General features: G+C 48.7%; 230 protein-coding genes, 5 pseudogenes and 2 riboswitches (1 of these 237 cut by a window edge). Of the genes and pseudogenes, 120 read left to right on the top strand and 115 right to left on the bottom strand.

The annotated features are described in order from the left end of the window. The 4 genes from NC981_RS01635 to NC981_RS01650 all read right to left on the bottom strand — a co-directional run. Positions 1 to 667, bottom strand: partial view of a glycosyltransferase family 2 protein gene (locus NC981_RS01635; protein ID WP_348241267.1) — the 5' portion only. The gene continues 257 nt to the left of window position 1, outside the view; 667 of the gene's 924 nt are visible here — the first part of the coding sequence; the start codon lies at positions 665 to 667; the stop codon falls past the left edge of the window. A gap of 189 nt (positions 668 to 856) precedes the next feature. Continuing rightward, positions 857 to 2,134: a glycosyltransferase family 4 protein gene (locus tag NC981_RS01640; protein WP_190378141.1), complete on the bottom strand. Its 1,278-nt coding sequence runs from the start codon at positions 2,132 to 2,134 to the stop codon at positions 857 to 859. A gap of 290 nt (positions 2,135 to 2,424) precedes the next feature. Then, a complete protein-coding gene (locus NC981_RS01645) occupies positions 2,425 to 3,312 on the bottom strand; it encodes an NAD(P)-dependent oxidoreductase (RefSeq protein ID WP_348241268.1) in 888 nt (295 codons plus the stop codon). A 45-nt stretch (positions 3,313 to 3,357) separates the two neighbouring features. Then, positions 3,358 to 4,284, bottom strand: a complete 927-nt coding sequence (locus NC981_RS01650) for an Hpt domain-containing protein (protein WP_190378140.1) — start codon at positions 4,282 to 4,284, stop codon at positions 3,358 to 3,360. Positions 4,285 to 4,605: 321 nt separating this feature from the next. Here NC981_RS01650 and NC981_RS01655 point away from each other — a divergent pair, with 321 nt between their 5' ends. Next, a complete protein-coding gene (locus NC981_RS01655) occupies positions 4,606 to 5,682 on the top strand; it encodes a type IV pilin-like G/H family protein (RefSeq protein WP_348241269.1) in 1,077 nt (358 codons plus the stop codon). Here the strand turns inward: NC981_RS01655 and NC981_RS01660 are convergent. Both NC981_RS01660 and NC981_RS01665 read right to left on the bottom strand, forming a co-directional pair. Continuing rightward, the gene (locus NC981_RS01660) at positions 5,679 to 6,209 is read right to left on the bottom strand and encodes a DUF456 family protein (protein WP_190378169.1); all 531 of its coding nucleotides are present in this window, start codon (positions 6,207 to 6,209) and stop codon (positions 5,679 to 5,681) included. The two genes, NC981_RS01655 and NC981_RS01660, sit on opposite strands and share 4 nt — an antisense overlap. A 76-nt stretch (positions 6,210 to 6,285) precedes the next feature. Beyond that, on the bottom strand, positions 6,286 to 6,708 hold the full coding sequence (locus NC981_RS01665; RefSeq protein ID WP_348241270.1) for a peptide chain release factor 1: 423 nt from the start codon (positions 6,706 to 6,708) through the stop codon (positions 6,286 to 6,288). A 91-nt stretch (positions 6,709 to 6,799) separates the two neighbouring features. On the opposite strand from NC981_RS01665, the gene NC981_RS01670 reads away from it, so the two are divergent. After that, entirely contained in the window at positions 6,800 to 7,411 is a 612-nt protein-coding gene (locus tag NC981_RS01670) for a hypothetical protein (protein WP_348241271.1), read from the top strand. On the opposite strand, the gene NC981_RS01675 is transcribed toward NC981_RS01670, so the two are convergent. Continuing rightward, positions 7,389 to 8,561, bottom strand: coding sequence for an extracellular solute-binding protein (locus NC981_RS01675; protein WP_348241272.1), 1,173 nt, complete (start codon positions 8,559 to 8,561; stop codon positions 7,389 to 7,391). The genes NC981_RS01670 and NC981_RS01675 overlap by 23 nt on opposite strands. A gap of 420 nt (positions 8,562 to 8,981) precedes the next feature. Between NC981_RS01675 and NC981_RS01680 the strand changes: the two genes are divergently transcribed. Continuing rightward, positions 8,982 to 9,350 carry a hypothetical protein gene (locus NC981_RS01680; protein ID WP_348241273.1) on the top strand — a complete coding sequence of 123 codons (369 nt, stop codon included), beginning with the start codon at positions 8,982 to 8,984 and terminating at the stop codon, positions 9,348 to 9,350. Here the strand turns inward: NC981_RS01680 and cobT are convergent, their stop codons facing one another. The 7 genes from cobT to NC981_RS01715 form a co-directional block, all read right to left on the bottom strand. Next, a complete protein-coding gene (cobT, locus tag NC981_RS01685; protein WP_348241274.1) occupies positions 9,351 to 10,439 on the bottom strand; it encodes a nicotinate mononucleotide-dependent phosphoribosyltransferase CobT in 1,089 nt (362 codons plus the stop codon). Next, entirely contained in the window at positions 10,432 to 11,181 is a 750-nt protein-coding gene (locus tag NC981_RS01690; protein ID WP_348241275.1) for a DUF2232 domain-containing protein, read from the bottom strand. Before NC981_RS01690 ends, cobT begins: the two co-directional genes overlap by 8 nt. A gap of 29 nt (positions 11,182 to 11,210) precedes the next feature. Beyond that, positions 11,211 to 11,570, bottom strand: coding sequence for a hypothetical protein (locus tag NC981_RS01695; protein ID WP_348241276.1), 360 nt, complete (start codon positions 11,568 to 11,570; stop codon positions 11,211 to 11,213). A 111-nt stretch (positions 11,571 to 11,681) separates the two neighbouring features. Beyond that, positions 11,682 to 12,098: a hypothetical protein gene (locus tag NC981_RS01700; protein ID WP_348241277.1), complete on the bottom strand. Its 417-nt coding sequence runs from the start codon at positions 12,096 to 12,098 to the stop codon at positions 11,682 to 11,684. Positions 12,099 to 12,122: 24 nt separating this feature from the next. Further along, complete coding sequence (locus tag NC981_RS01705; protein WP_190378130.1) at positions 12,123 to 13,178, bottom strand: spore photoproduct lyase family protein; 1,056 nt, start codon at positions 13,176 to 13,178, stop codon at positions 12,123 to 12,125. A 74-nt stretch (positions 13,179 to 13,252) separates the two neighbouring features. Next, positions 13,253 to 13,504, bottom strand: coding sequence for a hypothetical protein (locus NC981_RS01710; protein WP_348241278.1), 252 nt, complete (start codon positions 13,502 to 13,504; stop codon positions 13,253 to 13,255). Positions 13,505 to 13,587: 83 nt separating this feature from the next. Next, the gene (locus NC981_RS01715; protein ID WP_348241279.1) at positions 13,588 to 15,780 is read right to left on the bottom strand and encodes a DEAD/DEAH box helicase; all 2,193 of its coding nucleotides are present in this window, start codon (positions 15,778 to 15,780) and stop codon (positions 13,588 to 13,590) included. Positions 15,781 to 16,072: 292 nt separating this feature from the next. Here NC981_RS01715 and NC981_RS01720 point away from each other — a divergent pair, with 292 nt between their 5' ends. Further along, the gene (locus NC981_RS01720; protein WP_348241280.1) at positions 16,073 to 16,996 is read left to right on the top strand and encodes a hypothetical protein; all 924 of its coding nucleotides are present in this window, start codon (positions 16,073 to 16,075) and stop codon (positions 16,994 to 16,996) included. A gap of 76 nt (positions 16,997 to 17,072) precedes the next feature. Here NC981_RS01720 and NC981_RS01725 read toward each other — a convergent pair whose 3' ends face one another. Together NC981_RS01725 and NC981_RS01730 are read right to left on the bottom strand one after the other, a co-directional pair. Beyond that, on the bottom strand, positions 17,073 to 18,497 hold the full coding sequence (locus tag NC981_RS01725; RefSeq protein ID WP_348241281.1) for a serine hydrolase: 1,425 nt from the start codon (positions 18,495 to 18,497) through the stop codon (positions 17,073 to 17,075). Positions 18,498 to 18,650: 153 nt separating this feature from the next. Next, positions 18,651 to 19,373 carry an RNA methyltransferase gene (locus tag NC981_RS01730; protein WP_348241282.1) on the bottom strand — a complete coding sequence of 241 codons (723 nt, stop codon included), beginning with the start codon at positions 19,371 to 19,373 and terminating at the stop codon, positions 18,651 to 18,653. Between the two features lie 39 nt (positions 19,374 to 19,412). Here NC981_RS01730 and NC981_RS01735 point away from each other — a divergent pair, with 39 nt between their 5' ends. The 5 genes from NC981_RS01735 to NC981_RS01755 all read left to right on the top strand — a co-directional run bounded on the left by NC981_RS01735 (position 19,413) and on the right by NC981_RS01755 (position 25,966). Further along, complete coding sequence (locus NC981_RS01735) at positions 19,413 to 19,577, top strand: DUF2256 domain-containing protein (RefSeq protein WP_348241283.1); 165 nt, start codon at positions 19,413 to 19,415, stop codon at positions 19,575 to 19,577. Between the two features lie 61 nt (positions 19,578 to 19,638). Continuing rightward, positions 19,639 to 20,592 (top strand): isoaspartyl peptidase/L-asparaginase, encoded by a 954-nt coding sequence (locus NC981_RS01740; protein ID WP_348241284.1) that lies wholly within the window; start codon positions 19,639 to 19,641, stop codon positions 20,590 to 20,592. 295 nt (positions 20,593 to 20,887) lie between these two features. Next, entirely contained in the window at positions 20,888 to 22,156 is a 1,269-nt protein-coding gene (locus NC981_RS01745) for a valine--pyruvate transaminase (RefSeq protein ID WP_348241285.1), read from the top strand. Positions 22,157 to 22,161: 5 nt separating this feature from the next. Then, a complete protein-coding gene (gene rimM / locus NC981_RS01750; protein WP_348241286.1) occupies positions 22,162 to 22,695 on the top strand; it encodes a ribosome maturation factor RimM in 534 nt (177 codons plus the stop codon). Between the two features lie 121 nt (positions 22,696 to 22,816). Beyond that, the gene (locus NC981_RS01755; RefSeq protein ID WP_348241287.1) at positions 22,817 to 25,966 is read left to right on the top strand and encodes a PAS domain S-box protein; all 3,150 of its coding nucleotides are present in this window, start codon (positions 22,817 to 22,819) and stop codon (positions 25,964 to 25,966) included. Between the two features lie 43 nt (positions 25,967 to 26,009). Here the strand turns inward: NC981_RS01755 and NC981_RS01760 are convergent, their stop codons facing one another. Continuing rightward, positions 26,010 to 26,285: a photosystem I reaction center subunit X gene (locus tag NC981_RS01760; RefSeq protein ID WP_190378119.1), complete on the bottom strand. Its 276-nt coding sequence runs from the start codon at positions 26,283 to 26,285 to the stop codon at positions 26,010 to 26,012. 162 nt (positions 26,286 to 26,447) lie between these two features. Between NC981_RS01760 and folP the strand changes: the two genes are divergently transcribed. Next, entirely contained in the window at positions 26,448 to 27,284 is an 837-nt protein-coding gene (gene folP / locus NC981_RS01765) for a dihydropteroate synthase (RefSeq protein ID WP_348241288.1), read from the top strand. On the opposite strand, the gene NC981_RS01770 is transcribed toward folP, so the two are convergent. The 4 genes from NC981_RS01770 to NC981_RS01785 form a co-directional block, all read right to left on the bottom strand. Then, the gene (locus NC981_RS01770; protein ID WP_190378117.1) at positions 27,281 to 28,084 is read right to left on the bottom strand and encodes a paraslipin; all 804 of its coding nucleotides are present in this window, start codon (positions 28,082 to 28,084) and stop codon (positions 27,281 to 27,283) included. The two genes, folP and NC981_RS01770, sit on opposite strands and share 4 nt — an antisense overlap. A gap of 161 nt (positions 28,085 to 28,245) precedes the next feature. Next, positions 28,246 to 29,952, bottom strand: coding sequence for a DUF3685 domain-containing protein (locus tag NC981_RS01775; RefSeq protein WP_348241289.1), 1,707 nt, complete (start codon positions 29,950 to 29,952; stop codon positions 28,246 to 28,248). A gap of 16 nt (positions 29,953 to 29,968) precedes the next feature. Beyond that, the gene (locus NC981_RS01780; protein WP_348241290.1) at positions 29,969 to 31,996 is read right to left on the bottom strand and encodes a hypothetical protein; all 2,028 of its coding nucleotides are present in this window, start codon (positions 31,994 to 31,996) and stop codon (positions 29,969 to 29,971) included. Between the two features lie 283 nt (positions 31,997 to 32,279). After that, positions 32,280 to 32,720, bottom strand: coding sequence for a Fur family transcriptional regulator (locus tag NC981_RS01785; RefSeq protein WP_190378114.1), 441 nt, complete (start codon positions 32,718 to 32,720; stop codon positions 32,280 to 32,282). A 246-nt stretch (positions 32,721 to 32,966) separates the two neighbouring features. Between NC981_RS01785 and NC981_RS01790 the strand changes: the two genes are divergently transcribed. After that, positions 32,967 to 33,413, top strand: coding sequence for a DUF4332 domain-containing protein (locus NC981_RS01790; protein WP_348241291.1), 447 nt, complete (start codon positions 32,967 to 32,969; stop codon positions 33,411 to 33,413). An 80-nt stretch (positions 33,414 to 33,493) separates the two neighbouring features. Here NC981_RS01790 and NC981_RS01795 read toward each other — a convergent pair whose 3' ends face one another. Then, the gene (locus NC981_RS01795) at positions 33,494 to 34,030 is read right to left on the bottom strand and encodes a GNAT family N-acetyltransferase (RefSeq protein ID WP_190378112.1); all 537 of its coding nucleotides are present in this window, start codon (positions 34,028 to 34,030) and stop codon (positions 33,494 to 33,496) included. Positions 34,031 to 34,193: 163 nt separating this feature from the next. Between NC981_RS01795 and NC981_RS01800 the strand changes: the two genes are divergently transcribed. The 3 genes from NC981_RS01800 to NC981_RS01810 all read left to right on the top strand — a co-directional run bounded on the left by NC981_RS01800 (position 34,194) and on the right by NC981_RS01810 (position 36,843). Next, on the top strand, positions 34,194 to 34,919 hold the full coding sequence (locus NC981_RS01800; RefSeq protein WP_190378111.1) for a hypothetical protein: 726 nt from the start codon (positions 34,194 to 34,196) through the stop codon (positions 34,917 to 34,919). A 933-nt stretch (positions 34,920 to 35,852) separates the two neighbouring features. Continuing rightward, entirely contained in the window at positions 35,853 to 36,245 is a 393-nt protein-coding gene (locus NC981_RS01805; protein ID WP_348241292.1) for a PadR family transcriptional regulator, read from the top strand. A gap of 73 nt (positions 36,246 to 36,318) precedes the next feature. Continuing rightward, on the top strand, positions 36,319 to 36,843 hold the full coding sequence (locus NC981_RS01810; RefSeq protein ID WP_348241293.1) for a cofactor assembly of complex C subunit B: 525 nt from the start codon (positions 36,319 to 36,321) through the stop codon (positions 36,841 to 36,843). A 207-nt stretch (positions 36,844 to 37,050) separates the two neighbouring features. Here NC981_RS01810 and NC981_RS01815 read toward each other — a convergent pair whose 3' ends face one another. Next, complete coding sequence (locus NC981_RS01815) at positions 37,051 to 37,368, bottom strand: DUF3155 domain-containing protein (protein ID WP_190378108.1); 318 nt, start codon at positions 37,366 to 37,368, stop codon at positions 37,051 to 37,053. Positions 37,369 to 37,664: 296 nt separating this feature from the next. Here NC981_RS01815 and NC981_RS01820 point away from each other — a divergent pair, with 296 nt between their 5' ends. Further along, positions 37,665 to 38,921 carry a GAF domain-containing sensor histidine kinase gene (locus NC981_RS01820; RefSeq protein ID WP_348241294.1) on the top strand — a complete coding sequence of 419 codons (1,257 nt, stop codon included), beginning with the start codon at positions 37,665 to 37,667 and terminating at the stop codon, positions 38,919 to 38,921. Here the strand turns inward: NC981_RS01820 and NC981_RS01825 are convergent. After that, complete coding sequence (locus NC981_RS01825) at positions 38,918 to 40,156, bottom strand: S-layer homology domain-containing protein (RefSeq protein ID WP_190378106.1); 1,239 nt, start codon at positions 40,154 to 40,156, stop codon at positions 38,918 to 38,920. The genes NC981_RS01820 and NC981_RS01825 overlap by 4 nt on opposite strands. Before the next feature lie 283 nt (positions 40,157 to 40,439). Between NC981_RS01825 and NC981_RS01830 the strand changes: the two genes are divergently transcribed. Both NC981_RS01830 and NC981_RS01835 read left to right on the top strand, forming a co-directional pair. Beyond that, positions 40,440 to 41,126 (top strand): PD-(D/E)XK nuclease family protein, encoded by a 687-nt coding sequence (locus tag NC981_RS01830; protein ID WP_348241295.1) that lies wholly within the window; start codon positions 40,440 to 40,442, stop codon positions 41,124 to 41,126. A 165-nt stretch (positions 41,127 to 41,291) separates the two neighbouring features. Next, positions 41,292 to 42,359 carry an NAD(P)-dependent alcohol dehydrogenase gene (locus tag NC981_RS01835; RefSeq protein WP_348241296.1) on the top strand — a complete coding sequence of 356 codons (1,068 nt, stop codon included), beginning with the start codon at positions 41,292 to 41,294 and terminating at the stop codon, positions 42,357 to 42,359. 83 nt (positions 42,360 to 42,442) lie between these two features. Here NC981_RS01835 and hrcA read toward each other — a convergent pair whose 3' ends face one another. Together hrcA and NC981_RS01845 are read right to left on the bottom strand one after the other, a co-directional pair. Continuing rightward, a complete protein-coding gene (hrcA, locus tag NC981_RS01840; protein ID WP_348241297.1) occupies positions 42,443 to 43,507 on the bottom strand; it encodes a heat-inducible transcriptional repressor HrcA in 1,065 nt (354 codons plus the stop codon). 104 nt (positions 43,508 to 43,611) lie between these two features. Then, positions 43,612 to 43,944 (bottom strand): rhodanese-like domain-containing protein, encoded by a 333-nt coding sequence (locus NC981_RS01845; protein ID WP_190378103.1) that lies wholly within the window; start codon positions 43,942 to 43,944, stop codon positions 43,612 to 43,614. Between the two features lie 132 nt (positions 43,945 to 44,076). Between NC981_RS01845 and NC981_RS01850 the strand changes: the two genes are divergently transcribed. The 4 genes from NC981_RS01850 (at position 44,077) to NC981_RS01865 (ending at position 46,595) form a co-directional block, all read left to right on the top strand. Continuing rightward, positions 44,077 to 44,745 carry a hypothetical protein gene (locus NC981_RS01850; protein ID WP_348241298.1) on the top strand — a complete coding sequence of 223 codons (669 nt, stop codon included), beginning with the start codon at positions 44,077 to 44,079 and terminating at the stop codon, positions 44,743 to 44,745. 457 nt (positions 44,746 to 45,202) lie between these two features. Next, positions 45,203 to 45,409, top strand: a complete 207-nt coding sequence (locus NC981_RS01855; protein WP_348241299.1) for a type II toxin-antitoxin system HicB family antitoxin — start codon at positions 45,203 to 45,205, stop codon at positions 45,407 to 45,409. Next, positions 45,409 to 45,633 (top strand): type II toxin-antitoxin system HicA family toxin, encoded by a 225-nt coding sequence (locus tag NC981_RS01860; RefSeq protein WP_348241300.1) that lies wholly within the window; start codon positions 45,409 to 45,411, stop codon positions 45,631 to 45,633. The genes NC981_RS01855 and NC981_RS01860 overlap by 1 nt, the downstream gene beginning before the upstream one ends. 359 nt (positions 45,634 to 45,992) lie before the next feature. After that, the gene (locus NC981_RS01865; protein WP_348241301.1) at positions 45,993 to 46,595 is read left to right on the top strand and encodes a Uma2 family endonuclease; all 603 of its coding nucleotides are present in this window, start codon (positions 45,993 to 45,995) and stop codon (positions 46,593 to 46,595) included. 153 nt (positions 46,596 to 46,748) lie between these two features. On the opposite strand, the gene NC981_RS01870 is transcribed toward NC981_RS01865, so the two are convergent. From NC981_RS01870 to folK, 3 genes are read right to left on the bottom strand one after another with little or no spacing between them, the layout of a single operon-like run. Then, complete coding sequence (locus NC981_RS01870) at positions 46,749 to 48,185, bottom strand: FAD-binding domain-containing protein (protein WP_348241302.1); 1,437 nt, start codon at positions 48,183 to 48,185, stop codon at positions 46,749 to 46,751. Between the two features lie 3 nt (positions 48,186 to 48,188). Continuing rightward, a complete protein-coding gene (locus NC981_RS01875; protein WP_190378099.1) occupies positions 48,189 to 48,743 on the bottom strand; it encodes an NUDIX hydrolase in 555 nt (184 codons plus the stop codon). A gap of 21 nt (positions 48,744 to 48,764) precedes the next feature. Beyond that, complete coding sequence (gene folK / locus NC981_RS01880; RefSeq protein ID WP_348242020.1) at positions 48,765 to 49,235, bottom strand: 2-amino-4-hydroxy-6-hydroxymethyldihydropteridine diphosphokinase; 471 nt, start codon at positions 49,233 to 49,235, stop codon at positions 48,765 to 48,767. 62 nt (positions 49,236 to 49,297) lie between these two features. Between folK and NC981_RS01885 the strand changes: the two genes are divergently transcribed. Beyond that, the gene (locus NC981_RS01885; protein ID WP_348241303.1) at positions 49,298 to 49,858 is read left to right on the top strand and encodes a Uma2 family endonuclease; all 561 of its coding nucleotides are present in this window, start codon (positions 49,298 to 49,300) and stop codon (positions 49,856 to 49,858) included. Between the two features lie 5 nt (positions 49,859 to 49,863). On the opposite strand, the gene ppk2 is transcribed toward NC981_RS01885, so the two are convergent. Beyond that, the gene (ppk2, locus tag NC981_RS01890) at positions 49,864 to 50,691 is read right to left on the bottom strand and encodes a polyphosphate kinase 2 (protein WP_348241304.1); all 828 of its coding nucleotides are present in this window, start codon (positions 50,689 to 50,691) and stop codon (positions 49,864 to 49,866) included. A gap of 84 nt (positions 50,692 to 50,775) precedes the next feature. On the opposite strand from ppk2, the gene NC981_RS01895 reads away from it, so the two are divergent. Next, positions 50,776 to 51,099 carry a YnfA family protein gene (locus NC981_RS01895; protein ID WP_348241305.1) on the top strand — a complete coding sequence of 108 codons (324 nt, stop codon included), beginning with the start codon at positions 50,776 to 50,778 and terminating at the stop codon, positions 51,097 to 51,099. Between the two features lie 21 nt (positions 51,100 to 51,120). Here the strand turns inward: NC981_RS01895 and NC981_RS01900 are convergent, their stop codons facing one another. From NC981_RS01900 to NC981_RS01915, 4 genes are all read right to left on the bottom strand, one after another. Then, complete coding sequence (locus NC981_RS01900; protein WP_348241306.1) at positions 51,121 to 52,287, bottom strand: ABC transporter permease; 1,167 nt, start codon at positions 52,285 to 52,287, stop codon at positions 51,121 to 51,123. Between the two features lie 20 nt (positions 52,288 to 52,307). After that, on the bottom strand, positions 52,308 to 53,453 hold the full coding sequence (locus tag NC981_RS01905) for an AI-2E family transporter (protein WP_190378094.1): 1,146 nt from the start codon (positions 53,451 to 53,453) through the stop codon (positions 52,308 to 52,310). Between the two features lie 83 nt (positions 53,454 to 53,536). After that, a complete protein-coding gene (locus NC981_RS01910) occupies positions 53,537 to 54,382 on the bottom strand; it encodes an Npun_R2479 family HD domain-containing metalloprotein (RefSeq protein ID WP_190378093.1) in 846 nt (281 codons plus the stop codon). A gap of 78 nt (positions 54,383 to 54,460) precedes the next feature. Then, complete coding sequence (locus NC981_RS01915; RefSeq protein WP_348241307.1) at positions 54,461 to 54,799, bottom strand: hypothetical protein; 339 nt, start codon at positions 54,797 to 54,799, stop codon at positions 54,461 to 54,463. Between the two features lie 200 nt (positions 54,800 to 54,999). Here NC981_RS01915 and NC981_RS01920 point away from each other — a divergent pair, with 200 nt between their 5' ends. Both NC981_RS01920 and NC981_RS01925 read left to right on the top strand, forming a co-directional pair. Further along, positions 55,000 to 55,404, top strand: a complete 405-nt coding sequence (locus tag NC981_RS01920) for a hypothetical protein (RefSeq protein ID WP_348241308.1) — start codon at positions 55,000 to 55,002, stop codon at positions 55,402 to 55,404. Between the two features lie 155 nt (positions 55,405 to 55,559). Further along, complete coding sequence (locus NC981_RS01925) at positions 55,560 to 56,948, top strand: ATP-dependent DNA helicase RecQ (RefSeq protein ID WP_348241309.1); 1,389 nt, start codon at positions 55,560 to 55,562, stop codon at positions 56,946 to 56,948. Between the two features lie 83 nt (positions 56,949 to 57,031). Here the strand turns inward: NC981_RS01925 and NC981_RS01930 are convergent. The 4 genes and pseudogenes from NC981_RS01930 to NC981_RS01945 all read right to left on the bottom strand — a co-directional run bounded on the left by NC981_RS01930 (position 57,032) and on the right by NC981_RS01945 (position 58,845). After that, positions 57,032 to 57,372, bottom strand: a pseudogene (locus tag NC981_RS01930) (HepT-like ribonuclease domain-containing protein). Then, a complete protein-coding gene (locus NC981_RS01935) occupies positions 57,369 to 57,674 on the bottom strand; it encodes a nucleotidyltransferase domain-containing protein (protein ID WP_348241310.1) in 306 nt (101 codons plus the stop codon). Before NC981_RS01935 ends, NC981_RS01930 begins: the two are co-directional and overlap by 4 nt. Positions 57,675 to 57,769: 95 nt before the next feature. Then, a complete protein-coding gene (locus NC981_RS01940) occupies positions 57,770 to 58,381 on the bottom strand; it encodes a PIN domain-containing protein (RefSeq protein ID WP_348241311.1) in 612 nt (203 codons plus the stop codon). Continuing rightward, positions 58,378 to 58,845, bottom strand: a complete 468-nt coding sequence (locus NC981_RS01945; RefSeq protein ID WP_348241312.1) for a hypothetical protein — start codon at positions 58,843 to 58,845, stop codon at positions 58,378 to 58,380. The genes NC981_RS01940 and NC981_RS01945 overlap by 4 nt, the downstream gene beginning before the upstream one ends. A 158-nt stretch (positions 58,846 to 59,003) precedes the next feature. Between NC981_RS01945 and ureC the strand changes: the two genes are divergently transcribed. Together ureC and NC981_RS01955 are read left to right on the top strand one after the other, a co-directional pair. Then, positions 59,004 to 60,713 carry an urease subunit alpha gene (gene ureC / locus NC981_RS01950; RefSeq protein WP_348241313.1) on the top strand — a complete coding sequence of 570 codons (1,710 nt, stop codon included), beginning with the start codon at positions 59,004 to 59,006 and terminating at the stop codon, positions 60,711 to 60,713. A gap of 42 nt (positions 60,714 to 60,755) precedes the next feature. After that, entirely contained in the window at positions 60,756 to 61,043 is a 288-nt protein-coding gene (locus NC981_RS01955; protein ID WP_348241314.1) for a Uma2 family endonuclease, read from the top strand. Here the strand turns inward: NC981_RS01955 and NC981_RS01960 are convergent. Then, positions 61,036 to 63,441 carry a glycosyl hydrolase family 65 protein gene (locus NC981_RS01960; RefSeq protein WP_348241315.1) on the bottom strand — a complete coding sequence of 802 codons (2,406 nt, stop codon included), beginning with the start codon at positions 63,439 to 63,441 and terminating at the stop codon, positions 61,036 to 61,038. The genes NC981_RS01955 and NC981_RS01960 overlap by 8 nt on opposite strands. 143 nt (positions 63,442 to 63,584) lie before the next feature. On the opposite strand from NC981_RS01960, the gene NC981_RS01965 reads away from it, so the two are divergent. Together NC981_RS01965 and NC981_RS01970 are read left to right on the top strand one after the other, a co-directional pair. Next, complete coding sequence (locus tag NC981_RS01965) at positions 63,585 to 64,013, top strand: ferredoxin (RefSeq protein ID WP_190378083.1); 429 nt, start codon at positions 63,585 to 63,587, stop codon at positions 64,011 to 64,013. A gap of 417 nt (positions 64,014 to 64,430) precedes the next feature. Further along, a complete protein-coding gene (locus NC981_RS01970) occupies positions 64,431 to 65,081 on the top strand; it encodes a response regulator transcription factor (protein ID WP_190378081.1) in 651 nt (216 codons plus the stop codon). Between the two features lie 65 nt (positions 65,082 to 65,146). Here the strand turns inward: NC981_RS01970 and NC981_RS01975 are convergent, their stop codons facing one another. After that, complete coding sequence (locus NC981_RS01975; protein WP_348241316.1) at positions 65,147 to 66,379, bottom strand: hypothetical protein; 1,233 nt, start codon at positions 66,377 to 66,379, stop codon at positions 65,147 to 65,149. A gap of 230 nt (positions 66,380 to 66,609) precedes the next feature. Between NC981_RS01975 and purD the strand changes: the two genes are divergently transcribed. Together purD and nblS are read left to right on the top strand one after the other, a co-directional pair. After that, on the top strand, positions 66,610 to 67,887 hold the full coding sequence (gene purD, locus NC981_RS01980) for a phosphoribosylamine--glycine ligase (RefSeq protein WP_348241317.1): 1,278 nt from the start codon (positions 66,610 to 66,612) through the stop codon (positions 67,885 to 67,887). A 75-nt stretch (positions 67,888 to 67,962) separates the two neighbouring features. Further along, entirely contained in the window at positions 67,963 to 69,921 is a 1,959-nt protein-coding gene (nblS, locus tag NC981_RS01985; protein ID WP_348241318.1) for a two-component system sensor histidine kinase NblS, read from the top strand. A gap of 2 nt (positions 69,922 to 69,923) precedes the next feature. Here the strand turns inward: nblS and ribBA are convergent, their stop codons facing one another. Beyond that, positions 69,924 to 71,618, bottom strand: a complete 1,695-nt coding sequence (ribBA, locus tag NC981_RS01990) for a bifunctional 3,4-dihydroxy-2-butanone-4-phosphate synthase/GTP cyclohydrolase II (RefSeq protein WP_190378077.1) — start codon at positions 71,616 to 71,618, stop codon at positions 69,924 to 69,926. 276 nt (positions 71,619 to 71,894) lie between these two features. Here ribBA and argC point away from each other — a divergent pair, with 276 nt between their 5' ends. Further along, positions 71,895 to 72,953: an N-acetyl-gamma-glutamyl-phosphate reductase gene (gene argC / locus NC981_RS01995; protein WP_348242021.1), complete on the top strand. Its 1,059-nt coding sequence runs from the start codon at positions 71,895 to 71,897 to the stop codon at positions 72,951 to 72,953. Here argC and cobM read toward each other — a convergent pair. The 3 genes from cobM to NC981_RS02010 are packed head-to-tail and all read right to left on the bottom strand — an operon-like array spanning position 72,944 to position 76,221. After that, entirely contained in the window at positions 72,944 to 73,753 is an 810-nt protein-coding gene (cobM, locus tag NC981_RS02000; protein WP_348241319.1) for a precorrin-4 C(11)-methyltransferase, read from the bottom strand. The two genes, argC and cobM, sit on opposite strands and share 10 nt — an antisense overlap. Before the next feature lie 6 nt (positions 73,754 to 73,759). Then, complete coding sequence (lgt, locus tag NC981_RS02005) at positions 73,760 to 74,611, bottom strand: prolipoprotein diacylglyceryl transferase (protein ID WP_348242022.1); 852 nt, start codon at positions 74,609 to 74,611, stop codon at positions 73,760 to 73,762. A 53-nt stretch (positions 74,612 to 74,664) separates the two neighbouring features. After that, positions 74,665 to 76,221 carry a PAS domain S-box protein gene (locus tag NC981_RS02010; protein ID WP_348241320.1) on the bottom strand — a complete coding sequence of 519 codons (1,557 nt, stop codon included), beginning with the start codon at positions 76,219 to 76,221 and terminating at the stop codon, positions 74,665 to 74,667. 525 nt (positions 76,222 to 76,746) lie between these two features. Here NC981_RS02010 and rlmN point away from each other — a divergent pair. Then, a complete protein-coding gene (gene rlmN / locus NC981_RS02015; protein ID WP_348241321.1) occupies positions 76,747 to 77,763 on the top strand; it encodes a 23S rRNA (adenine(2503)-C(2))-methyltransferase RlmN in 1,017 nt (338 codons plus the stop codon). Positions 77,764 to 77,817: 54 nt separating this feature from the next. Here the strand turns inward: rlmN and NC981_RS02020 are convergent, their stop codons facing one another. Beyond that, positions 77,818 to 77,997, bottom strand: coding sequence for a replication restart DNA helicase PriA (locus NC981_RS02020; protein ID WP_190378072.1), 180 nt, complete (start codon positions 77,995 to 77,997; stop codon positions 77,818 to 77,820). Between the two features lie 381 nt (positions 77,998 to 78,378). Continuing rightward, the gene (locus NC981_RS02025; protein WP_348241322.1) at positions 78,379 to 79,083 is read right to left on the bottom strand and encodes a DUF4230 domain-containing protein; all 705 of its coding nucleotides are present in this window, start codon (positions 79,081 to 79,083) and stop codon (positions 78,379 to 78,381) included. A gap of 119 nt (positions 79,084 to 79,202) precedes the next feature. On the opposite strand from NC981_RS02025, the gene clpS reads away from it, so the two are divergent. Both clpS and NC981_RS02035 read left to right on the top strand, forming a co-directional pair. Beyond that, complete coding sequence (gene clpS / locus NC981_RS02030) at positions 79,203 to 79,523, top strand: ATP-dependent Clp protease adapter ClpS (protein ID WP_190378070.1); 321 nt, start codon at positions 79,203 to 79,205, stop codon at positions 79,521 to 79,523. Beyond that, positions 79,520 to 79,810, top strand: a complete 291-nt coding sequence (locus tag NC981_RS02035; protein WP_190378069.1) for a DUF2103 domain-containing protein — start codon at positions 79,520 to 79,522, stop codon at positions 79,808 to 79,810. The genes clpS and NC981_RS02035 overlap by 4 nt, the downstream gene beginning before the upstream one ends. Before the next feature lie 16 nt (positions 79,811 to 79,826). On the opposite strand, the gene NC981_RS02040 is transcribed toward NC981_RS02035, so the two are convergent. Further along, positions 79,827 to 80,147, bottom strand: a complete 321-nt coding sequence (locus NC981_RS02040; protein ID WP_190378068.1) for a hypothetical protein — start codon at positions 80,145 to 80,147, stop codon at positions 79,827 to 79,829. Between the two features lie 138 nt (positions 80,148 to 80,285). Here NC981_RS02040 and NC981_RS02045 point away from each other — a divergent pair, with 138 nt between their 5' ends. Continuing rightward, complete coding sequence (locus NC981_RS02045; RefSeq protein WP_348241323.1) at positions 80,286 to 81,203, top strand: histone deacetylase; 918 nt, start codon at positions 80,286 to 80,288, stop codon at positions 81,201 to 81,203. A 63-nt stretch (positions 81,204 to 81,266) separates the two neighbouring features. Further along, positions 81,267 to 81,794, top strand: a complete 528-nt coding sequence (locus NC981_RS02050; protein WP_348241324.1) for a hypothetical protein — start codon at positions 81,267 to 81,269, stop codon at positions 81,792 to 81,794. A 201-nt stretch (positions 81,795 to 81,995) separates the two neighbouring features. On the opposite strand, the gene NC981_RS02055 is transcribed toward NC981_RS02050, so the two are convergent. Then, complete coding sequence (locus NC981_RS02055; RefSeq protein ID WP_190378165.1) at positions 81,996 to 82,697, bottom strand: response regulator transcription factor; 702 nt, start codon at positions 82,695 to 82,697, stop codon at positions 81,996 to 81,998. Positions 82,698 to 83,049: 352 nt separating this feature from the next. Between NC981_RS02055 and NC981_RS02060 the strand changes: the two genes are divergently transcribed. The 5 genes from NC981_RS02060 to NC981_RS02080 all read left to right on the top strand — a co-directional run bounded on the left by NC981_RS02060 (position 83,050) and on the right by NC981_RS02080 (position 87,926). After that, positions 83,050 to 83,667: a CPP1-like family protein gene (locus NC981_RS02060; RefSeq protein WP_348241325.1), complete on the top strand. Its 618-nt coding sequence runs from the start codon at positions 83,050 to 83,052 to the stop codon at positions 83,665 to 83,667. Between the two features lie 6 nt (positions 83,668 to 83,673). Further along, the gene (locus NC981_RS02065) at positions 83,674 to 84,294 is read left to right on the top strand and encodes a DUF4129 domain-containing protein (RefSeq protein WP_348241326.1); all 621 of its coding nucleotides are present in this window, start codon (positions 83,674 to 83,676) and stop codon (positions 84,292 to 84,294) included. Beyond that, positions 84,294 to 85,373: a DUF4350 domain-containing protein gene (locus NC981_RS02070; protein ID WP_348242023.1), complete on the top strand. Its 1,080-nt coding sequence runs from the start codon at positions 84,294 to 84,296 to the stop codon at positions 85,371 to 85,373. Before NC981_RS02065 ends, NC981_RS02070 begins: the two co-directional genes overlap by 1 nt. Positions 85,374 to 85,496: 123 nt before the next feature. Further along, on the top strand, positions 85,497 to 87,074 hold the full coding sequence (locus tag NC981_RS02075; RefSeq protein ID WP_348241327.1) for a DUF4070 domain-containing protein: 1,578 nt from the start codon (positions 85,497 to 85,499) through the stop codon (positions 87,072 to 87,074). 72 nt (positions 87,075 to 87,146) lie between these two features. Beyond that, positions 87,147 to 87,926 (top strand): phosphate ABC transporter permease, encoded by a 780-nt coding sequence (locus NC981_RS02080; RefSeq protein WP_348241328.1) that lies wholly within the window; start codon positions 87,147 to 87,149, stop codon positions 87,924 to 87,926. Here the strand turns inward: NC981_RS02080 and NC981_RS02085 are convergent. Further along, positions 87,923 to 88,546, bottom strand: coding sequence for a precorrin-8X methylmutase (locus NC981_RS02085; protein WP_348241329.1), 624 nt, complete (start codon positions 88,544 to 88,546; stop codon positions 87,923 to 87,925). The genes NC981_RS02080 and NC981_RS02085 overlap by 4 nt on opposite strands. Before the next feature lie 103 nt (positions 88,547 to 88,649). Between NC981_RS02085 and NC981_RS02090 the strand changes: the two genes are divergently transcribed. The 9 genes from NC981_RS02090 to NC981_RS02130 all read left to right on the top strand — a co-directional run bounded on the left by NC981_RS02090 (position 88,650) and on the right by NC981_RS02130 (position 96,250). After that, positions 88,650 to 89,972, top strand: a complete 1,323-nt coding sequence (locus tag NC981_RS02090; RefSeq protein WP_348242024.1) for a cytosine deaminase — start codon at positions 88,650 to 88,652, stop codon at positions 89,970 to 89,972. Positions 89,973 to 90,355: 383 nt separating this feature from the next. Then, on the top strand, positions 90,356 to 90,724 hold the full coding sequence (locus tag NC981_RS02095; protein ID WP_052128487.1) for a prevent-host-death family protein: 369 nt from the start codon (positions 90,356 to 90,358) through the stop codon (positions 90,722 to 90,724). A 27-nt stretch (positions 90,725 to 90,751) separates the two neighbouring features. Further along, complete coding sequence (locus NC981_RS02100) at positions 90,752 to 91,621, top strand: hypothetical protein (RefSeq protein ID WP_348241330.1); 870 nt, start codon at positions 90,752 to 90,754, stop codon at positions 91,619 to 91,621. Continuing rightward, complete coding sequence (locus tag NC981_RS02105) at positions 91,611 to 92,102, top strand: hypothetical protein (RefSeq protein ID WP_348241331.1); 492 nt, start codon at positions 91,611 to 91,613, stop codon at positions 92,100 to 92,102. The genes NC981_RS02100 and NC981_RS02105 overlap by 11 nt, the downstream gene beginning before the upstream one ends. Positions 92,103 to 92,158: 56 nt before the next feature. After that, positions 92,159 to 92,395: a type II toxin-antitoxin system Phd/YefM family antitoxin gene (locus NC981_RS02110; RefSeq protein WP_348241332.1), complete on the top strand. Its 237-nt coding sequence runs from the start codon at positions 92,159 to 92,161 to the stop codon at positions 92,393 to 92,395. Then, positions 92,392 to 92,775, top strand: coding sequence for a type II toxin-antitoxin system VapC family toxin (locus tag NC981_RS02115; protein ID WP_348241333.1), 384 nt, complete (start codon positions 92,392 to 92,394; stop codon positions 92,773 to 92,775). The genes NC981_RS02110 and NC981_RS02115 overlap by 4 nt, the downstream gene beginning before the upstream one ends. 309 nt (positions 92,776 to 93,084) lie before the next feature. After that, the gene (gene hisS, locus NC981_RS02120; protein ID WP_348241334.1) at positions 93,085 to 94,365 is read left to right on the top strand and encodes a histidine--tRNA ligase; all 1,281 of its coding nucleotides are present in this window, start codon (positions 93,085 to 93,087) and stop codon (positions 94,363 to 94,365) included. A 113-nt stretch (positions 94,366 to 94,478) separates the two neighbouring features. Beyond that, positions 94,479 to 94,919 carry a hypothetical protein gene (locus NC981_RS02125; protein ID WP_348241335.1) on the top strand — a complete coding sequence of 147 codons (441 nt, stop codon included), beginning with the start codon at positions 94,479 to 94,481 and terminating at the stop codon, positions 94,917 to 94,919. Positions 94,920 to 95,191: 272 nt separating this feature from the next. Next, positions 95,192 to 96,250 carry a hypothetical protein gene (locus NC981_RS02130; protein WP_348241336.1) on the top strand — a complete coding sequence of 353 codons (1,059 nt, stop codon included), beginning with the start codon at positions 95,192 to 95,194 and terminating at the stop codon, positions 96,248 to 96,250. Between the two features lie 71 nt (positions 96,251 to 96,321). On the opposite strand, the gene pgmB is transcribed toward NC981_RS02130, so the two are convergent. Together pgmB and NC981_RS02140 are read right to left on the bottom strand one after the other, a co-directional pair. Beyond that, the gene (gene pgmB / locus NC981_RS02135; RefSeq protein ID WP_348241337.1) at positions 96,322 to 99,240 is read right to left on the bottom strand and encodes a beta-phosphoglucomutase; all 2,919 of its coding nucleotides are present in this window, start codon (positions 99,238 to 99,240) and stop codon (positions 96,322 to 96,324) included. Between the two features lie 30 nt (positions 99,241 to 99,270). Further along, the gene (locus NC981_RS02140; RefSeq protein WP_190378876.1) at positions 99,271 to 101,676 is read right to left on the bottom strand and encodes a sucrose synthase; all 2,406 of its coding nucleotides are present in this window, start codon (positions 101,674 to 101,676) and stop codon (positions 99,271 to 99,273) included. A 276-nt stretch (positions 101,677 to 101,952) separates the two neighbouring features. Further along, a riboswitch (TPP riboswitch) is annotated at positions 101,953 to 102,045 on the top strand. Positions 102,046 to 102,052: 7 nt separating this feature from the next. Here NC981_RS02140 and thiC point away from each other — a divergent pair. Both thiC and NC981_RS02150 read left to right on the top strand, forming a co-directional pair. Beyond that, positions 102,053 to 103,423, top strand: a complete 1,371-nt coding sequence (gene thiC / locus NC981_RS02145; protein WP_348241338.1) for a phosphomethylpyrimidine synthase — start codon at positions 102,053 to 102,055, stop codon at positions 103,421 to 103,423. A gap of 127 nt (positions 103,424 to 103,550) precedes the next feature. Beyond that, positions 103,551 to 104,114: pseudogene (locus NC981_RS02150) on the top strand (hypothetical protein). Here NC981_RS02150 and sipA read toward each other — a convergent pair. Beyond that, entirely contained in the window at positions 104,106 to 104,321 is a 216-nt protein-coding gene (gene sipA, locus NC981_RS02155) for a regulatory protein SipA (protein ID WP_348241339.1), read from the bottom strand. The pseudogene NC981_RS02150 and the gene sipA overlap by 9 nt on opposite strands. Before the next feature lie 120 nt (positions 104,322 to 104,441). Between sipA and NC981_RS02160 the strand changes: the two genes are divergently transcribed. Further along, positions 104,442 to 105,398, top strand: coding sequence for a ribonuclease Z (locus tag NC981_RS02160; RefSeq protein WP_348241340.1), 957 nt, complete (start codon positions 104,442 to 104,444; stop codon positions 105,396 to 105,398). A gap of 447 nt (positions 105,399 to 105,845) precedes the next feature. Here the strand turns inward: NC981_RS02160 and NC981_RS02165 are convergent, their stop codons facing one another. Beyond that, entirely contained in the window at positions 105,846 to 107,003 is a 1,158-nt protein-coding gene (locus NC981_RS02165) for an HhoA/HhoB/HtrA family serine endopeptidase (RefSeq protein WP_348241341.1), read from the bottom strand. 161 nt (positions 107,004 to 107,164) lie between these two features. Between NC981_RS02165 and NC981_RS02170 the strand changes: the two genes are divergently transcribed. Next, positions 107,165 to 107,515: a metal-sensitive transcriptional regulator gene (locus NC981_RS02170; RefSeq protein ID WP_190378460.1), complete on the top strand. Its 351-nt coding sequence runs from the start codon at positions 107,165 to 107,167 to the stop codon at positions 107,513 to 107,515. On the opposite strand, the gene NC981_RS02175 is transcribed toward NC981_RS02170, so the two are convergent. The 3 genes from NC981_RS02175 to NC981_RS02185 all read right to left on the bottom strand — a co-directional run bounded on the left by NC981_RS02175 (position 107,512) and on the right by NC981_RS02185 (position 109,932). Further along, positions 107,512 to 108,696, bottom strand: a complete 1,185-nt coding sequence (locus NC981_RS02175) for an ATP-binding protein (RefSeq protein ID WP_348241342.1) — start codon at positions 108,694 to 108,696, stop codon at positions 107,512 to 107,514. The genes NC981_RS02170 and NC981_RS02175 overlap by 4 nt on opposite strands. Positions 108,697 to 108,857: 161 nt before the next feature. After that, the gene (locus NC981_RS02180) at positions 108,858 to 109,217 is read right to left on the bottom strand and encodes a PAS domain-containing protein (protein WP_348241343.1); all 360 of its coding nucleotides are present in this window, start codon (positions 109,215 to 109,217) and stop codon (positions 108,858 to 108,860) included. A 55-nt stretch (positions 109,218 to 109,272) separates the two neighbouring features. Continuing rightward, positions 109,273 to 109,932 (bottom strand): NAD(P)H-binding protein, encoded by a 660-nt coding sequence (locus NC981_RS02185; RefSeq protein ID WP_348241344.1) that lies wholly within the window; start codon positions 109,930 to 109,932, stop codon positions 109,273 to 109,275. Between the two features lie 323 nt (positions 109,933 to 110,255). Between NC981_RS02185 and NC981_RS02190 the strand changes: the two genes are divergently transcribed. Beyond that, positions 110,256 to 110,948 carry a DUF1997 domain-containing protein gene (locus NC981_RS02190; protein WP_348241345.1) on the top strand — a complete coding sequence of 231 codons (693 nt, stop codon included), beginning with the start codon at positions 110,256 to 110,258 and terminating at the stop codon, positions 110,946 to 110,948. On the opposite strand, the gene NC981_RS02195 is transcribed toward NC981_RS02190, so the two are convergent. Together NC981_RS02195 and gatB are read right to left on the bottom strand one after the other, a co-directional pair. Further along, positions 110,949 to 111,437, bottom strand: a complete 489-nt coding sequence (locus NC981_RS02195; protein ID WP_348241346.1) for a cyclic phosphodiesterase-like protein — start codon at positions 111,435 to 111,437, stop codon at positions 110,949 to 110,951. Between the two features lie 43 nt (positions 111,438 to 111,480). Further along, positions 111,481 to 112,989, bottom strand: a complete 1,509-nt coding sequence (gatB, locus tag NC981_RS02200) for an Asp-tRNA(Asn)/Glu-tRNA(Gln) amidotransferase subunit GatB (RefSeq protein WP_348241347.1) — start codon at positions 112,987 to 112,989, stop codon at positions 111,481 to 111,483. 211 nt (positions 112,990 to 113,200) lie between these two features. Between gatB and NC981_RS02205 the strand changes: the two genes are divergently transcribed. Then, positions 113,201 to 115,006 (top strand): serine/threonine phosphatase, encoded by a 1,806-nt coding sequence (locus NC981_RS02205; protein WP_348241348.1) that lies wholly within the window; start codon positions 113,201 to 113,203, stop codon positions 115,004 to 115,006. Positions 115,007 to 115,077: 71 nt separating this feature from the next. Continuing rightward, positions 115,078 to 115,621, top strand: a pseudogene (locus tag NC981_RS02210) (hypothetical protein). A 144-nt stretch (positions 115,622 to 115,765) separates the two neighbouring features. Here the strand turns inward: NC981_RS02210 and NC981_RS02215 are convergent. Both NC981_RS02215 and cimA read right to left on the bottom strand, forming a co-directional pair. Continuing rightward, positions 115,766 to 115,984: a DUF4327 family protein gene (locus tag NC981_RS02215; protein ID WP_190378469.1), complete on the bottom strand. Its 219-nt coding sequence runs from the start codon at positions 115,982 to 115,984 to the stop codon at positions 115,766 to 115,768. 205 nt (positions 115,985 to 116,189) lie between these two features. Continuing rightward, positions 116,190 to 117,854, bottom strand: a complete 1,665-nt coding sequence (cimA, locus tag NC981_RS02220) for a citramalate synthase (RefSeq protein ID WP_348241349.1) — start codon at positions 117,852 to 117,854, stop codon at positions 116,190 to 116,192. 122 nt (positions 117,855 to 117,976) lie between these two features. On the opposite strand from cimA, the gene NC981_RS02225 reads away from it, so the two are divergent. The 14 genes from NC981_RS02225 to NC981_RS02290 all read left to right on the top strand — a co-directional run bounded on the left by NC981_RS02225 (position 117,977) and on the right by NC981_RS02290 (position 128,266). Further along, positions 117,977 to 118,315 carry a 2Fe-2S iron-sulfur cluster binding domain-containing protein gene (locus NC981_RS02225; RefSeq protein WP_348241350.1) on the top strand — a complete coding sequence of 113 codons (339 nt, stop codon included), beginning with the start codon at positions 117,977 to 117,979 and terminating at the stop codon, positions 118,313 to 118,315. 77 nt (positions 118,316 to 118,392) lie between these two features. Next, a complete protein-coding gene (locus NC981_RS02230) occupies positions 118,393 to 118,773 on the top strand; it encodes a hypothetical protein (RefSeq protein WP_190378472.1) in 381 nt (126 codons plus the stop codon). A gap of 5 nt (positions 118,774 to 118,778) precedes the next feature. Continuing rightward, complete coding sequence (gene thiO / locus NC981_RS02235) at positions 118,779 to 119,822, top strand: glycine oxidase ThiO (RefSeq protein ID WP_348241351.1); 1,044 nt, start codon at positions 118,779 to 118,781, stop codon at positions 119,820 to 119,822. A 2-nt stretch (positions 119,823 to 119,824) separates the two neighbouring features. Next, positions 119,825 to 120,154: a nucleotidyltransferase family protein gene (locus NC981_RS02240; protein WP_348241352.1), complete on the top strand. Its 330-nt coding sequence runs from the start codon at positions 119,825 to 119,827 to the stop codon at positions 120,152 to 120,154. After that, positions 120,151 to 120,477, top strand: coding sequence for a DUF86 domain-containing protein (locus tag NC981_RS02245; RefSeq protein WP_348241353.1), 327 nt, complete (start codon positions 120,151 to 120,153; stop codon positions 120,475 to 120,477). The genes NC981_RS02240 and NC981_RS02245 overlap by 4 nt, the downstream gene beginning before the upstream one ends. A gap of 110 nt (positions 120,478 to 120,587) precedes the next feature. Next, positions 120,588 to 121,415, top strand: coding sequence for a thiazole synthase (locus tag NC981_RS02250; RefSeq protein ID WP_348241354.1), 828 nt, complete (start codon positions 120,588 to 120,590; stop codon positions 121,413 to 121,415). Positions 121,416 to 121,690: 275 nt separating this feature from the next. Continuing rightward, positions 121,691 to 122,134 (top strand): HNH endonuclease signature motif containing protein, encoded by a 444-nt coding sequence (locus tag NC981_RS02255; protein ID WP_348241355.1) that lies wholly within the window; start codon positions 121,691 to 121,693, stop codon positions 122,132 to 122,134. A 92-nt stretch (positions 122,135 to 122,226) separates the two neighbouring features. After that, entirely contained in the window at positions 122,227 to 122,397 is a 171-nt protein-coding gene (locus NC981_RS02260) for a ssl1498 family light-harvesting-like protein (protein ID WP_348241356.1), read from the top strand. Positions 122,398 to 122,591: 194 nt separating this feature from the next. After that, positions 122,592 to 124,568: a tetratricopeptide repeat protein gene (locus NC981_RS02265; RefSeq protein ID WP_348241357.1), complete on the top strand. Its 1,977-nt coding sequence runs from the start codon at positions 122,592 to 122,594 to the stop codon at positions 124,566 to 124,568. A 104-nt stretch (positions 124,569 to 124,672) separates the two neighbouring features. Continuing rightward, a complete protein-coding gene (gene argB / locus NC981_RS02270) occupies positions 124,673 to 125,566 on the top strand; it encodes an acetylglutamate kinase (protein WP_348241358.1) in 894 nt (297 codons plus the stop codon). A 41-nt stretch (positions 125,567 to 125,607) separates the two neighbouring features. Beyond that, positions 125,608 to 126,654, top strand: a complete 1,047-nt coding sequence (locus NC981_RS02275; RefSeq protein ID WP_348241359.1) for an alpha/beta fold hydrolase — start codon at positions 125,608 to 125,610, stop codon at positions 126,652 to 126,654. 14 nt (positions 126,655 to 126,668) lie between these two features. Further along, positions 126,669 to 127,202, top strand: coding sequence for a Uma2 family endonuclease (locus NC981_RS02280; RefSeq protein WP_348241360.1), 534 nt, complete (start codon positions 126,669 to 126,671; stop codon positions 127,200 to 127,202). A 13-nt stretch (positions 127,203 to 127,215) separates the two neighbouring features. Continuing rightward, a complete protein-coding gene (locus NC981_RS02285) occupies positions 127,216 to 127,683 on the top strand; it encodes a hypothetical protein (RefSeq protein ID WP_348241361.1) in 468 nt (155 codons plus the stop codon). 46 nt (positions 127,684 to 127,729) lie between these two features. Further along, a complete protein-coding gene (locus NC981_RS02290; protein WP_348241362.1) occupies positions 127,730 to 128,266 on the top strand; it encodes a hypothetical protein in 537 nt (178 codons plus the stop codon). 100 nt (positions 128,267 to 128,366) lie between these two features. Here NC981_RS02290 and uvrB read toward each other — a convergent pair whose 3' ends face one another. Beyond that, entirely contained in the window at positions 128,367 to 130,370 is a 2,004-nt protein-coding gene (gene uvrB / locus NC981_RS02295; protein ID WP_348242025.1) for an excinuclease ABC subunit UvrB, read from the bottom strand. Positions 130,371 to 130,590: 220 nt separating this feature from the next. Between uvrB and NC981_RS02300 the strand changes: the two genes are divergently transcribed. Further along, positions 130,591 to 130,779 (top strand): CsbD family protein, encoded by a 189-nt coding sequence (locus NC981_RS02300; protein ID WP_190378484.1) that lies wholly within the window; start codon positions 130,591 to 130,593, stop codon positions 130,777 to 130,779. A gap of 110 nt (positions 130,780 to 130,889) precedes the next feature. Here the strand turns inward: NC981_RS02300 and petA are convergent, their stop codons facing one another. Then, positions 130,890 to 131,837, bottom strand: coding sequence for a cytochrome f (gene petA, locus NC981_RS02305; RefSeq protein WP_348241363.1), 948 nt, complete (start codon positions 131,835 to 131,837; stop codon positions 130,890 to 130,892). 31 nt (positions 131,838 to 131,868) lie between these two features. Beyond that, complete coding sequence (petC, locus tag NC981_RS02310) at positions 131,869 to 132,408, bottom strand: cytochrome b6-f complex iron-sulfur subunit (protein ID WP_190378486.1); 540 nt, start codon at positions 132,406 to 132,408, stop codon at positions 131,869 to 131,871. Positions 132,409 to 132,671: 263 nt separating this feature from the next. Here petC and NC981_RS02315 point away from each other — a divergent pair, with 263 nt between their 5' ends. The 8 genes from NC981_RS02315 (at position 132,672) to NC981_RS02350 (ending at position 139,887) form a co-directional block, all read left to right on the top strand. Continuing rightward, entirely contained in the window at positions 132,672 to 132,989 is a 318-nt protein-coding gene (locus NC981_RS02315) for a DUF3067 family protein (RefSeq protein ID WP_190378487.1), read from the top strand. 65 nt (positions 132,990 to 133,054) lie between these two features. After that, positions 133,055 to 133,327 (top strand): HNH endonuclease, encoded by a 273-nt coding sequence (locus tag NC981_RS02320; protein WP_348241364.1) that lies wholly within the window; start codon positions 133,055 to 133,057, stop codon positions 133,325 to 133,327. Then, positions 133,324 to 134,262 carry an SIS domain-containing protein gene (locus NC981_RS02325; RefSeq protein WP_348241365.1) on the top strand — a complete coding sequence of 313 codons (939 nt, stop codon included), beginning with the start codon at positions 133,324 to 133,326 and terminating at the stop codon, positions 134,260 to 134,262. The genes NC981_RS02320 and NC981_RS02325 overlap by 4 nt, the downstream gene beginning before the upstream one ends. A gap of 85 nt (positions 134,263 to 134,347) precedes the next feature. Next, positions 134,348 to 135,310 carry an S-layer homology domain-containing protein gene (locus tag NC981_RS02330; RefSeq protein ID WP_348241366.1) on the top strand — a complete coding sequence of 321 codons (963 nt, stop codon included), beginning with the start codon at positions 134,348 to 134,350 and terminating at the stop codon, positions 135,308 to 135,310. 77 nt (positions 135,311 to 135,387) lie between these two features. Next, positions 135,388 to 137,967, top strand: a complete 2,580-nt coding sequence (leuS, locus tag NC981_RS02335; RefSeq protein ID WP_348241367.1) for a leucine--tRNA ligase — start codon at positions 135,388 to 135,390, stop codon at positions 137,965 to 137,967. 5 nt (positions 137,968 to 137,972) lie between these two features. Continuing rightward, a complete protein-coding gene (locus tag NC981_RS02340; RefSeq protein WP_348241368.1) occupies positions 137,973 to 138,293 on the top strand; it encodes a type II toxin-antitoxin system HicA family toxin in 321 nt (106 codons plus the stop codon). 11 nt (positions 138,294 to 138,304) lie between these two features. Then, complete coding sequence (locus NC981_RS02345; RefSeq protein WP_348241369.1) at positions 138,305 to 139,330, top strand: agmatinase family protein; 1,026 nt, start codon at positions 138,305 to 138,307, stop codon at positions 139,328 to 139,330. Positions 139,331 to 139,386: 56 nt separating this feature from the next. Next, positions 139,387 to 139,887, top strand: a complete 501-nt coding sequence (locus NC981_RS02350; protein WP_348241370.1) for a hypothetical protein — start codon at positions 139,387 to 139,389, stop codon at positions 139,885 to 139,887. 58 nt (positions 139,888 to 139,945) lie between these two features. Here the strand turns inward: NC981_RS02350 and NC981_RS02355 are convergent, their stop codons facing one another. The 3 genes and pseudogenes from NC981_RS02355 to NC981_RS02365 form a co-directional block, all read right to left on the bottom strand. Further along, entirely contained in the window at positions 139,946 to 140,788 is an 843-nt protein-coding gene (locus tag NC981_RS02355; protein ID WP_348241371.1) for a carbonic anhydrase, read from the bottom strand. A gap of 13 nt (positions 140,789 to 140,801) precedes the next feature. Continuing rightward, positions 140,802 to 141,839, bottom strand: a pseudogene (locus NC981_RS02360) (DUF4912 domain-containing protein); the annotation flags it as partial. Between the two features lie 1,644 nt (positions 141,840 to 143,483). Beyond that, positions 143,484 to 144,305, bottom strand: a pseudogene (locus NC981_RS02365) (substrate-binding domain-containing protein); the annotation flags it as partial. A 201-nt stretch (positions 144,306 to 144,506) separates the two neighbouring features. Here NC981_RS02365 and NC981_RS02370 point away from each other — a divergent pair. Then, positions 144,507 to 146,222, top strand: a complete 1,716-nt coding sequence (locus NC981_RS02370) for an ATP-binding protein (RefSeq protein ID WP_348241372.1) — start codon at positions 144,507 to 144,509, stop codon at positions 146,220 to 146,222. Positions 146,223 to 146,257: 35 nt separating this feature from the next. On the opposite strand, the gene NC981_RS02375 is transcribed toward NC981_RS02370, so the two are convergent. The 11 genes from NC981_RS02375 to apcA form a co-directional block, all read right to left on the bottom strand. Beyond that, the gene (locus tag NC981_RS02375; RefSeq protein ID WP_348241373.1) at positions 146,258 to 147,358 is read right to left on the bottom strand and encodes an ABC transporter ATP-binding protein; all 1,101 of its coding nucleotides are present in this window, start codon (positions 147,356 to 147,358) and stop codon (positions 146,258 to 146,260) included. 20 nt (positions 147,359 to 147,378) lie between these two features. Continuing rightward, entirely contained in the window at positions 147,379 to 148,260 is an 882-nt protein-coding gene (locus tag NC981_RS02380) for a carbohydrate ABC transporter permease (protein ID WP_190378500.1), read from the bottom strand. Positions 148,261 to 148,262: 2 nt separating this feature from the next. Continuing rightward, positions 148,263 to 149,168: a sugar ABC transporter permease gene (locus tag NC981_RS02385; RefSeq protein WP_190378501.1), complete on the bottom strand. Its 906-nt coding sequence runs from the start codon at positions 149,166 to 149,168 to the stop codon at positions 148,263 to 148,265. Positions 149,169 to 149,171: 3 nt separating this feature from the next. Further along, complete coding sequence (locus tag NC981_RS02390) at positions 149,172 to 150,482, bottom strand: ABC transporter substrate-binding protein (protein ID WP_348241374.1); 1,311 nt, start codon at positions 150,480 to 150,482, stop codon at positions 149,172 to 149,174. A 317-nt stretch (positions 150,483 to 150,799) separates the two neighbouring features. Then, positions 150,800 to 150,964 (bottom strand): hypothetical protein, encoded by a 165-nt coding sequence (locus tag NC981_RS02395; RefSeq protein ID WP_348241375.1) that lies wholly within the window; start codon positions 150,962 to 150,964, stop codon positions 150,800 to 150,802. A gap of 21 nt (positions 150,965 to 150,985) precedes the next feature. Next, complete coding sequence (locus tag NC981_RS02400; protein ID WP_348241376.1) at positions 150,986 to 151,180, bottom strand: hypothetical protein; 195 nt, start codon at positions 151,178 to 151,180, stop codon at positions 150,986 to 150,988. A gap of 78 nt (positions 151,181 to 151,258) precedes the next feature. Continuing rightward, complete coding sequence (locus NC981_RS02405; protein ID WP_348242026.1) at positions 151,259 to 151,471, bottom strand: hypothetical protein; 213 nt, start codon at positions 151,469 to 151,471, stop codon at positions 151,259 to 151,261. A gap of 35 nt (positions 151,472 to 151,506) precedes the next feature. Continuing rightward, positions 151,507 to 152,040 (bottom strand): hypothetical protein, encoded by a 534-nt coding sequence (locus NC981_RS02410; RefSeq protein WP_348242051.1) that lies wholly within the window; start codon positions 152,038 to 152,040, stop codon positions 151,507 to 151,509. Positions 152,041 to 152,172: 132 nt separating this feature from the next. Continuing rightward, the gene (locus tag NC981_RS02415; RefSeq protein WP_059000225.1) at positions 152,173 to 152,376 is read right to left on the bottom strand and encodes a phycobilisome linker polypeptide; all 204 of its coding nucleotides are present in this window, start codon (positions 152,374 to 152,376) and stop codon (positions 152,173 to 152,175) included. 291 nt (positions 152,377 to 152,667) lie between these two features. Further along, positions 152,668 to 153,153, bottom strand: coding sequence for an allophycocyanin subunit beta (gene apcB / locus NC981_RS02420; protein ID WP_190378506.1), 486 nt, complete (start codon positions 153,151 to 153,153; stop codon positions 152,668 to 152,670). Between the two features lie 62 nt (positions 153,154 to 153,215). Further along, complete coding sequence (gene apcA, locus NC981_RS02425; RefSeq protein WP_348241377.1) at positions 153,216 to 153,701, bottom strand: allophycocyanin subunit alpha; 486 nt, start codon at positions 153,699 to 153,701, stop codon at positions 153,216 to 153,218. 56 nt (positions 153,702 to 153,757) lie between these two features. Between apcA and NC981_RS02430 the strand changes: the two genes are divergently transcribed. From NC981_RS02430 to NC981_RS02440, 3 genes are all read left to right on the top strand, one after another. Next, complete coding sequence (locus NC981_RS02430) at positions 153,758 to 153,889, top strand: hypothetical protein (RefSeq protein WP_277881520.1); 132 nt, start codon at positions 153,758 to 153,760, stop codon at positions 153,887 to 153,889. Between the two features lie 176 nt (positions 153,890 to 154,065). Then, complete coding sequence (locus NC981_RS02435; RefSeq protein WP_348241378.1) at positions 154,066 to 155,754, top strand: CHASE3 domain-containing protein; 1,689 nt, start codon at positions 154,066 to 154,068, stop codon at positions 155,752 to 155,754. Continuing rightward, the gene (locus tag NC981_RS02440; RefSeq protein ID WP_348242027.1) at positions 155,652 to 156,014 is read left to right on the top strand and encodes an ATP-binding protein; all 363 of its coding nucleotides are present in this window, start codon (positions 155,652 to 155,654) and stop codon (positions 156,012 to 156,014) included. Before NC981_RS02435 ends, NC981_RS02440 begins: the two co-directional genes overlap by 103 nt. Here NC981_RS02440 and NC981_RS02445 read toward each other — a convergent pair. Beyond that, positions 155,964 to 156,182 carry a hypothetical protein gene (locus NC981_RS02445; RefSeq protein ID WP_348241379.1) on the bottom strand — a complete coding sequence of 73 codons (219 nt, stop codon included), beginning with the start codon at positions 156,180 to 156,182 and terminating at the stop codon, positions 155,964 to 155,966. The genes NC981_RS02440 and NC981_RS02445 overlap by 51 nt on opposite strands. Positions 156,183 to 156,401: 219 nt before the next feature. On the opposite strand from NC981_RS02445, the gene NC981_RS02450 reads away from it, so the two are divergent. Beyond that, a complete protein-coding gene (locus NC981_RS02450) occupies positions 156,402 to 158,003 on the top strand; it encodes an Hsp70 family protein (RefSeq protein WP_348242028.1) in 1,602 nt (533 codons plus the stop codon). On the opposite strand, the gene NC981_RS02455 is transcribed toward NC981_RS02450, so the two are convergent. Further along, entirely contained in the window at positions 158,000 to 158,245 is a 246-nt protein-coding gene (locus tag NC981_RS02455; protein ID WP_190378510.1) for a hypothetical protein, read from the bottom strand. The two genes, NC981_RS02450 and NC981_RS02455, sit on opposite strands and share 4 nt — an antisense overlap. A gap of 238 nt (positions 158,246 to 158,483) precedes the next feature. Here NC981_RS02455 and NC981_RS02460 point away from each other — a divergent pair, with 238 nt between their 5' ends. Beyond that, positions 158,484 to 158,666, top strand: a complete 183-nt coding sequence (locus tag NC981_RS02460; protein ID WP_190378918.1) for a hypothetical protein — start codon at positions 158,484 to 158,486, stop codon at positions 158,664 to 158,666. Here the strand turns inward: NC981_RS02460 and NC981_RS02465 are convergent. After that, positions 158,663 to 159,592 (bottom strand): sugar ABC transporter permease, encoded by a 930-nt coding sequence (locus tag NC981_RS02465; protein WP_348241380.1) that lies wholly within the window; start codon positions 159,590 to 159,592, stop codon positions 158,663 to 158,665. The two genes, NC981_RS02460 and NC981_RS02465, sit on opposite strands and share 4 nt — an antisense overlap. Positions 159,593 to 159,732: 140 nt before the next feature. Between NC981_RS02465 and purN the strand changes: the two genes are divergently transcribed. Both purN and NC981_RS02475 read left to right on the top strand, forming a co-directional pair. Beyond that, a complete protein-coding gene (gene purN, locus NC981_RS02470; protein WP_348241381.1) occupies positions 159,733 to 160,353 on the top strand; it encodes a phosphoribosylglycinamide formyltransferase in 621 nt (206 codons plus the stop codon). A gap of 202 nt (positions 160,354 to 160,555) precedes the next feature. Beyond that, a complete protein-coding gene (locus NC981_RS02475) occupies positions 160,556 to 161,494 on the top strand; it encodes a branched-chain amino acid ABC transporter permease (protein WP_348241382.1) in 939 nt (312 codons plus the stop codon). Here NC981_RS02475 and NC981_RS02480 read toward each other — a convergent pair. Beyond that, complete coding sequence (locus NC981_RS02480; RefSeq protein WP_348241383.1) at positions 161,456 to 162,118, bottom strand: HAD-IB family phosphatase; 663 nt, start codon at positions 162,116 to 162,118, stop codon at positions 161,456 to 161,458. The two genes, NC981_RS02475 and NC981_RS02480, sit on opposite strands and share 39 nt — an antisense overlap. A 173-nt stretch (positions 162,119 to 162,291) precedes the next feature. On the opposite strand from NC981_RS02480, the gene NC981_RS02485 reads away from it, so the two are divergent. Together NC981_RS02485 and NC981_RS02490 are read left to right on the top strand one after the other, a co-directional pair. Next, entirely contained in the window at positions 162,292 to 163,257 is a 966-nt protein-coding gene (locus NC981_RS02485; RefSeq protein ID WP_348241384.1) for a CHAD domain-containing protein, read from the top strand. 62 nt (positions 163,258 to 163,319) lie between these two features. Continuing rightward, positions 163,320 to 163,661 carry a hypothetical protein gene (locus NC981_RS02490; RefSeq protein ID WP_348241385.1) on the top strand — a complete coding sequence of 114 codons (342 nt, stop codon included), beginning with the start codon at positions 163,320 to 163,322 and terminating at the stop codon, positions 163,659 to 163,661. Between the two features lie 39 nt (positions 163,662 to 163,700). On the opposite strand, the gene NC981_RS02495 is transcribed toward NC981_RS02490, so the two are convergent. The 3 genes from NC981_RS02495 to NC981_RS02505 all read right to left on the bottom strand — a co-directional run bounded on the left by NC981_RS02495 (position 163,701) and on the right by NC981_RS02505 (position 167,376). Next, positions 163,701 to 164,336, bottom strand: a complete 636-nt coding sequence (locus NC981_RS02495) for a universal stress protein (RefSeq protein WP_242027118.1) — start codon at positions 164,334 to 164,336, stop codon at positions 163,701 to 163,703. Between the two features lie 102 nt (positions 164,337 to 164,438). Beyond that, positions 164,439 to 164,562: riboswitch (cyclic di-AMP (ydaO/yuaA leader) on the bottom strand. Between the two features lie 418 nt (positions 164,563 to 164,980). Beyond that, entirely contained in the window at positions 164,981 to 165,877 is an 897-nt protein-coding gene (locus NC981_RS02500) for a DMT family transporter (RefSeq protein ID WP_348241386.1), read from the bottom strand. Then, entirely contained in the window at positions 165,877 to 167,376 is a 1,500-nt protein-coding gene (locus NC981_RS02505; protein ID WP_348241387.1) for an NAD(P)/FAD-dependent oxidoreductase, read from the bottom strand. Before NC981_RS02505 ends, NC981_RS02500 begins: the two co-directional genes overlap by 1 nt. A gap of 80 nt (positions 167,377 to 167,456) precedes the next feature. Here NC981_RS02505 and NC981_RS02510 point away from each other — a divergent pair, with 80 nt between their 5' ends. Further along, the gene (locus tag NC981_RS02510; protein ID WP_190378519.1) at positions 167,457 to 167,885 is read left to right on the top strand and encodes a peptidylprolyl isomerase; all 429 of its coding nucleotides are present in this window, start codon (positions 167,457 to 167,459) and stop codon (positions 167,883 to 167,885) included. 322 nt (positions 167,886 to 168,207) lie between these two features. After that, positions 168,208 to 169,662, top strand: a complete 1,455-nt coding sequence (locus tag NC981_RS02515) for a glycosyltransferase (protein ID WP_348241388.1) — start codon at positions 168,208 to 168,210, stop codon at positions 169,660 to 169,662. A gap of 51 nt (positions 169,663 to 169,713) precedes the next feature. On the opposite strand, the gene NC981_RS02520 is transcribed toward NC981_RS02515, so the two are convergent. From NC981_RS02520 to NC981_RS02540, 5 genes are all read right to left on the bottom strand, one after another. Next, entirely contained in the window at positions 169,714 to 170,178 is a 465-nt protein-coding gene (locus NC981_RS02520) for an Hsp20/alpha crystallin family protein (RefSeq protein WP_348241389.1), read from the bottom strand. Between the two features lie 114 nt (positions 170,179 to 170,292). Further along, positions 170,293 to 170,556 (bottom strand): hypothetical protein, encoded by a 264-nt coding sequence (locus tag NC981_RS02525; protein WP_190378521.1) that lies wholly within the window; start codon positions 170,554 to 170,556, stop codon positions 170,293 to 170,295. 179 nt (positions 170,557 to 170,735) lie between these two features. After that, positions 170,736 to 171,005: a GlsB/YeaQ/YmgE family stress response membrane protein gene (locus tag NC981_RS02530; protein WP_348241390.1), complete on the bottom strand. Its 270-nt coding sequence runs from the start codon at positions 171,003 to 171,005 to the stop codon at positions 170,736 to 170,738. A gap of 196 nt (positions 171,006 to 171,201) precedes the next feature. After that, a complete protein-coding gene (gene cphA, locus NC981_RS02535) occupies positions 171,202 to 173,910 on the bottom strand; it encodes a cyanophycin synthetase (protein ID WP_348241391.1) in 2,709 nt (902 codons plus the stop codon). Between the two features lie 220 nt (positions 173,911 to 174,130). Beyond that, the gene (locus NC981_RS02540; RefSeq protein WP_348241392.1) at positions 174,131 to 175,018 is read right to left on the bottom strand and encodes a cyanophycinase; all 888 of its coding nucleotides are present in this window, start codon (positions 175,016 to 175,018) and stop codon (positions 174,131 to 174,133) included. A 168-nt stretch (positions 175,019 to 175,186) separates the two neighbouring features. Here NC981_RS02540 and trmD point away from each other — a divergent pair, with 168 nt between their 5' ends. From trmD to NC981_RS02555, 3 genes are read left to right on the top strand one after another with little or no spacing between them, the layout of a single operon-like run. Beyond that, positions 175,187 to 175,906, top strand: a complete 720-nt coding sequence (gene trmD, locus NC981_RS02545; protein WP_348241393.1) for a tRNA (guanosine(37)-N1)-methyltransferase TrmD — start codon at positions 175,187 to 175,189, stop codon at positions 175,904 to 175,906. Continuing rightward, positions 175,906 to 176,889, top strand: a complete 984-nt coding sequence (locus NC981_RS02550; protein WP_190378525.1) for a DUF1517 domain-containing protein — start codon at positions 175,906 to 175,908, stop codon at positions 176,887 to 176,889. The genes trmD and NC981_RS02550 overlap by 1 nt, the downstream gene beginning before the upstream one ends. A 4-nt stretch (positions 176,890 to 176,893) precedes the next feature. Beyond that, positions 176,894 to 177,118, top strand: coding sequence for a DUF6737 family protein (locus NC981_RS02555; RefSeq protein ID WP_348241394.1), 225 nt, complete (start codon positions 176,894 to 176,896; stop codon positions 177,116 to 177,118). Here the strand turns inward: NC981_RS02555 and NC981_RS02560 are convergent. Continuing rightward, entirely contained in the window at positions 177,105 to 177,743 is a 639-nt protein-coding gene (locus tag NC981_RS02560) for a Uma2 family endonuclease (RefSeq protein ID WP_348241395.1), read from the bottom strand. The two genes, NC981_RS02555 and NC981_RS02560, sit on opposite strands and share 14 nt — an antisense overlap. 66 nt (positions 177,744 to 177,809) lie before the next feature. On the opposite strand from NC981_RS02560, the gene NC981_RS02565 reads away from it, so the two are divergent. Beyond that, positions 177,810 to 178,769, top strand: coding sequence for a M48 family metallopeptidase (locus NC981_RS02565; protein WP_348241396.1), 960 nt, complete (start codon positions 177,810 to 177,812; stop codon positions 178,767 to 178,769). 111 nt (positions 178,770 to 178,880) lie between these two features. Continuing rightward, positions 178,881 to 180,752, top strand: coding sequence for an iron uptake porin (locus tag NC981_RS02570; protein WP_348241397.1), 1,872 nt, complete (start codon positions 178,881 to 178,883; stop codon positions 180,750 to 180,752). 97 nt (positions 180,753 to 180,849) lie between these two features. Here the strand turns inward: NC981_RS02570 and NC981_RS02575 are convergent, their stop codons facing one another. From NC981_RS02575 to NC981_RS02585, 3 genes are all read right to left on the bottom strand, one after another. After that, the gene (locus NC981_RS02575) at positions 180,850 to 182,328 is read right to left on the bottom strand and encodes an alpha-amylase (protein WP_348241398.1); all 1,479 of its coding nucleotides are present in this window, start codon (positions 182,326 to 182,328) and stop codon (positions 180,850 to 180,852) included. Positions 182,329 to 182,525: 197 nt separating this feature from the next. Beyond that, the gene (locus tag NC981_RS02580) at positions 182,526 to 184,655 is read right to left on the bottom strand and encodes an AAA family ATPase (protein WP_348241399.1); all 2,130 of its coding nucleotides are present in this window, start codon (positions 184,653 to 184,655) and stop codon (positions 182,526 to 182,528) included. A gap of 95 nt (positions 184,656 to 184,750) precedes the next feature. After that, positions 184,751 to 186,832 (bottom strand): SLBB domain-containing protein, encoded by a 2,082-nt coding sequence (locus NC981_RS02585; protein WP_348241400.1) that lies wholly within the window; start codon positions 186,830 to 186,832, stop codon positions 184,751 to 184,753. Between the two features lie 520 nt (positions 186,833 to 187,352). Here NC981_RS02585 and NC981_RS02590 point away from each other — a divergent pair. Next, on the top strand, positions 187,353 to 188,264 hold the full coding sequence (locus tag NC981_RS02590; RefSeq protein ID WP_348241401.1) for a phosphodiester glycosidase family protein: 912 nt from the start codon (positions 187,353 to 187,355) through the stop codon (positions 188,262 to 188,264). Beyond that, positions 188,257 to 188,874, top strand: coding sequence for a DNA-3-methyladenine glycosylase (locus NC981_RS02595; RefSeq protein ID WP_348241402.1), 618 nt, complete (start codon positions 188,257 to 188,259; stop codon positions 188,872 to 188,874). The genes NC981_RS02590 and NC981_RS02595 overlap by 8 nt, the downstream gene beginning before the upstream one ends. On the opposite strand, the gene NC981_RS02600 is transcribed toward NC981_RS02595, so the two are convergent. Next, complete coding sequence (locus tag NC981_RS02600; RefSeq protein WP_348241403.1) at positions 188,871 to 190,964, bottom strand: S8 family serine peptidase; 2,094 nt, start codon at positions 190,962 to 190,964, stop codon at positions 188,871 to 188,873. The two genes, NC981_RS02595 and NC981_RS02600, sit on opposite strands and share 4 nt — an antisense overlap. Before the next feature lie 149 nt (positions 190,965 to 191,113). Between NC981_RS02600 and NC981_RS02605 the strand changes: the two genes are divergently transcribed. The 3 genes from NC981_RS02605 (at position 191,114) to NC981_RS02615 (ending at position 193,364) form a co-directional block, all read left to right on the top strand. Further along, positions 191,114 to 191,398, top strand: coding sequence for a hypothetical protein (locus NC981_RS02605; protein ID WP_190378536.1), 285 nt, complete (start codon positions 191,114 to 191,116; stop codon positions 191,396 to 191,398). Beyond that, on the top strand, positions 191,395 to 192,651 hold the full coding sequence (locus NC981_RS02610; protein ID WP_348241404.1) for a glutathionylspermidine synthase family protein: 1,257 nt from the start codon (positions 191,395 to 191,397) through the stop codon (positions 192,649 to 192,651). Before NC981_RS02605 ends, NC981_RS02610 begins: the two co-directional genes overlap by 4 nt. Positions 192,652 to 192,758: 107 nt before the next feature. Beyond that, positions 192,759 to 193,364, top strand: a complete 606-nt coding sequence (locus tag NC981_RS02615; RefSeq protein WP_190378538.1) for a hypothetical protein — start codon at positions 192,759 to 192,761, stop codon at positions 193,362 to 193,364. 158 nt (positions 193,365 to 193,522) lie between these two features. Here the strand turns inward: NC981_RS02615 and NC981_RS02620 are convergent, their stop codons facing one another. Further along, positions 193,523 to 194,392, bottom strand: a complete 870-nt coding sequence (locus tag NC981_RS02620) for an alpha/beta hydrolase (protein ID WP_348241405.1) — start codon at positions 194,390 to 194,392, stop codon at positions 193,523 to 193,525. Positions 194,393 to 194,746: 354 nt separating this feature from the next. Here NC981_RS02620 and NC981_RS02625 point away from each other — a divergent pair, with 354 nt between their 5' ends. The 4 genes from NC981_RS02625 to rpiA all read left to right on the top strand — a co-directional run bounded on the left by NC981_RS02625 (position 194,747) and on the right by rpiA (position 198,157). After that, positions 194,747 to 195,412, top strand: coding sequence for a CIA30 family protein (locus tag NC981_RS02625; RefSeq protein ID WP_348241406.1), 666 nt, complete (start codon positions 194,747 to 194,749; stop codon positions 195,410 to 195,412). A gap of 12 nt (positions 195,413 to 195,424) precedes the next feature. Then, positions 195,425 to 195,853 carry a lactoylglutathione lyase gene (gloA, locus tag NC981_RS02630; RefSeq protein WP_348241407.1) on the top strand — a complete coding sequence of 143 codons (429 nt, stop codon included), beginning with the start codon at positions 195,425 to 195,427 and terminating at the stop codon, positions 195,851 to 195,853. 63 nt (positions 195,854 to 195,916) lie between these two features. Beyond that, entirely contained in the window at positions 195,917 to 197,398 is a 1,482-nt protein-coding gene (locus NC981_RS02635) for an iron uptake porin (protein ID WP_348241408.1), read from the top strand. 54 nt (positions 197,399 to 197,452) lie between these two features. Beyond that, the gene (rpiA, locus tag NC981_RS02640) at positions 197,453 to 198,157 is read left to right on the top strand and encodes a ribose-5-phosphate isomerase RpiA (protein WP_348241409.1); all 705 of its coding nucleotides are present in this window, start codon (positions 197,453 to 197,455) and stop codon (positions 198,155 to 198,157) included. 216 nt (positions 198,158 to 198,373) lie between these two features. On the opposite strand, the gene NC981_RS02645 is transcribed toward rpiA, so the two are convergent. Beyond that, positions 198,374 to 200,029: a glycosyltransferase family 39 protein gene (locus tag NC981_RS02645; RefSeq protein ID WP_348241410.1), complete on the bottom strand. Its 1,656-nt coding sequence runs from the start codon at positions 200,027 to 200,029 to the stop codon at positions 198,374 to 198,376. A 262-nt stretch (positions 200,030 to 200,291) separates the two neighbouring features. Here NC981_RS02645 and NC981_RS02650 point away from each other — a divergent pair, with 262 nt between their 5' ends. Then, a complete protein-coding gene (locus NC981_RS02650) occupies positions 200,292 to 202,223 on the top strand; it encodes a chloride channel protein (protein ID WP_348241411.1) in 1,932 nt (643 codons plus the stop codon). A gap of 136 nt (positions 202,224 to 202,359) precedes the next feature. Here NC981_RS02650 and NC981_RS02655 read toward each other — a convergent pair whose 3' ends face one another. Further along, complete coding sequence (locus NC981_RS02655) at positions 202,360 to 202,749, bottom strand: AbrB family transcriptional regulator (RefSeq protein WP_190378547.1); 390 nt, start codon at positions 202,747 to 202,749, stop codon at positions 202,360 to 202,362. Positions 202,750 to 203,425: 676 nt separating this feature from the next. On the opposite strand from NC981_RS02655, the gene NC981_RS02660 reads away from it, so the two are divergent. Together NC981_RS02660 and def are read left to right on the top strand one after the other, a co-directional pair. After that, a complete protein-coding gene (locus tag NC981_RS02660; RefSeq protein ID WP_348241412.1) occupies positions 203,426 to 204,664 on the top strand; it encodes an HhoA/HhoB/HtrA family serine endopeptidase in 1,239 nt (412 codons plus the stop codon). A gap of 67 nt (positions 204,665 to 204,731) precedes the next feature. After that, positions 204,732 to 205,268, top strand: a complete 537-nt coding sequence (gene def / locus NC981_RS02665) for a peptide deformylase (RefSeq protein ID WP_348242029.1) — start codon at positions 204,732 to 204,734, stop codon at positions 205,266 to 205,268. Here the strand turns inward: def and NC981_RS02670 are convergent. After that, complete coding sequence (locus NC981_RS02670; protein ID WP_190378549.1) at positions 205,254 to 205,625, bottom strand: sulfite exporter TauE/SafE family protein; 372 nt, start codon at positions 205,623 to 205,625, stop codon at positions 205,254 to 205,256. The two genes, def and NC981_RS02670, sit on opposite strands and share 15 nt — an antisense overlap. A gap of 148 nt (positions 205,626 to 205,773) precedes the next feature. Between NC981_RS02670 and NC981_RS02675 the strand changes: the two genes are divergently transcribed. From NC981_RS02675 to NC981_RS02690, 4 genes are read left to right on the top strand one after another with little or no spacing between them, the layout of a single operon-like run. Then, positions 205,774 to 206,343 (top strand): hypothetical protein, encoded by a 570-nt coding sequence (locus tag NC981_RS02675; RefSeq protein WP_190378550.1) that lies wholly within the window; start codon positions 205,774 to 205,776, stop codon positions 206,341 to 206,343. Between the two features lie 34 nt (positions 206,344 to 206,377). After that, positions 206,378 to 207,112, top strand: a complete 735-nt coding sequence (locus NC981_RS02680; RefSeq protein ID WP_348241413.1) for an ATP-binding cassette domain-containing protein — start codon at positions 206,378 to 206,380, stop codon at positions 207,110 to 207,112. Beyond that, positions 207,100 to 207,726 carry an ABC transporter permease gene (locus tag NC981_RS02685; RefSeq protein WP_348241414.1) on the top strand — a complete coding sequence of 209 codons (627 nt, stop codon included), beginning with the start codon at positions 207,100 to 207,102 and terminating at the stop codon, positions 207,724 to 207,726. Before NC981_RS02680 ends, NC981_RS02685 begins: the two co-directional genes overlap by 13 nt. Continuing rightward, complete coding sequence (locus tag NC981_RS02690; RefSeq protein WP_348241415.1) at positions 207,723 to 208,601, top strand: glycine betaine ABC transporter substrate-binding protein; 879 nt, start codon at positions 207,723 to 207,725, stop codon at positions 208,599 to 208,601. Before NC981_RS02685 ends, NC981_RS02690 begins: the two co-directional genes overlap by 4 nt. On the opposite strand, the gene NC981_RS02695 is transcribed toward NC981_RS02690, so the two are convergent. The 11 genes from NC981_RS02695 to NC981_RS02745 form a co-directional block, all read right to left on the bottom strand. Further along, positions 208,594 to 209,223, bottom strand: a complete 630-nt coding sequence (locus tag NC981_RS02695; RefSeq protein WP_348241416.1) for a Uma2 family endonuclease — start codon at positions 209,221 to 209,223, stop codon at positions 208,594 to 208,596. The two genes, NC981_RS02690 and NC981_RS02695, sit on opposite strands and share 8 nt — an antisense overlap. Positions 209,224 to 209,345: 122 nt before the next feature. After that, the gene (locus NC981_RS02700; protein WP_348241417.1) at positions 209,346 to 210,101 is read right to left on the bottom strand and encodes a phycobilisome rod-core linker polypeptide; all 756 of its coding nucleotides are present in this window, start codon (positions 210,099 to 210,101) and stop codon (positions 209,346 to 209,348) included. A gap of 124 nt (positions 210,102 to 210,225) precedes the next feature. Then, positions 210,226 to 210,975: a phycobilisome rod-core linker polypeptide gene (locus NC981_RS02705; protein WP_348241418.1), complete on the bottom strand. Its 750-nt coding sequence runs from the start codon at positions 210,973 to 210,975 to the stop codon at positions 210,226 to 210,228. 36 nt (positions 210,976 to 211,011) lie between these two features. Beyond that, positions 211,012 to 211,755, bottom strand: a complete 744-nt coding sequence (locus NC981_RS02710; protein ID WP_348241419.1) for a phycobilisome rod-core linker polypeptide — start codon at positions 211,753 to 211,755, stop codon at positions 211,012 to 211,014. A gap of 218 nt (positions 211,756 to 211,973) precedes the next feature. After that, entirely contained in the window at positions 211,974 to 212,816 is an 843-nt protein-coding gene (locus NC981_RS02715) for a phycobilisome rod-core linker polypeptide (RefSeq protein WP_190378557.1), read from the bottom strand. Positions 212,817 to 212,834: 18 nt separating this feature from the next. Then, entirely contained in the window at positions 212,835 to 213,467 is a 633-nt protein-coding gene (locus NC981_RS02720; RefSeq protein ID WP_348241420.1) for a HEAT repeat domain-containing protein, read from the bottom strand. A 70-nt stretch (positions 213,468 to 213,537) separates the two neighbouring features. Further along, the gene (locus tag NC981_RS02725; RefSeq protein WP_348241421.1) at positions 213,538 to 214,362 is read right to left on the bottom strand and encodes a HEAT repeat domain-containing protein; all 825 of its coding nucleotides are present in this window, start codon (positions 214,360 to 214,362) and stop codon (positions 213,538 to 213,540) included. A gap of 5 nt (positions 214,363 to 214,367) precedes the next feature. After that, positions 214,368 to 214,604, bottom strand: coding sequence for a phycobilisome linker polypeptide (locus NC981_RS02730; protein ID WP_348241422.1), 237 nt, complete (start codon positions 214,602 to 214,604; stop codon positions 214,368 to 214,370). Positions 214,605 to 214,673: 69 nt separating this feature from the next. Then, positions 214,674 to 215,537 carry a phycobilisome linker polypeptide gene (locus NC981_RS02735; protein WP_348241423.1) on the bottom strand — a complete coding sequence of 288 codons (864 nt, stop codon included), beginning with the start codon at positions 215,535 to 215,537 and terminating at the stop codon, positions 214,674 to 214,676. A 192-nt stretch (positions 215,538 to 215,729) separates the two neighbouring features. Further along, a complete protein-coding gene (gene cpcA, locus NC981_RS02740) occupies positions 215,730 to 216,218 on the bottom strand; it encodes a phycocyanin subunit alpha (protein WP_348241424.1) in 489 nt (162 codons plus the stop codon). Positions 216,219 to 216,325: 107 nt separating this feature from the next. Further along, on the bottom strand, positions 216,326 to 216,844 hold the full coding sequence (locus tag NC981_RS02745; RefSeq protein WP_190378563.1) for a phycocyanin subunit beta: 519 nt from the start codon (positions 216,842 to 216,844) through the stop codon (positions 216,326 to 216,328). Between the two features lie 676 nt (positions 216,845 to 217,520). Between NC981_RS02745 and serS the strand changes: the two genes are divergently transcribed. Then, positions 217,521 to 218,792: a serine--tRNA ligase gene (gene serS, locus NC981_RS02750; RefSeq protein WP_348241425.1), complete on the top strand. Its 1,272-nt coding sequence runs from the start codon at positions 217,521 to 217,523 to the stop codon at positions 218,790 to 218,792. 365 nt (positions 218,793 to 219,157) lie between these two features. Here serS and NC981_RS02755 read toward each other — a convergent pair whose 3' ends face one another. After that, the gene (locus NC981_RS02755) at positions 219,158 to 219,811 is read right to left on the bottom strand and encodes a Uma2 family endonuclease (protein WP_348241426.1); all 654 of its coding nucleotides are present in this window, start codon (positions 219,809 to 219,811) and stop codon (positions 219,158 to 219,160) included. A gap of 178 nt (positions 219,812 to 219,989) precedes the next feature. Between NC981_RS02755 and rseP the strand changes: the two genes are divergently transcribed. From rseP to rpsN, 3 genes are all read left to right on the top strand, one after another. Then, positions 219,990 to 221,078, top strand: a complete 1,089-nt coding sequence (gene rseP, locus NC981_RS02760; protein ID WP_190378566.1) for an RIP metalloprotease RseP — start codon at positions 219,990 to 219,992, stop codon at positions 221,076 to 221,078. Beyond that, positions 221,075 to 221,776: an endonuclease III gene (gene nth / locus NC981_RS02765; protein WP_348241427.1), complete on the top strand. Its 702-nt coding sequence runs from the start codon at positions 221,075 to 221,077 to the stop codon at positions 221,774 to 221,776. Before rseP ends, nth begins: the two co-directional genes overlap by 4 nt. A 63-nt stretch (positions 221,777 to 221,839) precedes the next feature. Next, on the top strand, positions 221,840 to 222,142 hold the full coding sequence (gene rpsN / locus NC981_RS02770) for a 30S ribosomal protein S14 (RefSeq protein WP_348241428.1): 303 nt from the start codon (positions 221,840 to 221,842) through the stop codon (positions 222,140 to 222,142). Positions 222,143 to 222,201: 59 nt separating this feature from the next. Here rpsN and NC981_RS02775 read toward each other — a convergent pair whose 3' ends face one another. Continuing rightward, entirely contained in the window at positions 222,202 to 222,531 is a 330-nt protein-coding gene (locus NC981_RS02775; RefSeq protein WP_348241429.1) for a hypothetical protein, read from the bottom strand. Between the two features lie 77 nt (positions 222,532 to 222,608). Between NC981_RS02775 and aat the strand changes: the two genes are divergently transcribed. Then, positions 222,609 to 223,187 carry a leucyl/phenylalanyl-tRNA--protein transferase gene (gene aat, locus NC981_RS02780; protein WP_348241430.1) on the top strand — a complete coding sequence of 193 codons (579 nt, stop codon included), beginning with the start codon at positions 222,609 to 222,611 and terminating at the stop codon, positions 223,185 to 223,187. A gap of 87 nt (positions 223,188 to 223,274) precedes the next feature. Beyond that, positions 223,275 to 224,690, top strand: coding sequence for a serine hydrolase (locus NC981_RS02785; protein WP_348241431.1), 1,416 nt, complete (start codon positions 223,275 to 223,277; stop codon positions 224,688 to 224,690). A 12-nt stretch (positions 224,691 to 224,702) separates the two neighbouring features. Here NC981_RS02785 and NC981_RS02790 read toward each other — a convergent pair whose 3' ends face one another. The 4 genes from NC981_RS02790 to NC981_RS02805 form a co-directional block, all read right to left on the bottom strand. After that, complete coding sequence (locus tag NC981_RS02790; protein WP_190378571.1) at positions 224,703 to 225,245, bottom strand: Uma2 family endonuclease; 543 nt, start codon at positions 225,243 to 225,245, stop codon at positions 224,703 to 224,705. A 20-nt stretch (positions 225,246 to 225,265) separates the two neighbouring features. Continuing rightward, the gene (locus NC981_RS02795; RefSeq protein ID WP_190378572.1) at positions 225,266 to 226,075 is read right to left on the bottom strand and encodes a DUF3598 family protein; all 810 of its coding nucleotides are present in this window, start codon (positions 226,073 to 226,075) and stop codon (positions 225,266 to 225,268) included. A gap of 190 nt (positions 226,076 to 226,265) precedes the next feature. Next, positions 226,266 to 226,457: a hypothetical protein gene (locus NC981_RS02800; protein ID WP_348241432.1), complete on the bottom strand. Its 192-nt coding sequence runs from the start codon at positions 226,455 to 226,457 to the stop codon at positions 226,266 to 226,268. An 83-nt stretch (positions 226,458 to 226,540) separates the two neighbouring features. After that, positions 226,541 to 226,828 carry a hypothetical protein gene (locus NC981_RS02805; protein WP_348241433.1) on the bottom strand — a complete coding sequence of 96 codons (288 nt, stop codon included), beginning with the start codon at positions 226,826 to 226,828 and terminating at the stop codon, positions 226,541 to 226,543. Positions 226,829 to 226,920: the final 92 nt, after the last annotated feature.

The following is a 226,920-nucleotide window of genomic DNA, read 5'->3' on the forward strand; positions in this document are numbered from 1 at the left end:
GCAAATTTGCCCCGATCGTGCCATCTTCCCCCTGACCTGTGAGCAAGTTGAGATACACTTTCGCTTCCCAGTTCGAGTAGCGATTATGCCGTTCTAGCCAGTGATACAGATCTTTGAAGTCGATGTGCAGCATATCGTTTTTCAGATACCCGACTTTGCCGGATAGCACAACGTGTTCATGAACTTCGTTATCTCCGGTGTTCCGAATGGCTTCGGTACTGAGATTTTCATAACGTCCTTTTTTATGTTGAAACAATCTCAGGTTCCAGTCTGGATACTTGCCACCATGCCGAATCCATTGCCCCAAAAAGAACACTTTGCGATTGAGATAATATCCCTCAAACTCCGGGTTCTGAATTGCTGCTGCGATCTCATCCCACAATTCCGGCGTAATTCGCTCATCACAATCAACAATTAACACCCATTCGTTGCGAAACGGTAAGTTGTCCAGTGACCAATTCTTCTTCTTGGGCCAGCGTCCATTAAAGTGAAACTGAACAACTGTTGCCCCATAGCTTTCTGCAATTGCAATGGAGCGATCGCTACTTTGTGAATCAACAACGAAGACTTCATCTGCTCTGGCGACACTTTCGAGACAAGCAGGCAAATTTGCTTCTTCATTACGAGCAGGAATCAGAACTGAAACGGGAAGTTTTGAAAGGGTCATAATCGGCATCTAGGGAAGAAATGCTATAGCTACAATTTGCTATGACTGCTTCAGTATTCCCATTCTGTTGAAGACCATACCGAAGGATTTAGCTTCTAGTAGACGATCGCACCGATCAAACAACACAAAAGATCGGAGTCAGCTAAACCCCGATCTTTCATCAAAAAATAGATAGAGTGAGATAAAACTCTAGCTGCTCGACTTATCCACACTCAAACGGTAATCAGTCTTGGGGAAGGGCAACTTCACAACCTGCTCAAACAAAGCTTCATACTGAGTTAAAGCTTGCTCGAATGAATAGCGCTCGATCGCGTGCTGTCGCCCTTGTCTTCCCAGCCGCGCCGCAAGCTCCGGATCGTGATACAGCGCTAAAATTTGCTCTGCTAAAGCTTCTGGATTTTCTGGCTCTACAACAACTCCACCGCGGCTTTTCTCGATTGCGCTTGCCGCACTCCCTGTACTGGGAACTGCAGCAACGATCGCCCGTCCACTGGCAAGAAGTACCTGAGTTTTCGAGGGCATATTAAACGAAACTACATTGCGCTTCTGCACAATCAACCCCACATCTGCAGCTGCCAGCATTTCAGGCAGTTTCTCTCGCGGTTGAAACGGCAAGAGCTTCACATTATCGACACCCTGTAGCTCACAATGCTGCTTGAGTTGTTCGATCGCTTTTGGCTCTCCCACAATTGCAAAAGCAATGTCTGAAACATGGCGCAATTGGGCAGCGGCATCAATCACAGTCTCTAAACCCTGTGTCAATGCAATATTTCCGGCATACAAAACTACAAACTTTCCATCCAGTCCATGTTCGCTCCGAAAGGCATTATTGCTCTTAGGCAGGGGACGAATAAAGCTAGTATCAACCCAATTTGGAATGCAGGTAAGCTTACTGGATGGGACTCCTTTGTTTTCTAGATTTTCAACAAATCCATCCGCAATCACACTGATGGTGTGGGCGGTGCGATAAGCAAACTTCTCTAAAGCTTCAAATACCCGAATCATCGTTTTATTTTTCAACAGCCCGACCTGTACCGCCGCTTCTGGCAGAATATCCTGCACATTGAGAACGATCGGGCAGTTGTGAAGCCAGCTCAAAAGCGCTGCCGGAACACAGACCGGAAGTGGCGGAACCGTGAGAAGAATCACATCCGGTCGCCAGCCTCGCAGCGCTTGCAGGAAGCTAGTCAAGACAAAGCTACTATCAAGCAGCAGTCGATCGAGCAGGTTTGGCTTGGGTTTAACCCACATATAGCTGCGCTGAATGACCACTCCGTTGCATTCTTCTGTCATGTAGAGCTTGCCTCGATAGCCCTCATAAATCTGGCGTTGCGGATAGTTCGGCATCCCAGTGATCACTCGGACTTGATGCCCCCGTCTGACCAATCCCTCAGCCAGTTCGGTCATCAGAGGTGCAATTCCAATCGGTTCAGGATGATAGTTATAGGAATAGATCAAAACACGCATAGCTTAGTGAACCCAAACGGCAATGGTCGCGATGAAGAACTCAGCCGTCAAGCGTTCAGAAGCCACAGATGACTTGAACCTGTTCGATATTTAGAATGTGCTAGGGGTCACATGCAGAAAATCCTGCGATCGAGGTCAGGAAACGGAGTCCTGTGAGTTCTGGGCTGAACGTTTGTAGCAAATCAGGGACGCTAGGTCTAGGTTGCCCAGAAAACACTCGTCTTTACATTGCTTTGCTGGAAAATGCTAAATTTCGTTTTTCTGCTCGATGTGATTGAAATAACAAGCTTTTATCCCAGATCTTCCACAGACTGATCATTCTGGGGCTCTGGTGGACAAACAATCGAAAATAAAGCAGCATAATCGAGATCAGATAAATTTTGAGCGATCGCACTTTGCAAAATCTCTCGAACTCCCTCAACGGAAGCAACATTCAGGTTCGCCGATTGTGCCGCTTCAACAAACAGATTGATGTCTTTTTGCAAATGCTTTGTCGGGAAATTGGGGTTTTCAAAGTCTCGATCGAGCATTCGTTGTAATTTCTTATCAAAAGTCGGCGCGTACAAAGCACTCTGCCGCAGAATTTGCATAAACGCTTCGACCTCGACATTCTGCCGCAAGACTAAACCTAAACTCACGGCAAAAGCACTGGTTAATGATCCAATGAGTTGATTTAAGGCAAGCTTCACCGTCGAAGCCGAACCCACTGTCCCTAGTAAAACCGGATTTTCACCAAGCGTTTGCAGCAGCGATCGCCATTGTTCAAACTGCTCGACTTCCGCACCCACCATCACGATCAATTTGCCGGATCGCGCCTCTGGAATACTTCCAAGCACCGGCGCCTCTAGGTAACTTCCACCCGCAACGACAACTCGATCGCGAATGGATTGACTCTCATCGGGCGCGATCGTACTCATTTGAATCACGGTGCGCCCTTGCAGAACCGCTTGATCCGATAGCAAGGTTTGTTCGATCGCTTCAGCATTCGTGAGCATCAAAATTACACAGTCAGAAGCCGCGATTGCCTGCGAGCTAGAAGTGGCGATCGTCGCTCCCACCAAGGATTCTAACTTTGCAGCAGTGCGATTGTAGGCAGTGACAGAATGACCGGCGGTTATTAGCCGCTGTGCCATCGGTAAACCCATTAACCCTGTGCCAATAAATCCGATCTTCGCCATTGCTCCGCTCCAGACAATTCTTTTCACAGTCTAGAGGGAAACGATCTATTGAATTGTTTTCATGATGAACTCAGCGATTTCAAGCAGTTCTGCTTTGTTGAACGACTCTACTAACGATCGGGCAGCGGCTCTCGGCTCTAATGAAATTGTGATTTGGGGCTTTGCCGCGGGCGTAACCGACGCGGGAGGCTTTGCAGGTTGAGTAGGCGGACTGACTAAATTCTTCAGGTTCGGACTGATTGCAATGCGGTTAGCGCCGCCTGTGAGCAGAAAATCACTCGCTTGCTTTAGATCCTTAATCACCACTGGGGCAAGCGTGGCATAGCTATTTTTGGAATTTGCGATCGCCCGTTGCGCCGTCTGCAACAACAGTACCCAGGCTGGAGTCGTGCTGCTCACTTGGATTAGGCGATTGCATAAAGCGATCAACTGCTGCCGACTCTTCTGAGAATCGCCCTGCTTAAACAGTTGCAGCATCGCCTTAAGGACTGCGGTAATCTGGGCTGCAACGCCTTGCGGTAAAGTTGAGGCTTTCGGCGCAGCGCTTCTCCCGGCAATTAGAGTGCTGAGATAGGCTTGGAGTTCTCGAAACGTGGGTTCTGCGGCGGAAACGGCTTGCTGTGCCTCTTCTTCTCGCAGTCCAAACGGGCTTTGAAGCGCTTCGATCAGTTCTTTGAGCGTGTCAAATCCTTTGAGAAACAAATCTTCAAGGCGCTGATCGATTCTAACGGGATGCTCTTTGAGAATTTTGAAGCAATCCTCGAAATGGTGAGCGGTTCTCTGGATACCATCAAAGCCCAGCATTGCAGCCCCGCCTTTCACCGAGTGAGCTGCCCGAAATAGCTCATTCACTCGCTCTGAATCTGCCATCGTTGCAGCAAGATCGACCAAGCCCTGTTCGATCGTGTCTAAATGTTCTTTTGCTTCTTCAATGAAATAGCCAAGAATCTGCTGTTGCTTAACCGTTTGCACCGCCCTGCTCCTGAAGTGACAAATTCACAAGACCGGGAAAGTTTGCCCTGTGTTCTGAGTGTTCCCAAAGGCGGTAAGAATTCACGGCAAAAATAGGCTAAATTGCTTTTAACGCAAATCTTTGCTGCAATTTCGTCAAAAGCTGTTTTAATATCAACTTTCCGCTTGCAGTATTGAAATGTTTTAACCGACGTGACTTTAATCCGGCACAACGCTGAGAATAACCTGAGAGTTGAGGGGACAGTTAGACAAAACTGAGTTTTCGACGGTAAAGTAAAGCAACTTCAGCGGTCTAGAATTGAGAGTCAAGCAAGTGTTTCTATGCAACAGCCGAATCTATTAGAACTCGCAAAGCAAGGTGAACCGGCTGCGATCGCAGCGTTGATGAATGCGGTATTGTCCCCAAAAGGCATCACAGCGCAGGCGGGTTTGGATGAGGACTGTTTGTGGGTGTGTTTGGAGTCGCAGAAGCCACTCAATCAAGAAACACTCGTCACCTTTATTCAAAAGGGGCTATTAGAGTTAGGGAATGATTCAATCCGATCGGTACGGGCACAAGCGAAAAAGATCGGAGAAGATCACTTCGCTTGGACACGGGAGTTTTCGCTGCGATCGCCTGAATTATCTGCTCCGGTCGTAACGGCTCCGGTTGCAATCTCAACTCTGCCGGATGCTGAACTAGAGGCTTCTGTTGCGACGCTGGATGCTCCAACTGAATCGCAACCTCTAGTTGAAGAAGCAACTCCTGAAGTCGAATCTCCGGTTGCAGCGGCGATCGCTGAAGTCCAACCTCCGGTTGTAGAGGCTACCCCTGAAGCTCAACCGATAATTGCAGAAGCGATCGGAGAAGAGGAAGAACTCGAAGAGCCGCTCTCGTTGCGGGGCTGGCTAAAAACGCGGTGGCGAGTGTACGCGATTCCGGTTGCGCTCGTCGTGGTTGCGGGATTTGTCGCAGGCGGGACGACAGCATTTTGGTCAACCGCAAAAAGTCAGTCTCAAGGATCACAGGGAACCGCCAGCAAGCCGCCTAACGATGCTGCGCTGGAGCGGCAAAAGGAAGCGGAAAGCTATCTCAAAGCGATGATCGCTGCACAGGAGAAATTTTATCAGCGGAATAACCGATTCGCTCGCAGCTTAGAGGAGCTAGAGCGATCGGCAAATGTGATTTCTCAGAGCTACAGCTACGCGTATCGCCTGCGCGTCGGCACTGATTCTGTGATTACGGCTGTACCCCGTGAGGCTGGTTTACATAGCTATATTGGAGTTGTCAGGGTAGCTGCATCGGGAGCTGAGAGTTTAATCTGTCAATCACTCAAGCCGTCGGTGCAAGCTCCTGAAAAGCCAGCCGCGACCAAAGGCAAAAAAACCGCCTGTGCTGCACGATCGCAGAAACTCTAATTCATCAGCGCTTGGGCTTGCGGAAACGTGGTGAAAATAAACACTGCAACGGTTAATACTGCCAAAACGCCTTGAGCTAAGTTACCCACCACAGAACCTACGACAATGCCGAGTCCCGCTTTGATTGCGATCATGGCATCTTTGCAGTAGAGAAATTCACCGACGATCGCCCCGACAAGCGGGCCAAAAAACAGACCCACAATTAATCCCGGAAGTCCACCGATCGGCAAAGCGGGCAGAAATCCAAGAATTCCGAGAATAAATCCGACGACTGAGCCGATTTGCCCCCAGTTGCTAGCTCCCGCTTTCTTGGCTCCCCAGTACGTCGCCAGAAAATCAATTCCAAAGCTCAGTAAAAAGACGACACTCCCAATAATGAGAGCGACTGTCACATCTGAAAATCCTCGAACTGCGCCCCAAATCACGATCGCGACGAGAATTAAGCTGGTTCCCGGAATACCCGGCACGACTGCGCCAACGATTCCAACCAGCATGGCGATCACCAAGACACAATACAGAGCAAACATGTACAGAGCAGGCATTCCAGCGTCCTTTAAGTTAAGTGAAGGGTTGTCATTAACGTAGCGTATCGTGAGGGCTGAATTATCGCCAGTAGGGTTTTCCTTTCCAAAATAGACCGATGATCATCCCCATTGCCGAATTAAAGTTCACACCAGGCGTAAGCAGTTGCGGGAAAACCGCATCGGGTAACAACGATCGCAGCCACAACCCGAACAGCAAACAAGGAACCAATGCCCACAAAATCGCATTGGTAATCACAATTCGGCGGAACCACCGTTCTGTAATCGCGACTGCCAGCGCTCCGACTCCCACAGCCGCCCCTAAAAAGACGATCACGGCAAACGGGGACTCTAGCAGTTGAACAATCATTGAGCGCAGCGCTGGAATTGCAGCCACTTGGAACAATAACCAATCCAATAGAATCGTAAAGCCGATCGTAATCAGCGCCACTTGCATCAATTCAGTCCAGGGTAAGTATTTCAGGGGACGCAAAGGATTGAACATCGGGGTTTAATTTAGAGAGTTAAACTACAACAGCCAGTAGGCACTTTTGACTCAAGTTAGCGTCATTCGATTAGAGTTGCTCGAACCCACTATGCCATATCCCTTTGTGATTCCAAACTCGGTTCTATCTGTGATAAGTCATGTCGTTCGGGCAAGCGTTATTGTCGGGGTGATTACTCAGAGCGCCTTGGCAAAACCAGAGCTTGCACCTTCGACGACTCCGTTTAAGCCAGAAATGATTCAACAGGGAATGTGTACCCCAGAGATCGCGGGCATCACCGATACAACGATTCAACAGTCTGGTTTGACCAAGCCAAGTTTGTGGTGGATTCGCGATCAGATTGCGGCACAGAATAAGTACGGGCGGCGATTGATTGATAGTTGGTTGGCGTGTGAGGGAACGGGTGAAACCAATCGAGTCGATGTGATGGTGAATGCTCAGATTTGGAGTTTGTTAGATTTGCTTGATCGCTATGAGTTCATCAAACGGTTTGGCACCGCATCGAGTGACTACGGCTACAATTTGCGAGTGTTTGATCCGCAAGGGGAGATCTTAGGTGCTTATACGTGTAACTTTAATTCAGAGGTCGCAGCCCAAATAAAGCAGAACTCGACCGTGGATGAAGCGATCGAGTGTTCGACGTTTGATAGGTTAGCGCGAACGAATTTCTGGTCGCCGTCTAGACAGCCCTTCGGACTTTAGCCCAAAGGGTGCGATATTGCTCGATCGTGGCATCGCTAAGGGGTGCGAGGAATTCGCTGCGATCGAGCGATTCCGGGGGTGGCACTAACAGGGAGTTTTGCCGTAGTGCTGCGGGAAACTCAGCAGGATTTAAGGTCGATAAGATCGGAGATGCGGCTTGACTCAGAAGGGAGAGTTGCGGCGCGATCGTCGGTTGCCAACAAAAGCTAATCCACTGCGCGAGTAAAGATTGCACAGCTTTATCTGAGTTGGGAACGGTCGCCGGACGCACCCAAAGATCGCTAAAGAGTGCAGTACCCGAACTGGGGAAAACAGCGGCGATCGTCGGATTACGTTTCATCGCTTGCAAGATATCAGTAGACCAAGCAACCGCCATCCAGACATCATCGATTAACAGCGATTGCAGCACGGAATCAGAGCTATAGAACCGAGTTTGGCGATTGAGCGCCGCGAGTTCTGCTTCGAGCGTTGGGACTTTGGTGAGGTCGGGTGTGTTGTAGGATTGACCGAGCTTTTTCAACGTAAGACCGATCGTTTCACGGGATTGATCCAGTAGCGCAATGCGTCCGCGTAAGTCTTCACGCCAAAGATCTGCCCAGTCTTGCGGCGGTTTGAGATTGCGATCGCGAAAGATATCGGTGCGATAGACGATCGCGGTTGCACCCCAGCGATAGGGTGCGCCCCAGACTTGAGCCGAATTGCGCGTTAGATTGCCTTGATTGTCGCGCGTGACAATTTGCTTGAAGCGATCGGGGAGTTGCTGCCAAAGTTGCCAGGTGTTCGGGTCGAGCGGTTGGATTAGTTGTTGGCGAATGGCAACTGAAAGCCAATAATCGCCCATTGTGATCAGATCCGGAATTGCGTCTTGCTTCGGCAGAAACGGCAGACCGAGAGAGCGATCCGGTGCTTTACCCGTTTGTTGTTTCCAGGCTTGCAGGGCGGTAAATAGCGTTTGTAGCTGATTTTCTGGTTTGAAATCGATCGGCGTATCTTTGAACTCGGTTAGCTGTCTACGAAATTGGCTCGGCAGTTGAACCGGGATCGAGTTTTTTAGCAAGCGAATTCGGAACGCTGCCTGATTGGGACTACTACATCCGCTAAGCGTTGTGCTGAGTGCTGCGATTCCGAGTAAGAAACTGCGTCGATCCATGTTGATATCCTGTTACCTCTTTCGTTCTACCCCAAAACGGATCAAAGTGGTGACGATCGAGACAAGAGCATCTCAGCGAAACGCCTTTACATTATGCGCGCAATGGCTGATGTTTTCTGAGATTCAAAATTTAGGATGAAACTAACTAGATCCCAAAGCGATCGTGCCATTCCAAAGTGAATGAATCTTCTAGTTTTGTTGCAAAAAAATTGACGCATTTTTGCTTTAGATTCGAGTCGATCTTTTTCCTTATTTTAGATTTTGTTTACCTTTCGAGACTTACATTGAGCTAATGCTCATTCGTTTATTTCAGAAAATTTTGATTCACCATAGAACGTTAAATGATTCAGGAATAAGCCACGAAATACACTTTCGTGAACTACCATAAGACCTTAGAAAATTAGGGGTAAAGGTTAACTAATGGATACCATCCAGACCCAGATCAACGCTCTCAACAGCAAGGTAGATTCGCTGCACCAGACCATTGAACATTTAGGAGCAAATCTGGTGCAAGCCTTGACCGAAATTCAGACTGGCTCTCAGTCTGGAATTAGTCGATCGACCTTCGGAACTACGAACGGACGCTATGCCTATTCGCGATCGTTCGATACTTCGATGGAACACAAAGACGTTTTATCGGATAGCCATACAGTTGATTCGTCTGCTCACAGCGGCGAAAAAACGCTGTCTCCAGAAATCCAAATTCAACGCCTCACCGCCCAATTGACTGCTGCTTACAATCGAATTGCAGCGCTAGAAGAACAACTTTTGGCGCAGCGCGTTCACTAATTAAATAGATCGGGATGAGCGATCAAGTAACTGTTCGATCGCGCCTAATAATTCAATCTGCCCCCAGTTCTGAAAGACCGAAGCCGCGATCGCGCATCCTCCCGCTCCTACGCCTTCTTTGACGAATCCTTGTTCATAGGCTCGAAGCTGATTCCAGCGCGAGTCAGCAAAGCTCAATCGAGTTGCCATTAGGGTTGCATCACTCAACATTGTCGCAAGTCCAACTGTGTCTCCGGTCGAATCTTCTGCCACCCAGCGCGTTGTACCAATGATGATTTGATCAGAGTTCCAGACCAAAGTTTGCACACGCGCAATCGCTCGAATCAGTGCGTATACCGCCAGCATTTGTGTTCCACCTGCCAGTAAAACGCCGCTTGATCGACTTGCCGCGATCGCCATTCCCGCTACGGTAATTTGCATCGGATCGCCAACAGCAGCAACGATCGAGAACGGATCTTCAGGATGATTGGCTAATCCTTGCTGCACAAGCTCCCATTTCTGAGCGTGATTGCAGATTGCATGGCTACTATTCACTTTTCCAGCAGCATCGATTCCAAGCCCAGTCAGAACCGAGAGCGCGGTTGTTGTTCCGCCAACCACACATTCTCCCAAAATCAGATAATCTGCGTCTTGAGCGAGCTTTTCACCCCATTTCAAGCCTTGATTAAACAGGTGATGCACGATCGCCCAATCTAACGCTGCGCCTGTACTCACACATCGAGCCGGACTGCCGTGTAAATCAATTGCGCTAATTGCAGGCGATCGAGGTAATCCCGCATTAAAAACTGTTACCGGAATTTGCAGCGCTTCAGTCACGGCGCGAGAAATGTAAACCGGAGACGCACCGACATGAAGTGGCGGTAGCGGAAATCTTGGATTGGGTTGAACCCCGTTGACGAGAAATTCTGCATCGGCGATCGCGGTAAATTGTCGATCGTTGGGTGTGGCTCCTGCCGCAGAAATTTCTGGAATTAATCCGGTTTCTGTAAATCCTAAAACACAAGCAAAATGAGGCTTTTTTCCTCGGTATTGATCGAGCCAGAGACGCGCTTGTTTTTCCCTGGTGTAGATGGCGATCGCGCTACTCATTGTCAAAGATTACTTGCACCCATTGCGGCGGACGGGGAATCGGATTGTTTAAGCGATCGAACAGAAACCAAGCCACTAAATGCACCACAAACAGATACATTGTATTTGCCGCAATAATAGATAAAAATATAAACAATTGCACCAATGCAAGCGAGGGCTGAATTAATAATCCTAACAGCGAGAAAATCCAATCCAGAAAGTTTGTCACCTGAATGGTGCCATACTGCCACAAATCATCACCGAGTAATAGCGAAACCAACCACACTCGGAAAAACGCACCCAACACACCCAAGAGCGTACCGATCGGAATGGAGACAAACCATTTCACGCGTCGATACCACAATGCTCCTAGCAATACGCCCATCAACCCGTAAGGAATGACATATTGAATGCTACGAACTGGAGCCATCAACACCGAAAGCAGCAATCCCGTGATCGCACAGCCCATCCACGCCGCTCGACTTCCCCAACGCAGATAAATTAATGCGATCGGAATCGGAAAAAAGATTTGCAGAAACGGCCCCATCGGAAAATAAGTATTCACTAGCCAAACTAAGCTGGCAGCACTGGCTAAAAATGCCGTTTCAACCATGACGATCGGGCTATCTGGATCAACGCGACGACGAACGGGCGGCTGATCCGCAAAATTCGGCTCCGGATCGACATCGGGAATCCACTCTTCGTCGAGGTCGATCGAATTTGCAGATTGGTTAGAGCGATCGTCATTCGGCAATTCAGTCATTGAAGTTGATTCTGATTAGCACATCTACTCTAGTGCAAATTCTCCTCAAACGTTGCACCAAAAAGCTGTACGAGTGCGCGTAACAGTCCTCTGATTTGTTCTGGTCGGAAAAATGCAACTAGGTTTGTCGCTAAACACAAACTGCCCAAACCCAGCAAAATGAAAGTCGGCGGCATCACAACCCCGATCAAAAACCAGGTGAGCACGTGCAGTACCATGATGCCGGAAAACAGCGATGCCACTCCTGCTGCGACAAAAACTTGAGCACGCGATCGTCCTAACCCTGTCAGAGCTAAGGTCAGAGAAGTCGTCAGCAGATTCGTAGGAACAAGAAACGCGCAAATTCCCACACAATTTGTTCGCGAAAATTCAAACAGTGAATCCAGCATTGTTAACGCTCACCACGATCGACAGCTTCCTCATATGGTCGCACTGTGTTTTTGATCGGGCTGCAATTGTCAATCAAACTTCACGAAGCTCTGTAATCAGAAGCTCTGTAATCAAAGGTAATCTTGCAGAAAATTTAGGTCGAGGTCTTCTTCCCAGGGTGGCTCTGGGTGCAGGAGCGACAATTGATGATTAATTTCCTGCTCGATTTCAAGCATATCTAGACGATCGAACCATCGCGCCATACTCTCTAGATCACGATGGCGGAGCGGGGACAGGGGTGCTGCGTGATCAAACGGCTCAGCGAGATCGAGGCGACGGACAATCTTGAGATGTCGCCACGGATTAATGAGCGGTGGATCTAGGGTGAGACGATCGAGCGATCGGACTTTTGGCATTTCTTCAGGAGTCGGATTGCTAGGAGAATCATGCAGCATACGATCATCCAGCGGCGAATAAGCGATCCTTGAGGCACACTCTAGAATCAATTTCAGTTTCCCCACACCATGAATAAAAATCGGGTGACTCATATCAGAATCACCCGAATCAAGCTCTTAAGTCCAGTACAAAACCTTACCCTGCGGGAACCGCTGCGCTAGCTCCCGCTCAAAGAAGCAGCGCAACTCGCGCATCGTCTTGGCATCGTACACATACTTCATGCCCCCAAACTTATTGCGCTTGACGACCCGCGCAGACTCCTCCATGTCTAGCTTGGTATTCGGATACCAATTTAGCAAGACCTCCTTCGAGCCAGGAGTAAAGCGGTGTGAAATCAACTCAAAAGTCAAGTCACAATCAAAGTCGATCAACTCAGACATCCGATCGAGCAACTGCGTGTAATGCTCCTGCCAATTGTCGATCGGCATAATCGGTGCAATCACAATACCCAACGGATAGCCGCCCTCTAAACCGAGTCGGCGCAATGCCTGAAGCCGCTCCTCGACCGAGGAAGTACCGCCCTCTAAACGCTGACTCACTGGAGCCGCATTCACGCTAACGCGACAGCGAGTATGTCCATTGTGCGGCAAATCTAACAAGCCCTCGACATTGCTAAACTTCGACACCCAGCGTAGATAACCATCCTCGCGTGTGCCAAAGTAGCGAATACACTCGGCAAGGCTACCTGTGAGATGCTCGATGCCAAGCGGATCAGTGTAACAACTCACCTCGTAACTGGTCTCGCTGCCGGGACGCTCATATCGCCCTAAGTTATCCAAGATCTGCGGCAGATTAGCGTAAACGCGAATCACAGGCGGCCCCGATAAGCTGCCTGCAAGATAACAATACTGACAGTGGCCCGGACAGCCCTCTGCAATGTGAAACTGCCAATCCGCAGACGGGGGAATCGGGCTGAGCTTAAACTGACTCTGAGGAGCAGTGACGATCGCTAAAGTCCGCTTTGCAATGCTATATGTCTCGCGCTCATCCTCGCCTCGTAACCCACTGAGGCGATTGCGCGGTAATTCTTCGACGGGTAAACCTAACTGCTGAACCCGCTCGACGATCTGCTGTCCCCAAGGCTCATCTAATGCAGCGGGAGTGACAATCACACGATCGGGCATCCATAACTTCGAGCCACGAGCTTCACGAACTGGTGCAGTAACTACCATGCGCCTCAATCATTGCCTTACTTCTCCATTATGGCAACGATCGAGGCGGCGCAATCAGTCTAGAGGAGCGGGTTTCACGCCATTTTGATGAGGCGATTCCACACTTGTTTGAGGGCACGATTGACGGCAATTTTTTCAGCGATCGAGGTGTCTTTCTTGTCGAATAGGGGTGCAATTTCTTTGGCTTCTGTTAGCTCAACACCAAAACAGATTAATTGCTGTGTATAAGATTGTTCCTGAAGTGGATTGCGTCCTTGCGCTAACAATTCAAGATATTCGATATCGGACATTTCTAAATCCACGACGATCGACTGAGAATTCCGCACAGTGCTGTCTCTCCTAAGGTTTCAGGACAGCATAACAGGTTGCAAGATAATTGAGCGAAAAAATCATCCTCCTTACGGAAGATTTACCAGTTCTTGAGTAGAGTTTGCACTTCTGCGAGATCGAGATAGTCGTGAGTAAACGCTTTTTCGAGCAGTTCGATCGGAATGTAAGCATCGTATTTATTGAAGATTAATGTTTCATCCGGCTTGATCAGATCCGTTACGCTAGTTGCTCGATCGCTTAAGGACTGAATCTCTGTATATAAATTCTCAAGCTGGCATTTTCCCAGCCGCACGATTAGGAAATACGGCGATCGAGCTTTGATGCTTTTCAATCCCAAAGCATCTTTGGCATAAAAGCGCAGAAATCGTTCTAGCGTGCGAAACGCGATCGTTCCCATCCACGGAAAAATACAGCAAACTTCCTCATCGATTAACTGAATTGGCTTGTGTAAGAGTCCGGTTGATTTTGCCAATTCTCGCGCATCTTGTAGGCGTTGTTTTGCTCCGGGTTGCAAATAAGAATAAAGCGTTGTTTCTTGCAATACCTGTTTCATTCGCTGTAGCACTTTGGAATGAATCTCACCCGTATTACCCCGCCATGAACTTGATGTGACTGATTTTTTGCTTGGCTCAACAGCGATCGTCTTTTTCTTTGCATTCACTTCGATCACTTCCCAAGTTTTTCCAGCGAGCGAAAAACGATCGCCTTCCATGGGTGGAACGATAATACTGCCGATCGCTTTCCCGGCGTATTTGACTAAATATTCCTCGGTGTCCGGGAAGATTGCGTAAAACTTGAAATTGTTGATTAACTTTTCTGCGGCAATTCCCACAATCAAACCGCCTTCTGGAGTGCGCTCCAAGTGATCAATGTCTAACAAGTGACGCAGGAACAGTCGGAAGTCATCTTGAGAAATCGATCGGAATGGCGGTAACTTCAGAACATTTTGAGCGATCTCACTCGGTGACAATTCTCCCAACGATGCCAGCGTACTCATCGTTTGGTGATACAGCAAACTAAAGGGATAGTGCAGGATTCGAGCAGGTTCGATCCACTGTTCTTCTAGATAAAGTTGAATAATGGCGATCGATTGCAGCAACTGCCACGGAATTTGTTCAGGTAGGATCTCTTCGCCTGTTGGCTTATCTTCCGCACAGATGAACCGCATTTCTGCAGTATCCCCTCTGCGTCCCGATCGTCCCAACCGTTGCAGAAAACTCGCGACCGATGCAGGCGCTTCTAATTGCAACACCCGATCGAGATGTCCCAAATCAATCCCCATTTCAAATGTCACAGTCGCCGCCGTCACCGCCATTTTTTCGGGATCGCGCATGGCTTCTTCTGCGGTTTCTCGCAGCGCTGCCGAAATGCTACCGTGATGGACGTGATAAATATCCGGTGCGCCTTTTGCTTGGGCAATTTCTCGCAGTGCCGCGATCGCTTCTTCGGTTGCCGTTCGCCCGTTGGCAAAAATCAGACTCTTGCGCCCTTCAGTTTGCCGAAACAAATATAGATGATAAGGATTAAAAACCTTGTCGCGGGTGTCTCCTTTAGCGCGAACCACCAAGCCCGGATCATAGAAATGCTCGATCGATAGTTGGAGTTTTCTTGCGGCTCCAGAAATTTTAGGGGTAATGACAGTTTGAGAAGTGTCCGCCTGTAGCCAAGATTCTGCTAGAGAATAATCCCCTAGCGTTGCAGACAGTCCAATCCTCCGAGGTTGGTTGCTAGTAAGCTTTGCAAGCCGCGAGAGCTGACACAAAATCTGACAACCTCGATCGCTGCCAATAAAGGCATGAACTTCATCGATAATCACAAAGCGCAAGTCGCCAAAGATACGATCAATTTCTGTGCTTTTGTTAATAAGTAAACTTTCCAGAGATTCCGGTGTAATTTGCAGAATGCCGCGTGGATGAGTGAGCAACTTTTTCTTGCGACTTTGCGCCACATCCCCATGCCACGCCCAAACGGGAAGATCCGCATACTGTAACAGTTCTGTTAATCGATCGAATTGATCATTAATCAACGCTTTAATCGGGCTGATATAAATTGCGCCAACGCTACGGGAAGGCTTTTCATGCAATAACGTCAACGCAGGGAGAAACGCCGCCTCAGTTTTCCCAGATGCCGTACCTGCGGCGATTAGCAAATGATTATCCGTCTCAAATACAATGCGACAAGCTTCGGCTTGAATTGGGCGTAAACTCGCCCAGCCCTGTTGGTAAATATACTCCTGAATAAAAGGCGCTAATCGGTGATACGCACTCTGCATTCTTTTCCCTCAGCCCTTGATCGAATCCCTTGCATCGCCCTACTTTAAATCGGATTTTTGCTGTTCAAACGCTAATTTTTCCAGTAATCCACTCTGACTTGTGCCACTTAATAATCTGTCTCTTGCTTAGTTGAGCCGAGCGCGATCGCTTCGGTACGGTTTGGCTGTCGAGCGCTGACCTATTACTTTCCAAATACCTACTACTTTCCAAATACACAGACGTTCGACAAATGATCACGGTGCGTTCTCAACGTGCGAAACCCATTGACCTTTAGCAAATTTGGAGATGAACGTGAGCAAACTGAAACAGATTGCCGCTATTGGCGTAGCCGCAGTGCTTGCAGGATACACCGTTCCTACGATCGCTCAGTCGGACAAAAAGCCTGTGAAAACCGCGCCGACTGAACCCACGATGAGTACCCCCGCAACTCCGGGACTTTCTCCGATCTCCAAACCCGAAACCACTCCTCTGAGTTATCCAACCAATTCAACCCCTAGCGCTCCAGAAGCCAGTCCATCCGGTTTAACTCAAACGCCTTCACTTGCCCCGGCTTCGAGTCCAACCACTCCTGATAGTTCGACGACTTCTGATCCGGCAAAACCCACCCCAACAGACTCCACTCCACCCGGAACGGCTCCGATCGCGCCTTCATCCGATTCACCCACACAGGCGGCTCCGGACACGATCACTCCAAACCCTGGCCTCAGTCCCGCCGCTCCTTTGAACACCACTCCGGGAACGCCGACGGCTCCGCCTGATGCAACCACTCCCTCAAACCCGACTCCGGCAGCGCCGAGCGACGCAACCACACCGACAACGCCGTCGGCTCCCACAACTGCACCAGCTCCAACCACTCCGGCTGAACAGTCTTCTGCCCCCAATACTCAGGTGACTGCAAAAACGATGGTGCTTGAAGGTGAATCCATCACAGGAATCAAGGAAACAAGCTTGCCCTCGATCGGGAATGCTCCTGCCAGATTCACGCTGCCCATTCAAGTGACGGTGGCGCAAGAGGCATCCGTGACCAGCGATACGCCGATCACCGATAAGCTGTCGAAAGATTTAACAGCTTGGGGTGCAGCAGTGGGTGCTTGTTTGCAAGATAAACCCGCGTTTGTGCGCGTGGTTGAAGACCAGAAAGTTCCATTTATGATTAACGGAACAGAAGGTAAAATCCGCCTGAATGCTACTGGTAAGCCTGTCTGTGCAGGATAAATTAGCTGTTTGAATCGTCTTAAAGAATCGTCTTAAAGATGTTGTGGGTCAGGAGTTTTCCTGACCTATATTTTTATTAGGGTTGCGCGATCGTCGATCGTGAAGGCTCTGCCCCTTGAGATTCAGGGGCTGGACTCGGTGATGCGGTTGGACTTGGCGGCGCGATATTCAATTGATTGAAGTATTGGTACGTCAGCTTTGACATCTGCCGAATCAAATCACCCGCTCGATCGTCATTGTGCGGACGCTTAACCAGGGCTGCCATAAAGTAGCGCTTGCCATTCGGTAAATCGATCATGCCGACATCCCCCAGCACGGTGCCGATGTCTCCAGTTTTATGGGCGATCATTGCATCTTGTCCCAAGCCTTGCGGAATTAAGGAATTATTTCTCACTTTCCGCATAATGTTGAGCATTCGATCTTGCGATCGGGGCGATACCATTTTCCCGCGATGCAGGGCATCCAGCAGCGCCACCATATCATGCGGCGTAGTCAGGTTGGTTCCCTGCAAATCAGGGAGCAGATTTTGAATTTTGGTATGGGTCAGACCCCATGCTTGAAAGCGCTGATTCACTGCATCCTTACCGCCTAAACGATCGAGGATCATATTGGTGGCGGTATTGTCGCTGATCTCGATCATTTTGGCGGCAACTTCGATCGCGGGGATCTGAGAGCCAGCGGGTAAATCTTGCAGATCCCCGGATTCTGTGGCGACCAGTTCTTTTCGCATCGTCAGCGGTTCATCAAGCCGGACTTTACCTTCGTCTACCGCTTGGAAAAACGCAACGAGAAGCGGGAATTTGATCGTACTCGCGGCCGCGATCGGCGTAGAGCCGTTAATGTCAATTTGAGCGCGGGTATCCGCATCAACCAGCATGATCCCTGGAGTGAGTTGAGTTTGGGGTGCGATCGCGCTTTGAAGTTGGGGTTTGAGCGCGGTGATTTCCTGACCAAGTTCGAGTTGAACAACAGGCGGAGGAGGCGAGGGTGAAACTTGTTCGGGTTTTTCAGGTTGAGATGAGGCGCTGAATCGGTTGGCCGGGTCAAGGATGGATAAGCTTGTGCCTACAATCACGCCGATTCCTATACCCAGGATTAACAGTCGAGCGCCATAAAGAACGGCTAATGCCGATCGGCTTTTGGGAACTTGGACGATCGGTTTTCGGGGCGGCTGTGGGCGACGCGGTTCTGGAGGCGGCACTACTTCCAGCCGACGGCGTTCGGCTCTAGCGGGTGGGCGTTCTGGGGGGGTGCGAAACGATCGCACCGTTGTTGAAAATTCGCGGGATTGAGCAATCGGGCGTTCTGGGGCGGTTTTACGCAGCGACTTCGTTTCCTGTCGGGTTCGCTCCCGACGACGATCGCCACTCCGACGCGAGGACAGCGAAGTCGGAGGTTGCGGAGGGCGTAATGCCTCTGCGGGGCGGCGACGTGAACGAGAGGCTGATCGTTCGCTGCGGTTAGGATTTGATGCGGCTGGCTCGTCAGTTTCATCCCACATTTACGCTTTTCTCCGTTGGTCAAACAAGGTTAGATTTCAGCGACATTTTACCGAGATTCGGGCAAACGATCGGTTTGAAGTTGAGGACGCTTGATTTACTCTATGTTTTAGGGATTTTACATTGACTTCGGAAAAGTGATCCGTCCGGATCGATCAATCTTTAGCCTTCTGATCGCGGCTTGCCCATTCGACCTGTCGCAGAACGCCCCGCAGCAGAGCAAGTTCAGCGTCTGATAAATTGGCGCGATCGAACACATAGCGAAATTTTTCCATCCGGCTGGCTGCTGTGTGCGGTTGCAGATATCCAATCTCAAGCAGCACGGATTCGAGATGTTGATAAGCGCGCTCGAGCGCGTCGAGCGAACAGGGAATCGTTTGGGGTTGGGGGGGTAGCGGTGCTTGGAACAGTTCGTAACAGCAGATTGCGACGGCTTGAGCGAGATTGAGCGATCGGTACTGATCGCTCGTCGGGATATAAACAAATCGCTGCGCGTATTTCAATTCGTCGTTACTCAGTCCCCGATCTTCTGAGCCAAATAACAAAGCCGTATTCAGCCCAGGTTCTAATAACCAAGGTAGTGCCTCGCGGGGATGCTCTAGCGGTGCATTAATGCGCGATCGAACGGCGGTGGCGATCGCGCGATGACAGCCGACTAAGGCTGCTGGAATCGAATCCACAATCTGTGCCGCTTCTAAAACGTCGATCGCCCGCATTGCCATTTTTCGCGCATCATCGGATTGCAGATCGCACTGGGGATTCACCAGCACTAACTGACTCAACCCCATATTTTTCATCACCCGAGCGATCGACCCGACATTCAGCGCTCCCGCAGGCTCGACGAGAACAATTCGGACTTGAGCAGGCATCTCTGACATAGACTTCTAAAATAAACTATCTTACGTCTCGAATCTGTTATGCCGCGCCATCGTGCCAAATCTGATTTACCGACCAAAGTGTGTCCTGTTTGTGGCTTACCGTTCACCTGGCGCAAGAAATGGGCGGACTGCTGGGACGATGTGAAATATTGCTCCGATCGCTGCCGCAAGCGCAAGTCGCAAGCTAAACCTGAATCCCTGTGATTGCGATGTGATTGAGACATGATAAGCTTTTGTGCTATCTGTCTTGTGCGAGGTCTCTTTCATGTCTGTCGATCGCGTTCAGCCCAAACTGATCATTCACGGGGGAGCCGGGAGTTCGCTCAAGGGAAAAGGCGGCGCAGAAGCGGTTCGGCGATCGCTCTACAAGGTTGTGGAAGAAGTCTACGCACTCCTCCTGGCAGGGGCAACGGCAACCGAAGCGGTTGTCACCGGATGCCAACTACTCGAAGACGATCCGCGATTTAATGCAGGAACCGGATCAGTGCTGCAATCCGATGGACAAATCCGCATGAGTGCGGCGTTGATGGATGGAGCGCGGCAGCGATTCAGCGGCGTGATTAATACGTCGCGAGTCAAAAACCCGATCGAGCTTGCCTTATTTCTACAAACTTCAGACGATCGCGTGCTGTCTGATATTGGCTCTGCGGAACTCTTGCGAGAACTGCAACTGCCGCTTTACGATCCGATGACCGAGCTGCGCTTACAGGAATGGATTCAAGAGCGCGAGGGCAACTTTAATCGAGCAATGGCAGGCGTGGTCGCGGAAAAAGAACTGATTTCCGAATCAGCGGGACGAGGCACGATCGGGGTTGTCGCGCTGGATCATCAAGGGCGGATTGCCGTTGGGACATCAACTGGAGGTAAAGGCTTTGAGCGAATCGGACGGGTGAGTGATTCTGCGATGCCTGCGGGAAATTACGCAAACGCAGATGCTGCGATTAGCTGTACTGGGATCGGAGAAGACATTATCGATGAATGTTTAGCCGCTCGGATTGTGATTCGGGTTACAGATGGGCAGTCGCTAGCAAATTCGCTAGAGAAGTCCTTTGGTGAAGCCTATCGAAATCGCCGCGACTTAGGCGCGATCGGTCTTTCCGCAGATGGTTCGATCGGTTGGGGAAAAACTAGCGAAGTGCTGTTAGCGGCGTATCATACCGGCGATCGTATCGGTGACACTTTAGATCTACCGACTGATCTGCAAACTGGAACGGTGTAATTTCGCAGAACACTGAGTCAAAAATCACTAAACTTGTGCAGATCTACGGATGCGTTGAGGAAAATGCGTAAGTATGCTCTTACGTAGTTTGGCAGTCTACCCAGTAGGGTCGCTTTTTTGGTCTTGCAGTTCCCCCTAGAGGCAAGACAGACACATCACAGTTGCAAGCTCTCAAGCCCCTGAGAGTCTTGCTCAGGCTTTTCAAAATCTATTGAACGAATTGCAGCAAAAATTAATGCACGATCGCGCCCATTGATCGGTAGCATCAAGATTGCTCTAAATTTTACGGTTTGTGATGAATCCTGCGCTGAGTCAACTTGGAACCGAAATGTCTCGCCTGTCTGGTGTACGGGCGATTATGAAAGACATTATTGAGACGCTTCGCGCAGGAGCCGGACAGAGCTTTATCAATCTCAGTGCAGGAAATCCGGTGATTTTGCCGGAAGTTGAGCAGCTTTGGCGCGACTGTACCGCAGAATTACTGGCTAGTCCTGAATATGGCGAGGTCGTCTGCCGCTATGGAGCAAGCCAGGGATATCAGCCTTTAATCGATGCGATCGTTCAAGACTTTAATCAGCGCTACGGGTTGAATTTGAGCAATCGTAACGTCCTGATTACGCCCGGAAGTCAAAGCCTCTATTTCTACGCAGCGAATGCGTTCGGCGGATATACCGCAAGCGGAGAACTCCGAAAAATCGTACTGCCGTTGAGTCCTGATTACACTGGATATGGCGGCGTTACACTCACTCCAGAAGCGCTAATCGCGTACAAGCCGGAATTAGAAATTGATCAGGGAAATCATCGATTTAAGTATCGTCCGAACTTCAATCAGCTACAAATTGATGAACAGACTGGATGTGTAATCTTCTCACGCCCCTGCAATCCAACTGGAAACGTTTTAAGCAACGACGAAGTGAATAAGATCACTTCACTTGCAGCAATTCATGATGTCCCAGTTCTGATTGATTCTGCCTACGCACCACCCTTTCCGGCGCTGAACTTTACAGAAATGACACCCTTGTTCGGCGGCAATGTGGTTCACTGCATGAGCTTATCGAAAGCAGGACTTCCCGGAGAGCGCATTGGCATCGCGATCGGAGAACCCGCCATTATTCAAGCGCTCGAATGTTTCCAAACCAACCTCTGCATTCACTCGCCGCGATATGGACAAGCGATCGCAGCCCGCGCCATTCAATCCGGTCAACTCGCAGACATTGCCGTGAATGTGATTCGTCCGTTTTATCAACGCAAAATTGCCATCGTCGAAGCAACGCTCGATCGCACCCTGCCGCGATCGCTGCCGTGGTTTCTGCATCGAGGTGAGGGAGCAATCTTTGCATGGCTTTGGCTGGATGAATTGCCCATAACCGATTGGGAATTTTACCAAGAACTCAAAAAAGTCGGCGTGATCGTCGTTCCCGGCAGTACATTCTTCCCAGGTTTACGAGAAGAGTGGCAGCACAAGCAGCAATGTCTCAGAATTAGCCTTACCGGAACAGATGCCGAATTACAAACGGCAATGGAGCGACTTGCACAAGTCGCACAGCAAGTTTATGGATCATAGAACGCATGGGTTACTTAGAAATCGGTAAAATTGTCGCGGCTCAAGGACTCAAAGGTGAATTGCGCGTTTATCCCAATACGGACTTTCCGGAGCGCTTCGAGGAACCCGGACGGCGCTGGCTTTTGCGCCCTAACCAGACCGAACCCGAGCCGATCGAACTTGTCTCTGGGCGTTACCTGGATGGCAAAGGGCTCTACGTGATTCAACTGAAAGGAATTCACGATCGCAACGCGGCTGAAGCGCTGCGAGATTGCAAACTGCTCGTTCCAGATACCGATCGACTCGAACTCGAAGAGGGTGAATTTCACGTTGCGGATCTGATCGGCTTATCCGTTTATGAGCAAGCGACTCAAGAATTGATTGGAACAGTGAGCGATGTAATTCCAGCAGGACATGACTTACTGCAAGTCACTAAGACAATAGAAGACGGAAAAAATCGGCAAATTTTGATTCCCTTTGTCGAAGCGATCGTCCCGATTGTTGACCTCGATCGACATCGCATCGAAATCACACCTCCGCCCGGATTACTTGATTTATAAGCAGTCTCTAAAACCACAGAGCAGGTGAACTCCTACGATCGGTGGACTAAAACCCCTAACCGCCTACCGTATGATGGATATAATCTCGCCTTTGCCTGACATTTATTTATTCCGGCTCTTCATGACTTCGCAACCTTTTCGATCCCTCAGCGAACACCAGCGACTACCGCAACCCAAAACGGACACCCAATACTATAAGCAGTATTTAGAAACGGTCTGTAATAATGCAACTCTGGCGCTGTTTGTCATGGATGAGCGTCAACAGTGTGTTTATATGAATCCGGCGGCTGAGAAGTTAACGGGGTATGCGCTCTCAGAACTTCAAGGACGGGCGCTACACGATGTGATTCACCACACCCGCCCAGATGGTCGTCCTTATCCGCTCTGCGAATGCCCGATCGATCAGGTGTTTCCCCAAAACAATCAAGAGCAAGGCGAAGAAGTGTTCGTGCATCGAGACGGACACTTTTATCCGGTCGCCTACACCGCTAGCCCAATTCGAGAAGCAGGGCAAACGATCGGCACAGTGATCGAAGTACGCGATATCACTCAGGAAAAACTCAGCGAAAAAGCTCAGCAAGAAGCCAACGAGCGGGAACGGCTTTTACGCCAAGAAGCCGAAGCCGCAAAAGCGCAAACCGAAGCGGTTTTACAAAGTATTACCGATGCGTTTGCCGTTTTCGATCACGATTGGCGCTATACCTATGTCAATTCAGCAGCAACCGAGTTGTTGCAGCGATCCGAAGCGCAACTCATCGGGAATCGGCTTTGGGACGTGTTCCCGGATTTGCTTGGAAGCTCGATCGAGATTGAGTATCACCGAGCCATCCAAGAACAGCGCACGATCGAGTTTGAGTTTTTTTATCCATCCCGAAATCGCTGGTATCTGAATCGGGTTTATCCCTCCGCCACGGGAGCTTCGATCTTTGTCACCGATATCACCGATCGCAAGCAAACCGAACAAGCTCTCCGTGACAGTGAGACGCGATTCCGCAGCATCTTTGAGTGCAATATGATTCCGATCGCGATTTGGGAAGAAGAGCGCCTCAGCGATGCGAATGATGCCTTCCTCAATCTAGTGGGATATACGCGCTCAGAACTGGAATCCGGGCAACTCAGTTGGAGAAACTTAACGCCTCCAGAGTGGGCAGAGCGGGACAGTCGCGCCTTTACAGAAAGCGTCACTCAAGGATATTGCACCCCTTTCGAGAAGGAATATCTTCACAAAGACGGGCGGCGCATCCCAATTTTGCTCGGTGGCGGCGCGTTTAGTATTGGCTTACCTAGTGGGATTTGCTTTGCGATCGATCTGAGCCAACTCAAACAAACCGAAGCCAATCTAAGAGAAGCTGACGTGCTTTTGTCTTCCGCGTTAGCGGCGGGATCGATTTACACGTGGCGCTGGCGAATTCAAGAAGATCTCACTTTCACAAATGCAGCACTTGCCAATTTATTTGGAGTTGACCCGGAAGCCGCTGCGCGAGGACTGCCGATCAAGTTTTTCCTGGAGGGAGTGCATCCGGACGATCGTGAACCCGTAAGCGCAGCGATTCAAACCGCGATCGCAACGGGTGAGGATTATTTTGCAGAATACCGAGTGCGATCGGCAAGCGGAGAGGAACGCTGGGTCGCAGCGCGGGGACGAGTGGAATACGATGCAGACGGCACTCCCATCTCTTTTCTAGGCGCACTCTCCGATATTACCGAGCGCAAACAGACCGAAGCGGCACTGCGAGAAGCCGAAGAACGCTTACGACTGGCGATCGAATGTGCAAATTTGGGCACTTGGGATTTTAATCTTGTCACCCAACAACTCACTTGGGATAACGGCTGTAAGGCAACGTTTGGATTGCCGAACGACGCAGAAGTCAGCTATGAACGCTTTGAAACTTTGCTGCATCCCGACGATCGCGATCGGAGTAATCAAGCAGTCGAGGCCGCAATCGCACCGCACAGCGCCGGAGATCTCAAGCTTGAATATCGCGTCATTCGATTCTCAGATGGCATTCAGCGCTGGATTTCAGCGATTGGAAAAGCACTCTTTGATCCGTCTGGACGTGCGATTCGATTGATCGGGACAGTCATTGATATTACGGAAGCGAAACAGCGTGAAGCGGAACGGCAGAAGTTACTCGATCGCGAGAAACTTCTACGCGAACAAGCCGAACAAGCCAATCGCATCAAGGATGAATTCCTCGCGGTGCTGTCGCATGAGTTGAGAACGCCGCTGAATCCAATTTTAGGCTGGGTGAGGATGCTAAAAGCAGGAAAATGCCCACCTGCAAAAGTGCCGCAGGCCTTAGACACGATCGAGCGCAATGCCCATCTGCAAACTCAACTGATCGAGGATCTCCTGGATGTCTCTCGCGTTCTCCAGGGCAAAATTATGTCAAATAATGACTGGGTCAATCTTGCAGAGGCGATCGCAGCGGCATCAGAAACCGTTCAGCTAGCGGCAGAATCAAAAGCGATCGACCTCGTGTTCAATCTTGGTGCAACGGTTGGCAGGGTACGAGGCGACGCAAATCGATTGCAGCAGGTGATTTGGAACTTACTCTCGAATGCAGTGAAATTCACACCGAGCGGGGGGCGAATTGAGGTAATACTCTGCCAGATTGGCAGCGAGGCGGAAATTCAAGTGCGCGACACTGGAAAAGGAATTCAAGCGGAGGTCTTGCCGCACATTTTCGAGCGATTTTGGCAGGCGGATTCTTCCACGACGCGGCAGTTTGGCGGATTAGGATTAGGACTCGCGATCGCTCGTCACTTGGTTGAGCTACACGGGGGAACCATCTCTGCTGAGAGCTTAGGCGAAGATCAAGGCGCGATCTTTACCGTGAGGTTGCCGATCGCCCACACTTTAGAGCAACCTAGCTCAGCCTTAGAGCCGGTAGAATCACAGGGAGATCTGGCTGGACTCAAAATTCTTGCCGTAGACGACGAAGCGGATAACCTTGATTTTCTGGTGTTCTTATTGGAAACAGCAGGCGCGATCGTTCGGGGAGTTCAATCTGCGTCATCAGCCCTTGAAATCCTGTCTGAATTTGCCCCGGATATCTTGGTCAGCGATATCGCAATGCCCGACCTCGATGGCTATGAACTGATACAGCAGGTTCGGCAAAAGAGCGAAATTCCTGCGATCGCACTCACGGCTTATGCCGGAGAAACGAATCAGCGGCAAATTCTGAAAGCGGGATTTCAGCGGCACTTGGCGAAGCCTGTGGATGTGGATGAGTTAGTGAACGCGATCGTCTCGCTGCTGAAGCGGTAATTGGGGGCGCGATCGCCCCGATCCACTCTATTCCCGATCCACTCTATTTCAGTGCGGTATTCGCAAATCCGAGCGTGAGCAAGAAGCCGAGAATATGCCCAAAGCTCATGCAAGCTAAGAATCCGCCAACGCTGATGCTGTTGAACAGGGATTTAGAAAAAGGTAGCGGCATTCTTGCGCCTGTGTGCGGATATTTAATGGTGCGCGATCCGATGAGTAACACTAACAGGCAAGCTCCAACAATAAAGGGGGTTCCTTGCCAGTTCCAGAGGTTGCCAGAGGGCGGTTGTTGAAAGGCAGCAGCAACGAGATTCAACATAAAGCGTAACTCCATAATGGTACTGGGACTATCATTTGACGATCGCTGCACTCTTCGCGTCTTTCTCAGTGGGGGATTTCGGCTCTATCCAAAGATAGGGGTGCAGTGATAGGGGTGCAGTTTTTGATGCGATGATTCAAGAAGCAGAATCTTTAATTCGCCATGCAAGCTTGGGAACTATCGCGCACGACGTTGAGTTGGGGACAGAAAACCTACATTATGGGTGTTTTGAATGTGACACCCGATAGCTTTAGCGACGGCGGACAGTTTAATTCGCTCCAGAGCGCGATCGCTCAAGCTGAACAAATGGTCAAAGACGGTGCAGACATTCTCGATATTGGTGGACAATCTACTCGTCCAAACGCTGATGAAGTTTCATTGCAAGAAGAACTTGATCGCGTACTGCCCATTATCGAGGCAATTCGGCAGCGATTTGAGATTCCAATTTCAGTCGATACCACGCGATCGCGGGTGGCAAAAGCCGCGATCGCAGTGGGAGCAGATATGATCAACGATATTTCCGGTGCAGTCTTCGATGCAGAAATGCTTACAGTCGTTGGCAAATTAGGAGTTCCGATCATTTTGATGCACATGCGAGGAACACCGAAAACCATGCAGTCGTTAACCGAGTATGACAATCTCATTCAAGAGATTTGTGATTTCTTACAGGAACGCATCCAAAGCGCGATCGCACAGGGAATTACCCAGATCATGATTGATCCAGGAATTGGATTTGCGAAAAAATATGATCAAAATTTGGAAATTCTGCGGCGATTACAAGACTTTAAATCTTTGAATTGTCCGATTTTAGTCGGAGCCTCGCGCAAAAGCTTTATCGGACAGATTCTCGATCAGCCTGATCCGAAACAGCGAGCTTGGGGAACGGCTGCCGCCTGTGTCAGCGCGATCGCCAATGGAGCCGATGTTGTTCGCGTTCACGATGTTGCAGAAATGCGCGATGCTTGTCGCGTTGCTGATGCGATTTGGCGAAATTCCTAAGCCTCACCGTCGAGATTGCCACGATTGCGAGGTTCTTCAACTTGTCCCATTAGCTCCGTCACCGCTTCACTCAATGCGCGTGGATCCATAAACACAATTTTAGAGTTATCGCTCTTACCGATTTCCATACTTGCTGAGACATAATCCTTTGCTACCAGATAGCGGAGTACATCTTCTGCATTCATTTGTCCCTGGAGCGCCTGAGCGAGCTGCTGAATCGATTCGACCGTTCCTTGAGTACGAGTCAGTTCGGCTGCCTTTTCTGCCTTTGCTGCCCGCTCTTTCTCTAACGACTCCCGCAGTGCTTGCGAAATCTGAAACTCTTGCACCTCAACGCGAATTACCTTCACGCCCCAGTTTGCAGTGGACTGATCTAACTCGCGCAATAGTGCTTTATTAATCGCGGCTGAAGAAGAAAAGAGTTGTTCTAGTGTCAGCAGCCCAATCTCGTTCCGCAAAGTTGAGATCACAATCTGCTTCAGCGACTCTTGCAGATCTTCGACCGCATAATAAGCCTTCTGCAAATCGAGAATCTGCCACGATACGATCGCGTCGACTTCAATCGGCACATTGTCTTTGGTAAATGCCCGCTGGGGATCGATGTCTAAAAGTTGCTCCCGCACCGTTTCCACTAATACCGTATCTAGAAACGGAATGACCACATTCGGCCCTGGATTGAGGGTACGTTCATATCTTCCAAGTCGCTGCACGATCGCTTGATCACCTTGCTCAATGACGCGGATTGAGCCAATCACACCGCCTAACAGAATCAGACAGAATGCACCAATAATTTCAAGCATAGATCGCGCTCCCGCCAAACCAGAGTTTTAATGATTTCAAAAATAGAGATTGCAAATTTAGTCTAATCGCTCTCCTTGAAAATGTTGCAGATTCAAGCGCGAAATTCAAGATCGATCAACGTTTCTCCTGATATTGTTTTGCCGTTCTTGGCGAGTTCGTGCTATCCGCGAACTGATTTTCCAATTCCTTTGAGAATTCCCCGTCCAATCAGTCCGATCCCCCGTCCGATCACTTCAGTCAACAGATAGACAATTCCACTGCCAAGAAATGCGATCGTACTTCTTAATCGTGGAGAAATTGCATCGCGAGTTTCTAGCGCCAGCGTGACTGCTAATTGTACTCCGGAAAGCGTTTCGAGTTCTTCAGTTCTGGGGGAATAGATGGTAATGCGATCGATGCCATATTCACTCAAGACAAAGAGGCGATAACGGCTTTCAAACATCGCTTTTGGCTCATTAAAAAATCGCTCGACCCGAAATCGCCAGGATAAATCATTGCGGAATCGCTCAATTTCGCGCGTTGATAATCGACGACGATCGTAGAAGTTTTGCTTGATTGATTCTAGGTTAGAAAATTGATTCAGCAGGGGTTGAATTACGGCATTTGCAAGCTGAATCATTAGGTTTTCCAGCAAATCGATCGCGCGATCGCGGGCTTCAAGGGTGCCCACTTCGTAGAGCGTTTGATCAACAATCAGCGGTGATTCAAACAGCAAATGTTCAAAAATTGCCTGTGTCAGTGGGATTTGATCTAGAATCTGCGATCGCACCATGTCTCTTTGGGCAAGCAGCACGGTTACGATTTCAAGATCGCGCCTTTTCACCCGCACCATCGAATAGCGTCCGAAAAATTGGATGACGATCGCTTGCCATAAATCACATAAAACCTCAGATTGCTTCGCTGCAAGTTGATCTGATTGAATCTGAGAAAATCTTAATTCATCCAGTAACTCTTCTAACTGTCGCAGAATCGTAAAGAACAATTCCCGTTTTTTTTCTAATCTCAAGATGTCAATTTCTAAAGGAATATTCGTTAGATTATCGAGATTAGATTGAAGTTTTACAGCGATGCGATCGAGCAGCTCTCCTTGCCATGCTTTCGGTTGCGGCACTTCTGGAATAATTTCTGAGATTTGAGGATCTGGAGTCACAGCTTCAAGAGGAACGATCGCGCCTCTTTTGGGTTGGATCTGTTCAGGCGGTAAGGCTTTTTGCACCAACCATCGCGCTGCTCTCAGTTCTCGTCGTCGTCCGGTCAGAAAAATCCGATCCAGGGTTGAAAGAGTCACCGATCGTAGTTGTGCGTCAATGTCATTCAATGCCGCCTCGATTTGAGCGAGTCCCGACGATCGCCAATTTTGCCGAATCACCCTAGCAACACTAATTGATTGCGATCGCGTCCCCTGGAGCGTCAACTGCTGCAACACCTCCGAGCGCCAATAGTTCTGCCGCGCTGTAATCTGCCGAATTGCCGTGACAAACTCAGCGATCGAACTCCCTTTAGGACAGTAGCCTTCGATCCCCGCCTGAAATGCCACGGCTAATTCTGGCTCAGACAGGGGCTCGATCAGCAAAATTGGCACGGTTGGATACTGCGCTTTTATCTGCTGGGCAAATTCGCTGTCAATTCCGAGCAAAATGCCATCTAAGCGATCGCGCCCCAATTCCGCCAAATTGCGAGTCGCGATCGCGATCGATTCTGCTTCCGCAACGACGCGAAACTCTGGAAACCGGCTCAAACAATTGAGCAAGCCCGATCGAAACACCGGATCTCGCTCCACAATCATCAATCGCGCCACCCCAGCTAAACTATTCATCCATTCGTTAGCAAGTTTGTTTTGATTAAACAGTTTAGCGACCCGTTGCACAAGCTACGGAGATTGCTTAGGGCGTTGGCTCCGGAGAAGCAGGCGGCGTTGGCTCTGACTCGGTAGAATCCGGAGCAGGAGACGGCTCAACCGGAGCGCTATAACTCGGAGCCATATCTCGCTGCCGCCATATCTCTGCCCGCTCTGCTGCCCATTGCCCGATCGCACTCCTTGCTTCCCCATATAAAGGTCGTCCGGGCGTAATTCCCGATGCCGCATCGATCGCCCGCGTCAGGTAGCCCTGATTTGCCAAACTCGTTGCCTGAGCCAGCAGCGATCGATCTTCCGCAAGCTGAATCTGATATACCCACTCTCCGATCAAGCCTTGCGCCTCGTTGTATAGCGCTCGTCCCGGTCGAATACCTCCTGCCACCGTGATTGCCTGTCCGAGTTGTCCAGTTTGTGCGATCGCTTTGGCGTTGTTAATAATCGGACGATCTTCGATAATTTCGATCTGATTTGTCCAATCCGCGATATAGGTTTGCGCCTCGATTCGCAGCGAACGCTTAGGTTTGACCAGCGTGGCCATGGCGACCGCCGATCGCAAATTGCCAATCTTGCCCGATTTCGCGACCTGTTGAGCGCGAGCGAGTACGGGTCGGTCTTGCATCGACTGTAGCTCTTTCCGCCACTGTGCGATCAAGGTTTGCGCGTGCAGTCGTCCCGGACGCTTTGCCTGGATTGATGCCGCTTGAGCGATCGCGGCTTCTAACAGTGGGATCTGCTGAAGATTCGCGATCGTGCTTGCTACATTCAACTGCATCAAATCCTGGGTCTGCTGCTCCAAGCGCGGGATCAACACTTTTGCTCGTGAAGCAAATGGACTTTGGGGATCAATTTGCTTCACGAGATGAGTCGCCATCATCAGGGGGGCGATCCGCTCTAGCCCAGGAGTGTTGTATTGATTGCTCGTCTCAATTTCTCGCGCCCGCACTAACCGCACCAAATCCTGGTTGGCGCTCGTTAGCTTGATGCTTTCGGGAATCGAGTTAATCAACCGACTCGCTTCAGGAATGTTCTGCTGATCGAATTGCGCGATCGCCAGTTGAAAGATCGTATTACGCCAGCGCACGACCTCTTGATTTGCCTGCAACGTCCAGACAAAAGTTTTACGATCGATCGGATTTGTCAGCGCGATCGCTTGTCCTAGCTGACTCGGTGAATTCGATTTAGCAAAATTCCGCGCATCGGTAAGCGCTTTCCAGGCTTTACGCTCATTGTTTGACTGTTCGCGAATCTCCCCTAAACGGTCTTGCCAACCGGGATCGTTCACTAGCGCCAGTTGCGCCATTTCTTCTGAGGCTTTGTTCCAATCTTGCTTCTTCAGCGCATCGACAATCTTGACGTAGATTACTTCTCCGCGCCGATATTCCTCTGTCCAGCGCTCGATCGCCGCCTGAGCCTCTTTGTAAATCGGACTCGTCTTCGGAATTTGATTGGCTAAGGACACTGCCCCCTTAATATCTCGCTGTCCAACTCGATCCCGCGCCAGAATCAGCAGTGCATTCGACCAGTCTTGCAGCAGCGATCGCGATTGGGCATACAGGGGATGCTCGGTTGTCCAATCCTTGACCAGATTAATCGATGCCAGAATTTGCTCGGCTTTACCGGATTGCGCTGCTTGCTGAGCGCAAGACAATTGCTCTGACTCAAGCGATTGTGCCGTCACTTGCTTACAGTCCACCGCAGGGGGAACCTTCGACAGCCACCAGAACGCGATCGCTCCAGTCCCCCCAAAAACACCTAAAATTCCCAGCCAAATCAACTGCCATTTCCAAGCACTCGCGATCGCTGCCGTTCGCCGCGCGATCGCCCGTGTGGCTGAAGACGCAGTTCTCGTCGCCCGCTGACCAATCTTGGCGACCTTACGCTGATTGGGGGGCGATTTGCGGCGTTTTGGCTGCGTGGGCGGATGGCTCTCAAGGAGGGCGGTAGAATTCTCAGGCGGACGATCGGTCGAAGTAGGCGGATGCGATTTTGTAGACTTCGGCTTCTGGAATGCTTGAAGCCCTTGAAGCCATTGAGGAGTGGTTTTTCTAGCCATTGTCGCTGCGAACCTTTATCAGGCGGCGGGTCAGAGTCTCGGATATTCTACAGGCGATTTTGCCAATGGAACCCTTGATGCGGATTGCTTTTACAAGTTCCGCACGAAAAACTAGCGTTTCCGGGAGTTACGACAAAAACGCTACTTACAATTCTTTACAATTTGCAAGCAGCGTAATGGCTAAATTGACAAAATGAAATTCACAGACTCGCTAATGAATTTCTGGCTTTCAGTTCTGAAGAAAGGACGATCGCTGTAAAAAATAACTCTAACTCGTTGATTTCTACTGCGCTCGATAGCCATAAAAATCAATGTGATATTCTGTGATCCGCACACCCGTCTTTGCTTCTACCTGTCGAATGATTTCTTCAGGAAGCTCGATGTGAACATCCAAAATCTGCTGCGTGTCCAGACAATTCACATGGCTATGAGCATCGCTAACATTGCCATACAGTCGCCCATCCGATCGCTCAATACACTCGATGATCCCCTGCTCGGACAGCGCTTCTAGATTCTGATAGACCGAGGTATGCCCAATCTCTTTGCCCTGGCGATTCAGGCGATCGTAGATCTCTCGCGCCGATAAATGTTCCTGATCTTGCCAAAGCAATTCGAGAATAAATCGACGCTGGCGGCTGAGACGCATCCCAAGGCGTTGACAGCGTTCGATCGCATCGTCGAGGCAGCGAATCGGTTTAAGGTCTGATGTCAGTTCGGTGTTCATCGTTAAGTGGCAATGCTAAGGAATTTGTTGTTAACGAACCATCTCGATCGTGAAACTGTTAGAAAGTACAACTGTAAATGAAAGTTTTATTCGTTTTCTGAAGGCTTCGATACCCTATCAAATGATAGAGGTTAGCTCATCTGATCTATCTCTAGTTCTATCACAAGCTAAAGTAAACTCGCTACAACTTTGCTTTGGAGAGTTCGAGTTGTTAAACTAAATGTTCTAATTTTGTTCGAGGACACCGTGACGCATTCTTCCGCAAAGCCATCGAAAAAATCAGCAGGCATTCCCTCGGCAAGCTGGGAGATCGACCTACTTCCGGGTCTTGCTGCCGATGATGCAGCTCGACTGAACGATCGTCACATTCACACAACGCTAGACTTGTTTAGACTGGGTAAAACGCAAGATCAGAGAAACCTTTTAGCAACTGAACTGCAAGTGCCAATTCGCCAACTGAATAAATGGGTTGCCCTTGCCGACCTCGCCCGTATCCCTAATGTGGGCTGTGAGTACGCTGGACTGCTCCTTCACGCAGGCATTGCCTCGCCCCCACAACTGGCGCAAACTTCGATCGGTCAACTCCACCGCCAACTGCTGCGGCTTTACGTTTCCACGATGCAACGGCGCGATCTCTGTCCTACGACAGATTACATCGGCTTGTGGATTCATCAAGCACGAAGCCTACGGTAATTCAAGAATTTCATCTACGCGATCGTATCCCTGCTTCACAGTCTGGGGAACTCTGAAAATGCAGATGCCCGGATTGCACTTTAATCCGGGTACCAAAACATTCCTTTGATTCCCTCTGGATCTTGCATGAATCCCAAATTTCGATAGAAATTGACCACATGCGGATCAGCGAACAAAGTGATATTACTGATATCCTCGCTCCGAAGCTTCTTAATCATGAACTTCATCAACGCTTTCCCTAGCCCCTTGCCCTGGAAATCCGGATGCACTACGACATCCCAGATCGTTGCGTTAAACGCATGGTCAGAAGTCGCCCGCGCGAATCCGACCAGTCGCCGCGACGCACCCCGCTGCTCCCACATTGTTGCCACTAGAAAGCTATGCTGAATCGCTTTCTTCACCTTTCTCAAGGGGCGACGCGACCAGCCCACCGCATCGCACAGCTCCTCTAGCTCGTAAAGATCAATCTCTCGCTCTGTTGAGAAAAAGACCCGCGAGTTGGCGCGATCGCCTGTCGTTGTTCCCTCTGTTGATCCGGGGACAACATAACTCTCCGTCGAGGCTGGTTTCTCGATCGAAGCATCCGTGCTACTAAATAAGCTTTTCCAAAAACCCATGCCAAGGTCATCACAGTGAAGCAGTAATAGCTAGTATATCTCTCGGATTTGAGTTGCATTCTCCTGATTTTGGGGAAATGTTAGCAATTGTCAGTCTCCATATCGATATTTTTTAGTTTTGACTTATTTATCTGCGTGTCGTTGAGCAGCGGTCTCCTCCACTATGGCTTTGGGTCTAAAATCCTCTACGTTAGAACTGTTAAAGCGCTTTAATCGGGCGTTCCCGCAGTTTTATGAGCAGTTCGTCAGCAGCGAAATTCAACTGCAAAATCTCAGATTGGCTTATCAACTGTATAAGTCAAAACAAGCCGTGATCGAGCTAAAAACCGAGGGAACAAAAAGTGCGCTGCATTTTGCCTACCGCAACCAGTCCTTTTTGCTCAGCGATATTTTCGGGGTTTTGGCAGCTTATGGCTTGACAATTCACAGTCTCAGCCTGTATGGACAAATCTACCCACCAATGCTGGTGTTTATTAAGCTGATTGTGTCGCGCAGCGGCAAAGCCCTGACCGACAAGACGGCTGAAAATGTCTGTCGGGCGATTCGAGAAGCCTTGGCGGGACGGTTTGAAGTCGAAGAAATGCTGGCTGTTGAGTTTAACCTGGATGCAGGACTAGAACAGGTTGAGACTGAGTTCTATGTCGATCCAGTCTTCCACCTGCCCGCGCTGCTAATTGAAGCAGATAATCAGCCTGGATTGTTCTACAAAGTGATGTACGCAATCTGGCAGGAAGATTTGCTGGTCGTGAATGCGAATTTGCTCGTTTGGCGTGGACGAACGCGGCTAATTTTGTATTTATTAGGCCCGAATGAAAGTTTAATTCCTGAGTATCTCGGTCAAAAGATTGCTGAAGGTGTGAAGCAGCGATTACTGGGGCGGCGGTTTTAGTTTGATTCTCCAAGATTCGCGATCGCTCACGCAACGATCGACCCGCAGCCTTTGGGAACTTTTCTTGGAGGCATTCGTCTACTCGCTACTCCAGCTTGGACATTTTTAGTCAGCGGTCTAAAAATAATCCTCCTAATCGCTTCGCCCCCTAAGATTAATGAGAATTCTAGCGATTTCTCTAAAAAACTTCTGCCAATTTAAACCCGACAGGCTAAAATTTTGGGTTTTGACGGTCACAAGGAGACTAAAATTTTTCGTTGAAATTCAGCAAGTTTGTAGATTGGCAAAAGTTGATCGAACTGATAAGAGGTCAAACTAAGCAGAGATTAGATTGCGTTATCAATTTGGGCGACTGTCGATCGTAAATCTGCCAAGATTGCGAATAATCTAAATATTTCTTCAAATATCGCCAAATTCTTGAATTCCGTATGATACAGCGATTGTAAATTTACTTCCTAACCCACAAATTAGAATTTCAAGTTTAGAATCGAGAGGTACAATTTGCAGAAGCTAAGCAACTTAATGAAATGGCTGTTTTAAGAAAAGCGCATAGGCTGCTGGGTGCTATTTACACAGTGCAGTCAAGATGAAGACTGAATATTGCCCTATGTTCTTAAGCACCGATTTCTTAAAATTGTTTAACTCAAAGCGATGCCGATTCGCTCAGTCTGCGATCGAATTGTGAAGCTCATTCAGGCTGACAGCTTAAATATCAATTCAAATGTTAGTTGTCATTTGAGTTGTGGAGTTGTTCAGTGTGTTTGTGCCAAGTTGCAATTCGAGCCAGTTTAATATTTCACGCTGAAGGATTAACCCTTTAGAGGGACGGCAACCTCCGATATGTGATTGTTAATCTAGGAAGCAAAGCTGAGTTTTCGATCTTCGTGTCGCTTTCTCAAGCAAGTGATTTGTCGCATACCTGGAATCAGACAGATGAAATTTGAGGATATTTACCAATTTTTCAAAGATCCGCCACCTTTCTATCTCAATAAAGAACTGGCGGTCTGTTACGTTCTCGCCGTCCTCTTACGGGGAGATTCTTACGGAACTGAATTAATTCAACTGCTTGAAACAGAATATCCGCTGTATCGACTATCGGACACAGTTCTCTACAGTGCCTTAAAGTTTCTTGAAGATGAAGAAATGGTCACGGGCTACTGGAAAAAAGTCGAAGGTCGGGGTCGTCCCCGCCGCATGTATCAGATTAAATCTGAAGCCATGCCGCAGGCACAGGATCTTGCTCGACTCTGGCGCGAATATGCCGTTAAACGCGAAACCGCGCACGAGAATTCAGGAATTCCCCAGGTTAGTGGGGCTGAGAAATAAGCAGCGGAGTTCTATCGATGTCCCGTTGTTGTCTAAACTGATGGTGTAATTGGGATTGCTCTTTAGTTGCGCCATGACTCAGCCTGTAATTGCCTCAACGCTTCTTCTCACCGTTCTATTAATGATTGGGCTGTTTTTCTTCATTCGCGCCTCAGTCAAAGATCGAACTCAGGAGGTGCGCTTGCTGTCTGACCAATCCGAAGATTCTCTGCTGTCTCAGTTGCGCTCCTACTTCGGGCAGCGCTCTTATCGAGTGGCGGCGATCGACGCAGCGAATAATCAGGTTACATTTGAAGGCGTAGTTCGCCCTAGCGTGTTCCTAGCAGTCTTTCTGTCCTTGCTTGCCTCGATCGGTGTACTGTGCTTTGTGCTCATCCTCTCGATGGCGCTGCCCGACTGGTCAAATTTTTGGTTTGGATTATTGCTCCTGTCGCCCTTGGCAGGAGTCTTTTACTGGAAAGGGGCAGGGCGAGTTGAGCAGGTATCGCTTAGAGTAGAGCCGAGTCTAGATGCCGCATCGCAGAGCGTGATTACTGTAAAGGCACACCGGGATGAGTTAGCGGAGTTGCAGCGATTTTTAGAACTGAAATCAGAATAGCTCTGCTTCGGATCTAGCACCGTCAGACCGATCAAATGTAAAAGCTCCCTTCGTTGCGTTGAAGGGAGCTTTTGTCAGATGAATGCTTTATATTAACTTGCTCAACTGAACCTGTAACAAAATTTAGCTACAGTTGCACTTCGCATTCAGAGCAAGCAAAGACCGATAAGCCGAGCCATTTAAAGGTTCTGCCAATGGCAAAAACGTCTATCGGCTCCGGGACGGAACAACGACAGCATCCACTTCATCTTCAGAGGTTCGCAAGCTGGGGAATAAGAAATGATTTTCTTCCACATATTGTGCGCCAAATAATCCCTTCTCTGCCCAGAAGTATCGATCTGTGGTATGCTCGTTTCTCTTGACCAGCAACAGCGCGGGCGGCACGATGCCTTCAGAGTGAATGAATTTGCGAGCAGCAGTAACGGGTTTATCTTCGCCACACTCAATGCTAAATTGAGGAACGCTTTCTAAAATCCGTCTTCCTTCCTGCCGCCGCCGACTCTTGCGTTTACGTCTCCTTGCCAAACCCTTTACCTCCTTAGGTTCCAAACTGCCGAAACTTGTAATGATCGTTACAAAACCCGTCGCAACTATATCAGCTCCTGCCCTAGACTTCAACTTCTCTTAACGCATCTATACAAAGTCTTAATTTTCTTTTTCCGAATTCCTGCTAGGTCATCAAAAGGAGTGGAGTTACACTCACAAAAGTTAAGACAAACGGATGCAAAAGGTTGGGGATCAGAGCTATCTACTAAATTAATAAGAAAAATTACTTATCGTCAATCCTTATTTTTCTAAAATCTGCCGAAGAAGAGATGCTAATGCCCACAAGTAGCGAATTCATTGAGTTGTGTCGATCGCAAATTGCGTTATTGACTCAGGCACTGGGGGCATCGCTCAGCGTAATCTATCTGACGGAAGAATTAGTTGAGAGTTCTCAAGCGCGTTTGATGCCGATTGCAGCTTACCCAGAAGCGGCTGGGACGCTGGAGCGATCAAATCGGCTGGCGCTTCCGGCAGCCGTTGAGTCGTATCCAGAGGTGACGACATCGAGCGGACTAACTCAGCCAAAGCAATTAGTTTTGCCGCTGATTCATGAAGAATTAGTGTTCGGGTTGCTCGTGACCGAGCGTGAGGATCGTCCTTGGACAACCTGGGAGCGATCGCAGGTAGAGCGCATTGCTAATACATTATCGCTGGCTTGTGTAATGGATCAGCGGGCGCAGTGGCTCGATCAGGCTCAGCGCCAACATCGATCAAGGCAATCTCAGCAGCATGATGTGTTGGATAATTTGCTGCACCAGTTAAAGAGTCCACTGACGGCACTCCGCACGTTTGGAAAGCTGTTGGTCAAGCGGATGCAGGCGACCGATGCAAATCGTGAGATTGCAGGCAGTATTCTGCGGGAAAGCGATCGTTTACAGGAGCTTTTACAGCAGTTTGACGAGGCGATCGACCTCGATTCCGTGGATGTGTTGGCGGAGGATGCCTCGCTGGTGAGTCGTCCGATTCCTTTGCTGCCCGCAGGGGTGCTGACCACTTCTAGTCTGGAGTTGATGCCCTGCTTGGTGAATGAGATTTTGCTGCAACTGCTTGAAACGGCAGGCGCGATCGCGCAAGAAAAAGGGCTGGCGCTTAGAACCGAAGTTCCAAACCCCCTCCCCCTTGTTTCTGCCAATCCTGGGGCGCTGCGTGAGGTATTAAGTAATCTAATCGATAACGCTTTGAAATATACACCGTTAGGCGGAGAGGTGCATATCCGGGCAAATCATAGGGACGATTATGTGAATGTTTGGGTTAGCGATACGGGATATGGAATTCCGCCGCAGGATTTAGAGCGGTTATTTGAGCGGCATTATCGGGGAGTGCAGGCGGATGGTGATATTCCAGGGACAGGGTTGGGGCTGGCGATCGCTCGCCGATTGATTGAACAAATGCACGGGTCGATTCAGGTGTTTAGCCCATTAAAAAGCGAGGGCTGGATCGCTCAAGACGACCACCCCCCGCAGCGAGGAACAAGTTTTGTTGTGAAGTTGCTGAAGAACGAAGTTGAGGAACCCCCCGCAGGTAAGGGTTAGGAGCGCGGTAAGGTCAAGGCGCTGGTGAGGCGGAGATTTAGATCCGAGTTAGGACGGATGGAAATTAAATCAACGCGATCGCCCCCAAAGATCAGCCCTGCCAAAGCACCGACTCCAGTTCCAATCAAGACTTCTTCGGCGCGAATATTACGATCGCCGGTGACGGCAGAAATTCCCGCAGCAGCAGCGCTACCCAACACCGCATCCTTAAGAATTGTGCCTGTACTTGCACCACGACGCACCGTTTCTGTCGTTGTAATCGGATCAGAAGTTGCCGCGATCGCGACTCGCTGACCATTCGCCAGAATGAGTTCCGAGGCGGTGAACTGGGCTGCACCTTGAGAAACCGTGAGCTGACCAGCAATTTGGCTACCCGATGGAATCAAAACTGTTCCGTCAGAGGTCACAATGTTTTGAGCCACGGTGAGCGTAACCGGGGTGGGTTGCGGTTCGTTTTTCGCAAGCAGGATCTTGTCGGCGCGATCGTAGCGAACCGGGATTGCAGTTCCAGCAGGAATATTGATCGCTTGAGGCTGCGTTGGCGCTTGACCGACAATGTAAGGCGATTGAATTGCGGCGACCTGTCCAGAACTGACTAATGCCTGATAAACGAAGGCAGCAACATCCGCACGGGTTGCGACTTGGTTCGGGTTGAGGAAGCGGACATCCGGGTAGTTGACGACAATGCGGCGTTCGGTGGCGGCGGCGATGCTGTTGCGAGCATAGCCAGGAATGTTGGACGCATCGGTGTAAACCTGAAGCACAGAGTCAGCAGGTTGAGTGCTGGCGTATCTCAGACCGTTTGACAGAGACACCAAAGCTTGAGCACGAGGGATATTGTCATTCGGTCGAAATGTTCCGCCTGGAAATCCTGCAAGAAATCCTGTTGCATAGGCGTTCCGAATCGCTTGAAGTCCCCAATAATTGCTGGGAACATCAGAGAAATTGATCGGTGTATTTACTCGTGGCGCATTCGGAAATGCTTTGAGCAAAATTGCAGCGAATTGAGCGCGAGTCACCGGATCATTCGGGCGAAATGTGCCATCAGGAAATCCAGCAATAATGTTACGAGAAGCCAATTCTTGAATAAATGGAGAAGCCCAGTTATCCGAAGCAACATCAGAGAAGGCTGCTTGAGCCGAAGCAGGTGCTACCATAATCATTGGAGCTGCTGCACCTGCGATCGTACCGAGTGCCAAAGTCAAAGCTAAGCCAGATTTTACAGTGCTATACATAGGTAGCCGTTCCCAAGCGTGAGAGAGTTTTTTCTTGTTAGTTACGTAGATGTTTGAATGAGCTAAAAAGTTCCTGCATCCGGCTAAAGAACTATCTTTAACTTTGTTTGAAGTGCAGCATTTTGGCTCAGTTCTCTACGCTTTATATTCAACAATGACCGTTAGGTTTCCGCAGAAGTTTCTGAACTTAGGACAGTTTTCAAAGTGGTTGAAGAAGCTAGAAGTTTGAGGGATTCAACGCCTGATTTTTTAGGTACGATCGAGAGCAATTTTTGAGGAATCAATGGTGTCTGAACTGCCGCGCTATGCGTCCAAATCTGTCCGAGAAGCAGGCAAACAGTTTTATGTCGATGCGAATGGCGATCGCATTCCCAGTGTGACCACGATTCTGAATGCGACAAAGCCGCGTGAAGACCGAGAGCGCTTATTTAACTGGCAGCAGCGAGTTGGAGTCGAGCAGGCAGCAGAAATTACCAAAACCGCGAGTCGGCGCGGCACCGGAACGCATCGCTACATTCAGAAATTCCTGCAAGGGCAGGAAGTCGATTGTCCAGAGACGATTCGCCCGTATTGGGAGAGTGTTGAACCTGTGTTAAGAGCGATCGAGCAAGTGCGATTGATTGAAGGGGTGGTGATTCACGATCAATTGGGATATGCCGGAGTGGTCGATTGCGTTGCCAGTTATGAGGGCGTGCCCTGCATTTGTGAATGGAAAACAAGCGATCGACCCAAGAAAACGGTCGATCGCTTGTATGATTATCCACTTCAGTTAGTAGCGTATTGTGGAGCCGTGAACCAGCTATATCGCGAGTATAACCTCAACCTCTGTCATGCCTTGCTGGTCGTTGCGATTCCGGAAACGCCTGCGGAGATCTTTTGGTTTGAGCCAAGTGCGATCGATGAGTATTGGCAGCAATGGGAATCACGAGTGCAACAATACTGGCGACGACTAGGATATTTTCGGTATTAGATTTAATTACACAAGTGCGTCCTAAGTGGGATATCTCCGCAGCCTAAATGCGCTGCAATGCTTAAACGAAGTGACCGATCAGGCTCAGGGATTGCGATCGCTGAGTCGGACGAACTCGCTGAAAAATACCAGGCATTAGAAGTCAACCCAGCGGAGCATTAATTCATGTACAAAGCAAAAGCTTACTCGGCTGCGAGTGCAACCTCACCGCTCACAGCCGATACGATCGAGCGGCGCGATCTGACCGAAAATGATGTCCAAATCGAAATCCTCTTTTGCGGCATCTGCCATTCTGACCTACATACAGTCCGGGATGAGTGGAGTAGCTTCATGTCTACGGTTTATCCAGTCGTTCCCGGACATGAAATCGTTGGGCGAGTGACTGAAGTCGGCTCAGCAGTGACCAAATTTAAGCCCGATGACATTGTGGGAGTGGGCTGCATGGTTGACTCAGATGGAACCTGCCCCCAGTGCAAAGCAGGATTCGAGCAGTTCTGTCCCAATGTCACGCTCACCTATAACTCTCCAGACAAGCATCTTGGCAGGGTCACTTATGGCGGCTATTCCGAAAGTGTTGTGGTCGATCAGCGCTTTGTGCTGCGCGTTCCCCCAAATCTCGATCTTGCAGGAGTCGCGCCACTCCTCTGTGCAGGTATCACGACTTACTCGCCCCTGCGCTACCACGGCGTGACCAAAGGTAAGAAGGTTGGTGTGGTCGGTCTTGGCGGATTGGGACACATGGGCGTGAAATTTGCTCATGCGCTCGGTGCTCACGTGGTGGTGTTCACGACTTCACCGGACAAGAAGGAAGATGCACTTCGTCTGGGTGCAGATGAAGTGGTCGTTTCTCGCAATGCCGACGAGATGCAGAAACACGCGGGTAGCTTTGACTTCATTCTCGATACGGTCGCTGCCGTTCACGATATTAACGCCTATCTTAATTTGCTCAGTCGCGATGGCAATATTACCTTGGTTGGCGCACCGCCGAAGCCGCTAGAGGTTGCGGCATTCAGTCTGATTATGGGACGGCGCAATCTCTCTGGCTCGAATATCGGTGGGATTGCCGAAACTCAGGAAATGCTCGATTTCTGCGGGGAACACAATATTACCGCCGATGTGGAAGTGATTCCGATTCAGAAGGTGAATGAAGCTTACGATCGACTCCTCAAGTCCGATGTGAAGTACCGCTTCTCGATCGATATGTCATCGATGAAATCTGAATCACCCAGATAGAGGCTCGAATCAGTCCCAATGACAACCGCATCGAATTCTCGTTTCAGGCGATGCGGCTGTCATTGGCTCTTGGTAGTGCTGTTCTAGCTCAACATTTCCGACAGATAATCGGCGGTGGCTTCGACGAGCGCGATCGTATCTTCGTATAGCATCCGAGTCGGACCTAAAACGCCAATACTTCCGACGGGAACCGTTCCGCGATTGTAGGTCGATGAGATTAATGAGCAAGCCCGAATCGGCTCTAGTGGATTTTCTGAACCAATCCGAATCGAAACGCGCCGACCGTCTGAATCGGGCTGATCAAAAATGAGTGGTACAAGCTGATCTTGTTCTTCTTCAAGCAGTTGCAGAATCATTTGCACTTGATTCAGTTCTGAAAATTCTGGGTGTCTTAGCACTTCCGAAACGCCGCTAATCATCAACTGCGACGGTAAAGCCGATTGTGCTAGGCGGTGTAATAGATCCGCAAGCACAGAAGTCAAGAGCGAACTATAGCGATCGAACTCTCGCCCCAGTTCGCCCCAGTCTAACCGCTGGATTTCTGAGAGCGATCGACCGCGCAACTGTTCGGATAAGAAGTTTGAAAGAATTTTCAACTCTCGATCGACGCTTTCGGCATCAAGATCCGAGGGCGGTATCTCCATTAAGACCGATTGGGTTTCGTAAGTATCCGTTACCAGAATCAGCATGACGTGAGCCGAATCAACCTGGATTAGTTGAAGATGCCGGATTTGCGTTGTGTTCGTCATTGGCAGGGTGACGATCGCAATATAGCCGCTTAGAGTTGAAAGAATTTGTGCGGCTCCTTTGAGGACGGCTTCAAAGCTCCATTTGTCCCAGTTGAGGCGATCGCTCAGGATTTGCTCTAGTTGAACAGCGATTCCTGGCGAGGGTTGAATCAACTGATCGACATAGATCCGATAGCCCGAATCTGAGGGCACTCGACCTGCTGAAGTGTGCGGCTGAAACAGAAGTCCGACTTTTTCCAGGTGTCCCATTGCATTGCGAATCGTGGCAGAACTGACGCTGAGATTGTACTCTCTGACCAATGCGCCTGATCCCACAGGTTCTGCCGTGGCAATGTAATGCCTCACGGTTGCCCAGAGAACTCGTTGTTGACGGTTATTAAGCGGAGGATTTAAGGACATTTTCAAGAACGATCGCGTTTTATCGGATTGAGACTAAGATAGCATTTCCCTTATTTTTACTTTAGATTTGGGTCACGCATCGTAGCAAAACCAACGGAATCGTCCTAATACCGGGGAATTGAGCGATCGACCGCCGCGGAATAGGCATCGATTCCACCGGAAATGTTTTTTACATTGGTAAATCCTTGCTGAGTTAGCCAGTGGCACATCTGCGCCGATCGTACTCCATGATGACAAAGCACTAAGGTTTCCGTTTCTGGATCGAGCTTGCTGTGAATTTGCTCTGACCATTCGGAGAATTGGCTGAGCGGCAAGTTTTGAAACGGCTGGAGCGAGGCGGTTTCTACTTCCCAGGGTTCGCGCACATCGACGAATTGAATATTGGGATTATCGAGGCATTGGGCGAGGTCTTGAACAGTGATTTGAGAAAAGGGCATAGGACGGAAATTGGCTTGGGTATATGTCCCGTATTTTCTCAAAAGATGCAGGGAAAAGGTGAGTAGAACTATGGATGTCGCAAGTTGGGCGATCGACAAAATAGTTTTATTCCCCTAGCTAGGTGTTAAACGATGAATTCTATTGTGAGGAGTACGATCGTCGCTCAAATCGGAGCGACGATCGCGATCGCAGCCTCGAGTGTTGATGTTGCCCCGGCTCATGCGTTAGCGATTAATGGAGCGTCATCTGGAATTTCAAATCCGGCTCAAACGATCGACTTCAACGATCTTACTGTTGGTGATAGAACTGTCATTACCAACCGATACCCAGGAGTGACATTTTCCAACCTTTTCGCTTCGACCTATAGCAACGGTAGTAATATCACTGGTCGAAACTTGACAAATTTCTCAAGCGGTCTTGGTTCTGGTGCACGAAATCCTTTTTCTATTCGATTCAGTACCCCTCGGAGCGGTGCAGCGTTCGCAATGGTAACTGTGACAGGAACAGCAACCTTTACTGCTTTACTGAATGGCGTAGCGGTAGAAACGTTCAATGCTAATACTGGCTTCTTTGGGTCTAACAACTTCTATGGATTTACAGGAAGCAGCGGATTTGACGAAATCCAAGTTTCCATCGCTAGCAGCGATAATGGAGGGGTCATTGACACTCTCCAAATCGGGGCTGCCGCAACGCCTGTACCTTTTGGATTTACGCCACTTCCAGGGTTAGCCGTTTCTGGTCTGCTGAGTGGAATTCACCGTCTGCGTAAGCAATTTGCTAAGGAGCGTGCTGAAGCTTAAACCAGTGAAGAAGCGATCGTGCTAAGAAAGCGAGTTGAAGGCTCAGTATTTTTAGCGCGATCGTTCTCAAGAAAAGCGCAACGTTGATCGGTAAACACGGGTTTGATGAGCAAAAATAGCTCAACGATGTACTAAAACAGTTCATCGGATCACTGAAACAGTGCTCGCGATCGCTATTTCAGTTCACGCGATCGCTAAAATAGCTCAACGATGCACTAAAACAGCGCTCCGGATCACTAAAACAGTTCACGCGATCGCTAAAATAGCTCAACGATGCATTAAAACAGTGCTCGCGATCGCTGAAACAGTGCAACAATGGGCAAAAATTGCTCAACGGAGAGAGATCGCAACTCAGACGATCTCTCTCCGAGCGAGTAAAACTATGCTGACTACCTTCTGAACACTAAAAAACAGCAAGGTAAAATCGAAAGAGCTAACTTTTGTTGAGCAAGCAGATATGAGATTTAACGTAACGCTCGATCGAGACGAAGATGGAGTTTGGGTCGTTGAGTGCCCCAGTATTCCAGGATGTGTGAGTCAAGGTCAGACGAAACAAGAAGCCCTTGAAAATATTAAAGATGCAATTGCAGCTTGTTTACAAGTTCGGGCAGAGCGTGGAATGCCGCTGACGATAGAAACTCATCAGGTTGAGGTTGTCGCCTAATGGGTTCTGCTTTACCTGTGATGAGTGGGCGCGAAGTGGTGCGCGTCTTTGAGTCGTTAGGTTGGGAGGCTGTGCGTCAGACGGGAAGCCACATCATCATGACAAAGGACGAAGAGCTTGTCACGCTTTCGATTCCTGATCACCGCGAAGTGGCGAAAGGAACCTTGCGAAGTTTGATTCGCAATGCTGGATTAACCGTAGAGGAATTTGTTGCTGCTAAATAGTCTGTAGAGAGCAGATTAGCAACACAGTGGAGCGGACGGGATAAGGCTCGTGCCGTTTCAGGGTTATTTACCGCCGCCCACTTTAGCTCGATCGCTTGTTAGACCATCTGATTCAGCGCAATAACGATCACTAATCCCCGCCGCCATCTCCGGTTGCTGCCTTCTGCGCGGCAAATCGCTCCTTAAATATTCGCTGCTGAACGTTGTGATTAATGATCGGTCTTGGATATCCGGCTAGATCGCGCCTCAAGTCGTAGGAAACCTTGATAGGGTTAAGTTCAGCTTGATCTAGAATCGAGGTCTACCAGTCGTCTGAAATCTACAGATTGAGAGCATTGGAAACAGGAGGACGTATCGCAATGACGATCGCTGCCAAACAAGAGCTTTCCTTTGATCAGTTTCTTGAGCAATATCCCGAAGATGGGCGCTATGAACTCGTTGATGGGGAAATCGTGAGAATTTTAGCCACAAGACAACACGAGGACATCGCCGATTTTATTGCTGATGCAATGAAAGATGAAGTAAAACTCCGTCAGTTAAACTACAAAGTTTCAGATCGGATTGTTTTAGCCACACAAACGCAAGCAGGCAAAGAGCATGGGCGCAATCCAGATGTAAGCGTTGTTGATTTAGCGTTGTGGCGATCGAATCGGCTTGCCTATGCCGCTTTACAAGAACCGATTCAATTAGCCTTAGAAGTGGTTTCAACCAATTGGGAAGACGATTACATCGATAAACTCGATGAATATCAACGAATGGGAATTTCTGAGTATTGGATCGTTGATTATCTAGCGATCGGCAGCAGAACTTACTTAGGCAACCCCAAAACGCCGACGGTTTTTGTTTATTTATTAGATGAGTCAGGCGTTTACCAATCCACGGCGTTTAAAGAGGACGATCGTATTCTCTCTCGTACCTTTCCCGAATTAACCTTGACTCTCAATCAAATTCTGAATGCTTGATTCTGCTGAACACTCGCAAGATCTCTTGCATGAATCCAGACAGCCCTCATCCCCAACCCTTCTCCCTGGGGGAGAAGGGAGCTAGAATTCTTGTTCCCTCTCCCTGGGGAGAGGGTTAGGGTGAGGGCATCGACAATTCATGTAAGAGGTCTACTAATCCCCGCCGCCATCTCCGGTCGCTGCCTTCTGCGCGGCAAACCGCTCCTTAAATTTGCGCTGTTGAACATTGTGGTCAATGATCGGTCTGGGATATCCGGCTCGATCGCGCTCCTCCGGCGAAATCTTGCCCGAAATCAAATTCTCAGTGTCAACGCTCCGCAACTCTGGCAACCATTCGCGAATATACTCCGCCTCCGCATCAAACTTTTTCGCTTGACTCGCCGGATTAAAGATTCTCAACGGTTTTGGATCCATGCCGCTCGATGTACTCCACTGCCACCCGCCGTTATTCGACGACAAATCGCCATCATACAACCGCTGCATAAAATACTTCTCACCCAAGCGATAATCGACAAACAAATCCTTTGTCAGAAAGCTTGCCGTAATCATTCGACAACGATTGTGCATCCAAGCGGTTTCATTCATCTGCCGCATCGCCGCATCAATAATCGGGTATCCCGTCCGCCCTTCACACCAAGCCTGAAAATACTTTTCGTTATTGTCCCAAGGAAACGTCTTCAGCACTGGACGATAAGCCCCATCTGCCAATTCTGGAAAATGATACATCGCGTGTTGATAAAACTCACGCCAAGCAATCTCCTGTCGCCAGACCCGAATATCATCGGTTTCCCCCCGATGCTCTGCCGCCTCTACGGTCGCCGCCCAAACCGTCCGGACTCCGATCACCCCAAACTTGAGCGCTGCACTTAAAAGCGAAGTTCCGGGCTGAGACGGGAAATTGCGCTGTTGCTGATACTCGTAAATCGCACTCGCACAAAACTCTTCTAATCGTTCCTGTGCTGCCTGTTCACCCGGATCAAGCATCAAAGCATTGTCCCAGACATAGCCTAAGTCTTTTGCCGAGGGAAGCGGAATGATCCCTGCTGCTTGTTCCCGCTCGGCATCGGTCAATCCTTCTGCCCCTGCCAAATCTGCAACGGGAGACGCTTTCGATCGACTGCTCCAATTCTTCCAAAACGGCGAATAAACCGTATAAGGCGAACCTGTGCCTGATTTGATGTCTTCCGGTGAATGGAGCAGTTGATCCCAAAATCGCTGCACTTCGATGCCGCTTTCATTCAGCGCATCGATCACCGCTTGATCGCGATCGCGTCCATACGGCTCCACATCCTGATTCAAAAACACCGCTTTAGCATTGATTGATCGTGCCAGTTTCGGAATCCCTTCCTTCGGATCAGCCTGAATAATCAGTAACTCACTCCCCGCCGCCGCATATTTCTCCTGCAACGATTCCAGACTGCCGATCAGATACTTCACCCGCGCAGGCGCAACATCATCGCGATCGAGAATCAACGGATCAAGGCAAAACACGCCCACGACTTTTGGCGATCGTTCTCTTGCCTTGGATAGCCCCAAATTATCTGAAGCCCGAAGATCCCGACGATGCCAAAACAAAATCAAATCAGACATAACCTACGAACCGAGTAACAACGATCGCGCTAATAAGAAGCTAGAAATCGACTTAGAATCCGCGATATCTCCAGCGTAGATCGCACTCTCGACTTCCTGCGGGGTCATTAACACTGTTTCCATGTCTTCATCCTCATCTTGTGCAGGCGGATTCTCGACCACAGTGGCTTCTGTCGCCAAAAACGCATAGATAATCTCATCCGAATAGCCCGGAGCTAAAAAGAATTGTCCAAGCTTCTTCCAATTTTCCGAGGTGTAGCCTGTTTCTTCCTGAACCTCGCGCTGCACCGTTTCGAGCGGATCTTCTCCCGGTTCAACAGTGCCTGCCGGAAACTCATACAATCGTCCCTTTGCCGCAAATCGATACTGCCGCACCAGCACAAGCTTGCCGTCAGTCGTCACTGGGATTACCAATGCACCGCCCGGATGACGAATACATTCCCAATCGCCCTCTGATTTATTCGGCAATCGTAAACTGTTGACTTCAAAGTTAAACTTGCGTCCTTTGTACAAAAGGCGCTGCTTTAGGAGTTGAGGAGGTTCTGATCCGAAGGACATAAACTTAACGAGGTGAAGGATTTAGAGCTTTCGCACATCAGACGCATCAATCGATCGCGCTAGTTCCAAGATCGATCGATTCAACACTGGATGCTGCCAATCCGGAGCAATTTCAGCCAAAGGCACCAGCACAAAGGCCCGATCGCTCATACGCGGATGCGGAATATTTAGCATTTGCGTTTGAAAGATTCCATCTTCAAATAGAAGGATATCTAAGTCAAGGGTACGAGCATCCCATTTCTGCTGCCGAATCCGCCCAAATTCGCTTTCAATGTGCTGAAGCTTTGCGAGCAGTTCTAGGGGTTCTAAGTCAGTTTCAAGAATCGCACAGCCATTGAGATAATCGGGCTGGGACGGACTGTTGGGAAGCGTCACTGCTTTGGTTTGATACCAAGACGATCGCGCAATCACACCCTCTAATCGACTTAATGCAGATTCTAGAATCGAGCGTGAATCTCCCAAATTGCTACCGAGCGCGATCGCATATTTCATCAGACGATAATCCAAAACTTCCCTGTTATAGTCAAGAGTATCGCTGCATTCTGGACAAGCTAATGGTACATCCTGCCTTTACTGAGATTACCGATGAAGAACTAATGCAAATGAGTTCCAAAAATCCCGAACTGCGATTTGAACGTAATGCCGATGGGAGTTTAGTCACGATGCCACCGGTTGGGGGAATTTCAGGAGATCGAGAAGCGTCTGCGATTAGCTTTCTCTACGTTCACGTTCATGGACAAGAATTAGGAAACGTTTTCAGTTCTAGCACTGGATTTCGATTGGCAAATACAGCAATCCGCTCTCCAGATGCGGCATTTGTCGCGAAGGGTCGATTACCTCAAAACTGGAAACAGCAAGAAGACAAATTTATCGCGATCGCACCTGATTTTGTGATTGAAATTCGATCGAAATCCGACTCCCTCGAAGCGTTAAAAGCCAAAATGCAGGAGTACATCGAGAATGGGGTGCGCTTAGGATGGCTAATTGATTGTAAAAACAAAACCGCTTTTGTCTATCGCGCCGATGGTTCAATCACGCAATATCCTGAATCTGCAACTTTAAGCGGTGAAGATGTCGTTCCAGGATTTTCTTTAGCGCTGAAAATTCTGTTGTAACTGCGTCAATAAATCGAGGGCACAAAGAATTGTTCATTGATCGGGGGACGAACATAATCATCGGGAGCAGCCTGACGCGGCGTTAGCTCGATCGGTTCAGGAGTCATATCGGTATACGGAACTTTGCTCAAAATATGACTGATACAGTTGAGACGAGCACGTTTTTTATCATCCGCTTCGACCGTGAACCAGGGCGCTTCAGGAATATTTGTGTGAGCAAGCATTGTATCTTTTGCTTTGGAAAATTCCACCCAGCGATCGCGAGACTCCAAATCCATCGGACTCAATTTCCATCGCCGCATCGGATCAATTGCCCGCGATTGAAATCGCCGCTCTTGCTCCTCATCGCTCACCGAAAACCAGTATTTCAGCAGCATAATCCCCGATCGCACCAGCATCCGCTCAAACTCTGGGCAGGAGTGCATAAACTCTTGATACTGCACTTCGGTACAAAAACCCATGATGTGCTCGACCCCAGCGCGGTTGTACCAACTGCGATCAAATAGCACAATCTCACCTGCTGACGGTAAATGCTCTACATAGCGCTGGAAATACCATTGGGTTTTTTCGCGATCGGACGGCGTTCCTAACGCCACCACTCGACACCCACGCGGATTCATCGGATCGGAAATGCGCTTGATCGTGCCCCCTTTACCCGCCGCATCTCGCCCTTCAAAGATAATCACCAGCCGATATCCGGTGTGCTTGATCCAATACTGCATCTTCACCAGTTCGGCTTGTAACTTGCTAAGTTCGGTTTCATAAACTTTTGAACTGAGCTTTTTTGCTTTATGAGCCTCAGTTGTGTGTTGTTTTTTATTCGATCGATCCATTAGCACACCGAGAACAAACACTTAAACTCAACTTACAACACCGCATCCTGAGCAATACTGAAAAGAATCTGCATGTTTAAACCGATGCTTCAGTCTCTATTGTTTTTCGTCTTAGCTGGACTATGTGAAATTGGGGGCGGCTATCTATTTTGGCTCTGGTTGCGTGAAGGAAAAAGCGTTTGGTTTGCAGCGGTTGGAATGCTTATCTTAGCGATCTACGGAGTTGTACCAACCTTGCAGCCCGTCAATTTTGGCAGAGCTTATGCAGCTTATGGGGGCGTGTTTATTGTGTTGTCGATCGCTTGGGGCTGGATCGTCGATCGCGTTCGTCCTGATTATTACGATTGGCTCGGAGGCGCGATCGCGCTCATGGGTGTGTTGGTGATGATGTACGCACCCCGACACTAGAAGCGCGATCGCGCCTTGGAACTATCGCTGCAAACTCCGGGGATCGAGCGCGTCGCGCAATCCATCTCCAAGCAGGTTAAACGCCAGCACCGTCAAGACAATCAAAACAGCAGGTGGCCACACCAACCAGGGTTGCAGCACTAAAATTGAGGCGTTGCTTGCCAACGACAACATATTTCCCCAGGACGGATCAGGCTGCTGAATCCCAAGACCAATCAGACTCAGAACCGATTCCGCAATGATAAAACTCGGAATTTGCAGCGTTGCCGAAATGATCACATAGGTTGCGGTTTGCGGTAGAACGTGCCGAACAATAATGTAGAGCGATTTTCCACCCATTGCCCGCGATGCCTGCACAAACTCACGCTCTTTAATCGAAAGCACTTGCCCCCGAATCACCCGCGCCAATCCTGCCCAGCTAATAAACGACGTAATGAAGATAATCAGCAAAAACCGTTGAGCGCTTGACAATCCCGGTGGCAACACCGCAGCCAGCGCCACCAAAAGATAAATGCTGGGAATCGTCATCAACACTTCGACAATTCGCATCAACACCCCATCAATCCAGCCGCCAAAGTAGCCAGAAATTCCGCCGATTAACATTCCGATCGGAAACGACAGCGCAATCCCCACCAATCCGATACTGAGACTAATTCGACCGCCATACACCAAGCGGCTAAACAAATCCCGCGCCTGCTCATCTGTCCCTAATAAATTAAATTTCCCTTCGCCAGTCGTGCCGAACAAATGCAGATTGCCAGGAATCCCTGGAAACAGTTCAATTTCTTCAAACTTCGGATCGCTGAGTGAAACCTGGGTCGGTAACGGTAATCGAATTTGAAAAAAGCGGTAAGGCTCACCCTGCACAAACAATCTCAGCGGTGAAGGCTTCGATCGATCGACCCGCAATTCGCGATCGCCCGTATTCACATCTACCGGGCCTTGCGTGGTCGGATAGACGTGCGGGCCAATGAAGCGATTATTTTGATCCGTCCAATAAATCTGCGTCGGGGGTAACAATGCACCATCCGTTTGAGGCTTACAAGCCCCGCTGGTAATCGACACCGTATCACACGGGCTATAGGGCGCAACAAACTCGGCAGCGATCGCCGAGAAATAGAACAGCAGCAGCAGCAGCGCTCCAAGCTTGGCTAACGGATTTCTTTTGAGTTTCAGCCACCAGTCCATAGGTCAGAGAAGAATAGGGGTTAACGCGAATCGTTGACGATGATTGTGACTTTCGGTTCGTCGTCAGGCTCAACCGAGAGCATGGGCTCCAGAATGCTATTTTCCACCGTTTCCGAGAAGATCGATCCCCGCTGCGGCGGCAAGTCAGGATTGAGGAGAATTTCGACGGTCGTTTTAACGACGCTGGTTAAAGGAATCGCCAAAATCACACCCAATAATCCCGCTACTCTAGCACCTACCAGCAGCGACATGAGGATGATGACGGGACTGAACCCCGTTAACTCTCCTAAAATCCGAGGCGCGATCGCATTATCTTTTACCTGCTGAATTCCAATTGCAACCCCGACCACTTCGATCGCTAACCACCAATCAATAAACGCTACCAAAATCCCAACGATCGCAATTCCCAAACTCGCCCCAATAAACGGAATCACTTCCATCGCCCCGATAAACACGGCAAACACTAGGAAGAACGGCACTCGCAGCCACCAAAACGCGATCGACAGCATCACTGCCATAAACAGCCCTAACAGCAATTGACCGGATGCAAATCGCTGTAAACTATCGCGCATGGAGTTCGTTAGACTTTCCCGAATCGGCTGCGAAAAAATGCCCGTGATCCCGTTCCAAAGCTTCTTCCCATCTAGCACCAAGTAAAACGAGATCACCAAGATCAAAATAAAATCCAGCACCCAGTTAAACGTGCCCAGCACCAAGCCAATTCCGGTTGAAGCGAGCGATCGCGCCTGTCCTTGCAGTTGAGCGGAGAACTGCTGCTCAAGAAACGACAAATCAAAGCCTAAATGCCGCGCTTGGCTCCACGCTTGAAATTCCGAAATTTGATCTTGTCCTGATGCAATCAGATTTGGCAAATTTGCTGCGAGTTGTTGCGCTTGCTGAAGAATTGGCGGCGCGATCGTCACCGCCACCACCCCAAAAATTACGCCAGCGAATAGGTAAACGATCGCAGCCGAAATCGTTCTCGGTAGCACTTGGCTCAGCCGCGAAACCGGATAGTTCAGCATAAAAGCAATCAAGCTCGCTGTGACTAGAACGCTAATCAGTTCACCAAAATAAGTGAGGGCGTTGAGCGTCAGCCATCCAGAGACTAGAATCAGCAACCAAGTAATGAGAAATTGCTGAATAGGGGAGAAAAAACGATCCATGAGCAGGCGCGATCGAGTACCTTTTAATTCTGCCGCCTGATTTGGCGAATGGGTGGGATGCGATCGCGGCTTTCTACCTGAAGTTACATCCAATAATCATCCGCAGGTTCGTGCTCAACCACAAACACATTCGAGTAGAGATTCGCAATGATTTGCTTTCCTTGTTGCGTCAGCGACAGATAGTACAGCGCGTGTTTGATGTAAGGATAAACGCCTTGCCAGTAGAATTTAGGGTAATTCTTGCGTAAATCTCCAGGATGACGGTATCCCAAGGCTTTGTTAACCCCTGTTTCCTCGAATTCGTAGTAGAGGGCGCTAATTTTCTTCAGATAGCGGGGATCGCTTAATTGCCCGATCAAGTCTGAGGCGCGAATCAAGCCGGGATAGTTCATCGTGTCCTGGTGATCTTCGGCAGCGGGAACCGGAAAGCGCGTTAACTCGATATTCTGCTTAACGATTTCGGCGTTGATCAGTTTGTGTCCACCGAATCGCTCATCAATGAAGAGTTTGGCGCGATCGACATGATAGGGAGTCATCGCCGCATCCGACGATCCGGGCTGCACTGCCACCATTGCACCATCGCGTCCAGTTGCATACAGATTGTGTCTATCCTGCCGACAAACTCCCCGAACGTAGCCAATATCGTGGCAAACTAGCGAAATAATGAAGTGGAGCCAGTCCTCACACGACACGCCACCATCGCGAATATGCCGACCTCGCAAAATCTCTTGACCCACCAGAGTCACCAAGATCGAGTGTTCAACATTGTGATAAAGCGCATCGCTATTTGCGATATTTTCCATTGCCATCGACCCAACCCAGCCGATGATATCTTCATAATCAGACTTCCAGCCGCCATACGTGCGATGGTAGCCTTCCTTCAGCTTCTGAACAAAATCATCAATTAAGAGTTCTGTGGCGTTAAACATTTGGGGCGGTATGGCTAATTAACGCTTTTAGTTTTCCCGCCCCGCTTCACAAATTAAATATCGTGCTGAATCTCGTTTTTACTTTTTCATTACCTCAGCGACGCAGGCTTGAACGATCGAGTTTAATTCTTCTGGTGCAGCCTTGCCTTGTCCAATGCTGTTGCCGATTTGGGTGAATTGCTCAAACGAATAGGTTTTCTGAAGTTCTTCGATGCTACAGGTACAAATCTGACGCATCGCCTCGGAAGAAATGGTTTTGCTGTCCCCTTGCTCAACGCAAGTTTTCGTAAACACTTCAACTGCTTCTGCTGGATAGGGTGTCGTGTTTTGGGCGATCGCCTTTTGGGGCAGCACGGTTAGACTGCTGGTCGCAACCAAACCCAGCAAAGTCGAGAGCAGGTTGGATGAAAGGTTCATAAATACTGAATCTCAATGAATGGCTGATCGATATTATGGTTTTGCTCCGTTGAGGATCTATCTGCTCGGACAAAACTTTCAATAAACTTTAAGATTAATCGTTGGGGTAGAAGAATCTCTATTGAAATCAATCGGGCACTGGACAGTCTGCTCGCTTCGGATGTGACAAGATGGGGATGGTGTTTACCAGATGTTGCCGGATGTCTTTGACTGAGTTTGATTCAACGCTGCAACGATTGGGACAGGTGCGGTTTGCCCTGTTGCGTCTGCATAAAGCGCTGCTCGATGGAGAGCGGGTAAGGTATGAGCAGGAGTATGGACGGATTCGATCGAATACGGAGTTTTTTCAGTTGGTGCTGGAAAGTGAATGGTTTGCCTGGTTGCGACCAATTTCGCAGTTTATTGTGCAGATTGATGAAGCTTTGAGCGCGAAGGAGCCGATTACACTGGCTCAAGCGGATGAGCTACTCGTTCAAACTCGTCAACTGATGCAACCGTCGCAAACCGGATCGACGTTAGAGCAGAATTATTATCACGCAATTCAGCGCGATCCAGATATTGCGTTTATTCATGCAGAGTTAGCGAATATGTTGACGGTGAAATAGTTCGACGGTGCGATTTCTTGCGTGGGTCTGTCTACGTTAAGTGGGTACGATCGCGAGAATTTACCAAATGAAGAAATTGAATGATCCACGGGTGCAGGGGTTGTATTTTGGTCTGAGCTTCGTGGATCATTGGTTTTTTGGCGGTGTGTAGGATGATGCCACTCTTACACGATCGCCTAAAGCAAATTTGGGGCTATTCAGAGTTTCGGTTTCCTCAATTTGAGATCGTTCAAGCGATTTTAGCTCGGCAGGATGCGTTGATTGTTTTACCCACAGGTGGCGGTAAATCATTGTGCTTTCAGCTTCCTGCCATTATGCAGCAAGGATTAACGATCGTTGTTTCTCCCTTGGTTGCACTGATGGAAAACCAAGTCCAAGAGCTACAGCAAAAACGCATTCCAGCAGCACTGCTCCACAGTGAACTTTCAAGCTGGCAACGCAAACAAGTTCTAAATGCTATTGCAACTCATCGCTTACTGTATCTTTCCCCCGAAACACTGCTAAGTCCACCCGTTTGGCAGCGCTTGATCAATCCCGAACTTAAGATTAATTCACTAATCATTGATGAGGCGCATTGTTTAGCTCAGTGGGGTGAGACATTTCGACCTGTTTACTATCGATTGGGGGCTGCTCGATCGACCTTATCGAACCATCGAAACCGCATTACGATCGCGGCTTTTACGGCAACTGCAAACCCAGCAACTCAAGCAACCATCCAACGCCTTTTACAACTTGAAGCACCGCAATGTTTTCGAGTGAGTCCGTATCGAGCGAATCTAACCTTGAAGGTTCAACCTGTTTCAACGCCGAGACAGCGCAGACAAAAGTTATTAGAGGTGATTCGCGCTCAAACTGGCTCAGGCTTAGTGTATGTACGATCGCGTCGAGATGCTGAAGAACTCGTAGAATGGTTAACTCAACAAGGACATCGAACTGCAGCTTATCATGCAGGCTTAAAATCAACCGATCGACGACAGATTGAACAGGCTTGGCTGAACGATCAGTTACGGTTTGTGGTTGCAACTTGCGCTTTTGGTCTAGGAGTTAACAAAGCTGCAACTCGATGGGTTGTACATTATCATGCTCCGTTGCTGATGAGTGAGTATGTCCAAGAAATTGGGCGAGCAGGACGAGATGGAAAAGCTGCGATCGCGGTTCTACTCAAAAGCAGTTGGCTTGATTTAGAAGATCGTCAGCGCTGGCAGTTCTTTGAGACTCAGGAACGCAATCAAGCTATCAAAGCACAGCAATTAATTCCGAAGCTACCGCAGCAAGGCAATATTGATGTGGTAGCGCGAGAGTTTAAGGGAGCAGCGATCGCGCTTTCTCTTCTGCACAATGCAAATCAACTGACTTGGACTGATCCTTTTCACTATGAAATTCAGTCTAAACAAAAGCGATTGAAGACTTCGCACAATTCGACCCAATCCATGAAAGACTATCTCAGCACTAAAGGCTGTCGGTGGAGGTTTGTGTTGCGATCGTTTGGCTTTGAGCAGGATGCTGAGAACTTTGCTTGTGGTCACTGTGATCACTGTCGTTAACACCAGAAGCTCAACAAGCCAGTAATTATGACTGTCGTGGAGACCCAACTTCTACAAGTTACACATTGCTCTGATGAAACCTTTTAGAGATCATCAATCTCCACAAGCATTCTATCAACCGTATCCTTCAAACTAGGTAAGTTGTTCTGCACGATCACCCAAACTAAGTTCAGCGACACCCGGAAATACTCATGCACCACAATGTTCCTGAACGCAATAATTTGCACCCACGGCACTTCGGAGTATTGATTCATCAATTCGACTGATAATGAATTTGTTGCCTCTCCAATAACCTGAAGATGATGAACAATCCAAACTTGAATCAGTTCTTGTGCATCAAACGCCTGCTTTCCTTGATTCGCGTACCGTTCAATCGCTGCGATCGCACCAAAATATCCCGCAACCGTTCATCATCTCGCCTCATAACCGCACTGCCTCTGAAAGAACAGACTCTCGAATCCGTTCTTTCAACATATCCACCGTTGCAACATCAACCTTGCGCTGCAAAAGCCTTTCTAAATCAAGCTTTAGCCCTCCAGGAAACCAAGGCGAAATCCTTTCCAAATCGTAGTTAACCAGAAAATCGATGTCGCTGGTTGCTGTCGCTTCTCCCCGCGCAACTGAACCAAATACTCGGATGTCGAATGCTCCATGCCGTGCCGCGACTTCTAGGATCTGCGATCGTTTCTCCGATAAAAGCTCCGCAATTCCTAATCCCGTTTGCATTGTTTATACTTCAGCAATCAAGATTTTCAGATAGTTACTTCTAGTTTAAGATCTTCCTTTCAAAATCCTAAAGCCATCGGTAAATTCTGCAAACTTTATGACGATCGCAGTTGTGCCTGAATAAACTGATATCCGTGATCAAATCGGGAAAGCATTCGGCAATTCAATTGATTGAGTTCACCAATAATATTGGGATCATCAAAGTCTCTTGCATTGCGATTGAGAAAGCACGATCGCTGGGGTTGATTCTGCTGCAAATGATCCACCACAGAAGCATAGACGATCGCATCTTGAGGTCTTAGCTGATAAGTTAGCTCACAGGATGCGGCTTCAAGCAAGATGTCGGAAGTCAGTGGAATAATTTCAGCAAGGCTGATTAAGCGCGATCGAATTTGATTGAATCGTTGTCGCTCTTCTTGATTGCTTAGAGTAATGAGATCAGAGACATCTTGAATATTCCTAATCCGATCGCCATAAGAGACTGTCCGTGAAAGTTGAGCTAATTCAGCATTCAGTTGTTGCTGCAAATTCGTGCGACGAATGGCTTGACGGCTCAACTTTTCATGGGGTTCAGCCAAACTATAAGCCGGAATGATTAGCCCTGCCTGACCAGTTTGGCACAGACTTAAAACTGATTCATAACTTGTACACTGTTCCTGCTCAAAAGCCAATTCCAGAATAAAGTTCGTTTCGACGTAAATATTCACGCCAATTCCTCATACTGAAGTTGTCCTCCAGAGATGGCTGAATAGAGACCAGAATCAATCAGCCAGGATTGTGATTGATAGGATGTTTCAGCAAGATTTTTTGAAAGCGTCAGTTCGCTTAACCACGCACCAACCATCAGCGTAAAACTGTCGCCATAGATTTGCTCAGGCTGGATTCCTGTTCGTTCAAAATAAGGTTGAAAAATTGGAACAGCATCAATGATGTAGTCTGGTTCTCGATCTAATTGACCATCAGATTCAACCCACAGGAAGAGACGATCGGGAAAAGCCATCAGGAAATATGGAGCCTTTGGAGCTTCTTCATGAGCGAGAAGATTACTTCTAAATTTCGCAGCCCAATCTGGTGCAGCATTCAGTTTGGTTTTCACTTCAACCGCTACGACAAGTTGACCAGAGCGATTTCTAACTTCTATATCCCATTGAAAACCTAGATAAATCGACATCATTCGCCCTCTTCAAAGACGATTTACTCTATCATTCTGTCGCAAAACTTGAATCACCCACGATCGCCCGTCAAAATCAGTCAAAATCCTAAAGCCTTCTGCATCTGCTCTAAATCCATCTGATAATAAACAACCGAGAATTTTCCGAGGGTTGCCTTATGAGCTATCGCATGAATCGCCGCGCCTATGCCGAAACTTTTGGCCCGACTGTCGGTGATCGCGTCCGGCTTGCGGATACTGAACTGATCATCGAAGTCGAACAAGACCTGACCACTTACGGGGATGAAGTGAAATTCGGCGGCGGGAAAGTGATTCGCGATGGCATGGGACAATCGCCGATTACCAATGAAGAGGGTGCGGTTGATGCAGTGATTACCAATGCACTGATCCTTGACTGGTGGGGCATTGTGAAAGCAGATGTGGGAATTAAGGATGGGAAGATTCATGCGATCGGTAAAGCTGGAAATCCCTATATTCAAGACGATGTCACGATCATTATTGGCCCTGGCACTGAAGCGATCGCCGGAGAAGGCCTGATCCTCACCGCAGGCGGAATTGATACTCACATTCACTTTATCTGTCCGCAACAGATCGAAGTTGCGATCGCATCGGGTGTTACAACGATGATCGGTGGCGGAACAGGACCTGCTGCGGGAACGAATGCCACGACTTGCACTCCCGGACCTTGGTACATTCATCGAATGCTGCAAGCGGCAGAAGCCTTCCCGATGAACTTAGGATTCTTAGGCAAGGGAAATTCGAGCCAACCGGATGCACTCGAAGAACAGATCAAAGCGGGCGCAATGGGACTGAAGCTGCACGAAGACTGGGGAACCACACCTGCGGCGATCGATACCTGTTTAAGCGTGGCTGATGACTATGATGTACAAGTTGCCATTCACACCGATACCTTAAACGAAGCAGGCTTTGTTGAAGATACGATCGCAGCCTTCAAAAATCGCGTCATTCACACTTATCACACCGAAGGTGCAGGCGGCGGGCACGCTCCAGACATCATTAAAGTTTGTGGTGAGGCGAACGTATTGCCCTCTTCGACCAATCCGACTCGCCCTTACACCCAGAACACTTTAGATGAGCACTTAGATATGTTGATGGTGTGTCACCATCTTGATCCGAGCATTCCCGAAGATGTTGCCTTTGCAGAATCGCGGATTCGCCGAGAAACGATCGCGGCCGAAGACATTCTGCATGATATTGGTGCATTTAGTATGTTGTCTTCCGACTCGCAAGCAATGGGACGCATCGGAGAAGTGATCATTCGCACCTGGCAAACCGGACACAAGATGAAAGTACAACGGGGAGCATTATCAGAGGATAGCGATCGGAATGATAATTTCCGAGCCAAACGCTATGTTGCCAAGTACACGATCAATCCTGCAATCACTCATGGCATTGCGGATCACGTTGGATCGGTTGAAGTTGGTAAGTTAGCCGATTTGTGTTTGTGGCGACCTGCAATGTTTGGAGTCAAGCCAGAAATGGTAATCAAAGGAGGAATGATCGCTTGGTCACAGATGGGTGATGCAAATGCGAGTATTCCGACTCCGCAACCTGTACATATGCGTCCGATGTTTGGCAGTTTTGGTCAAGCGATCGCGCCCATCTCTCTCACCTTTGTTTCTCAGGCTTCGTTGAAGAAAGGTAATTTAGATTCGCTGCATTTGAAACGTCGATTAGTCCCCGTTTCTGGAATTCGCAGTCTGACCAAACGCGATATGAAACTGAATGATGCACTCCCTCACATGGAAGTAGATGCAGAGACGTATCAAGTTCGGGCAGATGGCGAACTATTAACTTGCGAACCTGCAACGGTTTTACCCATGGCGCAACGTTATTTTTTGTTCTGAGTCATTGTTAAGATCAAGATATTGCAACCAGTGAGGTAGAGCATGAATCAACCCATTACTGATCGGATGCGGTGGACGATCGCAGATCTAGAGCTACCTCCGGAGGATGACCGACGATATGAAATTATTGATCGCGAACTCAAACTCCGCTTTTATTCAGCGCGAGGAGTGCGAGAGTATTGGATCATTGATTGGCAAGCTCAACAAATGGAAGTTTACCGCCGAGAATCCGCTACCCTCGCGCTAGCCGCAACATTGTTTCCGGGTGATGAGATCACAAGTGCAATGTTGCCTGGATTTAGAATGCCGATCGTAGTTCTATTTACCTAGACTGATCCTGAATGCAAGTTTCTATCTTGTCGATTGGTTTAATTGCCATCGATACAGGTTCTTCCGCACCCAGAATAATGGTTTCGCCCTGATGCTCGATCGTTAATTTCGTTCCTTCTCGTAGCAAGTAAGTTGCTTTGTCGTGCGTAATCTCAACTTCTAACCGCTGCCCTTGTAAAATCAGCGCAAACTTCATCCGCTTTAAGGTCTTTGGTAGCCGAGGATGGAACGAAAACCCTCCATCAGAATCGCGTAAGCCTGCGAATCCATACACTAACACCATCCAGGTTCCGCCCATTGAGGCAATGTGGCATCCATTTTCTACATTTCCTGCCACATCGCCTAAATCCATCAAGGTGGCATAGCGGGCATAGTCGATCGCTTGATCCATTTTGCCGATTTCTGCTGCAACAATGCTTTGAATACACACAGATAGCGAAGAATCACCTGTTGTTAGCGGATCATAATACTCAAAGTTCTGGCGCTTTTGCTCTCGCGAAAACTCATGCCCCAATAAAAACATTGCTAACACAATGTCAGCTTGCTTGATCACTTGATGTCGATAGATTACCAAAGGATGGAAGTGAAGCAGCAGAGGATACTTCTCAGCAGGTGTGTTCTCAAAATCCCAAACCTCTTGCTCTAAAAATCCATCGTGCTGTAAGTGAATGCCTAGCTTCTCGTCAAAAGCAAGATACATTGAGTCGGCTGCTCTTTGCCAGTCATCCGCTTCTGAAAGTTCAACTTGAATTTTTGCAGCTAGCGCAGCAAAGCGATCGGGATACTCATTGTGCAGTTGTCGCACCACTTTGGCAGCATACCAAAGGTTCTCTCTTGCCATCAAATTGGTGTAAGTGTTGTTATCAACCACAGTGTTGTATTCATCCGGCCCTGTCACTGCATGAATGCAGAATTGGTTGTTCGATCGCGGTGAGAAAAATCCTAAGCTAAACCACATTCGCGCTGTTTCCACGAGCATCTCTGCTCCAACCTGACAAAGAAACTCATCGTCCTGCGTGACTTTTACATACTTTTTTAGGGCATACATAATGTCAGCATCAATGTGATACTGAGCCGTTCCTGCTGCATAATAAGCCGAAGCTTCTTCCCCGTTGATGGTTCTCCAGGGGAACAATGCCCCTGCCTGACTTACTTCCTTTGCCCGCTGTCTTGCTTGATCCAACATTTGATAGCGGAACATTAATAGATTCTTTGCGATCGAGGGTGCCGTATAAGTTAGAAATGGCATCACATAGATTTCTGCATCCCAGAAGTAATGTCCATCATAGGCTTGGCTGGTCAATCCTTTTGATGGAATTCCCGCTCCCTCTGATCGCGCCGAAGCTTGCAAAATGTGGAACAGATTAAATCTCAGAACTTGCTGTAACCGCTCTGGTGTTTCATCGGGGTGATCGGGTGCGCCATCAATCTCAATATCACTGCGATACCAAAAATCATCGAGATAGTCACATTGGCTTTTCAGGAGTGCATTAAAGCCTTGTTTCATCGTTCGATCGAGCGTCCGTTCTGCGCGATCGTGCAATTCCTGACTCGAACAGCGCCCCGAATGATGGTAAGTAATAAACTTGATCAATCGAATCGTTACATTGGGCTTTCCATCAATGCTAAAGACCACTTTGCCATCATCTTCAGAACAATCGCTGGTGTACTCATAAGCACAGTCTGCCTCAAACTGATGATCGACACCACAGGCAACTGTCATGTGACTATTTCGAGTTTGGTGACTGAGAATCAATCGGCGATCGCACTTGGTCTGTTGTTGCGGAAGGAGAACCCGCTCTTTAAACTTCTTCGCCAATCTTGGATCGTTGCTGTTGCTACCGCCTTCTGGCTCGTAGCGGACTTCCGAAGAAATGACGATCGGCGCTTCTGCATTGAGCAAAGTGACTTCATAGGAAATCGCCGCCACATGACGCTGCACAAGCGATATCAATCGCTGCGATCGGATCAAAACCTGCTTTCCCGACGGCGTTTCCCAGAGAATTTCTCGATCGAGCGTCCCCGCCTGCATATTCAGAGCGCGTTCAAACTGCAACAAAGTTGCAGTCGGCAAATAAAATAGTTCATCATCAACATAAAGCTTAATCGGCTTACTGTCAGTCACGCTGACGATCGTCTGTCCGGTTTTCGCATAGCCATATGCCGCTTCCGCATACTCAATCTCATACGACTCATAGAAGCCATTAATGAATGTCCCGTTTTGCGCCACCGGATTGCCTTCCTCACACCCCCCACGCATTCCGACATAGCCATTAGCAGTAGAAAATAAAGTTTCCATCTGGGCAAGGCGTTGCGGGTAGAACTCAGTTTCAACCCACCGCCAAGGATCATGTGGATAAATGTGCTTTGGCGGATGGATCAGTTTACGATGTAGCATTGGGTCTAAGCGTATGAGAACAATGAACGCGAGTAATCGAATTTGCTCTCATCCTGTAATTTCGGGGGAATCGCTGCATCTGACTTTCTACATAATTTTGGCGATCGTGCTGATTTGCGTATTTCTTGTTTGAATAGGTATCTATGACTGCATCTGACTCGTTTTCAACTTGTATTCAAACCTTGGGACTCGATCGCATCGATCGGCATATCTTCATTTGCGCTGATCAAACAAAGCCCTTATGTTGCAGCAAAGAAGCGGGGATCGAAGCTTGGAACTATTTGAAAAAACGCTTACGAGAACTAGAGTTAGACAAGCCCACTGCTGAGCGTCCAAGCTGTGTGTTTCGCACCAAAGCAAACTGCTTAAGGGTTTGCGATCGCGGCTCGATTCTAGTCGTCTATCCCGATGGCGTTTGGTACCACTCCGTTACACCAGAAGTGATTGAACGGATTATCCAAGAACACCTGATTGGCAATCGGATTGTTGAAGAGTTTGTTCTTTTGAGACATCCGCTTCCGCAACCAGAAAACCCTTCTAAAAAGAACGAAGATCCGGTAGCTTCTGACTAAGAAAAACTAAACCTTTAAGAGAGTGAAAATTAATAAATGTTGAGAGAGTTCGTGCTTTACGATCGTCAAAATCAATCACTCTCACTTCATTTCCGAGATTGTTTAAACACTACTAGATTGATTTTGTAGCAAATAGTCCATGCGCTTGGATCGCGATCGTTGCCCCCTGCCCCGGCTGCATCCGAAAAAAGTTTAACTTCTTGACGAGTCGGATATAATGGCGCATGACATATAGATTAGATAAAAATCTGGATGGTTTCAGTTCTTGAATCAACTTCGAGTCCGATCAGCCAGAATAATCCGTACTGTTGAGCCGAAATACACGACTCTGAACGCTCAGAATCGGTAAGATAGCTCAGTCATGAAGTCGATTTGTGTAAATGTTGATTTAGATTCAGGCAGAGCGAGTAGCACAGCATGAAGGAAACCAGTTCAGGGAATCACAGACGCTTGCTGTTGATTGATGATGACCCTAACCTAATTCTGTTGGTTAAAGATTATCTGGAGTTCCGGGGATACGAAGTCGTCACCGCAGAAAACGGGCGGGAAGCGCTGGAAGTCCTAGAGCAAGATATCCCAGATATGATTATTTGCGATGTGATGATGCCAGAAATGGACGGCTATCAACTCGTAAGCAACATCCGCCAAGACCCCAAAACAAGCTGGATTCCAGTGTTGTTTCTCTCTGCTAAAGGTCAGAGCCAAGACCGAGTAAAAGGTCTGAATATCGGCGCGGATGTGTATATGGTGAAGCCGTTTGAGCCAGAAGAACTGGTGGCACAGGTGGAATCCTCGCTCAAGCAGGCTTCGCGTCTGATTCAGCATAAGGATGCCAAAGGCGGCGAAACGGCTCCTAAGATTCAGGTGCCGTTTGATGTGGAATTAACGCCGACTGAATTAAGGGTGGTTCAGTTTGTGGCGCGAGGCATGGCGAATCGTGAGATTGCCGAAGAATTAAACGTGAGTCAACGCACGATCGAAAGCCACGTCAGCAATATGCTCGGTAAAACCGGATTGCACAACCGCACCGAGTTGGCGCGGTGGGCGATCGAAAATAGCATGGCGTAGGTTAAATCTCATAAGTTAAATCTCATCAAGAGTTTAGGGGCGGCACGATCGTGCCGCCCTTTTTGTTAACGTGCCGCCTGAATCTTCTGGAGTTGTTCGGTAAAGTAATCCACTCTGTAGTTGATTTGTTGAGCCACTTCTAACCCTTGACGAAAGGCATTTGCCGCCTCTGTTCGTGCATTGCGCTGAAGCTGAATTTGTCCAATTTGATCGTAGGCATCCATCACGCCGAACGTATCGTAAGCCTGCTGCTGGACGCCTGCGAGATATTGATAAACTTGCAGCGCCGCATCAAGGCGATTGTTTGATCGATATAGCGCTCCCAATTTTCGGAGCGCATCGCTCGCGTAGGCAAACTGTAACAGCGGTGCTGCAAGTTCAAACGTTTCTTGGTAAACCTTTTCTGCTGCCTCTAATTGATTTGTTGCCGCATAATTATCCGCCTGTCGCAGTTTGAGTGCGGGAATCAATCTGGCTTGCTGAGGATCACGCTGATAGATGTCAATTAACTGCTGTTGGTAGGCGATCGCCTGAGCGGGCTGTTTGGCTTGCTCAGAAATATAGGCAAGCTGAGCTAAATTCGCCGTCACGTTCTGAGCATCGTTACGCGCCTTTGCAATATTTAAGAGTTCTGTATAAGTTGCGATCGCATCCGGATAATTAAACCAACTGAGGTGCAATTGCCCGATCGTGTTGAGTAAATTGAGTTCGGCGGCAGCATCTTGACGCGCTCTCGCTTCCGTTAACATCTGCTGATAAACCTTCAGCGCCAGTCCGGGCGATCGCACTTGCTGAAATGCAAGTCCTAAAGCGGGGAGGATCTGTGCGCGATCAGGCGGTACGGGCTGATTGTTCTGCGGTTGCTGAATCTGGGTTTGAATAGCCGAAAGTCGATTTGTGATAACCCTCACCTGATTCGGCTGGTTCTGCACCCAAGCGATATTTCCGACTCGTCCTAACGCCTGCACTTCTTCGAGCAATCCCAGCGCTCGTCTTAACCGTAATTCACGATTCCAAATATCAAACGCACCCAAAGAATCGCCCGATCGCAGTTTTGCGCCGGCTTCCGTGTCGAGTCGATCAAGTGCCGTTCTCAGCGCTTGCTTCTCAGCTTCGGGCAGCGGGCGGTTTAAGCCACCGGGAAGCAAGGGGTCAGGCGTGCTTAGCTCTAAAGGATTGTAGAATCGGTCTGGAAGTTGCGGTTTTGCCGGGGGATCAGCCGCATTGATGCTGAGTGTCATGCTCAAGCTACAGACGATCGTGCCTGCGATTCCGCTCCAGTAGCGCAGTAGGGTCATGATGATGTCTTAGGTCTTTCTTTACCAGAATCTCAGGTTATCGAAAAGTTTCAGCACAATACAGCAAACCTTCTACAACTTCATCGAATTAGAAGTTAAAACCTAAAAATTATCATTTCTGTGTATCGAAGATTTTACACTTAGGCTTAAGATTTGTACTGGACTGGGTGTGATTAAATCGATCGCGCTGTTCGTTAGATTCATTCAAAAAGAGCCTGAGCGAGGAAACTGTGAGAATTTTGGTCGTTGGCAATGGTGGGCGCGAACACGCTCTAACTTGGAAGTTCTTGCAGTCTCCGCAGGTACAGCAAGTGGTGTGTATTCCGGGCAATGGCGGCACGGCTTCTCTGAAAAATTGCCGTAATTTGCCGCTATCGATCGACGACTTTGCGGGCATGGCGCGATATGCGCTGGTGAACAATATTGGCATGGTGGTCGTGGGGCCTGAGTTGCCGCTCTCGCTTGGAATTACAGACTTTCTAAGACAGCAAGGCTTAACAGTGTTTGGGCCGACTCAAGCGGGAGCACAAATCGAGTCGAGTAAGGCTTGGGCAAAAGCGTTGATGCAAGAAGCAGGAATTCCAACCGCAAAGGCTGAGGTGTTCACCGATGCAGAGTCGGCAAAGAATTATGTCCGCGCTCAGGGTGCGCCGATCGTGATTAAAGCCGATGGACTTGCTGCCGGAAAAGGGGTGACTGTAGCCGAATCTGTGGAGCAGGCAGAGGGCGCGATCGCTGCCTGTTTCTCCGGTCAGTTTGGTGCAGCCGGAAGCCAAGTTGTGATCGAAGAATGCCTGATGGGTCAAGAAGTCTCAATTTTGGCTGTCACCGATGGCTTAACGATTCGCCCACTATTGCCTGCTCAAGACCATAAGCGGATTGGCGAAGGCGATACCGGAGAGAACACAGGCGGCATGGGGGCTTACGCTCCGGCTCCGATCGCAACTCCAGAGTTGATGAATCGAATTCAGCAAGAAATTCTCGAACCTGCAATTCGGGTACTGCGCGATCGCAAGATCGATTATCGCGGCGTTTTGTATGCAGGATTGATGATTACGCCTGAAGGCGATCCAAAAGTGATCGAATTTAACTGTCGATTCGGTGATCCAGAAACGCAAGCGATTTTGCCGCTGCTTGAAACGCCGTTAGAAAAGCTTTTGTACGCTTGCGCCCAGCAGAAACTTGCAGATTTTCCTGAGATTGAGTGGAAATCGGGTGCAGCAACTTGCGTGGTGGTGGCTGCCGGTGGCTATCCGGGGAGCCATCCAAAGGGACTACCCGTCAGCGGCATCCAAGCGGCAGAAGAAACCGGAGCGGCTGTGTTTCATGCGGGAACGCAATTAAAGCAAGCGCAATTAATCACAGACGGTGGACGAGTGTTTGGAGTCACGGCGATCGGTGAAACGTTCGATCAGTCGATCGAGGCGGCTTATCGAGCGGTCGATCGCATTCAGTTTGAGGGAATGTACTACCGCCGTGACATTGGTAGCCGCGTAAAGACGAAGTAAGATGAAGAAAAACGCGAAGACAGAAACAAGTTGTTATGATGCTTCGCAGTTTGTTCTTTATTCATAATCTTCACCGTGTCATCCCTCGTTGCCCAAATTCCGGATGTTCTACGTCGCTGGTGGTCTGGTTTTAGCCTCCAGACAAAACTCATGGCGGCAGCTACTTTGGTCGTGTCGATCGTGATGAGTGGCTTAACCTTCTGGGCGGTCAATACAATCCAGATGGATGCGCGGTTGAACGATACGCGCTTCGGCAGCGATTTGGGTTTACTGATGGCGGCGAACGTTGCGCCCCTGATAAACGAGGAGAATCGAACGGAACTGGCTCGCTTTTCGCATCGCTTTTATAGCAGCACTGCCAGCATTCGCTATATGCTCTACGCCGATGCGGACGGCAACATCTTTTTTGGGATTCCTTTTTCCGATGCTCAGGTGCAGAACTCGCTAACGATTCAGCGCAAAATTCAACTGCCCGAAGATTTTACAGAACGCACGGATCATCCGCTGGTACGCCAGCATCTCACTCCGGATGGTGAGGTGACGGATGTATTTGTGCCGCTGGTGTCCGAGGGCAAATATCTCGGCGTTTTGGCGATCGGCACGAATCCGAATCCAACCGTGGTCACTTCTTCGCACTTGACGCGAGATGTGACGATCGCGGTATTCGTCTCAATCTGGGTGATGGTGATTTTGGGGGCGGTGTTTAATGCGCTGCAAATTACCAAGCCGATTCGTGAATTAGTCATCGGGGTGCGCAATATTGCCAAAGGCAACTTTAAGCAGCGCGTGGATCTGCCTGTTGGCGCGGGTGTTGAACTGAGTGGACTCATTGACAGCTTTAACGACATGGCAGAGCGGCTAGAGCGCTACGAAGAACAAAACATCGAAGAATTGACCGCAGAAAAAGCCAAATTAGAAACCCTAATTTCGACGATCGCAGATGGAGCAGTGCTGCTCGATGCCAATATGCAAATCGTGTTAGCCAATCCGACAGCACGAAAGATTTTCGGATGGGAGAACAAAGCGATCGAAGGCGAAAACGCGCTTTATGCCTTTCCGGTCGCGGTTCAAGTTGAACTGACAAGACCGCTGTTTCAGATGGCGCGGGGCGAAGTGCGGGAGGAGGCAGAATTTCGGATTACCGCGATCGAACCGAATAATCGTACTTTGCGCGTTCTGTTAAATGCTGTGGTTGATCCGGTGCGTGAGAACGTGAAAGGCATTGCGGTCACAGTGCAGGATATTACTCGCGAAGTCGAACTCAACGAAGCAAAAAGCCAATTTATCAGCAACGTTTCTCACGAACTCAGAACGCCATTATTTAATATCAAATCGTTTATCGAAACGCTTTACGAATACGGTGAAGAACTCACCGAAACTCAGAAACTCGAATTTCTTGAAACTGCCAATCGAGAAACCGATCGTCTTACCCGCTTAGTCAACGATGTTCTGGATCTCTCGCGTTTGGAATCGTGCAAGATTTATCACTTTGAAGCGATCGATCTGGTGCAGCCGATCGAACAAATTCTCAGAACTTACCAACTCAACGCCAAAGATAAAGGCATCGAACTGATTCAAGAAATCGAGCCAAACTTACCACCTGTGTTTGGACACTACGATTTGCTGCTTCAAGTCTTTGCGAATTTGGTGGGTAATGCTTTGAAATTCACCGAAGCGGGTGGAAAAGTGGCAATCCGCGCTTACTCGCTACCAGCGCATGAATCTCAATCCCAGCGATTTGTGCGCGTTGAAATCGGTGATACCGGAATTGGAATCGATGGAGTCGATCAAGAAGCCATTTTCGATCGCTTCTTCCGCGTGGAAAACCGAGTTCATACGCTCGAAGGAACGGGATTGGGACTGTCGATCGTCAAAAACATTATCGAGCGCCATCGCAGTCATGTTCGACTGGTGAGCGAAGTTGGCTGTGGGACAACGTTCTGGTTTGATTTAGTTGTGTTTCAAGAGAACTCACACTTGATCGAAACCACAACCGAGCCTGTAAGACTTGCTGAAGCGGTGAATGCACCCTGAACTTACGGTTTCTCAAAGCTATAGATCGTTTGGGTTGAGAGCGATTCACAGACCTTTGAGGGCAAATGATCGATCGGAAACGTTTGGCGATCGAGTTGGATTTGCAATCCGATCAGCGGATCGGTTCCGGGTGAAACTAGAAACTCTAATTTCTCCATTTCAAAGCTGGTTGAAACCTGATCCAGAATTTGGGCAATTGCGCTCGTCAGGGGGTGCTGTGGAGCCTTGTACCAGTCTGCATCATGGATGATTTCCTGCTCAAACCCCAAATTCACGATCAACGAAGCACGATCGAACAACGCTAACGCCACAGGTCGCGCTTCTTCTTGCAGCATCAGATCTTGAGATTTAGCAAGATGCCGCAGTTTTTCTAACAGCGCATATCGTTCTGTCACCGAATTAAAGTCATCACTTAGATGCAGCGCGATCGTCACCAAATAAGTCCGCAGAAACAAGTGTCCAAGCTTTTCCGCTTTCGTCGTCAAGTAGCTCGAATTATAAGTCGTCGCTTCGGTGAGTAACGGAACGCGATCGACCATTTCGATGCCGTAGCCTTTTAAGCCTGCGATTTTGCGCGGATTATTAGTAATCAAGCGAATCTGCTTCACGCCCAGATCATTCAGAATCTGAGCGCCGACTCCGTAATCGCGCAAATCCGGCGGAAAGCCTAATCGCTCATTCGCTTCGACTGTGTCCAGCCCGATATCTTGCAGCGAATACGCCTTCAGTTTATTGACCAGCCCAATGCCGCGCCCTTCTTGCCGCAGATACACCACCACGCCAGAGCCATTATGCTCAATCATCTTCAGCGCCGCTTCAAGCTGTACCCGACAATCACACCGCAATGAGCCGAGCGAATCCCCGGTCAAGCACTCTGAATGTACCCGCACCATCACAGGCTGATCGTTAAATTCCGCCGGATCCCCTTTAACGATCGCCACATGCTCGGTATGGTCTAATAAGTTCCGGTAGCCGTAAATTTTGAAGTGCCCGAATTGCGAGGGCAGATCTGCGATCGTTTCACGATGCACAAAGCGCTCATGGCGCAATCGATAGCTAATCAGATCCGCAATGCTAATAATCTTGAGATTGTGCGCTTTGGAATATTCGATTAACTCCGGTAGCCGCGCCATCGAACCGTCCGGATTCTGAATTTCGCAAATTACGCCCGCCGGATACAGTCCTGCAAGCCGCGCTAAATCGACTGCGGCTTCGGTATGTCCAGCGCGTTTAAGCACTCCCCCTTCTCTGGCTCGAATCGGGAAGATATGACCCGGACGACGCAAATCCGCAGGGCGCGTAGTCGGATCGAGCACCACTTGAATCGTTCTCGCCCGATCGTCTGCCGAAATTCCCGTTGTCACTCCCACTCGCGGAGACGCATCAATGCTGACGGTAAATGCAGTTTGATTACTATCGGTATTCTCCCGCACCATTAGTGGAATATCGAGTTCATCTAATCGCTCTCCGGTCATAGCAAGACAGATCAGACCCCGCGCATATACTGCCATGAAATTGATCATGTCAGCCGTGGCAGACTGCGCCGCGCAGATCACATCTCCCTCGTTTTCCCGATTTTCATCATCGACCACCACGATTGCCCGACCCGCTTTCAGGTCAGTTAACGCATCCTCGATCGTATCGAAGGTAGACGGCTGAGTATAAGTTGATTGAGACGAATTAACAGAGAAGTTCAAGGCGACTACACCGTAAAGATTCTTGAAGCGGACTGTTCTTTGATTGTAATTCTTCGGACTACAGAACTGGGTGTTCAAGCGTAGTTTCGTACAATTGTAGTTCTTTTTGGGGGAATGCCTAGATAGCTATAGTATCGGAGTGAGCAGTTCTGAAACAGGTCAACCTCTAGATTGAGAGGCAACAACTCAATTTCTTGAGAATCTGCTTTGAGAATGGCGCGATCGGCATTACAATGCAGCAAACATAAAGGTCATTCACGGGAAAGTCGAGGCAATATGGGTGATTCAGAACGAGTCTCCGTGGGAATAGTCGGAGCTTCAGGCTATGGAGGAGTTCAACTGGTTCGCCTGTTGCTCGAACATCCGCGTCTAGAATTGACGTATTTAGGCGGGGATAGTACCGTCGGGCAGGATTTCGCAACTCAGTATCCACATCTGTTTCACGCCGTCCATCAGCAAATTGAAGCGATCAACCTTGATGAGATTGCTGCTCGGTGCGACGTGGTATTTTTATCGCTGCCGAATGGTTTAGCGTTAAAAATGGCTCCGGTGCTGATCGAGAAGGGCTGTAAGGTGTTGGATCTTTCAGCAGATTATCGCTTCTCAGATTTGGCGGTGTATAAGCAGTGGTACGGTGGCGATCGTAGCGATCAAGCGATCGCTGAAACGGCAGTGTATGGATTACCCGAACTGTATCGCGATCGAATTGCTCAAGCGCAACTGGTCGGTTGTCCAGGCTGTTACCCGACTGCAAGTTTATTAGCGCTGTCTCCGTTGTTAAAGCAGGGATTAATCGTTCCAGAAACCGCAATTATCGATGCAAAATCCGGTACTTCTGGCGGGGGTCGGGTTGCAAAAACGAATTTCCTTTTAGCTGAGGCAGATAATTCTCTCGGTGCTTACGGCGTAGCGCGACACCGACACACACCAGAAATCGAGCAGGTGTGTAGCGACTTAGCCGGACATGAAGTGCTGATTCAGTTCACGCCGCACTTAATTCCGATGGTGCGAGGAATTTTAGCCACAGTTTACGCGACGTTACGCGATCCGGGATTGGTACGCGATGATTTGCTGACGATTTATAGCGCGTTCTATCGATCGTCCCCCTGGGTGAAGCTGTTGCCGAGTGGCACATATCCGCAGACAAAATGGGCGTGTGGTACAAACCTTTGCTACATCGGCATCGAAGTCGATGCTCGAACAGGTCGAGTGATTGTGATGTCGGCGATCGATAACCTGCTCAAAGGTCAAGCGGGGCAAGCGATCCAATGCCTCAACATTATGATGGGCTGGGATGAAACGCTCGGATTGCCGAAATTTAGCTTCTATCCTTGACGAAATAAACGATCGTGGTTTGGGTTGTAAAGCTGCGATCGCCTACCTGTCACTTGATCGGTTCCTGCAAATTCATAAGGTACGGTTGCAGCGCTCAGCGCCGGACTAATCACATAGAGCGTCGTTCGCACTAAGTTCTCTTGCTGCGTCACTTCTGCCATTTGACTCAGTGGAACGAGCCGGATTTTTTCATCTGACCAACCGAGCCGAAAACAGATTGCAACTGGAGTTTCTGCGGGGTAATGCTGCATTAATTTTTGCTGTGCAGACTCAATATGTCTTGCACTGAGATAAAGGCAGAGGGTCGATCGGTGTGCCGCTAACGAGGAGAGTTCTTCTGATTCCGGCACTTGAGTCCGTCCGCTGCTGCGCGTCAGAATAATCGATTGCACCAATCCAGGAACAGTAAATTCAACCCGCAATCGCGCAGAAGCCAACTGAAACGCGCTGATTCCAGGAACAATCTCAAATGGAATCTCAGCTTCAAACAGTGCCTGCATTTGCTCTTGAATGGCGCTATACAGGCATGGATCGCCTGAGTGAAGCCGCACAACGGATTTCTGCGATCGTACTCGCTCAATCAAAATCGGCAAAATCTCCTCTAGCGTCTTATCTGCGGTCGGAATCACTTCCGCATCCGATCGAGCGCCTTCAAGGATTTCCGGCGGCACAAGCGAATCGGCAAAGACGATCGTATCTGCCTGCGCGATCAGTTTTTGCGCTTTAACGGTGAGTAAATCTGGATCTCCCGGCCCTGCACCCACAATGTAGACGGCAGGCGGAAGCGCATGATGCAACATATTTTTCTAAGAAGGTTGGGAATCCGGGGTGTTTGGGTCAGGCACAACATCAGGCAGCGATCTCCGCAGCACGTACAGCCACACTAAACCGAGAGCTCCGATCGCAATTCCGGTTAAACTCACCACCTGCGCCATCCTCAAAAAGCCCAGCATCAAGCTATCGGTTCGCAATCCCTCAATCCAAACGCGACCTGCACTGTATCCAACTAAATAGGTAAGAAATAGTGTTCCAACTTTCAGCCGAGGACGTTTGAAGAATAGGAACATCAACAGCGCAAATACGCCTAAATTCCACAACGATTCATACAAAAATGTCGGATGATAATATGCAACATTTTCTAGACCCAGCGGACGACGATCGAGCGGAATGAATAACTTCCAGGGTAAATCGGTCGGACTCCCGAATGCTTCTGAATTGAAGAAATTTCCCCATCGCCCGATCGCCTGTCCCAAAATCAGCGAGGGTGCGACCAAATCTGCCAACTGCCAGAACGATACCCGCTTCAACCGGGCAAAAATCAGTGCTGCAATCACACCGCCTAAAATCGCCCCATGAATCGCAATTCCACCCTGCCAAATTGCAAAAATCGAGGCGGGATTGGCAGCATAATCGCGCCACTGAAAAATCACGTAATACAGCCTTGCACTCGGAATCGCAGCCAGCACCAACCAAATTGCCAGATCGCTAATCAAATCTGGATTTACCTGCCGTCGGGATGCCAGATACTGAGACAAATTCACCCCAATCAGCACCGCCGACGCAATCAAAACGCCATACCACCGGATCGACAACGGGCCTAACTCAATGCCGCGTCCGGGAGAGGTAAACTGAAACGCCAAAACAACATCAGACAGCATAAATCCAAACCGAGAAATGGCACTGATCACCATAACATCTCTCACCGGTGGATTTACCTGCGATTTGGCTCGATCGCGATCGTTCCCACGGTTGCCGGATGCTGCAAATCCATCGGCAACAGAATCGTGAACTGACTGCCTTCACCCTCTCTCGAATGCATCACGACGGTACCTGAATGCAGTTCTGCCAATTTCTTCGTCAGCGCCAGTCCTAGTCCTGTCCCCTCATGCTTGCGCGACAATGAACCATCGACCTGCTGGAAGGGATGAAACAGAAGGTGCTGCTTGTCTTCGGGAATGCCAATGCCGTGATCCCAAACGGTGAGATCGAGCATTTCACCACACATTTTCACCGTGAGACCAATTTCGCCACCTTCGGTTGAAAACTTGATCGCATTCGACAGCAAGTTCAGCAACATTTGCCGCACCCGCAATTCATCCGCCATTAACGGCTCTAAACCAGGCTCGATCGATGAATGCAACGTCAAGTCCTTTAATCGCGCTTGCTCAGTGACAAACGATAAAGTCTTCTCACACAATTCATCCACAACGATCGGTGCAAGCTCCAGCCGCAATTGCCCTGCTTCCACTTTCGACAAGTCCAGCACATCGTTGATTAGACCTAACAAATGCTGTCCACTCTGATAAATCTGATGAATGTAAATCTGCTGTTTTGGGTTGAGAACGCCGAAAATCTGCTTTTGCAGAATCGACGAGAATCCCAAAATCGAAGTCAGCGGAGTTCGCAACTCATGCGACATATTCGCCAAGAAATCGGACTTCATCCGGCTAGCGCGTTCCAGTTCATCATTTTTTGCTGCGAGTTCTGCCTCAGTTTGCTTTTGCTGAGTAATATCGCGAGTAATGATCGAAACAGCAGTTGGCTGATTGTTTTCATCAAAAACCGGACTGACCGACACCAAAGCCGGGAATAAATCACCATTGCGCCGCAAGCAAGTGACTTCTCCACTCCAACCCCCTGCGATCGCTTGAGCAATCAGTAATTCTGTCTGCTTGCGCTCCGGATAAAACACAGCAGCATGTGTCCCCACCAGCATTTCTGTCTGCCAATCAAAAATTCTGCTGCAAGCTGGATTAGCATAGAGAATCTTGCCGTCTAAGTCAGTAATCACCGTACTGTCATACGCAGATTCTACAGCGCGAGAAAAAATTTGCAGCTTCTTTTCGATTCGCTTCCGTTCTGTGACATCTCGCCCAATTCCCATCCCGCCAATTAATTCATCGTGACGAAATAGAAGCTTTCCGTTCACTTCAAGATGAATTTCTGTGCCGCGTGAAGTCATTAGCACAAATTCAAAATCCCGGAGTTCGCCTGTTTCTACCAAATTGGCGAAGGCTTGCGTTGTTCTATCCCGGTGCGGTGGAGAGACAAATTCTAAATACGATCGCCCGATAATTTCTTCTTGCGAACATCCCAGCAGTTTTTGACCATATGAATTTACATAGGTCAATCGTCCTTCTAAGTCCACGGTGTAAACCATGTCGTTAGCAGTTTCAACATATGCTCGGAACAGTTCTTCCGATTGGCTCAGGCTAATCTCCACAGAACCAATACGGAGAAGTTTGTCGGGAAGTGTGTGATTTGTCATTTCCACAAAATTACCAGGCTGAGGTGAGGAGCAAGAATCAGAACTGATTTGAATCGCGAACGAAAATTAACAATAACTTGCAAAGGAATCAAAGGATGCTAGACAAAGGTCATTCATCTTATCGCCTGTGCAGGCAAACGACGAAACAATATTGAATCCACTTAAACAGAGGCTGACCTTCTAGATCGGGTATTCTAAACGGCTTTGAAAGACAATTCAATTTCTGAAATCCTCATAGAAGTTTGTACCATGACCGCAAAACATAAAGCAGAGTTTATACGGATCATTCTTTGGGTAGATTTTCTAATTTGTTAAAAACAAGTAAGTAGTTTTACAAGAAATCACGAAAAATACGCAAATCGGCTGGAGCAATTCCCAGAGTGCGAATGATGCAGTCTAGAATAGAAGCCTGACGGAACGAATGCCCGGAGTCGCCTGATAATGCAGTGCCGCTCAGCGAGTAAAATTTGCCTGCGTTTTGTTGATGTTACCGCCAGATTTTCGACAGTTTTTTATTCAGTTTCTATGAAAGCCTTAATAGGGGCATCCCTTCCAGAATTAACCGAGTGGGTCAGAGAGCAGCAGCAGCCTGCCTATCGAGGACAGCAGCTCCATCAATGGATTTATCAGCGAGGAGCACGATCGCTGTCTGAGATTTCTGTATTCCCGAAACAATGGCGCTCCGATATGGCAGATTGGGCGATCGGGCGATCGGAAATTTATCATCAGGCGAAATCGATCGATGGCACCGTAAAATTCCTATTGCGCTTGAGTGACGGTCAGATTGTCGAAACAGTCGGCATTCCTAGCGATAAGCGCCTGACCGTGTGTGTCTCGTCTCAAGTGGGCTGTCCGATGGCGTGTGATTTTTGCGCGACTGGGAAAGGCGGCTTTGAGCGCAACCTGGAACGCCATGAAATTGTGGATCAGGTTCTCACGGTGCAGGAAGTGTTTCAACAGCGCGTCAGCAACATTGTCTTCATGGGCATGGGTGAGCCCCTGTTGAATGTCGAGAATGTACTGAGCGCGGTGCGATCGATGAATGAAGATATTGGCATTGGTCGGCGCTTTATCACGATTTCCACAGTAGGCATTCCCGGTAGGATTCGTAAACTTGCGGATCACCACCTTCAAGCAACACTAGCAGTGAGCTTGCACGCCTCGAATCAAGCGGTCAGAGAACGCCTGATTCCGAGTGCGCGTCAGTATCCCTTAGAAGCACTCTTAGATGAGTGCCGCGAGTACGTGAAGCTGACCGGGCGGCGGGTGACGTTTGAATATATCTTGCTGGCGGGTGTGAACGATTGTCGTGATCATGCGATCGAGCTTGCGGATCATCTGCGTGGATTTCAGAGTCACGTCAATCTGATTCCGTACAATCCGATCAGTGAAGCCGATTATCAAAGACCGGATCAGCGCCGGATTACTCAGTTTGTGAATGCGTTGAAAGACCGGAATATTGCGGTGAGCGTTCGTAAAACACGCGGTTTAGAAGCGGATGCAGCCTGTGGTCAACTCCGAGCTTCCTTTGCAGGAGTTTAAAGGTTGAAAGTCCTCAATTGAAAGTCCTCACATTTTGAGGACTTTCAAAAGAATTTATCGACGCGCGTAGATGCCCGGTGCATAAGCTTCGATTACTCTGCCTGTTCTAGAGCAAGTAATCATCAAATAATCGCACTGGGCACACTGCGTCCGCGTCAATTGATCAGGTTCAATTTGAATTCGCTCGGCATGATCACCACAGTTCGGGCACCGAACAGCTTGAATGACTTGCATTTTAAATTCCTCGATACGATCGCTAAATCAAAACATTAATAATTTGAGCTTTGAGCGGCTGATGTTCGCTTAACAGTTGTAGTGATTGCTACTAAATTTGCGACGACTTCGCAGACTGTTGTGACGAATTACTTCATATTATTAGCGGTAAAAAGCTCAGCCGCTTCAAATCTCATACTTATTTTAGAGTCGGCAAATCGAGGGATCACCTATCTACAGGGTGATCCCCGGCTTGATGAGCGTTTCAATTTAGCTAAAAAGGGCTGCTTAAATATCTTACTTTCTTTAAAGAAAGTAGCGTAATAACTCTATAATCTTGAGCAATTTCCATTAACAGGAATCAGTATTTTTGCTGTAGAATTTCTCAGTTCTGTATTCTTTTTATGGTGCTGAACATTCCTGTGTTGCGACAGACTGTGGCTCAACAATCACTTGTTTAATCCCAGAAATCCGAATGATCTGGCTTACGGCTAATTTTGCTCGATCGTTAGCTTTGCTTAAAATTCCATCAGCACAAGCCGCGAGCTGAATCTTTTTAAGCGCTTCTTCTTGAGCTAATTTCTGTAAGCTGGGGGCAACATCTGGCCCTAATCCGAGAAGCCCACGATTGTAGTCGTACACGCTCGATCGCGTCACATCGATCTTTTTGTCTAGAATCTTGGGTGCAGGTAGCTGCAATCGAACCGTATCACCCGTAATTTTCACATCTTGAGCGGTTAGCCCACTTAGATCAACGCCTGCTCGAACCTCCCCTCGCGCGATGTACAACAGCTTTGTCGTCCCAATCACCATGCCTGCGATCGTTGCATCCTGCTGCGTCGGCACCACTGCCTCCATTGTGAATACAGCCGTTGTCAGTTCGCTCACTTGCCGAACCTGCTGAATCACCACCGATCGAGTTTCGACTTTGGGTTCTGGCGGCTTGGCATTCATTAACGATTTAAGCTGAGCGAAAAACTGATCGCCCGATCGCAAGAATCCAGTAACGAGAACAGCACTCAACATGAGTCCGCTTCCCGCTAACATCCAGCTAATATTTTTGAACACGCTGCCCGCTCCTGACTTGTGGCGATCTCTTTTTCGCATCGTCTAATTCAAATATCTCTAGCTTAGAACAAGCTTACTATTTCAAAATTGAGCGACTTAGTGAAGACTGAATTAGAATTTGGTAATAAATTTAGTGAATTAAGCCCTTACTGAGAGTTATGACGAGCGTTTTTGTCAATTCAGCTTCAATGACGGCGGGGGGCACGACTCTTGAGAAAACCAGTCAAACGACTCGCCAAACCTATCCGAACTACAAGGTAATCGTTCTGGACGACGATTTCAACACATTTGAGCACGTCGCCAAATGCCTGATGCAGTATATTCCAAAAATGACCAGCGATCGCGCCTGGAAGCTGACCAATCAAGTGCATTTTGAAGGACAAGCGATCGTCTGGACAGGCCCACTAGAACAAGCGGAACTCTATCATATGCAGTTAACTGTCGAGGGCTTAACGATGGCTCCCTTGGAGCAAGCATGAAAAATAAACCGGGGCGGCTGGTGCTGACGCATTCGACCTACATTCCGGGGTTGATTGCAATGCTTGAGAAGCTAATCCAGGTGGAGGGAATCCAGACCGTTACGCCAGCGGTAATCGGGTCGGTGCGCTCTCATTCTCCCCAGTTTAAGCTCAAAATTTCTGTGCCCATCAGGGGCGGGTTCAAGGCGATTGCGCGTCAAGGTAAATCAGTTCAAGAGGTTTTCATTCTCACGACGCTGAACCAAGATCAGCTTGAAAGCGCGATCGCCTTGCTGAACGGGAAGTAACCGCTCGCTCAAGTCACTATTCCGCTTGCTGTTGAGTCGAGGCGATTCGATGTAGCGGTAGGCTCAGCGCGCAGGAGAAGGTGAGGAGGTAGGAAATTACGCCTGTCCACTTGAGGCTCAGCATACAAACCTCCCAATCTGGGCAAATCCATTTCTGTGCCCCAATCGCGACGCAATGTACAATCCAATAGGCAAACGCCATCGAAAATAGAACCTGATCGGCAATATCAGCGTCTTCTGTCTCTGCTTGCTTTTTATTGCACAAAACATAGAGTCCGAGGACGCTGGCAAAGAACGAAGCAAGGTTCAAATAGTCGTGCCAATTTGAATGAGCCATAGTGCGGGTATAAGACGGGTTTAAGTCATGAATCAGTCTAAAGGATGAAACGTCTACTACTCTAGAAAGTCTTACAAATAGCAATAATGAAAGCAATTTTTTAACAAAACTACAGATAGAAATCGATCGTTTTTTTGCATGAATTTGCCCCTAATTTACCATCCTAATTACGTTGCACCGTTGCCGCGGGATCATCGCTTTCCAATGGAGAAATTTAAGAAACTTTACGAGATGCTTCTAAATGATCGAGTCGCTGATCCCGCACAATTTCACCGTCCTGAATGTCCACCACAAACTTGGCTCGAACTCGTTCATGCGTCCGAATATGTCAGCGCTTACTGCTCTGGAACCCTTGATGCGAAGGCGCAGCGGCGCATCGGTTTACCCTGGAGTCCTGAATTGGTGAATCGGACTTGTACCGCAGTCGGAGGAACAATTCTCACTGCCAAACTTGCTCTGCAATATGGTTTAGCTTGTAATACTGCGGGTGGAACTCATCATGCTTTTCCCGATTATGGGTCGGGATTTTGTATTTTTAACGATTTAGCGATCGCCTCTCGTGTCTTACAGAAATTAGGCCTAGTTAGAAGAATTTTAATTGTCGATTTAGATGTGCATCAAGGCGATGGTACGGCATTTATCTTTCAATCTGATCCAAGTGTTTTTACATTCTCTATGCACTGCGAAATTAACTTTCCTGGAACAAAACAGCAAAGTGATTTAGATGTTCCGTTAGCAGAAGGCATGGAAGACGATGAATACTTACAAACCTTGGCAGAATATTTACCCGATTTACTATCTGAAATCAACCCAGATTTAGTGCTGTATGACGCAGGCGTTGATCCGCATTGGGGCGATCGTTTAGGCAAACTCGCACTTACAGATTCAGGCTTATATCGTCGGGAGATGCAAGTTTTAACCACCTGCGTTTCGCAAGGCTATCCGGTTGCTTGTGTGATTGGAGGCGGATATGCCGAAGACATGGATGCGCTCGTTTATCGGCATTCGATCGTGCATCGGGCGGCGAGCGATGTCTTTCGACAATACCGTTTGTAGGGTGTTGAGGAATGGGTCGATCGCAGATTGAAGCATTCCTCAACACCCTATACGCCAATGATGATGCCTTCAAATTACAGAGCGCTTCTTCCAGTTGTTGTGCTTACCATTGCTACCATCGCGGCTCCGCCAACGAGCGCATTTTCCGCGCCTGTTCCCACCTCCCCAGTGCAAGAATTTTCCTTCTCCCGAATGGGTATTGGCGGAATCCAACTGGGAATGAAAGCCTCTGAAGTGCAGCGTAGGCTGGGTAAGCCATTGAACATGAAAGCAGAGAAGTCTCCTTGTTGTGGGGTACTGCTGCGCTGGCAGTATGCAGAGTTTGAAGTCCGGTTGGAAGTACCAGAAGGAGCCAATCAAGCGCGCAACGCATCGGTCTATTCCATCTCAACCCGGAGCGCCAAAGTTGCCACACTAGAAGATGTTCGAGTGGGCGATCGTCGCAGTAAAGTCACGCAAGTGTATGGAACACCCAGCACGACGATTCAGGACAGAATCTTTTACAGCAATGATGCGAACGCTTCGCTATTGATGCTTCGATTGAAGAACGATCGTGTTGTAGAGATCATTGCAAACACTCAGCTAAATTAATGCAAGTAGGTAGACAGAATGGGTTACCGCGTTTCGGCTACGCTCAACGCTCAAAAGCCAGATCACTGTAGGCTGAGCGCAGCCGAAGCCCAAACCCAATGCGGAACTTAATTTTGTTCATCTACCTATTAAATCTGTAAACAATAAAACCGGGGTTTGCAAAAGCTTTCCCCGGTTTTATATTGGGTTGAGTTTTTTGCCCTAGCTAACTGCCGCAGGCGACTCAAACTTGTAACCGACACCCCGAACCGTTTGAATCAAAGCAGGCTGGCTCGTATCAATCTCGATCTTTTTGCGTATCTGTCCGATATGGACATCCACTACTCGCTGATCGCCGACGTACTCGTAATCCCAAACTTCCTGAATCAATTCCGCCCGTCGCCAAACTCGTCCGGGATGCGCCGCTAAAAAGTGCAGCAAATCGAACTCTAGCGCGGTTAGGGGCACAATTTCATCATTCAGCTTCACTTCGCGCCGTACCGGATCAATGACCAATCCCCCAAAAGCGAGACATTGCTGCTCGGCAGTGGTCACAATCCGTTGACGTTTGAGAATTGCGCCAACTCGACCACCTAGCTCCACCAAGCTAAACGGTTTCGTGATGTAATCATCTGCTCCCTGAGCGAACCCACGTACCTTATCTGCCTCATCTGTCCGGCTGGTCAGCATCAAGACAAAAACATTGGTGCGGCTTTGCATCTCCTGGCAGAGCGAGTAGCCGTTCGCATCCGGTAGATTTACGTCTAGGATGACGAGATCCGGATTGAACTGCTCAAAAATTTGCATCGCGGATTTGCCATCTTCGGCAGATTCCATTTGATAACTTTGCTTGGTAAGGAAGCGATGAACGAGATTCCGAATTGCCGGATCATCATCCACGACGAGTATCTTGGCTGGAGCCATGACCATAACCTTGCGTTAAAAGTAAATTGAGAAGGGAGCGATCGGGCGTTTAAGAAAAAATTCCTATTTCTGTTTTACACAGAAGAAATTTGTCATCAGCATTAGTATGCCTTAGCTTTTGATTAGAATATCCTGGTTTGATAAAGTTTCCGCAATTTTACGGTCGAATCTAAACTAGAAGTAGGGAATACGCACATTGATTACAGCGCGGCGATCGCGCTTTACTAGAGAAAGCGGTGATCCAGTTGGATCAGAAAACTTATCTCCAAGTCGGGAACACATCGTCTACACTCTAGTTGTAATCCCCAATGCAGCTAGGTTACTTTGGTAGAGAAGGTGGAGTAACAAGCCCATGAGTGCCCAAAGCCCGTATGAAAAGTTAGGCGTTTCTGAAGGTGCGACGTTTGAAGAGATTCAGACGGCTCGTGCCCGTTTGGTTGAAGAATTATCAGGTGATCAGCGAAAAATCGCAGAAGTGGAAGCAGCATATGATTCTGTGCTGATGGAGCGACTTCGATTGCGCCAAGAAGGCAAGATCAAAGTGCCCGACCGCATTCGATTTCCAGAGAAATTAGTGCAAGCGACTCCGACTGAAACTCCCGCTCCAGCCTCAAAATCGAACCAGTGGTTGATGAGCTTGATTGATCAGCCGAGCACTCAGGATATCGCGTTTCCTGGGGTGGCAATGGTGGGACTAGGCGCGCTTGTATATCTTTATCCCACTGATCAGGTGCTGCAAGTTTCGATGGCGCTGGCGACGGGAACAGCGTTGTATTTTCTCTTCCGCAAAGAGCGGAAGTTAGGGCGAGCGGTGCTGCTAGGGGTAGCGGGCTTGTTGCTGGGGTTTGCGATCGGTGGAGTTGCCTATACGCTGTTGCAGCCCTCTGTACCGATGCTGCCCCCGAACGAAATTTTTATCAGTTTGGTAACTTTTCTGGTTTTATGGGTGGTCAGTAGCTTTACCAAGTAATTTCTGATGGCGGCTGAGCAATTCCAGAGAAGCGATTTTAATTGGCAAATCCAACAGTTTTTTCGGCGGGTGGGCGAGTGGATTGAATTACGATTTCCACAGGTTCAGCCTCCAAATTTGCCCAATGCGCCAAATTGGTGGTTCCCGTCTTGGTGGCTAGAGGCAGGTTTTTGGGTGCTTGTCAGTTTGGCTGTCGCTTGGTTGGGATTTCAAATCTATCTCTGGGTTCGCGCTTATCTAAATCGAAATCAAGCTGAGATTGCGAAGTTTTTCGATCGCACCGCTTCCCAGCCTGAAAAAGAGCGGACGATCGCAGGCTGGGTAAAGTCTGCTCAGGAATTTCAACAGCAGGGAAATTACCGAGAAGCATCTAGGGCGCTTTATATGGCGATGCTGCAACGGTTGAATGAGACGAAGCTGATTGCAATCGACAAAAGCCGTACCGATCGCGAATATTCCCGGCTGGTGCAACTACTGCCTCAAGCTGAGTCGTATCAAATGTTACTTGAAACTCACGAGTTGCTTTGTTTTAGCGATACGCCAATTTCAGCGGAAATGTTCGATCGAGTCCAACGCGCCTATGGCAACATTGAACGCGCAACGGTTGATATGGCAAAAATGGCGTGATGAAAAAACTCGATCGACGTTTGGTTTTCGGGCTGCTTGCGCTTGCTGTGATCATCAGCTTAACCCTGTTTATCGCACCCAGAAGCAACCGAATTACCAGCGGCTCTACGTTCAGCCGTTCCCCGGATGGCTACGGGGCTTGGTATGCCTATATGCAGCGTCAGGGAACTCCGGTTGAGCGGTGGCGGAAAACAATCCGTGAGATTGAGCAAATTTCGGGCACGGGAAACACAATGATCCAGGTTGATCCCTCTGGGCTTGGAATGGCGAATCCCGATTTGAACTGGATCGATCGCGGCAATACTTGGATTGTTCTAGGCGGACGCGATCTAGCAGCAACTGAGGCGGGATTTTCCACGCAGCACGAGAGCGATCGAGGCTTGGTAAAAATTGAGACTTCTAGACGACTGACGAGCGATAAAGGAATTAAACGATTGTTGGGCGATCGCTTTGGATCGCTCGTTTGGGAAGAACCCAAGGGAAAAGGTCGAATTATTTATGCCGTAACGCCTTTTTTAGCGGCTAATGCGTATCAAGATGAGCCAGGAAATTTTCCGTTTCTGGCGCAATTAGTAACTGGAAAAAAGATTTGGATTGATGAATACCTGCACGGCTACCGCGACGAAACTGCCAAAACTGAAAGTCGGCAAAGTTGGTTAGGGTACTTGCTCGGAACGCCTCTATCGGTTGTACTTTTGCAGGCGATCGGGCTCTCGATCGTGCTGGTTTGGGCAAAGAATCGCAGGTTTGGACAGGCACAGCCGATTGAAGCCTCTCGTGTGAATGATAGCGAGGCGTATACGCAAGCTCTAGCAAGTGTGTTGTACAAAGCGGGACGGAGTGAGTTTGTTGTGGATGTGGTTGGGCGTGAAGAGCAATTGCAGATCCAGCGATCGTTAGGACTTGGAGGGGTGTTGGTCGATCGAGAAGTGTTGATCAAGGCGTGGGTGGAGCAAACCGGAAGACCTGCCGCAGAACTGGCGCAACTTTTTCCAGAGAAACAGCGATTGAGTGAGCAAGAGTTAATCAAATGGCTAGCTCACCTAAAAGAGATCAGGCAGAGCTTCCCCTGGAGTTGAGAAGTTTTAACAAAACCCTGCAAGATTGTTACGAAATACGAAGTCTGAGAAGTCAACAGAAAGATCAAGATAAGCTTGCGACAGCTTTTGATCCGTTCTTGAAAGAATTGCCAGAGCTTCAATATGCGTGTTTTACTGCTGTATCCAGTGTTTCCTCAAAGTTTTTGGTCATTTGAAAAAGCGTTAGAGCTTGTGGGCAGGAAAGCGATGCTGCCGCCGCTTGGACTGATTACAGTGGCAGCAATTCTGCCGCAAGACTGGGAATTTAGGCTGGTCGATCGCAATGTTCGCGAGGTGACTGAGGCAGACTGGGACTGGGCAGAGCTGGTGATTCTGTCGGCAATGATTGTGCAGAAAGGAGATCTGTTGGCGCAGATTCAAGAAGCGAAACGGCGTGGAAAGCGTGTCGCAGTTGGAGGCCCTTATGCAACGGCACTGCCACAAGAAGTCGCAGAAGCGGATTATTTGATTTTGGATGAAGGCGAGATTACTTTACCGAAGTTTATCGCAGCGATTCAGCGCGGAGAAACACAAGGGACTTATCGATCTGAGGGCGATCGACCGGATGTGACCATTACTCCGATTCCTCGATTCGATCTGCTGGATTTTGAGGCTTACGATAATATGTCGGTGCAGTTCTCGCGGGGCTGTCCGTTTCAGTGTGAATTCTGCGACATCATTGTTCTCTATGGGCGTAAGCCTCGCACAAAAAGCCCAGAGCAGCTTCTAGCCGAACTCGATCGTTTATATGAATTGGGCTGGAGACGATCGATTTTCATGGTGGACGATAACTTCATCGGCAATAAGCGCAATGTCAAACTCTTGTTGAGAGCGCTGAAAGACTGGATGGCAGAGCATGAGTATCCGTTCCATCTCAGCACCGAGGCTTCGGTCGATTTAGCACAAGATCCTGAACTGATGGATCTGATGGTCGAGTGTAATTTTAATGGCGTATTTTTGGGAATTGAAACGCCAGATGAATCGAGCTTGACGCTGACCAGTAAGCATCAAAATACACGCAATTCCCTGTCTGATGCAGTTGATGCGATCACCCGAACAGGACTGCGAGTGATGGCAGGCTTCATCATCGGGTTTGATAACGAAACATCGGGAGCGGGCGATCGCATTGTGCGATTTGTTGAGCAAACAACAATCCCGATCGCGATTTTCTCGATGCTGCAAGCCCTTCCCGATACCGCACTCTGGCATCGCTTAAAACGAGAAGGTCGCTTAGTTGAAGACAACGCCAACCTGAATCAAACCACGCTGATGAACTTTGTGCCGACTCGTCCGCTAGAGGAAGTGACGCGAGAATATATCGATGGATTTTGGCGGCTGTATGATCCGGTGAACTATCTCGATCGCACCTATCGCCACTTCCTGAAACTGGGAGCGCCAAGACATTCTGCAAAATTAAGAAAAGTGACCTGGAAGGTTATCCGAGCATTTCTCACTGTTTGTTGGCGACAAGGGGTCGTGAGAGAAACGCGCTGGAAATTCTGGCACCACTTGTTCAGCATTCTGAAACACAATCCAACCGTTGTAGAACATTACTTCTCGGTTTGTGCGCTGAATGAGCATTTCCTGGAATATCGTCAAGCAGTCCGTACTAAAATCGAGGCGCAATTAGCGGATTATTTGGCGCGTCAGGAGTTGAACAATGCTCTGGAATCAGCGCCTTCTGAAGCGCAAGCCGTTTAGTCGATCGCACCAGTGCTTTTCCTCCAGTCTAGAATTGAAGGAACGCCGTTTTGTTTGTCGATCGACTGACCTATGCTAGTTCCTTTAAGCCGTAAGAAATTTGAAGATCTGATTCCGTTCGTGGGGACTGGCGCTCAGTATAAATATTGCTGGGGTAAGTTTCCTGATTTCCTGCGTCGAGTGCTGATCTCGATCTCGGCACTGGCAACTGTGCTGCTAATTCGAGCGTTTTTTGCGTCAGGCGAATTGCAGGACGTGCTTCAGGGTGTAACGTTCTTCATGTCGCTGTTTGCGCTGGTGTATTGGCTGTGGAGTCCCGCAGTTCTGGCAGCAGCGCGAAATGCCTCGTGTCGGCGCTATAAGTACGCGGGATTTTTGCGCGGCGAGGTGTTCGATGTCTTCGTTAGTGATGAAGTCGTTAGCACTCAAGAAAGTGTGAATAACCGGGGCGATTTAGTTGTCACCGAGAATCGAGAGCGGCGGATTAATGTAGAAGTCGGGGATGAGTCAGGATTTGCCACGCGGATTCAAGTGCCGCTTAAGCGCGAACATCAAGCGATTCGGATTGGAGATACGGCGGAAATGCTAGTGATGTCCGATCGACCGGATTTGAGTCGGATTGCTAAAGTAAGCGATGTGTTTGTCAGTCGCGTTGGCGTTTGGGTGAGCGATTATCCTTACTTGCGTCGCGATGAGTTTGAAGCGGTGAGTCGGCGGTTGAACACGATCGATATTGAACCCGACGAGTACGACGATCGTCGGGATGAACCCGAGGAGTACGACGATCGCTACGAGCAGTTTGAAGCACCGCAGCCGAGAAAACGGATTCCACGATCGAGACGGCGACGTTAACTTGCTTGATTGCCGCCGTAGGCTTGCCACGCAAGATCCACGAGGGCATTGACGATCGCAGCCGCGACGACTGCGCTTCCTTTTCTGCCTTCGGTGCGAATATGCGGAACTAGAGAATCACTCAATCGCGCCTTGGCAGCATCGACATCGAGAAACCCGGACGGCGTGGCAATAACTAAAGCAGGTTTAATTTCTTCCGCTTGAATGAGGGCGGCAAGCGTCATCAGTGCGGTTTGAGATTGTCCGACGACAAAGATTCCTTCTGGATAGCGTTTAGCTAATGTTTCAATCCCCCAAGCTGCACGGGTTTTCTCTTTCTGGGGACGAGTGATCGTCTCCATGCTGCAATAGATTGGATTGGCAAAGGTGTTTTGAATGTTGGTATTAATTCCAACCTGCACCATTGGCACATCGACAATAATGGTTGTCCGAGCCGCAAGCGCTGCTGCACCGGATTGCAGCGCCAAATCCGAGAAATAAATCAGGGTTTTATAGTCAAAATCCGCAGTTGCATAAATCGCTCGTCGGACGATTTCATATTCGGCCGGAGATAGAGTGTGATCACCCACTTCTCGATCGATGATGGCTAAGCTTTGTGCGTCGGTCGGGTGCCACTCCATAATGGTTGTTACTTTTTTTACATTGGTTTCCAAGCTCTCTTAGTTTACTCGGATTTATTCGAGTTGCATGGCAAAATCAGAGGAATGCAATGGCTCAAACCTTATGATTTTTGCTGCAAATCACTATTGGATTAGAAATGCCCATGTGCCTGCTTGTTTGCTGGTGGGTGAGGAGCTGTGGACGACGCAGAAGGCATCAGATCAGTTGCTAAACGTCGATTTAGAGATTGTTGAGGGTGTGATTGCTGCGATCGTTCCTACGGGAACTCAGAGCAATGCTGGGGTTGCGTCGATCGATTTGCAGGGTGGAATGGTTTGGGCGTGTTTTGTAGATTTGCATACGCATTTAGACAAGGGACATATTTGGAATCGGGCAGCAAATCCAGATGGAACCTTTGAGAGCGCACTCGCGACAGTCCGCGCAGATTCGGAGAAGAATTGGGATGCGGAAGATGTGTATCGTCGCATGGAGTTTGGTCTGAAGTGTAGCTATGCTCATGGGACGAAAGCGATTCGGACACATTTAGATTCAGCAGGTAAACAAGGCACGATCAGTTTTGAAGTGTTTCGAGAGTTGCGGCAGAAATGGGCAGATCGAATTATTTTACAAGGCGTTTGTCTGGTTTCATTAGATTATTTTCTAACACCTGAAGGAGAAAAACTTGCAGATTTAGTCGCAGAATCTGCTGGAGTTTTAGGCGGAGTGACGTTCATTAATCCTGAGATTGATCAACAGATCGATGGCGTCTTTTCACTCGCGAAAGAACGGAACTTGAATTTAGATTTTCACGCGGATGAGAACGATGATCCAAACTCAGATACCTTACGTCGAGTCGCAGAAGCCGCAATTCGACATGAATATCAGGGCAAAGTTGTTTGCGGTCATTGTTGTAGTTTGGCAGTTCAAGAAGATACCGAGGCAGATAGAACGATCGCACTCGTAAAAGAAGCTGGAATCGGGATTGTTAGTCTCCCGATGTGCAATCTTTACCTACAAGGAAGACGACCCGGAAAAACTCCAAGATGGCGCGGAGTCACATTATTACATGAGTTGAAACAAGCAGAAGTTCCGGTGGCGATTGCTTCAGATAATTGCCGCGATCCGTTTCATGCGTATGGTGATCACGATGCGTTAGAAGTGTTTAGCCAATCGGTGAAAATTGCTCAGTTAGATCATCCCTTTGGGAATTGGGCAAAGGCAATAACTTCTACGCCTGCGGATTTAATGAATTTGCCGAAAGTGGGACGAATTGGAGTGGGTTTGCCTACGGATTTGGTGTTATTTAAGGGGCGGAATTATCGGGAGTTATTGTCGCGATCGCAGCACGATCGGATTGTGTTGAGAAACGGAAAAGCGATCGACACGACCTTACCCAGCTATACCGAGTTGGATAATTTACTTGAAAACAGAATTTCGTCTACATAGCTGCCCATTTCGGAGTGATATACAGACAAAATTCTACATATCATCCCGATTCAGAGTTTTATCCAGACGAAAAGCCGTATGAAACCCTGAATTAGAGGAGTTAGACAGAATAAGGCGGATCAAATCTGTCTAAAAAAGAGTTGAGCTGCTTAGGTTATCGGTGAGGGCAGCAACCTGAGTGTTCTCGGTTGGCACGCAGTACCCATCTAGCGCAAACCATCTATTCTACGCAAAGCAAGATACCCTACAATCCTTGCTGATTCTCTGGTTTAGACTTAAAATGTAAAAAACGTAAGACACTATTGACAGTTTCAAAATGATTTGCCATTATGAGGTGTAGGGAAGGGCAAGTAAACATGAACAAAAGTTTTAAGCAAATCCCGATGTCCGAATTAAGAGTCAAGCTGCCAAAACTTAGGCGGCAAGTTCAGTCGGGTAACTTACGGATTGTATGTACTCACTATGGTGAAGTTGCAGCCTTTTTGCTTCCACTTCAAGATATTGATGCTCTCAATTCAGAAGAGGGAGAACCTAGTATTCAGAACAGTGAAGAGATTCCTCTCACTGAGTTTCGTGATCAGCTAACCGAATCCTGGGAGAGGCTTTTGGGTGGAATAGATTGTATCTATCTGACGTTTCATAAAAGGCGGGTTGTGGCATTTGTATCGCCTCGCTTCACGCATTACCTTTCATTACCACTGATTGGTGACGCAGATAAAGTTTTGTTTGTTCCTTCTGAGATTCAGGTCTAGTTATTGCAGCATGAGGAGTTAATTGAAGTGTTCAAGTTTACGTATTTTGATTCTCAAACTAAGACGATACTTTCTGACAGAAGTACATTCTGTGATCTGGCAGTAGAGCAGGAACTTGCGCCTGTCCTAGAAATTCTCAAGCAGACTGGTGAAGTTGAAGGGGCTTGTTGTGGTATCAAGCCTGGTGTTTCGGGATTAGTTTATGAACTCAAGGGAAGAACTTTCCAGCTTACCTATGCTGTTGATGTTCCGAGAAAAGAAATCAGGTTTTATGAGTTCCAGCAGATTTCTCACTTAATTGATTGGAAAACTGCTCTAGATCAGGATCTGCGTGGAGGCGAGCAACAGCCCATTTACATCCCTCAAATCGGTGATCCACAGAAGTACATTAAGACTGTTGCGCTAATTCATTCTGGAACCAACACATCTAAATCTTTAGGTGTTGCTTTTGGTAGTGGTGCCAAAAAAGAAAAAGATTTGGCTAGGAGAGGAGATTACCTTGGACGACCCGTGATGGAGATTGGTCTTGCCAGTCGAGGTTCGACCGAGAATAAGTCTTCAAGCATTTACGTCTTAACAGATCGAGGGAAAAGGATTGCCCAGAGCGATGATCAGGAAACTCGTGAACGCCTTCTTGCAGAAGCATTGCTAGGGTTCTACCCAATTCAAATGATTATTGAGAAAACAACTCGTGACGATCAAGAACTCACTAAAGAATTAATTCAAGAGGTGATTTCTCTGGTAAGTTTCGGTGATTGTGGAGGAACCACCAATCCTCGCAGAGCCAGTTCCTTGCGGGCATTGGTGAATTGGGTGTCACGGTGGGCTGGCATTCCAATTCGACGAGAAGGTAGCGATGGTATCCAACTCTACATCCCTCAAATCGATGCAAACTAAACCATACGATTTTGAAACTCAGCGCAAAGTTGGACAAGAGGGAGAAACCTTCTTAGACCAGTGGTTACATCCTATCTACAAAGTGCTTGATGTCTCTAACGAGATGAAGTACCAGCAAGCAGGGATAGACAGAATTATCACTCGGTCAGATGGATCAGTTATCACGATCGAGTATAAGTTTGACCTTGTGGCTAAACGGACAGGCAATCTCTTTTTTGAAACTATCTCGAACGACAAAGAGATGATTCCAGGATGGGGGTGGAGTTCTCAGGCGGATTACTGGATCGTCCTGATACCAGAGCAAGAAATTCTTGTCTTTAAGCCAGGAAAACTGAGAGTGCTAGTTTGGGAATTACAGAAAACTCTTCAAAAGAGAAGTGTTCCCAATAGAGGGTACAACACAGTTGGCTATCCCATTCCACTAACCCAAGCTAGAAAAGTTGCCTTTCAGATCAAAACTCTTTACCTAGAGAGCCTTTGAACTCTTTGATGTTTTGGAGATTTGTTTGTCCATCAAATTTACACCGAGGTAGGCTGATGCTGAATGTAACTATTGATGAAATTCAACGTGATCCCTTGAAGTACCTTCACCAGGTAGAGGCAGGCGAAACTCTTGTCATTGTTAGATCTGACAAGCCTATTGCCGAACTTAGACCGATTACCAGTAGCAAACAATTGAGACCATTTGGTTTATGTGCAGGTGAGTTTATCGTTCCAGATGATTTCGATGCTCCTTTGCCGGAAGATCTTCTCAGCGCATTCGAGGGCAAATGAAGATTCTGCTAGATACTCACATCTTTCTATGGTTCATTAGTGGCGATACCCAGTTGTTAACAGATGTTCGGGATGCAATTCGTGATCCAGACAATGAGGTTTATCTGAGTGCAATCTCAGTCTGGGAAGCAATTGTCAAGTACCAGTTGGGCAAGCTGCCTCTGCCGGAGCATCCCGAAACGTATTTACCCAAACAGCGCGATCTACATCAAATTGCCAGTCTTGCCCTTGATGAAATTAGTGTGGTTCAACTGGCTAAACTGCCACTATTACATCGTGATCCATTTGACAGAATGCTTATCTGTCAAGCCTTACAAAATGATTTAACAATTGCGACAGTGGACACAGCAATTTGTGCCTACTCAGTCAATGTCCTGTAGCAGTGCAGCCCAATAATGCGTTGGTGGGGGCGGAACAGAGGTTGGTGGTGGGAGTCCGAGATTATCTGCCGCCGCACAACTTCACCGTTAGCTGGCTTAGCCTGAGATTGAATTGGGATAAACGTTCAATCTCGTGATTTGGCAATATGGCGATCGTTTTTACGATGTTGTTCGTGACAATGACGTTTTCATCTTGCAAGTAATGCACGATCGAGAACCTAGCCCTTATTAGCGGAATTTGTCAGGGGTCGTAACCATAATGCTTAACTTTGTCGGTAGACTGAGTAAGCGAATTTGATTTTGTGGGACATGGGTATTCAAGCGACTCGCGGAACGCGGGATATTTTGCCGGAAGAAATCGGCAACTGGCAACGAATTGAAGCGATCGCTCGTGAAACGCTGGCGCGTGCGGCTTATCAAGAAATTCGCACTCCAATTTTTGAGCAGACCGATTTGTTTGAGCGCGGCATCGGAGAGGCAACTGATGTGGTCGGCAAAGAGATGTATACGTTCAAAGACCGGGGCGATCGCTCGATTACGCTGCGACCGGAAGGAACGGCGGGAGTGGTGCGATCGTACATCGAACACGGAATGCAGGCTCAAGGCGGCGTGCAGCGCTTGTGGTATACCGGAGCGATGTTCCGATACGAGCGTCCCCAAGCAGGACGGCAACGGCAGTTTCATCAACTGGGTGTTGAGGTTTTAGGAAGCGGGGATGTGAGAGCCGATGCGGAAGTGATTGCGATCGCCACGGACATTCTGCAATCGATCGGGTTAAAGAATCTCACGCTGCAATTGAACTCGATCGGAAATGCGGACGATCGCCAAAATTACCGCGCTGCATTGATTGAGTTTCTTACGCCATTCAAAGACAAACTCGATCCCGATTCTCAAACTCGCTTGACCAAAAATCCGCTGAGAATTCTTGATTCCAAAGATGCACAAACGCAAGCAATTTTAGAAAATGCACCGAGCATTTTAGATTACTTAAGTGCAGAGTCGAAACAGAGATTCGATCGTGTTCAAGCCTTGCTTCAAGATCTCGGAATTCCTTGCAATATCAATGCCCGATTAGTTCGCGGCTTGGACTATTACACACACACCGTTTTTGAGATTCAGTCGGATGATTTGGGAGCACAAGCAACCGTTTGTGCAGGCGGACGATATGACGGATTAGTGGCGCAATTGGGCGGCGCGGATACACCTGCGGTCGGTTGGGCAATGGGATTAGAACGGCTTGTGATTTTATTGCAGAAAATGCAGCAAACTCAGGCAAGTCCGATCGACTTCTATATTGTGTCGCGGGGTGAAAAAGCAGAAGCACAGGCATTAAAACTGGCTCAATCGCTTCGGCGCATTGGATTTGCAACCGAGTTGGATATGAGCGGCAGTGCGTTCGGAAAACAATTTAAACGTGCCGATCGTTCCGGGGCGGCGGCTTGTTTGATTCTCGGTGATGCTGAAGCAGAGAATGGAACTGTACAGCTTAAATGGTTGAAAACTGGGGAGCAAAGTGCGATCGCACAGGCTGCTTTATTAAGCAATGCAGATCAACTGCGGCAGCAACTTGCAGAACGATCGGGAGCTTAATTTTGCATTTTTTCTGAGCAGGTGTGCATAAAGGTTTCTTCTCCGCCCTACTTGTGAAGTGTAGAACGCAACAACGTTTTACACTTCACAACTCAAACCTTAGGAGATATCAAATGAACGCTCGCAACACCTTGATCGCACTGTTTACCGCAACCACTCTAACCACTGGAATCGCCCTACGACCGACACAGGCGCAAACAGTACAGCAAGGACAGTTCCCAGTTCAGCCTCTCAACAGCTTTACAATGCCTGCATCCGCGATCGGAGTTTGGCAAGGCGGAATCCACAGCAAAGGTGATGATGCGGTCACATCTTTGCGGTTGCAAATCAAAAGCAGTGCATTGGGCTATCAAGGCACATGGCAAGTTTTGGGCGAAAATGGAGTGTTGCAACAAGGTAAGCTGAGCGGTACGCAAACAGGCGGCAAAGTGACTCTGAAGCTTGAAAAATTCAGCGGCAATACTTCGCTGATGTTGAACGGCACAATCAAGGGAGCCTTAATGTCAGGACAAGTCGCCAACAGCAATTTTGTCTTTTCGCTGAACAAAAACTAGCGTGATCACACCTCTCGAAGTGGATCGGATCGACTTTTGAGAATGCGATTCACTTCAGAGCAGGATATTGCTGGGTTGCTGAGTCCGAAAAAGCTTTGCGGAACTTACGATTTGATCGCTGAATCTATGTACTGGAGGTTGATGCAGAACTCAATTCACATCAAAGCAGTTGAGAGTTCTACGCATGGCGTTGATGAATGTACAGCCAGTTGCAAAATTCACACACTAACGCTATTTCCTCTTCCTGAAGTCATCACTATAGATTCACAAAAATGATTAATCTTAAGCTTTTCGCTGGAGTCGGGACTGCTTTAGTGTTGGGCAGTTGTGGGCTTTTAAGTACTGAATCGCGCTCTGTTGCGATCGCTCAATCTCCAACGCCGCGTCAAGACAATCTGATTGGGCTATTCATTGTTAAGCGCAACAATCTAAATCAACAGTATCGTGGCGAAATCTATCCGATCGTTCAGTACAAGAATGGTCGCTACAGTGATGCTAGTCTCGATGTCACACTTCAAATGCGGCAGGATGCCAAAGAAGCCGATATTGTCAAACGCAATGCTGCAAAGAGTGTCCTCAACAGCAATCCAACCTTTACGGCTGTGAATGCTCAGGGCAATTCACTAGGTAAATTTAGTATCGATCGCTTAGGCGTGAGTCAGTTTGCTTGTTCGTCGCTGTTAATCGGACGAGGAAAACTGCTTGGGCAATCTAATGTACAAACAATGTTCAATCAGCTTCCTCGCGATCGTGAAAGACAGTTAAGCGGCTTCTTCAACGGTCAGGAGTTTGACGAGACTTGGCGCTCTACCCTTGCCGCACAATCTGTTCCATCTACCGTCACTCCGGTTCGTTCAACGCCTGTTCAGAGACAACAATACCGTAAAGACCTGATTCAGATCGGCACTCGCGAAATTGCTAAAAATCCGCAGGCAAAATCGGTGCAAGGTTCAGTTGCGCTGATGGATATGCAAGTGTTTGATCTCGATCGTGATGGCAAACCCGAAGTCTACGGCAAACTGCGAAAAGCACCCGTTAGACCTGTAACGCCTTCAAATCGTGCTACTGTACAATCGATTTATGCCAATGTTTGGTTAGGCTACACTGCACCACAACCAAAAATATTAGCAAGTCAAGTTGTTCCTTACTTTGTTCCTACGAGTGAAGTGTCTCGTGCTTATGAAGTGTTGGGCGCGATCGATGCAAATGGCGACGGCAAACAGGAAGTGTTGATTCAGAACAATGGCTATGAAGCAATTAACTTCAGCGTGTATGAATTGCAGGGCAATCAGCTTAAACCTGTGTTTACGGGTGCAGGCTACGGGTGTTAAAGCCTTGATGTAACTTTGCAAAGATTGTTCTAGCGATCAAAGAGTAAATCTCCGATCGCTAGAACACCTAACTAGCGAATTAATTCTGCTTTCCTACCGCCTTCTTTTGCAATCTGCTGCAACTGAGCGAGTAAATCTGCCCAATGTACCTCTGCTAAGCTTGGGAGAGCGATATGGGCTTCACCCACGCGCTCAACCGGGCCTAATCCCACTGCCCACATATTTCCAGCTAAAGCGGCTTCCACTCCGGCTTCGGCATCTTCAAACACAACGCATTGTTCTGGAGGGAGTCCGAGTTCTTTTGCGGCAAAGAGGAACAGATCCGGAGCGGGTTTTGCTCGATCGACACTATATCCATCTGCGATCGCGTCAAACTGGTCAGCAATGCCAAGTTTTTCCAGCACCGGACGCGCATTTTTACTGCCTGATCCCAGTGCAATTCTAATTCCTGCTTGTTTCAATTCTTTCAGTAATTTCAGCGCTCCCGGTAGCAGATCATTGGGTGAAAAGGCTTGGATAGAGTCAACATAGTATTGATTTTTGCGCTCCATCATTTGCTGAATTTGTTCTTCGCTGAAAGAGCGACCACTGATGATTTTCATTAAAGATTCACGCCGAGATACACCGCGCAGGGCTTCGTTCGCCTGACGATCGAAGGGAATCCCCTCTTCGTCGGCAAGCCGTTGCCAAGAGCGGTAATGATATTCTGCCGTGTCGGTAATGACACCATCGAGATCGAAGATTGCGCCTTGAATGTTGGAAGAAGGAATCGAAGAAGTCATGATCGGTTTAGAAGGTTTGGGTTCTGCTTTGAGATCGAATTCGTGCCATTTGCCCCGCCAGTGTAGGCGGAATTTGAGCCGCGTCCAACCAGGGGGGAGATGCGGATGGGCAAAGGGTTCATCGCCAAATTGGATACCGCCGAATCCGAGAACAACGGCTTGCCAGATGCCGCCTGCGGATGCACCGTGAATGCCGTCATGTGCATTGCCGCGTGTGTCTTCGAGGTCAACTAATACGGCTTGCATGAAGCGATCGTAGGCTTCGATCGTTTTGTTGAGATCCGATGCCAGAATTGCATGAATGGCAGGGCCTAAGGATGATCCATAAGTGATATCAGTGCGAGGCGCGTAGTAGTTCCAGTTTGCTTCTAAAGATTCCTGTGAGTAAGGAAACTCTTGTGATTGCCGCATCAGATACAGCAGCATCAATACATCCGGCTGCTTGAGAACTTGCGCTTTGTCTGCACCTGCAATTCCTAGAATCTCCTGCATTGATTTGCTGCGCGGTTCATAGTCTTGCAGATTGATATCTTTGAGCTTGAAGAAGCCTTCGCATTGTTCGATCAATCCCGATGAATGATAAGGAATCCACATATTGTTAGCAATGTCTTGCCAACGCGATCGACGTTCTGGCGTGATTTTTAAGCGATCGCACAAGTCTTCCAAGCGATCGGGATAACATTTATTCAACCAATCATAGATATAAATTGCTTTTTCTAGATGCCACTGCGCCATGCGATTGGTGAACGCATTATTATCAACGTGTTCGTGATATTCGTCTGCACCAATCACCTCACGGATCTCGAAGCGTTCATGCTGCGTACTCCATTCGGTTCGACTCATCCAAAATACAGCCGTATCTAAGATGATCTCACAGCCATAATCGCGCATCCATTCATCATCATTAGTAGCTTGCCAGTAGTACCATGCAGCGTAGGCAATATCGGCGCTAATGTGAATTTCACGATCGCGACACCAAATCCGAATGTCTTCACCGTAAGGATCTTTCGGTAATGCCCAGCGTGGCGTAACTTCATCTCCGGTATCTGCACTTTCCCAAGCGTACATCGCACCTTTGTAGCCATAGTAAGCAGCTTTGCGACGTGCGCCCTCGATCGTGTGGTATCGATAGCTGAGTAGATTTCGCGCTAGGTGCGGCTGCGTGAAGGTAAAGAACGGCAGAATAAAGATCTCAGTGTCCCAGAAGACGTGACCGCGATAGCCAAATCCAGAAAGCGTTTTTGCTGGGATGCTGACACGATCGTTGTGTCGTGCCGCCGCAATCAGTAATTGGAACAAGTTGTAGCGCACAGCGAACTGAGCGCGAAGATCGCCTTCGATGACAATGTCGCTTTGTTGCCAAGCTTCTGCCCAACTTTGGGCATGAGCATCAAATAAGGTTTGATAGTTAGTTAATGTGGCAAGCCTTGTTTGTGCAGCTTTCACCGGAGCTTCAGCGTCGCGGGAAGTGTAGATGGTGATCAGGTTTTCGATCGTAATGGTTTTTCCACCCAGAGCCACAAAGGTTGTGGTTAAGGTTGGATAGCCCGGAACATTAGTTGTCTGTACTGTCCCTTCTGCACCATCTAACGACAAACTCGAAGCCATCGCAAGTTCAATATGCGAAGTGCGGGTGCGGACTTGTAGCCAGACTCCATGCTCTGTTTTACCTTGTCCTAGTTGTTCCCAATGGTTAAAGCCCTGGTTCTCTGGATAACCATTGATGCTGGCTTGAACTTCAATGTTGGTGTCTTGCTCCGTGGTAATCTGACAGCGCAATCCGACAATATGCTCATCTGCCAAACTTGCGAACCGCTCAAAGTGTAGTGAAATCGTTTTCCCGCTTGGACTGCGCCACTTGATCGATCGACTCAACACCGCTCGCTTGACATCAAGCTGACGCTCATAGCTCAGAATCTCACCTTGATCGAGCCGAAAGCGCTCTCCATCCACAATCATCAACAATGGCAACCAGTCGGGACAGTTTACAAGCTCGGTGTAAACCACCGGAACATCGTCATACACCCCATGAATCAGCGTCGCCGGTTGGGAGCGAGAAAATCCTTCCTCAAAGCTGCCGCGAGTGCCAAGATAACCATTGCCGATCGTAAAAATCGTTTCACGGGTGTTAGTCAGCTTTGGATCGAATTGAGTTTCGATGACTGTCCAGTCGGTATAAATCAAAGGGGAGCGATCGGTCTGAGTCATGGGGCAAAACTCCGCGAGAATGTTCAGGGGTTATTGTTTTTGGTGTTGTTCCAGAATCAGTTCGGCTCTAGGTTTGTAGATCAGGTGGAACAAAGCGTCGAGATAGTGTAACAGCGATTCTCGACTTTCGCGATGGACATAATTCCAGAAACTATAAAGTTTAGTTAGAAGTAAAAGTTGCTGCGTGTGATGTTGCCAATTGTACTCATCATGAATCCGCTGGATACTTCGATCTGACATAGACTGCCAATAATTTGGATCAGCGTCTGCACGATCGAGAAACTCTAAGATCTTACGCGCTGAACCTTGGAGATCAGTCGGGTTAATCAAAACTCCATACTTGTCGTTTTCAATGATCTCAGTCGTTCCCCCAAACTCGGTTACAAATGCAGGTAATCCAGAAATCATCGCTTCGAGCAATACGCGACCAAATGCTTCAAATCGAGCAAAGTGAACGAAAATTCCCTGACGATCGGCAATGCAGCGATACATTTCTCCGAGATCAGGATTGGAAAGGCGTTTACCAATCCAGCGAATGTGTTCGTGCAATTGGTAATGATCGATTAATCGATGCAACTTCTCGATCTCTTCGGCTTCATGATCATTAATGGCATCTCTAATATGAAGATTATTAGTAACGAGAATTAAATTACAACGCTGGTGTAAATCACTGCGCCCAAAGCATTCCACTAGCCCACATAAATTTTTCACCGCCGTTAGGGGTGCAACCGCGAGAAGTGGACGACGCTGTGGATCGGCGAGTTTGCCAAAGATGTATGCGTCTTCTTGCTCGTCGAATAATAGGTGATTAACCCGATCGATGGAGAAGCGCGATCGCGTTTCGGTGTACGGGAAAAACACCCGCTCATCGACTCCCGGCGGAACTCGATTAAATTTCGGATTAAACAGTTCAATGCCGTTGATCACATGATAAAGCTGCGGCATTGTGAAACATTTGTAGGATTCGTACTGCCCAAACGTATCGGGAGAACCGACAATTTCTTGATACGAGGAAGTCACAATAAAATCTGCCGCATTCATACTGATCAAATCTGCGGTGAATTGTGCCGAAAAATGATATTGCGGCTCTAATTCTTGCCAGTAAAGATTACTAAATAAATGCTTCGGCTTCTCGAGCGAGTGAGCAATATTGCAATGCGTTACCTTAAGCTGCCGCGCCATGAGTGAAGCAACTAAATTTCCATCACTATAGTTACCAATGATTAAATCTGGTTTATCCCCAAGTTGCTTGAGTAACTGAGCTTGAGCGTCGATCGCATAGCTCTCCAAATAGCCCCAAATCTGAAACTTAGAAATCCAATTATCAGTAATTTTCGGGTTAAATGTCCGAAACGGAACCCGCAGAATCCAGGCATTTTCAGTGCCATCAATCTTCTCTAAAGGCAATGCACAGTGAGTTCCTTCACAGTTTGGAATCAATCGCGTTAAGACAATGACCTGCGGCTGGATGTTTAGCATCTTCAACCCAGTGAGTTCAATGTTCTCTTGCAATTGGCGATCGAGCGATCGGGCTTGATCCAACACATAAGCGACTTGCCCCAATGTTTCCGGTCGCCCTAAGTCTTCTTGTCCCACCCAACCATGAATCGACACGGAGACGACTCGAAACACTGAGGGGAATCGATCCACAAATGCCTCTAAAATCGCGCTCTGTGGCATGATGATCAACTGATCCAATAGTTCCAACGTTTGGCGCGCTCGTTCTGCGGTGTTGCCCCATCCTGGCTCAAATCCAAGCGGCTGTAACTCTGGGTGAATATTTTGATAGGGTTCATCAGCAGGACGCGATCGCAGAATTTGAATTGCTTGTCGAACCTGCTGCGCTAAATGTTCACCGGACTGAATGCGATCATTGATCAATAGCTGAATGCCTTCGTACTCATGCCGATGCAACACATCGAATAACAGATTAAACCAATACTCTCGATCGTCTAAAACTTGACTGGATAAGTAGCGATTGAGAAAAGCAAGTCCTTGCCCAATGTTGCGCGGATCATCGATCGTCGGACTGCCTTCATAAAACGGCGTAACGTCGATTTCAAACAAATTTGGTTGAGCATGACCGACAAATCGATCGCGAGCTTCCAGCATCTCTTTCGGAGGCATCTCGGTGCATTCTGTCAGGGCTGAATTGATCGCCCAAATCTGTTGACTGGCAACCCACGGACGCAGGACTAACCAAATACGATCGCTTTCTAATAACAGTTCGTGGCTGTATTGAATCAAGTGGGCAATGTGCGAAGAATGTAAGAAATGAGCAGGCTTTTGCGTTTCGTGACAATATTCAAAAAAGGCTTGGAGAATCTCGTTTTTGAGGAAATAGCGCTGCTCCGATCGGCTCAAACGATCCACAAGCTGCTGAAGCGCTGCTTTTTCTTCGGGATTTTGTAAAATTGCTGTAATCAGTTGATTCATAGGAACGTTCCACCAAGCGTCTAGAGTTTGACTCATTCCATTTGCAACTCGATGGACGAAAAAGTGCGACTCCCATTACTGCATTGCCATCAAGCCACAACTCACCTAGCCTACTTATAGAATCTTGATCAAGAAAACTCACCTAGCTATTGATAGAGATGCTTTAACTCAAACGAATGCTAGCTTTACCATCGATCGCACTTCGACATCAATCTTTTCGATAGAGAAACGAACTGTACAAATTAAGAATTTTTGTCGTCAACCTGATACGATAAGCAATCAAGCTAGGGGTGCCCACTTGGGCTGAGAACAAACTCTTAGAACCTGAGACTGGGTAATGCCAGCGAAGGGAAGCTAACTATCAGAGGAAAAATTTATGCGGACAGATTGGATTGCCAAGCGTCGCGGGCAGAGCAACGTCTCTCAGATGCACTATGCCCGAAAAGGTGTAATCACCGAGGAAATGCACTATGTCGCCCAGCGCGAAAACCTCCCGATCGAACTGATTCGCGATGAAGTGGCGCGGGGTCGGATGATCATTCCAGCGAATATCAATCACCCAAATCTAGAACCGATGGCGATCGGGATTGCTTCCAAGTGCAAAGTGAATGCCAATCTCGGCGCATCACCGAATTCTTCTGATATGAGCGAAGAAATTGCCAAGCTCAATCTGGCAGTGAAATACGGCGCGGATACCGTAATGGACTTGTCCACGGGTGGCGGCAACCTGGATGAAATTCGGACGGCGATTATTAACGCTTCTCCAGTACCGATCGGCACTGTGCCAATCTATCAAGTTCTCGAAAGCGTACATGGCAATTTGGAAAGTCTAACCCCCGATGATTTCCTCCATGTGATCGAGAAACACGCCCAGCAAGGGGTCGATTACATGACGATTCACGCTGGATTGCTGATCGAATACCTGCCACTTGTGCGCTCTCGGATTACTGGAATTGTTTCGCGGGGTGGCGGGATCATTGCCCGTTGGATGCTGCACCATCACAAGCAAAATCCGCTCTATACCCACTTCGACGACATCATCGAAATCTTCAAGAAGTACGATGTATCTTTCAGCTTAGGCGATTCTCTCCGTCCGGGTTGTACTCACGATGCCTCCGACGAAGCGCAACTTTCAGAACTCAAAACCCTGGGTCAACTGACTCGTAGAGCTTGGGAACATGATGTCCAAGTGATGGTCGAAGGCCCCGGACACGTTCCGATGGATCAAATCGAATTTAATGTTCGCAAACAAATGGAAGAGTGTTCCGAAGCACCGTTCTATGTGTTAGGCCCGCTCGTAACTGACATTGCACCAGGATATGACCACATCACTTCAGCGATCGGGGCTGCGATGGCTGGCTGGTACGGCACCGCAATGCTGTGCTACGTCACCCCAAAAGAGCATTTAGGCTTACCGAACGCAGAAGATGTTCGCAACGGTTTGATTGCTTACAAAATTGCAGCCCACGCCGCCGACATCGCACGACACCGACCAGGGGCCCGCGATCGCGACGACGAACTCTCGGCAGCGCGGTACAACTTTGACTGGAACCGACAGTTTGAACTCTCGCTCGATCCAGAACGCGCCAAAGAATACCACGACGAAACGCTACCAGCCGATATCTACAAGACCGCAGAATTCTGCTCGATGTGTGGTCCTAAATTCTGCCCGATGCAAACCAAAGTCGATGCCGATGCGCTAACCGAGCTTGAGAAGTTCCTGACTAGAGAAAAGCAGTCTGTTTAACCCGATCGTCTGACACTTCATTTGTCATCCCGCTTTCTTGAACCGAAGCGGGATTTTTTGTTCTTACAGAATAGTTCAATAGTTCTACGGTAGATTAAGCGAAACGGTTGCAATCAGGAGGTTCAGCATGACACCGCAGCAACAAGCGCTAATTTCTTCTGAAGTGTTTTATCCGGCGAGCGATGGCAAGCCAGTGGCAGATAATACCAAGCAATTCCGCTGGATTGTTGTCATCGAACAGAATCTAGAATGGTTGTTCGCAGACGAGCCGAATGTGTTTGTTGCAGGTGATTTGTTGTGGTATCCGATCAAAGGCAACAACACCGTTTGCACCGCTCGCAAACTGCTGTTTTACGATCGCTACGGCGTTGAAGAGTATTACATTTACGACCCCGACCGCATTGAACTGAGTGGATGGCACCGGTCGGATACTGGACTCGACAGCATCGAAGAAATGAACGGCTGGATTAGTCCTCGCCTGGGCATTCGCTTCAACTTAGCAGAAGAATTAGAGTTGTAGCATCCAGACGGAAATCGCTTTCTTTCGTTCGCTGAAATCAGTCAGCAGTTGGCCAACGAGCAGCAACGAGCAGAACAGGAGCGACAACGGGCAGAACAAGCTGAACAGCAAAAAGCAGAGATCGAACGACTCCTTCAGCAGTATCGCGCCCGCTTCGGTGAACTAGATTGATTCTAGATACTGATCGTCTAGCAAGAATGCGCCCTTGCCAAACCGAACCCCCCAATATCCGCCGGGTCGTCGATCGAGAACGGTTCCTTCGTCCCCAACCTGCAAAAGATCCGCCGGACGCAGCATCGGCATCGGCTCAGCCGTTTTTAGATAGGGCGGTAAAGAGACAAGGCGGACTTTTTCACCGATCGTAAATTCTTTCATCATCACAGCATCGCAGACTTTGAACTCATTCTACTTGGTTGAGATTTCTGATTGATCCGCTCGGTCTCGTGCAAATTCCTGTGGCAGTATGAAGGTAGTGTATTGAGTTCAGGTGGGTTAGCTTTGCAGATCACATTTTTGGGAACAAGTTCTGGGGTTCCCACTCGATCGCGCAATGTTTCTGCGATCGCGCTTCGATTGCCGCAACGCGCTGAAGTGTGGCTGTTTGACTGTGGCGAAGGAACGCAACATCAATTCTTGCGAAGCGATTTACGAGTGAGTCAAATTCGCCGAATTTTTGTGACTCACGTTCACGGCGATCACATCTTCGGGTTGATGGGGCTGCTAGCAAGCTGCGGACTCGCGGGAAATCCAGAGCAAATCGATATTTACGGCCCACCTGAATTAGACCAATATCTCAAAGCCTGTAAGCGCTACTCACAGACGCATTTCTCGTATCCGGTAAAGTTTCATCCGGTGAGTCCCGGTTTGGTGTTTGAGGATGAAGAATTTACGGTCACTTGCAGCTTGCTCAAGCATCGCGTTCCCGCATTTGGGTATCGTGTGGCTGAGAAAGACCGTCCAGGACACTTTAAGGCAGAACTGGCGAAAGAATTAGGGATTCCGTCTGGCCCTCTCTATGGAAAATTGAAGCGGGGAGAAAGCGTCATATTACCCGATGGACGCACGATCGACGGCAAAACCCTCTGTGGTGAAACCGAGATCGGTCGCAAAATAGCTTACTGTACCGATACCGTCTTTTGTGAAAACGCGATCGACTTGGCGCGAGATGCCGATGTACTGATTCACGAAGCCACCTTTGCCCATCAGGACGCAGAAATGGCGTTTCAAAGGCTGCATTCCACCTCGACAATGGCGGCGCAAACTGCCTTACTTGCACAAGTTAAAACGCTGATCATGACGCACTTCAGCCCCAGATACGCACCCGGAAATCCAGTTCAGCTTCAAGATCTTCTAGCTGAAGCCCGCGCTATCTTTCCGAATACTGAACTCGCTTCAGATTTTTGGACGTATGAAGTGCCGAGACGGATTGAGCAAGCTGAAGCGATCGCACGTTGAGCGGGAGTGCTTGAAATCTCCACCTTATTTGGCTTGAGACAAGACCATCAAAAATCGCCCGTGAATAAGACCCACGATCGCTCCTGCGGCGAGCAGTGTGCTGCCAATGACGCGGACTAGCTGATGGCTCTCAGGCTGGCATTAACGGGCATTGCGACAGCTCCAACGCAAAGCCCAGCAACTTGGAGCCACTCTTGTGGTTGAGTCGAGTGCAACTCCGATCCATTCCTTAGCTAAAGCGACTTCTGGGGGTTAGTTTCTTAGCAGAATGCCCATTTTTGGCTTTGAGACAAAAATGAGCAGTGATGCAGAATGTCTTTAGCCCAAACTGCCAAAATCGGGAAGTAGACGGAAAGCGATCGATCGCATCCTCTGAAAGAGCATTACACCGAATGTTTCTACCTACTTCCCGAATAAAGCTTGGACTTCATCGACCAATACAATCTCTTAGCTTGCATCCTGCAATTCCGCAGGCTTCACCGCTAACTGTTGCACCTGTCCATTCCGTTGGATCTGCATCTTTAACGTCTGACCCAGCTTGGTATTTTCCACCAGTTCTTGAAGCTGTTCTGCCTTAGTAATCGATCGATCACCGATCGAAGTAATCACATCTCCCCGACGGATACCCGCGATCGCAGCAGGCGAGTTCGGCAACACTCGCACCACAATCACACCATTCACTTCTGGTACTTCAAACGCAGAATTCGGATCGGTGTTGTTTTGCCGCGCAATTTCAGGAGTTAAAGTCGTCATCTGAACGCCCAGATACGGATGTGGAATCTTTTCACCCCGCGCTAACGCATCTTTAATCAACTTCGCTTTATTGATCGGAATCGCAAATCCAATTCCCATTGCATCTGCCCGAATTGCGGTGTTAATTCCGATCACTTCACCGCGATCGTTTAACAACGGCCCACCCGAATTCCCCGGATTGATCGCCGCATCCGTCTGCAAAAAGTCCAAGCGCTTATCGCTTAAACCCACTTGAGCGCTCGATCGATGCAGCGTACTTACAATTCCTAGCGTCACCGTGTTATCCAGCCCGAGCGGGTTGCCAACCGCGATCGCCCAATCGCCCACCTGTACCTGATCGGAATCTGCCAGCGATGCAATCGGCAGATCTTTGCCGTCAACTTTGACAACCGCCAAATCTGTCACTTCATCAAAACCGCGCACCTTGCCTTCAAACACGCGCCCATCTTTTAGCGTCACCGTCACTTTATCCGCACCATTGACCACATGAGAATTCGTCAAGATGATGCCGCTTTTGTCGATCACAAATCCTGATCCCTGACCGCGCAAGGTTTCCGATCGCGGTACGGTCGAAAAATCCTCCCCAAAAAATCGCCGGAACATTGGATCATCGAACATTGGGTCTGCCCGTCGCGTCACCGTTTTTTCCGTATCGATTCTCACCACTGCCGCGCCCACCTTCTGAACCGCTTCTGCCACAAAACTCCCGCGCTCGATCGCTTTTGGAGCTTGCGCGATCGTCGGTTCTGCTGAAGCCAACTGCGGAAAGGAGATCAAGCCAAATAACATCGCAATCGTGACGATCGCAAACTGAAGTCGGCGGAACTGATTTGAGACCTGAAAGCGTTGCATAAGTCATCATCCGTAAAACTGTCTCTAGCCACTTGTGTAGCCATTATTCCTATCCTACGGGTGAAAACAAAACTCGGCTTGGTAGAGATTTCACACCATTCTCCACACCTCAGCTGATAAAGCACTAAAATCAGTAGCACCCCTTCGCACGATCGCACACGATGGCTACTTCTGATTTACCCCGCGACCTTGAACCACTCCCGAATCACGAGCATCATGAGCATGATCCAACTCATCCGCACGTTCACAGTGAAGAATCTGTGCGGCGTGTGATCAATCGCCTCTCCCGCATCGAAGGACATATTCGTGGGATCAAAACGATGGTACAAGACGACCGACCCTGCCCAGATGTGTTGATCCAAGTTGCTGCGGTGCGTGGTGCACTCGATCGAGTTGCCCGGATGATTTTGGATGAGCATTTGTCGCAGTGTGTTGCGCGTGCTGCTCAAGAAGGCAATATCGATGCTGAAATCGAAGAACTCAAAGCCGCGCTCGATCGCTTCTTGCCTTAAGTCTGAGAACAAGGCAACTGCACCACAAACTTAGTCCCAGATTCAAGCTGCAAACACTCAATCTTGCCGCCGTGATTTTTGGTGACAATCTGATAGCTGATGGCTAATCCCATTCCCGTTCCCTCACCCACGGGTTTGGTCGTGAAAAACGGATTGAAGATTTGCGATCGCACCGCTTCGCTCATTCCTGTCCCTGTGTCTGAAATCTCAATTTGTACCCAATCTGCATCAATGTTCGTCGTCTGAATCTGAATGAATTGTGGTGCGGAAGCGTTTGAGTTTAGAGCATCGCTCGCATTCGATAACAGATTCAAAAAGACCTGATTCAGTTGACCTGCATAACACTCGATTAGAGGTAACTCCCCATAATTGCGAATCACCTTGATCTGCGGATGACTCTTCAAACGGTGCTGCAAAATCATCAAGGTATTTTCTAACCCGTCATGCAAATCCACCGCAGACTTTAGCTCAGCCTCGTCTAACCTTGCAAAATTTCGAAGCGATACCACAATCTGTCGGATACGCTCGGTACCCTCTTGCATCGACTGCACAATTTGTAGAAAGTCAAGTTTGAGAAACTTCAAGTCAATCTCTTTCGCAACATGAAGCACGTGATGGGGATTTGTGCAGGGTTGCTCGTAAACCGACAGCAGCCTGAGTAAATCTTCTGCATACGTTTCGACAAATGTGAGATTGCCATGAATAAAGCTCACTGGGTTATTGATTTCATGAGCAATGCCCGCCACCATTTGCCCCAAACTCGACATCTTTTCCGCTTGAATCAGTTCTGCTTGGGTTTGTCTCAGTTCTTTCAGCAAAGCTTGCAGTTGAGTTGATTCTGAGCGTAAGCGATCGTTTGCCTCACTGAGCTGCTGCGTTCGTTGTTCGACCTGCTGCTCTAACGTTTGATTAACTTGGTGCAAGTTTCGCTCTGCTTGTACCTGCCTAGTGACGTTTCGCAACACTAAAACGGCATTCGACTCTGTTTCGATCTCCCCGAGATGCACATACGACCAGGTAATTTCCAGAATGAGAGTTTCATGCTCACGCTTGAAGTCATAACACTGTTTCCCCTTCGTTCGAGTGGAAAGCGCGATCGTTGCTGGATGCTTCTCAATGGGAATCACTTGTCCATCCAAGATTAAGGGCAAATGATCCCACAGCGTCAGTCCGACAACCAAAACATGCGGGCGGTTCAGGAAGCGATCAAAGGCAGCATTGCACCATTTGACCCGCCCCTGAGCATCGATCTAAATAATGCAGTCCTCAACTGCGCCCAAAGCCACTTCCATTGTGCTGAGCGTTGCCCTCAGTTGATTCACCAACGGATTTATATCGAGCATTAGCGCGGCTCAAGTGGACGTAGAGTTGCTGCAAATAGCCATTCCTCACCCCGCCGTTCTGCGATGATGAAGTGTTCGGATTCGATTTCGCGATCGTCTTTGGTAACAGCTTTAAGATTAAGCGGATGATTTAGAACCGTTGAATTTCCAGTCGCAGAAAATCGGGCAAACCCTAGATGGTGAGCATCACGAAAAAAAGCGGGGAGCAGTACGCTTAAAGGCTGGCCAATAATCTCCGCCGGAGTCCAACCGAACACTGTTTCAAAATGAGCATTGATCTCGACAATGATTCCAGACTGGTTCGCGGCAACAAACGGTATGTCGCCGTGCTTAAGTTGCTCAATGGATGGAGCTGACATAAAGGCTGGGGATAGAATAATTAACCCCAGTCTTCCCAACTGCACTGCTAGATGCTCAAGCTACTCCAGTGAAGAGCGTCTCGAAAGGTTGCTGAGGGGCTTCTGGTTTCGCGACGATTTCAACGATTTTATTGCGGGCGCTGGGTTGAAAGACGGACTCAACGCAAACTTGAGCAACCTTAGTGCGCGGAATACTACCTTCAGAAAGCGTATCGGCAGAAGACATGACGATCGCGTTCTCGTTTTCTTCGTTTTTTAATCCACCGGGACGAACGATCGTATAAGTTAATCCGCTCTTTTGCAGATATTCCTCTGCCTGCTTTTTCCACACCAGAATCAGCCAGAACAAATTCAATGGATGAAAGAGTTGCGAGGTGCAAAGCGAAGTTACTAAAACAAACTGCTCGATTCCTTTTGCTTTTGCGGCATCGACTAAATTTTTTGTCCCTTCATAATCGACCTTGTAGGGCTGCGTGGGGTCAAAGCTCGGTTTTGCCCCAGTTGCACAGAAAACGACCGTAGAATCGCCCATTGCGCCGATCAACTGTGATCCCTGTAAAACATCTCCTTGAACCAGTTCTACTTCAGTCGGCAAAATCGATCGCGCCGTTTCCAGATTTCGCACCAACGCTCGCACCGCAATCCCACGATCGACTAACTGCTGCACAATTCGTCGTCCAGTTTCGCCCGTTGCACCTGCTACAAATGCTTTCATACGTCATCCCTAATCAGAATCTCTACAGTTTTCATTGGTTCTTTTTTGCTTTACATCGGGCGCAAGAAAGAAATGCTGACGATCGACTTGTCCTAAATCTTTGGCGATCCTTTGCAGATTCTTGGCGCTCGCAGTAAGATACAAGACGAAAGCACTTTTAACTTTTGTAAATAGAAATACAAAGTTTTGATCTGACTACTTCCGCGACATTTGAGAGACATATCGATTCAATGAACTTTCAGTAATCCTCATGCTGAAGTTGAAGCCTATCTGTATCCTTTAGGGAACCTTGACCTTGACCAACGGCAACCGGAAGAGAGTGAATGCAATCGCAACCAACCGATTCTTCGGACTTCGCTAATCCTAACTTCACCCGTTCCACCGATGCCGCAGGCGCAAGTGGAGCGCCGTCGCATCCTGCCCACGGAACTGAAATGCTGCTGCATGAGCCGATGATTTTTTCCAGCCGCTTTATCGACTCAATGGAGATGAATGCCGATGCCCGAACGGTGGCGCGGTATCTTGATGTGCATCAGGAGTGGTTTCATCGCTGTGCTCATCCAATGCACGTCGAGCCGATCGGACGAAACAGCTATGCGCTGATTATCGGGCATTTCGGGGCATTCGGGTATGATGTTGAACCGAAGATCGGGTTGGATTTACTGCCGCAGCAGGAAGGCATTTACCGGATTGAAACCGTTCCCGTTCCAAATGAAGCCCCGCTTGGCTACGAGGTTGATTTTCAAGCGGCGATGAATTTAATTGAGCATCCAAGCCAGAGCAACCCTACGCTAAGAATGACTCAAATTCAATGGCAGCTTGATTTGCAGGTGGCAATTCAGTTTCCGCGATTTATTCATGCGCTTCCCGATTCGCTGGTTCGCAATACGGGAGATCGCATTCTCCGCCAAGTGGTACGCCAGGTTTCTCGCCGTTTGACGCACAAGGTTCAGGAAGATTTTCATGCGTCGCGCAATCTCTCCATGCCGAAGCGTACACGCCGCAAGCGCTTGTAATTAATCAATTTTCCGCCAAGCCTCGACATCTTCGCAGGTTTGGGTTTTGGTCGGAGTTTCGATCGCGCAAATTCGATCGAAGCAAATCCCTCGATCGTCCAGTTGGATTTGCTCAACGAGCGATCGCTTCTCCGCTTCAGATAAAGGAGCGTAAATCAAACTTAAGTGGGGATCAAGGGAATACGACCCGCCAAAAAATCGCTGAATCTCATCGCTGAGTTGATTCAGTTCGGGCGTTGAAACAAGCTGAATGAATAGCGTTTTGGTGAATTGTTCAGAATATTGGATGCGATCGATTTCTAACCTGATCTCGAAGCTGGACTGGCTTTTGAGAAATTCGGAGACTCGATCGTGCTCACACTCACCACTGTAGAGGGTGACGTGCGGTTGAAAAATTGGTGCGTTGTAGCGGTGCGCGAGATTGGTGATTAGGGATTGGTAGAGGCTGTGATCGCGCTCGATCGGCATTAACCAGAATGAAGCCTTCATGATCATAGAAAACGGGCTGAGCAAAATCGCCCAGCCCCCCTCTTTAACCGTTCAACTTCTTCGCCAGCAATTGATTGGTGAGTTTGGGGTCTGCCCGTCCTCCAGTTTCCTTCATCACCTTGCCTACAAAGAAGCCAAGCAGCTTCGTTTTACCGCCGCGATACTGCTCTAATTCATTCGGATTCGCCGCAAGAACGGCATCAATCGCTGCCTCGATCTCACCCACATCCGAGATCTGAATCAAGCCTTTCTTCTCGATCAGTTCTTTTGCCGATCCGCCCGTCTCCAGCAGTTCTGGCAGCACATCTTTGCCGATTTTGTTGCTGATCGTGCCATCTTCGATCAGTCCAATCAGTTCGGCGAGCGTTTCGGGCTTGAGTGCAAGATCGGTAATGCTCTTGCGCGAATTGTTCAGATAAGCGCTGATATCACCCATGATCCAGTTCGCTGCCAGTTTCGGGTTGGCTTTCGCAACGATCGTCGCTTCAAAGTATTCAGCAATGGCGCGATCGTCTGTGAGAACTCGCGCATCGTAAGCCGAAAGCCCCAACTCTTCCTCGTAGCGGTGACGCTTTTGGTACGGCAATTCGGGCAACTGCGATCGCCATTCTTCTAATTGCTCAGAAGACACTTCGATCGGCCCTAAATCCGGTTCAGGGAAGTAGCGATAATCGCTCGATCCTTCTTTCACCCGCATACTAATCGTGCGTTGTGACCCTTCTTCCCAAAGACGCGTTTCCTGCACGATTTTCTCGCCGTTCTTGATCGCCGCAATTTGCCGCTCGATTTCGTGGTCGATCGCTTTTTGAATTGCGCTAAACGAGTTCATATTTTTGATTTCGACTTTTACGCCGAATTCTTCTTGTCCCACCGGGCGCACCGAAACGTTGACATCGCAGCGCAACGATCCTTCCTGCATATTGCCGTCGCTCACACCCAAATACAACATGATCCGGCGCAATTCTTGAGCATATTCGGCGGCTTCTTGTCCGGTTCGCATATCCGGTTCGGACACAATCTCACACAGAGGAACCCCGGCGCGGTTGTAATCTACCAGCGAGTAAGTTGATCCGGCTAAACGATCGCTGCCTCCATGCACCAGTTTTCCGGCATCTTCTTCCATATGCAGGCGCGTGATGCCGATGCGCTTCGTTCTCGCTTTGCCGTTTTCATCGAGCAACGGCTTCCCTTTATCGTCGGTAATTTCGATTTCCAGCCAGCCATGTTCTGCGATCGGCAAATCATACTGAGAAATTTGATAATTCTTCGGCAAGTCTGGATAGAAATACTGTTTGCGATCGAACTTGCTGTAGGGCGCAATTTGGCAATTAAGCGCAAGTCCCGCCTTCACCGCATATTCCAATACTTTCTGATTCAGAACAGGCAAGACCCCCGGCATTCCCATGCAAACCGGATCGATATGAACGTTCGGATCGCTCGTGAACTGAGTTGAGCTATCCGAAAAAATCTTCGTCTCAGTGTTCAACTGACAGTGAGTTTCCAGTCCGATAATCGCTTCGTACTGAGTTTTAGCAGGAGCAGCAGTAGTCATGAAAACAATACGCCTGTGAAAAAGCTAGATATATTTTAGAGGAGTAAGGTAGAAGTTAGGAATTCAAAGGATGGAGAGATAACCTACCATTTCTTATTGATCAAACAGAATTCAAAGGATCGGCTAAAATTGCGAAGCATCAGAGAAGCGTCATTGCGAAATCTGCGTCAGATTGAAAAAACCTTCCCGATCGGGAACTGAGGAATTGTGAATGCTGGTCTGCCCTCAATGCCAATTTGAGAATCCAGAACACCATAAGTTTTGTCAGGTGTGCGGCACTTCGCTCGTGGATAAGCCTTGTCCAAATCCAAATTGTGGTAAGCAAGTTGATTGGAGCGCCTATCAATGTGCAAACTGCAAGACCTTCACAGGCACAATCCGATCGGTGTGGATGTCCCAACCCTTCCAGCCAAGTGCCGATTATCTCGATGCTGAACAGCGCTATCAAATTCTGCAATCGCCTACTCCCCTGCTGCAAGTCCTCGATCGCAACCCCCTCAAACCTGCAATCATCGATACGCCGCCAGCAAGCGCCTTGCCTTATCTGGAGTTAGAGCCTTACCTCAATCAGATCTTGCCGTTGCTCTTCAATGCGTGGCAGGACGGAGCGCAAGACATCCTGGTTCTTGAAGAACGATCGCACTACACCATGCTGAGCAACTTTTTCAAAACCAGCCGCAGCGTTCCCACACTCCAAATTCTCCACTGGTTCTACGAAATGCTCGACCTATGGGAAGCCTTGGAACCCTATTACCTGTGCCAGAGTCTATTAGAACCTTACAATCTGCGACTCGATGAAGACCAACTGCTGTGTTTAGAACACCTGATCCCTGAGTCCGTAACTGCGCCCACCCTCAAACATTTGGGTACACTTTGGCAAACCCTGCTCTCTCAACTGCGTCAAACTCAGTCGGCATCCTTACATGAGTTGATCGCCGATCTCCAGACCGAATCGATTTTGACTCTTGATCACCTCCGATCGCGGCTCAAAGCGATCGCGCACAATACCCAAGCCGACTTTACTGACTCTGAGATCATGTCTGACCCCCACTCCCCCGTAGATTTTCTCCAGGATTCTTCTACCGCAGAACCTTCAGAAATGCCCGTGACGCTCATCGGTGAATCGAGCGCTGATCAGGACGATATGCCAACCATCGTTCTGCCGATGCAGCTATTTAGCTTAGAAGATGCGGGACGGACTGACATTGGACGACAGCGCGACCACAATGAAGATTGTTTCGGGATTGATACGCAGATCGACAAGGTGCAGACCCCGGTTAGCAGAATCGTGCAGGCGCGGGGGCTATACATTCTCTGCGACGGCATGGGCGGACATGCGAGCGGAGAAGTCGCAAGTCAAATGGCAGTAGACGCGCTGCGGACATTCTTTCGACAGTATTGGCGCGACATCGATCAAGGTAAGCATCCAGCACAATTACCGTCTGCGGAAGTGATTCGCAACGCCATTCAGCAGGCAAACAAAGCGATTTACACGGTCAACCAAGAAGGGCTGCGATCGGGCAGTGGCAGAATGGGGACGACGCTGGTGATGTTATTGCTGCACGATACAGAAGTGGCAGTAGCACACGTTGGCGATAGTCGCCTGTATCGCTACACTCGCAAATTGGGACTGGAGCAAATCACGCTGGATCATGAAGTCGGGCAGCGCGAGATTTTGCGCGGAGTCGATCCTGAGATTGCGTATGGTCGCCCGGATGCTTATCAACTGACGCAAGCGTTAGGTCCGCGTGATGAGTATTTTGTTAATCCTGATGTGCAGTTTTTTGAAATTAATGAAGATGCCGTGCTGCTGCTTGCGTCCGATGGCTTAACCGATAACAGCTTGCTAGAAGCCTATTCGCAGAGTCACATTGAACCTATGCTCAGTTCGCAAAGCAATCTGGATCAAAGCGTCAGCCGCTTGATTGATTTGGCAAATCAACACAACGGACACGATAATGTGAGCGCGATCGCAATTCGTGCTAAGGTCCGTCCTAATCTCGATCCGTTGAGATAGTAACAAGCAATATCAGGCAGGCTCGATCGAGTTTGACCTGAAATTGATCATGCAGGCTAGGAGGATCGCCCGTGGAAGCGAATCTTTTTACTGCCGTTTTGTTACCCCTAGCGCTGGGTGTTGTCATGTTAGGGATGGGGCTAAGTCTAGTTCCAGAAGATTTTCGGCGGATTACTCGCGACCCGAAAGCCGTTGCCTACTGCGATCGGCATGGGAATTCGCCACCGGTTTCCCCGCACTGCAAACCGTTTGGAAAAGCAAATGAGCCGCCTTGCGGTCAGTCTATTAGCATTGATTATCGTGCTGCTGCTCGTGCGCGAAGGCAGCAAGCTGCCGGGATTTATTGCGCAGGTGGGAATCGGGGTTGTGCTGCTGAATCTGTTCGCCACGCTGGGCGGATTTTTTGCGGGAAAGCTATTTCGACTGCCATTGGCGCAACAGATTTGCATCGCGATCGAAGTCGGCATTCAGAACGGAACGCTTGCGATCGCCATTACTGCCGGACTGCTGAACAATCCTGATATGGCAGTGCCTGCTGCCGTTTATAGTCTTTTAATGTACTTGACTGGTTTTGGAGCAATCTTCCTTGGTAGAAGGTTGAAAGAACAGGTCTAGCTTGAAGTAGACAGTGTTTCCCGTGGTTCTTCCGCCAGGAAGATTGCCCTTTGAATCAGTCTCCTATCTGAGTGCCCCATGAATTGAACTCGTTGGATGCTCAGGAAGTCCCAATCACAGATCGCATAGAACAGCGATCGAGGCTTAATCTTCTTCCCAACTGTCAACGGCTAACAGCTCGCTGACGGGATCTTTCATTGAAAACTCAAAGGCTTCGAGTTCTTGCTTCCAGTAGCTCCAATCGTCACCGTAGAGCAGCGCAATCTTCCAAAGACTATCTGTGGGCTTGAGCAGCTTCGAGTCTACTAATTTTTGAACTTGACGCTGCAATTTTTCCATTGGATGGGCGACCTGTAGGTTCATACCATTCATCTACCAAAGCTAAGTTGTAAATTGAGTAAATTGAATTGTGCAAATGTTTCGCGGGGGCAACCAGAAGACATTTCCCTGTGTAGAGTTCACCTTGGGAGTGTCTGTTTCCGAGAGTGCATCGCTGTTCCAGCTTCTAATGTTAGCGTATTTCTTTCAATTCATGACAAGACGATCGCAACATTTACTATATCCAAAATCATAATGCAGAATCAGGACAATGTGCAGCGTCGGTTTTCCGTATGTTTGAGTGCTGCACAGTGGGTTGACGGTATCGCAGCAGTAGCCCATATTCTAGGCTTTCGACGACTGCTTGGTAGGATGCCTCTAAGATATTACCGGAGACTCCAACCGTTGCCCAGCGATCAATGCCATTACTGGATTCGACTAACACACGGGTTTTGGCTGAAGTTCCAGCTGTTCCATCTAAAATTCTCACCTTATAGTCTGTCAGATAAAAGCTATCGATCTCAGGATAGAGATTAACTAACGCTTTACGTAGGGCAGCATCTAACGCTGACACTGGGCCATTGCCTTCTGCGGCTTCGAGAATTTCTTGTCCTCGGATTGCTACTTTCACGGTGGCCAGCGATCGCGCTCGTCCGCAGTAGCTGCGAGAGGGAGCGGATTCAGGCATCATGTCGTAATGCACCTGAAAACCTCGCACTTCAAAGGGAGCCATTCTCTCTCCCAAGGCTTCTCGAATTAGTAGTTCAAAGCTCGCTTCTGCGGCTTCAAACTGATAGCCATCTTGCTCAAGATGTTTGAGCGATTCGAGAATTTGGCGACAGGTTGGATCGTGTTTGTCGAGGTTGAAGCCGAGCGATCGGGCTTTTGCCAGAATGTTACTGATTCCTGATTGTTCGGAAATTACAATCCGCCGACTGTTGCCCACTAGCTCAGGCGACATATGTTCATAGGTGATCGGATTGCGCTGCACGGCTGAAACGTGGAGTCCTCCTTTGTGGGCAAATGCAGACAATCCGACGAACGGTGCGTGGTCATCGGGTGCGAGGTTAGCAACTTCGCTGACAATGCGGCTGACCTGCGTCAGGGTCGCTAATTTCTCGGACGGTAAGCATTGATAACCGAGTTTCAGTTGCAGATTTGGAATCACAGAGCAAAGATTCGCATTGCCACAGCGCTCCCCATAGCCGTTGATTGTGCCTTGGATCAGGGTTGCGCCTGCACTAACTGCGGCGATCGTGTTTGCGACTGCAAGTTCACAGTCATTGTGGGTATGAATGCCAATCTGGATCGGTGAGAGTGCAGCTTTGACTTCACGTACAATCTGATCAATTTCGTGCGGTAGGGTGCCGCCGTTGGTGTCACACAGGGTAATCCATTCTGCGCCTGCTGCGATCGCGCTTTGCAAGGTCTTCAGCGCGTATGCTGGATTATGTTTGTAGCCATCAAACCAGTGTTCGGCATCGTAGATAATGCGGCGATCGTGCTGTCGAAGATAAGCGATCGTGTCTTCGATCATCGCCAAATTCTCATCGAGCGTGGTTTGCAGTCCTTCAGTCACGTGCAAATCCCAGGATTTTCCAACGATCGTGATCCACTTGGTTCCGGCAGCGAGAATCGGTTGCAACATCGGATCGGTTGCGGCAGTTTTGCCCGGACGACGAGTGAAGCAAAAGGCAACGATTTCGGCTTGGCTGAGGGGTTGCTCTTTCAGATGCCAGAAGAACTGCACGTCTTTGGGATTTGCTCCGGGCCAACCGCCTTCGATGAACGGAATCCCTAAGCGATCCAATTCACGAGCGATGCGAATCTTATCTTCGACAGAAAACGAAATCCCTTCACGCTGAGCGCCATCTCGTAGCGTTGTATCATAGATCGACAAAAAAATAGGAGCCATGATGCGAGTGACTCTGTGGTAAAGCTTTATTGTAGGAAATGAAGACAATCTCTTAATTGTGAAAGAGATCAGCGAATAGCGGCGATCGTTGTTTGTAAATCGTAATGATAGAGAGTTGAGGAATGCCAGAGATTACAGCTCAGGGAAAAACGATCGAATGTGAATTCGGTGAAAATTTACGTCGAGTTTTGATTAGAAATGGGATTAATTTGCATAACGGTAACGCAACCGTGATTAACTGTCGCGGGATTGGCACTTGTGGCACTTGTGCGATCGAAATTGAGGGAGCCGTCTCAGAGATGGAGTGGCGCGAGAACGCGAGACTTTCCCTCCCACCGCACAATCCAGAAAAATCTCGCCGTCTCGCCTGCCAAGTGCGCGTTTTAGGAGATGTTCACGTCACGAAATATGGGGGATTTTGGGGACAGACCGATGCGATCGAGTGGAAACCCGAAGCGTAAAAAGCTACACTTTACGGGAGGCTATTTTCCGGGCACGATCGGGATTTTTAACATGAGAACTTTATGAGATAGCGATTATGAATCAGAATGGAAGACTCACCGGTGCTGTACTCATCGGGCTTGCTCTGTTGTTGATTGCTAGAGCAGCCGCGACTTTCTCATCTGGCAATCAATCTAATAATCAATTGAATCCAAATTCCAACAATCAACTCAATCAAAATCAGGCTCAGGATCAAGCCTTTGCCCAAACTCCGCCCGATCGTTTGCCGATTAACGATTTCAACGCATCGCGGGTTGGTGTTGCAGAGTTGAATCCAAGCACGGGAACAGGAGATCTGAATACTCCAGGTTCAGGGTCAGATAATGTTGCCGACAATTCTGGTAACGGTACGGGTTCTGGTTTACCTGCGGGAGCTTCAACTCGACCCGTACCTCCGGTAGTTCAAGGCGCTTGGTAACGTCCATGAATTGTCGTGAGATTATAGTGATTGGGGGAGGAATTATCGGAGTTGCGATCGCGATCGAGCTAAAGTCACGCGGCGCGGCAGTTACGGTTTTGTGTCGCGATTTTGCAGAAGCGGCAACTCACGCCGCCGCCGGAATGCTTGCACCCCAAGCTGAAGAAATTCCACCGAGTCCAATGCTGGATCTGTGTTTGGAGAGCCGCGCTCTTTATCCGGATTGGATTCACAAATTAGAATCGCTCACGGGTTTAAATGCGGGCTATTGGGCCTGCGGGATTTTAGCGCCGCGATATGAGTATTCTGAAGCGAGCAATTGGCTCGATCGCAGCACTCTACTCACCCATCAGCCAGATCTAAGTGATGAAGTCCTCGGCGGCTACTGGTTTCCCGAAGATGCTCAAGTGGATAATCGGGCGTTAGCAAAAGTGCTGTGGATGGCGGCACAAGAATTAGGAATTGAAGTCAGAACGGGGATTCACGTTGAGCGGTTTGCGGGGGACTCAAACATTACGCATCTCGAAACCAATCAAGGCAGTTGGAAAGCCGATCGCTACATTCTGGCAACCGGAGCCTGGTCACAGGAGCTATTACCGATTCCGGTGTTTCCCCGAAAAGGACAAATGCTATCGGTGCGGGTTCCCCATCCCGAAAATTTACCGCTCCAAAAAGTTCTATTCGGCGAAGAATCTTACATTGTGCCGCGCCAGGATGGACGAATTGTGATCGGTGCAACCAGCGAGAATGTGGGATTTCAGCCAGGAAATACGGCGATCGGTGTTCACCAATTACTCTCCAATGCCATTTGTCTTTATCCTCCGATTCAGCACTTTACACTAGAAGAAACTTGGTATGGTTTTCGTCCGGCGACACCGGATGAACTGCCAATACTAGGTTCAAGTCCGTATGCAAATTTAACGCTTGCAACCGGACATTATCGCAACGGAATCTTACTGGCTCCGGTGACAGCAAGCGCGATCGCGCAATTCGTTCTTACTGGAAATGATTCTCGACTCCAAGCGTTTCATTGGTCACGATTCAACTAGAGATGCAAAACATAAAGGATATTCAAATCGAGATCGACCAGGAGAAAATCATTCAGTTTTGCCAACGCTGGAAAATTACAGAATTCGCTTTATTTGGTTCTGTGCTGCGAGACGATTTTCGACCAAATGACAGCGATATTGATGTGTTGGTGTCCTTTGATCAAGAGGCGCGCTGGACACTATTTGATCTCGTCGAGATGGAAGAAGAAATTCAGAAGATCTTCGATCGCAAGGTCGATTTGGTGAGTCGGCGCGGCATTGAGCGTAGCCATAACTACTTGCGCCGTAAAGCAATCCTTGGCTCTGCCAAAGTAATTTATGCAGCCCCGTGAACTATCTATTGGATATGCTAAATGCCGCAAAATTAGCTCAAGATTTTGTTTCCGGCATCGATTGGGAAACGTTTGAGCTTGAATTGATGCGTCAGGCGGCGGTAACTCGTCAGATCGAGATCATTGGGGAAGCGGCTCGTAGAATCTCGACAGAGACTAGAACGACGCTTTCAGGGATTCCCTGGTCTAAAATCATTGGAATGCGGAATCGCCTAATTCACGAATACGATGACTTAGATCTTGAAGCAATTTGGAATACAACGCAGATTGCTCTACCTGAACTTGTCGCGGTCTTAGAGAAAATCATTCCCACGACAGAATGATTCTTTAGCTTGGTCATCATCACGAGAATTCGCAATTTCTCAAGGTTGGGGAGGTGCGATTTTCGGCATAATGAAAATCCGCAACCAGTACGCGATCGAGGCGACAAGATATGCAAACTTTAGACAAGCCCCTAGGAAAATCCTTAGACGATGATTTGATCATTGCGGGGCGTAAATTCCAATCTCGCCTGATGACGGGCACTGGAAAATATCGCAATTTTGATGAAATGCGTCAGAGTATTGCAGCAAGTAGCTGTGAAATCGTCACGGTTGCAGTCCGACGAGTGCAGACGAATGCACCGGGACATGAGGGACTCGCAGAAGCGATCGACTGGAGCAAAATTTGGATGTTGCCAAATACCGCAGGCTGTCAGACCGCAGAAGACGCAATCCGCGTGGCAAGATTGGGGCGAGAAATGGCGAAACTGTTGGGACAAGAAGACAATAATTTCGTCAAACTCGAAGTGATTCCCGACACGAAGTATCTTTTGCCTGATCCGATCGGCACTCTCGAAGCGGCTGAACAGTTGGTAAAAGAAGGCTTTGCGGTTCTCCCTTACATCAATGCTGATCCACTCTTGGCAAAGCGACTCGAGGAAGCCGGATGTGCCACTGTGATGCCGTTAGGATCGCCGATCGGCTCTGGTCAAGGCATTCGCAACACCGCTAATATTCAAATCATTATCGAGAATGCGAAAATTCCGGTGGTCGTCGATGCCGGAATCGGGACACCAAGCGAAGCGGCGCAAGCGATGGAAATGGGAGCCGATGCGCTATTGATTAATACCGCGATCGCACAAGCCGCAAATCCCGCAGCAATGGCACAGGCGATGAATCTTGCCACGGTTGCCGGACGGTTGGCATATCAAGCGGGCAGAATTCCGGTGAAAGCCTACGCGAGCGCCAGTTCTCCCATGACGGGCAGAATAAACGCTTAATTTCTTTTTGATTTAGATGAACCTGAGTCGAAGACATAGTGCTTTGGCTCAGGTTTTGTGTTTGATGGGTGCGATCGCATCGGCAATAAATATCAAACCACCCAAGAGATCGCAGCATTTAATCAAGAGTTATCCGAAATCGTAAACGAAATTTCAGACGAAATCGATCGACAATTTCCAGATACAGAAATTGAATCGATCGACTTCTCAAAAAAATCCCGCAGGAAGTCAAATCAGAAAACCTATAAAACTCTCAAATCCTAGTGAGAAATGCTGTGGAAGATCAAAATCTAGAAGCATTATTCAAGCAAGCAGACAAAATTGGTAAAAAGCGATATCACAAGCTCACTGCACAGGATTTTGAAAATTACGGCAAATTCGACTACTGGCGGTACATCAATGGCGACTACGAATGCGGCACGACTCAAGCAAGCCGTGACTGGGTACACGAACACTCGGATCTGTACTGTCCCATTTGTGATCGCAAATTCAATACCAGAGGCGGCAAAACGATCGATCACAAACTGCCACGCGCTCAATATCCCTGGTTATCGATGAATTTCCGTAATTTGTGGGTGATTTGTCAACTGTGCAACCAAGAAAAGAGTGATATGCACTGGTACGAATACGAGCACTATATTTTTGTGCATTACCCACACCTGTACACCAATGTGCAAGCGGCTCGTCCAACCGCTCTGCTAAAAACGCTGAAGGAATGAGCCGCTCAAAATATTAAATTTTCATACCTAAGATTGAGAGCAGTTACCCTCAGCTTGTTAAAGTTAACAAAACACTACGGGAAAATTTGCTCATGCGATACGTCAAGGAAGAGGGTGGCTTGCTGAATAATTTTGCGATCGAGCCGAAGATGTACGAGGCAGAACCGCCGACCCAAAACCAAAAGCGCAACTACATCTTTCTGGCGATTGGCGGCGCGATTTTGATTGGTGGTTTGATGGCTGTCGCGATCGCCGTTTCCTAAGACAGTCGAAAAAGCTTGCGTTACAGTAATCTGAATGAGCCAGGTCGCTTGATCGAATGAGTTACCTGGTTTTTTCGTGAAGATTTGAGGAATTCTATCTTTGCATCCGCCTCAGTTTTATCCTGAGCATCACCCAAACTCGACGAAGAAATCAGTATCTCGTTTATACTGCGCTTGACAGGCGCTCTTTGATAATGCTGATGTCGGCTGTCGATCGTCACTCCGCCCAAGAAATTCCTGTGACTGAGATCATCTCTCCAGGTTCATCAACCCTGAACCAACAGATCTATGTCCGCTTACGGCTGGCGTTGAGTCTGAATCTGCGTCGGCAGGTTTTGATTGCCGTTTGTGATGATAGCGCGCTGCGGAATCAGTTTGCGGCTCAGCTTGAAGCGGACATTACAACCGACCCGCTCCAGAACGGTAGCACGACCTGCTTTACCAGTTTTGGGCTGAATTTAGACAATCCTGATGTTCTCGAACAGATTCAGCAGCAGCCTGCAGCCAGAATCGGCACGCTGAGTGTTCAAGTGACGGGCATCGATCGCTTAACCCGTCAATCTGTTTATATTCAGCGCATCTTCTTGAACTCGCTCTCGACGATCGCTCAGCAAATCCCAACGCTAGACTTCAATCTGGTTTTGTGGGTCACGCGCCCTTGGTGTCGAGCCATTCAACAATCTGCACCTGAATTCTGGCAGTGGCACACGGGTTTATTTGAGTTTGAAGGTGATCCATTCGGGCAAAATCTCACGCCGCCAAGCACCAGCGGAACATCGAACGGCTACCGCAAATTTAAGCTCGATTCTGATCTGACAGACTTTGTGCTGGCAGCGGTGATGCAGACGATCGATCTCGACGATCAAACGGCACTGGCTCAGGTTCTAGAATCCAATCATCCTGATACAGAACCCCTGCGAATTCTGCACCAGATCGAAGAGTTGCATCAAGCGCGATCGTCTGCGGACGCGATCGCAGCCCTGTATCGCCAACTCGGAGACTGGTATCGCGATCGTCTCGATCCGAGTCGTCCTGCGGCTCAATCTTTAACGATCGTGATTCGCGCTTATGAGCAAGCGCTGAAGCTGGTCGATATGAAATCGGACGAAGTGCCCGACCTGCTCAACGACATTGCCAATTTGTACTGGATCAAAGCGCGAAGCGGCAGTGGTTCAGCGGTTACGAATTTGGAGAAAGCGCTGAAAGCGTATCAGTTTGCCCTCGATCGCACGAGTCCGGAGATTCAGCCGCAAACCTACGCAATGATTCAGAATAATCTGGGTTCTGTGTACAGCGATCTAGCGAGTCAGCAATCACCGGAAGAGAATTTGCGAGCCGCAGTCATGGCGTATCAAGCTTCGATTCAGTATCGATCGTTTGAAACTGACCCCGCTCGCTACGCTGCCACCCAGAATAACTTAGGCACCGCATTTTGGAACTTAGCGCAGCATCAATCCCCAATGCTCAATCTGCAATCTGCAGTTGATGCCTACAACGAAGCGCTCCGTTACTACACACCAGAGCAGGAACCGCTTCATTATGCGATGCTGCAAAACAATCTCGGCACTGCGTATTGGAACCTATCGCGCTGTGAACAAGCGGTAGAAGCACTCGCAAAAGCAGAAGAGTTTTTACAGTTAGCGATCGGTGCCTATCGGGTTGCTTTGATTTATCGCACCCTTGAAGCTGCCCCGCTTGCTTATGCTGCTACGCAAAATAACCTCGGCACGGCTTACTGGCATCTTGCGAGTCAAGAATCGACGCAGAGCGAAGAGCGATCAATCTACCTGCTGTGCGCGATCGATGCCTATCAAGAAGCTCTCAGTGCAGTGCAATATCTTGCTGCTGCCAGTACCGATCACGCGCCGCCTTTGAGCTTTGACATTTCTGCCACCCATCACCATATCGGGCTTGCCTATTATCAAACCGCGATCGATACCCAATGTGAATTAGAGCTTGCAGAGCGCACGAAGTTTTTACACCACGCACTCCGGCATCAAGTTTATGCCGCTCAAGGCTGGGGAACTCATCCCGACTTTCAATCGAGTGCGATCGCGCAATTTAGTCAAATCGTTAAAGCTATCTATGAGCGAGAAGGAATTCAGGGACAAACCCAAGCCCTATCGCAACTTCCGCCCGCCTTCTTGCCTCAAGTCATGCGGCAGCTTTAAGCAAAAAAAGATTAAGTTGTACCAAAAGGTAATCTAGATCACGATCTGCGGGTGTTAAAGTACGCGATCGTAAATCAGAATAGTTGCACTTTAAGATTGGTTCCATGCTCAACCCCAGCGAATCTCACGACAACTCGGCAGAAACTCGTGTCCGTATTCTCAGCGAAGCCCTCCCCTACATTCAGCAGTTCAGTGGCCGCACGATCGTGGTGAAATACGGCGGTGCAGCAATGAAGGACAGCACCCTCAAAGAAAAAGTGATTCGCGATGTAGTGTTTATGGCGTGTGTGGGGCTGCGTCCGATTCTGGTACATGGCGGTGGGCCTGAGATCAACTCATGGCTGGATAAATTAGGCATCGAAGCTCAGTTCAAGAATGGCTTGCGTGTCACCGATGCCCCCACAATGGATGTCGTGGAAATGGTGTTAGTTGGTCGCGTTAACAAAGAAATTGTCGCGCTGATCAATCAAGCGGGGGGTTCTGCTGTAGGATTGTGCGGCAAAGATGGCGGACTGTTTGAAGCGCGTCCGAGTGACGAAGAAGGGATTGGCTTTGTCGGAGAAGTGACACGGGTGAATCCTCAGATTCTCGAAACGCTAGTGAAAGATGGTCATATTCCCGTCGTTTCGAGTGTGTCAGCCGATGAATTCGGACAAGCATATAACATTAATGCTGATACGGTTGCGGGTGAGATTGCAGCAGCATTGGGCGCTGAGAAATTAATTTTGCTCACCGATACCGCAGGCATTCTGCGCGACTACAAAGACCCGTCTACGCTGATTCCGCGTCTCGACATCCAGAAGGCACGAAAACTAATCGATGAAGGGGTCGTTTCGGGGGGAATGATTCCGAAGGTGAATTGTTGTGTACGATCGCTAGCACAAGGGGTGAAAGCGGCACACATTGTCGATGGACGGATGCCGCATTCGCTATTGCTCGAAATCTTCACCGATGAAGGCACTGGATCGATGATTGTGGGTTCAGAATTCATGATGTAGAGACGCGCACTCTTGAATCGATCGTTTGCCTGTCTGTTGCCATGCCTAATTTTTTCACCCAAATCGGCTATTCTGTTTCCGCTAATTCGCTGCCTTTACAGACGAGACTGCAAGAAAATCGGCTTCCAGTACGGAATGAGGGATGTCGATCGCAGTTTTTGCTGCATTCTGCACCGACTCCGAAAGTGTGTTTATTCTTTCACGGGTTTACAGCGGCTCCTTATCAGTTTCTGCCGATGGGCAGGGCGTTTTATCAGGCAGGCTATAACGTGATCATTCCACGCTTGCCGGGGCATGGTCGGGCAGGCGATTGGAACGGGAAAAATCCGCCCCCGTTGCCAGAAGATGCAGAGGTTTACAAGCAATTTGCGCTCTCGTGGTTGCGCCATGCTCAGAGCTTCGGAAATGAAGTTGTGGTCGGTGGACTTTCGGGCGGCGGAACGTTGGCGGCATGGTTGGCACTGGAAAAAGCCAGCCAAATCGATCGTGCTCTACTCTTCGCGGCGTATCTCAGCAGCAGTAATAAAGTCATCGATTTGTTTGTCAAAGTGCTGAACACTTATTTTGAGTGGCAGACCGATGAACCCGGAGAGCCGATCGGCTACAAAGGCTTCACGTTTCCGGATCTGCGAGTGTTTCTCGACATCGGCAGCGAGGTGTTGAAGCGATCGAGAACTGCCGCTTCTCCGCCGATGTTTGTGATTTCCACCGAAACCGATCGCGCCGTGAGCAATCCGGATCACGAAACCCTGGTTGAAAACCTTTTACCGCGCCAACCGAAGACTTGGTACTACTGCTTCGATCGTGCCCTCAACATTCCACATACGATGATGACCAAGGCTGAGGGCAACCGTTGGGAAAGTTTACTGAACGTGATAGCTAAAGCGTTTGTGCAAAGTGACTTAACCTGGGCAGAGATTGAAGAAATCGCCTACCGCATGACGGAGGGTAAAACTTGTAATCAAGCGGTTGCAGAATTAGGGCTGACCCGTAAAGCATCGCCAGATCTGCCTGCGTTGATCACGATGCTTGATAAGCGCGAAATCATGATCAAGCGCAATCCAAGCTGGGATAGTGAGATTAGCTAATCAGGAGAAGAAAGATGTCGATCGCCGCTGCTTCCTCAATTTCGCTCGAAGTGTTCTTAGAGAACCCGATCGACCATGCCGAATGGATCGACGGACAGATATTCGAGAAGAAAGAGATGAGCGCAAAGACAGGACGAATTCAAGCTAGGCTCGCTCGGTATTGGGGGAACTATCAGGAATCTAGCCAGCAAGGAGGAGAAGTCTACACGGAAACGCCTTGTCGAACGGTTGGTAGAGTCCGATGCCCGGATGTTGCTTACCTTTCACCTGCGCTCGTGGCTCAACATGGAAATTTCAAGGTTCTGCCTCACAGCTTTCTACTGATCGCTGAAATTATTTCTCCGACTGATGAGGCGGAAGAAGTTTTTACCAAAGTTCGTGAATACTTAGCGTCTCAGTGTCAGGAAGTCTGGCTTGTGTTTCCAGAAAGTCAGTATGTTTTAGTGATTACAGCAGACCGTCAAGTTCTAAAAACGTTGGGCGAAACTGTAACCACTCAGAAAGTATTGCAGGGATTTAGCGTTTCTGTGGATGAGTTATTAGCATGATTGAGGCTGCTGAATGAATCAGGATGAAACGATGAGCGATCGAGCTGAAACGATTCGAGAGCTTTGGGCGAACAAAAGAGCCGCAACCTATAAGGCTGAAGAAGCAGGCGTTCAGTCGCTTCAAGCCAGTTCTATGATGCCAATAGATTTAAGCGATGAAACGGTACGATCGTCGCTGCCACGATCGGTTTTAGAAGCCTACGATTACTATTTCGACCAAGTTGAATCAGCAGATTGGGGTTCGGTCTCCGTTTCAAAAGAGAAGATTCAGAATCAAGACATTTTTGCGGTGAATGTGAGCACCGATGGCGACGATGGTTGGGCAGAACTGTTCGATGCTCAAGGGCAGAACTTAGGAGCCGCACGAACCCTATTAGAGCAAGTTGCTTGGGGAGAGCCGCAAGCGATTCGAGCTTCGGTCGAGAATGCAGACCTTCCCGCCGAACTGCAACCCGGCCCGGAAACTGGGTCGAACACCTAGACTGATTTTCGATACCCTAAAAAGTAGGCGTATTGATCTTTTCAGCATGACGACAGAACAGCGTGACCTTGCAGTACGAGAATATCAAGCCGGAAAAACGGCGTTTGAGCGGGGCGATTATCGGCAGGCGGTAATGTATTTAGAGCGATCGAATGCTCTAGTCGAACCGGGTTCAAAACTGGGCGGTGAAATGCAAATTTGGCTCGTTACCGCTTACGAAGCGGCAGGTCAAAGAACTGAAGCGCTAACTTTGTGCCGCAAAGCCTGTCAGCATCCGGACTTAACTACGCGCAGGCAGGGAAAACGATTACTGTATATTCTCGAAGCGCCGCGACTGAAAACGCGCCCCGAATGGTTAACGCAGATTCCAGATTTGGCGGCGATCGAGGAAAACGAGTCGGATCGAGATTTTGGTCGATCGAAGTTTGCACCAACAGCACCTCGTAAGCGGGTGGAGAAAAAGCCCTCGATCGTGCCGGAAGAGGTGGATCTGAGCCAGGTGAATACCAAAGACAACGGGTTTATTTGGGTGGCGTTGGTGGCGGGGGTTGCGATCGTGGCTGGATTAATTTGGTTTAGTTGATGCAGTTTGATTCGCTGCATTGTCAATGGCTTAAAGCCCACTAAACTCTGCAGGATAGAGAACTTAGCGGGCTGTCCGAATTAATGAACGAAGCTAACGACTAATTATGATTTCCTAGCAACTTATCGCGCAAATGCTTGATCTTGTCGCGATATTTCGCTGCTTCCTCGAATTCCATCTTCTTCGCGGCATCTTTCATCTGCGCTTCAAGCTGCGTAATCAGCGTGGGAATGTTCTCTAACGGAATCTCATCGGCTTGCTCATAGGCTTGATCAAGCTCTTGCGAATTTAGCCGCCGTGACACTTCGAGAAACGCCAAAATCGCATTGTTCGACTTTTTGACGATCGGCGTTGGCACAATGCCATGTTTCTCGTTGTATTCGATTTGAATCACCCGTCGTCGCTCGGTTTCGCTGATTGCTGCTTCCATACTATCGGTGAGATTATCCGCGTAAAGAATCGCTTTGCCTTCGACGTGCCGCGCTGCTCGTCCGATCGTTTGAATTAGCGATCGCTTCGCTCTCAAGAATCCTTCTTTGTCTGCATCCAGAATCGCCACCAGCGACACTTCCGGTAAGTCCAAACCTTCCCGCAGGAGGTTCACACCGATCAGAACATCGAATGTGCCTTCTCGGAGTTCTTGAAGGATTTCGATTCGCTCGATCGAGTTAATTTCCGAATGCAAATACCGCACCCGAACGCCACGTTCTTGGAAGTATTCGGTCAAGTCTTCCGCCATGCGTTTTGTGAGCGTTGTCACCAGCGTTCGTTCTCGCTTCTCAACCCGTGTCTGAATCTCATGCAGCAAGTCGTCTACTTGTCCCTGAGTCGGACGCACAAACACTTCCGGATCGAGAACGCCTGTCGGTCGAATCACTTGTTCAACCACGCGATCTTCTGAGATTTCTAGCTCCCAATCGCCCGGAGTCGCAGAAATAAACACACATTGGTTGACTCTTTCCCAGAATTCCTCGGCTTTGAGTGGGCGGTTGTCGGCTGCGCTCGGTAAACGGAAACCATGCTCGATTAGCACTTTTTTACGGGCTTGGTCACCGTTGTACATTCCCCGAATTTGCGGAATCGTGACGTGAGATTCGTCGATCGCGAGTAACCAATCTTTTGGAAAGTAATTAATCAAGCATTCTGGTGGATCGCCTGCTTTACGTCCAGCTAAATGTCTCGAATAGTTTTCAACCCCATTGCAAAAACCCACTTCTCGCAAGACTTCCAAATCATAGCGAGTCCGTTGCTCTAATCGCTGCGCTTCGAGCAGCTTTCCTTGAGATTCAAGCTCGATCAAGCGCTGTTTTAGCTCTAGCTCGATGTCATCGCAAGCTTGCTGTAATCGATCTTCGGGTGTGACAAAGTGACGTGCTGGATAGATATTAATCGCTTCCATACTTTGCAGCGTTGCACCCGTCACCGGATCAACATAGCGAATGGCATCAATCTCATCGCCAAAAAACTCGACGCGAATAATTCGATCTTCGTAAGCAGGCCCAATTTCTAACACATCGCCTTTGACCCGAAACTTACCACGACCGAGATCAAGATCGTTCCGCGAATACTGCACCGAAGCGAGATCGCGTAACACCTGTCGCTGATTAATTTCTTCCCCGACTCGGAGCGGAATCGACGCATTCAGATATTCCGATGCAATCCCCAATCCGTAAATGCAGCTAATTGAAGCGACCACAATTACATCCCGACGCTCGAACAACGATCGCGTCGCCGAGTGCCGCAACATATCAATTTCATCGTTGATCGAAGCCGTTTTCTCGATGTAGGTATCGCTCACTGGAATGTAAGCTTCCGGCTGATAATAGTCGTAATAGCTGATGAAATACTCAACAGCATTGCGGGGGAAAAATTCGCGCAACTCATTACAAAGCTGGGCTGCCAGCGTTTTGTTGTGTGCCAGTAATAGAGTCGGCTTTCCTACTTTTTCGATCACGCGAGCGATCGTATGCGTCTTTCCAGTTCCGGTCGCACCTTGCAGCGTTTGAAATTGATTGCCAGCATTAATACTTTTAACCAGACCTGCGATCGCGCTCGGCTGATCGCCCTTCGGCTCAAACGGGGCTTGAATGTTAAATTCTGCCATTTCTGATTTAGAAAGAGTTACCTCGATTTTAACGTTTTTGCCTTGGGGAGTGGTGTAGCGGGGAATGCGGTCGAGATTCGGATCTCTCCATCTGTGGGCGTAAAGCTGCCTTTTGTGCTTCAACCTTCAGTTAGAGTACAACGACCTGACAAAACGGTTAAATTCGACACAGTTGGTAGCAATACCACAAAATAACTATCTAAAACGCTAGGTGAAAATTATGAGTTTAGAAGATAAAGCTAAAGCTACTGCTAAGAACGTTGAAGGAAAAGCTCAAGAAGCTATGGGCAACGTGACCGGAGATCCGGGTGACAAGATGGAAGGTAAAGCAAAGCAAGCTGAAGCAGGCGTTCGCCACGCGGCTGAAGATGCGAAAGATTCCGTTAAAGATGCGGTTGATCGCGCATAGTTTATCTCTACCCCAATAACCTCCAAGACGCTCGATCGAGCGTCTTTTTTTGCAACAAAAAACTGGGACGAATGATTCATCCCAGTTGATTCAATTTGAAGCGTGTGAAGTTAGAAATTCATTTCGGCAGCTTGAACGCGCTCGACTTGTTTCTTCTTCAGCACCAGCATGATTTGGGTCAGCGTGACGATCGCAAAAAACGCCAACAGTCCCTTCACGCGATCGGGGCTTTGCAGCACGATTTCTTTATCCACTTGACCAAATCCACCCACATTCGGGTTATTGGTCAACGGATCGCCTGCTTTCACCGTGTCACCCTGAGCGACAAGCAAGTCAGGACCTGCGGGAATCTCGTCGGTAACAACGGTTCCATTCTCTTCAGTGATTTGGACGTTGTAGCCGCCTTCTTCGGTCTTGTCGATCGCGCTAATTTGACCGGAAACCGAAGCGTTATAAACCGCGTTGTTACTCTTTTGTCCGGTCGGATAGACTTGTCCGCGTCCCCGGTTGCCACCCACCTGAACTGGATATTTTCCGAAGCGCAGGGATTTATCAGCATTCGGATCAGGAGACAGCACCGGAAACTCGATTTCTTGATACTGTTCACCCGGAATCGGGCCGACGACCAACCAGTTCGGATGAGCATCGCTGTACGGCTGGATATAGAGTTCTTCCGCTTTTGCTTTCTGCTCTTCGGTCATGCGGTCTTCGGGAGCTAGCTTAAAGCCGTCCGGCAGCATCAACACTGCACCCACATTCAACGGCCCTTTAGTGCCGTCGCCTTGAACCTGCTGGACACTGGTGTCGTAAGGGATTTTTACGACCGCTTCAAATACGGTATCGGGCAGCACTGATTGAGGAAGTTCTAATTCCGTCGGTTTTGCGCCTAAGTGACAGTTCGCACACACGATCCGACCCGTGGCTTCACGCGGATTTTCGTATTGTTGTTGAGCGAAGATCGGGTACGCAGAAGCGGCTTGGGGCAGGGCAAAACTTCCGGCGAGTAGGGTTGCGATCGCAGCTAAAGTGACGATCGCTTTTCTTAAAGTATTTCTCATCTGTAGTCCACTCTGTTGTGCAAGGTTCAAATTAAGTCCACCAGGGAGCGTCGCCTGTACGGAAGTCAGTTTCCGTCCAGGGCGTAAACGAAATCTTGTCGTTTTCGACGTTTGCGTGAACCAGTGCCAGAGATAGCGGAGCAGGCCCGCGCACAACTTTTCCGGTGTTGTCGTACTGCGAGCCGTGGCAGGGACACATAAATTTGTTTTCGTTGGCGTTCCAGGGTACAACGCAGCCGAGGTGAGTACAAACGGCGTTGATGCCATAGTTCTCGATCGAGCTGTCGTTCGTCACCACGACATAGGTTGGATCGCCTTTTAGCCCTTGAGCGAGATTGCGATCGCCGGCGGGATGCGATTTCAGGTATTCGCTGACAACGATATCGTTACCGAGCGCGTCTTTTGCCGTGACACCCCCGGATGCGCCGCCCGATGAAGGCGGAATAAAATACTTCACGACTGGATATAAAGCACCGAGCGCCACCAACGCTTCAGAGCCAAACATCAAGGCGTTCATAAATTGGCGACGACCCATGCTTGGGACATCAGAAGATTCAGATAATTGAGCCATGACTTCTTCTCTAGGGATTGCGAATGGGAGATGACAAAAGATTTCGCGCAGAACTGATTGGAAAGCCCTGTGTTTAAATCAATTTACATGGAGAGTGCTACGTTTCGACGCTCCAAGTTGATTCGGGCGAATGTCCGGAGATCCCTTAGAGTCGGCAGTGTGTAGCGTTTCTAAGGTGTATTATACATTTCTTGACATTCACATTAGCGATACGAGACTGTGGGATTAATTAACGAAATGTTACAACCTATGTTTTCGCCATCATGACGGGACAAGAACTTCGGCAAATTCTTTTAGATAAGTGGGGGCGATCGTATGACATTCAGGTCAGGCGGACGCGGGGGAAGTTTTTTGTTCAAGTGATGTGGAAGTATCTGGAGCAGTTGTCGTTTCCGTTGTCTGAGGCGGAATATTTAGAGCATTTGGATCAGGTAGCGGAGTATTTGGCGGGTTGGGGCGCGACGGAGCAGTTTCGCGCTTATGTCGAGAAGACTCGCGAACGTCCGCGTCAGGGAAAAGCGGTGAGTGTACCGATTGAGCTTGGCGATCGAGCTTCGGAATGGTTACTGGAAGATTTTTAGGATGTATCAGCACGACAACTTTAGAGTCTTGTCGTTACCCTGGAAGAAAGACAACTCTTCTAGCTATGCCTTGTCAGCTTTGCGATCGTGATGTTCCTATCCTCACCGAACATCATTTAGTTCCGAGACAACACACCAAACGCAAAAAACTCGATCCGGGTGAAACGATCGACATTTGCCCCGCTTGCCATCGCCAAATTCATGTCTTATTCGACAATCGCCGACTGGCAGAAGAATTGAACACGGTTGATCGATTGAAGTCAAATCCCGAAATGGCGAAATTTCTCGCTTGGGTACGCAAACAAAATCCCGATCGTAAAGTGAGCGTAAAACGATGACTCATTTCATGCTGAAAGAAATTCACGAGCAACCCGATGTAATGCGGCAATTGCTCGATCGCTCAATGTCAATTTCGTTTGAGCAGGTCGATCGCATTAATATTCTTGCGTGTGGAACTAGCTTACACGCGGGCTTAATCGGACAATTTCTATTCGAGCAAGTGGCGAAAATTCCAACACAAGTGCGATCGTCATCTGAAGCGCTGTTTGCTCCACTGATTGAAACACCGGATACCGTTACGATCGCACTCACGCAATCCGGCGAAACCGCAGATACGATCGCAGCATTACAAACGGTTCAATCTAGACGAATCGCAATTACGAATGGAATTGATAGCACGATTACAAAGCAAGTTGACCACACGATTTATACCAGCGCAGGTGAAGAAAAGAGCGTTGCAGCAACCAAAACATTTACAGCACAGTTAACGATTCTATATCAGCTTGCATTTGAAGCTGCGCAACAGAAAGATCAGCTTGAACGGCTTCGGCAAATTCCACAACAGATGGAAGTAATTTTGAAACAAAATACGATCGCTCAAATTGCCCAAAGGCTGAAAGACGCTCGTAGCTTGATCTTGATTGGAAGCGGGATTAACACCGCGATCGCGCTCGAAGGCGCATTAAAACTCAAAGAAGCTACCTACACTCATGCAGAAGGATACGCAGCCGGAGAATTTTTGCACGGCCCGATCGCGCTTTTAGATCCGCAAATTCCCACGATCGCGCTGCATCCAGAAACCGCAAGAAAAACCATCGATCGCATTCGTGCGAATCAGAATCCTGTGATTGAAATCCCAACTGCTTCAATTCCCGAACTCTTTACGCCTTTTCTAACCATTGTGCCGTTGCAACTTTTGGCGTATGAGTTAGCAATCCTGCGTGGGATAGATGTTGATCGACCCCGAAACATCACAAAATCGCTCACAACTTAATTTCTCTGGGTCTGATAGCGCGATCGTCGAAATTGCTTTAGGATTTGGAGAAATAAACTCTGATCAAAGCATACGCTTTAATAAAATGACTTCACCTCCAGATCCGCGCCGTCGCCTAACTTCCGATGAACTCATTGCCATGTTTGTTGCTTTCGTCAGCATTGGAAGCATCTTTTTCTGGGCAACTCGACAACCGGGAACAGGCTTTGATATCGGTTCGCTGCTTTCAAATTCTCCACAGCCTGCACCTTCTCCGCTCCTTGCTTCACCCGCACCCGACCCTGATGGCGCGATCGTCACCACGCCCCCCAACCCCCAAGCGCCCCCTGTTCCACAACCTGAAGCCGCCAGCACTCCTCAGCCAAACACCCAAACCTTTGTTCCAGTCGCTCCGATCGGCGCTGCTCCGTCTCCGAGTCCTAGCAGCCTGCCGAACCTCGTTCCCTCTCCCACAACACCGCCCGAAGCTGCAAAGCCAATCACAGGATTTAAGGATGTACCGAGTGATTTTTGGGCAGGTGCTTATATCGGAGAACTCACGCGCCGCAATATTTTGAGTGGATTTCAGGATGGAACGTTCAAGCCGAATGAGCCGATTAGCCGCGCTCAGTTTGCGGCACTGTTAGGTAAGGCATTTGGTAAGCCGAAAGAGCGGGGAGGTATTGCGTTTCGAGATGTCCCCGCGAATTTTTGGGCGAGATCCGCGATCGATGATGCCATTCAAACAGGCTTTATGAGCGGTTATTCTGAGGGCGTGTTTCGACCGAATCAGCAAATCCCACTCTATCAACTGCAAGTGGCCTTAGCATCTGGTCTGAAGCTGCAACCGCCAACCGCTCCAGCGCAGACCTTAGCGAAGTTCAAGGACGTGAACAAGTTGCCGAAATGGGCACAAGGCAGCGTTGCAGCAGCCGTTGAATCGGGTCTAGTGACCGGATTTCCCAGCGCTCAGCAGTTAACACCGAATCGAGTGGCAACACGGGCAGATGCAGCCGCTTTGCTCTATCAAGCACTGGTCAGAGAAGGAAGAATCACACCGACAAAATAAGCTACACCTCTACATCTCCTCATCTAGAATGGGTAAGCAGATAATTTTGCCCCATATTCGTATTCAGGAGTTGATTCGTGGAGTTCCGTTACACCCCCACAGAGATCGAAGCAAAATGGCAGCAAGCTTGGACAGATGCCGAGTTGTCCCAAACGCCTGAAACGAGCGATAAGCCGAAGTTTTACGCGCTGTCTATGTTTCCGTATCCCTCTGGCAATCTCCACATGGGGCATGTGCGGGTGTATACGATCGTCGATGTGATCGCTCGACTCAAACGGATGCAAGGATATCGCGTCCTGAATCCGATGGGTTGGGATGCGTTCGGGTTGCCTGCGGAAAATGCAGCGATCGAGCGCGGCGTTCATCCCGCGAAATGGACGTATCAAAATATCGATCAGATGCGCGACCAGTTAAAGCAGTTGGGCATCTCGTTTGATTGGACAAAAGAAGTAGCAACCTGTTCGCCAGACTACTATCGCTGGACACAGTGGATTTTCTTGGAGTTCTTTAAGGCAGGTTTGGCGTATCAGAAAGAAGCCACGGTGAATTGGGATCCGATCGATCAAACTGTATTAGCCAATGAGCAGGTGGATGCCGATGGACGGTCTTGGCGATCGGGGGCGAAAGTCGAACGGAAGTTGCTGCGTCAGTGGTTTTTGAAGATCACAGATTATGCAGAGCAATTGTTAACGGATTTAGACAAGCTGAAGGGATGGCCCGATCGCGTTAAGTTAATGCAGGCAAATTGGATTGGCAAGTCCACGGGCGCACAAGTGACTTTCACCACAGAAGCAGGTGACGAAATTGTTGTGTTTACGACTCGTCCTGATACGCTGTGGGGTGCATCATTCATGGTGTTGTCGCCGGAGCATCCTTTAGTCGAGAAGTTGACGACCCCGGAACAAGCAGAAGCAATTCAGCAGTATCAAGAAGCGGCGGCAGCGAAAAGTGATATCGATCGTACTGCTGAAGGTCAAGAAAAGACGGGTGTTTGGACGGGTAGCTATGCAATCAATCCCGTTAACGATCAGAAGATTCCGATTTGGATTGCAGATTATGTGCTGATGGACTATGGAACAGGTGCAATTATGGCAGTTCCAGCCCACGATCAGCGAGATTTTGAGTTCGCGAAGAAGTTCGATTTACCGATCAAAGTCGTCGTTCAGCCCCCGGATCAAACTTTAGATGCTGCAACTATGACCGAAGCCTTTCCGGGCGAAGGGGTGATGGTGAATTCCGGTGTGTTGGATGGTGTTCCGGCAGGGAAAGGAAAAGGTCAGAGTGTTGAAGCAGCGATCGCATTCCTTGAATCGAAGCAAAAAGGGAAAGGTACCTCGAACTATCGCTTAAGGGATTGGTTAATTTCACGACAAAGATACTGGGGCGCACCGATTCCGATCATTCACTGTCCGAAGTGTGGTGCGGTTCCGGTTCCCGACTCTGACTTACCTGTTGCACTGCCTGAGAATGTTGAGTTCTCCGGTAAAGGTGGCTCACCGTTAACCCAGTTAGAATCGTGGCTGAATGTTTCTTGTCCGAGTTGTGGAACGCCTGCAAAACGCGAGACCGACACGATGGATACGTTTATCGATTCGTCGTGGTATTTCTTGCGCTATCCCGATGCCAACAATGATCAAGCAGTATTCGATCGCACAATCACAAACGATTGGATGCCTGTGGATCAATACGTGGGCGGAATTGAACACGCGATTTTACATTTACTGTATTCGCGATTTTTTACGAAGGTATTGCGCGATCGGGGTCTGTTGAACTTCGATGAACCCTTCGAGCGTTTACTTACTCAAGGTATGGTTCAGGGCAGAACTTACAAAAATCCAACCACTGGAAAGTATGTGCTTCCTGCTGAGATTAAAGATGCAACCAATCCGATCGATCCAGCAACCGGAGAAAAGCTAGAAGTTGTATTCGAGAAAATGTCGAAATCGAAGTACAACGGTGTAGCTCCGGGTGATGTTGTCGATAAATACGGGGCGGATACGGCGCGGATGTTTATCTTATTCAAAGCACCGCCTGAGAAAGATTTGGAGTGGGAAGATGCCGACGTTGAAGGGCAATTCCGATTCCTCAATCGGGTATGGCGATTGGTGACGGAATCCGGTGTGGGTAGAGCGATTAATCGCGTCTCTACCCACGGCAATTTATCCAAACCTGAGAAAGATTTGCGGCGATCGATTCACACGGCAATCAAAGAAGTCACCGAAGATTTGCAGGGTGACTATCAATTCAACACGGCAGTCTCTGAACTGATGAAATTGAGCAATGCCTTAAGCGATGCTCAAAAAGATTCCCCGGTTTATGCCGAAGGCATTGATACATTGCTGCGATTGTTAGCGCCGTTTGCTCCACACATTGCTGAGGAACTGTGGCACACGATCGGACATTCCGACTCAATTCATACGCAGTCTTTCCCGATCGTTGATCCAAGTGCATTAATCGCCGATGAGAAAACGATCGTGATTCAAATCTTAGGCAAAACACGCGGAACGATCGAGGCAGCAACTGCGATCGCAGACGACAAAGCCGCATTAGAACAATTTGCGCGAGAGTCAGAGATTGCAAAACGCTACATCGAAGGCAAAGAGATTAAGAAGGTAATTGTTGTGCCTGGGAAACTCGTCAACTTCGTCGTGGTCTAGCTTGAATGTCGAAAAAGCGAAAATTACTCAAAAAAATTTTGGAGGGTTCAAACAACGTCTCATTTGATGAACTTGTAACACTGGTTGAAGGCTTCGGCTCTACCCTTTCTCGGATTAATGGCAGTCATCATATTTTTCATCACCCTGACATTCCTGATCTTGTCAATCTCCAAAATAGAAAGGGGAGTCGTACCTTATCAAATTCGTCACAGGAAGTATTGGAACTGTTAGTTGAATCAGCATTCCCTTCGGGGGGCGAAGCCAGCGCAGAAGGCGAACCTTTACCGGAACCACAAACCTTTGGAAAAACGCTTCAAACTGTATAGGAACTTAAAAAATGACAGATTTACAGAACTATGATCCTAGTGGCATAGGTGTCATGGGTCGATTGTTTGGCTTGCCGTTTGACTATGACTCGGCAAAATTAATTGTGTTGGGTGTGCCCTGGGAAGTGACGGTTTCTTACAATGCCGGAACTGCGCGAGGTGTAGCAGCAATGCTGAACGCTTCGTCGCAGCTTGATTTGTATGACTTTGACAATCCAGACGGGTGGAAACAAGGAATCTTTATGCCTGAGATTCCACAAACCATTCTCGATCGCTCCGATCGACTCCGAGCGGATGCCGCGAAGATTATCGATCGCTTATCTATTGGAGAACAGCTAGATTCAGAACTATCTCAGTTACTCGAAACAATCAATCAAGCGGGTGAAACACTGAACCAATGGTTATTTGAACAGAGCGATCGCGCCCTTCAGCAAGGAAAACGAGTCGCAGTCGTGGGTGGGGATCATAGTGTGCCGCTGGGGTACTTGAGAGCGATCGCCCAACATCACGAGAATTTTGGCATTCTGCACATTGATGCTCATGCGGATTTGCGCCAGGCTTACGAAGGCTTCGAGTATTCGCACGCCTCGATCATGTACAACGTGCTGACACTGCCACAGATGACCAAGCTTGTGCAAGTTGGAATTCGCGATGTTTGTTTAGACGAAGTAAACCTAATTCGCGACTCTAACGGTCGAATCTCAACCTACTATGATTCGATGCTGAAACAGAAACAGTATGCGGGTGTGCCTTGGCTTCAAATTTGCCAGCAAATCGTGGCAGAACTGCCGCAAGAAGTTTATATCAGCGTCGATGTCGATGGCTTTGATCCGAAGCTTTGCCCGATGACTGGAACACCTGTGCCCGGTGGATTAGAGCTAGAGCAAGCTTTCTGTTTGTTCCGCGAAGTCGTTAACAGTGGACGTAAGGTGATTGGCTTTGATGTCGTTGAAATTGGGAATGCTGAATGGGATGGAAATGTTGCTGCCAGAACTCTCTACAAACTGTGCAATCTAATGGATTCATCCTTGCAATAGAGGAAAAGGTTATCTTTAAGTCTTAGTCTGATTCAGTACAGTGTCATTCCACTTGTATGTCTTGGAAAACGGTCTTTTCGTTTGCGCTGTTTGCCACACTGCTGACGATCGCGCTTGGTTGGCTCATCAGCATACGAGCGGTGCCGATCGCTCAAACCATTCACTTTAACGATGCAGAACGTTGTTTTATGGGAATTTGGATCTGGCTGGCAATCACGCTGGGGGTGATTCTTCCCGGCATTGCCTGGATAGTCTGGTTCAAACATCCCCAAATCCGCAAAATTCTGGGGCTTTATCTGTCTGCATTGATCATTCAAATTCTGACCGAGCAGATTTTTAGCAGCCTTGGATTTCCGAGTTTAGTTGTCGCGATTGGAACGGTTTACACTATCTTTCGCTTGTGGCAACTTTGGCGATCGCAACAACTCATCAGTCAAGCCTCTGGGAATGTTGTAAATCGCAAAGGAATGACTGTACTGCTATGGATTTTAGGCTTGTTTTGGTGCAGCAATCTGATTATGCTGTCAACGCTCGGATGGTCTAGCGTGTTGAGTTAACTCTAGAAAGCGATCGCCCCAACTTTAGCGTTTAGAGCGATCACGATTTTCTCAGCCTCTACTGCCGTCGAGCGACTGAGCCGCGATAAATGCGATCGGCTTGTTCCGGCGACAGCCAAGGCATCGACTCAATGGGCACTTCAGCACAGACGGGCTCTGGCAAACGTCCGTTTCCATTGGAAACCGCAGGCACATCCGGGACTAACTCACACGCAACAGGCGGAGCGCTCGTTTTTGTGTACTGTTTGGGAGCCACTTCACCGCGCTCTCGGAGCGATAGCTGACTTTGCGGCGGAACATACGCATGAGTCTCCGGATCAAACGCGAGAACTTCCCCAGTTTCAATGTGATAAACCCAGGCAAAGATTTCGAGTTTGCGCTGGTACAAGCGCGAATGCACAACTGGATAGGTTTTGAGATTCTCGATTTGGGTGAGAACGTTTTCGGCGATCGTAATCTCTAACAGTTGTTCGCCGCTGTACTGGCTGTAATTTTCTCTCACCAATCGCCGCGTCGCTTCTGAATGCTTCAGCCAGTCGTACACCAGCGGCATTTCTTCTTCAAGCTTGCCAAGCTGTAACAAGCCCTTCATCGCGCCGCAGTGAGAGTGACCACAGACAATAATTTGCTGAATATCCAGGGCATTAATCGCATATTCAACCGCCGCCCCTTCTCCACCGTTCGCCGCGCCATACGGTGGAATAATATTTCCAGCATTGCGAATGATAAACAGATCACCGATATCCGCTTGAGTAATCAAATTTGGATCAATGCGGGAGTCAGAGCAGGTAATAAATAGAACACGCGGCTTTTGACCGTGCGACAGTTCTTCTAGCTGATCCAGGTGTCGCGGAACGTAACTCTCTCGAAATTGTCGGTGTCCTTGAATTAACTTTTTCATCGCTCCCTTCCAGTTATGATTGCCATTCGTCAATGGCTTCGTCTTTGGTGTTGGTGTTTCGGCTTGGTGTCTCGCGGGTGAACTTCAGATGAATCGATCGCGTTTGCTCTCCATCTTTTGCCACTGCCAAGATCGGATAATCGATTAAACCATCTTGGAACGGCATTTGGAATCGGAAGGTTCCGTCTGGATTGAGCGGAATCGTTTCGCCTGCGATCGTTACGATCGCATCCGGTTCCGTTGCACCATATACAATCAGTTCCGCGTCGGCAACCAGCCAGAATCGGCGGGGGCGAATCGGAATAGCACTGCCCGAGAATAATCCGGCTCCAGACATGCCAATCCCAGACATTCCAGAAATCCCGGAAGCAGTGGGGGGCAATAGTCCTGCACCAGACGGAAACGCGATCGAACGATCGACGGGAACTTGCTGCATAGAGCCAAAGATCGACCCTGCAATTCGCTGAAGTTCTGCACCTTGAGATAAATCGAATATCCGATCATACATCGCATTTGGGGCGACCACCAAATCGCGCTCTTCCAGAGGTGAGGGCAGCGTCAAGGGAGTTTGACCCCGCAAATTGTTGTCCCAAGGAACGGTTGCGAATTGCTCGTACTCCCAAGTAGACGGATACACGGGCGGAATTCGGACAGGCAGCGATCGCGCCAGCATCAGCCAGCGTCCGTCTCCGGCAACGTAACCGATTTCGACTAGGTAATCGCGATCGCTCACCGGAATGGGGAGATACCAATCGCGGGCGAGTTCATCACATTCAAATTGCTGTAAGTTATGCGGGCTTTGATGGGTTAGATCGAGATCGGTAACATCAGCCAAACGTAAAACGAGCGTTTGTCCACCTTGGCTACACAGTTCTGATTTGTGTTCGTTGGGAATGTCCCAGTACGTATACGCCCATCGCGGATCACGGGGCATCAGCACGATTCGGCTTTCTCCATAGCCATCGGGTAATTCCGGTAAGCCTTCATCGACTGAGGCTAACGTTTCGCTAGACAAATCCGTTTGTCCAAGATCAAATCGCGCTGCCTCGACATCGGTTTGACCCGCATCGCTCCGAGTCGCCAATCCTGCCGCAAGTCCCATTCCGCCTGCCGCAAGGGTAGTTGCGCCAACCCTCGTAGACGGTTCTTCAGCGATCGTATCGGTCTCATCGGCGCTCGTATCCATTGTCTCGAATTCATCGGTTTCGAGATCCGCGCCCGCATCGATTTCAGAAAGTTCGGACGGAGGAATTCCCGGTTCAGGAGTCGTTGCTTCAATGAATGTTGGTTCCACGATCGCAGCCTCATTCCCTACAGTCGATTCAGTGGCTCCGAGTCCTGAGAGTGCTGCTGCTCCACCGAATGCTGCAAGCCCCGGAATTACACTTTCAGAATCAAGCGTTCCAAGCGGATCGACGATCGTCGCTTCAGGGACAGCCGCATCTAAATCGAGTTGCACATAATCTACATCAGGGGCTGAAATTAGCGGAAGTTCGTCTACCGTGGGTGCGTCATCGAGATCCAGGTTGATCGAAGGCAGGTCGAGCGGTGCATCTTCGACCTCATCGAGCGGTTCGATCGTATCTAGAGACGTGGGGGATTCATCGAATGCGACTGGTGCTAGTTCATCGACGCTACTGGGTGCATCATCAAGGTTCAGTTCGATCGCAGGCTGATCGAGCGGAGCGACTTCGGCTCCTTCGAGCGGCTCGATCGCGTCTAAAGATGTGAGCGGTTCGGGTTCAGGCAGGTTATCCGATTCCTCACGCATCAAGGCGACGGCTCCAAGTCCAGCCATTCCCCCAAGCATTGCTCCCGTTGGCAAGTTAATTTCCGGGGGCGCTTCCGGTGGCTCAATCGTAGCGGAGTGCAAAGTTGGGGTGTCGACCGCTGGCATCTCACGGATTTCAATCAAGGGGCGATCGGGAACCGGAGTCGATTCTGCAATCACGGGTGGCTCGATCGATTCAAGAGATTCAGCGACGATCGCAGGTGGTTCTGCGGGAATTGCTGAGGCTTCAGGCGGTTCTGTCGGCTCTGCTTGATCGGACACCGAAGCGGCTCCCGCTCCTACCAGTGCCGCTCCTCCAACCGCAGCAGGAGAAACTGTGGGCGGTTGAACTTCTGCGATCGCGGCGCGATCAGAATTAATCACCGAACCCGCACGCGATGCCAGACTGCCATCTGAAGTTGAAGGATTCATCAGAGGCGGGGGGGGCGGTGGAGTGACAGGTCGAGGCCGGGGCGGTAGTTCTGTCGCCGCAGGGGTCGTTGCTTGCACCGCGCCTCGCGTTCGACGACGCAGCAGCCAGCCGATCAAAAGTGCGGCAAGCCCCAACGGCAACAGCCACCAGAGCCAGCCCGGAACACCGCTATCACTATTTTGGGAGTTGGTTGGATTTGTGGCGAGGGGCGCTGCATTCGATGCGCCAGATGTCGATGTGTCAGATGCTGATATACCGGGAGTTGAACTGAGAGCCGTTGCGCCTGATGTGCCAGAAGCGCCCGGTGCTACCGTAGACGGTGCGCCAACGGGTGAGCCTGCGGGGGCAGGAGACGATCCAGCACTGGCTCCCGCATTTAATGCGCCTGCGGCGGCGCTTCCTGCCGTCAGCACTGCATCTGAGTTGATGGCTAACGAAGCCGGATCGGTTTCAGCAGCACGAGCGGCTTCTACCCCTGAGTTAGAAGTCGTGTAGCCCAAGAACGCGGCTGCACCCGGAGAGGGATTCGCTTTATGAACGTAGTAAAAGGGCTGTGAAAAGGGATAGCGCGGATCAGTAGGCAAGGTGTTGTGCATCGGCACAATCCGCAGATTTGCCTGATTTAAGACTTGATTTGCAGGTGCAAAGCTGAGTCCATCTTTATCAAGCTGCTGAGCCACGGCTTGAGTGCTATCTTCACCCGTCCGGGTTGCGGTAGAGCCAACTTGATAGGGTGTGTCGATGAAGATGGCGTAGTTGCGAAAGGCAGTACGGGTATCGCTCAGGTCGGGTCGATCGATAAAGCGAATCCGTCCCGGTGTGCCGCCTAATTCCGACCAGTCCGTAATTTCACCCCGGACAATTTTCACAAACTGCGGTACCGTGATACTGCCTCTAAAGGGATTGTCTGGACTAATGATCAGCGCAATCTTGCCGCGTCCGACCGCAACGGGAATCAGCCCCTGATCACGCTCTGATTGCGTCAACGATCGCCCGATCGCGGCCAAGTCAACCCTGCCATCGCGGAGGGCTTGCAGTCCAACCGCACTCCCGGAATAGTTGAGATTGATTTTGCTGCCCGAAAATTGACTTTCAAATCGCTGTTTCAGCGCTTGATTAGTTGTCGCCATGCTGCTTGATCCCTCAATCTGCACGGTGGTTCCAGAGGGGACAGAAGACGGAAGGGGAAAGGTCGGCGGTGCGGTCTGAGCCAACGTTGGAGGGGCAATGATCGATTCGAGGGGTTTTGCTGCTGCAACCGTGGTCAGCAGTAGGGCAAAACCGAGCGCAGACGATTTCTGATTTGGCAACATTAATTCAAATGCCTCTTACACCAGTGCAGATTAAAATAGAATTTGCAACGTATTATATAGCGATCGTTCAAAGTCCGCTTCTGTCGATGTATGGGCGCACGTTAGCAAACCATACTGAATGTGATTTGCAGCACTCCTGGTCACGGTAGGACAGATGCAAAAATCGGGAACTTTGTAAAAAATCCTGTTAAAGATTTGGTGATGCGTATTAACGACCGGGATTACCTCGTTTCTAGTCAAGACGATCGCAGCTATCAACTCTTGCTAGAAGCGATTCCAGATATCATGCTGCGCTTGAATCGAGCAGGAGTTTGTTTAGATTTTCACGTTCCGCAATCGGTAGCGTTTCGGCTATTTAGCGCAGGAGTAGACTGGCGAGGAAAGTTTCTATGGGAAATTTTGCCGCCTCATCTGGCAGCCCAGCGTATGGTTTACGTAGAGCGAGCGATCGTCACGAATGAAGTGCAAGTCTATGAACAAGAACTCGAAGTCGATGGACAGTGGCAGTATGAAGAAGTGCGCGTGACGCGCTGCAATGAGCAGGAAGCTTTAGTGATTGTTCGCGATATTAGCGCTCGTAAGTATGCACAAATCGCACTACAGCGCAGTGAGGCCCGGTTTCAAAGACTTGCCGCGAATGTTCCAGGGGTGCTGTATCAGTTTCGACTATCACTGGAGGGTAAAGTCAGTTTTCCCTACATCAGCGCATACTCACAGGAGTTGTTTGAGCTAGAACCGGAGCAAGTTTATCGCAATTCCGATCTGCTCATGAATCAGGTTCATCCTGATGATCAAGTAGAGCTTTGGAGATCGATTTGGCACTCAGCCGCCACACTTCAGCCTTGTACTTGGTTAGGACGGCTTACTACTCCATCTGGTCGGCTAATTTGGATTCAGAAGCAGTCTAGACCAGAGCGACAGGCGGATGGATCAGTGCTATGGGATGGGGTCATTCTGAATATAACCGAAGGCAAGCTCAACGAAGAAGCACTACGTCGATCGGAAGCACAGCTAAGACAGCAAGCGATCGACCTCGAAAACACACTGCAAGACCTCAAACGCACTCAAACGCAACTTATTCACAGTGAGAAGATGTCTTCGCTGGGTCAGCTTGTGGCAGGCATTGCTCACGAAATTAACAATCCCATTAGCTTTATCTATGGCAATCTGTGTCACGCCAATGATTATTTCGCTGATATTTTTGACTTAATTCATCTCTATCAAAAACATTATCCGCAGCCGCATCCAGAAGTTGAGGAACAGATTGCAGCGATCGACCTTGAGTTTATTTCCAGTGATTTAGATAAGCTGCTGAATTCGATGCAGACGGGTGCAGAACGCATTCAAGACATTGTTTTATCGTTGCGGACGTTTTCCCGGCTTGACGAAGCGGCATTGAAGCGAGTGAATATTCACGATGGCATCGAAAGTACACTGACGATCTTGCAGAGTCGTTTAAATCAGGACTATCAGGGATACAAACTTAAAGTTACAAGAAATTACGCTGAGCTACCCAGAATCGAATGCTTTGCAGGTTCGTTGAACCAGGTGTTTCTGCAAATTATTACGAATGCGATCGATGCGCTAGAAGTGGCAATTCAAAACCCGCAATGGCTAGTGCATCATCCACAGCCAACGATCGAAATTTACACCGAGCAAGTCGATGCCGAGCAAGTCCAGATTCGGATTATTGATAACGGCATGGGGATTGCCGAATCAGAGCAGGCTCGAATGTTCGACCCATTCTTTACCACTAAGCCGATTGGTCAAGGCACAGGAATGGGGTTAGCCATGAGCTATCAGATTGTGACTCAGCAGCATCATGGCAGTTTGAAATGTCGATCAATTCCATTGCAGGGTGCAGAACTTGTGGTCACGCTGCCAATTCGACAGGTTGAGGTGCAATCTCAATTATGATCGCACCTCTTGTAATGATGCGTAACGATGCGTAACTATGCCGCGACTCGTGATTCGCTACTAGAAACACGATCGCCTGTGGTGGCATCAAACCAGTGAATATGCTCAACTGGGAACGCCAATCGCACAGTGCTACCATTGCTGAACCCAGAATGCACCGGCAGAATTGCCCGAACCTTCATTGGTTCACCAGACGCACTCTGAAGGTGGCAACTCACTAAGTCGTGCATTCCTAGGTTCTCAGTCAGAAAGACTTCGCCGTTAAGAACGGGTTCATTTTGACCTTGAGCCAGGTGTACATGCTCCGGACGAATGCCCAGCACCACTTCTCGCGCTGCATATCCACGGGGTGTAGGAATCCGAGTATTGCCAACGAGTGCGCTGCCATTGTCGCAAGGAACTCGCAAGAAGTTCATTTGCGGACTACCAATAAAGCCTGCCACAAATTCGTTGGCAGGATGACTGTAAATTACATCGGGTCGATCGAACTGTTGCAGATAGCCATTGTTCAGCACGGCAACTTTAGTCGAAAGCGTCATCGCTTCGGTTTGGTCGTGCGTCACATAAACGATCGGCGCATTTTGCGATCCGAAGAGTTGTTTCAGTTCTGCCCGGACATGTTCCCGCAACAGTGCATCTAAGTTACTGAGGGGTTCATCCAGCAAGAACAAATCAGGACGACGAACTAAGGTTCGCGCCACTGCTACCCGTTGCCGTTGACCTCCAGATAACTGTCCGGGTTTACGATCCATTAATTCATGCAAGCCTAGAAAATCTGCAACTTCCCGAATGCGCTCTTTGACTTCAGCGTGGGGCGTTTTTCGCAGTTTTAGCCCAGATGCAATGTTCTCGTAAACCGACATATGGGGATACAGCGCATAGCTTTGAAACACCATTGCAATGTTGCGATCGCCCGGACTCAAGCGGCTGACATCGTGACCATTGATCATCACTCGTCCGCTGGTGGGCTGTTCGAGTCCTGCAATCAGCCGCAAAATTGTAGATTTCCCGCAGCCTGATGGGCCTAACAGCGTGAGAAATTCACCTTGATTCACTTCTAAACTGATGTTTTTGACCGGAACAACCTTGGGAGTGTAAGCCTTTCTCAAATCAATGAGTTGTAGATTTTTAGTCATGATGTTTGATGTGATAAGAGTTATCCTTTAACGGCTCCAGCAGTCAGACCTTGAACAATGCGGCGCTGGAAGAACAGCACCAATAGCACGAGCGGAATCGTACCGAGAACCGTAGCCGCTGCGATCGGGCCAAACGGAATTTCAAACGGGGAAGCACCACCGAGTTGAGCACCTGCAACCGGAACGGTTTTCATGTCTTCGCGAGTGATAAACGTCAACGCAAAGATGAATTCGTTCCACGCAGAAATGAAGGTGAGAATTCCAGTTGTAACCAATGCTGGAATTGTCATCGGTAAGACCACTTCGAGCAGCATTCGAGGAGTGCTATAGCCATCAACTCTGGCCGCATCTTCGAGATCTTTCGGTAATTGCTGAAAGAAACTCCGCATCACCAAGATGGTTAACGGTAAATTGATCGCAGTGTAAGGAATGATCAGCGCGAGATAGTTATTACCGAGGTTGAGATAGCGAACGATTTCTAACAATCCAAAGAACAATAGAATTGGTGGAAACAATGTCACAATCAAAATGGTTGCGAGAATCCAACGTTCTCCCTGGAGCTTCAATCGTGCCAACGCATAAGCCGCAGGCGCACCCACGCCCAATGCCAAAATCGTTGAAGCAAAAGAAACGATCGCGCTATTGAAGATATAGTTCAAAAACGGGCGACGCTGGAACAGTTCGCGATAGTGATCCAGGGTGTAGCGTGTGGGAAAGTAGACGTTCGGAATTGCCGCAATATCAGCGTTGACCTTCACTGAAGTCAACAACTGCCACAAAATTGGGGCGAGGCAGAAGATAACGGTGAACGCGACCGCGATCGGCAAGATAATTTTGCGACCAATCTTCGCTCCACCGCTTGGCGCTCTACGATCAACGGATTCTGGAAATACAGTGGTCATAGTTAGATTTCTCCTGCGGCTTTGGCTCTAGATCGAGTGAGGAAGTACGACGCGATCGCGACGGCTAACACCAACAGTAAGAACGTCACAACCACCAGCGCTGCACCGTAACCGAAATCCAAATACCGCATTACAGTTGAGTAAATGTAAAGCGACACAGTTTCGGTTGCACCTCCCGGGCCACCACCAGTCATCACGCTGATCAAGTCGAAGATGCCAAACGATTGTGCAAGTCGGAATAACAACGCGATTACAACTTGCGGCATCAATAGCGGCAGAGTGATCTGCCGGAAGCTTTGCCAGGGGCTGGCTCCATCGATCGCTTGCGCTTCGTACAAATCATTTGAAATCGACTGTAATCCAGCTAATAATAAGATGCTGATAAACGGAGTCGTTTTCCACACATCTGCCAGAATCACGGCAATCATGGCTAAGGTTGGATCGCCGAGCCAGTTCACACCCGTTTTCACAAGTCCCAAGCGCAGCAGAATATCATTCACAATGCCGTACTGGTCGTTAAAAATCCAAGTCCAGCCCAGTGCAATCAGCGCAGTCGGCAATGCCCAAGGGAGAATCGCGATCGTTCTAACTGTCCCCCGTCCCCGAAACTTCTGGTTCAGCACCAAGGCAATTCCCATCCCCAAAATCAATTCGAGGAATACAGAGGCAAGCGTAAAGACGGTTGAATTCAGCATCGTGCGCCAAAACCGCCCATCTTGCGCCATGCGGCCAAAGTTAGAAAGTCCTGCGAACTGTGGATTAAGTTGAGTTCCCAAGTTAATTGCGAACAAACTTTGCCAGAACGCTCTCAAAATTGGGTAAGCAAACACCAGCGCCAGGATGACCAATGCGGGAATTGTGAGGAACCACCCTGCGCGGCGTTCTCGTTCTCGAATGATGTCTTTCATCGGCTAAGCTCCTAACAGCGATCGCGTTTCTCGTGCTGCCGATTGCATCGCTTCTTCGGGTGAAATTTGCCGAGACAGCGCTGCATTCAAGTAGCGTTGCAAAATGTCTGAGGTTTGGGCATATTGCGCGATCGGGGGACGCAATGCCGGGTTTTCCAGAACTTTCAGAATCATTGGAAAGTATTCGTAGCGCTGAAGCAGTTCTCGATCGTTGTACAGTTCACGCCGCGTCGGTAAGTAGGCACCTGCGATCGCTAATTGCTTCTGAGCTTCTGTGCTGGTGAAGAATTGCACTGCTTTCCGGGCTTCTTGAGGGTGTCGGGTGGTGCTGGAAATTCCCAGTCCCCAGCCGCCTTGGCACGCTCCACTGCGTGCATCTGGCGCGTGAATCATTGGCTTAATACCAACTTTGCCGCGTACCGGAGAATCTTTGCCGTTCAGCAAATCCCAAGCGTAGGGCCAATTGCGCATAAATAGCGTGTTGCCATTTTGGAATAACCGTCGTGCATCTTCTTCGATGTAAGTGTTGACTCCTGGCGGTGAAACCCCTTGTTGGATTGTGCTGACCAGGAATTTCACCGTGTCGATCGCTTCAGGTCGATCGAGTCCCACTTCATTGGTCTGAGGATTGATCCAAAAACCCCCATTTCCTTGCAGAACTTCGATGAACATCGCCGATAGTCCTTCATACTGCCGACCCTGCCACACATAGCCCCACTGCGCTGCATCTTTCGATTGAACCGCCTTCGAGGCTTGCATCAAATCTTGGAACGTTTCCGGCGGCTTTAATCCGGCTTGCTGGAGTAAGTCCGATCGGTAGTAAAGCATTCCCACATCTGTCCGGTAGGGCAAGCGATAAAGCTTACCTTTATACCGTCCACCTTCGATGTCCCCCTTGAGGAACTTTCCTAGCTCTGGTTCCGGCAAGATGTCGGACATATCTTGCAGCCATCCTGCTGCGGCGAACTTGGGAACCCAAGTGATATCCATGTTGAGGAGATCATAAGGCGAGTCACCAAGCAAGAATGCAGAGGAATAGAGATCTTCAACTAAATTAGAAGAGTTCGGGCCTTCAACAATATTGATCTTAATGCCTGGGTTTTGCCGCTCAAACTCTGCAATTAGAGGTGGAAACGGCTTCACATCTGGAGCGGGAATCAAGATTGACAATATAACAGGCTGCTGAGCTCTTAGAGGAAGAACAACCAGCAGCGCAGTTAAGGCGAATGCAACAAAGGAGCTAACGATGCGAAATGTGAGCGATCGTCGCCAATATTGCACGAATTTATAGCGATATTCTTGTAGGAGTTGCATAGGCGAATTACCCTGCGATCGCGGTTTGAATTCGCGATCGTATTGCGTTGAGTAAATGGTGAATTGGGCAAAATTTGAACAGAAATCAAACGCTAAAACTAAGCATTTCTGTAGAAGTTCCAGCGTTCTAAATCATATGAATATGGCGATCTCGCCCTCATCTTCTTTAAGATGGATGAGTTTAAAAAGAATGTTAAGTTAGTTGAATAAGCCTATTAGTTTCTGATAATAACGAGAAGCTTCTGTCTTAATAGAAATTAGGCTTTAGCCATGTTGAGGAAGGCTCAAACAGTCCGAAGCACGCTTTACAGCTCGGTCTAATAATCACTATCAGCGACACAGATTCCCTGGCACTTAATTCCATTTGTCGCCGTGCGTTTACAGTGCGGACAGAGCAGCGTATCGCTTTCGGATACTTGCTCAGTTTCTGCTTCAGTCGTGATTTGTGGCTCGTTCTTTTCGGGTTGAAGTTCGCTCGTCATAGAAGCAATTTTGCGATCGATCTAAACATAGCTTAACAAATAGCGCTTTTCAACGCTCAACACTTCAACGTCTTCGACTTTGCTATTGAATCTAGAACGATCACTAAACACCCGCACATCTAACCCCGAACACCGCGCCTGCGCCAAGTCCGCCACCTGCCCATACAATCCCGCATTAAGCAACTCAAACCCCACAATCAAAACAATCCGCTTCATAGTTGATGAGAAAGAGAACGCCCCTTTATTGTACGGATTGTTTTCAAGCAGTATGGTGATTCATGCTTAGATAATGACTTACTGACCGCGCCCCGGCTTGCAATCTGCAAAACCTAACGCCTCCAAGTCTAAAAAACTTGCGATCGCCATCTCAAGCACTGCTTTGATCGGAAACCTAATTTCTTCCGATGGCGCGATCAGAGCCGATCGGATTCGCTCTGGTAGACGCTTTAAAATTGCTTCGGCATCAGTGCGAGAAAGTTGTTCTGTTTTGCTTCCATAAAGCTGTATTTTGGTAATCGTGCCACAATTATTCTCTAGTAGGCTTACGAGTGTAATGTTACTTGTGCATATCGTGAATATGATGTACCACACACTTTGAAGTTTTCAACTTTAACAATACAACCATACAAGTTTCTCTCATGGTGTTTTCCAGTAGAATCAAGAATTTCAAAACGGATAATCGGTCTAATTTCCTGCCGCCTCGAATCCTGATCTAGAACAAATGAAAAAAGACTTTCTGGGCACACAAATTTATAGGTTTCTGGCTGAATGTCTGAAGGCTTCAAGAGCATCGGTTTACGTTCATTTTCTTGCTCTGGAAGTAGTACACGGTTCTTCCTGCTACCTTCAAAGGCTAATCCAACATTTAACGAAACACTGGGCTGATTGCCCAAGTTTGCAAAAGCTAAATGTAGAACCAAGACTGTTTCGCTACTTGAATTACTTTCTGAAAACCAATTAAGTAAAGTAAGCTTTACTACTCGCGTCTTCGTAGAAACTGGAAATACAGGGTAAGCACAGATACAGTTAAAGAAAAATAGTAGAGCTAGAGCAGCTATTGTGTCACTCGTAGACATAAGCCATTGCGGGTATACATTTCTGCTTTGATCTTCCAATTAATGTAGAAAATGACCTTATGATCAACCAACAAAAAAGGAGGTCTAAAACCTCCCGCTAATGCTCAGAGTTAGCAAACATTCAGAACTCGCTTACGCCAGACCTGTATTCATGCCCTGTTTACCCGTAGCCAGTTCCACCTTCACAATCTTTCCACCCATTTTTTGGATGCGTTGCTGCTCTTTGAACCAGTTCTCGTAAGGGACAAGCTTGGTAAAGAACGTATTTTGCAGTTCGCGCTGTGTGCGAATCCGAGTTTGGCTCGGAACACAAGCGGTAATCTTGAACATTCTCATGGGATCTCTCCTAAAGATGAAGAAAGGCGCAGCAAAAAAAGTGCCTTGCAAGAGTTGAGTTTAGAAAAATCTCAAAAAGAGTCGATCGCCAATTCAGCTAAAAATAGCGGCTTAACACATTGGAACGATCGCCGGTTTCACAAAACCTCTGTTTAAAAGGTTGGAAGCCAAGAGTCAACATTAAATCGTAAAAGCTTAAATACGCCTCAACAACTTAATACTCACTCCAGACTTCCAAACCAGTCCGAAAGCTAAAGAACGAAGATCACTCCATTCTCAACCTTTCGCGAGTTAGCTCAAACCAGAGCTGATGTAGTCGAAGTAAACGCCCATTTCTTTACCAGCGTCAGAACCAACCAATCCAGCCGTGACTTCTTTCATAGCTTGGATCGATTGAACGGTAGCAGCAATGGGTACACCCAAGCTGTTGTAGGTTTCTTTCAATCCGTTGAGCACGCGCTCATCGAGGATCGAAGGATCTCCAGCCAACATTGCGTAGGTTGCATAGCGGAGGTAGTAGTCGAGGTCGCGGATGCAAGCAGCATAACGACGGGTGGTGTACATGTTTCCACCGGGGCGGGTGATGTCCGAGTACAACAAGGACTTAGCGACAGCTTCTTTGACGATCGCTGCTGCGTTAGCCGAGATGGTGGTCGCTGCACGAACGCGCAGTTCACCCGTTTGGAAGTAGCCTTTGAGCTTTTCGAGGGATGAAGAGTCAAGGTACTTACCTTGAACGTCAGAAGTATTGATTACCGAGGTAATTGCGTCTTGCATGGTTAAAGTTCCGTAAGTCGCGTGGTCTAGTTAAACAAGGAGGAAATCGATCAAGGCAGCAATTACTGCATTGCACCGATTACATAGTCGAAGTAAGCGCCAGCTTCAGACGCATCATCAGACGAGAGCAGCGAGGAAGCAACGCTCTTCATAGCGCGAATGCCTTCTGCAACCGCAGGAATCGGAGTTCCCAACGAGTTGTACATTTCTCTCACGCCGACGATACCGATTTCTTCGATCGGGGTTACATCACCTGCAACGATTCCGTAGGTTACGAGACGCAGGTAGTAGTCCAAGTCACGCAGACAGGTAGCGGTCATTTCTTCGCCGTATGCGTTTCCACCAGGAGAAACAACATCAGGACGCTTTTGGAACAGTTGATCACCTGCTTGCTTGACGATGCGCTCACGCGAATCGGTCAAGGTTTGTGCGATCCGCAGGCGGCGCTCACCCGTGGTGACGAAGCCTTTGATCCGATCCAATTCACCGGGGCTGAGGTAACGTGCCTCAGCGTCAGCGTTCACGATTGACTTCGTGACAATACTCATTGATGGATTCCTCCAAGGAAATGTAACCGAGTGTGTTTAAAACGGGAGTTCCCCAAATGGCTTTGCAAGTTTACGCGCTTGGAGCCGTGGCTTTCAGCTTCTCAGGATGTCTGAGGGCTGTCAAGCTTGAGATTCGTCAGAACTGCAATGAAGCAGTTCGGGCAACCTCTGTGACGCAAGCGTTTTGACTTAGCGACCTTCCGAAATTATTGTGCGGCATTGTGTTCACTATCCTGGTGAGTCTGAAACATTTTGTAATATCTTTACTCAGGATAGAGAACACATATGGGAATCCGTCTTGTAGTAGACCCAGAGGGAGTACAGGCGATGTAAAATCTGCCTCACGGTTGATTTGGAGCGCTACATGAAGCGGTCTTTTTCATGCAATACCTCGATCGGCGCTTGGTGTTCACTTGCAGCCCTGGTCGGGATTGGAACGCTGTCCTACTCCACGTTGGCGGGATATCGCGAGGCGAAGCAGTGGGAAAATCACACGCAACAGGTTTTGCTGGCAACTCAATCTTTACTCTCACAGCTAAAGAATGCTGAGTTAGGGCAACGGGGATATCTGCTCACGCAGGATCGCCAATATTTACAACCGTATGAAGATTCGATTCAAACTGTCGATCAAACGATGGTTCAGTTGCGAAGTTTGACCAAGGATAATCTCAGCCAGCAGCAACGACTATCACGCATTAATCAATTGCTGCTCGATCGTTTTGCTCTAATCAGGAGAACGATTAAGTTAGCAGATGCAAATCAATTTGAGCCGGCGCGATCAATTGTGAAGAGCAATCAAGGTCTATCTTTGATGACTGAGATTCGCGGGTTGATTAGCGAAATGCAGAATGAAGAAAACCAATTGTTAGAAGAGCGAGCGAATGCTGAGCGAAATCGGCTGAATACGATCGTGAGTCTGACGATTCCAAGCTGCTTGGCGATCGCGTTATTTCTTGAAGTTTTGGTCTTGCAGTTGCGGCGAAATTTAATTCAGCGTGAGTTAGCAGAGCAAGCTTTGCGTAAGCAGAATGGCAAGCTGAATTTGCTATACGATACAACGCGAGAGTTATTGTTAGCGGAAGATCCAATCTCGCTACTAGATAACTTATATGAAAGACTTTCAGCGCAGTTAGGCTTAGGGTTTTATATCAATTATTTAGTAACCCCTAGAGGGAATGGCGCTTCTCTAAAACTAGCTTCATCATATGGATTAACGGCTGAACAAAAGATGGATCTTCTAGAGCTAGAGCTCGGCCAGGCTGTATGTGGTCAGGTTGTACAGGATGGAATACAAATTTCTATTAGTGATGTTCAAAGTTCAGTTCTAGAAAAAACTAGTTTGATACGATCGCTGGGTATTACCGCTTACTCTAGTCAACCCTTGATTACTCAAGGAAAAGTGCTAGGGGTGTTGTCGTTTGGTAGTCGATCGCGGACTTCTTTTACACTTGAAGAACAAGAGTTAATGCAGGCAGCAACAGATCAAGTTGCGATCGCAATCGATCGAGCGAATTTGATGAAATCGCTGCAAGATCGAAGCGAACAGTTAGCCAAGTCAAATCAAATTAAAGATGAGTTTTTAGCAGTTCTGTCTCATGAGTTACGAACACCATTGAATCCAATCTTGGGCTGGGTACAGTTGCTGCGTCAACGCAAGTTTGATTCGTCAGTTGCCGATCGCGCTTTAGATATTATTGAACGGAATGCAAAGATTCAGATTAACTTGATTGACGATTTATTAGATATATCGCGAATTTTGAAGGGTAAGCTGGTACTAAAAAGTGAGCCTGTAGATTTACGGAATTCAATTCTATCGGCGATCGACACCTTCAACTTTCCGCAGAAGCGAAAAAAATCTCAATTCAATTTATTAGTCCTGATGTGCCATACAGGGTTTCGGGAGACTCCAATCGACTTCAACAAATTGTCTGGAATCTACTTTCTAATGCCATCAAATTTACAGCAGAAAACGGACGAGTTGAAGTTGCACTATCCCAGAACGAAAGTGCTCAATCACGGACAGCCGAAATTACAGTTCGGGATAATGGGGTAGGCATCGCCCCTGAGTTTCTGCCGTATGTGTTTGATCACTTTAAACAGGCAGATGGAAGCAGTACCCGGCAGTTCGGGGGACTCGGATTGGGACTCGCGATCGCGCGCCACCTCGCTGAGTTGCAGGGTGGAACGGTGCGCGCCGAAAGCGAGGGAGAAAGGCAAGGGGCAACCTTTGTAGTCGCATTACCCTTGGTAGAATCTGCCATTTCAGAACAGTTTAGCGGGCTTGAGAAACAGCCAGCCAACAAAGAAGAATGAAGCGGTAAAGAGTTGGGCGATATCTAATGCAGAGAGATAGCCGTCCATTAACGCGGCGATCGAGCGATCGGTAATGCCAAACAGCCAGGAGGAAATGCCGAAGATCCAAATTCCCGATCGCAGCCTTGAAAGGAACGTAGCCAGTTCAGGAGAGGGTTGACGAATCATAATGCGCTCTAAGGGGTGGGAGTGGGTTCATGATGCTGTCTATGTTAAAAAATATTATAAACTCTTGCCATTATTCCCCAGATATACATTACGATTCTCTGACTTTAAGAGAGCGTGAAGTTCAGGATTGAAAACATCGGCAAAATCTTGCTTTAGAGACATCTCTTATGGTTTGGTGAATTGGTATACCTGATTCACGTCAATCTACCTAGCGCCAGAATGCCTTACGCGATCGACTTCGGAACCAGTAACACTGTGATTACCCGATGGAATGCAGCGACCCAACAGCCAGAAACCCTTTCTCTTCCTGGAATTTCGCAGCGCCTTGCCCAAAATCCACCTTTGATCCCAAGTTTGATGTACGTGGAGAATGCAGCGCAGGGAAAAGTTGTGATCGGTCAGCAGGTGCGCGATCGGGCGTTAGATATCAGCAGCGATGCTCGATTTTTCCGCAACTTTAAGCGTGGAATTGGGACAGATGTACAGGGATTTTTACCGGAATTAGACGGAAAAACCGTTCGATTTGAGCAGGTTGGCGAGTGGTTTCTGACGCAAATGATCAACCAACTCAAAACGACTGATCCAGAGATTGCAGAGTCGATCGTGTTTACGGTTCCGGTTGATAGTTTCGAGGCGTATCGATTGTGGTTGGGGCAGATTTGCGAATCGCTAGATATCAATCAGGTGAGAATGATTGATGAACCGACTGCGGCGGCATTGGGATATGGATTAAGCGATCGACAAACGTTATTAGTGGTTGATTTTGGTGGCGGCACACTAGATTTATCGATCGTTCAAATCAACGTGAACGAGATCTCTCAATCGAAACCGTTGGGATTCATTCTGAAATGGGGGCAGAAATCATTTAAGGAACAGTCAGGACAAAAAGCAAGGATTGCTAGAGTGATTGCTAAAGCGGGACAGAATTTAGGCGGCTCAGATTTAGATAATTGGGTCGTGGATCATTTTGTCAAAACTCAGGGGCTCACGGCAACACCCTTAATTGCAAGACTTGCAGAACGCCTGAAGATTCAGCTTTCTCTTTCCACTCAAGCGCAAGAAGTGTTCTTCAACGACGAAACGTTTGAAAGCTATGACTTATCGCTCACTCGATCGCAGTTTGAGCAGATTTTGAGCGATCGCGGATTTTTCACTCAGCTTGATGAGTCAATGGAACAAGTGCTGCAACAAGCTCGCCGTCAAGGGTTGGCAACAAGTGATATTGATGCCGTTTTATTAGTGGGTGGAACGGTTCAAATTCCAGCCGTTCACAACTGGGTGCGGCAGTATTTTGACGAAAGCTTGATTCGATGTGAAAAGCCGTTTGAAGCGATCGCTCAAGGCGCACTTCAACTGAGTCAAGGCGTACAGCTTAAAGACTTTCTCTACCACGGTTACGGCATTCGCTATTGGGATCGCAGGCAAAATTGCCACAACTGGCATCCCTTAGTTAAAGCGGGACAGCCTTATCCGATGGAGAAGCCCGTTGAGTTAGTGTTGGGTGCGTCGATCGACAGTCAACCCAGCATCGAACTCGTCATCGGTGAAATGGGCGCAGAAACAGTTCAGACCGAGGTGTATTTTGATGGCGATCGCTTAGTCACTCGAAATCTCACCCGTTCCCAGGCTCCGGTGCAGGCATTAAACGATCGAGACGGATCGCGCAGCATTGCAGAGCTTGATCCGCCGGGAGTGCCGGGAAGCGATCGCATTAAAGTGCAATTTCAGGTGGATAGCGATCGCTTCCTCAAAATCACGGTTGAGGATTTGTTAACAGCGCGAACGTTAGTCGAGGATCAACCCGTGGTGCAGTTGAGTTAAGAATCGCGCTTTCGTTGGCTCCAAGTTGCGCCGACTGCCGCACCCGCACCCGCTACCATTCCTGCCATCATGCCTTCGCCCGTCTTTCTCACAGGATCTTGGGTCAAGCATTGATTAGTCACGACCTTATCTTGCAGACACTGATTGCTTTCTGCCCAGCTTGCCGAACCGCCTAACACAACGCCAGCCGCACTGCAAACCAATACGACAATCCAAGCCGGAGGATGATTTTTTCTACCCATACTTAACTCTTCGGGTTTAATCTAGTGGAGGAGTACACATTACTTTACTTGTAGATCGAACCCTTGCTCACAAATTTTGTGAAGTTCTGGTGTGAATTTTTAAACAAATTTCATCTGTCGAAAGACAGAAGTACAGAAAGCCTTAATTGATGCGACTTTGCTCAGTTTTGAGGAAATCTGACTAGAATTGAGAGTAGCTTAACATTCAGTCATACATAAGCTCGATCGACCTGGAGGAATGCTCAACATGGACGCGGAAACGATTAAAGAACGGATTAAGCTGATCGAAAGCAAGCGCGAATCTCTATTGAAGCTGATGGAACAGCCGAATCTGGGCGCGTTGCGGATTGACGTGAATCAGGCGCTTGAGGAGATGGATATTCTGATCGAGGAGTTTCAGCAAACCTTCCCGGATGCTTAATCATCGCTCGATCGCTCCGCTTCACGCAGTGTTTGGACTTGCCAATACACCAATAGCAACGCGATTAGTAACAGCAATGTTGCCGCCGCCGCTGCATAACCAAAATCAAATTGAGCAAAGGCTTGATCGTAGATGAAGTAAACGAGCAAGTTGGTGGAGTTCATTGGGCCGCCGCCCGTGATTACATAGACTTGCTCGAAGCTTCGTAAGGTAAAAATTGCAGTAGTGACGGTAACGAAGACGATCGTCGGTCTCAATCCCGGCAGTGTCACATATCGAAACTTCTGCCAAGCGTTTGCCCCATCTAGTTCTGCGGCTTCATACCGATTGATTGGAATCGTTTGCAATCCCGCCAGAAACACGACTATATTAAATCCGATCTGCTTCCAGATGCTGAGCAGGATCAACACAGGCATCGCCCAAACCGTACTTTGAAGCCAGGGAATTGCGGGAATATTAATCGCGTTTAACCACTGATTGATCACGCCATCGGTTTGAAAGAGCCAGCGAAACCCCAATCCAACCGCAACTAACGACGTAATCGACGGAATAAAGTAAGCGGCTCTCAGCAATCCACGAAACAGAATTGATTGATTCAGCAAGACCGCTAAGCCCAAGGGAAGGATCAAACTGGGAATCACGGTTGCGATCGTAAAGTAAGCCGTATTCCCCAATACTTGCCAAAAATCAGGACTCAGCAGCAATCGCCAATAATTCCGTAATCCGACCCAGCGCACCCCCAATCGGGTGAAGCTGCCCGTAGTGAAGCTGAGATAGCACAGATACGCGATCGGATACAACACAAACACACCAAGCAGAATCAACGCAGGCGCGAGAAAAACCCAAGCAGCAATCACTTCTCGATCAAGTAAGCGCGAGAATCCGGAATCTGATCGGGGTTTGGTGCGAAGGGAATCAAAGAGCATGAGGGCGATCGTTCAAATTAGGGTTATTTTATCGGTCTGGCTATCAATTAACATGAACAATCAACTTTTAAGAAATTGTTTCTACCAGCGATCGCAGCCCCTACGCTAAACTGAGAAGCTGTTTTCTCATCATCGTTCTCATGGTTGCGCTGATTTCTCCTGAACACGCTGAATTTCCGTCTCATCCGCGCCTCAAGCTTGGCGTGATGGCATCGGGAAGCGGAAGTAACTTTGAAGCGATCGCGCAATCGATTCAAGACGGGCACCTCAATGCAGATATTCAGGTGGTGATTTATAACAATCCGGGGGCAAAAGTCGTCGATCGAGCGAACCGATTTAACGTTCCCGCCGTCTTACTGAATCACCGGGAGTTTGCTAGTCGGGAGGACTTAGATCAAGCGATCGTCAAAGCCTTGAAGCAGCATTCAGTGGAATGGGTGATCATGGCGGGTTGGATGCGGATTGTGACTCCGGTTCTGATTGAGGCATTTCGCGATCGTATTCTCAACATTCATCCAAGTTTGTTGCCGAGCTTTAAGGGCAATCGCGCCGTTGAGCAAGCCTTAGAAGCAGGTGTGAAGATTGCAGGGTGTAGCGTTCATTTAGTCGTTCCAGAAGTCGATAGCGGCGACATTATCATTCAAGCGGCGGTTCCGGTACTTGCAGAAGATACGATCGAAACTTTGCAAGCTCGAATTCATGCAGAAGAACATCGGATCTATCCCGCAGCGATCGCAATTGCAGCGGCAAACTCCTTGTAAATGCTGATTTACATCATCCTTTAGGCTGATGTGTAGTTCGCCCAGAGGCGGCATGATATATACAGATTGAGAAGCTCATCGTCTAACACAAGGGCAGTCCAAACCGGGTAGGGACTGCTTTTTTATTGGCAAAATTTCGGATCTCTTCCCAAACTTCCCCACTTCAGGCACAATCAAGCGATATCGTGATCAAGTGCCGCGCATGGATGCCTTTTTTGCTCAGTTCGTGCAGTTAGTTGTCAATGGAATTTCTGTCGGGAGCATAATCGCGCTCTCAGCAGTGGGATTAACCCTAACTTACGGAATTCTGCGACTCTCAAATTTCGCGCACGGTGATTTCATGACGCTGGGCGCTTATTTTACGCTGCTGTTTAATGCGATCGGTATCAATATTTGGATATCGATGTTTCTCTCTGCGATCGTCACGGTTGGAGTGACTCTACTGAGCGAAAAACTGCTCTGGTCGCCGATGCGAAAAAAACGAGCAACCCCAACCACGCTGATTATTATTTCGATCGGGCTTGCCTTGTTTATTCGCAATGGCATTATCTTGATTTGGGGCGGCGGCAATCAACGGTATAACCTTCCTGTGCTTCGCGCCTTATCTATTTTTGGAATCAATATTCCGTTTAATAAAATACTGGTGATCCTATTAGCGATCGCGGCGATCGCTGGATTACATTACCTGTTGCAAAACACCAAAATTGGTAAAGCGATGCGGGCAGTGGCAGACGATTTAGATCTAGCCCGCACAACAGGAATTAATGTCGATCGCGTCGTGATTTGGACTTGGGTAATTGCCGGAAGTTTGACAGCATTAGGCGGCAGTATGTTGGGATTAGTGGAAGCCGTGCGCCCGAATATGGGCTGGTTCCTAATTCTGCCGCTATTTGCGTCGGTGATTCTAGGGGGAATTGGTAATCCCTACGGCGCGATCGCGGGTGGATTAATTATCGGCATTGCACAAGAGGTCGGAGGCGGATTGACTGATTTGTTATCGCCATTTGCTTCAAATCCGATCGCTGGATTTATTATCGCAACTCGCTTATTTACAGCCCAATACAAACTTGGATTTGCATTGTTAATTATGGTGATTGTGCTGTTAGTGCGTCCGCAGGGATTGTTCAAAGGAACCACCTAAAACATGATCTCGCAAATAATCTTGAACCTCAAAGAAATCACTCCAGGGAATAAAGGCTTTATTGCGTTCTTCTAAATACCGAGTGAGCGGCGGACGCGCAAACACAACTTCGGCAGCTAAAGCGAGATTTAAGTCGGTAATCGAATCCCCGATCGCAATCGATTGATCCGCGTTATATTTCGCCATAATTTGTGCTTTTGCCACAATTTCTGTCTCACTTTCGTAAGCAGAATGAACCTGTAAAAACTGTTCTCTCGTATCGACTTCCATTGCATGAATCGCATAAATTCGATGGCGGAGCGGATTAAGCACAGATTCAACCATTCCCATTAAACCGCCAGAAATCACGACAAAAGGAATCTCCCTCGACTCAAGAAAATCAAGCAGTTCTAATAAACCAGGGCGAATCGGCTGCGATCGCGTGAACTCGATGATGTCTCCATATCGCGCTGATGGAATCGATTGAATAAACTTTCGGACTCCATCCCGTAAAGTCAGACGTTTCGCATAAATTTCTGGAAGTAAACGCTCTGATAATACAGGTGTAAATTCTCTCAGCATTGCGACAAAGGTTTCTGCCTGGGTAATCGTGCCGTCAAAGTCGCAAAATACAATGCGTTTCATTTTCTTTCCAGGTGATTTCTACTTTTATAGTTTGAGCAAGTCAGTATTTTTTATACTTTTTTTGCGCTAATTTTTGCATTCTGCCTGCAAATCATAAACTAAAGCTAGAGGTTTCTAGATTTGAGCTAATACAAAATTCAAGATGACTGGTAAACCTGTTATGAGAACTCGTTATGAATTTTCAAATAAGATTACCCCAAGAAGCTCTAAGCTATTATGGTCATCGCGCGATCGAAAAGCATTTCCGTAAAGCGATCAAGCACGAAGAGGACGTTTTAGCCGATCGAGACCCAGAAGCACTCCATCAAATGCGAGTGGGGTTAAGACGACTGAGAACTGCAATTCAGGTGTTTGGGTTCGCCGCAGACTTGCCCGAAGCCGCCAGCGAAGCGAGAATTCGCAAATTTGCTCAAGTGCTGGGAGCGGTACGCGATCTAGATGTGCTTCAGCTTGAACTCACTTCGCATACCAGCCTTCCTGCGCGTGAGCAGGACACTTTAAAGGGATCGCTCAAAAAATTGCAGCAGCAGCGATCGCGAGATTTTGATCAACTGCAAAAAACCTTGGAGTCCAAAAAATACGAGGCATTCAAGCAAAGCATGGAGGATTGGTTAGCATGGCCGCAGTTCAGCGCGATCGCCCAGTTGCCCATTCGAGAAGTTTTGCCTGATATTCTCTTGCCCTTGATTAGCGGCATTTTGCTACATCCCGCTTGGCTGATCGGCGTTGAATTCGAGTCCGAGCCTGATCGAAAAGTCTTTGCACCCATTACGCCTGAATCTATTCGAGAGCAGCTAAAGCAAGACGAACTTCTGCACGATTTACGCAAGCAGATGAAGCGATTGCGCTATCAAACTGAGCTATTCACCGATTTCTATGGCAAAGGATACGAGTTTCAGGTGGATGAATTTAAGCAAATTCAAGAAGTTTTAGGACAGATTCAAGACAGCGTTATATTGCAATCTTTTCTAAACAAACATTTGAATGATTCGATCGAGAAACTTTGCCCCACTTTCTCAGGTCGGCTCGATCAAAGAATGGCAATCGCTTGGAAAGAATGGCGATCGTTGCAAGAAAAATATTTAGATGTCGATTTTCGGATTCAACTGCGTCAGCTCGTTTTGCAACCCAAATCTTAACCAGCCAAAATCCTAACAAGCAGCGTGGGAATTCTTAGCATATCGTCTCTCACGCTGCTGGTATGCGTACTTTCTTGCGGCTATTCGGTTTAGGTCTAATTATTCTTGGAATCTACTTCTTAGGACAAAAAATTATTTTCACCACTGGCGGTTATGGCTATTGGTGGCAGGGAATCGCAGCAAACGCTTCTATCGCATCCTTAGTTGCCGGAATCTTGATGCTGATCTTTCTTCCAAGACGTGATCGAAGACTAGGCTGGGTACCGATAATCCTCGGAATTACCTTCGTTTTCTTCAATAGTCGAGCCATTCTGAATCCCACGAGTCTTTGGCAGTTTCTGGTTTCGTTCGTTTCGATCGCGATTGGCTATCGAATGCTAATTACAGGACAATCGCCCCTTTAAAGTCTAGATCGCAGCAGATCGTCGATCTGCTGCACTTTTTTATTCGCCTTCTAACACCGACGGAATCCCCAACACAGGACAGGGGAACGACTTGCCCAGTTGCTTCACCAAGGGATGATCCGGGGCATCACAGCCCAGAATCAGCAGCGATGCGCTTTCCGCCGCCACAACCTCTTTTAGCTCTTTCGCAACCACACCAAACCGCAGATGCGTTTTGAGCGACCCGCGCCACTCTTCCGCCATACATCGAGCATTCCACAGAATACGATCGGCTTGTTCAAACAATTCCGCCGCACCGAACTGCGCTTTTGTCGCGGTTTCTAGCTCCGCGATCGCCGTTCGACTGGTGCGCCATTCGCCTTCGGCTTTTGCTGCGGCTTTACGCTTTGCACCCGATTCAAACACTGGAATCCGCTTCATCATACCGTCTTCAACCACGTACACCACTTGAACCGTGACTTGTTTTCCGGTTGCTAAGCGAGTTTGATGAGCGATCCAGAGCGTCAAATCCAATGCGGTCTGGCTCCTAGGTGAATTTGAGTAACCAACGACGAGATTAATTCCCGAATCTGCTGCACCGCTTGGGGCTTTTGCAGGAATTAAAACCATTTTCTGGACAAGATCAGTACGTCCGAGCGTTCCTTGGAGCCGTACCAGCATCGAATGAATGTTCATGAGTGCAACCTCTCTTAACTACAAAAGCGAGAGGTGGGTGAGGGAGTTGTCCCGATCGCAAACGATCGAGTTAGTTTAGGAAACTCAGAGTTAAACACTGAGTCATCCTCCCAATGCCGACGGAGTTAGCTGACGGGCTAAGACTGGAAGGTGTCTTTCTCAGACGGGTGTTTGAGATTCGCCCCAAAAATTGGTTCCTCCGCTTTGAATTTGGTCAGATTACTGTTCTACCAAACTCAGATTAGGCGACCCACAGATTAGCTTCCCTAGATGTTGACGAAATGTAGGCATAACAACCTTGGCTGTTTCACAAATAATTGGGAACCCAAAAGAATCAGGAACACTGGCTCAAGTCGTTGTTAGTTAATTTATTACAGGTGAAAGCGATAGAACTGCTACTTGCAAAACAAAAGTGAGGCATTAACTAATCCAGCCCCCGTAGCAAGCCCCCCTTCCAATTGTATCAGTCGCTCCTAAAAATCCTGTGCTTCTTTAAAGTCTGTATTCTCATTGACTGAAAAAATCTAATTTCAATTATTAGTTTCTGCTATCGAAACCTCAATCTCCATCCATCTCCAGGATTAAATTGTCGCGATCGCTACACTTTAATAATTGGGTTAACTGTGGAGAAGTTCTATACATTACTAGCGATGGAATAATAAAGCCACTCCCAAAAGAGAAATGAGAACGCCGAAAAACGATCGCAGACTGATCCGATCGCCCATTGCCCAACTAATAGGAAGAACAAACAGGGGACTGGTACTGCTGAGTGCTTGAGCAATCCCCGTGGTGGCAAATTTCAGCGAGGTTTGCTGGAGCCAGATACCGAGATAGGTGCTGATAAAAGCAGTTCCGGCGATTACCACAAGCAAACGACGATCTTTTAGGGGTTTGATCATTTCGCTAATTTGGTGCTGTAGAAGTATCCAGATCAACAGCGCGATCGTGCCCCCGATTAACCGAATTAAGGTACTCCACAAAGAATCAATATCGGTATGAATCAGCGCAGATCTCGATAACACTGCCCCCGCCGCTTGCCCGATCGCCGCAAGCAGTCCGTACAAACTTCCTTGTAGGGGGCGAAAGTTCTCATGCCTGTCCGAAACCCGTTCCAAAATCACCCAAACGACCCCAGCGATCGTCAGTCCGATTCCGAGCCAGGCGGCGACAGATAAGCGTTCCTGAAGAAAGATCAAGGCAAGAATCGCAGAGAGTGGCGGGGCGAGGGTTTCAAACAATAAAGTGTGTCGTGCCCCGATACAGTTGAGCGCTTTGAAATAGGCGGTATCTCCGAATCCGATGCCGATTACGCCACTGAGAAACAAGAGAAAAAATGAGGCAGGATCGATCGCCGGAAAGGATTGTCCTGTGAACAAAAAGGTGAGACCGAGCAGCACGATCGCGATCCAGCCTTTTGTAAAATTCAACGCTAAAGGAGTAATCTGCCGTCCGACTCCGGTGTAGACGATCGAGCCGCACGCCCAAATCAATGCAGCAGCGAGCGCGGCAAGTTCACCCCGAAACTGTAGAAAAAAAGACATCAAAGCAAGTCAACCAATTCGAGAGTTTGAGCCGGATCGACCAGAGTATTGGCACAGAGAATCCCAGAAGCCGCCACCGCAGGCACTCCAATTCCCGGCATGGTGCTGTCTCCAACGCGGTAGAGGTTTTCGATCGGCGTGTGACAACTCGGAAATAATCCCTGTCCTGCTGGAATTCCCGCTCCATAGGTTCCTTGATATCGTCGCAAATATCGCGCATGAGTCAGCGGCGTTCCAACCAGTTCTAGAACAATTCGGTCTTTGAGATCCGGGATGACTCGCTCAACCGCTCGGTAAAGTGGCTGCGATCGTGCCCATTTTTTCTGTTCGTATTCGGCATTGCGTGTCCAATCTGCGAAGGGTTCTAAGGTATACGTATGAACCACATGATGACCGGATGGCGCTAGATTTTCATCCCAAACCGAGGGAATGGAAATCATGCAGGTATTCCCAGGAGTCGTGATGTCGCGATCGTCATGCACAACCACATGATGTCCAGTGAGATGCTGTAATCCGTCTGCTCGAATGCCCAGATGCAAGTGCATAAAGCTATCGATCGCAGGCGTAGCCAGCGCATTTTTACGGTAGGAAGTAGGAAGATCTGTCGGCTCTAAAAGCTGAGCATAAGTATCCCAAACACTCGCATTAGAAATGACGATCGCGGCTGATAATGTCTCACCGTTTCGCAGCCGCACTCCCCGAACTTTGCCTGATTCCACCAGAATTTTTTCGACGTGAGTTCCAAGCCGCAATGTCCCGCCCCATTTTTTCAGTCCACGAACCAGTGCATCAACGATCGCTCCACTGCCCCCGATCGGGTAATCAATCACGGAGTTTGTTCGCTCGCCAAACATAAACGCCACTTCAGGCGCGATCGTTCCATGTGCCTTCAGTCCCGACAGCAAAAAACACTCTAAATCGATCAACCGCCGCACCCACGGATCACGAACGGTTTGATCCATCAAATCCCCAACTGAAGCTTGGATCATTGGTAGATTTGGCAACATCTTCAGCAGCGATGGAAGATAGCGACTCAGCAAGATCGGAGCTAATTTCCAATCGCTCCGGAGTGCCAGCGTGGGAATTTCTCGCAACCCTGCGTACAGTTTGAGAAATCGCTTTTCGAGTTCGATCAGTTCGATCGCACCCTGCGGAGAAATTTGGGACACCGTCGATCGATATTTCTCTAGATTGCCGTAAACCGGGAGTGTCGCGTCCGGGAAGTGATAATGCCCGAACGGATCATAAGGAACCGCTTCCACCGATTCCCCTAAGACAGCCAAGACTTGGCGCAAGGGATTCACAGAGCTTGAATCGCTTAATCCACAGTAAAACGATGCGCCGGAATCAAAGTGAAACCCCTGCCGCGAAAAGCTATGCACCGCGCCTCCTGGAATGGTATGGCTTTCACACACCAGCACCGACTTGCCGTAACGCGCCAAAAGTGCACCTGCAACCAATCCCCCGATTCCGCTTCCAACTACAATCACATCTTGCATCGTTTCTTGACTCTACCTTAAGAGTTCTGTCATCTCTAACCATTATTGCTAGAGTGAATTGACGCTACAAAAATTTCACTATGACACAAGCAAAATTAGGGGACACCGTCCGCGTTCACTATACAGGCAAACTCGATGATGGCACGGTATTCGATTCCTCAGCCAACGGCGAACCGTTGGAGTTTACGATCGGAGACGGCAACATTATCCCCGGCTTTGAAAAAGCGGTCGTGGGCATGAGTCCGGGAGATGCGAAAACCGAAGTCATTCCCGCTGAGCAAGCGTATGGCGAACATCGCGAAGAAATGGTCGTTGTGGTCGATCGTGCTCAGATGCCGCCAGAAATGCAGCCTGAAATCGGGCAGCAGCTAGAAATTCGGCAACCCTCCGGAGAAACCATCCCAGTCGTGGTGACAGATGTTTCGGAAGCAGATATTACGCTAGATGCAAACCATCCTTTAGCAGGAGAAGACTTAGTTTTTGATATTCAATTAGTCGAAATAGATTAATAAAACTGATTAATCGAGAAATAATGGGCTTTGTGGCGAAAAATGTTGTTCACAAAGCCTTTTTATTTGTCAAAATTCCGTAATCTGTGTGAATTCAGATGAAGCTCGATCTTGAGCTAGATTTCTCTATCTAAAAAGAGAAGTCTGTGTTCAGTCCGCTCTGTTGTTAAGCAGTGCTGCTTATCTCTTAAATCTTGAAAGGGATAAATAGCGCGGGTTTAAGCCAATAAGTGGTCAAATTCACACAGAGATGAGTTTGACAACTTCTGTAACACGTGGTTTCTATCTATGAAGAAGCTCTTCTGGTCTTTAATCAACTACTATGCGTAAGGGACTGCTGCACAAGCCCGTTGTCTTCTTCGGACCTATCCTCGACAAAATTCTTCTGACTCATTTTGTCGTGATTGGTCTACCGACAGCGCTGTACTACTACATTTTGGAGAATGGATGGGATCTTTCCTTTCTTCACGTTCTGATTCCGATATTGTACCTAGTGACTTCGATCGTGGTAGTTGGGGAAGCGCTGTCCACAGCAATCACGTATCGTCGCGGACATATCGCCAAGGTACCAAAGTTCGGGATTGTGCAGAGATTCATGCGCTCTCCTCGCACTCAGCCCCTTTACCCGTTGCTCGGAGCTACAGTTGATGTCCCCAAATGCTCGCTAATTGTGGCGGCGTATTTGCCGAACGAACAGCAGATTATTCTAGAAACGCTGGAGTATATCTTAAAGACGATCGAGCGTCCCGAAGCAGGCTTAGAGGTGATTCTGGCATACAATCGACCAGAACGTTTACCGATTGAAGACCGCTTAGAGCAACTGGCTGAGCAGCATCCAGAGCTTCAACTACTTTGTGTCGAAGGCAGTCGATCAAAAGCGCAGAATATTAACGCAGCCTTAGAAATCGTGACCGGAGAAGTGACTGGGATCTTAGATGCAGATCACCATCCAAATCCAGATTGTTTTACTCGCGCTTGGCGCTGGCTCTCGAACTATCGCTATAGCGCTGTGCAGGGGCGCAACGTAATTCGCAATCGGGGTTTTAACTTCATGACGCGGATGATTGCGGTCGAGTTTGAGTGTATCTATGGAGTCAGCCATCCGGCAAAATCGCTGCTAGTCGATACGGGTGTGTTTTGTGGCGCAAATGGATACTGGAGAACTTCGGTGCTGAAGCACATCGGATTTAGCTCGCGAATGTTGACTGAAGATATCGATGCAAGTTTTAGAACCTTGCTGAGCGGACACAACATCGTGCATGATCCGACGATCGTTGTGACGGAACTCGCGCCTGTAGATGTAAGAGCTTTCTGGTTCCAGCGCAAGCGGTGGGCACAAGGTTGGTTAGAAGTCACTTTGAAATATCAAGCCGTGATTGTACGATCGCTGCGTTTAGACAGTTGGCAGAAAGCCTATTGGACGCTGCTGCTGGTATATAGTGCAGGCTTTCACTTCATTGCACTGCAAGCGTTTCCAATGGCGTTTAGCTTAACGCTCACAGGCTCACAGGCGCCGGATATTGCTCCAGAATATATTTGGGCAATGACCCTATTGACCTTGGCGAGTGGCCCACTACAAACGCTGGCGGCTTGGCTCGTGAGAACTGATGTAATCAAACACTCTGCCAAAGATTTCTGGATTTACTGCTTGTTTATCCCGTTCTACTGTGTGTTTAAAAGCGTGATCGCAATTACGGCAATTTATGATCACATTGTTGGCAATACGGAATGGATTGTGACTCGTCGATCAACCGATGCCCTGCCGGAAGCCAAATAAAGAAGGGAACCGCAATTGCGGTTCCCTTAAATTCATAACGAGACAGCCAGACTATGCTTGAGGCGCTTCAGTTCCAGCTTCAAGCGCTCCACCAGTGTCAGCGAGATTAAGCTTCACGACTTTTGCCTGCTCTACCTTGGGCAAGGTCAAACTGAGGATGCCTTCCTTGAATTCAGCTTTCACTTGATCATTTTGAACTTCAACAGGAAGCGGGATCACACGCTGGAATTTGCCGTAGCGAAACTCAGTTCTAAACAATCCATGCTCTTCGGTGCGTTGCTCCTGACGGTGTTCACCTGCTAAAGAAATCGCATTCCTCATGACCTGAACATCGAGATTTTTCGCGTCGATGCCAGGAAGCTGAGCGCGGACAACCAACTCATTGCCTGTATCCTTAAGTTCGATTGCAGGTGTCCAGTCAAAGGAATCGCTCGAAGCAACAGAATCAAACAGTTGGTCAAATTGACGACGGAGTGTATCGATTTCGCGCCAGGGTTGCCAGTATCTAACTAACATATTGTGACCTCTTGGATAGCGATTAAGGACTTGAACCTTCATGTCCTTATCGTGCCGTACCCAGCGCTACCTAGTGATCAGGAGAACTGTACTAATTCAGTAGAGTTAACCGATCTAGGCCAGTACAAATTCAACCAGTGAGTTCACACCCAAAGCATATTCAACTTCATCAATTTGATCGCGATCGCGCCATTCATCAATCACACCTAATAGGCAGCGTACTGCTAAATCCCGTTGAATTAATTCTGTTACAGCTTGCCAGGCATCTGGTGCATTCGAGAAAAAGCCAAGCTGAATCATGCCACCTTCATGCCACCAAATGCTAATCCAACCTGCATCTTGTTCGGTGATTTCGATATGTTGTCCAAGGTAAGTCATCACTACTTTCGCCCCTCGATCCGCGTCTTGATGAATCCTAGAATACGAGCAGTAATGGGGGTTTGACCTCTACTAAAAAGAAGGGATTATCTAGCAGCACTCTCTCTTCCGACAGTAACCGCGAGATAATCCTCAGCACAGATTGAAGCAGTCAATTTCGTAGCGGTCGAGCACTGATACTATGCAGCGCTACGGGTGACGAGTCCCCAAAGAAAGATTGCAATCATGGCTCCGAGGACTGCTACAAGTAAGCCCGGTAAGCTAAATCCGGTCGCAGTGAGGCTGATTGTTCCTTTCGTTAGAAGCGTATACAGGCTTCCGCCTAAGAACGAACCAATGATGCCTAAAATCATGGTGCTGAAAATTCCGCCGCCCTGCCGCCCAGGGTAAAGGAGTTTGGCGATCGCACCTGCAACGATTCCAAGTACAGCCCAAGCAATAATATTCATGCTAATTTCTCCTAAAGCTTCAAATTTTTAGGTGTGGAGAGTTGATCAATCGATCTAGGGTTTCTATCTAGAGAGGCAGTATATCCCTGTTTTTGTCTTCACTAGAAGAAAAACATTTTTATTTAATGATTTGATCCAAAAAAGACGCGATCGATTGATCGCGTCTTTCCTGCGTTCATTGCTATCAGACTTCAGCTTATGGAGTCGGAATCGCTTCTCGCGACGGGGAAACAAACTGCGATCGTAAGTGATTCTCTTGGGCATTCGCAGGATTCACAGGGGTCATCACCTGTACAGCATTTCGCGCTTCGATCAGCTCAATTGCTCTCGTCACACTTTCTGGCAGAATCACCACTAAACTACCGGGAGTCGCAGTATCTAATGCAGCTTGAATTGCAGTGGTTTCATCTAGAATCGTTTCAAAGTGGGCATCGGGCTTGGTTTCCCTCAAACCTTGAGCAATCAGCGCTGCGGTATTGCCGCGATCGCGTCCACGATTGTCGTCGTCTTCTTTGATGATGATACGGTTGAACAAGTCGGCTGAGAGTTTGCCGAGTTGCACAAAATCTTCGTCGCGACGATCGCCAGGTGCGCCAACCACACCGATGCGCTCTCCTTCTTTCCAGTTCTGCACAAATCCACCCAACGCTTGATAGCTATGCGGATTGTGGGCGTAATCGATCAGCACATGGAACTCTCCGAGGCTGAATAGATTCATGCGTCCCGGTGTTTGTTTGGTGGAAGCTTGGAAGGTCATCAGTGCAGCGCGAATGTCCTCGATACGAACACCCTGAGCAAACGCTGCCAAACTTGCAGCGAGAGCATTCGCAATCATAAACGGTGCGCGTCCACCTAATGTTAAGGGCACATTAATCGCTTGCTCGATGCGTAATGTCCAATCGCCTTTGAGAATTGACAGATAGCCATTCTCGTAAACGGCAGCGAGTCCGCTGCGCTGAGTGTGCGATCGAATTAATTCATTCTGCGGATTCATCGAGAAATAAGCGATTTGAGCTGTGACTCGACTCGCCATCGCAGCTACTAGCGGATCATCAGCGTTCAGAACCACATAGCCTTTAGGAAGTGCTGCTTCTGCAACAACGCTTTTCACCCGCGCCATTTCTTCGATCGAGTTGATATCCCCCAATCCCAGGTGATCCGCCGCAACGTTAAGCACAACACCTACATCACAAGCATTGAAGGCTAAGCCCGATCGCAGAATTCCACCCCTGGCACTTTCGAGCACTGCAACTTCAACGGTTGGATCTTGCAAAATCAGTTGGGCGCTTTGAGGCCCCGTATTATCTCCGGGTTCAACCAGGTAATCGCCAATGTAGGTTCCGTCTGTCGTTGTGTAGCCAACCACTTGATTAGTTTGCTTGAAGAGGTGAGCAATTAGCCGAGTGGTTGTGGTTTTTCCATTCGTTCCGGTGATCGCAATAATGGGGACGCGTCCGTTCGTATGTTGAGGGAACAACATATCGATCACAGGTTCGGCAACATTGCGGGGAATGCCTTCGCTCGGTGAAACGTGCATCCGGAATCCAGGAGCCGCATTCACTTCGACAATCACACCATCCATTTCGCGCAGCGGCTTCGAGATATCCTCGGTCACGACATCAATTCCGGCAATGTCTAAGCCGATTATCTTGACGACGCGCTGCGCTAACCAGATATTTTCTGGGTGAATATCATCGGTACGATCGATCGCTACACCGCCCGTACTCAAGTTCGCTGTTGCTCTGAGATAGCAGATCTCACCTTCGGGTAGAACAGTTTCCAGGGTGTAGCCTTTTTGCTCTAGCAGCTCCCAAGAGGTGCGATCGAGTTCAATCTTCGTCAACACATTATCGTGTCCGGTGCCCCGACGCGGATCGCGATTGGTTTCATCAATTAATTCTTGAATCGTCGATCGACCATTGCCAACAACGTGTGCTGGAACCCGTTCAGCCACCGCGACCACTTTTCCATTCACGACTAACACTCGATGATCGCGCCCCTGATAAAAGCGCTCCACAATCACCGAGCGCGATACTGCTTTTGCCGCATCGTAAGCCGCTTCTGCTTGCTCCCAGTTGGTGATGTTAATCGTAATTCCCCGCCCATGATTGCCATTCAGCGGTTTAATCACGATCGGATATCCACCCACATCCTTGATCGCATCTTCTAGTTCATCGAGATAGTTCACGACTGTTCCACGCGGGACAGGCACCCCCGCCGATCGCAGCATTTGTTTCGTGCCTTCTTTATCCGACGCAAGTTCGACTCCTAAAATTCCCGTCTGATTGCTCAGCGTTGCTTGGATGCGTTTCTGATGTACCCCGAAGCCGAGTTGAATCATTGATCGCGCTCCTAGCTCCATCCAGGGAATATTGCGCGATTCGGCTTCTTTGACCAGCGTTTCCGTGCTGGGTCCTAATGCACATTCGGCAGCAACATTGCGTAAATCCTGGAGATCTTGTTCAAGCTCGTCTTTGGGATAGCGACCCGTTTCGACCAGCGTTTGGCAAATCCGAACCGCCGCTCTCGCGGCATAGCGCCCAGCACGTTCGTGGATGTATTCGATCGCAACTTGATACACCCCAGGTTCAGCCGTTTCACGAGTCCGCCCAAATCCCACAGGCATTCCTGTCAGCTCTTGAAGTTCAAGCGCAACATGCTCGATGATGTGTCCCATCATGGTGCCTTCTCGAACCCGCGCCAGAAATCCACCCCGGCAACCTGGAGAGCAATAGTGTTCCACCAAAGACGGAAGCAACTCGACCAATCCTTCATAAAATCCGGGAATTAGATGAGAAGGCGTTTCGGCGAGGTCTTCTAAATCTAGACGCATTAGAATGACCTTGTGGCGGCGAATGCTCCAGTAGTTAGGACCACGCAACGTCTGAACTTTCAATATCTTCATATCGCTTCAATTCTGGGATACAAGCTGGGGGTAGATGAGGGTCTTGAAATTAAAAGGAAATCAACCGTGAACACAAGTTTCAAGTTTCCGGCGTAAGCTGAATCAGTAGTTTGTAAAGAACTGGTTTCCTCGATCGTCGGAACTGAGAGCGGAGTTTCGTAACACAACGTAACTGTTCTACTGGGCACGATAGCAGAATTGCCGATCGATCAAGGTTAAATCAATCTGCGGCTGCGTGATCCCAAGATGACTGTTTGCGATAGTTTCGGATCAGCATCGTGCGCTGGCGCAAGTCAAATCGACAACCCGCGCTCAAAACGTGCAGCCGTAAATTTCCCATACAGAGCGGGTCGGTTTTTCCAATGTCCGCTTGATTGGTGTAGGTCATTTCGCTAGGGTCGATAATCGTCACGGCACCTTTACCAAGTACCTGAAGAATGCCATCGCCTTCAAACAGGGCACAGGTGTCTTCATCAATTCCAATGCCCAGCAGCGTCGGATGTGCCACGATCGCGCTCATCAGCCGTGCCATGCGATTGCGATTATGAAAATGCTGATCAACTAGAACTTCTGGGATAATGCCCAATCCCAGCGTCATATCGACCAGAGAATGATTCGGAGATTCACCACTACCGCCGCCCGCAATCATGTGATCACCCATGACGGCGGCACCCGCACTGGTTCCGGCAAGCGTAATTTGTCCCGCCTGCGCCCGCGATCGTACAATGTCCATCACAGGGGTATCAGCAAGCAATCCACAAAGCCGAAGCTGGTCGCCTCCAGTCAGAAACACTCCGGTACATTCGCTCACGTACTCTTGCAGTTCCGGCAAATCACCCTGAGCGCGATCGTCAATATTCAGCACCTTCGCTTCTTGTGCCCCCATGCCGATAAAAATAGTGTGGTAGCGATCGCCAATGACAAGGGGTTCACGCGAGGCAGACGGAATAATGGCGATGCGGGCATCACTCCCTCCTGAGCGCCAAAAGAAGTCACGGAGAATATCTCGACCGTGGAGTTTATCTTCTGCACCGCCGATCACCATAATTGCGGTATTGAGGGACTGAGGCATCTGCGGTTTAATCGATTGCAAGACTGACTCTAGCATGAAGGATAAGGAATATAGGGATGAACGATGAATGAGTGGCGAGAATTCGGTTTAGGATCAAACGGGTAGGATTGGCATGAGGGATTGAAGGTTGGCGATCAAATTTCGTATGACTTTCAATCATGCCAAATTATCAATTCCTTGTAACGCAATTTCGCTCTTTAAAATATGCGCTTCGATATTGTGACGTTATTTCCCGATTTCTTTGAGTCGCCGCTCAGTTCTGGGTTGTTGGGGAAAGCGTTGGCTAAAAATATTGCTGAAGTTCATTTGATCAATCCGCGTGATTTTGCGATTGATAAGCATCGGCGGGTTGACGATGAGCCTTATGGCGGTGGAGTGGGGATGCTAATTAAGCCGGAGCCAATTTTCGCGGCGGTGGAATCCCTCCCAATTTTACCGAGGCGCGAGGTGATATTTGTGACGCCCCAAGGGGAGCCAATGCAGCAATCCATGCTGAAAGAATTTGCCACAAACTTGGAGCAAATTGTCATCATTTGCGGACATTATGAAGGAGTAGATGAGCGAGTGATGAGTTTAGTCACTCGTGAGGTGTCGCTCGGAGATTTTGTGTTGACTTGTGGAGAAATTCCAGCGTTGGCATTACTAAATGGCACAATTCGACTGTTACCCGGTGCGATCGGTAAAGAAGATTCACTCAAATATGAAAGTTTTGAAGCCGGACTGCTCGATTATCCGCAATATACTCGTCCGCCTGTGTTTAGAGGATTAGAGGTGCCTGCTGTTCTGCGATCGGGCAATCATGCCGCCATCGATCGCTGGCGCACCGAACAACAAATCGAACGCACTCGGATTCGCCGTCCAGATTTATATGCTGATTGGCTGAAAGAATCTGAGCAAATCAAAAAAAAGGTCAATCTCGAATAATGTTTATCCAACCATTCCGCCTGCTGTGTGCCACGATCGCGAGTTCTGTCGTTCTGAACTCAGTTCAAATCCCGTTGCTGTTGCGCTCTGAACTGTTGATTGATTCTGCTGCCTATGCAGCACGCAGTGGTGGGCGGAGTGGAGGTGGCTCGTTTAGCCGTCCTTCGGGAAGTTCTAGTAACCGTTCTTCGGGAAGTTCTAATCGCAGTAGCGGCTCTGATTCCGGTGGCTCTGTGGCTCCTCGATCGGGTGGGTACTATGGTGGCGGGTATTATGGCGGAGGTTACGGTGGTAGCCACTCCAGCGGCAGTGCTGTTCTGTGGCTGATTGTGGGATTGATGCTCATCGGAGGAACAGCGCTAGCCATTTGGGTTTGGTTTATTCTCAAGGCAGGCAAGCAGGGAGGCGGCGAGCTTGAAAACGATGTCGTGACGGTGACAGAGGTTCAAGTTGGCTTACTTGCAGAAGGTCGCGCGATTCAATCGCAGTTAGCGGAGATTGTTCAACAAGCCGATACGGAGACGATCGAGGGACTTCACGCCGAATTACAAGAAGCGGTGTTGGCGCTATTGAGAATGCCGGAAAACTGGAGCCATGTCCGTGCAAGTTCGCAGACGGTGAAGACCCGCGAAGAAGCGGAGAAATTGTTTAATCAACAATCGATCGTAGAACGCAGCAAGTACACTACAGAAACGCTGACTAATGCGAGCGGTAAACTGGTGCAAAAAGACTTTGAGCTTGATCCAGATAAAGATCCTGCTTCTTACATTGTGGTGACGTTATTAGTCGGAACCGCAGACGATAAGCCTTTGTTTTCTGAACTCCGAACTACTGAAGCACTCACAGAAGTTCTGACTCAGCTTTCAAGCCTTAACATGGATTATCTGCTCAGGTTTGAACTGCAATGGACACCGCAGGTTGAAGGCGATAGTCTCACTTACGACGAGATGCTGATGGAATACCCCGAAATGCTGCAAATCTAAAGCGATGAAGCAATCCACAAATGTCTGGGATTACAAGCCCTGGTGGTGTCAGCCTTGGTCAATCTTGTTGACTGGGGTGGGATTGATTAGCGGCAGTTGGTTGCTGTTGCGATCGATTTGGGTAACAGCTTTAGTTGCAATTCCAGTCCTAACCTGGATGGTTTTCTTTCTCTTGATTTATCCAAAAGCCGTGGCAAAAAGTCTGGAGCAGGAAACTACAACCGATTAAATTCTGATAGTAGCCAGGCACCAACCTGGCTTTGATTTTGCTGACGACTGCGCTGGAGTGCTTCTTGAAGTAGTGCGATCGGTAATGTTGGTAGAACTAAAGACTCTGTAATCCGACGACTACCTTGATTTTCGATCGCAAATGCCAGAACGCGAACGTTTCTGACATCAAAAATCCAATACTCTTTTACCTGCAAATCCTCGTATAAGAGCCGTTTTTCACCCTGATCATCCGATAAGGAAGTGTTGGCAATTTCGATGACTAAATCTGGCGGAGGAAAGCGATCGAGATCGATGATGGCTGTTCCCCAAGGCACAATTTCTGCGTTTTCATTCAGGTAGTACGCTAAATCTGGCTGTGCTTCTCGAACACCTGCTTTGCGAAATGTACAGTTAGTCAGTCCTTTCGCGGGAATTTCCTTCAACGTACAAAACAATGTTACTGCAAAGTTTGCGATCGTGTTGTCCGCCGCATGATCGTGTCCAAGTGGGGGCATTTCAATCCTAAATCTGTGATCGTGATAATAACTTTTCGCCTTCTCAAAAGCTGGATTCTCGATCGTTTCTAAATATTCCTGCCAGCTTGCAGCAACCCAAGTCTCTGTTGGAATTTGAATGATGTTCATGATCAATCCAGGAGAACATAAGCATATGTTAGCGTTGATGAACCTGATTCAATGAGAAGAGGTGCAATGCCAAACTATCCCGGAATTTCGAGTGAAGCCTTTCGTCATCCGCTCGATCGACAAGCAGAACAAGCACTGCGGAGCGTACCCGGATTTGATCTGGTGGCTCGAAAGTTTGTGGAGTTTGTCTACGAACGTCCTCGCTACATCTACTTGATGGGTAACTCAGTTCAGGTGGGAGTTCGACAGTTCTCAACGGTTTATCAAATCTTTCGCGAATGCTTGCAGAGCTTAGATATTACACCTGAACCTGCCTTGTTTGTGTCACAAGCGCCATCAGTGAATGCGTTTGCACTTGGACAAGAAAAACCTTGCGTCGTGTTAAATAGTGCATTGTTAGATTTGCTCTCTGAAACCGAGCTCCGATCGGTAATCGCTCATGAACTCGGACATCTTAAATGTGGACATACGACGCTGACACAGATGGCAATGTGGATGAATTTTGCGATCGCAGGCTTAGCAGATCTCACCTTTGGTCTGAGTAACTTCATCAGTACGGGCTTAATGTTGGCGTTTTATGAATGGTTGAGAAAAGCAGAACTCTCCGCCGATCGCGCTTCACTCTTAGTAATGGATGAACTCAATCCAACCCTCAACGGCATGATGCGACTCGCCGGAGGTTCACTAAAATATGCTCACGAAATGAGCTTGGAGGAACTGATCAAGCAAAGCGATCGCTATCAAGCATTGGATGATGATCAATTAAATCAGCTCTACAAATTCTCGCTCTATAACGATGTATCAAATGGTGTATTTCTATCGCATCCATTTACGATCGAACGCATTCGATATTTGCAGGAGTGGGCAGCTTCTCCTGAGTTCCAAAACATCCGCCAGGGGAACTATGTACGAGTCGGAGCAGAAGGAGCCGTGAACGTTGAGCCGCACAACGAGGAAGCCGATCGGCTAAAGCGACAGATCGAAGAATTGCAGCGAGAAATCGATCGCATTCGACGATCGCAATAACTCAGCACTGGTAAAATCACTGCTTACAACCGTCAGTCTAATAAGTTACATACGATCGAGTGAATGTCTGCTACCATACAGCATTGGCTTATTTCTACGGTGTGAGGAAAAATGTTGAATCCTGTTCGCAACTGGAAGCTGTGGTTAGCAGCTCCAGCGGTTTTGTTTTGGGTGCAGTCGGCGCAAGCGTCCGAAAAACTGCAAGCTCCGGTCTTAGAAGCAACCCCGGCACAGGCGACTCCCGCCGAACCTGTTGCAGCCCACAAGCTCAAGCCTGACGCGAAAGACGTAACGCCTAACTTCGACTCAGTGAATAGCATTGCTGCACTGGAAGCAGATGCACCTGCAGCCGGAATGGAGCAAGTGACCTCAGTTTCTCAATTCACCGATGTTCGACCGACAGATTGGGCATTTCAAGCCTTGCAGTCTTTAGTCGAGCGTTATGGCTGTATCGCTGGATATCCCGATCGTACCTTCCGAGGCAATCGGGCAACCACACGCTATGAATTTGCCGCAGGTTTGAATGCCTGCCTCAATCGCATCAACGAACTGATCGCCGCTTCTACGGCGGATTTGGTTAAAAAAGAAGACCTTGCGACTCTGCAAAAACTGCAAGAGCAGTTTGCCGCAGAATTAGCAACGATTCGGGGTCGTGTGGATGCGCTCGAAGCTCGCACCACAACGCTAGAAAAACAGCAATTCTCAACCACAACGAAGCTCTCTGGTGGTCTATGGATTAACCCGACCATTGCGCGGAGTACCGGAGATGTGCGCTTTGAGGGGGTTCCCGGTTCAGCAGCAGATACACGATTTGCAGGAGCAAGAACGGCAGGTGGCGCACCGATTTCGGCGATCGCGCCCGATCCAGAGCCAACGCTCAGCTTCCTCACCTGGCTCACGCTCAACACCTCGTTCACCGGAAGAGATAGCCTAGTAACGCAGCTAGCAGCAGGCAATGGCATCTCTCCGTACAATCAGTACGCCTCGGCTGGATTCTTTAATGCGACGGGGGTTCCGTTCTTTGACCAAACCGCCGGAACGGTCAACGGACGCAGCGATATTGTGATTCGGGACTTTTTCTACACCTTCCCCGTTAACGAGGGGATCAAAGTTACGGTTGGGCCTCGGATTAACTGGTATCGCCATTTCGATGGCAACCGCTTCCTGAATGTCTTTGCGTCAGGTGCGAGCTTCGACACCTCAAACAGCACTCAGACCAACACCATCGATCGTGGCTCTGGACTGGTCGTAGAAGCACAACTCAGCCGTCAGTTCCGCTTGGCTTTGGGCTACTTAGGCGAGAACACCGAGTTTCTACCGTCTCAATTCGGCTTCAACACCTCAAGCAATCCGGCGTTTGGACTGTTCGGCGGCACTAACACGGCTTCAGCAGAACTGACCTTCTCACCCAGCGATACGTTTAATCTGCGCTTGCAGTATAACTACTCGCGGATTCAGGCATACGGTGGACAAGTCGGAGGCGCGATCGGTGAACCGATTCCTTATGGATATTTGGATGCAGGCCCAGGTTTCTCGGTGCTGCAACCCGATGGCAGCGTCACGGGCGGCGGACTGAAATATGCTTACGCCAGTATGTTTGGTGTGAACTTCGATTGGCTGGTTACTCCTGGAATTGGTCTGTTTGGTCGCTATAGTTTTGCCAATACGCGACTCAATCCGGTAAATGGTTTAGTGCGGACACAATCCTTTCAAGTCGGTGCTGCCTTCCCAGATTTAGGCAAGAAGGGCGCACAAGCGACAGTCGCATTCTTGATGCCGATGGATATTACACGGGGTCGTCAATTCTTCGCTTCTGGCGCTGGGGATGGTGGAACGCAGTATCAGCTTGAGGCTTCGTACTTCTATCCGCTCAGCAACAACATTGCGATCGTGCCAACGTTCTACGCGATTTTCAATGCCAACAACTTCAACAGCAACCCAACCGTCTATGTCGGTAACATTCGCACCCAGTTTAGTTTTTAGATTGGGTTGACGATTGTAATTCAATCGTTAATAAACGCGAAAACCCGTAGAGACGCGATCGATCGCGTCTCTACGGGTTTGTGGGATAAACGCAAAACTAAGATTGCGGCACCCAAACCGAAACCGATCCACCGTTACACCCGAACTCGCCCCAGCCTTCTGCATTGGTCGTCACAGGTTCTTGAACGTGTTCGGTGATATCGATATAGGTACGATCGGGCTGTCCCACCTCCATCCACTTACTGCCGCCGTCTCCGTTGCTCATCACCACTGCCATTCCGCCCGGATGCGCTTCATTTCCTAAGCGCGTCCAGCCGACCAAATTAGAATGATCAAAGTAGTTGTATTGATCGCCGTAAGCATACTCACGCCGCGCATACAGAAACTTATCGATCAGCCAGCGATGACAATCTAGCCACACTTCATGCTCGTTGCCATCGTTGCCATTATCGCGATAGTGCGCTCCATAATAATCAGGGTAAAACAGACAAGGATAGCCTTCGCAGCGCAGCAGAATCAGCGCATAAGCTAACGGCTTAAACCAAGGTTCGACGGGAGACTCTAGCGCCTGTAGCGGCTGAGAATCATGGTTCTCGACCATCGTCACTGCCAAAGCAGGCTGCTGCTGTACCAAGGTGTTATCAAAGATCTGGCGCATATCATAACTATCGCCCGATTGGCTTGCCACATGGAAGTTGAAGTGCAACGGCGCATCAAACAGTGCAACAGTTCCCTGAGTCGCCTCAATGAAGTAATGCAGCGCTTCCACTTCATACGACCAGTATTCACCCACCGCGAACAGGTTGCGCTGAGCGTACTGCCGCATGTGTTCCAGCCATTCCTGAAAGAACGGCGCTTTTACGTGCTTAGCAGCATCAAATCGAAAACCATCGACTCCGGTTGTGTCGAGATACCACTCACCCCAGCGCTTCAATTCTTCGCGCACTTCCGGGTGATTCATGTCGATATCGCAGCCCATGAGATAGTCAAAATTGCCTTTCTCTAGGTCTACATTGTCATCGAATTCTTTGCCCTTGAGCAGATACACCGCTTGTCTGTGTTTCTCATACTCGTCGTAGTCGATCGCGTCAAAGTGCCACCAGTGCCATTCCATCTCGGAGTATTTGCCGCCGCGACCCGCGAAGGTGAAATGCGTCCAAGCTTTGACGGGCTTGTATTCGCCGATCGCTTCACTGCGGTTGTCGGGACTCAATGGGGTTGCTTCAATTTCCTCTTGCTGATCGGCACCCATGCGGTGATTAAAAACAATATCCGCATAGACCCGAATGCCTGCTGCCTGAGCCGCTTTGATTGCGTTTAGGTATTCGTCTTTGGTACCGTACTTTGTCCGTACCGAGCCATGCTGCTCGAATTCGCCCAAGTCGTAGAGGTCATAAACCCCATACCCGACTTCATACTCGCCTCCGACTCCTTTATAAGCCGGAGGCAACCAGAGCGACGTGACCCCAACTTCTGCAAGTTCTTTAGACTTTTCTGCTAGTTCATTCCAGAATGTTCCATCACTCGGCAAGTACCAATGAAAGTACTGCATCATCACGCCATTCGGTTCAGACATATCCCGATTCCTTTTATCAAACTTAGAGTAATAACCTTAGAGTCCTAATGCGATCGCAAGCCTTTATGATCACGGCTTAATCTTTCGACATCCAGATTTTAAGGAAGGCTCCAGTTGATTTCTATCCACCGCAAGAGAAATCTTGACGAGGATTTTTTAAGTCTGAGTGTAGATTGGGCAGCAGATACGATCGTGCGTCAATCTTCGACAGCGGCTGCATTACTGCACGTCGCAACGATCCCCAGTACCGGAACTCGCGCAGTTTGTAATGTGTCTAACATTTGTCTCAGGTCGGCTTGATCCGTTTTACCCATTCCGGCAACGACGAGCATTCCGTTGGTGCAGGTAGCAAGCAAGCTACTATCGGCATAGCTCAGAAGCGGGGGTGCATCAAAAATCACCAGATCATACATCGCTTTGAAATAGTCATTCAAACGCTGCATCTTTTGGGACGATAGTAACCGAGTCGGATCGAGGGGCATTTTCCCACTGGTGAGAATCGAAAAATTGGTGCGTCCCAGCATGGGTTCATCGCCTCCGCTCACCGTGACTAGCGCTTCAAGCCGCTGAATGACATCTTGAGGATTCAAGCTCTGAGCAACCAGTTCGGTCAAGCCTTTACTGTTTGTAATCTCTAATCGTTCGGCAATCTCTGGGTGACGCAGATCCGCATCGACCAGTAACACTCGCTGTCCCATGGCGGCTGCCGCTTGCGCTAAATGCAGGGCAACCGTGGTTTTACCATCTCCGGGTGTCGCAGAACTAACGACCAGCGATCGCACTGGATGATCGGTATTCAGTAAGCGGAGGTTGGTGTAGAGCGATCGGAAGGCTTCAGTAAAGGCATTCCCCTCAGCGAGTTCGGTGGAGGCCTGCGCGATTTGTAGATCTTTCAGCACTTCGGGCGTTTTGACTTCATACGGAATTACGCCCAAGACCGGCAGCTTGGAGAGCCGTTTGATATCCGAAATGCGGCGAACTCGACGATCGAGTCGATCGGACAGCAGCGCTGCCCCCGATCCCAACAGCAACCCTGCCAGTGCCCCTAGAATAATGTTGCGCTGCGGCGAGTCCGTAGCTTGGCTAGGACGACTCGGTGGAGTAATCAGTTGCCAGGGAATGTCCTTTTGGGCGGCTTGCACTTGGAGATTCTCACGAGTGCCAAGCAAGCGAGTTAAACTTTCGGTCGCAACAGTGCGTTCACGATCGAGATCGGTAAAGATGCGCGTTAGAACAGGCAAGCGCTGCACTTCTCCGTTCCAGTAAGCGTCAGCGCGGTCTAACACCTGCCGCCGCGTTTCCAGTACCGAGAGATCCGAGGCGACTTTGGATAATTGATTGCCCAACACGCGCTGCGCTTCTTGCCGCAGGACTGGCACAAGACTAGCCCGCTGCTGCTGCAAGGCTCTCATTTCCACGGTGTCACCCTGAAAGCGCGTCGATTCGGTGGCGATCTTTGCTTCAAGGTCGCGCAGCTTGTTTAGAACGCCTTGATAAGCCCCATCAGCAGCAAGCGCTGCCCTCGCACCATCGCTCCCTTGGAGGTTGCCATACTGCCGCCGCATCTCTGCAATTTCCCTGTCGGTCTGGAATTTTTGCTGCGCGATCGATTGAACTTGTCCAGTGACTTGTCCTGCAAGCGATTCCGGCGCAATGAAGTTATTCTGCTGCCGAAAGGCTTGAAGCTGACGTTGCAGATTGTCTACCCGTTTGCGGGTTTCACCAATTTGACGATCGACAAAGGCAATGCCATAGCTGAGATTACTTTCACGCTCTTTCTGGCTGTATCTCAGATAGCCTTCTGCTAGTTTGTCGAGGACAAATTTGATGCGATCGGGATCAGAGTCGCGGTAGCTGACTTGAATTAGCTTGGTGTCGGCTGGGCGCTCGATCGTCAGCTTTTCCGCAAAGTTTTCCCTGGCGATTTCTGGGTAGCGCTGGGCGATTTGCTCGGCGATCGGTTGCAGCAGCTTCGCGCTTTTCAGCACCGCAATCTGGGTCTCGTAACTGACGTTGTCTTGATTGGAGGACGGAGCCGATCCCAAGGGATCGCGGTCTTGCTGGTTTTGAAGGCTGACCGGTTCAATCAGAAGCTGGAACCCGCTTTCATAAGTGGGTCGCTGATTCCATGAGATTGCCCAAGCTGCAGCAGTCGTTGCAGCAGTCACGCCTGCGATCAGCGGAATTTTGCGGCGCAGTGCTTCTAGCAGTTTCCCCGAATCTTCGTCAGCTTGTGTGGAGTCAGGCACCAGCAAGTATTCTGGAGCGTGGGGAACTTTGCCGTTTTTTTCGGAGGGAGAGAGCGGTGTTTTAATCTGGTTTTCCATGAAAGCACCTAAAGAAAAATCGAGGGCGAACAGCACCGAAAATAAGCAAGAAGACCAGCGCCTTCACAGGTGACAGAAGCGTTGAGTAACAACCTTTACAATCCAAATAAGAATCGGAACGGCAAGACTTGAAGCACAGGCCCGAGAACGTTGTTGAGCGTATCGCCTGTTTTTGCAAGCCCATTACGATCGATCACCAGCACGTCACCGTCTTTTAACAGCGGATTGCCTTTTTCATCGATTCCGCGTGACAGGTCGATCGAGACATTTTGACGACTCACAGAGCCATTTGGATTGAGCCGTACCAATTCCACCCGACGACGATTCGCTTGGCGCGTAAATCCACCTGCTGCAAGCAAGGCTTGATTCAGTGGCGTATTCATCGGCACTTCGACTTGACCGGGCTTCTCAACTTCGCCAACTACGGTAATCTTGACCGATCTCGGGGCAAAGCTGGCATCACCGAGCTGTCTCGCTTCTTCTGAGTTAAGCGCGAGTGCGGTTGGAATCTCGATCGTGTCGCCCTGCTGCAACACTAGATCCTGCTTGAGATCACCGGATCTAAGCAATTGCCAGAGATCGACGCTGATCGTTTGAGGAGCGCCGCTGCGGGTGTTGCGACGAACTTTGACTTCCTTTAAATTGGCAAGCTGTTTGATGCCGCCTGCTTCTCGAATTGCGCTAGAGAGCGTGGGAGTTTGGTCTTTAATGATGTAAGGACCTGGACGCGCTACTTCGCCAACCACAGCAACATTAACGGGTTGAGTCGCGCTGATGCTAAAGTTGGCATCTGCCATTTGTGCAACTTCAGCTAGATTGACCGAATTTGCCGCCGGAATGAAAATCGAATCTCCATCGCGCAGAGACAAATCTTGGCGGATATTACCCGTGGTAAACAGTTCCCACATATTGAGGCGAATTTCCTGACTGCCGTTGCGCCGCACGACCACCTGGCGCGCATCTGCAGAGCGATTCATGCCACCTGCCTCGCGAATCAGTTTCGTCACGGTGGGAAATTTTCCACCCTCGCCAAACGACAGCGCATAGGTTCCGGGCTTGCCGACTTCACCGGCGATCGCCACGTTGACAGGACGGGCGCTGGTCAGGCTGACATCCACGGTGGGGGCTTTGAGCAGGCGGGAGTAACGAGCGGCGATCGCGCTTTGAGCCTGACGGATCGTTAATCCGGCGACTGAAACGTTGCCGACCCGGTGCAGATTCAGTGTTCCATTCACAAGGACTTGATATTCCTTGCTGTACTCTGGCACGTTGAAAATCTCGACGCGGATGCGATCGCCCGCACCCAAGGTGTAGGAGTCAGTATCCGCTGTATCTACATCAGATGAAACGGCGATGGGTGGAGTTGCAGGGGGTAGAGGACGGCTTGCAGGCGTGCTGTTGACCAGTTGAGCCGAGTCGCTAGCGTTCAGGATCGGTAATGGAGCCGAGGTGGGAGCCTGAGCGACCAATTGAGATTTCTCGATCGTGCTGGCTCTGAGCAATTGCCGATGAATATAGGTGGCAGCATCGGCGCGGGTCACGATGTCTTTCGGACGTTTTAGCGATGCGATCGCGCTCGATTTTGTGGCTGCCTGTTTGGTGATGCTTTTGAACTGAGCATCGGTGATGGGGGCATCCGGTCGGAATGTCCCATCGCTGTAGCCTTTCATGATGCCTTGCTGCATTATTGCCGTGATGCTGGGCTGGGCGCGATGACCCTGCACATCCTTCGGAGCGCCTGTTGGGGCTTTCGGAGCAGATTGATCCGGGCTGACGGCAACTTTAGGCGGCGGCGGGGGAAGCTTCAGGGTTTGCTCGATAATGGTATCGATCGGCAGTTGGTTCACATCGGTCACGCCCAGATTGGGCAAGGATGCAGTAACGGTTGGGGGCGGCGGCGGAACGATCGGTTGATTCGCTGGGACTGCGGGCTTTGCGATCGCGGTTGGATTTGAGATCGTGGGGAGCGCAGAAAACAGGCTTTCTGGCTGAGAAAGCGCGACTCGATCGGGAAGGGGTGCGGCTGGGGGAGCGGAGTTTTGCTTAGCGTTAGATTTATTAGGCGGTGTGGCGCTCGGAGTCTTTGCATCGGAGCGGGCTAGCTCTTGAGCCACGACTGCTGCAAAAGCACCCAAAGCGAGGAGTGATACGCGAGTCGGCGATAACTTCAACTTCATAAGCTCACAGGAGGATATAAACTCGGCTATTGAGAGTGCGCGGTCAAAGAGAAGCGCAGGGAATTTCTAGGCAATTTCGATGCACACGACTACTGATACGGTAATCTTCCGGAGGAATCAGGACAAAATCATGAATGTTGCTAAAACAACATCAGAAATTTTGCGGGTTGTTAGCGGGATCAGGGCAAGAGAGGGGTGTTGTTTTTGCTGGCGAGATTGTGGATTGTGAGCTAGAAGTTTGATCTCTATGGCGACGGGTGCTGCCTGCGAAAAATGGCGAAATTCTAGCCTTGAAGAGTAAATCAAGGAATTACGGGTAGATTTGACAGAGCTTAGTGCAGCAATTGAAGGAACGCACCTGAGTTATCCGTATAATCACTGCAAAGATTTCGTTTTACCAGGCTCTACTGCAATTTTTATTTCGTCTCGCTGAATTCACGCTCTAATAAAGAGACTGTGAAGCATGGGTGGCTTGTATGCTTCAAGCAGTTGTGGAGTTTTCATCATCAGGAGTTCGATCGTGAAAAGATTGTGGATCGCAAGTTTAGCCTTGTTTGGATGTGGCGGCTTGGGGTTGTGGTTTGTTTATTCATTGATTCCGTCCGCTCCGGTTTCATCACAATCCACGCCAGAGGCAACGACCTCTCCTGCTTCTACGCCGATCGTTGAGTTGCCGAAGTACCAGCGCTATTCTCTACCCAATAGCGATATTCATACGGTAACGATTTCGCCTCGGAGTCGGTTTAAAGTGTCGATCGCGGTTTCTCCAACGCTTGAAACGGTGGAAGAATTTGCCCAACTCCAAAAGGCGATTGCGGTTCTCAATGGCGGTTTCTTCGATCCTAAAAACGCGAAAACGACTTCGTATGTCACTAAAAATGGAAAGGTTGTAAGCAATCCAGAGCAAAACGATCGGTTAATGCAGAATCTGGATCTTCAGCCTTATTTGCCGCAGATTTTGGAGCGATCGGAGTTTCGCAGTTACCAGTGTGGTGAGCAGGTGCAGTATGCGATCGCGTCTCGATTAGAGAAGGTTCCGTCGGGTTGTAAGTTGATCGATGCGATCGGGGGAGGCCCTCAGCTTCTACCAGAATTTACTGCGACTGAAGAGGGGTTTGTTGATCCAAACGTGGGACGAGACTCGATCGGTGTGAATCAACGGAATTCAAGAAGCGCGATCGGAATTACGCAAGACGGATCGGTCGTGTTAGTCATGGCAGCCCAGAGAGCGGATGCACCGCAGAATTCTGGAATGTCGGTGCAAGCGATGGTGGGATTTATGCAGCGATTGGGAGTGAAGCAGGCGTTGAATCTCGATGGCGGCTCTTCTTCTGCGCTGGTTTACCAAGATCAAACGTTCTATGGCAAAGTGGATAAAGCGGGAAAGCCCGTTCCAAGAGCCATTAAATCTGCCATTGTTGTGCATGAATAAGCTGGATTATGCGATCGCCACGCAAGCCCTAAAATCCGCAGACCCAAAACTGGGTGCGATCATTGATCAAGTTGGAGTCTGTACGCTTGATCAAGCTCAGCATTTAGGTGGATTGCTGGATTCGCTGGCACGATCGATTATCTATCAACAGCTTTCGACCAAATCTGCAACTGCAATCTATCATCGCTTTCTGCAACTTTATCCAAGCGGGATGAATGCAGAAGCGATTTTGGACACACCCGATGAAATACTGCGACAAGTCGGATTATCACGCCAGAAGATCATTTACGTGAAAGACTTAGCACAGAATGTTTTAACAGGTTTACCAACGCTGGAGGAATTGCAGCCGCTAGATGATGAAACCATTATTCAAACGCTAACGAAAATTAAAGGCATCGGGCGCTGGACAGTTCAGATGTTATTGATTTTTCGGCTGCATCGTTGGGATGTGTTACCCGTCGATGATTTAGGTGTTCGATCGGGCATTCGTCGCATTTATGAATTAGATGAATTACCCGATCGCAAAACCGTAATGAAAATTGGACAAGCTTGGAAGCCATATTCGACGATCGCCAGTTGGTACTTATGGCGAAGTTTGGAGATTAGCTAAATCCCGATCGTTAACTTCCAACCGTTGATCATCCCGGTATCGTTTGGAATGGCATCTACTACTTTTAATAACCAACGTCCCTGCGTCGATTGTCCTAGCATTCTTCTTAGTGTTGGCGTTGTTTGTAGAGAGTACGATCGATTCAATACCGTTTGCCGTCCCAGCGTTCGACCTTGCAATAATACAGTCTGTCCCGAAGGTGCGATTAAACTGACTTCGATATCACCGAGATAATCGTGCGTGATATTAACGCTAACTTGAATATCTTTGACTGTTGTAGCGTCATTCATCTGAATTGCACTGACGACTCCTGAAGAATTATTATCAGGAATCATTACCATATTGTTATTTTCACCAGAGATTGATCGAGCTACCATTAGCGGAACTCTTCTTGCACTTGCAGCTTGAACCGCCTTTGCAGCATTCACTTTCCCGTAGCCAAACCAATCACATCGCCCATTTGCATCATAGGTTCCTTTACGCAACCCAAACTGCGGATCAGGATCAGGATCAACAATTTTATCTGCGGTTTGCTGCAAGATTTGCCGAACTTCTTGCGCGGTTAAGTCTGGGTTTGCCGACAACACTAACGCTGCCACACCTGCGGCTAATGGACAAGCGCTCGATGTACCACCAAAACCGTACGTAAAATCGCCCTGATCATAGCCATCATTGCCGCGTCGATCGGCGGTCACAACTCCCAATCCCCGCAGTGCAACTCGAACCTCTGGTGGTGTCGCCACATAGCCAACTCCTGCAAGTCCCATTCCTGGGGGCGCATTATTGCTGGGCGCACAGATTGAAACCTCAGCACCCCAATTGCTATAAGCCGATTTTTTGTTCAAGCTGGTCGAGGCAGAAACGGTGATCACGTCTGGATGCACAGTGAAACCGCCGAACCACCGAGTATTGCCACTGAGCGCATTGTTGCGCCATCCGGCTTCGTTAATGGTGCCGTTTGTCGGGCGATTGGCATTTCCAGCAGCAAATAAAATGACACAGCCTTTGCCGTCGCGCCCTTCGGTAGCAGCGCGAGTAATCGCGGCGCGTTGTCTCAAAGACAGGGGGTAATTGACCGCACTCGGACCCCAACTGCAAGAAATCACCGATGCCCCACGATCGACCGCCCAAGCGAATAAATCTTCGATCGTTTGATCATCCAAAAATCCAGTCGTCCGAATCGGCATCAATGCACAGCCCGGAGCGGCTCCCACAATCCCGAAGCCGTTTTCTTCTGCAACGGCAACCCCCGCACAAGACGTTCCATGATCTTCGCCTGGTTCATCTGGGTCAGGGTCGAAGTCTTTGCCTCTAAAGTCTCGCGGTGCAACAACCTTGCCCAATCCTTGAAAGTCGGGATGATTCAAATCGACGGCATCATCCATGACTGCAACCACGATCGATCGGCTGCCTTTGGTAATGTCCCAAGCTTGCTCTGCAAAAACGTGCGATCCAGGTGCTAAATCTGATCCGCCTGAATGATTCAGGTGCCATTGCTTCGAGTAGAGCGGATCTTTGGGGCGATAGTATCCCTGCTGACGCACAATGATGTTCGGTTCTGCGGTCAGAATCTCCGATCGCGTAATCAATCGGTTGGTAATTTTGAGCGGGTTTTCGGTTGAATTTGCGGTGAGTTGAAAAACGAAAGTATTGGGAATTCCGACAATTTGTTTCACCTGTTCTAGAGCGAATTCTTCAGCGATCGAGCGAATCACATCAGGACTCACCGCCGGATCAAATTGAACCGTAATTTGGTTCGTGACGTAGAGCTTTGAGCCAGGATTGTCTTTGATTTGATAGACATGGCTCGCGTAGTTTACTTGCTCTTCTGAGCGCACCTGGTTTAGTACCTGAACTTTCTGATTCGGAGCAACGATAAATTCTGTGAGTTGAGGCGGGGCGGCACCGGGATTAATTTGGATCGGGGCTTTATTGACCAAATCCCAGGCTTGCTCTTTAGAAGTTGCGTTTACAGCGAAGCGATCGTCGAGTTTTTCAACCAGTAACTCTTCACCGCCACGTTGAAGAATTCTGTCGCGATTTTCTTCTGGAATGCTGGCATTTCCTTGGGATTGTGAGGGGTTCGTCATCGCACTTCTCCAACGCTTTCTAACTCATATTTCACCTGCAATCTGTCCGACTCCTAGATTGCTTTATTGTTTTTAACATCCAGTCTGCGGGAACCCTGAAATCGTGCTGTATCTCTTAAGTATGTGCCCGTCAAGCCTGAACGATAATTATGAAATCGAATCGTTTGCAGTTGTTTTTTAGTCTGGCAGTGTCCACTGTGATCCTCATGCCACTCACAGGCTGCACGTCTTCCTCAACCACCGAATGCCAACCGGATGCTCAGGGTCGAGTGCCGCAAAATTGTGCGTCTCGTGGAGGTTCAAGCAGTTATGGCGGGTCATCTTATCGATCGGGCGGTGGCTCATCTGGTGGTTCAGAGGGAACCGGAGTTTCGGGTCGATCGTCGGGTCGGAGCGGTTTCGGCAGTTTTGGTGGAGGGCGTGCGGGAGGATGAGTAATCCATTTCACGGGATGGAGCGCGATCGCTTCTTCCAACAAATCCGAATGCCTTGGTACAACCTGGCAATGATGAATGCGACTTCTGATATTCCAAGTCCTTATGCGCTATATCACTGTCATCCAGTGACAGAAGACCAGGTGATCAGAATGAAGCGATCGGCGGAACGAGTCGGAGCCGTGCTTGCCCATCTTTGGACAGTAGTGCGCGAATTCGACGAGGAAACCTTGCTTGAATATGGATTTCCCGAAGAAACTCTTCGAGTAATTCAGTTCGATCAATTAGCTCCATTTTGTATGCGGCTCGATTGGTGCTGGAATGAGAAAACGCAGGTGTATAAAGTCATCGAAGCGAATGTGCAAACGCCAAGTTTTTGGTTTGAATGTCTCGAAGGCAATGCCAAAGTTGCAGAGCATTTTGGATTTAAGCCACCAGAACTCGGATTGCAATCTGTGCTGAGCTATGCCATGAGCCAACAGCTTCAACGCGCCGCAGATTGGCTTAAAAAACCACTCGAACACTGTCAAATTGCCTTAACCACGCTGAACAACACCGAAGATATGGGAACGATGCGCTGGTTAAGACCATTCACGGCTGAAAATTGTCGAGTGTTTCCGATCGAGGAACTAAAAATTAAAAATCATCAATACTTATTTCACGAAACAACCGGAGAACCGATCAATATCTTATTCATGTGGTATCCGGTCGAGTGGGTGATTCACGATCGCGATGCCGAAGGGAGAGAACTTTGGTCGGCATTGGAAGAATTGATTCTGAAACGAAAGGTTGCGATCGTTAATTTCGCGTCAGCTTTCGCACTCCAGCCCAAGAGTATCTTTGCTTTAATTAGCGATTTAGGCTTAGATTTCTTCCCATCAGAACTCGCTGAAACGGTTTACGATCTCTTTCCAAAAACCGCTCAAACTTCAGATGAAATGGGCGATACTTACTTTGCAAAACCCGTTTTAGGACGACAAGGAGAAGGCTGTTTTTCAATGATTCGGGGTGAAGTTGGCGTAGAAAGTTCCAATCAAGATCCTTGGTACACGAATCAAGATTACGTCTATCAAGAATTACTCGATTTCCCCACGGTTGGAATTGCTGAGAAATCACTCACCGCTTTGTGGAGTACCTGGCTATTTAACAATGGAGACGATCGCTTCATTGCGGGCGGGGTTGGATTGCGCGTCTCCGAAGGCAAAATTACCGATGATTACTCGTATTGGTGCCCGATCGGCGTTCCTGTTTAACCTCTAAGGAACAAAACGAGCCACTGGGCTTCATTTGAAGAAAATGGATCTTGCAGTGATAAGATCCGAGAGTTCCGAGTTGTCCTATTAGCATTCTGCAATTATTCATGGCTCATCTGAGAACGATTCAACCCCTTTCCATCTCTGGCATTCTTTCGCTCTCAATGCTTGCAGGTGTAATGTTCCAAGTGCCGTCTGTTCAGGCTCAATCGACCAAGCCTGCATCTGGACAAGCTCGCCCGATCGATCCCAATAGCCCGAATGTGGTGCGTCCAACGGCGGCTCAGAGTGATGGTTTACTGAGTATGCAGGGTGGACAACGGCTGATGAATGAAGCGGATCAAGCCGTCAAATCGCAGAATCTACCCTTGGCAATGAAGAAGCTGCAAGAAGCGCGGCAAGTTTACAATCAGTTATCTAACTTCTATCAAGAGTTGACAGCGAGTTTCTCTGGCATTGATACCCGTGTGGCAGACAGTCAGCGCAAAAAGGCTTTAGAAGCAGCAGAATTGCGGGATCAATCAACCTATCGTTTGGCATTAGTGCATCGGGCAATGAACCAATCTGAATTAGCAGTTCCGCTTTTGGTGCAAATTATCCGAAGCCAGCAGCCGACTCGCGATTTGGGTAAACAAGCCTATCAGCAATTGCTAGAACTCGGCTTCGTGGACGTGCAATATCCACGAACTGCGGATCAGCCAGCCAATCGATAAGGGATCTGGGCGGTTTCTTAATCGCCCAATTTTTTATTTAAAGGTGTTGAAACGCTAGATCACACGATCGTCTGATCCAGCCTTTGAAATCACTTCTTTTGTCTATCCAAAGGTGGATCATTCTAATCAGTTGCGATTAGCGATTTAGCGGAACAAGCTCAATCTGTCTCCGAATTTATCCATTGTTTGAGCAGCCGAGCGACGATCGCGGGCTGTTCCAAATGTGCTAAAACACCTGACTCTGGCACAACTTCAAATCGCCGAATTGCTTGTGGATTTGCCGCTGCAATGCGTCGCCCTAAATTGACATCGGTAAATAGGGCTTGATTTCCCCAGACGATCGCAGTCGGTGTGTTTAATTGCGGCAAATAGAGCGACAAATCGAAGTACAAATCGCCCCGCAAAAATGACAGCGCAGCGTATTCTGCATTTGATTTTCGAGCCGATTCTAGATAGGCATTAACTATTTCTGGTGTAATCCGATCTCGATTTGCAAACAGGAAGTTCTCTAGAAAATTCCGTACTGCCAGGTCATTTGTTGCACCGATCGTATAAATAATTCGATCCAAAATTGGCGTATTGATAATATCCAAGGGAATTCGTCGCCCTGCATTCTGTCCAAAATCATCAAATCCAGAAGGACAGACGAGAAACAGCGATCGCACCAGTTCCGGTCGTTGTGTCGCTAACCGAATTGCCAATGCTCCTGTAAGTGAAGCAGCAACCAACGTGACAGGCTGATCTGATATTTTTTCTAAGAACTCTGCGACCATCATCACATAATCTTCGGGTCGGTAATCGCGGGCGGGATGGCTCGAATCTCCCCAACCTATTAGATCAGGCGCGATCGTTGACTCAAAGAAGGGATAAACTTTTGACCATTCATACGCTGAAGAGCCACCCCCGAAGCTGTGAAGGAATACGATCGGCGTTTCGGTGATTCCTTGCGCCTGCGTGTAATATGCGATCGTGCCTAAGCTGGTTTGAGTAAACTTTTGCCCGAACCCTGGAGGATGAAATTTCAGCATATGGTGTCGATCGCAGAAAACATCCTCTTCATTACAGCAAATTCTACAGAAGTAGAAGATTCAACTTTTGGTAGAACCTTCACGCAATGCTGCTTCTACTGCACGACCTCACACTTCATTCATTCAAGCATTAATCTTTTCCCCACCTTAAACAAGCTCACAATATCACTCCAAAGAAGGTCAGCACGAATGGGAGTCTCGAAAACGGCTGTAAGGTCTTCGTTTGTTTTCGATTGAGCTTCATACTGATTCTAATGTGATGTCAATTTACGATATCGCTTTCTTACAGTGTCAGATCCAGTGTCCGATCGCTTTTCTTAGAATGAAGAGAGTTCCGCTGATTTGGAGAACGTTATGAATGAACAACGGACTCAATGGGATTTGGGTCGATTTGTGCAAACTTTAGAGTATTTTGAAGCAATTCCCGTTGTCAGTTGGCTGCAAAAAATGTTTCAACCTCGTCCCAATCCTCAGCCTGCGCTCAACAATCAGGTTCTATTCGATTTCAGTGATCCGACGATCGACCTGCACAACACTTGGGGCGCTCTCGATGATGTGGTGATGGGCGGCGTGAGTGATAGCGGTGTTCGTCTGGAAAATGGAGTCGCTGTTTTTTCGGGGAATGTTTCGACGGCGAATTCGGGTGGATTTGCTTCGATTCGGACGCGCAATTTTGATCCGGCGATCGATCTGTCTGCATTTACCGGAATCGAACTGCGAATCAAAGGAGATGGGAATCGCTATAAGTTTTTAGTGCGCGATGATGATGGCTGGGATAGCGTCGGCTATTCTCATTCGTTTGATACGGTCGCAGAGGAATGGATCACCGTGCAAATTCCCTTTGCTCAACTCGTTCCCGTCTTCCGGGCAAAAACGCTATCGAGTGCGAAACCAATCTCTGCAAATGTGATTCGCTCTTTTCAATTGATGCTGAGTAAATTTGAATATGATGGCGCATTGAATCCACGATTTAATTCTGGATCATTTCGCTTAGAAATTGAGTCGATCGTAGCTTATTAGTAGGAGAACCTAATGCGTTTATTACACACCATGCTTCGTGTCGGAAACCTAGAAGAGTCGCTGAAGTTTTATTGCGATTTACTGGGCATGAAGCTTTTAAGAAAAAAAGATTACCCCGGTGGAGAGTTCACTTTGGCATTTGTCGGCTACGGGGCAGAGGCGGATACGGCTGTGCTTGAACTTACTTACAACTGGGGAAAAGACAACTATGAGCTAGGCGATGCTTACGGGCATATCGCGATCGGAGTCGATGATATTTACGCGACTTGTGAGGCGATCGCTCAACGGGGCGGAAAAGTGACGCGCCAACCGGGGGCGATGAAACATGGCTCTACGGTGATTGCCTTTGTTGAAGATCCAGATGGCTACAAAGTTGAACTGATCCAACTTGGCACACAAGGTTCAGCATCGGAAAAAGCAGCAGCCACCGCAAATGCTTGATTGAGGCGACTCTAAGCGGGCTGTTATAACTATGAAGGTTGCAGCCCGTGAGGAGAAAAGTGCGTGAAACAGGTGAAATGGTTCTGCTTCGGCTTGAGTAGTTTACTCATCGTGGCTGCTCCTGCTTGGTCACAACCTACGATCGAGCCAGACGACGTGATGGATCAAGTCACGTCTGTTTCTGAATTATCGGATGTGCGTCCGGGCGATTGGGCATTTGAAGCGGTGCGATCGTTGGTAGAACGCTACGGAGTGTTGAGCGGATATCCGGATGGTACCTTTCGCGGCAATCGCCCTTTGAGCCGTAACGAGTTTGCCGCCGCGATCGCAACCGTCATCGGCAGAATCGAAGAACAACTCCTTGCTGGAAATGAAAACACAACGCTCAGGGAAGATATCCAGACGATTCGGCGCTTGATTGCGGCTTACGGGAATGCGTTCTCTCAATTGCGATCGCGAGTTGACAACATCAACACTCGGATTACGACTCTTGAACGACAGCAATTTTCGACAACCACAAAGCTAGACGGACAAGTTTATTACGTGCTAACTGATGGCACCAGAGCGAATGCAACTGTTTTGGCGCGTGTTCGGCTGAATTTACTCACCAGCTTTCAAGGGAACGATCGCCTCGTCACGCAACTTGAGGCAGGCAACAATGGCGGAGATGCGATCGCTCTGGCACACAACGAACGCCAAAACTTACTTGGAACTACGGGAGTTTTAGCAGATGGTGGTGGACTTGATCCGGTCGAAGCAACTCCTCAACTCAAAATTCGTAAGCTCTATTATGCGTTTCGTCCGGCTGAGAACTTAGAAATTGCCGTTGGCTCGAATCTACCGCCGAGTGATTTTATCGATCGCAATAGCTTCGCCAATCAATCCGGGCAAAATTTCGGCTCTAGTTTCTTTGCCAACAATCCATTGATTGTGCAAAACGAGGTCGATCGCTTTGGCGGAGCGGGTGCCGCGATCGCTTGGTCGCCCGATCGTAATTTCACCTTCAGAGCGCTATACGCCGCAGCAGATTCCTCAAATCCTAGCGCGGGATTGTTCCGCGATCGTTATCAAGCCAGTGTGGAAGCAGAATATGCAATTCCAAATCAGCCGATCAAGGTGCAATTGCAATACACCAACGCAGAGATCAATGGCACTCAGATCAATGCAGCAGGTCTCGGTGCAGAATGGGCAATTCAACAGCGCTTTGGTGTGTTTGGCATCTTTGGACGCTTGGGAATCGGCAGCTATCGCGGATTTAATCCTCTGCTACAGCAAGATCTCGATCTAAATCCGAAAACTTGGACATTAGGCGTTTCGTTTCAAAACTTCCTCATTCCTGGGTCAAAAGCCGGGTTAGCGATCGGACAACCCTTCATCACCGATCGCTTAGGTAACGCGACTCAAACAAACTTTGAAGCCTTTTTCGGACTGCTGCTCAACGATCGCTTAAATGTCAGCCCCTCGGTGATCGTTGTGACGAATCCCAACAATCGCGCTAGTCCAACGCTCGTCGAATGGTCGTTGCGAGTGCTTTACGGGTTCTAAAGTCGCGTGACATAGTACAGTGATCAATTGATAACTTGTACAGGAATAAATGGTATGAATGCAGACCCCGTAACAATGATGAAACAGCAAGTCGGTTATGCGGCGGCTGCCAAAGTGCAATCGAATACGATCGTCGGTCTCGGTACAGGTTCGACCACCGCTTATGCGATTCAAGCGATCGGCGAGCGATTGCAAGCCGGTGATCTGCAAAACGTTAAAGGGGTTCCGACTTCGTTTCAAGCGATCGTTCTAGCCCGTCAGTTCGGCATTCCTTTAACTACGCTCGATGAGATTGAAAAAATTGATATTGCGATCGATGGTGCGGATGAAGTTGATCCACAGAAGAACCTGATTAAAGGCGGTGGTGCGGCTCACACGCAAGAAAAGATTGTTGATAGCTTGGCGGATCAATTCATCGTTGTGGTTGATAGCGGCAAACTGGTGGAGCATCTCGGTTCTACCTTCTTGCTTCCAGTTGAAGTGATTCCGATGGCAGTAACTCCGGTGATGAAAGCGATCGAAAAGCTCGGCGGTAAGCCTCAACTAAGAATGGGTGTGAAAAAGGCGGGGCCTGTTGTGACCGATCAAGGAAACTTAGTTGTGGATGTGAAGTTCGATCGCATCGACAATCCCGCTGACCTAGAGAAAGCACTAAACAATTTGCCCGGAGTTCTTGAGAACGGCTTATTTGTGGGTGTTGCCGATGTGATTATGGTCGGAGAAGTCAAAGACGGACAGCCAAGCGTCAGAGAGTTCTAATCCTGAAGTTGAGTCAAGCGACTAATATTCAATGCTTGACTCAACCCTACCGTTTAATACCGAATTAAACATAGAATGCGACAGATCATACTCAAAGTCCCCCATTCTGGGGGATTTAGGGGGCGAGAATCTGTCGCATCCACAAATCAATCTGGTATAAGACATTGGGACTAAGTAGGCATGAAGATTCGCGATCGAGCGGCTGAGCGTAGCATTTCATTTCTTTCGCTTTGCTGTGTTGATCGTTTTTACCGCAGGTGCTCGACTCACTAACGCCCACTCCTCACTCATGCCCAGAAACTGGATTTGCTTTTGTGGCAACTTCTTCAACGACGCGGGATCGAGCAGCAAATAGGGATGAGCATCCTCGCGCCAGCGTTTTAACAAGGCTTCAGAACTCGCTGGAACAATCGATCGCTCACTATAGAAGTTCAGCGACGGGCGGAAATAAGGATAGGACGTATAAATCGTTTGCCCTTTGGCGGTGGCTTCCTGAATCATTTGTGCCACAGGTTTTGCCGGAAATGCTTCTTGCAGTTCCCAGATCCAATAATTCGACATCATCAACACCAGCAGCGTCAAAAACGTCCCCCAAATCAATACCACGACAAACTGCACATCCTGACGCGCCATCAGAACTGCCGTTACCGTTAGCGTCAGCGCCAGCGTTGCAAATACCAATTGCACATCCGGCTGCGATCGTACCCAAAACGTATAGTAGATCGCACCTGCCCAAGCGACGATCGCCAACACCAAAAACACACTCACCCAAACCCGAACCCGCTTAATCATCGGTGGTTCTGAGGAGACAGGTTGCCAAAATCGCTGCAACTGTGCCCCAACCACCAGCGCAAAGGCTGGATAAAGTGGCATTGCATACCAAGGCAGTTTGGTTTGCATCAGCGAAATCACAGCAAAATAAATTCCGCTCCACACCAGAGCCAATCTTGCCCAGCTTAGAGTGCGATTTTCCCAAGCATGACGAAACGCGATCGGCAAAAACACCACCCACGGAACCCCATTTTTCAGGACTTCCCAAACGTAGTAGGTAATTAATCCTTGATTATCCTCAACCGAATCTGACACGCGCTTCAAAGATTGATCAAAAAAATGCGTCGCTAAAAACGCCTCACCATACCGATAAACCTGCGCTCCATTCCAGAGCGCAACGGGAACACAGCCTAAACCAAAGCCCGCCCATAAATATCCTGATCTCAATAATCGCGGCGTATCCCAAGTGATAAACACCAGCGCGATCGCTGCCAGCAAAATTCCTAAAATCCCTTTCGTCAAACAAAGGCAGCTAAATCCTAAACCAACTCCCAAACCCCAACGCAAATCTCGCCGCGATCGCAGCAAACAAAACATCATCGCCAGAAAAAAGCACAGAATCGCACCGTCAAGCATCGCTAATCGTCCCTGACGCACGACAGGTAGCGAAGTGAGATAAACCAGTGCGGCGAACACAGCCGTACTGCGCTGAAAAAAGACCTCACGCCCAATGCCATACAGCAGCGGAACCGAAGTCGCTGTTAGCAGCGCTCCGGGAAGTCGCGTCGTCCATTCACTCACCCCCCATATTCGATAGCACAAGGCAATCAACCAATGCACCAAAGGCGGCTTGTTCAAATACGGTGCGCCATTGAGATCGCGGGGGTGCAGCCAGGTTAGGGATTCAAACGGAGCATTCGCAATTTCACGGGCAATCTGTGCCACGATGCCCTCATCCCAATCTCTCAAGGGGAGAACACCGAGATTAATCGTAAACAGCACGATCGCAGCACTCCACAGTCCGATCGTCCAACCTGGATCAATCCAAGCTTGATAGCGCGGTGTTCCTGATTGATTCCCGATCGAAATCTTGCGATCCATTTTTCTATCATTAGATACACGGAATCATTGTGCATCATAAACAGTCCTGTGATGGGGTTAACCCCAAAAACAATCTCTTGCCGTTCTTCTAGTTAAATAGGGCAAATGTATTAATTCATAAGAATCTGAGCAGATAATTTTAGCGATCCCTACCGTCTAGATTTACTCATTGAAAAACCGACAAATTACTTGTCTTGTCTGGCTTTGATCGCCCACAATGAGAAGGAGAAATAAAATTTAATCTTATTATTCCCCCCCTGCCGTGCCCTCGACCCTGACGCCCAAAGTTCTGCTGCCCGACTCCTCAAATTCTCCTCCATCTCGCCTCACTGGACTATTCAATCGCCTCCAACCGCACCCCGACACGATCGTTTTGATTCTGGCAGTCGTCATCGGTGGTGGGGCTGGTTTGGGGGTGCTTACGTTTCGCTATTTAATTGAATTCGTGCATCGTCTCGCACTTGAAGACCTGATGGGAACGATCGGTCATTTTGGTGCGTGGACTCTAGCTTGTGTCCCTACTTTGGGGGGTGTCTTAGTCGGATTGATTCGCTGGTTAACGAAAGAATTCAGTCCGGGAATTTCTGCCCTCATTGCAGCCGTGCAAGCAGGCAAGGAAATGTCAGCAACACGCCCGATCGCGAAAACGATCGCCGCCGCCATTTCCCTTGGAACTGGAGCATCACTTGGGCCTGAAGGCCCAAGCGTTGAGGTAGGAGCGAATTTTGGCTTGTTTGTGGGTCAACTGCTGAAAGTGTCCCGCGATCGTCAACGCTTACTCTTAGGAGCAGGAGCCGCAGCCGGACTGGCAGCCGGATTTAATGCGCCGATCGCGGGCGTGTTCTTCGCGCTGGAAGTGGTACTAGGCACGACATTTGAGACCTCAGCCGCCAGCATTGTTCTACTCTCTGCGGTGGTGTCAGCGCTAATTGCTCAGATTGGTCTGGGCGGACAACCTGCCTTTGATCTGCCTGCGTATGAAGTACGAAGTCCTTTAGAATTGCCGCTTTATTTGGGGTTGGGGCTGTTTGCTTGTGTGGTATCGATCGCCTATACAAACTTATTAAAGTGCTCAAGTGACTTCTTTAAGGGAAAGCTTCCGGGTTCAAGCTGGATGGCAAAAGTTCCGCGTGAAGTTCAGCCGATTCTAGGAGGGCTATGTGTTGGGGTGGTGGCGCTGAAACTGCCACAAATTCTCGGAGTGGGGTATGACACTGTAGAAGCGATGCTGCGAGATGTACAGTTCTCGCTGGTGCTGCTGATTACTTTATTGGTGGTTAAGCTGTTGCTGACGGCGATTAGTTTAGGCAGTGGATTAGTGGGTGGTATCTTTGCGCCCGCCATGTTTTTGGGCGCATCGCTCGGAGCCGCTTATGGCAAAGTCTTACCTTCAGTATTGCCGATGTTTGCGACAAGTATTGCTGCACCGCCTGCTTATGCAATGGTCGGAATGGCGGCTGTGCTGGCAGCAAGTGTGAACGCTCCCTTAACGGCGATTCTGCTGCTGTTTGAAATGACCCGCGATTATCGAATTGTTTTACCGCTGATGGCAGCCGTAGGTTTAAGCGTCTGGCTCGTCAATTTGTTTAAATCGAGTCCAGAACAGCCCTCGAACTTACAGCAAATCGAAGCAAAACGCGATCCCGATCAAGTGCCAAATTCCACGCTTTATCAGCAAGAAATTCTCAGAAATCTATTGGTTGCAGAAGCGATGCAGCCTGGGTTTTTGCAGGTTGCGGAATTGACTCCATTGCTAGAAGCAGGACTGCAACTGATTCAACATCAAACGCACAGTGCGCTAGTGGTGAACGACGATCGACACCTGATCGGCATTATCACGCTGCAAGATATCAATCGGGCGATCGCGCGCTGGGAAACTGAACCGCATCACGCAGAACAGGGACTGAGTCAACGCACGATCGCCGAAGTTTGCACAACCGATATTCTCTATGCCTATCAGGATGAACCGCTCACCGATGCGCTCGATCGTATGGCAACTCGCGGCTTGCATCAGCTTCCTGTGATCGATCGCGCCAATCCAGATCATGTGCTGGGACTGTTAGAGCAAGAAGGCATTACCTTAGCGTGCAATCTTGCGTTAACTCGCGTGCGTTTAATGCCATATCTCCCTCATACAGAAGAGGCAAACCCGATCAAAACCGGACTTGCCCCTGAGTTTGGCGTATTGAACTAGACCTAGACAAGCAGGAATTTTCTATTTGTTTCTGCTTGTCCAAATGCCAGTAAACATCATCAGCATTCCACCTAGAAAAATTGCGATCGCAAGACCTGCCGGAATCGCCGTTGTCCAATCGATGTTTTCCATTTGTTTAAGCCGAGAGTTCTTCTCGATCGAGTTGTTTTAAATGGATATGTTTTCGACCTAGAGAAATTTCAAATTCGTCTCCAGGCTTCAACTCCATTTGTTTAGTATACGCTGCCCCAATCAGCAAATTTCCATTAGACTGTACGCTGATTCGATAGCTTGCGCTCCGACCACCTCGACCACTTGTGCCTTGTTTTCCATCTAGCTCAATTCCTTCCGCATCAATTAGTGCATTCAGGAATTTCATCATATTCACGCGCTCTACACCGTTCTTTGTCACCGTGTAATAGCCGCACTCTTTAGCTTTTTCTTCTTTATTGAGATGATCGAGTTCTTTTACTTTTTTGAGCAGGGCTTCACCCATTAATGGCTCAATCTTTTTCTTTTTAGTCATTCATCCGAAATCTAAATCAGGTGGACAGCAATCGTATTTTGTGACACTAACAAGCCCGCCAAACCAAGACAAATTTAGCGCCTTGCCAGTTGCCCCATTCATATTACACTGGCATTGCTGATTTATCACACCGGCATAAGACAGGATTGATTCTTTAATTTGGAATCAATTCTTGATGAATGAAATGAGATTTTTCAAGATTGTCATTCGACTGAATTAAAGCTTGTCAAGTGGCTCAATTTGAGTGGAATTTTGGTTAAAATTAACGATCCGCTATCATAAAAAAAAGAAGCAGATTATCTGCACAGAGCGATAGTGGCGATCTGGACGGGATCATTGCTCGATCGACACCCAATAGATCAAAAACCTTAATTCGCTCTAGCAGCAACCTGCTCTTACCATTCATTCACCTGTGATTAACAAGGTATCAACGCCAGTTGTCAACGCTGTGTGTTCCTCATGAAGTTGAAATGACAAATTTGGAGCCGTAAAACCCTAAAAAGTATGGCAAAGTTGCAACCAAAACGCCGTTTGATCGTCACATGGGCTAATTACATTGGAAGTGTCTATCGCTCAGCGCGTTCTCATCTCGCGTCTTTTTCTTCAGAATAAGAGATAGATGAGCTTTTTAATTGACCGGGGACGCACCATTAATGAGAAGGAGAATATATCACTGATGACGACATCTCGAAATACTTGGAAACAGTCTGCAATTTATTTCATGCTGCCTCTAGTTGGGGCGGGTACGGTGCTTGCAGGAAACCGTTTGCTCTCTGAAAACACCTTCTCGCCGCCTGCCATTGCTCAGACTAATACGGCTCAGACTAATACGATCGTGGCGCAAAATCGTACAGGCGCATTTGCAGCATCGACTGACCCGAATTTTATTGCAGCAGCGGTTGAGCGGGTAGGTCCTGCGGTTGTAAGAATCAATGCGTCTCGTACCGTGCAATCGCGAGTGCCCGAAGTTTTTAACGATCCCTTTTTCCGGCAGTTCTTTGGCGCGGATATTCCATCGACTCAACGCCGGGTAGAACGAGGAACCGGATCAGGGTTCATTATTAGCTCAGACGGGTTGATTTTAACCAATGCTCACGTTGTCAGTGGTGCGGATACCGTGAGTGTGACGATGAAAGACGGACGAGAATTGCGCGGTAAAGTTGTGGGGCAAGATTCGCTCACCGATGTGGCAGTGATTCGAGTGCAGGGGAGTAATCTACCGACCGTGGCGCTAGGCAATTCAGATACGCTGAAACCGGGAGAATGGGCGATCGCGATTGGCAATCCGCTCGGATTGGATAACACCGTGACGGCTGGAATTATTAGTGCGACGGGTCGATCGAGTTCGGAAGTGCGAGTTCCAGATAAGCGAGTCAACTTTATCCAGACCGATGCCGCGATTAATCCGGGGAATTCTGGCGGCCCGTTGTTGAATCAGCGCGGCGAAGTGGTCGGGATGAATACGGCGATTATTGGTGGCGCACAAGGGTTGGGATTTGCAGTTCCAATTAATACAGCGCAACGAATTTCGCAGCAGTTGATCACAAAAGGGCGCGTAGATCACCCCTATTTGGGAATTCAGATGCGGGGATTGACTCCGGAGTTGAGACAGCAAATCAACAGCGATCGGCAGGTTGGTTTCCGGGTGCAGGATGATCAGGGTGTTGTGATCTTCCGAGTTCAGCCGAATTCTCCGGCAGCAAGGAGTGGATTACGTGATGGTGATGTGATTAAGCGCATTAACGGGCAGGCTGTGACAAAGGCAGAGCAAGTGCAGCAAGCGGTCGAGAATGCGTCGATCGGGGGAACGCTGCAAGTCGAAGTTAACCGAAATGGTCGATCGACAACGGTGAGTGTTCAGCCGGGAGCATTTCCAACTCGAACCGCTCAGGGTGGCGGCAGCGACACACCCTAGTGCGTCAGTGAGTACGATAGAACTCCGGATGTTGAATTCGGAGTTCTTTGCATTTTTGGGGGTAAAAATGGGTGAGATTCTCGACATTATTGAGTTAGGGCATCCAGTTCTCAGAGAAAAGGCGCGATCGATTGAACCTATCCAAGACGATCGCATTCAAAGGTTGGTTGAGAATCTGATGGCAACGGTGCAGAAAGCGAACGGAGTGGGAATTGCTGCACCGCAAGTTGCAGAGTCTTATCAATTGATGATTGTGGCATCGCGTCCCAATCTGCGTTACCCGAATGCGCCTTCGATGGAGCCGACCCCGATGATTAATCCAAAGATCTTGGCGCATTCAGATGAAATGGTGAAAGGTTGGGAAGGGTGTCTGAGCATTCCGGGAATTCGGGGAAACGTGCCGAGGTATCAAGCGATCGAAATTGAGTTTTACGATCGCTTCGGCAAGCGGCAAAAACTGAAAATGACCGATTTCGCGGCACGAATCTTTCAGCACGAATACGATCATTTTAATGGGATTGTGTTTCTTGATCGGGTTGCAAGCAATCACGATCTGGTAACAGAAAAGGAGTACCAAAAGAGACTGATATCAACGATAGAGTAGGTAACGCAATCCAATCACTAAGAGAAACACACCATAGAGTTTTTTCATCGTTTCTCCGCTAATAAAGGGTTGATTGGCAAATAGAGCACCAAAAAGGTTGCCAACTACAAGCCCGATCGCGATAATGACGGCGTATTTCCAGTTAAGATTACCGCTGCGCTGATAGACGATCGCGGCAAGAATGCCGATCGGTAAAATTTGGGCTGCAACTGAGGTTCCCGTGGCGAATTTTTGCTCCATCCCCAGCATTAGCACCATTGCTGGAACCATAATCGCTCCGCCTCCGATGCCAAACATCCCACCTGCAATGCCTGCAATTAATCCAATGACTAAAAGCTGAACCAGTACGATCGACATGATTGAAGTCCTTCGTGTAAACCTGTTTGGATAGTACAGGATACGACTGTAAACCCTGGGCAAATCTGTCTTAGGAATTACATTGCTGTGATCTGGAGTTGTGCGATCGTGCGATGTAGAATCTTATGTTCAATCACAATTCATTCACATGAAACGACAGCTTCTTTCCATCACCGCAGCTTTCACCCTGGTGTTTAGCTTGTCTCAATCTGCTCATGCTTTACCAGGGGAAACGGTGCAAACTGTTAAGAATCGGGTCGCGAAACAATCAATGATGTCGCCGCTGAAGCGAGGGATTGCAGAACTCAGTGGCCTACCCTTTTACACGAGTGAAGGCAAGCTGCCGAACGGAACGATCGTGTTTTCGATGAGTCCCGATCGCCAAGATCAACGATCGCAAAAAGAAACGATCGCGCTTGGAACTGCACAATCATTTGCAGGATTTACTCGCGAGAATTTGGGATTGATTCAGCAGATGTTTAACACTGCGGTTTCGGAGGATTTTCGGCGATCGCAGTATGTAGCGCGAGTAGACTATACCGGAATTGAAAAGCGATTCTATCGTGGAAGAACATTTGCCTACAGGACTACAGAGTTTAAGCAGCCAAACCAGGGACGAAAGTTTTATCACTTTACAGTGTTATCGCTGAAGGACTTGAACGGTGAAATTCAATCCGAACGTCAATGTCGCCAGCAAAGTGCCTACGGTTGTGAGTAATGATGGGTGCAAGACCCTTAGAAGATGTTCATAAATGAGTGCCGTTGAATTCTGCCAAGTTTCTTACCAACTCAATCAAAAGCGGCTGATTTCAGATCTGAGCTTTACGATCTTTCCGGGAGAAACGATCGTGCTACTGGGTCGGAGCGGTTGCGGCAAAACGACAACCCTGAGATTGATCAATCATTTGCTTGTTCCGACAGCGGGAGAAGTGCGGGTAAATGGTCGATCGACCCTTGACTGGAATTCGATTCAACTGCGGCGGCAGATTGGCTATGTGATTCAAGAAGTTGGGCTGTTTCCGCATTTCACAGTGGTGCAGAATATTGCAGTGGTGCCCTCGCTTCAGAAATGGGAGCCGGATCGAATTCAGTCGCGTGTGATTGAGTTATTGGAACTGGTTGGATTAGAACCGCAACGGTTTAAGCATCGCTATCCGCATCAGCTATCCGGTGGACAACGACAGCGAGTCGGAGTTGCACGAGCGCTGGCGGCTGATCCACCGATATTATTAATGGATGAACCGTTTGGAGCATTAGATCCAATTACACGAGTAGAACTTCAGCGAGAATTTGCGCGATTGCAGCAGCAATTAGGAAAAACGATCGTCTTTGTGACGCATGATATTCAAGAGGCATTTAAGCTAGGAACGCGGATCGGATTGATGCAGGCAGGGCAATTAGTTGAATTAGGAACGCCCCAGGAATTTGCACGATCGACCCATCCCGAAGCCCAAGCTTTTATGAGCGTAACCGAATGGAATTCTTGACGCGCTACGGTGATGAGATTTTAGAACGGCTTGGACAACATTTGTTTTTGGTCGGGGCGGCACTGTCGATCGCGATTCTGATTGGTATTCCGCTCGGAATTTTAGTCACACGCCGTCCAGCTTTAGGTAAACCGATTTTAGGATTTGCCAATGTGATGCAAACGGTTCCAAGTTTGGCGCTGTTTGGCTTTCTGCTGCCGATTCCGATTATTGGGGGAATTGGGGCGAGAACGGCGATCGTCGCGCTTGTGCTGTACTCATTACTTCCGATTATTCGGAATACAGTTGTCGGAATTAATAGCGTTGATCCGGCAGTCCGAGAAGCGGGGCGCGGAATGGGAATGAGCGATCGACAATTGCTGTTTCAAGTCGAGCTTCCGTTGGCGATGGGCGTGATTTTGTCTGGTGTCCGAGTGGCGACGGTAATCGGAGTCGGATTGGCAACGATCGCATCGGCAATCGGCGCGGGAGGTTTAGGAGAATTTATTTTTCGGGGGGTTGCGATCGTCGATAATCAACTCATTCTCGCGGGTGCAATTCCGGCAGCGGTCGTAGCGCTGGGTGCAGATTGGGGTTTAGGTTGGATTGAGAGACGTTTGACGATTAGAAAATGAAAAGATTTCTAGCTTTAGGACTTTTAGCGATTTGTTTAATGGTGTCGATCGTCGCGTGTCAAGGCGGCGGCGATCGTGTGGTAATTGGCTCAAAGAATTTTACCGAGCAGATTATTTTAGGCGAAATTCTAGCGCAGCAAATCGAGCGCAAAACGAATATTAAGGTCGATCGTAAATTCAATTTAGGTGGAACATTTGTCTGTTTAACTGGAATTCAAAAAGGCGAACTCGATATCTATCCTGAATACACCGGAACTGCTTACACGGCGATTCTAAAACTAGGAGCAGAAAGCGATCCAAAGCAAACATTTGAAACCGTAAAAAGTCGATTTGAACGAGATTTCCAATTAACCTGGTCAAAGCCATTCGGATTTAATAACTCATTTGCAATGGTCATTCGCGGCGAAGATGCGAGAAAGCTGAAGATTCAAACGCTTTCACAAGCATCAGCTTATGCACCGAAATGGAGAGCAGGATTTGGACCTGAATTTCTCAATCGCGAAGATGGATTTCCTGGACTTGCGAAGGCTTATAACCTGAAATTTGACTCTCAACCGAAAGTAATGGATTTGGGATTGTTGTATCGATCGCTGCAAGATAAACAAGTCGATATCGTGGCGGGAAGCACAACTGATGGCTTACTTTCAACACTGGATTTAACCGTTCTGCAAGATGATAAGCGCTATTTTCCACCGTATGAAGCGGCAGCAGTAGTTCGGCGCGATACGTTCCAAAAACATCCAGAACTGAGAGAAGTTTTAGATCAGCTTGGTGGTTTGATTTCTGATAAAACAATGCAGGAATTAAACTATCGAGTGGATGGAAAAAAAGAGGATGTAAAACAGGTTGTTCAGGAGTTTCTAAAATCTAAGTAGAGGCTTGAAAAATCTGTGTAGCGGTTAGTTGCAAATTTGGAAAAGTTGGGGAGATGATGCGATCGTCTCCTCGAAATGGAGTCATTTGATACTCATCTTCGATCAGTTCACAGACCCAAAGCGTTGGCTCTTTCGGATTGCCCAAAAATCTTCGTCCTCCAAGGGCTGCATAATCGACAATCCAATATTCTGGAATGCCCAAAGCTTCATAAGCGGCAAACTTAGTGTGATAGTCATCACGCCAATTCGTACTCACGACTTCGATGATGAGTTTGATCGTTTTGCTGTTTTCGATCGCAGACGATTTTTCCCACTTCGGCTCATTCACGATCTCACGACGATCCAGAACAACTCCATCTGGTTCATAAGCAGATTCGCTCTCATCTTCAATCTCATCAACTTTCACAACACACTCTTTCGGAACGAAAAAAGGTAGGTTTAATTGCCGAATTAAAATACCTGCCTCGATTGCTAGAAATCCTGCAATATCTGAATGTTTTCCTCTTGGCTTTGGCACTTTGACAATTACTCCACGACGCAATTCATAGCGAACCTCTGCACTTTCTGGATACCATTCGAGGAACTGCTCAAAGCTGACAGGTTTCTTCAGGGCTTGAATCATAGTGCTCGACGGATTGCGACAATTTCATTCTAAAAACAAGTAGGCCCGACTCTCGACTCCAATCTGCCTGAAACAGACTGCAATCGAAAATCGAGCCTACAGCTAAACCACGATCGACGAAATTAACGACGACTGCGGTTCGGCACTTTGCTCATGTAGTCTTCAGAAGTTACGACGCTGCCATAGTTCGATTTAGGCGCGATCGCGGCTGCCACACTGAGGAAGCGACGCGGATCACCTTCGGGCAGACGACGTTCTTGAGAGCGCTTGGAGTAGTAGTTCTGCACCACAAACTGCCAATCGTTCTTCACGGTTCCCACCGTGTCGCGGAAATCTTCGCCGTAACGCGGTGTGACCAAGTTAAACGGACGCGCTTCCATACGACGACGCTGATACGGAACGGTGTAGTCACCGAAAGCGTTGGTGTACTCTTCGCTGTCGAGCAGTGCATCAACGAATCCGCTGAATCCTTTGGTTCCGATGACGATCGACCAGGCAACCTCCTCGTTGCGGTCATAGGAATCCCGACCCAAGAACCGCTTCAGGCAGATTTGCACTAAGCGATAGTTGTTGTTCACTTCTACAACGGTGCTGTAGAAGCGCTCGGATTTTGCCAGTTCACGAATGAAATCGCGCACTGTGATTGCGCCGTTTCTCAGACGAGATTCGCAAGTCACTTGGCGGTTAAACTTCAGCGTTTCATGTTCGCTGAACACTTGACGATAGGTAGCCCAGATCAGAGCTTCCATATCCGTTGAAGAGCTTACATCTTCGATTCGATAGATGTAAGGAGTATCTTCGTTTTGGTCAGCAATGCCGAAATTTTTCACCCGATGGTTTTGGGTGGTCGGCTTGTAAGCTAACAATGGCAATGCCATGTCAGAATCTCCCTCGTAATATAAACGGCGGTAAATTTTGGATGGATTTTTATGATTAGAAATCCAAGTCGCGTGAAACTATTATCTCGCGTCTGGTGTCCGAAAGTAGTACCCTTGTGAGCATTTATCCAATCGAACCGTTCACCGCGAAAAACAGTAACAGAAAGAAAATCAAGCCCAACGTCGAAACGGAAACAGCCGTAACCGTTTTCCAATCCGAAGTTCTGACGAATTTCTCCCAGTTAAATCGCTCAAACTGTTCAAATTGCGGTTTGAACGGCTGAACGAATTTCAGTTCGCCTTGTTTGGGGAGTCGATCGCGATAATCGGCTCCATAGCGCGGCGTGAAGCTGTAAGGGCGCTCCGTGACTCGTTTGCGCTGATACGGAACGGTGTTGTCTCCGAATGCTTCGGAATACTCAGCGCTATCAATCAAAGCATCGACGAATTTGCTCCATCCCAATGTTGCCACTTGGATTGACCACGCGATCGTTTCTTCTTTGTTGTAAGGCGATCGACCCAGTAACCGCTTTAAGCAGACTTCGACCAAGCGATAGTTATTGTTCGCTTCGACAACGAGACGGTAGAACCGTTCTGATTTTGCCAAGCCTCGAATAAAATCGCGAACAGTGATCGATCGATTCTTCAGTTGAGTTTCTAGCGTAATCTGCCGATTAAACTGCAACGTTTCCTGCTCGTTAAACACTTGCCGATAGGTTGCCCAGATCAGCGTGTCTATTTCAGTCCGGGTCGAACTGTCTTCGATGCGGTAGAGATACGGGCTATCTTCATTCAAGTCAGCTTTGCCAAAGCTTTGAACGCGCTGATCCTGAGTCGTGGGTTTGTACTCCAACAAGGGCAGTGTTGTTCCCATAAGAACCTCCTTAACTACGTCTAGTGAGACCGTAACCTAGCGCAAGGGGAAACCCGCAGCAGTGCTAATCGAAGCTGGAGTTCCGGTCGGAGCAGTTTTACGGGTGGTGTCAGGGATGCTGATGTTTTCGGTCGAAACGGGCTTGAACTCGACCATTTTGATGCTCAGCGATCGTGCCAAGTCGCGGAAGTTGTTGATGTCACCCCACTTGTAGCGTCCGGCTTCTTCTTGATCGCGCCAGTAATCCGCATAGCTCGGTGTCACCAGGTTGAACGGACGACCTTTGTAGCGCCGCCGCTGATAGGGAACGGTGTTGTCACCAAAAGCAGTGCTGTATTCTTCGCTATCGAGCAAAGCATCAACGAAACCACCCCAGCCTAACGTGGCGATCTTGATCGACCATGCGATCGTTTCTTCGTTGTTGTAGGCTGAGCGACCGAGTAGGCGTTTTAGGGCGACATCAACTAGGCGATAGTTTGAGTTTTTATCGATCACGAGCGATCGGAATGTTTCAGACTTTGCCAATCCGCGTACAAAATCGCGAACGGTAATTGCCCGATTTTTTAGCTGGGATTCCAGATTGGTCTGACGGCTGCTTTTCAGGATGACGTGCTCACTGAACACTTGGCGGTAAGCTGCCCAAATCAGCTCACTGATATCCGTTTGATCGACACAATCTTCGAGCCGATAGATATAGGGAGTATCTTCGCCTGGAACTTCGTACCCATCGACTCGCTGATTCTGCGAGGAGGGCTTGTACTCAAGTAGAGGGATCGACATGGTAAATCAAGGGTAAAGAATTTATACGGGGTTCGCTGCGGTTGTGAATTCGGAGAAGCCCCCTAAATCCCCCACGAGTGGGGGACTTTGAATTGGAGTTTTGGCTCGAAATTCCCCAGAATGGGAGATTTAGGGGGCAGCAATCCGTTCATTCCGAAGCGGAAAGACTCATCGAGTTCAAGCTAGAAACGTTTCGCGATCGCACTTTCCCAAAAACTCTAAACTTTCGGAGTGTTGGGAAGATAGCTATACGGCAAATTAACCTTCGGACGGCTCACGGTCGGCTTCGTTACCGCAGCAGCTTCACGGCTTGAATCGGGTACTTGAACCGCGCTCGATGTTGCTCTTGCCACATGGCGTTGTGTATCGAGATGCGGTGTACTCATGCCTTGTGCCATGTTCAAGAACGTAAACGGAATCGCTTGACGAATCACTGTTCTATCCAAGTCGCCAGCATTGTAGCTGCGAACTTGATAGTAGGAGCGAGTCGCCAACTCACGTTCTAAAAGCCGATTGCGCCAGAAGTCGCTATAGCGGGGATTGCTCAAGTTAAACGGACGACCTTCTAAGCGACGGCGTTGATACGGCACAATGTCATCGCCAAAGTTCTCGCGGTATTCTTCGCTATCAACAATGTCGTCAATGAAACCATGTAAGCCTCTGGTGGCGATGACGATCGATTTTGCGATCTGTTCATCTTGACCATAAGAAGCTCGTCCCAGAAAGCGCTTCAGGGTGATATCAACTAAGCGATAGTTCGAGTTTGTGTCAGCAACCAATTCGCGATAAACGTCGGACTTACCCAACCCGCGCATGAAATCAGCAACGCTGATCCTACGGTTGCGTAATTGCGATTCTAGGTTGACCTGACGATGACTTTTGAGAATTAGTTGTTCCGCAAAAATCTGGCGATAGGCTGCCCAAATCAGACGATCGAGATCTTCCGCCGATCGGGCATCCGCAAGGCGATAAATCACTGGATCATCTTCATCAAGCACGTCGTAACCATTAACGCGCTGATTCTGTGTTTTTGGATTAATGTTTAGAAGTGGGATTGCCATTAGAGAAACCCAATAAGTTTAAGCAAGGTGTTGTTTCGCAAGTGTGGCTCTAGCCCGAACCGCACCATCAGGATCTGTTTGAGCAAGCTGATCGAGTTGATCGAGCGCACTGGATCGATTGACTAAACCCGCAGAAGTAATCCAACTTTGTAGCCCCACGATCGCGGCATAGCGATTTGCCCAATCTGCATCCTGAGCAACCAACAATAGTGTTTTCAAAGCTTGAGACTGAGCTGATTCGCGTTCTGTGGGTTCAAGTTGTTGCCAGCGTAGTTGTCCCAATCCTTTAATAGCTGCTCGCCGGACGCTTGGTGCAAAGTCTGCTTCTGCCGCTTTGATCAATACGTCTAGGGCACGTGGGTCAGCGATCGCCGCTAACGCTCGTAAACTATAAGCCCTCGCCCCATAGTTATAGCCATCAATTTGCGCTAACAAGTCGGGCACTGCTTCTTCACCCAGCGCCACTAAACCAGAAACCGCCGCTAATGCTGCACCCGGATTGTTAAACCCAAGCGCGCGGATCAGCGTCGGTATGGCTGCGGTCGATCGTGTTTGTGCCAAAGCGCGAACGGCTCCGACCAATTTGGCAGGAGAGTCTGCTGCTTCGACCGCTTGAATCAGCGATTGAATTGTGGGATCAGTTGCAATCATAGAGTCCTCGTGAGGGGGCAATTTGGCGATCCAGGTTCGAGAGCTTCGCTCCCGAATCACCGCTTACCGTTCACAATAATTGATCCATGAGGGTCATGAGCTTGATGGCATCTGAAGAAAGCGGATCGCCCGTTTCCCGCAGATGATAATCAAGCAAGCCTTTACAAGACAGCAGCTTAAAGCTGTTTTCTACCGGAGCGGTAGCAATTGCATCCGCCGCCGGAATATAGCCGATCGCGCCTAAGTCCGCCAATGCCGATCGTCTCAGTTGCACATCATTCCCCTGTAGCGCTTGTACCAACTGCTCTCCGTAAGCCGGATCGCGAGTAAGCTGATACATCGATCGCGCCGCAGCATATTGAACTCGTGCCACCGAATGATTGAGAAACGGACGAACCAAATCGATCGCTTCCGTTGCTTCTAACGCCCCCAACGCTTCTAGCACTGCCTCAACGGGCTGCACTAGATGTGGGCGATCTGGAACAAACTGCGCAACCTCAATTCCACCTTCAAGGAGCGTCATCAATTGAGGAACACAAGACGCGTCACCGAGCAATCCCAGGGCTTGAGCCGCTGACTCCCGTACGTAAAAGTCATCACACTCAAGGCAGCGAGTCAGCCCAGGAACCGCTCGACGATCGTCTAATTTCCCCAATGCCCGTGCTGCATTACGCCGCAACGGGTAGCCGCCCATTTCGGTGCGATCGTCTTCGTCTTCCAATGCCCGAATCAACGCATTGATCGCCCTCGAATCTTTGATCTGAAACTTCCCCAGCCACCAAGCCGCGTAGTACCGCAAACTTGTATCGGTATCGGATAAATTTGCGATCGCTTGCTCGACCGTTAACGGTTCGGCTCCAGGTTGCGGTTCAAGTTCAGAGTTCGATTCAAGCACGATGACTACTCAGCCGTAAGCGGTTCAATGTTGACGATGCGACCACCCAAACGAGCGATGCGCTGCATTTCTTCGTTCATCCGGTTGTAAGGCACGGTGATAAACACGCTGCCACTGTTGCGAATTTGATAGTTATTGCGATCGGTTTGATCGTTTTGGCGCAAGCCGACGACTTCATAACGAAACATCCGAGCGCCCGATTGAGTGGTTGCGGCGCTGCCAACGGCGGTTTGACCGAGCATGATTTGAAACTCCTTGTATTACAAGTGAAAAATCGAGGACTAGACCACTAATCCTCGATTCAGCGGAATCTACGCGGGTGTAACGCTCACGATTCTTCCGCCAGTGCGGTGAATCTGTTGCATCTTCGGCAACAGTTGTTCGTAAGGGAGCAGATAAGCGGTGCTGGAGCGACGCACTTTCGGATAGCCAGCACCTAAAATGCCAGCAACTTCGAGCCGATAGATCCGACCACTTTCGCCATACGAACCGCCGAGTGCCTTCTTCGGTGCGATATCGCTGGAAGCGCTGAAGTGTGCCCAACCGCCACTTGATTGAGAGGGTTGCGCGATCGTCGAAGCTTCATTTCTTGCTAGGTTCCGTGCCAAGCGAGTGTTATTGCCACCCGTTTGAGAACGATCGCTGTTCGCATACCCACGATACAGCTTGAACAGGTTCGTAAAGCCGATGCTTCTCGCACCAGTTTCATACTGGAAGCCCCGGTAGTACGGCACAACATTGTCGCCAAAGTTTGCTTCGTATTCTTCCGAGTCAATGTAAGAATCGATCTCAGCATCAAACCCCTGGTTTTGATAAATATCCAAGTGTTCAATGACTGCTGCTTCATCAAACGGAGCACGACCGAGCAAATGCTTGTGATTCAGTTCGATCGTTCTCGTTTGGAAGTTGTTATACAAAAACTTCTCTTTATATAGTTCTGATTTTGCGACGGCGCGGACAAACTCTCTGACCGTGATCTTGCCGTTGCGTAACAGCGACTCTGCACCTGTCAATCGTTCAGACTTCATCAGGTAATCGTTGCCCAACACCTGACGATAAGTCGCACGAACCACTGCTTCTACATCACCTTCTGTCCAAGGGTGGCGAAGTTCCACCTTGGGAGTTTCCTGAAAAGGCGCGGTTCCAAGCCGCCCCGCTGCTGCTGTAATAGCCATTGTATCGAGTTCTCCAAAGTCAACGGCGAACGTAATTCTACAGACTCAAACTGCGTCAGCGTTCAGCCATCAGGCTTATGAGCAATCCCGATCGCCGATCGCTAACCCGAATTTTGATAAAACAATGCCCGGAAGGGTAAACAATAGCCAGCATCTGCCAGCGAACCGCATACCTTTCCGGGCAAGGCGATGTTAGCTCAGAGCGTTGATCGCGTAGTCGATGTAAGCGTTCGCTTCAACTGAAGCTTGACCCGTCAAACCATGGTTCGCTTTGATGTGCTTCAAAGCTTCAACGTACCAGCTCGGAGACAGATCGAAGGTGCTGTTGATTTCAGCCAAGCCAGCAACCAGGTACTCATCCATCGGGCCTGTTCCACCAGCGACCAAGCAGTAGGTCACCATGCGGAGGTAGTAGCCGATGTCACGCGAGCATTTTGCTTTACCACGAGCATCTGCTGCGAAGTTGTTTCCTTGCATTTGGGTGGTGTAAGGAAACTTCTGGTAAACCGCATTTGCAGCACCGTCGGTCAGTTTTTGAGCATTGTTGGTCAAGGAACGTGCAGCTTCCATAGCAGCAGCAGCGCGCTCGAAACGTCCATACACTTGGTGCATTTCAGCGTTGCTTAAGAAACGTCCTTGGGTATCTGCAGCAGCGATCGCTTCAGTAATCGGGGTCTTCATTGTCAGTCTCTCCCTTTGGGTTTATCGTTAAGAAAAAAGTAAAGTTTGAATTTTTGCTACTGTTCCGATCTCAATCGGCAAATAGCAAAGGAGATTGCGCTAGAAATTTACGCAACTGCAGCAGCAGCGCGATCGAAGTAGCTAGCCAATTCAGACATCAGCGAGCTGCAGTCACCCTTGGTGATACCGTTGGGGTCATTCGCAATTGCGATCGCAGCGTCTTTCATCTTGCCAACACCAGCAGCAACGGAGCCACCAGGAACGCCCAATGCTTGGTAGGTCTCACGCAGACCGTTCAAGCAGCGATCGTCGAGAACACTAGCATCACCAGCGATGGCTGCATAGGTTACATAGCGCAAGATAATTTCCATGTCGCGCAGACAAGCAGCCATGCGACGGTTGGTGTAAGCGTTACCGCCAGGTGCGATGAGTTGGGGTTGCTCCTCAAACAATGCGCGAGCTGCGTTAGCAACGATGGTGGAAGCATTGCTGGTGACGCGGTTAACAACGTCCAAGCGCTTGTTGCCGTCACGAACCATTGCGGTCAGGGCATCGAGTTGACCAGCGCTCAGGAATTCGCCTTTAGCGTCAGCCTGAGAGACCACCTTTGCGAATGCATCTAACATTGGAATTCTCCTAAAAACTGGGTATGAGTTCGATTTGGTTCAGAACTGGAAGGTGTTTCTGAAGCCATTTGGAGGGTTGATGGACTTGGGGGAATACAACCCCACGCTCTGAATTAAGAACACTCCTCAAAAACTCGATATGTTGAGTTTTGTTAGAAATCTGAGAGACTGTCACATTTCTATGAGAAAGTGCGAACCCTATTTCAGATGGTGTTTTAAGCGGGTTTGTTTTGTTGTTTTCCCCTTCGATTTCCTTTTATACAATGCTGTAGCGTCTGATTTTGTTACAAGTTATTGATTTGTATCACCTCCAACGAAATATTTAACGAAAGTATTGCTAGATCAGGGATTTCACGGGATCAAGGATAAGATTTGCCCAATTTGCTGAGAAGATTTAGACGCAAAGTGTGTACTTTCTTTAAGTTAATAATTTCTTAAGATTTCCAAACCTGCCTTACTGATTGATTTGTAGAACTTTTCAGACATAGAAGCAAAACTCAAGGTTGTAACAAATGATTGAGATATTTTTCGAGATATTAGTTTCGCTTTGTTAAGACTGACTTAGTGCATAAGGCTACGATCGCACTCCGGCTTCTCCGATTCATCTCTACAATGTCGATGTATCCTGATTGTTGGGCGTTTTTGCCCGGAAAATTATCGTTTTGGAAGTTGTATTGTGCTTGACCTGAAGCTAATTCGTGAAAATCCTGACCTTGTGCAAACCAAGCTGAATCAGCGCGGGGGTAGCTATGACATTTCTGCGATCGTTTCGCTCGATCAGCAGCGTCGCGAGTTAGAGGTTGAGCGATCGCAACTCCAAGCCCGAAGTAATGAGATCGGAAAGCTAGTTGGTCAGATGATGAAAGCTGATCCGAAAAATCCAGAAGTTCAGCCTCTGCGCGAAGAAGGAAATGCACTGAAGGCAAAATTGAGCGAGTTAGAGCCGCAAGAAAAAGAAATTCGCGATCAGATTGAAACGCTATTGTTGACGTTTCCGAATTTGCCGAGTGAGACGACACCGATCGGCAAAGACGAAACCGAGAACGTGGAAGTGAAGCGATGGGGCGATGAGCTTAAGCCCGCGATCGAAGTCCTACCGCATTACGAGATTGCTGAAAAGCTTGGAATCTTCAACACAGAACGGGCAACCAAAATCGCTCAGAGCCGATTTGTGATTTTGATGGGTGCAGGGGCAGCACTAGAGCGGGCATTGATTCAACTTATGTTGGATCAGCACATTGCTGCGGGTTATGTGGAAGTGCTACCTCCGGTGTTGATTAATTCTCGATCGATGACTGCAACCGGACAGTTACCCAAATTTGCCGAAGAAAGCTTCAAATGTTCTGACGATGATTTGTGGTTAGCTCCGACTGCCGAAGTTCCGGTGACAAATCTATACCGGGATGAGATCATGCCTGCCGAACAATTACCAATTCATCACTGTGCTTATACGCCTTGTTTTCGTCGTGAGGCAGGCAGCTATGGCAGAGATACACGCGGCTTAATTCGACTGCATCAGTTCAATAAAGTTGAGTTAGTAAAGCTAGTGCATCCTGAAACTTCCGAGCAGGAACATCAAAGCTTAGTGCGAAATGCGGAAGCGATTCTAGAGGCGTTGAAACTGCCGTATCGCACGATCGAGCTTTGTACCGGAGACTTAGGATTCGGTGCAGCGAAATGTTATGACCTTGAAGTCTGGCTCCCATCAGCGGGAACATACCGCGAAATCTCAAGCTGCTCGAACTTCATGGATTTCCAGGCGCGTCGGGGCAATATTCGATTTAAGGGAGCGGGGCAGAAAGGAACACAATTTGTGCATACGCTGAATGGATCGGGATTGGCAATCGGACGAACGATGGCAGCAATTTTAGAAAACTATCAGCAAGTGGATGGAACAGTGAAAGTTCCGGAGGCATTGCAGCCTTATTTAGGTCGTGAAGTGCTGTAAAAAATGGAGATTGTGCGATCGTTTTGTCCAGCGATCGTGTTTCGACATACAACTATTCTCTAGAAAGTGTGAACGTTCCAGTCTGCAATAGGAACGTTCACACTTTTTGTACGAATTTCCATGCTTTAAGCGAGAACTTTCACGTTGAGAGCAAGAACTTTCATCAATTGAACTAAAACGTTCTCCCTTTTTGCAGGAACGATCGTGCGTTGAGGCGGAATAATGCGATCGAGAGGGGGAAGGATTACGTTTCGAGTTGGAATTGGGATTTTTTGTTGTCTTCAAGGCTGGTATTTTCAGATCATGCAACAACACGATCGCTCCTCCAATAACTCCAAAGCGAAGAGAACGATCGCACTCCAAACTCAACTCATCTCAGACTGAAACTGATTCATCAGCCAAGCACTTACCTTGCCGTGATTCATCTCCCGACTGCGGCGAAAGGCTTCTTCCAAGACCGCAATTTCTAAACCGGGTAGAACGATCGACTGATCAATCCGCCGACTTCCACGATCGGCAACCGCAAACGCCCAAATACTCGCATTCTGCACATCAATAATCCAGTATTCCTTCACGCCTAACGATTCGTAGAGCAAGCGTTTTTCACCGCGATCGTCGGTCAAAGAAGAATACGCCACTTCAATCACTAAGTCAGGTGCAGGATATTGATTCAAATCAATAATCGTCGCTTCCCAGGGTACAACTTCTGCATTCGCGCCTACATAGTAAGAAGCATCGGGCTGCACTTCAGCATAGCCAGCCTTGCGATAAGTGCAATTATCGTGAATGTCGAGATCTAGTCCTTTCAGCGTTGCGAATAGAAACACTGCTCCCATCACAATTCCATGAGCTCGTGAGTGTGGATTACCTAATGCTGCTATCTCCTCTAGCCTCATGCGTCCGTTGTGATAGTAGGCCTTTGTCTTTCCATAAGCCGGGTCGCTTGTGAGCTGGATAAACTCTTCCCAAGACATCAAAATCCAGGTTTCCATCTGCACCTGAGTATTTAGCTGACTCATGAGACTTTTCCTTGTACGAGTTGGCTGTATTGTAGTTCAGAAGCTCGATTCACCCGGACACAGTAGCGATCGTGAACTACTCCTTTCTACCGATTTGTGCCGTGAAGATTCGTAACGGCAAGACGAAACCTCTAGAATAAGAAAAACGTTCCTCATCGAGCCTTAACTTTTACTGCTTATGTCTGTTCTGGCGGTTATTCTTCTTCTGGCAGTTCTGATCTTTGTACATGAACTCGGTCATTTCCTGGCGGCAAGGCTTCAGGGAATTTATGCAAATCGCTTTTCGATCGGCTTTGGCCCGATCTTGCTGAGATATCAGGGTGAACAAACCGAATACGCCCTTCGCGCCCTGCCGCTTGGGGGTTTTGTTGGATTCCCTGACGATGACCCAGAAAGTACGATTCCGCCAGATGACCCGAATTTGTTAAAAAATCGTCCGGTACTCGATCGCGCGATCGTCATCAGCGCTGGCGTAATCGCGAATCTGATCTTTGCTTACTTTATCTTGGTCGGACAAATGGCATTCGTCGGACTGCCCGCAATTGAGTACAATCCCGGTGTGATTGTGCCAGAAGCGATCGCGGAAGGTGTCGCTGCTCAATCAGGCATCCAAAACGGAGATGTTGTCGTTGGGATTAACGGCAAATCGCTCGGTGCATCTGATGCTGCGATGAATACGCTCAGACAAACGATCGAGACAAGTCCCGGAAAACCGTTGCAGTTGTCGATCGAGCGCAAAGGGCAGCCTGTAACGGTCAATGTCACGCCGCAAGACGACAACGGCAAAGGCAAGATCGGAGTCAAATTGCAGCCGCACTTTAAGACTCAACCCAATGGAAAAATCGTTTACTACAAACGCGCCAGTAACCCGATCGCAGTTTTCACAATGGCGGCAAACGAGTTTCAGCGAATTGTAGTGTTAACGGTGCAAGGCTTTGGACAACTGATTAGCAATTTTGGTAATACTGCAAATCAAGTGGCTGGCCCAGTTGCGATCGTGGCAACAGGCGCAAGAATCGCTAAAACTGACTTTGCTAGCTTGTTCAACTTCACAGCATTAATCAGCATCAACTTAGCGATTATCAACATCCTGCCGCTTCCCGCACTTGATGGCGGACAACTTGCATTCCTGTTGGTAGAAGGTCTTCGCGGTAAACCTGTTCCATCTGGCATTCAGGACGGCGTGATGCAGACCGGATTAATGCTATTACTGGGATTAGGCGTTTTTCTGATCATCCGTGACACGGTGAATCTCATTCCACAGTGACGACAACTAGACGACTTTCTGCAACCAAACAACGTGCATTAGAGATCTTGGTGCGACTGAAAAAGCTTTATCCAGAAGCTCCTTGCACGTTGGATTATGACACTCCAGTTCAATTGATGGTGGCAACGATCCTGGCGGCTCAATGCACCGATGAACGAGTTAATACCGTCACGCCTGCCTTGTTTCGCCGCTTTCCCGATGCGGCGGCTTTGGCAGGCGCTGATCTTTCTGAGCTTGAAGAATTAGTTCGATCGACCGGCTTCTACCGCAACAAAGCCAAAAATATTCAGGCGGCTTGTCGCATCATCATGGAAAAGTATGGCGGGGAAGTGCCGCGATCGATGGAAGACCTCACCAGTCTCCCCGGCGTTGCCCGTAAAACTGCAAATGTCGTTTCGGCTCATGCGTTTGGCGTGAACTTGGGAGTTACAGTCGATACGCACGTCAAGCGATTATCGTATCGATTAGGTTTAACCAAGAACACCGAGCCTGTGAAGGTTGAGCGGGATTTGATGAAGCTCTTACCGCAACCGGACTGGGAAAACTGGTCGATTCGGTTGGTATATCACGGTCGGGCTGTATGTAACGCTCGGAATCCGCAGTGCGATCGTTGTGCTCTCGCTGATCTTTGCCCGTCCGCCCCTCTCGCCGCTCTGCCAGCAAAGAAAAGCCTGAAGGAATCTCGCACAACCTCGTAGAAAGCTGCAATTTTTGAGTAGAATCAAAAATAGTGTCTTTTATCAGAAGGTCAAACATCATTCATGGCTAAGAAAAGCATGATTGAGCGTGAGAGAAAGCGCGAACGCACCGTCGAGAAGTACGCAGAAAAGCGTGCGGCTCTGAAGGAACAGTTTGCGGCTGCCACGACTCAAACCGAAAAGCTAGAAATTCATCGCAAAATTCAACAGCTCCCACGCAATAGCGCAAGAGTCCGGGTGAGAAATCGCTGCTGGGCAACCGGTCGTCCGAGAGGTTTCTATCGCGATTTCGGGCTGTCACGGCACTGTATTCGGGAAATGGCACACGCCGGATTACTGCCTGGCGTAGTGAAATCAAGCTGGTAAGAAAATTTTGGATTTTGGATCAGTGCATCTGAAATCCAAAATTTCACTTCTCCAGAATTTCACTGCCCACAACAGCGATCGACCCCTAAGCTGTCCATGAGTAAATCGCTCACAGCATTGGCGATCGCAAATTCTCCATAAAAACTGTCAGAAAAGTCGAACGATTGCATCTCTGCGATAATCGCAATTACTAGCGACCCCAAATCGTTTTCGTCTTCCATGCGGTGGCGCTTGTAGATTTGGGCAGCCCGTTCTGCGATTCTTCGGTTGGCGGGTTCTGGGAGAAATTCCTCATCGAGCCACCGCAGCAATTTTTGTTCAAGCCAAACCGCTTCTTGCTCCGGATGCTTCGCGGGCGGTAACGTAATCGGTGGGATGGGTTCAATCATGCTACTTTCCCCCAAACAAGGCTATTCAAACTATATCGTTTCAGTATCCCTGTTACAACGCCTTTCGGAGCTAGGTTATGCGAATTGATGTGCCTTCGATTCTTGAAGGTTACGCTCAAGGTTATTTCTTGATGTCGAATGAGTCAGGTAAAGATTTAGCCTGGTATACCAGTCGTGAGCGCACGTTGATTCCACTGGATGAACGGTTCCGATATCCTAAATCGCTGCGACGGATGTTGAATCAAGACCGATTTACTGTGGCAATTAATCGAGCGTTTGAGGCGGTAGTCGAGGGTTGTGCCGATCGTGAATCAACCTGGATCTCAGATGACCTCAAGGAAATTTACTGGACGTTGCATCAAGCAGGCTGGGCGCATAGTTTTGAAACTTGGCAAGGCGATCAGCTTGCGGGTGGCATTTTGGGATTGTCGCTACGGGGAGCGTTTATTGGGGAATCGATGTTCTTTCGAATCCCGGACGGCTCGAAAGTGGCGATGGTGAAGCTGGTGGAACATTTACGATCGCGCAATTTCGTTCTATTTGATGCGCAGATGATGAATCCGCACTTAGAGCGGTTTGGCGCTTATGTCATCAACAATCGCGATTATCGAGATTTGTTGCGGCAGGCATTGGAGCGAGATTGCTCGATCATATGATCAGATGATGCACGATCGCTTGAGCTAACACGCCAAAATCTTCTCTCATGTGGTCGTGGTCATGTGAATCGAATTGGTAGACGATCGATGATCAAATCTTCTGTTCCTTGGATCGCTTTAGCTCTAGCAGGTGCGGGGGTTGGACTAATGCAACTGAGATCACTCGCTCAAGCAAAACTACCTCAATCTGATTTATCCGTTGACGCAGTGCAACTCATTCTGCAACGCCGCATTGACCAGGAAAAACAAAGTCTGGGCATCGTCGTCGGACTGATTACACCTGAAGGACGCAAAATTGTTAGTCATGGACGATTGGCGCAATCAGATTCTCGCAAGCCTGATGGGAATACAGTTTTTGAAATTGGCTCGATTAGCAAGGTGTTTACGGCGCTCTTGTTAGCAGACTGCGTAGAGCGGGGAGAACTCAGGCTGAGCGATCCGATCTCAAGGTTTCTGCCCAAATCTGTTCGCGTTCCTCACCGGAACGGAAAGGAAATTACGCTAATCGATCTCGCTACACACACCTCTGGATTGCCTAGACTGCCGGATAATTTCAATCCACAAGACCCCGAAAATCCTTACGCAGATTACACTGTCGAGCAACTGCATGAATTCTTATCCAGGCATCAATTAACCAGAGATATCGGAACGAAGTACGAATACTCGAATCTAGGATTTGGCTTGCTCGGACAGATCCTCAGTTTGAAGTCTGGAATGAATTACGAAACGCTTGTGACAACGCGAATTGCTCAGCCGCTAAAGATGGAAAGCACTCAGATTCAGTTATCTTCAGAGCTGCGATCGCGCCTTGCAACAGGCCATACTTCAACAGGTCAGCCTACTAAAAGCTGGGATTTTCCAACCTTGGCAGGGGCAGGAGCATTACGCTCTACAACTCAGGATCTCTTAGATTTCCTGGCAGCAAATCTGGACTTAATCGAGTCTAATCTCGTGCCTGCGATGCAGCGGACGCAGGTCGCTCAGCGTCCAACTGGAACACCTGATTTAGACATCGGCTTGGGTTGGCATATTTTCCGAAAGTACGGTAGAGAGATTGTTTGGCATAACGGTGGAACAGGGGGCTATCGCAGCTTTATTGGCTTGGATAAAAAGAAGCGATTGGGAGTTGTAGTTTTGTCAAATTCCAGTAACAGTATTGATGATATCGGACTGCATCTTCTGGAGAAGCAGTTTCCGCTAATGAAGCATGAGCCACCAAAAGAGCGAAAAGCGATCGTTGTCAATCCTAAGCTGTATGAACCTTATGTAGGACGCTATGAACTTTCTCCGAACTTTATTCTGACGATTACTAAAGAAGGCGATCGCCTCTTCGCCCAGGCGACGGGTCAGCCTATGATAGAACTTTTCCCTGAGTCAGAAACCCGCTTTTTTACCAAAGAAGTCGATGCTCAGATTACGTTCATCAAAGATCAACAAGGCCAGGTAACGCAATTAATTCTGCATCAAGCTGGACAGGATAGTGCTGCTAAGCGGCTTCGTTGATGAGTCGAGCGTTTAATCGAACTGCGGCGACCAGAGATCTTCGACTTTGGCTTCCCAACCCGGAAGAAGATCGGGGACTGTGATTGTGTCGCCGTTGTGAAGAACGATCGGATCTTCTCCACTACGACGAATTTCGACCCACTCTTGCTCTGGATTGATTAGAATACCGACTCTGGTTCCCAGCTCAAGAAATTCATCAATTTTGGTTCTGAGTTTGGTAATGCTGTCGCTGGGTGATTTAACTTCAACCACCAAATCGGGAGCAAGTTCGGCAAAGCTTCGGGGACTGCGGCGTAATCGTTCTGCTTGCACAAAGGAAACATCAGGCGCACGAGTATCAGAGTTCGGTAAGACGAAACCAGCGCTAGAAGCAGTCACTCTACCCATTTTTCTGGGTCTAACCCAGTTTCCTAACTGTCGAATCATTTCTGCTGTGACTTCATCTGATTCATACCCCGATGGACTCATGACAATAATCTCTCCATTCACTAGCTCCATTCGATAGTCTGGACACTGCGTTTGGAGTATTTCTAAATCCTTAACTGTAAGTGCCATAAAGTGGTTGGATTGTTGGATTATGAGTCAATTTTATGCTCTGTCACTAATGTAAGGCTAACCCATTCACCTTTATCGCTATAGCTGCGGATTAAGCGCTGCCTCAGATTTGGCTGTAGAAGCCAGCCGACTTCAAGCACGAAAGGCTGACGAGGTTGAATTTCTAACGGACAGTTGGATGAAGCTCCATTCGGAAGCAGCAAAATTTGAACACCTCGATCGAATCTCAATCGCGATCCTTCAATTTGAGCACTGGTGACGATTGTGCGTCCGAAGTTCAGTTCTTGATGTAGACGTTCACCTTCGCGCCAAATTTTCAAAGCAGTGGTGTACGAATCGGGCGATCGCCAATCTGGATAAATGGTCGTCGCTTCTCCCTTCCATTCCCCGATCAAATCTTCAACTTGAAGGGGTGGACGTTCTAGTGTTTCTGAACCGGATAATTTTTCTCGAATTAAGGTGAGTCCGGTGAGCTTACCTTGTTTGTCGAATAGTTGAACGAGGCGGAGGCGGCGATCGTCATGAATTAATCCCAACTCCGCACCAAACTCCGAGAACGGCGCAAACTGAATCGTACCTTGAGAAAATGCGCCGTTGTCGAACAGCAGAATATTGCGACCGAGTGAACTGTACTCTAGAACTTTCTCGCTGATGGGCTGATTTGCTGGAGCGAGACGAACAATCTGACGCATGGTTTGATTGTGATTGAGTCCGGTGAAAGACACGATCGAAGGGGTATCTTCTAAAACTTCCCCAGCGGGTGAAAGCCGTGTAAACGAGCCTTCCCATGTGCCTAAATTCTCCAGCAAACAATCCCATTGAGATTTCATAGCGGTGCAAATTCGAGTTGATTGAAGGTTCGATCGTCTCACAAACTGCTTGATTCTGCGACAAATCAGTGCGGACTCTAACTTGAGCAACGGGATCACCTTCGATCTCAATGGCGCTGTTTTGCCATGCGATCTAATATGTGCTGCAAATAGGGTTTATAACTTAGAGTTTTGACTAATCTTCGGAGTGCTACCGATAGCGGAAATTCTGTATTACGCGAGGTATAGACTGAAACAATCTTTTCAGCGTTGAGCGTGTACCGAGATAGCCATTACCGATCGTAAAAACTGTTTCTTGAGCGTGAAGCCTCGCTGGATTAAATTCTGCTTTGAGAATGCTCCATGCAGCCGCATCAGTTGTAACGTGATCGAATTCAAACATCGAAATGTTTAAACAAAATATGCAAACGAAAAAGCGCGATCGTATGAAATGATCGCGCTTTCTAGCCAACGATTCAGGCTGGTTTAATACTCTAAAAATAGGGTATTCAGAGCAGAGTCAGAAGCTGAAATTTTTGTGACAGAAGTTAGCTTAGGAGCCGATTCCCTTTGCATCTCAGAAACCTGGCTTTCGAGAAATGATAACCGCTTTTGAATGCGATGGCGGCGCTGTTCGATCGAGTCAAGTTCGGTTTGAAGACGTTTCTTCTCGATCGCGAGTTTGTACAGATTCAGGTAGGCTGTTGCTTCCGTTTGGGGACGGGGCATCGTGCTAATTTTGGGGCGCGAGTCAGTCAAAGGGTTAGGACGCATGAGAACACCTATAGATTAAGAAGCATACTTACGCCATCGGTTGCAGCAGGCAGCGTTGCGGACTGCCCACCGCAGAGGTCGTAAGTTTGATA

Origin of the sequence: Leptolyngbya sp. DQ-M1 (assembly GCF_039962505.1) — a bacterium.
Lineage (GTDB): Bacteria > Cyanobacteriota > Cyanobacteriia > Leptolyngbyales > Leptolyngbyaceae > Leptolyngbya.

What these genes read in the sequence shown, in the direction of transcription:
- NC981_RS01640 (WP_190378141.1), bottom strand. Translation starts at nt 2,134, where the DNA reads ATGCGTGTTTTGATCTATTCCTATAACTATCATCCTGAACCGATTGGA.
- NC981_RS01645 (WP_348241268.1), bottom strand. Translation starts at nt 3,312, where the DNA reads ATGGCGAAGATCGGATTTATTGGCACAGGGTTAATGGGTTTACCGATG.
- NC981_RS01655 (WP_348241269.1), top strand. Translation starts at nt 4,606, where the DNA reads ATGCAACAGCCGAATCTATTAGAACTCGCAAAGCAAGGTGAACCGGCT.
- NC981_RS01660 (WP_190378169.1), bottom strand. Translation starts at nt 6,209, where the DNA reads ATGTTTGCTCTGTATTGTGTCTTGGTGATCGCCATGCTGGTTGGAATC.
- NC981_RS01665 (WP_348241270.1), bottom strand. Translation starts at nt 6,708, where the DNA reads ATGTTCAATCCTTTGCGTCCCCTGAAATACTTACCCTGGACTGAATTG.
- NC981_RS01670 (WP_348241271.1), top strand. Translation starts at nt 6,800, where the DNA reads ATGCCATATCCCTTTGTGATTCCAAACTCGGTTCTATCTGTGATAAGT.
- NC981_RS01675 (WP_348241272.1), bottom strand. Translation starts at nt 8,561, where the DNA reads ATGGATCGACGCAGTTTCTTACTCGGAATCGCAGCACTCAGCACAACG.
- NC981_RS01680 (WP_348241273.1), top strand. Translation starts at nt 8,982, where the DNA reads ATGGATACCATCCAGACCCAGATCAACGCTCTCAACAGCAAGGTAGAT.
- cobT (WP_348241274.1), bottom strand. Translation starts at nt 10,439, where the DNA reads ATGAGTAGCGCGATCGCCATCTACACCAGGGAAAAACAAGCGCGTCTC.
- NC981_RS01690 (WP_348241275.1), bottom strand. Translation starts at nt 11,181, where the DNA reads ATGACTGAATTGCCGAATGACGATCGCTCTAACCAATCTGCAAATTCG.
- NC981_RS01695 (WP_348241276.1), bottom strand. Translation starts at nt 11,570, where the DNA reads ATGCTGGATTCACTGTTTGAATTTTCGCGAACAAATTGTGTGGGAATT.
- NC981_RS01700 (WP_348241277.1), bottom strand. Translation starts at nt 12,098, where the DNA reads ATGAGTCACCCGATTTTTATTCATGGTGTGGGGAAACTGAAATTGATT.
- NC981_RS01705 (WP_190378130.1), bottom strand. Translation starts at nt 13,178, where the DNA reads ATGGTAGTTACTGCACCAGTTCGTGAAGCTCGTGGCTCGAAGTTATGG.
- NC981_RS01715 (WP_348241279.1), bottom strand. Translation starts at nt 15,780, where the DNA reads ATGCAGAGTGCGTATCACCGATTAGCGCCTTTTATTCAGGAGTATATT.
- NC981_RS01725 (WP_348241281.1), bottom strand. Translation starts at nt 18,497, where the DNA reads ATGTGGGATGAAACTGACGAGCCAGCCGCATCAAATCCTAACCGCAGC.
- NC981_RS01730 (WP_348241282.1), bottom strand. Translation starts at nt 19,373, where the DNA reads ATGTCAGAGATGCCTGCTCAAGTCCGAATTGTTCTCGTCGAGCCTGCG.
- NC981_RS01735 (WP_348241283.1), top strand. Translation starts at nt 19,413, where the DNA reads ATGCCGCGCCATCGTGCCAAATCTGATTTACCGACCAAAGTGTGTCCT.
- NC981_RS01740 (WP_348241284.1), top strand. Translation starts at nt 19,639, where the DNA reads ATGTCTGTCGATCGCGTTCAGCCCAAACTGATCATTCACGGGGGAGCC.
- NC981_RS01745 (WP_348241285.1), top strand. Translation starts at nt 20,888, where the DNA reads ATGAATCCTGCGCTGAGTCAACTTGGAACCGAAATGTCTCGCCTGTCT.
- rimM (WP_348241286.1), top strand. Translation starts at nt 22,162, where the DNA reads ATGGGTTACTTAGAAATCGGTAAAATTGTCGCGGCTCAAGGACTCAAA.
- NC981_RS01755 (WP_348241287.1), top strand. Translation starts at nt 22,817, where the DNA reads ATGACTTCGCAACCTTTTCGATCCCTCAGCGAACACCAGCGACTACCG.
- NC981_RS01760 (WP_190378119.1), bottom strand. Translation starts at nt 26,285, where the DNA reads ATGTTGAATCTCGTTGCTGCTGCCTTTCAACAACCGCCCTCTGGCAAC.
- folP (WP_348241288.1), top strand. Translation starts at nt 26,448, where the DNA reads ATGCAAGCTTGGGAACTATCGCGCACGACGTTGAGTTGGGGACAGAAA.
- NC981_RS01770 (WP_190378117.1), bottom strand. Translation starts at nt 28,084, where the DNA reads ATGCTTGAAATTATTGGTGCATTCTGTCTGATTCTGTTAGGCGGTGTG.
- NC981_RS01780 (WP_348241290.1), bottom strand. Translation starts at nt 31,996, where the DNA reads ATGGCTAGAAAAACCACTCCTCAATGGCTTCAAGGGCTTCAAGCATTC.
- NC981_RS01785 (WP_190378114.1), bottom strand. Translation starts at nt 32,720, where the DNA reads ATGAACACCGAACTGACATCAGACCTTAAACCGATTCGCTGCCTCGAC.
- NC981_RS01795 (WP_190378112.1), bottom strand. Translation starts at nt 34,030, where the DNA reads ATGGGTTTTTGGAAAAGCTTATTTAGTAGCACGGATGCTTCGATCGAG.
- NC981_RS01800 (WP_190378111.1), top strand. Translation starts at nt 34,194, where the DNA reads ATGGCTTTGGGTCTAAAATCCTCTACGTTAGAACTGTTAAAGCGCTTT.
- NC981_RS01805 (WP_348241292.1), top strand. Translation starts at nt 35,853, where the DNA reads ATGAAATTTGAGGATATTTACCAATTTTTCAAAGATCCGCCACCTTTC.
- NC981_RS01810 (WP_348241293.1), top strand. Translation starts at nt 36,319, where the DNA reads ATGACTCAGCCTGTAATTGCCTCAACGCTTCTTCTCACCGTTCTATTA.
- NC981_RS01820 (WP_348241294.1), top strand. Translation starts at nt 37,665, where the DNA reads ATGCCCACAAGTAGCGAATTCATTGAGTTGTGTCGATCGCAAATTGCG.
- NC981_RS01825 (WP_190378106.1), bottom strand. Translation starts at nt 40,156, where the DNA reads ATGTATAGCACTGTAAAATCTGGCTTAGCTTTGACTTTGGCACTCGGT.
- NC981_RS01830 (WP_348241295.1), top strand. Translation starts at nt 40,440, where the DNA reads ATGGTGTCTGAACTGCCGCGCTATGCGTCCAAATCTGTCCGAGAAGCA.
- NC981_RS01835 (WP_348241296.1), top strand. Translation starts at nt 41,292, where the DNA reads ATGTACAAAGCAAAAGCTTACTCGGCTGCGAGTGCAACCTCACCGCTC.
- hrcA (WP_348241297.1), bottom strand. Translation starts at nt 43,507, where the DNA reads ATGTCCTTAAATCCTCCGCTTAATAACCGTCAACAACGAGTTCTCTGG.
- NC981_RS01845 (WP_190378103.1), bottom strand. Translation starts at nt 43,944, where the DNA reads ATGCCCTTTTCTCAAATCACTGTTCAAGACCTCGCCCAATGCCTCGAT.
- NC981_RS01850 (WP_348241298.1), top strand. Translation starts at nt 44,077, where the DNA reads ATGAATTCTATTGTGAGGAGTACGATCGTCGCTCAAATCGGAGCGACG.
- NC981_RS01855 (WP_348241299.1), top strand. Translation starts at nt 45,203, where the DNA reads ATGAGATTTAACGTAACGCTCGATCGAGACGAAGATGGAGTTTGGGTC.
- NC981_RS01860 (WP_348241300.1), top strand. Translation starts at nt 45,409, where the DNA reads ATGGGTTCTGCTTTACCTGTGATGAGTGGGCGCGAAGTGGTGCGCGTC.
- NC981_RS01865 (WP_348241301.1), top strand. Translation starts at nt 45,993, where the DNA reads ATGACGATCGCTGCCAAACAAGAGCTTTCCTTTGATCAGTTTCTTGAG.
- NC981_RS01870 (WP_348241302.1), bottom strand. Translation starts at nt 48,185, where the DNA reads ATGTCTGATTTGATTTTGTTTTGGCATCGTCGGGATCTTCGGGCTTCA.
- NC981_RS01875 (WP_190378099.1), bottom strand. Translation starts at nt 48,743, where the DNA reads ATGTCCTTCGGATCAGAACCTCCTCAACTCCTAAAGCAGCGCCTTTTG.
- folK (WP_348242020.1), bottom strand. Translation starts at nt 49,235, where the DNA reads ATGAAATATGCGATCGCGCTCGGTAGCAATTTGGGAGATTCACGCTCG.
- NC981_RS01885 (WP_348241303.1), top strand. Translation starts at nt 49,298, where the DNA reads ATGGTACATCCTGCCTTTACTGAGATTACCGATGAAGAACTAATGCAA.
- ppk2 (WP_348241304.1), bottom strand. Translation starts at nt 50,691, where the DNA reads ATGGATCGATCGAATAAAAAACAACACACAACTGAGGCTCATAAAGCA.
- NC981_RS01895 (WP_348241305.1), top strand. Translation starts at nt 50,776, where the DNA reads ATGCTTCAGTCTCTATTGTTTTTCGTCTTAGCTGGACTATGTGAAATT.
- NC981_RS01900 (WP_348241306.1), bottom strand. Translation starts at nt 52,287, where the DNA reads ATGGACTGGTGGCTGAAACTCAAAAGAAATCCGTTAGCCAAGCTTGGA.
- NC981_RS01905 (WP_190378094.1), bottom strand. Translation starts at nt 53,453, where the DNA reads ATGGATCGTTTTTTCTCCCCTATTCAGCAATTTCTCATTACTTGGTTG.
- NC981_RS01910 (WP_190378093.1), bottom strand. Translation starts at nt 54,382, where the DNA reads ATGTTTAACGCCACAGAACTCTTAATTGATGATTTTGTTCAGAAGCTG.
- NC981_RS01915 (WP_348241307.1), bottom strand. Translation starts at nt 54,799, where the DNA reads ATGAACCTTTCATCCAACCTGCTCTCGACTTTGCTGGGTTTGGTTGCG.
- NC981_RS01920 (WP_348241308.1), top strand. Translation starts at nt 55,000, where the DNA reads ATGTCTTTGACTGAGTTTGATTCAACGCTGCAACGATTGGGACAGGTG.
- NC981_RS01925 (WP_348241309.1), top strand. Translation starts at nt 55,560, where the DNA reads ATGCCACTCTTACACGATCGCCTAAAGCAAATTTGGGGCTATTCAGAG.
- NC981_RS01935 (WP_348241310.1), bottom strand. Translation starts at nt 57,674, where the DNA reads ATGCAAACGGGATTAGGAATTGCGGAGCTTTTATCGGAGAAACGATCG.
- NC981_RS01945 (WP_348241312.1), bottom strand. Translation starts at nt 58,845, where the DNA reads ATGTCGATTTATCTAGGTTTTCAATGGGATATAGAAGTTAGAAATCGC.
- ureC (WP_348241313.1), top strand. Translation starts at nt 59,004, where the DNA reads ATGAGCTATCGCATGAATCGCCGCGCCTATGCCGAAACTTTTGGCCCG.
- NC981_RS01955 (WP_348241314.1), top strand. Translation starts at nt 60,756, where the DNA reads ATGAATCAACCCATTACTGATCGGATGCGGTGGACGATCGCAGATCTA.
- NC981_RS01960 (WP_348241315.1), bottom strand. Translation starts at nt 63,441, where the DNA reads ATGCTACATCGTAAACTGATCCATCCGCCAAAGCACATTTATCCACAT.
- NC981_RS01965 (WP_190378083.1), top strand. Translation starts at nt 63,585, where the DNA reads ATGACTGCATCTGACTCGTTTTCAACTTGTATTCAAACCTTGGGACTC.
- NC981_RS01970 (WP_190378081.1), top strand. Translation starts at nt 64,431, where the DNA reads ATGAAGGAAACCAGTTCAGGGAATCACAGACGCTTGCTGTTGATTGAT.
- NC981_RS01975 (WP_348241316.1), bottom strand. Translation starts at nt 66,379, where the DNA reads ATGACCCTACTGCGCTACTGGAGCGGAATCGCAGGCACGATCGTCTGT.
- argC (WP_348242021.1), top strand. Translation starts at nt 71,895, where the DNA reads ATGGGTGATTCAGAACGAGTCTCCGTGGGAATAGTCGGAGCTTCAGGC.
- cobM (WP_348241319.1), bottom strand. Translation starts at nt 73,753, where the DNA reads ATGTTGCATCATGCGCTTCCGCCTGCCGTCTACATTGTGGGTGCAGGG.
- lgt (WP_348242022.1), bottom strand. Translation starts at nt 74,611, where the DNA reads ATGCTGTCTGATGTTGTTTTGGCGTTTCAGTTTACCTCTCCCGGACGC.
- NC981_RS02010 (WP_348241320.1), bottom strand. Translation starts at nt 76,221, where the DNA reads ATGACAAATCACACACTTCCCGACAAACTTCTCCGTATTGGTTCTGTG.
- rlmN (WP_348241321.1), top strand. Translation starts at nt 76,747, where the DNA reads ATGAAAGCCTTAATAGGGGCATCCCTTCCAGAATTAACCGAGTGGGTC.
- NC981_RS02020 (WP_190378072.1), bottom strand. Translation starts at nt 77,997, where the DNA reads ATGCAAGTCATTCAAGCTGTTCGGTGCCCGAACTGTGGTGATCATGCC.
- NC981_RS02025 (WP_348241322.1), bottom strand. Translation starts at nt 79,083, where the DNA reads ATGCGAAAAAGAGATCGCCACAAGTCAGGAGCGGGCAGCGTGTTCAAA.
- clpS (WP_190378070.1), top strand. Translation starts at nt 79,203, where the DNA reads ATGACGAGCGTTTTTGTCAATTCAGCTTCAATGACGGCGGGGGGCACG.
- NC981_RS02035 (WP_190378069.1), top strand. Translation starts at nt 79,520, where the DNA reads ATGAAAAATAAACCGGGGCGGCTGGTGCTGACGCATTCGACCTACATT.
- NC981_RS02040 (WP_190378068.1), bottom strand. Translation starts at nt 80,147, where the DNA reads ATGGCTCATTCAAATTGGCACGACTATTTGAACCTTGCTTCGTTCTTT.
- NC981_RS02045 (WP_348241323.1), top strand. Translation starts at nt 80,286, where the DNA reads ATGAATTTGCCCCTAATTTACCATCCTAATTACGTTGCACCGTTGCCG.
- NC981_RS02050 (WP_348241324.1), top strand. Translation starts at nt 81,267, where the DNA reads ATGCCTTCAAATTACAGAGCGCTTCTTCCAGTTGTTGTGCTTACCATT.
- NC981_RS02055 (WP_190378165.1), bottom strand. Translation starts at nt 82,697, where the DNA reads ATGGCTCCAGCCAAGATACTCGTCGTGGATGATGATCCGGCAATTCGG.
- NC981_RS02060 (WP_348241325.1), top strand. Translation starts at nt 83,050, where the DNA reads ATGAGTGCCCAAAGCCCGTATGAAAAGTTAGGCGTTTCTGAAGGTGCG.
- NC981_RS02065 (WP_348241326.1), top strand. Translation starts at nt 83,674, where the DNA reads ATGGCGGCTGAGCAATTCCAGAGAAGCGATTTTAATTGGCAAATCCAA.
- NC981_RS02070 (WP_348242023.1), top strand. Translation starts at nt 84,294, where the DNA reads ATGAAAAAACTCGATCGACGTTTGGTTTTCGGGCTGCTTGCGCTTGCT.
- NC981_RS02075 (WP_348241327.1), top strand. Translation starts at nt 85,497, where the DNA reads ATGCGTGTTTTACTGCTGTATCCAGTGTTTCCTCAAAGTTTTTGGTCA.
- NC981_RS02080 (WP_348241328.1), top strand. Translation starts at nt 87,147, where the DNA reads ATGCTAGTTCCTTTAAGCCGTAAGAAATTTGAAGATCTGATTCCGTTC.
- NC981_RS02085 (WP_348241329.1), bottom strand. Translation starts at nt 88,546, where the DNA reads ATGGAGTGGCACCCGACCGACGCACAAAGCTTAGCCATCATCGATCGA.
- NC981_RS02090 (WP_348242024.1), top strand. Translation starts at nt 88,650, where the DNA reads ATGATTTTTGCTGCAAATCACTATTGGATTAGAAATGCCCATGTGCCT.
- NC981_RS02095 (WP_052128487.1), top strand. Translation starts at nt 90,356, where the DNA reads ATGTCCGAATTAAGAGTCAAGCTGCCAAAACTTAGGCGGCAAGTTCAG.
- NC981_RS02105 (WP_348241331.1), top strand. Translation starts at nt 91,611, where the DNA reads ATGCAAACTAAACCATACGATTTTGAAACTCAGCGCAAAGTTGGACAA.
- NC981_RS02110 (WP_348241332.1), top strand. Translation starts at nt 92,159, where the DNA reads ATGCTGAATGTAACTATTGATGAAATTCAACGTGATCCCTTGAAGTAC.
- NC981_RS02115 (WP_348241333.1), top strand. Translation starts at nt 92,392, where the DNA reads ATGAAGATTCTGCTAGATACTCACATCTTTCTATGGTTCATTAGTGGC.
- hisS (WP_348241334.1), top strand. Translation starts at nt 93,085, where the DNA reads ATGGGTATTCAAGCGACTCGCGGAACGCGGGATATTTTGCCGGAAGAA.
- NC981_RS02125 (WP_348241335.1), top strand. Translation starts at nt 94,479, where the DNA reads ATGAACGCTCGCAACACCTTGATCGCACTGTTTACCGCAACCACTCTA.
- NC981_RS02130 (WP_348241336.1), top strand. Translation starts at nt 95,192, where the DNA reads ATGATTAATCTTAAGCTTTTCGCTGGAGTCGGGACTGCTTTAGTGTTG.
- pgmB (WP_348241337.1), bottom strand. Translation starts at nt 99,240, where the DNA reads ATGACTCAGACCGATCGCTCCCCTTTGATTTATACCGACTGGACAGTC.
- NC981_RS02140 (WP_190378876.1), bottom strand. Translation starts at nt 101,676, where the DNA reads ATGAATCAACTGATTACAGCAATTTTACAAAATCCCGAAGAAAAAGCA.
- thiC (WP_348241338.1), top strand. Translation starts at nt 102,053, where the DNA reads ATGCGGACAGATTGGATTGCCAAGCGTCGCGGGCAGAGCAACGTCTCT.
- sipA (WP_348241339.1), bottom strand. Translation starts at nt 104,321, where the DNA reads ATGATGAAAGAATTTACGATCGGTGAAAAAGTCCGCCTTGTCTCTTTA.
- NC981_RS02165 (WP_348241341.1), bottom strand. Translation starts at nt 107,003, where the DNA reads ATGCAACGCTTTCAGGTCTCAAATCAGTTCCGCCGACTTCAGTTTGCG.
- NC981_RS02170 (WP_190378460.1), top strand. Translation starts at nt 107,165, where the DNA reads ATGGCTACTTCTGATTTACCCCGCGACCTTGAACCACTCCCGAATCAC.
- NC981_RS02180 (WP_348241343.1), bottom strand. Translation starts at nt 109,217, where the DNA reads ATGTCAGCTCCATCCATTGAGCAACTTAAGCACGGCGACATACCGTTT.
- NC981_RS02185 (WP_348241344.1), bottom strand. Translation starts at nt 109,932, where the DNA reads ATGAAAGCATTTGTAGCAGGTGCAACGGGCGAAACTGGACGACGAATT.
- NC981_RS02190 (WP_348241345.1), top strand. Translation starts at nt 110,256, where the DNA reads ATGCAATCGCAACCAACCGATTCTTCGGACTTCGCTAATCCTAACTTC.
- NC981_RS02195 (WP_348241346.1), bottom strand. Translation starts at nt 111,437, where the DNA reads ATGAAGGCTTCATTCTGGTTAATGCCGATCGAGCGCGATCACAGCCTC.
- gatB (WP_348241347.1), bottom strand. Translation starts at nt 112,989, where the DNA reads ATGACTACTGCTGCTCCTGCTAAAACTCAGTACGAAGCGATTATCGGA.
- NC981_RS02205 (WP_348241348.1), top strand. Translation starts at nt 113,201, where the DNA reads ATGCTGGTCTGCCCTCAATGCCAATTTGAGAATCCAGAACACCATAAG.
- NC981_RS02215 (WP_190378469.1), bottom strand. Translation starts at nt 115,984, where the DNA reads ATGAACCTACAGGTCGCCCATCCAATGGAAAAATTGCAGCGTCAAGTT.
- cimA (WP_348241349.1), bottom strand. Translation starts at nt 117,854, where the DNA reads ATGGCTCCTATTTTTTTGTCGATCTATGATACAACGCTACGAGATGGC.
- NC981_RS02225 (WP_348241350.1), top strand. Translation starts at nt 117,977, where the DNA reads ATGCCAGAGATTACAGCTCAGGGAAAAACGATCGAATGTGAATTCGGT.
- NC981_RS02230 (WP_190378472.1), top strand. Translation starts at nt 118,393, where the DNA reads ATGAATCAGAATGGAAGACTCACCGGTGCTGTACTCATCGGGCTTGCT.
- thiO (WP_348241351.1), top strand. Translation starts at nt 118,779, where the DNA reads ATGAATTGTCGTGAGATTATAGTGATTGGGGGAGGAATTATCGGAGTT.
- NC981_RS02240 (WP_348241352.1), top strand. Translation starts at nt 119,825, where the DNA reads ATGCAAAACATAAAGGATATTCAAATCGAGATCGACCAGGAGAAAATC.
- NC981_RS02250 (WP_348241354.1), top strand. Translation starts at nt 120,588, where the DNA reads ATGCAAACTTTAGACAAGCCCCTAGGAAAATCCTTAGACGATGATTTG.
- NC981_RS02260 (WP_348241356.1), top strand. Translation starts at nt 122,227, where the DNA reads ATGCGATACGTCAAGGAAGAGGGTGGCTTGCTGAATAATTTTGCGATC.
- NC981_RS02265 (WP_348241357.1), top strand. Translation starts at nt 122,592, where the DNA reads ATGCTGATGTCGGCTGTCGATCGTCACTCCGCCCAAGAAATTCCTGTG.
- argB (WP_348241358.1), top strand. Translation starts at nt 124,673, where the DNA reads ATGCTCAACCCCAGCGAATCTCACGACAACTCGGCAGAAACTCGTGTC.
- NC981_RS02275 (WP_348241359.1), top strand. Translation starts at nt 125,608, where the DNA reads ATGCCTAATTTTTTCACCCAAATCGGCTATTCTGTTTCCGCTAATTCG.
- NC981_RS02280 (WP_348241360.1), top strand. Translation starts at nt 126,669, where the DNA reads ATGTCGATCGCCGCTGCTTCCTCAATTTCGCTCGAAGTGTTCTTAGAG.
- NC981_RS02285 (WP_348241361.1), top strand. Translation starts at nt 127,216, where the DNA reads ATGAATCAGGATGAAACGATGAGCGATCGAGCTGAAACGATTCGAGAG.
- NC981_RS02290 (WP_348241362.1), top strand. Translation starts at nt 127,730, where the DNA reads ATGACGACAGAACAGCGTGACCTTGCAGTACGAGAATATCAAGCCGGA.
- uvrB (WP_348242025.1), bottom strand. Translation starts at nt 130,370, where the DNA reads ATGGCAGAATTTAACATTCAAGCCCCGTTTGAGCCGAAGGGCGATCAG.
- NC981_RS02300 (WP_190378484.1), top strand. Translation starts at nt 130,591, where the DNA reads ATGAGTTTAGAAGATAAAGCTAAAGCTACTGCTAAGAACGTTGAAGGA.
- petA (WP_348241363.1), bottom strand. Translation starts at nt 131,837, where the DNA reads ATGAGAAATACTTTAAGAAAAGCGATCGTCACTTTAGCTGCGATCGCA.
- petC (WP_190378486.1), bottom strand. Translation starts at nt 132,408, where the DNA reads ATGGCTCAATTATCTGAATCTTCTGATGTCCCAAGCATGGGTCGTCGC.
- NC981_RS02315 (WP_190378487.1), top strand. Translation starts at nt 132,672, where the DNA reads ATGACGGGACAAGAACTTCGGCAAATTCTTTTAGATAAGTGGGGGCGA.
- NC981_RS02320 (WP_348241364.1), top strand. Translation starts at nt 133,055, where the DNA reads ATGCCTTGTCAGCTTTGCGATCGTGATGTTCCTATCCTCACCGAACAT.
- NC981_RS02325 (WP_348241365.1), top strand. Translation starts at nt 133,324, where the DNA reads ATGACTCATTTCATGCTGAAAGAAATTCACGAGCAACCCGATGTAATG.
- NC981_RS02330 (WP_348241366.1), top strand. Translation starts at nt 134,348, where the DNA reads ATGACTTCACCTCCAGATCCGCGCCGTCGCCTAACTTCCGATGAACTC.
- NC981_RS02340 (WP_348241368.1), top strand. Translation starts at nt 137,973, where the DNA reads ATGTCGAAAAAGCGAAAATTACTCAAAAAAATTTTGGAGGGTTCAAAC.
- NC981_RS02345 (WP_348241369.1), top strand. Translation starts at nt 138,305, where the DNA reads ATGACAGATTTACAGAACTATGATCCTAGTGGCATAGGTGTCATGGGT.
- NC981_RS02350 (WP_348241370.1), top strand. Translation starts at nt 139,387, where the DNA reads ATGTCTTGGAAAACGGTCTTTTCGTTTGCGCTGTTTGCCACACTGCTG.
- NC981_RS02355 (WP_348241371.1), bottom strand. Translation starts at nt 140,788, where the DNA reads ATGAAAAAGTTAATTCAAGGACACCGACAATTTCGAGAGAGTTACGTT.
- NC981_RS02370 (WP_348241372.1), top strand. Translation starts at nt 144,507, where the DNA reads ATGCGTATTAACGACCGGGATTACCTCGTTTCTAGTCAAGACGATCGC.
- NC981_RS02375 (WP_348241373.1), bottom strand. Translation starts at nt 147,358, where the DNA reads ATGACTAAAAATCTACAACTCATTGATTTGAGAAAGGCTTACACTCCC.
- NC981_RS02380 (WP_190378500.1), bottom strand. Translation starts at nt 148,260, where the DNA reads ATGACCACTGTATTTCCAGAATCCGTTGATCGTAGAGCGCCAAGCGGT.
- NC981_RS02385 (WP_190378501.1), bottom strand. Translation starts at nt 149,168, where the DNA reads ATGAAAGACATCATTCGAGAACGAGAACGCCGCGCAGGGTGGTTCCTC.
- NC981_RS02390 (WP_348241374.1), bottom strand. Translation starts at nt 150,482, where the DNA reads ATGCAACTCCTACAAGAATATCGCTATAAATTCGTGCAATATTGGCGA.
- NC981_RS02395 (WP_348241375.1), bottom strand. Translation starts at nt 150,964, where the DNA reads ATGACGAGCGAACTTCAACCCGAAAAGAACGAGCCACAAATCACGACT.
- NC981_RS02400 (WP_348241376.1), bottom strand. Translation starts at nt 151,180, where the DNA reads ATGAAGCGGATTGTTTTGATTGTGGGGTTTGAGTTGCTTAATGCGGGA.
- NC981_RS02410 (WP_348242051.1), bottom strand. Translation starts at nt 152,040, where the DNA reads ATGTCTACGAGTGACACAATAGCTGCTCTAGCTCTACTATTTTTCTTT.
- NC981_RS02415 (WP_059000225.1), bottom strand. Translation starts at nt 152,376, where the DNA reads ATGAGAATGTTCAAGATTACCGCTTGTGTTCCGAGCCAAACTCGGATT.
- apcB (WP_190378506.1), bottom strand. Translation starts at nt 153,153, where the DNA reads ATGCAAGACGCAATTACCTCGGTAATCAATACTTCTGACGTTCAAGGT.
- apcA (WP_348241377.1), bottom strand. Translation starts at nt 153,701, where the DNA reads ATGAGTATTGTCACGAAGTCAATCGTGAACGCTGACGCTGAGGCACGT.
- NC981_RS02430 (WP_277881520.1), top strand. Translation starts at nt 153,758, where the DNA reads ATGGCTTTGCAAGTTTACGCGCTTGGAGCCGTGGCTTTCAGCTTCTCA.
- NC981_RS02435 (WP_348241378.1), top strand. Translation starts at nt 154,066, where the DNA reads ATGAAGCGGTCTTTTTCATGCAATACCTCGATCGGCGCTTGGTGTTCA.
- NC981_RS02445 (WP_348241379.1), bottom strand. Translation starts at nt 156,182, where the DNA reads ATGATTCGTCAACCCTCTCCTGAACTGGCTACGTTCCTTTCAAGGCTG.
- NC981_RS02450 (WP_348242028.1), top strand. Translation starts at nt 156,402, where the DNA reads ATGCCTTACGCGATCGACTTCGGAACCAGTAACACTGTGATTACCCGA.
- NC981_RS02455 (WP_190378510.1), bottom strand. Translation starts at nt 158,245, where the DNA reads ATGGGTAGAAAAAATCATCCTCCGGCTTGGATTGTCGTATTGGTTTGC.
- NC981_RS02460 (WP_190378918.1), top strand. Translation starts at nt 158,484, where the DNA reads ATGCTCAACATGGACGCGGAAACGATTAAAGAACGGATTAAGCTGATC.
- NC981_RS02465 (WP_348241380.1), bottom strand. Translation starts at nt 159,592, where the DNA reads ATGCTCTTTGATTCCCTTCGCACCAAACCCCGATCAGATTCCGGATTC.
- purN (WP_348241381.1), top strand. Translation starts at nt 159,733, where the DNA reads ATGGTTGCGCTGATTTCTCCTGAACACGCTGAATTTCCGTCTCATCCG.
- NC981_RS02475 (WP_348241382.1), top strand. Translation starts at nt 160,556, where the DNA reads ATGGATGCCTTTTTTGCTCAGTTCGTGCAGTTAGTTGTCAATGGAATT.
- NC981_RS02480 (WP_348241383.1), bottom strand. Translation starts at nt 162,118, where the DNA reads ATGAAACGCATTGTATTTTGCGACTTTGACGGCACGATTACCCAGGCA.
- NC981_RS02485 (WP_348241384.1), top strand. Translation starts at nt 162,292, where the DNA reads ATGAATTTTCAAATAAGATTACCCCAAGAAGCTCTAAGCTATTATGGT.
- NC981_RS02490 (WP_348241385.1), top strand. Translation starts at nt 163,320, where the DNA reads ATGCGTACTTTCTTGCGGCTATTCGGTTTAGGTCTAATTATTCTTGGA.
- NC981_RS02495 (WP_242027118.1), bottom strand. Translation starts at nt 164,336, where the DNA reads ATGAACATTCATTCGATGCTGGTACGGCTCCAAGGAACGCTCGGACGT.
- NC981_RS02500 (WP_348241386.1), bottom strand. Translation starts at nt 165,877, where the DNA reads ATGTCTTTTTTTCTACAGTTTCGGGGTGAACTTGCCGCGCTCGCTGCT.
- NC981_RS02505 (WP_348241387.1), bottom strand. Translation starts at nt 167,376, where the DNA reads ATGCAAGATGTGATTGTAGTTGGAAGCGGAATCGGGGGATTGGTTGCA.
- NC981_RS02510 (WP_190378519.1), top strand. Translation starts at nt 167,457, where the DNA reads ATGACACAAGCAAAATTAGGGGACACCGTCCGCGTTCACTATACAGGC.
- NC981_RS02515 (WP_348241388.1), top strand. Translation starts at nt 168,208, where the DNA reads ATGCGTAAGGGACTGCTGCACAAGCCCGTTGTCTTCTTCGGACCTATC.
- NC981_RS02520 (WP_348241389.1), bottom strand. Translation starts at nt 170,178, where the DNA reads ATGTTAGTTAGATACTGGCAACCCTGGCGCGAAATCGATACACTCCGT.
- NC981_RS02525 (WP_190378521.1), bottom strand. Translation starts at nt 170,556, where the DNA reads ATGACTTACCTTGGACAACATATCGAAATCACCGAACAAGATGCAGGT.
- NC981_RS02530 (WP_348241390.1), bottom strand. Translation starts at nt 171,005, where the DNA reads ATGAATATTATTGCTTGGGCTGTACTTGGAATCGTTGCAGGTGCGATC.
- cphA (WP_348241391.1), bottom strand. Translation starts at nt 173,910, where the DNA reads ATGAAGATATTGAAAGTTCAGACGTTGCGTGGTCCTAACTACTGGAGC.
- NC981_RS02540 (WP_348241392.1), bottom strand. Translation starts at nt 175,018, where the DNA reads ATGCTAGAGTCAGTCTTGCAATCGATTAAACCGCAGATGCCTCAGTCC.
- trmD (WP_348241393.1), top strand. Translation starts at nt 175,187, where the DNA reads ATGCGCTTCGATATTGTGACGTTATTTCCCGATTTCTTTGAGTCGCCG.
- NC981_RS02550 (WP_190378525.1), top strand. Translation starts at nt 175,906, where the DNA reads ATGTTTATCCAACCATTCCGCCTGCTGTGTGCCACGATCGCGAGTTCT.
- NC981_RS02555 (WP_348241394.1), top strand. Translation starts at nt 176,894, where the DNA reads ATGAAGCAATCCACAAATGTCTGGGATTACAAGCCCTGGTGGTGTCAG.
- NC981_RS02560 (WP_348241395.1), bottom strand. Translation starts at nt 177,743, where the DNA reads ATGAACATCATTCAAATTCCAACAGAGACTTGGGTTGCTGCAAGCTGG.
- NC981_RS02565 (WP_348241396.1), top strand. Translation starts at nt 177,810, where the DNA reads ATGCCAAACTATCCCGGAATTTCGAGTGAAGCCTTTCGTCATCCGCTC.
- NC981_RS02570 (WP_348241397.1), top strand. Translation starts at nt 178,881, where the DNA reads ATGTTGAATCCTGTTCGCAACTGGAAGCTGTGGTTAGCAGCTCCAGCG.
- NC981_RS02575 (WP_348241398.1), bottom strand. Translation starts at nt 182,328, where the DNA reads ATGTCTGAACCGAATGGCGTGATGATGCAGTACTTTCATTGGTACTTG.
- NC981_RS02580 (WP_348241399.1), bottom strand. Translation starts at nt 184,655, where the DNA reads ATGGAAAACCAGATTAAAACACCGCTCTCTCCCTCCGAAAAAAACGGC.
- NC981_RS02585 (WP_348241400.1), bottom strand. Translation starts at nt 186,832, where the DNA reads ATGAAGTTGAAGTTATCGCCGACTCGCGTATCACTCCTCGCTTTGGGT.
- NC981_RS02595 (WP_348241402.1), top strand. Translation starts at nt 188,257, where the DNA reads ATGAATAAGCTGGATTATGCGATCGCCACGCAAGCCCTAAAATCCGCA.
- NC981_RS02600 (WP_348241403.1), bottom strand. Translation starts at nt 190,964, where the DNA reads ATGACGAACCCCTCACAATCCCAAGGAAATGCCAGCATTCCAGAAGAA.
- NC981_RS02605 (WP_190378536.1), top strand. Translation starts at nt 191,114, where the DNA reads ATGAAATCGAATCGTTTGCAGTTGTTTTTTAGTCTGGCAGTGTCCACT.
- NC981_RS02610 (WP_348241404.1), top strand. Translation starts at nt 191,395, where the DNA reads ATGAGTAATCCATTTCACGGGATGGAGCGCGATCGCTTCTTCCAACAA.
- NC981_RS02615 (WP_190378538.1), top strand. Translation starts at nt 192,759, where the DNA reads ATGGCTCATCTGAGAACGATTCAACCCCTTTCCATCTCTGGCATTCTT.
- NC981_RS02620 (WP_348241405.1), bottom strand. Translation starts at nt 194,392, where the DNA reads ATGCTGAAATTTCATCCTCCAGGGTTCGGGCAAAAGTTTACTCAAACC.
- NC981_RS02625 (WP_348241406.1), top strand. Translation starts at nt 194,747, where the DNA reads ATGAATGAACAACGGACTCAATGGGATTTGGGTCGATTTGTGCAAACT.
- gloA (WP_348241407.1), top strand. Translation starts at nt 195,425, where the DNA reads ATGCGTTTATTACACACCATGCTTCGTGTCGGAAACCTAGAAGAGTCG.
- rpiA (WP_348241409.1), top strand. Translation starts at nt 197,453, where the DNA reads ATGAATGCAGACCCCGTAACAATGATGAAACAGCAAGTCGGTTATGCG.
- NC981_RS02645 (WP_348241410.1), bottom strand. Translation starts at nt 200,029, where the DNA reads ATGGATCGCAAGATTTCGATCGGGAATCAATCAGGAACACCGCGCTAT.
- NC981_RS02655 (WP_190378547.1), bottom strand. Translation starts at nt 202,749, where the DNA reads ATGACTAAAAAGAAAAAGATTGAGCCATTAATGGGTGAAGCCCTGCTC.
- NC981_RS02660 (WP_348241412.1), top strand. Translation starts at nt 203,426, where the DNA reads ATGACGACATCTCGAAATACTTGGAAACAGTCTGCAATTTATTTCATG.
- def (WP_348242029.1), top strand. Translation starts at nt 204,732, where the DNA reads ATGGGTGAGATTCTCGACATTATTGAGTTAGGGCATCCAGTTCTCAGA.
- NC981_RS02670 (WP_190378549.1), bottom strand. Translation starts at nt 205,625, where the DNA reads ATGTCGATCGTACTGGTTCAGCTTTTAGTCATTGGATTAATTGCAGGC.
- NC981_RS02675 (WP_190378550.1), top strand. Translation starts at nt 205,774, where the DNA reads ATGAAACGACAGCTTCTTTCCATCACCGCAGCTTTCACCCTGGTGTTT.
- NC981_RS02680 (WP_348241413.1), top strand. Translation starts at nt 206,378, where the DNA reads ATGAGTGCCGTTGAATTCTGCCAAGTTTCTTACCAACTCAATCAAAAG.
- NC981_RS02685 (WP_348241414.1), top strand. Translation starts at nt 207,100, where the DNA reads ATGGAATTCTTGACGCGCTACGGTGATGAGATTTTAGAACGGCTTGGA.
- NC981_RS02690 (WP_348241415.1), top strand. Translation starts at nt 207,723, where the DNA reads ATGAAAAGATTTCTAGCTTTAGGACTTTTAGCGATTTGTTTAATGGTG.
- NC981_RS02695 (WP_348241416.1), bottom strand. Translation starts at nt 209,223, where the DNA reads ATGATTCAAGCCCTGAAGAAACCTGTCAGCTTTGAGCAGTTCCTCGAA.
- NC981_RS02700 (WP_348241417.1), bottom strand. Translation starts at nt 210,101, where the DNA reads ATGGCATTGCCATTGTTAGCTTACAAGCCGACCACCCAAAACCATCGG.
- NC981_RS02705 (WP_348241418.1), bottom strand. Translation starts at nt 210,975, where the DNA reads ATGGGAACAACACTGCCCTTGTTGGAGTACAAACCCACGACTCAGGAT.
- NC981_RS02710 (WP_348241419.1), bottom strand. Translation starts at nt 211,755, where the DNA reads ATGTCGATCCCTCTACTTGAGTACAAGCCCTCCTCGCAGAATCAGCGA.
- NC981_RS02715 (WP_190378557.1), bottom strand. Translation starts at nt 212,816, where the DNA reads ATGGCAATCCCACTTCTAAACATTAATCCAAAAACACAGAATCAGCGC.
- NC981_RS02720 (WP_348241420.1), bottom strand. Translation starts at nt 213,467, where the DNA reads ATGATTGCAACTGATCCCACAATTCAATCGCTGATTCAAGCGGTCGAA.
- NC981_RS02730 (WP_348241422.1), bottom strand. Translation starts at nt 214,604, where the DNA reads ATGCTCGGTCAAACCGCCGTTGGCAGCGCCGCAACCACTCAATCGGGC.
- NC981_RS02735 (WP_348241423.1), bottom strand. Translation starts at nt 215,537, where the DNA reads ATGGCTATTACAGCAGCAGCGGGGCGGCTTGGAACCGCGCCTTTTCAG.
- cpcA (WP_348241424.1), bottom strand. Translation starts at nt 216,218, where the DNA reads ATGAAGACCCCGATTACTGAAGCGATCGCTGCTGCAGATACCCAAGGA.
- NC981_RS02745 (WP_190378563.1), bottom strand. Translation starts at nt 216,844, where the DNA reads ATGTTAGATGCATTCGCAAAGGTGGTCTCTCAGGCTGACGCTAAAGGC.
- NC981_RS02755 (WP_348241426.1), bottom strand. Translation starts at nt 219,811, where the DNA reads ATGAGTCAGCTAAATACTCAGGTGCAGATGGAAACCTGGATTTTGATG.
- rseP (WP_190378566.1), top strand. Translation starts at nt 219,990, where the DNA reads ATGTCTGTTCTGGCGGTTATTCTTCTTCTGGCAGTTCTGATCTTTGTA.
- rpsN (WP_348241428.1), top strand. Translation starts at nt 221,840, where the DNA reads ATGGCTAAGAAAAGCATGATTGAGCGTGAGAGAAAGCGCGAACGCACC.
- NC981_RS02775 (WP_348241429.1), bottom strand. Translation starts at nt 222,531, where the DNA reads ATGATTGAACCCATCCCACCGATTACGTTACCGCCCGCGAAGCATCCG.
- aat (WP_348241430.1), top strand. Translation starts at nt 222,609, where the DNA reads ATGCGAATTGATGTGCCTTCGATTCTTGAAGGTTACGCTCAAGGTTAT.
- NC981_RS02785 (WP_348241431.1), top strand. Translation starts at nt 223,275, where the DNA reads ATGATCAAATCTTCTGTTCCTTGGATCGCTTTAGCTCTAGCAGGTGCG.
- NC981_RS02790 (WP_190378571.1), bottom strand. Translation starts at nt 225,245, where the DNA reads ATGGCACTTACAGTTAAGGATTTAGAAATACTCCAAACGCAGTGTCCA.
- NC981_RS02795 (WP_190378572.1), bottom strand. Translation starts at nt 226,075, where the DNA reads ATGAAATCTCAATGGGATTGTTTGCTGGAGAATTTAGGCACATGGGAA.
- NC981_RS02800 (WP_348241432.1), bottom strand. Translation starts at nt 226,457, where the DNA reads ATGTTTGAATTCGATCACGTTACAACTGATGCGGCTGCATGGAGCATT.
- NC981_RS02805 (WP_348241433.1), bottom strand. Translation starts at nt 226,828, where the DNA reads ATGCGTCCTAACCCTTTGACTGACTCGCGCCCCAAAATTAGCACGATG.